Annotated in this window: 192 protein-coding genes and 1 tRNA gene (2 of these 193 running past the window's edge); 69 read left to right on the forward strand and 124 right to left on the reverse strand. The window is 49.9% G+C overall.

The window, feature by feature from the left end:
* Positions 1-153, reverse strand: partial view of a TRAP transporter substrate-binding protein gene (locus tag ACYZZ0_RS04950; RefSeq protein WP_461535480.1) — the 5' end (the start) only. 909 nt of this gene lie to the left of the window's left edge; only the first 153 of its 1,062 coding nucleotides appear in the window; the start codon lies at positions 151-153; its stop codon lies off the left edge, out of view.
* Positions 154-368: 215 nt separating this feature from the next.
* Between ACYZZ0_RS04950 and ACYZZ0_RS04955 the strand changes: the two genes are divergently transcribed.
* The gene (locus ACYZZ0_RS04955; protein WP_461535481.1) at positions 369-1,235 is read left to right on the forward strand and encodes a prepilin peptidase; all 867 of its coding nucleotides are present in this window, start codon (positions 369-371) and stop codon (positions 1,233-1,235) included.
* A 4-nt stretch (positions 1,236-1,239) separates the two neighbouring features.
* Positions 1,240-1,833, forward strand: coding sequence for a dephospho-CoA kinase (gene coaE / locus ACYZZ0_RS04960; RefSeq protein WP_461535482.1), 594 nt, complete (start codon positions 1,240-1,242; stop codon positions 1,831-1,833).
* Between the two features lie 3 nt (positions 1,834-1,836).
* On the opposite strand, the gene ACYZZ0_RS04965 is transcribed toward coaE, so the two are convergent.
* The gene (locus ACYZZ0_RS04965) at positions 1,837-3,459 is read right to left on the reverse strand and encodes an NAD+ synthase (RefSeq protein WP_461535483.1); all 1,623 of its coding nucleotides are present in this window, start codon (positions 3,457-3,459) and stop codon (positions 1,837-1,839) included.
* Positions 3,460-3,668: 209 nt separating this feature from the next.
* On the opposite strand from ACYZZ0_RS04965, the gene ACYZZ0_RS04970 reads away from it, so the two are divergent.
* From ACYZZ0_RS04970 to ACYZZ0_RS04985, 4 genes are all read left to right on the forward strand, one after another.
* Positions 3,669-5,246 (forward strand): sensor histidine kinase, encoded by a 1,578-nt coding sequence (locus ACYZZ0_RS04970; RefSeq protein ID WP_461535484.1) that lies wholly within the window; start codon positions 3,669-3,671, stop codon positions 5,244-5,246.
* A gap of 60 nt (positions 5,247-5,306) precedes the next feature.
* Positions 5,307-6,650: a sigma-54-dependent transcriptional regulator gene (locus tag ACYZZ0_RS04975; protein ID WP_461535485.1), complete on the forward strand. Its 1,344-nt coding sequence runs from the start codon at positions 5,307-5,309 to the stop codon at positions 6,648-6,650.
* A 123-nt stretch (positions 6,651-6,773) separates the two neighbouring features.
* Entirely contained in the window at positions 6,774-6,902 is a 129-nt protein-coding gene (locus ACYZZ0_RS04980) for a hypothetical protein (RefSeq protein ID WP_461535486.1), read from the forward strand.
* Positions 6,903-6,921: 19 nt separating this feature from the next.
* Entirely contained in the window at positions 6,922-7,587 is a 666-nt protein-coding gene (locus ACYZZ0_RS04985; protein WP_461535487.1) for a MarC family protein, read from the forward strand.
* 290 nt (positions 7,588-7,877) lie between these two features.
* On the opposite strand, the gene ACYZZ0_RS04990 is transcribed toward ACYZZ0_RS04985, so the two are convergent.
* From ACYZZ0_RS04990 to ACYZZ0_RS05045, 12 genes are all read right to left on the reverse strand, one after another.
* Positions 7,878-9,545 carry an aspartate-alanine antiporter-like transporter gene (locus ACYZZ0_RS04990; RefSeq protein WP_461535488.1) on the reverse strand — a complete coding sequence of 556 codons (1,668 nt, stop codon included), beginning with the start codon at positions 9,543-9,545 and terminating at the stop codon, positions 7,878-7,880.
* A gap of 215 nt (positions 9,546-9,760) precedes the next feature.
* On the reverse strand, positions 9,761-11,851 hold the full coding sequence (locus ACYZZ0_RS04995) for an EAL domain-containing protein (RefSeq protein WP_461535489.1): 2,091 nt from the start codon (positions 11,849-11,851) through the stop codon (positions 9,761-9,763).
* A gap of 113 nt (positions 11,852-11,964) precedes the next feature.
* On the reverse strand, positions 11,965-12,396 hold the full coding sequence (locus tag ACYZZ0_RS05000) for a type IV pilin protein (protein WP_461535490.1): 432 nt from the start codon (positions 12,394-12,396) through the stop codon (positions 11,965-11,967).
* A gap of 82 nt (positions 12,397-12,478) precedes the next feature.
* Positions 12,479-17,272 carry a pilus assembly protein gene (locus ACYZZ0_RS05005; protein WP_461535491.1) on the reverse strand — a complete coding sequence of 1,598 codons (4,794 nt, stop codon included), beginning with the start codon at positions 17,270-17,272 and terminating at the stop codon, positions 12,479-12,481.
* Between the two features lie 61 nt (positions 17,273-17,333).
* Positions 17,334-17,936 (reverse strand): pilus assembly PilX family protein, encoded by a 603-nt coding sequence (locus ACYZZ0_RS05010; RefSeq protein WP_461535492.1) that lies wholly within the window; start codon positions 17,934-17,936, stop codon positions 17,334-17,336.
* Complete coding sequence (locus ACYZZ0_RS05015) at positions 17,920-18,996, reverse strand: PilW family protein (protein ID WP_461535493.1); 1,077 nt, start codon at positions 18,994-18,996, stop codon at positions 17,920-17,922. Before ACYZZ0_RS05015 ends, ACYZZ0_RS05010 begins: the two co-directional genes overlap by 17 nt.
* Positions 18,996-19,529 carry a type IV pilus modification protein PilV gene (gene pilV, locus ACYZZ0_RS05020; protein ID WP_461535494.1) on the reverse strand — a complete coding sequence of 178 codons (534 nt, stop codon included), beginning with the start codon at positions 19,527-19,529 and terminating at the stop codon, positions 18,996-18,998. The genes ACYZZ0_RS05015 and pilV overlap by 1 nt, the downstream gene beginning before the upstream one ends.
* Positions 19,508-20,119: a GspH/FimT family pseudopilin gene (locus ACYZZ0_RS05025; RefSeq protein ID WP_461535495.1), complete on the reverse strand. Its 612-nt coding sequence runs from the start codon at positions 20,117-20,119 to the stop codon at positions 19,508-19,510. Before ACYZZ0_RS05025 ends, pilV begins: the two co-directional genes overlap by 22 nt.
* A gap of 193 nt (positions 20,120-20,312) precedes the next feature.
* The gene (gene ispH, locus ACYZZ0_RS05030) at positions 20,313-21,260 is read right to left on the reverse strand and encodes a 4-hydroxy-3-methylbut-2-enyl diphosphate reductase (protein ID WP_461535496.1); all 948 of its coding nucleotides are present in this window, start codon (positions 21,258-21,260) and stop codon (positions 20,313-20,315) included.
* On the reverse strand, positions 21,250-21,747 hold the full coding sequence (locus ACYZZ0_RS05035; RefSeq protein WP_461535497.1) for an FKBP-type peptidyl-prolyl cis-trans isomerase: 498 nt from the start codon (positions 21,745-21,747) through the stop codon (positions 21,250-21,252). The genes ispH and ACYZZ0_RS05035 overlap by 11 nt, the downstream gene beginning before the upstream one ends.
* Positions 21,744-22,250, reverse strand: a complete 507-nt coding sequence (lspA, locus tag ACYZZ0_RS05040) for a signal peptidase II (protein ID WP_461535498.1) — start codon at positions 22,248-22,250, stop codon at positions 21,744-21,746. Before lspA ends, ACYZZ0_RS05035 begins: the two co-directional genes overlap by 4 nt.
* 66 nt (positions 22,251-22,316) lie before the next feature.
* On the reverse strand, positions 22,317-23,453 hold the full coding sequence (locus ACYZZ0_RS05045; RefSeq protein WP_461535499.1) for an MFS transporter: 1,137 nt from the start codon (positions 23,451-23,453) through the stop codon (positions 22,317-22,319).
* Positions 23,454-23,644: 191 nt separating this feature from the next.
* Between ACYZZ0_RS05045 and ACYZZ0_RS05050 the strand changes: the two genes are divergently transcribed.
* Together ACYZZ0_RS05050 and ACYZZ0_RS05055 are read left to right on the forward strand one after the other, a co-directional pair.
* Positions 23,645-24,292 carry a hypothetical protein gene (locus tag ACYZZ0_RS05050; RefSeq protein WP_461535500.1) on the forward strand — a complete coding sequence of 216 codons (648 nt, stop codon included), beginning with the start codon at positions 23,645-23,647 and terminating at the stop codon, positions 24,290-24,292.
* Positions 24,293-24,417: 125 nt separating this feature from the next.
* Positions 24,418-25,254 (forward strand): formate dehydrogenase accessory sulfurtransferase FdhD, encoded by an 837-nt coding sequence (locus ACYZZ0_RS05055; RefSeq protein ID WP_461535501.1) that lies wholly within the window; start codon positions 24,418-24,420, stop codon positions 25,252-25,254.
* Positions 25,255-25,278: 24 nt separating this feature from the next.
* Here ACYZZ0_RS05055 and ACYZZ0_RS05060 read toward each other — a convergent pair whose 3' ends face one another.
* From ACYZZ0_RS05060 to murJ, 5 genes are all read right to left on the reverse strand, one after another.
* Positions 25,279-26,793, reverse strand: coding sequence for a hypothetical protein (locus ACYZZ0_RS05060; protein WP_461535502.1), 1,515 nt, complete (start codon positions 26,791-26,793; stop codon positions 25,279-25,281).
* Between the two features lie 132 nt (positions 26,794-26,925).
* Positions 26,926-29,748: an isoleucine--tRNA ligase gene (ileS, locus tag ACYZZ0_RS05065; RefSeq protein ID WP_461535503.1), complete on the reverse strand. Its 2,823-nt coding sequence runs from the start codon at positions 29,746-29,748 to the stop codon at positions 26,926-26,928.
* Between the two features lie 131 nt (positions 29,749-29,879).
* Positions 29,880-30,809, reverse strand: coding sequence for a bifunctional riboflavin kinase/FAD synthetase (ribF, locus tag ACYZZ0_RS05070; RefSeq protein WP_461535504.1), 930 nt, complete (start codon positions 30,807-30,809; stop codon positions 29,880-29,882).
* Positions 30,810-30,978: 169 nt separating this feature from the next.
* The gene (locus ACYZZ0_RS05075) at positions 30,979-32,148 is read right to left on the reverse strand and encodes a Na/Pi symporter (protein ID WP_461535505.1); all 1,170 of its coding nucleotides are present in this window, start codon (positions 32,146-32,148) and stop codon (positions 30,979-30,981) included.
* Positions 32,149-32,357: 209 nt separating this feature from the next.
* Positions 32,358-33,968, reverse strand: a complete 1,611-nt coding sequence (gene murJ, locus ACYZZ0_RS05080) for a murein biosynthesis integral membrane protein MurJ (RefSeq protein WP_461535506.1) — start codon at positions 33,966-33,968, stop codon at positions 32,358-32,360.
* A gap of 273 nt (positions 33,969-34,241) precedes the next feature.
* On the opposite strand from murJ, the gene rpsT reads away from it, so the two are divergent.
* Positions 34,242-34,508: a 30S ribosomal protein S20 gene (gene rpsT / locus ACYZZ0_RS05085; RefSeq protein ID WP_461535507.1), complete on the forward strand. Its 267-nt coding sequence runs from the start codon at positions 34,242-34,244 to the stop codon at positions 34,506-34,508.
* A 129-nt stretch (positions 34,509-34,637) separates the two neighbouring features.
* Complete coding sequence (locus ACYZZ0_RS05090; RefSeq protein ID WP_461535508.1) at positions 34,638-35,891, forward strand: MFS transporter; 1,254 nt, start codon at positions 34,638-34,640, stop codon at positions 35,889-35,891.
* A gap of 5 nt (positions 35,892-35,896) precedes the next feature.
* On the opposite strand, the gene proB is transcribed toward ACYZZ0_RS05090, so the two are convergent.
* The 5 genes from proB to ACYZZ0_RS05115 form a co-directional block, all read right to left on the reverse strand.
* Positions 35,897-37,021 (reverse strand): glutamate 5-kinase, encoded by a 1,125-nt coding sequence (gene proB, locus ACYZZ0_RS05095; protein WP_461535509.1) that lies wholly within the window; start codon positions 37,019-37,021, stop codon positions 35,897-35,899.
* A gap of 129 nt (positions 37,022-37,150) precedes the next feature.
* Complete coding sequence (cgtA, locus tag ACYZZ0_RS05100; RefSeq protein WP_461535510.1) at positions 37,151-38,353, reverse strand: Obg family GTPase CgtA; 1,203 nt, start codon at positions 38,351-38,353, stop codon at positions 37,151-37,153.
* 181 nt (positions 38,354-38,534) lie between these two features.
* Positions 38,535-38,792 (reverse strand): 50S ribosomal protein L27, encoded by a 258-nt coding sequence (gene rpmA / locus ACYZZ0_RS05105; RefSeq protein ID WP_461535511.1) that lies wholly within the window; start codon positions 38,790-38,792, stop codon positions 38,535-38,537.
* Positions 38,793-38,813: 21 nt separating this feature from the next.
* Positions 38,814-39,122, reverse strand: a complete 309-nt coding sequence (gene rplU / locus ACYZZ0_RS05110; protein WP_461535512.1) for a 50S ribosomal protein L21 — start codon at positions 39,120-39,122, stop codon at positions 38,814-38,816.
* A gap of 284 nt (positions 39,123-39,406) precedes the next feature.
* Positions 39,407-43,531 (reverse strand): hypothetical protein, encoded by a 4,125-nt coding sequence (locus ACYZZ0_RS05115; RefSeq protein ID WP_461535513.1) that lies wholly within the window; start codon positions 43,529-43,531, stop codon positions 39,407-39,409.
* Between the two features lie 10 nt (positions 43,532-43,541).
* On the opposite strand from ACYZZ0_RS05115, the gene ACYZZ0_RS05120 reads away from it, so the two are divergent.
* The 4 genes from ACYZZ0_RS05120 to ACYZZ0_RS05135 all read left to right on the forward strand — a co-directional run bounded on the left by ACYZZ0_RS05120 (position 43,542) and on the right by ACYZZ0_RS05135 (position 47,082).
* Positions 43,542-43,856, forward strand: coding sequence for a hypothetical protein (locus ACYZZ0_RS05120; RefSeq protein ID WP_461535514.1), 315 nt, complete (start codon positions 43,542-43,544; stop codon positions 43,854-43,856).
* Between the two features lie 186 nt (positions 43,857-44,042).
* Positions 44,043-44,216, forward strand: a complete 174-nt coding sequence (locus ACYZZ0_RS05125) for a hypothetical protein (RefSeq protein WP_461535515.1) — start codon at positions 44,043-44,045, stop codon at positions 44,214-44,216.
* A gap of 829 nt (positions 44,217-45,045) precedes the next feature.
* On the forward strand, positions 45,046-45,510 hold the full coding sequence (locus ACYZZ0_RS05130) for a hypothetical protein (protein WP_461535516.1): 465 nt from the start codon (positions 45,046-45,048) through the stop codon (positions 45,508-45,510).
* A 591-nt stretch (positions 45,511-46,101) separates the two neighbouring features.
* The gene (locus ACYZZ0_RS05135) at positions 46,102-47,082 is read left to right on the forward strand and encodes a polyprenyl synthetase family protein (RefSeq protein WP_461535517.1); all 981 of its coding nucleotides are present in this window, start codon (positions 46,102-46,104) and stop codon (positions 47,080-47,082) included.
* A 66-nt stretch (positions 47,083-47,148) separates the two neighbouring features.
* Here the strand turns inward: ACYZZ0_RS05135 and ACYZZ0_RS05140 are convergent, their stop codons facing one another.
* Positions 47,149-47,376 carry a DUF2789 family protein gene (locus ACYZZ0_RS05140; protein ID WP_461535518.1) on the reverse strand — a complete coding sequence of 76 codons (228 nt, stop codon included), beginning with the start codon at positions 47,374-47,376 and terminating at the stop codon, positions 47,149-47,151.
* Positions 47,377-47,698: 322 nt separating this feature from the next.
* On the opposite strand from ACYZZ0_RS05140, the gene ACYZZ0_RS05145 reads away from it, so the two are divergent.
* A complete protein-coding gene (locus ACYZZ0_RS05145; RefSeq protein ID WP_461535519.1) occupies positions 47,699-48,769 on the forward strand; it encodes a GIY-YIG nuclease family protein in 1,071 nt (356 codons plus the stop codon).
* A 70-nt stretch (positions 48,770-48,839) separates the two neighbouring features.
* Here the strand turns inward: ACYZZ0_RS05145 and ACYZZ0_RS05150 are convergent, their stop codons facing one another.
* The 3 genes from ACYZZ0_RS05150 to gorA all read right to left on the reverse strand — a co-directional run bounded on the left by ACYZZ0_RS05150 (position 48,840) and on the right by gorA (position 52,730).
* A complete protein-coding gene (locus tag ACYZZ0_RS05150; RefSeq protein WP_461535520.1) occupies positions 48,840-50,171 on the reverse strand; it encodes a Na+/H+ antiporter family protein in 1,332 nt (443 codons plus the stop codon).
* Between the two features lie 170 nt (positions 50,172-50,341).
* A complete protein-coding gene (locus ACYZZ0_RS05155) occupies positions 50,342-51,259 on the reverse strand; it encodes a hypothetical protein (RefSeq protein WP_461535521.1) in 918 nt (305 codons plus the stop codon).
* A gap of 121 nt (positions 51,260-51,380) precedes the next feature.
* Positions 51,381-52,730 carry a glutathione-disulfide reductase gene (gorA, locus tag ACYZZ0_RS05160; RefSeq protein WP_461535522.1) on the reverse strand — a complete coding sequence of 450 codons (1,350 nt, stop codon included), beginning with the start codon at positions 52,728-52,730 and terminating at the stop codon, positions 51,381-51,383.
* 149 nt (positions 52,731-52,879) lie between these two features.
* Between gorA and ACYZZ0_RS05165 the strand changes: the two genes are divergently transcribed.
* On the forward strand, positions 52,880-54,001 hold the full coding sequence (locus ACYZZ0_RS05165) for a methyltransferase (RefSeq protein WP_461535523.1): 1,122 nt from the start codon (positions 52,880-52,882) through the stop codon (positions 53,999-54,001).
* A 281-nt stretch (positions 54,002-54,282) separates the two neighbouring features.
* Positions 54,283-55,956 carry an AMP-binding protein gene (locus tag ACYZZ0_RS05170; RefSeq protein WP_461535524.1) on the forward strand — a complete coding sequence of 558 codons (1,674 nt, stop codon included), beginning with the start codon at positions 54,283-54,285 and terminating at the stop codon, positions 55,954-55,956.
* Positions 55,957-55,971: 15 nt separating this feature from the next.
* Here the strand turns inward: ACYZZ0_RS05170 and ACYZZ0_RS05175 are convergent, their stop codons facing one another.
* Positions 55,972-57,657: an ATP-binding cassette domain-containing protein gene (locus ACYZZ0_RS05175; protein WP_461535525.1), complete on the reverse strand. Its 1,686-nt coding sequence runs from the start codon at positions 57,655-57,657 to the stop codon at positions 55,972-55,974.
* Positions 57,658-58,039: 382 nt separating this feature from the next.
* On the opposite strand from ACYZZ0_RS05175, the gene ACYZZ0_RS05180 reads away from it, so the two are divergent.
* A complete protein-coding gene (locus ACYZZ0_RS05180) occupies positions 58,040-58,549 on the forward strand; it encodes a shikimate kinase (protein WP_461535526.1) in 510 nt (169 codons plus the stop codon).
* Positions 58,550-58,602: 53 nt separating this feature from the next.
* On the opposite strand, the gene ACYZZ0_RS05185 is transcribed toward ACYZZ0_RS05180, so the two are convergent.
* From ACYZZ0_RS05185 to ACYZZ0_RS05200, 4 genes are all read right to left on the reverse strand, one after another.
* Positions 58,603-59,667: a Leu/Phe/Val dehydrogenase gene (locus ACYZZ0_RS05185; RefSeq protein ID WP_461535527.1), complete on the reverse strand. Its 1,065-nt coding sequence runs from the start codon at positions 59,665-59,667 to the stop codon at positions 58,603-58,605.
* A 60-nt stretch (positions 59,668-59,727) separates the two neighbouring features.
* Positions 59,728-63,243: an indolepyruvate ferredoxin oxidoreductase family protein gene (locus ACYZZ0_RS05190; RefSeq protein ID WP_461535528.1), complete on the reverse strand. Its 3,516-nt coding sequence runs from the start codon at positions 63,241-63,243 to the stop codon at positions 59,728-59,730.
* Between the two features lie 417 nt (positions 63,244-63,660).
* Positions 63,661-64,458 carry an acyl-CoA thioesterase gene (locus tag ACYZZ0_RS05195; RefSeq protein ID WP_461535529.1) on the reverse strand — a complete coding sequence of 266 codons (798 nt, stop codon included), beginning with the start codon at positions 64,456-64,458 and terminating at the stop codon, positions 63,661-63,663.
* 42 nt (positions 64,459-64,500) lie between these two features.
* A complete protein-coding gene (locus tag ACYZZ0_RS05200) occupies positions 64,501-64,734 on the reverse strand; it encodes a YheU family protein (protein ID WP_461535530.1) in 234 nt (77 codons plus the stop codon).
* A gap of 443 nt (positions 64,735-65,177) precedes the next feature.
* Here ACYZZ0_RS05200 and ACYZZ0_RS05205 point away from each other — a divergent pair, with 443 nt between their 5' ends.
* Positions 65,178-68,018, forward strand: a complete 2,841-nt coding sequence (locus tag ACYZZ0_RS05205) for an insulinase family protein (protein ID WP_461535531.1) — start codon at positions 65,178-65,180, stop codon at positions 68,016-68,018.
* Positions 68,019-68,047: 29 nt separating this feature from the next.
* Here ACYZZ0_RS05205 and torS read toward each other — a convergent pair whose 3' ends face one another.
* Positions 68,048-70,954, reverse strand: coding sequence for a TMAO reductase system sensor histidine kinase/response regulator TorS (torS, locus tag ACYZZ0_RS05210; protein ID WP_461535532.1), 2,907 nt, complete (start codon positions 70,952-70,954; stop codon positions 68,048-68,050).
* 103 nt (positions 70,955-71,057) lie between these two features.
* Between torS and torT the strand changes: the two genes are divergently transcribed.
* The gene (gene torT / locus ACYZZ0_RS05215; protein ID WP_461535533.1) at positions 71,058-72,137 is read left to right on the forward strand and encodes a TMAO reductase system periplasmic protein TorT; all 1,080 of its coding nucleotides are present in this window, start codon (positions 71,058-71,060) and stop codon (positions 72,135-72,137) included.
* Here the strand turns inward: torT and torR are convergent.
* Positions 72,118-72,831 (reverse strand): two-component system response regulator TorR, encoded by a 714-nt coding sequence (torR, locus tag ACYZZ0_RS05220; RefSeq protein WP_461535534.1) that lies wholly within the window; start codon positions 72,829-72,831, stop codon positions 72,118-72,120. The two genes, torT and torR, sit on opposite strands and share 20 nt — an antisense overlap.
* A gap of 423 nt (positions 72,832-73,254) precedes the next feature.
* Here torR and torC point away from each other — a divergent pair, with 423 nt between their 5' ends.
* From torC to ACYZZ0_RS05240, 4 genes are all read left to right on the forward strand, one after another.
* On the forward strand, positions 73,255-74,415 hold the full coding sequence (gene torC, locus ACYZZ0_RS05225) for a pentaheme c-type cytochrome TorC (RefSeq protein WP_461535535.1): 1,161 nt from the start codon (positions 73,255-73,257) through the stop codon (positions 74,413-74,415).
* A 25-nt stretch (positions 74,416-74,440) separates the two neighbouring features.
* Positions 74,441-76,933: a trimethylamine-N-oxide reductase TorA gene (gene torA, locus ACYZZ0_RS05230; RefSeq protein ID WP_461535536.1), complete on the forward strand. Its 2,493-nt coding sequence runs from the start codon at positions 74,441-74,443 to the stop codon at positions 76,931-76,933.
* A gap of 87 nt (positions 76,934-77,020) precedes the next feature.
* Positions 77,021-77,641: a molecular chaperone TorD gene (torD, locus tag ACYZZ0_RS05235; protein WP_461535537.1), complete on the forward strand. Its 621-nt coding sequence runs from the start codon at positions 77,021-77,023 to the stop codon at positions 77,639-77,641.
* 208 nt (positions 77,642-77,849) lie between these two features.
* Positions 77,850-79,223, forward strand: coding sequence for a KamA family radical SAM protein (locus ACYZZ0_RS05240; RefSeq protein ID WP_461535538.1), 1,374 nt, complete (start codon positions 77,850-77,852; stop codon positions 79,221-79,223).
* 64 nt (positions 79,224-79,287) lie between these two features.
* Here the strand turns inward: ACYZZ0_RS05240 and ACYZZ0_RS05245 are convergent, their stop codons facing one another.
* Together ACYZZ0_RS05245 and ACYZZ0_RS05250 are read right to left on the reverse strand one after the other, a co-directional pair.
* Positions 79,288-80,430 carry an acyl-CoA dehydrogenase family protein gene (locus tag ACYZZ0_RS05245; RefSeq protein WP_461535539.1) on the reverse strand — a complete coding sequence of 381 codons (1,143 nt, stop codon included), beginning with the start codon at positions 80,428-80,430 and terminating at the stop codon, positions 79,288-79,290.
* Between the two features lie 99 nt (positions 80,431-80,529).
* Positions 80,530-81,252 (reverse strand): hypothetical protein, encoded by a 723-nt coding sequence (locus ACYZZ0_RS05250; protein ID WP_461535540.1) that lies wholly within the window; start codon positions 81,250-81,252, stop codon positions 80,530-80,532.
* Between the two features lie 421 nt (positions 81,253-81,673).
* Between ACYZZ0_RS05250 and ACYZZ0_RS05255 the strand changes: the two genes are divergently transcribed.
* The 7 genes from ACYZZ0_RS05255 (at position 81,674) to acs (ending at position 88,138) form a co-directional block, all read left to right on the forward strand.
* A complete protein-coding gene (locus ACYZZ0_RS05255) occupies positions 81,674-82,216 on the forward strand; it encodes a hypothetical protein (protein ID WP_461535541.1) in 543 nt (180 codons plus the stop codon).
* Positions 82,209-82,529 carry a hypothetical protein gene (locus tag ACYZZ0_RS05260; protein ID WP_461535542.1) on the forward strand — a complete coding sequence of 107 codons (321 nt, stop codon included), beginning with the start codon at positions 82,209-82,211 and terminating at the stop codon, positions 82,527-82,529. The genes ACYZZ0_RS05255 and ACYZZ0_RS05260 overlap by 8 nt, the downstream gene beginning before the upstream one ends.
* Positions 82,530-82,534: 5 nt before the next feature.
* Positions 82,535-83,212 carry a hypothetical protein gene (locus ACYZZ0_RS05265; protein WP_461535543.1) on the forward strand — a complete coding sequence of 226 codons (678 nt, stop codon included), beginning with the start codon at positions 82,535-82,537 and terminating at the stop codon, positions 83,210-83,212.
* 128 nt (positions 83,213-83,340) lie between these two features.
* Positions 83,341-83,601 carry a hypothetical protein gene (locus ACYZZ0_RS05270; RefSeq protein WP_461535544.1) on the forward strand — a complete coding sequence of 87 codons (261 nt, stop codon included), beginning with the start codon at positions 83,341-83,343 and terminating at the stop codon, positions 83,599-83,601.
* A gap of 191 nt (positions 83,602-83,792) precedes the next feature.
* Complete coding sequence (locus tag ACYZZ0_RS05275) at positions 83,793-84,608, forward strand: hypothetical protein (protein WP_461535545.1); 816 nt, start codon at positions 83,793-83,795, stop codon at positions 84,606-84,608.
* Positions 84,601-85,722, forward strand: coding sequence for an AAA family ATPase (locus ACYZZ0_RS05280; protein ID WP_461535546.1), 1,122 nt, complete (start codon positions 84,601-84,603; stop codon positions 85,720-85,722). Before ACYZZ0_RS05275 ends, ACYZZ0_RS05280 begins: the two co-directional genes overlap by 8 nt.
* A gap of 460 nt (positions 85,723-86,182) precedes the next feature.
* On the forward strand, positions 86,183-88,138 hold the full coding sequence (acs, locus tag ACYZZ0_RS05285) for an acetate--CoA ligase (protein ID WP_461535547.1): 1,956 nt from the start codon (positions 86,183-86,185) through the stop codon (positions 88,136-88,138).
* Positions 88,139-88,186: 48 nt separating this feature from the next.
* Here the strand turns inward: acs and ACYZZ0_RS05290 are convergent, their stop codons facing one another.
* From ACYZZ0_RS05290 to ACYZZ0_RS05315, 6 genes are all read right to left on the reverse strand, one after another.
* Positions 88,187-89,512 (reverse strand): anaerobic C4-dicarboxylate transporter family protein, encoded by a 1,326-nt coding sequence (locus tag ACYZZ0_RS05290; protein ID WP_461535548.1) that lies wholly within the window; start codon positions 89,510-89,512, stop codon positions 88,187-88,189.
* Positions 89,513-89,936: 424 nt separating this feature from the next.
* Positions 89,937-90,281 (reverse strand): hypothetical protein, encoded by a 345-nt coding sequence (locus tag ACYZZ0_RS05295; protein WP_461535549.1) that lies wholly within the window; start codon positions 90,279-90,281, stop codon positions 89,937-89,939.
* A 73-nt stretch (positions 90,282-90,354) separates the two neighbouring features.
* On the reverse strand, positions 90,355-91,278 hold the full coding sequence (locus ACYZZ0_RS05300) for a hypothetical protein (RefSeq protein WP_461535550.1): 924 nt from the start codon (positions 91,276-91,278) through the stop codon (positions 90,355-90,357).
* 548 nt (positions 91,279-91,826) lie between these two features.
* On the reverse strand, positions 91,827-92,804 hold the full coding sequence (locus tag ACYZZ0_RS05305) for an MBL fold metallo-hydrolase (RefSeq protein ID WP_461535551.1): 978 nt from the start codon (positions 92,802-92,804) through the stop codon (positions 91,827-91,829).
* Positions 92,805-92,975: 171 nt separating this feature from the next.
* The gene (locus ACYZZ0_RS05310) at positions 92,976-94,130 is read right to left on the reverse strand and encodes an iron-containing alcohol dehydrogenase (RefSeq protein WP_461535552.1); all 1,155 of its coding nucleotides are present in this window, start codon (positions 94,128-94,130) and stop codon (positions 92,976-92,978) included.
* Positions 94,131-94,308: 178 nt separating this feature from the next.
* Positions 94,309-94,385 (reverse strand) — tRNA-Arg (locus tag ACYZZ0_RS05315).
* Between the two features lie 399 nt (positions 94,386-94,784).
* Between ACYZZ0_RS05315 and ACYZZ0_RS05320 the strand changes: the two genes are divergently transcribed.
* Together ACYZZ0_RS05320 and ACYZZ0_RS05325 are read left to right on the forward strand one after the other, a co-directional pair.
* Positions 94,785-95,249 carry a c-type cytochrome gene (locus ACYZZ0_RS05320; protein ID WP_461535553.1) on the forward strand — a complete coding sequence of 155 codons (465 nt, stop codon included), beginning with the start codon at positions 94,785-94,787 and terminating at the stop codon, positions 95,247-95,249.
* A 141-nt stretch (positions 95,250-95,390) separates the two neighbouring features.
* On the forward strand, positions 95,391-96,638 hold the full coding sequence (locus ACYZZ0_RS05325; RefSeq protein ID WP_461535554.1) for an EAL domain-containing response regulator: 1,248 nt from the start codon (positions 95,391-95,393) through the stop codon (positions 96,636-96,638).
* On the opposite strand, the gene ACYZZ0_RS05330 is transcribed toward ACYZZ0_RS05325, so the two are convergent.
* Entirely contained in the window at positions 96,623-97,111 is a 489-nt protein-coding gene (locus ACYZZ0_RS05330) for an Lrp/AsnC family transcriptional regulator (protein ID WP_461535555.1), read from the reverse strand. The genes ACYZZ0_RS05325 and ACYZZ0_RS05330 overlap by 16 nt on opposite strands.
* A gap of 425 nt (positions 97,112-97,536) precedes the next feature.
* On the opposite strand from ACYZZ0_RS05330, the gene ACYZZ0_RS05335 reads away from it, so the two are divergent.
* Both ACYZZ0_RS05335 and ACYZZ0_RS05340 read left to right on the forward strand, forming a co-directional pair.
* On the forward strand, positions 97,537-99,204 hold the full coding sequence (locus ACYZZ0_RS05335; protein WP_461535556.1) for a 2-isopropylmalate synthase: 1,668 nt from the start codon (positions 97,537-97,539) through the stop codon (positions 99,202-99,204).
* A 466-nt stretch (positions 99,205-99,670) separates the two neighbouring features.
* Positions 99,671-101,239, forward strand: a complete 1,569-nt coding sequence (locus ACYZZ0_RS05340; RefSeq protein WP_461535557.1) for a choline/carnitine O-acyltransferase — start codon at positions 99,671-99,673, stop codon at positions 101,237-101,239.
* Between the two features lie 3 nt (positions 101,240-101,242).
* Here the strand turns inward: ACYZZ0_RS05340 and ACYZZ0_RS05345 are convergent, their stop codons facing one another.
* On the reverse strand, positions 101,243-101,887 hold the full coding sequence (locus tag ACYZZ0_RS05345) for a nitroreductase family protein (RefSeq protein ID WP_461535558.1): 645 nt from the start codon (positions 101,885-101,887) through the stop codon (positions 101,243-101,245).
* 101 nt (positions 101,888-101,988) lie between these two features.
* Here ACYZZ0_RS05345 and ACYZZ0_RS05350 point away from each other — a divergent pair, with 101 nt between their 5' ends.
* On the forward strand, positions 101,989-102,666 hold the full coding sequence (locus tag ACYZZ0_RS05350) for a hypothetical protein (RefSeq protein ID WP_461535559.1): 678 nt from the start codon (positions 101,989-101,991) through the stop codon (positions 102,664-102,666).
* A gap of 71 nt (positions 102,667-102,737) precedes the next feature.
* On the opposite strand, the gene ACYZZ0_RS05355 is transcribed toward ACYZZ0_RS05350, so the two are convergent.
* Positions 102,738-103,445 (reverse strand): TetR/AcrR family transcriptional regulator, encoded by a 708-nt coding sequence (locus ACYZZ0_RS05355; RefSeq protein ID WP_461535560.1) that lies wholly within the window; start codon positions 103,443-103,445, stop codon positions 102,738-102,740.
* 195 nt (positions 103,446-103,640) lie between these two features.
* Here ACYZZ0_RS05355 and ACYZZ0_RS05360 point away from each other — a divergent pair, with 195 nt between their 5' ends.
* From ACYZZ0_RS05360 to ACYZZ0_RS05370, 3 genes are all read left to right on the forward strand, one after another.
* Positions 103,641-104,735 (forward strand): efflux RND transporter periplasmic adaptor subunit, encoded by a 1,095-nt coding sequence (locus ACYZZ0_RS05360; protein WP_461535561.1) that lies wholly within the window; start codon positions 103,641-103,643, stop codon positions 104,733-104,735.
* On the forward strand, positions 104,732-107,770 hold the full coding sequence (locus ACYZZ0_RS05365; protein WP_461535562.1) for an efflux RND transporter permease subunit: 3,039 nt from the start codon (positions 104,732-104,734) through the stop codon (positions 107,768-107,770). Before ACYZZ0_RS05360 ends, ACYZZ0_RS05365 begins: the two co-directional genes overlap by 4 nt.
* A gap of 305 nt (positions 107,771-108,075) precedes the next feature.
* Entirely contained in the window at positions 108,076-109,650 is a 1,575-nt protein-coding gene (locus ACYZZ0_RS05370; RefSeq protein ID WP_461535563.1) for a flavin monoamine oxidase family protein, read from the forward strand.
* Here the strand turns inward: ACYZZ0_RS05370 and ACYZZ0_RS05375 are convergent.
* The 11 genes from ACYZZ0_RS05375 to nfo all read right to left on the reverse strand — a co-directional run bounded on the left by ACYZZ0_RS05375 (position 109,544) and on the right by nfo (position 121,329).
* Positions 109,544-110,383 carry a hypothetical protein gene (locus ACYZZ0_RS05375; RefSeq protein WP_461535564.1) on the reverse strand — a complete coding sequence of 280 codons (840 nt, stop codon included), beginning with the start codon at positions 110,381-110,383 and terminating at the stop codon, positions 109,544-109,546. The genes ACYZZ0_RS05370 and ACYZZ0_RS05375 overlap by 107 nt on opposite strands.
* Before the next feature lie 121 nt (positions 110,384-110,504).
* A complete protein-coding gene (gene fusA, locus ACYZZ0_RS05380; RefSeq protein ID WP_461535565.1) occupies positions 110,505-112,547 on the reverse strand; it encodes an elongation factor G in 2,043 nt (680 codons plus the stop codon).
* 122 nt (positions 112,548-112,669) lie between these two features.
* Positions 112,670-113,131: a methyltransferase family protein gene (locus ACYZZ0_RS05385; RefSeq protein ID WP_461535566.1), complete on the reverse strand. Its 462-nt coding sequence runs from the start codon at positions 113,129-113,131 to the stop codon at positions 112,670-112,672.
* Positions 113,132-113,183: 52 nt separating this feature from the next.
* Positions 113,184-113,456: a hypothetical protein gene (locus ACYZZ0_RS05390; RefSeq protein ID WP_461535567.1), complete on the reverse strand. Its 273-nt coding sequence runs from the start codon at positions 113,454-113,456 to the stop codon at positions 113,184-113,186.
* A gap of 300 nt (positions 113,457-113,756) precedes the next feature.
* Positions 113,757-114,008 carry a hypothetical protein gene (locus tag ACYZZ0_RS05395; protein ID WP_461535568.1) on the reverse strand — a complete coding sequence of 84 codons (252 nt, stop codon included), beginning with the start codon at positions 114,006-114,008 and terminating at the stop codon, positions 113,757-113,759.
* A 30-nt stretch (positions 114,009-114,038) separates the two neighbouring features.
* Positions 114,039-115,736 carry a group II intron reverse transcriptase/maturase gene (gene ltrA, locus ACYZZ0_RS05400; RefSeq protein WP_461535569.1) on the reverse strand — a complete coding sequence of 566 codons (1,698 nt, stop codon included), beginning with the start codon at positions 115,734-115,736 and terminating at the stop codon, positions 114,039-114,041.
* Between the two features lie 1,005 nt (positions 115,737-116,741).
* On the reverse strand, positions 116,742-118,394 hold the full coding sequence (gene groL, locus ACYZZ0_RS05405; RefSeq protein ID WP_461535570.1) for a chaperonin GroEL: 1,653 nt from the start codon (positions 118,392-118,394) through the stop codon (positions 116,742-116,744).
* 73 nt (positions 118,395-118,467) lie between these two features.
* Positions 118,468-118,761 carry a co-chaperone GroES gene (locus tag ACYZZ0_RS05410; RefSeq protein WP_461535571.1) on the reverse strand — a complete coding sequence of 98 codons (294 nt, stop codon included), beginning with the start codon at positions 118,759-118,761 and terminating at the stop codon, positions 118,468-118,470.
* 267 nt (positions 118,762-119,028) lie between these two features.
* Entirely contained in the window at positions 119,029-119,493 is a 465-nt protein-coding gene (locus ACYZZ0_RS05415; protein WP_461535572.1) for an FxsA family protein, read from the reverse strand.
* 77 nt (positions 119,494-119,570) lie between these two features.
* The gene (locus tag ACYZZ0_RS05420) at positions 119,571-120,332 is read right to left on the reverse strand and encodes a hypothetical protein (protein ID WP_461535573.1); all 762 of its coding nucleotides are present in this window, start codon (positions 120,330-120,332) and stop codon (positions 119,571-119,573) included.
* A 130-nt stretch (positions 120,333-120,462) separates the two neighbouring features.
* Positions 120,463-121,329, reverse strand: coding sequence for a deoxyribonuclease IV (gene nfo, locus ACYZZ0_RS05425; RefSeq protein WP_461535574.1), 867 nt, complete (start codon positions 121,327-121,329; stop codon positions 120,463-120,465).
* 136 nt (positions 121,330-121,465) lie between these two features.
* Here nfo and ACYZZ0_RS05430 point away from each other — a divergent pair, with 136 nt between their 5' ends.
* Entirely contained in the window at positions 121,466-122,881 is a 1,416-nt protein-coding gene (locus ACYZZ0_RS05430) for a glutamine synthetase family protein (RefSeq protein WP_461535575.1), read from the forward strand.
* 178 nt (positions 122,882-123,059) lie between these two features.
* On the opposite strand, the gene ACYZZ0_RS05435 is transcribed toward ACYZZ0_RS05430, so the two are convergent.
* A complete protein-coding gene (locus ACYZZ0_RS05435) occupies positions 123,060-123,815 on the reverse strand; it encodes a HugZ family pyridoxamine 5'-phosphate oxidase (protein ID WP_461535576.1) in 756 nt (251 codons plus the stop codon).
* 258 nt (positions 123,816-124,073) lie between these two features.
* Here ACYZZ0_RS05435 and pdxH point away from each other — a divergent pair, with 258 nt between their 5' ends.
* On the forward strand, positions 124,074-124,712 hold the full coding sequence (gene pdxH, locus ACYZZ0_RS05440; protein WP_461535577.1) for a pyridoxamine 5'-phosphate oxidase: 639 nt from the start codon (positions 124,074-124,076) through the stop codon (positions 124,710-124,712).
* Positions 124,713-124,819: 107 nt separating this feature from the next.
* On the opposite strand, the gene ACYZZ0_RS05445 is transcribed toward pdxH, so the two are convergent.
* From ACYZZ0_RS05445 to ACYZZ0_RS05470, 6 genes are all read right to left on the reverse strand, one after another.
* Positions 124,820-125,062, reverse strand: coding sequence for a hypothetical protein (locus ACYZZ0_RS05445; protein WP_461535578.1), 243 nt, complete (start codon positions 125,060-125,062; stop codon positions 124,820-124,822).
* Positions 125,063-125,485: 423 nt separating this feature from the next.
* A complete protein-coding gene (locus ACYZZ0_RS05450) occupies positions 125,486-125,737 on the reverse strand; it encodes a YfhL family 4Fe-4S dicluster ferredoxin (RefSeq protein WP_461535579.1) in 252 nt (83 codons plus the stop codon).
* A 129-nt stretch (positions 125,738-125,866) separates the two neighbouring features.
* Positions 125,867-126,355 carry a pantetheine-phosphate adenylyltransferase gene (gene coaD / locus ACYZZ0_RS05455; RefSeq protein WP_461535580.1) on the reverse strand — a complete coding sequence of 163 codons (489 nt, stop codon included), beginning with the start codon at positions 126,353-126,355 and terminating at the stop codon, positions 125,867-125,869.
* 279 nt (positions 126,356-126,634) lie between these two features.
* Positions 126,635-127,255 (reverse strand): 16S rRNA (guanine(966)-N(2))-methyltransferase RsmD, encoded by a 621-nt coding sequence (gene rsmD, locus ACYZZ0_RS05460; protein ID WP_461535581.1) that lies wholly within the window; start codon positions 127,253-127,255, stop codon positions 126,635-126,637.
* 9 nt (positions 127,256-127,264) lie between these two features.
* Complete coding sequence (locus ACYZZ0_RS05465) at positions 127,265-128,677, reverse strand: M16 family metallopeptidase (protein ID WP_461535582.1); 1,413 nt, start codon at positions 128,675-128,677, stop codon at positions 127,265-127,267.
* 35 nt (positions 128,678-128,712) lie between these two features.
* Positions 128,713-130,134 (reverse strand): M16 family metallopeptidase, encoded by a 1,422-nt coding sequence (locus ACYZZ0_RS05470; protein ID WP_461535583.1) that lies wholly within the window; start codon positions 130,132-130,134, stop codon positions 128,713-128,715.
* A 208-nt stretch (positions 130,135-130,342) separates the two neighbouring features.
* Here ACYZZ0_RS05470 and ftsY point away from each other — a divergent pair, with 208 nt between their 5' ends.
* From ftsY to rpoH, 4 genes are all read left to right on the forward strand, one after another.
* A complete protein-coding gene (gene ftsY, locus ACYZZ0_RS05475; protein ID WP_461535584.1) occupies positions 130,343-131,932 on the forward strand; it encodes a signal recognition particle-docking protein FtsY in 1,590 nt (529 codons plus the stop codon).
* 124 nt (positions 131,933-132,056) lie between these two features.
* Positions 132,057-132,740 carry a cell division ATP-binding protein FtsE gene (gene ftsE, locus ACYZZ0_RS05480; RefSeq protein WP_461535585.1) on the forward strand — a complete coding sequence of 228 codons (684 nt, stop codon included), beginning with the start codon at positions 132,057-132,059 and terminating at the stop codon, positions 132,738-132,740.
* Positions 132,737-133,711 carry a permease-like cell division protein FtsX gene (ftsX, locus tag ACYZZ0_RS05485; RefSeq protein ID WP_461535586.1) on the forward strand — a complete coding sequence of 325 codons (975 nt, stop codon included), beginning with the start codon at positions 132,737-132,739 and terminating at the stop codon, positions 133,709-133,711. The genes ftsE and ftsX overlap by 4 nt, the downstream gene beginning before the upstream one ends.
* A 381-nt stretch (positions 133,712-134,092) precedes the next feature.
* Positions 134,093-134,950: an RNA polymerase sigma factor RpoH gene (gene rpoH / locus ACYZZ0_RS05490; protein WP_461535587.1), complete on the forward strand. Its 858-nt coding sequence runs from the start codon at positions 134,093-134,095 to the stop codon at positions 134,948-134,950.
* Positions 134,951-135,039: 89 nt separating this feature from the next.
* Here rpoH and ACYZZ0_RS05495 read toward each other — a convergent pair whose 3' ends face one another.
* From ACYZZ0_RS05495 to ACYZZ0_RS05525, 7 genes are read right to left on the reverse strand one after another with little or no spacing between them, the layout of a single operon-like run.
* Positions 135,040-136,038, reverse strand: a complete 999-nt coding sequence (locus ACYZZ0_RS05495) for a type VI secretion system baseplate subunit TssG (RefSeq protein WP_461535588.1) — start codon at positions 136,036-136,038, stop codon at positions 135,040-135,042.
* A gap of 3 nt (positions 136,039-136,041) precedes the next feature.
* Positions 136,042-137,814 (reverse strand): type VI secretion system baseplate subunit TssF, encoded by a 1,773-nt coding sequence (tssF, locus tag ACYZZ0_RS05500; protein WP_461535589.1) that lies wholly within the window; start codon positions 137,812-137,814, stop codon positions 136,042-136,044.
* On the reverse strand, positions 137,807-138,247 hold the full coding sequence (locus tag ACYZZ0_RS05505; RefSeq protein ID WP_461535590.1) for a GPW/gp25 family protein: 441 nt from the start codon (positions 138,245-138,247) through the stop codon (positions 137,807-137,809). Before ACYZZ0_RS05505 ends, tssF begins: the two co-directional genes overlap by 8 nt.
* 49 nt (positions 138,248-138,296) lie before the next feature.
* Positions 138,297-139,592, reverse strand: coding sequence for a type VI secretion system contractile sheath domain-containing protein (locus ACYZZ0_RS05510; RefSeq protein WP_461535591.1), 1,296 nt, complete (start codon positions 139,590-139,592; stop codon positions 138,297-138,299).
* Between the two features lie 55 nt (positions 139,593-139,647).
* Positions 139,648-140,238: a type VI secretion system contractile sheath small subunit gene (locus ACYZZ0_RS05515; RefSeq protein ID WP_461535592.1), complete on the reverse strand. Its 591-nt coding sequence runs from the start codon at positions 140,236-140,238 to the stop codon at positions 139,648-139,650.
* Positions 140,239-140,296: 58 nt separating this feature from the next.
* Entirely contained in the window at positions 140,297-140,830 is a 534-nt protein-coding gene (locus ACYZZ0_RS05520) for an Hcp family type VI secretion system effector (protein WP_461535593.1), read from the reverse strand.
* Between the two features lie 12 nt (positions 140,831-140,842).
* Positions 140,843-142,315 (reverse strand): type VI secretion system protein TssA, encoded by a 1,473-nt coding sequence (locus ACYZZ0_RS05525; protein WP_461535594.1) that lies wholly within the window; start codon positions 142,313-142,315, stop codon positions 140,843-140,845.
* 251 nt (positions 142,316-142,566) lie between these two features.
* Here ACYZZ0_RS05525 and ACYZZ0_RS05530 point away from each other — a divergent pair, with 251 nt between their 5' ends.
* Positions 142,567-143,394, forward strand: a complete 828-nt coding sequence (locus tag ACYZZ0_RS05530; protein ID WP_461535595.1) for a TraB/GumN family protein — start codon at positions 142,567-142,569, stop codon at positions 143,392-143,394.
* Positions 143,395-143,427: 33 nt separating this feature from the next.
* Here ACYZZ0_RS05530 and ACYZZ0_RS05535 read toward each other — a convergent pair whose 3' ends face one another.
* Positions 143,428-144,882 carry a tetratricopeptide repeat protein gene (locus tag ACYZZ0_RS05535; protein WP_461535596.1) on the reverse strand — a complete coding sequence of 485 codons (1,455 nt, stop codon included), beginning with the start codon at positions 144,880-144,882 and terminating at the stop codon, positions 143,428-143,430.
* A 141-nt stretch (positions 144,883-145,023) separates the two neighbouring features.
* On the opposite strand from ACYZZ0_RS05535, the gene ACYZZ0_RS05540 reads away from it, so the two are divergent.
* The 3 genes from ACYZZ0_RS05540 (at position 145,024) to ACYZZ0_RS05550 (ending at position 148,035) form a co-directional block, all read left to right on the forward strand.
* Positions 145,024-147,054: a type VI secretion system Vgr family protein gene (locus ACYZZ0_RS05540; RefSeq protein WP_461535597.1), complete on the forward strand. Its 2,031-nt coding sequence runs from the start codon at positions 145,024-145,026 to the stop codon at positions 147,052-147,054.
* Positions 147,055-147,091: 37 nt separating this feature from the next.
* Positions 147,092-147,649, forward strand: coding sequence for a DUF6931 family protein (locus tag ACYZZ0_RS05545; protein ID WP_461535598.1), 558 nt, complete (start codon positions 147,092-147,094; stop codon positions 147,647-147,649).
* An 89-nt stretch (positions 147,650-147,738) separates the two neighbouring features.
* The gene (locus ACYZZ0_RS05550; protein WP_461535599.1) at positions 147,739-148,035 is read left to right on the forward strand and encodes a hypothetical protein; all 297 of its coding nucleotides are present in this window, start codon (positions 147,739-147,741) and stop codon (positions 148,033-148,035) included.
* Positions 148,036-148,084: 49 nt separating this feature from the next.
* Here ACYZZ0_RS05550 and ACYZZ0_RS05555 read toward each other — a convergent pair whose 3' ends face one another.
* The 7 genes from ACYZZ0_RS05555 to ACYZZ0_RS05585 form a co-directional block, all read right to left on the reverse strand.
* Complete coding sequence (locus tag ACYZZ0_RS05555; RefSeq protein ID WP_461535600.1) at positions 148,085-149,461, reverse strand: YdgA family protein; 1,377 nt, start codon at positions 149,459-149,461, stop codon at positions 148,085-148,087.
* A gap of 112 nt (positions 149,462-149,573) precedes the next feature.
* Positions 149,574-150,383 (reverse strand): protein kinase domain-containing protein, encoded by an 810-nt coding sequence (locus ACYZZ0_RS05560; RefSeq protein ID WP_461535601.1) that lies wholly within the window; start codon positions 150,381-150,383, stop codon positions 149,574-149,576.
* A 27-nt stretch (positions 150,384-150,410) separates the two neighbouring features.
* The gene (tssM, locus tag ACYZZ0_RS05565) at positions 150,411-153,956 is read right to left on the reverse strand and encodes a type VI secretion system membrane subunit TssM (protein ID WP_461535602.1); all 3,546 of its coding nucleotides are present in this window, start codon (positions 153,954-153,956) and stop codon (positions 150,411-150,413) included.
* Positions 153,953-154,834 carry a type IVB secretion system protein IcmH/DotU gene (gene icmH, locus ACYZZ0_RS05570; protein WP_461535603.1) on the reverse strand — a complete coding sequence of 294 codons (882 nt, stop codon included), beginning with the start codon at positions 154,832-154,834 and terminating at the stop codon, positions 153,953-153,955. The genes tssM and icmH overlap by 4 nt, the downstream gene beginning before the upstream one ends.
* 15 nt (positions 154,835-154,849) lie before the next feature.
* Positions 154,850-156,190, reverse strand: a complete 1,341-nt coding sequence (gene tssK, locus ACYZZ0_RS05575; protein ID WP_461535604.1) for a type VI secretion system baseplate subunit TssK — start codon at positions 156,188-156,190, stop codon at positions 154,850-154,852.
* A 10-nt stretch (positions 156,191-156,200) separates the two neighbouring features.
* Positions 156,201-156,710 carry a type VI secretion system lipoprotein TssJ gene (gene tssJ / locus ACYZZ0_RS05580; RefSeq protein WP_461535605.1) on the reverse strand — a complete coding sequence of 170 codons (510 nt, stop codon included), beginning with the start codon at positions 156,708-156,710 and terminating at the stop codon, positions 156,201-156,203.
* Positions 156,711-157,529, reverse strand: coding sequence for an FHA domain-containing protein (locus tag ACYZZ0_RS05585; RefSeq protein WP_461535606.1), 819 nt, complete (start codon positions 157,527-157,529; stop codon positions 156,711-156,713).
* Between the two features lie 123 nt (positions 157,530-157,652).
* Between ACYZZ0_RS05585 and ACYZZ0_RS05590 the strand changes: the two genes are divergently transcribed.
* Positions 157,653-161,489, forward strand: coding sequence for a PAS domain-containing protein (locus ACYZZ0_RS05590; protein WP_461535607.1), 3,837 nt, complete (start codon positions 157,653-157,655; stop codon positions 161,487-161,489).
* Positions 161,490-161,610: 121 nt separating this feature from the next.
* Positions 161,611-162,588 (forward strand): acrylyl-CoA reductase (NADPH), encoded by a 978-nt coding sequence (gene acuI, locus ACYZZ0_RS05595; protein ID WP_461535608.1) that lies wholly within the window; start codon positions 161,611-161,613, stop codon positions 162,586-162,588.
* A gap of 109 nt (positions 162,589-162,697) precedes the next feature.
* On the opposite strand, the gene ACYZZ0_RS05600 is transcribed toward acuI, so the two are convergent.
* From ACYZZ0_RS05600 to ACYZZ0_RS05615, 4 genes are all read right to left on the reverse strand, one after another.
* Positions 162,698-164,020: an OprD family outer membrane porin gene (locus ACYZZ0_RS05600; protein ID WP_461535609.1), complete on the reverse strand. Its 1,323-nt coding sequence runs from the start codon at positions 164,018-164,020 to the stop codon at positions 162,698-162,700.
* 242 nt (positions 164,021-164,262) lie between these two features.
* Positions 164,263-165,312, reverse strand: a complete 1,050-nt coding sequence (astA, locus tag ACYZZ0_RS05605; RefSeq protein WP_461535610.1) for an arginine N-succinyltransferase — start codon at positions 165,310-165,312, stop codon at positions 164,263-164,265.
* Positions 165,313-165,390: 78 nt separating this feature from the next.
* A complete protein-coding gene (locus ACYZZ0_RS05610) occupies positions 165,391-166,191 on the reverse strand; it encodes a 2-oxoadipate dioxygenase/decarboxylase family protein (protein WP_461535611.1) in 801 nt (266 codons plus the stop codon).
* A 138-nt stretch (positions 166,192-166,329) separates the two neighbouring features.
* A complete protein-coding gene (locus ACYZZ0_RS05615; protein ID WP_461535612.1) occupies positions 166,330-167,556 on the reverse strand; it encodes an aspartate aminotransferase family protein in 1,227 nt (408 codons plus the stop codon).
* 276 nt (positions 167,557-167,832) lie between these two features.
* Here ACYZZ0_RS05615 and moaA point away from each other — a divergent pair, with 276 nt between their 5' ends.
* On the forward strand, positions 167,833-168,810 hold the full coding sequence (gene moaA, locus ACYZZ0_RS05620) for a GTP 3',8-cyclase MoaA (protein ID WP_461535613.1): 978 nt from the start codon (positions 167,833-167,835) through the stop codon (positions 168,808-168,810).
* A gap of 25 nt (positions 168,811-168,835) precedes the next feature.
* On the opposite strand, the gene modC is transcribed toward moaA, so the two are convergent.
* Both modC and modB read right to left on the reverse strand, forming a co-directional pair.
* Positions 168,836-169,906: a molybdenum ABC transporter ATP-binding protein gene (gene modC, locus ACYZZ0_RS05625; protein ID WP_461535614.1), complete on the reverse strand. Its 1,071-nt coding sequence runs from the start codon at positions 169,904-169,906 to the stop codon at positions 168,836-168,838.
* A complete protein-coding gene (modB, locus tag ACYZZ0_RS05630; protein ID WP_461535615.1) occupies positions 169,906-170,586 on the reverse strand; it encodes a molybdate ABC transporter permease subunit in 681 nt (226 codons plus the stop codon). The genes modC and modB overlap by 1 nt, the downstream gene beginning before the upstream one ends.
* A 113-nt stretch (positions 170,587-170,699) precedes the next feature.
* On the opposite strand from modB, the gene ACYZZ0_RS05635 reads away from it, so the two are divergent.
* On the forward strand, positions 170,700-171,440 hold the full coding sequence (locus ACYZZ0_RS05635) for a sporulation protein (RefSeq protein ID WP_461535616.1): 741 nt from the start codon (positions 170,700-170,702) through the stop codon (positions 171,438-171,440).
* Between the two features lie 145 nt (positions 171,441-171,585).
* Positions 171,586-171,987: a hypothetical protein gene (locus ACYZZ0_RS05640; RefSeq protein WP_461535617.1), complete on the forward strand. Its 402-nt coding sequence runs from the start codon at positions 171,586-171,588 to the stop codon at positions 171,985-171,987.
* Positions 171,988-172,065: 78 nt separating this feature from the next.
* Here the strand turns inward: ACYZZ0_RS05640 and ACYZZ0_RS05645 are convergent, their stop codons facing one another.
* The 7 genes from ACYZZ0_RS05645 to mobA form a co-directional block, all read right to left on the reverse strand.
* Positions 172,066-173,106: a MalM family protein gene (locus tag ACYZZ0_RS05645; protein ID WP_461535618.1), complete on the reverse strand. Its 1,041-nt coding sequence runs from the start codon at positions 173,104-173,106 to the stop codon at positions 172,066-172,068.
* 210 nt (positions 173,107-173,316) lie between these two features.
* On the reverse strand, positions 173,317-174,078 hold the full coding sequence (modA, locus tag ACYZZ0_RS05650) for a molybdate ABC transporter substrate-binding protein (RefSeq protein ID WP_461535619.1): 762 nt from the start codon (positions 174,076-174,078) through the stop codon (positions 173,317-173,319).
* Positions 174,075-174,569, reverse strand: a complete 495-nt coding sequence (gene moaE / locus ACYZZ0_RS05655; RefSeq protein ID WP_461535620.1) for a molybdopterin synthase catalytic subunit MoaE — start codon at positions 174,567-174,569, stop codon at positions 174,075-174,077. Before moaE ends, modA begins: the two co-directional genes overlap by 4 nt.
* Before the next feature lie 7 nt (positions 174,570-174,576).
* Positions 174,577-174,915 carry a molybdopterin converting factor subunit 1 gene (moaD, locus tag ACYZZ0_RS05660; protein ID WP_461535621.1) on the reverse strand — a complete coding sequence of 113 codons (339 nt, stop codon included), beginning with the start codon at positions 174,913-174,915 and terminating at the stop codon, positions 174,577-174,579.
* 68 nt (positions 174,916-174,983) lie between these two features.
* Positions 174,984-175,460 (reverse strand): cyclic pyranopterin monophosphate synthase MoaC, encoded by a 477-nt coding sequence (moaC, locus tag ACYZZ0_RS05665; protein WP_461535622.1) that lies wholly within the window; start codon positions 175,458-175,460, stop codon positions 174,984-174,986.
* A gap of 11 nt (positions 175,461-175,471) precedes the next feature.
* Positions 175,472-175,999, reverse strand: coding sequence for a molybdenum cofactor biosynthesis protein B (moaB, locus tag ACYZZ0_RS05670; RefSeq protein WP_461535623.1), 528 nt, complete (start codon positions 175,997-175,999; stop codon positions 175,472-175,474).
* A 21-nt stretch (positions 176,000-176,020) separates the two neighbouring features.
* Positions 176,021-176,659, reverse strand: a complete 639-nt coding sequence (gene mobA, locus ACYZZ0_RS05675) for a molybdenum cofactor guanylyltransferase (RefSeq protein WP_461535624.1) — start codon at positions 176,657-176,659, stop codon at positions 176,021-176,023.
* 207 nt (positions 176,660-176,866) lie between these two features.
* Here mobA and ACYZZ0_RS05680 point away from each other — a divergent pair, with 207 nt between their 5' ends.
* A complete protein-coding gene (locus ACYZZ0_RS05680) occupies positions 176,867-177,751 on the forward strand; it encodes a hypothetical protein (RefSeq protein ID WP_461535625.1) in 885 nt (294 codons plus the stop codon).
* Positions 177,752-177,784: 33 nt separating this feature from the next.
* Here the strand turns inward: ACYZZ0_RS05680 and ACYZZ0_RS05685 are convergent, their stop codons facing one another.
* From ACYZZ0_RS05685 to ACYZZ0_RS05745, 13 genes are all read right to left on the reverse strand, one after another.
* Positions 177,785-178,663, reverse strand: a complete 879-nt coding sequence (locus tag ACYZZ0_RS05685; RefSeq protein ID WP_461535626.1) for a GNAT family N-acetyltransferase — start codon at positions 178,661-178,663, stop codon at positions 177,785-177,787.
* Positions 178,638-179,573, reverse strand: coding sequence for a polysaccharide deacetylase family protein (locus ACYZZ0_RS05690; RefSeq protein ID WP_461535627.1), 936 nt, complete (start codon positions 179,571-179,573; stop codon positions 178,638-178,640). Before ACYZZ0_RS05690 ends, ACYZZ0_RS05685 begins: the two co-directional genes overlap by 26 nt.
* Before the next feature lie 118 nt (positions 179,574-179,691).
* A complete protein-coding gene (ybaK, locus tag ACYZZ0_RS05695; RefSeq protein ID WP_461535628.1) occupies positions 179,692-180,156 on the reverse strand; it encodes a Cys-tRNA(Pro) deacylase in 465 nt (154 codons plus the stop codon).
* A gap of 98 nt (positions 180,157-180,254) precedes the next feature.
* Entirely contained in the window at positions 180,255-181,328 is a 1,074-nt protein-coding gene (locus tag ACYZZ0_RS05700; RefSeq protein ID WP_461535629.1) for a hypothetical protein, read from the reverse strand.
* Between the two features lie 459 nt (positions 181,329-181,787).
* Entirely contained in the window at positions 181,788-182,180 is a 393-nt protein-coding gene (gene gcvH / locus ACYZZ0_RS05705; protein WP_461535630.1) for a glycine cleavage system protein GcvH, read from the reverse strand.
* Positions 182,181-182,263: 83 nt separating this feature from the next.
* Complete coding sequence (locus tag ACYZZ0_RS05710; protein WP_461535631.1) at positions 182,264-183,859, reverse strand: ABC transporter permease; 1,596 nt, start codon at positions 183,857-183,859, stop codon at positions 182,264-182,266.
* Positions 183,860-184,208: 349 nt separating this feature from the next.
* On the reverse strand, positions 184,209-185,228 hold the full coding sequence (locus ACYZZ0_RS05715) for an extracellular solute-binding protein (RefSeq protein ID WP_461535632.1): 1,020 nt from the start codon (positions 185,226-185,228) through the stop codon (positions 184,209-184,211).
* Positions 185,229-185,342: 114 nt separating this feature from the next.
* A complete protein-coding gene (locus ACYZZ0_RS05720; protein WP_461535633.1) occupies positions 185,343-185,945 on the reverse strand; it encodes a DUF924 family protein in 603 nt (200 codons plus the stop codon).
* 33 nt (positions 185,946-185,978) lie between these two features.
* A complete protein-coding gene (locus tag ACYZZ0_RS05725; protein WP_461535634.1) occupies positions 185,979-186,635 on the reverse strand; it encodes an outer membrane beta-barrel protein in 657 nt (218 codons plus the stop codon).
* 229 nt (positions 186,636-186,864) lie between these two features.
* On the reverse strand, positions 186,865-187,833 hold the full coding sequence (locus ACYZZ0_RS05730; RefSeq protein WP_461535635.1) for a LysR family transcriptional regulator: 969 nt from the start codon (positions 187,831-187,833) through the stop codon (positions 186,865-186,867).
* A gap of 280 nt (positions 187,834-188,113) precedes the next feature.
* Positions 188,114-189,409, reverse strand: a complete 1,296-nt coding sequence (locus ACYZZ0_RS05735) for an OmpP1/FadL family transporter (RefSeq protein WP_461535636.1) — start codon at positions 189,407-189,409, stop codon at positions 188,114-188,116.
* A gap of 150 nt (positions 189,410-189,559) precedes the next feature.
* Positions 189,560-190,885, reverse strand: a complete 1,326-nt coding sequence (locus tag ACYZZ0_RS05740) for an OmpP1/FadL family transporter (protein ID WP_461535637.1) — start codon at positions 190,883-190,885, stop codon at positions 189,560-189,562.
* A gap of 487 nt (positions 190,886-191,372) precedes the next feature.
* The gene (locus ACYZZ0_RS05745; protein ID WP_461535638.1) at positions 191,373-192,317 is read right to left on the reverse strand and encodes a class I SAM-dependent methyltransferase; all 945 of its coding nucleotides are present in this window, start codon (positions 192,315-192,317) and stop codon (positions 191,373-191,375) included.
* Positions 192,318-192,609: 292 nt separating this feature from the next.
* Here ACYZZ0_RS05745 and ACYZZ0_RS05750 point away from each other — a divergent pair, with 292 nt between their 5' ends.
* Both ACYZZ0_RS05750 and ACYZZ0_RS05755 read left to right on the forward strand, forming a co-directional pair.
* Entirely contained in the window at positions 192,610-194,124 is a 1,515-nt protein-coding gene (locus tag ACYZZ0_RS05750) for an alanine/glycine:cation symporter family protein (protein ID WP_461535639.1), read from the forward strand.
* 443 nt (positions 194,125-194,567) lie between these two features.
* On the forward strand, positions 194,568-196,040 hold the full coding sequence (locus ACYZZ0_RS05755) for an alanine/glycine:cation symporter family protein (protein ID WP_461535640.1): 1,473 nt from the start codon (positions 194,568-194,570) through the stop codon (positions 196,038-196,040).
* 67 nt (positions 196,041-196,107) lie between these two features.
* Here ACYZZ0_RS05755 and ACYZZ0_RS05760 read toward each other — a convergent pair whose 3' ends face one another.
* Both ACYZZ0_RS05760 and ACYZZ0_RS05765 read right to left on the reverse strand, forming a co-directional pair.
* Positions 196,108-197,082: a hypothetical protein gene (locus ACYZZ0_RS05760; protein ID WP_461535641.1), complete on the reverse strand. Its 975-nt coding sequence runs from the start codon at positions 197,080-197,082 to the stop codon at positions 196,108-196,110.
* 5 nt (positions 197,083-197,087) lie between these two features.
* Entirely contained in the window at positions 197,088-197,777 is a 690-nt protein-coding gene (locus tag ACYZZ0_RS05765; RefSeq protein ID WP_461535642.1) for a hypothetical protein, read from the reverse strand.
* Positions 197,778-197,871: 94 nt separating this feature from the next.
* On the opposite strand from ACYZZ0_RS05765, the gene ACYZZ0_RS05770 reads away from it, so the two are divergent.
* The 3 genes from ACYZZ0_RS05770 (at position 197,872) to dxs (ending at position 201,422) form a co-directional block, all read left to right on the forward strand.
* The gene (locus tag ACYZZ0_RS05770; protein WP_461535643.1) at positions 197,872-198,117 is read left to right on the forward strand and encodes an exodeoxyribonuclease VII small subunit; all 246 of its coding nucleotides are present in this window, start codon (positions 197,872-197,874) and stop codon (positions 198,115-198,117) included.
* A gap of 7 nt (positions 198,118-198,124) precedes the next feature.
* Complete coding sequence (gene ispA, locus ACYZZ0_RS05775; protein WP_461535644.1) at positions 198,125-199,057, forward strand: (2E,6E)-farnesyl diphosphate synthase; 933 nt, start codon at positions 198,125-198,127, stop codon at positions 199,055-199,057.
* 433 nt (positions 199,058-199,490) lie between these two features.
* Complete coding sequence (gene dxs / locus ACYZZ0_RS05780) at positions 199,491-201,422, forward strand: 1-deoxy-D-xylulose-5-phosphate synthase (protein WP_461535645.1); 1,932 nt, start codon at positions 199,491-199,493, stop codon at positions 201,420-201,422.
* 65 nt (positions 201,423-201,487) lie between these two features.
* Here dxs and ribA read toward each other — a convergent pair whose 3' ends face one another.
* From ribA to ACYZZ0_RS05840, 12 genes are all read right to left on the reverse strand, one after another.
* Positions 201,488-202,081: a GTP cyclohydrolase II gene (gene ribA / locus ACYZZ0_RS05785; RefSeq protein ID WP_461535646.1), complete on the reverse strand. Its 594-nt coding sequence runs from the start codon at positions 202,079-202,081 to the stop codon at positions 201,488-201,490.
* Between the two features lie 126 nt (positions 202,082-202,207).
* On the reverse strand, positions 202,208-203,503 hold the full coding sequence (locus tag ACYZZ0_RS05790) for an APC family permease (RefSeq protein WP_461535647.1): 1,296 nt from the start codon (positions 203,501-203,503) through the stop codon (positions 202,208-202,210).
* An 87-nt stretch (positions 203,504-203,590) separates the two neighbouring features.
* The gene (locus ACYZZ0_RS05795) at positions 203,591-204,070 is read right to left on the reverse strand and encodes a phosphatidylglycerophosphatase A family protein (RefSeq protein ID WP_461535648.1); all 480 of its coding nucleotides are present in this window, start codon (positions 204,068-204,070) and stop codon (positions 203,591-203,593) included.
* Between the two features lie 39 nt (positions 204,071-204,109).
* Complete coding sequence (gene thiL / locus ACYZZ0_RS05800) at positions 204,110-205,063, reverse strand: thiamine-phosphate kinase (protein WP_461535649.1); 954 nt, start codon at positions 205,061-205,063, stop codon at positions 204,110-204,112.
* Complete coding sequence (gene nusB, locus ACYZZ0_RS05805; protein ID WP_461535650.1) at positions 205,063-205,527, reverse strand: transcription antitermination factor NusB; 465 nt, start codon at positions 205,525-205,527, stop codon at positions 205,063-205,065. The genes thiL and nusB overlap by 1 nt, the downstream gene beginning before the upstream one ends.
* A 2-nt stretch (positions 205,528-205,529) precedes the next feature.
* Positions 205,530-206,003, reverse strand: a complete 474-nt coding sequence (ribH, locus tag ACYZZ0_RS05810) for a 6,7-dimethyl-8-ribityllumazine synthase (RefSeq protein ID WP_461535651.1) — start codon at positions 206,001-206,003, stop codon at positions 205,530-205,532.
* 91 nt (positions 206,004-206,094) lie between these two features.
* Positions 206,095-207,210 (reverse strand): bifunctional 3,4-dihydroxy-2-butanone-4-phosphate synthase/GTP cyclohydrolase II, encoded by a 1,116-nt coding sequence (gene ribBA, locus ACYZZ0_RS05815; protein WP_461535652.1) that lies wholly within the window; start codon positions 207,208-207,210, stop codon positions 206,095-206,097.
* Positions 207,211-207,321: 111 nt separating this feature from the next.
* A complete protein-coding gene (locus tag ACYZZ0_RS05820; RefSeq protein WP_461535653.1) occupies positions 207,322-208,002 on the reverse strand; it encodes a riboflavin synthase in 681 nt (226 codons plus the stop codon).
* Between the two features lie 44 nt (positions 208,003-208,046).
* On the reverse strand, positions 208,047-209,189 hold the full coding sequence (gene ribD / locus ACYZZ0_RS05825) for a bifunctional diaminohydroxyphosphoribosylaminopyrimidine deaminase/5-amino-6-(5-phosphoribosylamino)uracil reductase RibD (RefSeq protein ID WP_461535654.1): 1,143 nt from the start codon (positions 209,187-209,189) through the stop codon (positions 208,047-208,049).
* 79 nt (positions 209,190-209,268) lie between these two features.
* Positions 209,269-209,697 (reverse strand): hypothetical protein, encoded by a 429-nt coding sequence (locus ACYZZ0_RS05830; RefSeq protein WP_461535655.1) that lies wholly within the window; start codon positions 209,695-209,697, stop codon positions 209,269-209,271.
* A 40-nt stretch (positions 209,698-209,737) separates the two neighbouring features.
* Positions 209,738-210,523 (reverse strand): efflux RND transporter periplasmic adaptor subunit, encoded by a 786-nt coding sequence (locus ACYZZ0_RS05835; protein WP_461535656.1) that lies wholly within the window; start codon positions 210,521-210,523, stop codon positions 209,738-209,740.
* The gene (locus tag ACYZZ0_RS05840; RefSeq protein WP_461535657.1) at positions 210,520-213,534 is read right to left on the reverse strand and encodes an efflux RND transporter permease subunit; all 3,015 of its coding nucleotides are present in this window, start codon (positions 213,532-213,534) and stop codon (positions 210,520-210,522) included. Before ACYZZ0_RS05840 ends, ACYZZ0_RS05835 begins: the two co-directional genes overlap by 4 nt.
* Before the next feature lie 123 nt (positions 213,535-213,657).
* Here ACYZZ0_RS05840 and ACYZZ0_RS05845 point away from each other — a divergent pair, with 123 nt between their 5' ends.
* The 4 genes from ACYZZ0_RS05845 (at position 213,658) to proC (ending at position 218,294) form a co-directional block, all read left to right on the forward strand.
* Positions 213,658-215,304, forward strand: coding sequence for a PP2C family serine/threonine-protein phosphatase (locus ACYZZ0_RS05845; protein WP_461535658.1), 1,647 nt, complete (start codon positions 213,658-213,660; stop codon positions 215,302-215,304).
* 11 nt (positions 215,305-215,315) lie between these two features.
* On the forward strand, positions 215,316-216,206 hold the full coding sequence (locus tag ACYZZ0_RS05850) for a DMT family transporter (protein ID WP_461535659.1): 891 nt from the start codon (positions 215,316-215,318) through the stop codon (positions 216,204-216,206).
* Between the two features lie 55 nt (positions 216,207-216,261).
* A complete protein-coding gene (locus tag ACYZZ0_RS05855) occupies positions 216,262-217,404 on the forward strand; it encodes a glycoside hydrolase family 5 protein (RefSeq protein ID WP_461535660.1) in 1,143 nt (380 codons plus the stop codon).
* A 68-nt stretch (positions 217,405-217,472) separates the two neighbouring features.
* Positions 217,473-218,294 (forward strand): pyrroline-5-carboxylate reductase, encoded by an 822-nt coding sequence (gene proC / locus ACYZZ0_RS05860; RefSeq protein ID WP_461535661.1) that lies wholly within the window; start codon positions 217,473-217,475, stop codon positions 218,292-218,294.
* A gap of 60 nt (positions 218,295-218,354) precedes the next feature.
* Here proC and ACYZZ0_RS05865 read toward each other — a convergent pair whose 3' ends face one another.
* The 3 genes from ACYZZ0_RS05865 to glyA form a co-directional block, all read right to left on the reverse strand.
* Positions 218,355-219,068: an SGNH/GDSL hydrolase family protein gene (locus ACYZZ0_RS05865; protein WP_461535662.1), complete on the reverse strand. Its 714-nt coding sequence runs from the start codon at positions 219,066-219,068 to the stop codon at positions 218,355-218,357.
* Positions 219,069-219,115: 47 nt separating this feature from the next.
* Entirely contained in the window at positions 219,116-219,577 is a 462-nt protein-coding gene (gene nrdR / locus ACYZZ0_RS05870; protein ID WP_461535663.1) for a transcriptional regulator NrdR, read from the reverse strand.
* A gap of 164 nt (positions 219,578-219,741) precedes the next feature.
* A complete protein-coding gene (gene glyA / locus ACYZZ0_RS05875; RefSeq protein ID WP_461535664.1) occupies positions 219,742-220,998 on the reverse strand; it encodes a serine hydroxymethyltransferase in 1,257 nt (418 codons plus the stop codon).
* Between the two features lie 342 nt (positions 220,999-221,340).
* On the opposite strand from glyA, the gene hutW reads away from it, so the two are divergent.
* Genes hutW through ACYZZ0_RS05895 form a run of 4 tightly spaced genes read left to right on the forward strand, consistent with a single transcriptional unit; the run spans position 221,341 to position 224,137 of the window.
* A complete protein-coding gene (hutW, locus tag ACYZZ0_RS05880) occupies positions 221,341-222,699 on the forward strand; it encodes a heme anaerobic degradation radical SAM methyltransferase ChuW/HutW (protein WP_461535665.1) in 1,359 nt (452 codons plus the stop codon).
* Between the two features lie 20 nt (positions 222,700-222,719).
* A complete protein-coding gene (gene hutX, locus ACYZZ0_RS05885; protein WP_461535666.1) occupies positions 222,720-223,247 on the forward strand; it encodes a heme utilization cystosolic carrier protein HutX in 528 nt (175 codons plus the stop codon).
* Positions 223,248-223,254: 7 nt separating this feature from the next.
* A complete protein-coding gene (locus ACYZZ0_RS05890; protein WP_461535667.1) occupies positions 223,255-223,674 on the forward strand; it encodes a nitrous oxide-stimulated promoter family protein in 420 nt (139 codons plus the stop codon).
* A gap of 19 nt (positions 223,675-223,693) precedes the next feature.
* Complete coding sequence (locus tag ACYZZ0_RS05895) at positions 223,694-224,137, forward strand: YbaN family protein (protein WP_461535668.1); 444 nt, start codon at positions 223,694-223,696, stop codon at positions 224,135-224,137.
* Here the strand turns inward: ACYZZ0_RS05895 and ACYZZ0_RS05900 are convergent.
* Together ACYZZ0_RS05900 and ACYZZ0_RS05905 are read right to left on the reverse strand one after the other, a co-directional pair.
* Entirely contained in the window at positions 224,102-224,494 is a 393-nt protein-coding gene (locus tag ACYZZ0_RS05900) for a VOC family protein (protein WP_461535669.1), read from the reverse strand. The genes ACYZZ0_RS05895 and ACYZZ0_RS05900 overlap by 36 nt on opposite strands.
* A 59-nt stretch (positions 224,495-224,553) precedes the next feature.
* A complete protein-coding gene (locus ACYZZ0_RS05905; protein WP_461535670.1) occupies positions 224,554-225,234 on the reverse strand; it encodes an SDR family oxidoreductase in 681 nt (226 codons plus the stop codon).
* Positions 225,235-225,717: 483 nt separating this feature from the next.
* Here ACYZZ0_RS05905 and ACYZZ0_RS05910 point away from each other — a divergent pair, with 483 nt between their 5' ends.
* Positions 225,718-230,686, forward strand: the 5' portion of a protein-coding gene (locus ACYZZ0_RS05910; protein ID WP_461535671.1) for a hypothetical protein. 752 nt of this gene lie beyond the right edge of the window; the window shows 4,969 of its 5,721 coding nt (coding positions 1-4,969); the start codon lies at positions 225,718-225,720; its stop codon lies beyond the right edge, outside the window.

The raw sequence follows: 230,686 nt of genomic DNA on the forward strand, positions 1-230,686 counted from the left end.
AGCAACTTTAACAATCGGGGTACCCAGTGCAGGCAGGCTGGAGTTGAAAGCGACAGGGGTTTTCAGCAGTACATTGCCGGCAGTAGCAACAGTTGCAGACAGTGAAAGAGTGACGGCACCAACTGCCATAGCCAGAGACTTGCGGCTAAACATCGTGATTTCCTTCATTGTTATTATTTTTGTTGTTTTGTGTCGGGCCGATCCTGATGGCCCGAGGCAGAAATCATCTTACTGCATGATTTTACGACGATGCAAAGGTTTCTATCATCCTGAAGCTCGGTACGAAACTCGTGGCAGCTTGTTGCTCTACTGAATAATCCTTAAGATATTTTCATACCCTTTCCTTATCTCGCCGCTACGGAGCTACAATGCCCCTGGAACTGCTTGCACAGAACACCACTTTCTTTCTGGGGTGCGTCTTTATATTGGGATTAATGGTTGGCAGTTTTCTGAATGTGGTGGTGTGGCGTTTGCCCATTATGATGGATCGGCAATGCAAAACAGAATGCCGGGAAATTCTTGAATTACCACCGGAAGCAGAAGACGGTACTTACAACCTGATTTTACCGGCATCCACCTGCCCTCATTGCGAACATAAAATTCGCCCCTGGGAAAATATTCCGGTCATCAGCTATTTGTTTCTGCGAGGACGCTGCAGTCAGTGTAAAAAAGGTATCTCACCTCGCTACCCCATTGTAGAACTGGCAACCGCTTTAATCAGCCTGCTGGTTGCCTCCCATTTTGGGTACGGGCTGCAAACCCTGCTAGTGCTGGGACTGAGCTGGTGTCTGATTGCCCTGACCCTGATTGATTTTGACCACCAACTGCTTCCGGATGATATTACCCTGCCGCTGATATGGGCCGGTCTGATTATCAACAGCTTCGGTATTTTTACTTCTCTTGAAAGCGCACTCTGGGGCGCAGTTGCCGGCTATCTTTCGCTCTGGTCAGTATACTGGCTGTTCAAATGGGCGACGAAAAAAGAAGGCATGGGTTATGGAGACTTCAAACTGTTAGCCGCACTTGGAGCCTGGATGGGCTGGCAGGTATTACCTATGGTCATTCTGATGTCGTCTTTTGTCGGTGCTTTTATTGGCATCATGCTGGTGCTGTTCAAGGGCCGGGATCATAACCTGCCGATTCCTTTCGGCCCTTATCTTGCTGCCGCCGGGTTTATTGTCCTGCTCTGGGGCGATAAGCTGGCAGCCCAGTATTTAAGATTAATGGCGTTTTAAAATAATGATTGTTGGTATTACCGGAGGCATTGGCAGCGGCAAGTCGGCTGTAACCCGTTATTTGGAAACCAAAGGTATTGCAGTTGTCGATGCCGATCTGGCGGCGCGGGTTATTGTTGAACCTGGCCGCCCGGTACTTGGACAGCTAAGACAACGCTATGGTGATGAAGTGTTACTGTCGGACGGCAACCTGAATCGCCCCTGGCTGCGGGAAAAAATCTTTGGTGACAGCGACGAACGCAAATGGGTTGAGTCTGTGATGCATCCGGAAATTCGTAACGAAATTTTGCGCCAGCTGGATGATGCTGACTCACCTTATAAAGTACTCGTCTCTCCTCTGCTACTGGAAACTTCACAACATGAAATGGTTGACCGGGTTCTGGTGGTTGATGTGCCGGAAACAGTGCAGGTTGAACGTACAACTCAACGCGACAGTGTGCCAGCCACTCAGGTAGAAGCCATTCTGAAAGCCCAGGCTAGCCGCCAGAACCGGCTTGATAAAGCAGATGATGTAGTAGACAACAGCCTCGACCTGCCGGCATTACACCAGCAAGTCGACAAACTGCATGAGAAATATCTCAAACTCTGTCAGAACTGAAACTTACTCACCCGGTTTCCAGCCATTGGTAATCGGGTAACGACGGTCACGACCAAATCCACGCGGCGTAATACGCACACCGACCGGTGCCTGACGTCGCTTGTATTCGTTGATATCTACCAGTCGAATAACCCGGTAAACCTCTTCCCGGTCAAAGCCTTCGGCTACGATATACTCCGCACTGCGATCTTCTTCGATATACAATTCCAGAATACGGTCCAGTACCTCATAAGGTGGCAGGCTGTCTTCATCGACCTGGTCCGGCGCCAGTTCGGCAGACGGCGGACGGTCAATCACCCGCTGTGGCACCGCCGGGCTGATAGTGTTGCGGTATTCTGCCAGTTTGAATACCAGCGTCTTCGGTACATCTTTCAGCACATCAAATCCACCGGCCATATCACCGTACAGGGTCGCATAGCCTACAGCCATTTCAGACTTGTTGCCGGTCGTCAGTACCAGACGGCCTTTCTTATTGGAAATGGCCATCAGCAGTACGCCACGGCAGCGAGACTGCAGGTTTTCCTCGGTGGTATCGCGGGAGGTATTGGCAAACTCGGCAGACAAGGTGGACATGAAGGCATCAAACATGGGTTCGATAGCCAGCGACTTGTATTCCACGCCCAGCATTTCCGCCTGCTCTGCCGCATCCTCTTTACTCATATCAGAGGTATAGCGATACGGCATCATCACCGCTTCAACCCGGTCCTTGCCCAACGCATCAACCGCAATAGCCAGTACCAGCCCGGAGTCGATACCGCCGGACAGGCCCAGTACAATACCCTTGAAGCCGTTTTTGTTGACGTAGTCGCGGACACCCAGCACCAGCGCGTTGTATACTCGCTCCAGTTCTTCCGGGGCCGGATTCATTGCAGCCGCTTCAATCTGATGGGTTTCAGTATTGAAGCTGACAACTGATAGGTCTTCTTCGAACCACTTGCTGACAGCCGCCAGAGAACCGTCGGTATTCATGGCAAAAGAGCCGCCATCAAACACCAGTTCATCCTGACCACCAATCTGGTTTACATAAACCACTGGCAGACCTGACTCCTGACAGCGCTCAGCAACCACCTGCTGACGCATTTTCAGCTTTTCACGATGGAATGGTGAAGCATTCAGGTTCAGAATCAGTTCAGCACCTTTCGCCTTGAGCTGGGCTGCCGGGTCGGCATACCAGATATCTTCACAGACGCTGAGACCGATTTTCACCCCTTTGTATTCAAACAGAGCGGATTCAGTACCCGGTACAAAGTAGCGTTTTTCATCAAATACCTGATAGTTGGGCAAGTGCTGCTTGGCATAGCGCTGGATAATTTCACCATCGCGCATGACCAGTGCCAGGTTTTCCAGTCCACCTTCACCGGCGCCGGGCGCACCGATAACCAGATGGATGCCGGATACAGCCTTGAGCTTTTCCAGTGCCCGGTCGATTCGCAGCAGCATACTGTCGCGTAGCAGCAGATCTTCCGGCGGATAGCCGCAGAGCGTCAGCTCGGGATAAACAATAATATCCGCACTCAGCTCATCACGGGCCTTATTTGCCGCAGCGATGACCTTGTCGGTATTTCCTTCAATATCACCCACCACCATATTGAGCTGGGCCATTGCGATGCGCAGGTCAGACGACATTCAAACCTCGTAGATGCCATGAGCAAAGAAGTACCGGTTTTACCCTTCAGGAAGCCAAGGGGCGGGTAAAACGGTGTTTGCATGATAAAAATAGCGAAATAAATAGCCGCCTATTTTCCGCCAACTGGCGTTGTGTGTAAAACCCCATGGATTTCCGGTCGATAAACCCTATGGAGACACCTCACTAACCACCTAGGGACGACGCCCACTTGGTTACCACAACCGCTGAAGAATTTGCTTCCCAACAGGACCAGCGGGTACTGAAGGTATACCATCTCTACCGCTGCCTACTGGGGCTGATTCTGACTCTTGCCGCTTTTACCCCGCTGGGTCCGGAAATCTTTGAAGAGCACTTGATTGATGCTGTACGGGTTTACTGCGGTGTTTATCTGCTACTGAATCTCGGAATCCTGCTAGCTCCACCTTTTGGTACCCAGGGTCAATTTGTTGTCACAGCCACAGATATTCTGATGCTGGCCGGTCTGATGTATCTGACCGGTGCCAATAATCTGGGTATCAGCAACCTGCTATTTGTTTCTGTCGCAGCCGGCAATATTCTGATCCACGGTCAGGCAGGTATTGCACTGGCGGCGCTGGCATCCATCTGTGTTACCGCTTTGGCGATGCATATGGGTCTGCAGGCGACAGGGATGGAGCACCAGGTTAACTCGTGGTTGCTGGGTATTATGTTCTTTGTGACTGCCATTCTTATCCAAGGGCTAGCACGCCGACTGCGCCACACCGAGATGCTAGCGCAGGAAAATGCCCGCCATAACGCCTTGCTCCAGGCTCTGAGTCACAATGTCATCCGTCATATGAAGACCGGAATACTGGTCGTCAGGGAGCCACATGAAATCATAATGATTAATGAGTCCGCTCAGCGCCTCTTGGGTGACAATGACTCCAACGACTTGAGCCAGCTTTCACCCCAGTTGCATCAGGCATTGGAACAATGGCAAACCAACCCTAGTCTCCACCCTGCTCCTTTTCGGATTAAACCCGATGCCAACGAGATCAAGGCCGGTTTCTCCAGCTTGGGATCGGACGGATTTATCCTGATATTCCTCGATGATATTGCCTTGCTTGCACAACAGGCTCAGCAGCTGAAGCTGGCGTCACTGGGGCGCCTCAGTGCCAGTATCGCTCATGAAATCCGTAATCCGTTGGGCGCTATCAGCCATGCTGCCCAGCTGATGCATGAAGATATTAGCGGAAATAACAGTGAGTCCCGGTTGCTTCGGATCATTCTGGACCAGAGTAACCGGGTGAATAAAATCATCGAAAATGTTCAGCAGCTGTCTCGCCGGCGTCAACCCAATCCTGAATTGATCCAGATGAATCAATGGCTGCAGCAGTTTATCGACAGTGAATATGCCCGCCGAAAAGATGTGCTGGTCAAGCTACACCCCTGTGATCATGATGTCTGGGTCAATGCTGACGCCACTCAAATGACTCAGGTTGTTCGCAACCTGTGCGACAACGGCCTGTATTACAGCCGTGAACATGGTGGTCAGGCTTATGTCATCCTGACTACCGGTGTTGATCAAAAGAATGGTCAGCCCTGGCTCGATATCCGCGACTACGGCCCCGGTCTTACCAGCGAGCAGGAAACCCACTTGTTCGAGCCTTTCTATACCACTTCCAAACAAGGAACCGGACTGGGGTTATATCTGGCCCGTGAACTTTGTGAAGCCAACCAGGCCAGCCTGCACCTGGCCTCTGCCAATCGCCTGCCCGGCGCTTGTTTCCGCATCACCTTTGCCCACCCTGACCGGTTAATGAGCTAAACCCTGTTCAGCATCCATTACTGTCGTTAAGATAAAAAAGATACGCTGATGGGATTTGTTATGGATAACAATAAAAAAACCATCCTGATTGTTGATGACGAACCGGATATTCGTGAACTGCTGGAAATTACTCTCGGGCGCATGGAGCTACCGACGGTTTCTGCCGCCAGCTATCGAGAAGCACTGCACCAGCTCGACCAACAGCCTTTCTCCCTCTGCCTGACCGATATGAATCTGCCGGACGGTAACGGCATCGATATTGTGCGCCATATTCAGCAGAACCATGAACAGATGCCGGTAGCCATGATTACCGCCTATGGCAGTATGGAATCGGCTATCGAGGCACTGAAAGCCGGCGCTTTTGATTTTCTTGCCAAACCCGTTGACCTGACACGACTGCGTAATCTGGTGACATCGGCTCTAAAGGTAAGAGCAGAGCTGCCTGAAGATGACGGAAAGGAACGCTTGATTGGCCAGTCAGAGCCGATGCTCAAGCTGCGTCAGCGCATAACCAAACTGGCCAGAAGTCAGGCTCCCGTCTTTATTTCTGGCGAATCCGGCACCGGTAAAGAAGTTATTGCCCGAATGATTCACGAACAGGGACACCGGGCGGATGATCCGTTTATTCCTGTTAACTGTGGTGCCATCCCTTCAGAACTGATGGAAAGCGAATTTTTTGGACATCGCAAAGGCAGCTTTACCGGCGCAACCAGTGACAAGCCCGGCCTGTTTCAGGCTGCCAATGGTGGCACCCTGTTTCTTGATGAAGTTGCCGATTTACCATTGCCAATGCAGGTTAAACTACTTCGAGCGATTCAGGAAAAGAGCGTTCGCCCGGTCGGAAGTGAGAAGGAGATTCCCGTCGATGTTCGTATTCTCAGTGCAACTCACAAGAATCTCGAAGAAGAAGTGAACGACGGCAATTTCCGTCAGGATCTTTTTTACCGTATCAATGTTATCGAACTGGCCGTCCCTCCACTGCGTGAAAGACAACAGGATATTCCTCTACTGGTTCGTCATCTATTGTCACGTATTGCCACCAGCCATGGTGTATTAGAGCCGGAGATCACTGACGATGCGCTTGCATCGCTGGCAGGCTATCACTATCCCGGTAACGTTCGAGAGCTTGAGAATATACTGGAACGTGCGAGTACCCTGTGCGAACACGGCCAGATTACAGCCGAAGATCTCTTTCTTCGGACGACTCAAGCGGATAACAGTGAAGATAAAGCAGACAGCCCGGCCAATATTGATTCGCTCGAAGATTATCTGGAAACCGTCGAGCGCCAGGCTATTACCCAGGCACTTGAAAAATCTGCATGGAACAAAACGGCTGCGGCCAAAAAGCTGGGCATTACTTTTCGAGCGTTACGTTATCGTCTGAAAAAACTTGGTATGGAATAGTAAAGACAGAATAGTCTGCAATATCTTCATACTTCCCAAACTTTAAATTTTTTTAAAGTCCGGGTCAGGCTGAGAAAAAGTTAGCTGCTTAGGATATCTCCCATAAACCCAAGGGAGATGATAATGAAAGTTTCAAAGACCAAAGCCCTGCTGTTCTACGGCGCTATTACCCGCATCACTATGCAGATCATGGCCTCCTGCCATATCAGCTATTTCCTCTATTATTACTTCAGCCTCCACAGGCACTTTTGAACTGGACAGACTAGCAAACATGCAAAATATAGCCGGGCAGGCCGCCGTCGTTTTTATGGCCTTCTTTGCCATCATGAACCCTATTGCAAATACTGCCGTTTTTGCGGGTCTGACCGCAGACATGAGCGCCCGTGAAAAAAAACGTATCGCAATAAAGTCATTGCTGATCACTTTTACGCTTATTGTGTTGTTTTCACTGTTGGGCAAATCAATCTTCCACCTGTTTGGTATCACGTTGCCAGCCTTAAGGTTGACCGGTGGAATTCTGGTCTTTCTGGTTGGCTATCACATGCTTCATGGCAGTGGTTCAAAGCTGCATCAGGCCCATCAAGCCGATCAGCCCCATAAGGCATCGGGCAACAGTCAGCAAGGGGATGCTGCCCAGAATGGTGACCTTGCGATATCGCCTCTGGCTGTTCCCCTGCTGGCAGGTCCCGGAACCATTGCTACGGCAATGAATTACTCTGCTGCAGGAGACTGGATGAGCATCATTATCACGATTACCATGTTCGCACTGCTGTGTATTGTGACTTGTACCTGCTTCATGTTCAGCGCAAAAATCGTCAACAGCATTGGTCAGAGTGGTCTCTCCATTGTCACACGACTGATGGGGCTTATTCTGGCTGTCATTGGCATGCAAATGGTCATTTCCGGTGTTAAAAGTGTTATTCCGCTGGTGAGCTGATAACCACGAGTTGGACACAAAATAGAAGGCTCGGCGCAGGGCATGATGATTATCAATGATGAAAAAAGTTCTGGTGCTTGCGCTTTATGATAGGGAGAGTTTTGAAAGAATATCCGAAGAAGTGCTGCCTGCCTTTTTCCAGCAGAGATTCAGTAAATGGGGCACACGGTGGTCCTGAGGCGAGAAGTGCTCTGAATAAAATCAGGAGAAGGACACTGTCAGCATAACCTGTCCTTCCCGTGATCAATATTACCTATGCTTCAGCCGACAAATTTAAAGACCGAAAGGCTTTAAAGCACGATCATTATCGTACCCACCAAGGTCAGGAATACATTGGCAAAGGTATAGGTGCCGGCATAACCGAGTGAAGGAATATTACTGTCGGCTTCTTCAGTAATGATATTCAGCGCCGGCGTCGAGGTCATGGCGCCGGTAATAGCACCCAGCAGTAATGCCTTGTTCAGTCCCAGTAAAAAACGACCAAAGCAGTACGCCAGCAGAATCAATGAAAGCTCGATAAACATACCGTTCATAATGATCTGACCACCGGCCGCCATCATGGCTTCGACAATACCACCACCGGCCTTGAGACCGATATTGGCCATAAAGAACATCAACCCCAGTTCCGACAAAACATAAATCGCCGCAGGTGGCACTTGTCCAAATGTCGGGTGATTGGCTCGGAAGTGACCGATCATGATCCCGGAGAACAGAAGGCCTCCGGCATTACCCAGCGTCACATCAATGTTGCCAACCTTGATAATGATCTGGCCTATTAACAGGCCAAACACAATACCCAGAGTAAATGTGATCAGGTCAGTGGTATGAGAGTGTTTCTCTTCATAACCCAGCTGTTCACCCAGTCGCTCCAGACGCGCACGTTCACCAGAGATCAACAGCTCATCCCCTTTAGAAAGCTTCAAGCCACTGTTGATTGGCATTTCGATCTGGGAACGTTTTACCCGGTGAACAAAGCAGTGGTGATACTCATCAATGGCCAGGTCACCCAGGGTCTTGCCAGTCAGTTGCTGATTGGTCAGGACAAACTTGCGGTACTCGACCTGATAATCCAGCAACTCGGTATCAAGGATTTCCTTGCCTAGCTCATAGGGAAATTTGCGGAAGTCTCTCGGCTTGCCAACCAGTGTGATTGAATCGCCTTCCAGCAGAGGAGTATCGCCATCCGGTTCAAAGATACTGCCATTACGACGAATCTTGTCGACCAGGCAGCCGGTGCGTGAATGCAGATCAATCTGGCGCAGGGTTTTGCCGTCAAACTGCTCAACCAGTTTCCCTTCTACCCGGAACACCCGGACAATGGGCAGGTCACCCTTGAGATCGGCTTCACTATCCTGTGTCAGCCCGCGTTCAATCGCCAGCCAATCAGATTCCTGCTTCAGATTGACACCAAACAGCTTGGGAAAATAGCGCAGAGCGATAATCAGCAGCACAGTGCCCATAATGTACGTCATGGCATAGCCAACGCTTAACATCTCCACCATGCTCTGACCATTCTGTGGTGCCAGCTGCTTGATCGCATCCTGAGCGCCGACCAGCGTCGGGGTGCTGGTCATAATACCCGCCAGCATCCCCGCAGCCAGCGCACTATCGATGCCCTGATAGTAAGCCAGGATTTTGGTCATTATCAGCGCACTGCCCGCTACGAATCCGGCCAGCAATATATATTTCGAGCCATCTTCCAGAAAGACACTGAAAAAACGCGGCCCCGCCTGAAGACCGACACAGAAGATAAACAGAATAAAGCCAACATCGGCCAGCCCGGCCGGCATGGTCAGGCCAAAATGGCCGAATAGCAGTCCGATTAACAATACGCCCGACGTCGACCCCAACTCAAAACTGCCAAACCTGAGTTTCCCCAGAATGTAACCAAGTAACAGGACGACAAATACCAACAGTGGTGCACTTTTATGCAAGAGCACCATAAGATCAATTTCCACGGGCGTATCCGCAAACAGCAGGCGCGAATCAATAACTTCGCGTTCGATTAATGGGAGAAAAAAGTGGGGGAATGATAAGCCTGTAGCAGTGCGGTTTATTGATACCGGTCAACAAGCATTCACGCTATTCAAAATCTGCGGAACGCACGAATAACCAGATAAAATTACTACGGAGAATGACTTGTTTTAGTGGCTTTTACTTCAGCAGCTTTATCCTAGCTGCTGAAGTCATAATCCATTTTCGGTCCGGGCGGAGCCAGGAAGAAACCCTGCACGTAATCTATACCCAAATGCCAGAGTGGTGAAAGTTCTGCCGCTGATTCGATTTTGGGAATAATAATTTTCCGGTCTTTGGCACTCACAGCCTCTACCATTTTCTGCAGCTCTTCCCCTTTCTCATCAGACTTGTTCAGCTCTGCTGCAAACGAGCCATCAAACTTGATGTACTGTGCAGGAAAGACATCGAGTGACTTCAGAGGATGCAGACTCCCTCCGAAGTGGCATAGTCCGGCACTGGCTCCAGTGCTGTTAATACCTGTGATCAACTCTTTCGCCTGAGGAAGCCAGCTGATTGCATTCTCCTCGGAAATTTCAAATACCAGCGCATCAGAAGGGAGATCAGCGGCTTTCAGAGTCACTTTCAGCCAGTTGGTAAATTCCTTATCCAGTACCGTCGCCGCGCCAATATGAAGGAACAGTCTGGTTTGCTTGCCCTTCTCCCGCCGCTCGACAATGCGTTTGATGGCACTGGTAACGACCCAGCGATCAACCTTTAACCACAGTTTGGTTTTCTCCAGCGGTTTGATGAATTTGGAGGCACTCTGTTCTTCACCCTTTTCATCCACAACCCGCAGGTGTACCTGATAGGTTTCTGCAGGGTCTCCTTTCAGACTGACAATGGGCTGAAACATCAGCTTCAGGCCATTGCTCGTCATGGCTTTCATCACAACAGAGGCCAGCTCACGAGTATCCGATTCGACCGCCTGCACCTTGCGCATTTTATGGAAGCTGGTACGTTTGCCTTCAGGTTGACCCACCTGCTGACGGGCTTTCTTACAGGCATTCTTGGCCCGTACCAGAATGGTGTCGACTTCACTGCAAGTTTCAGTCAGCAGCACCATGCCCGCAGTAGCCGTCATGCGAAGTTTATTGTCCTGGTGGTCAACCACCAACTGACTGACAGCTTTTACCGTTTCATCCGCCAGTTGTTGCAACCGTTCTTCATGGTCATCATTAATCAGCGCAACAAAAGCACCTTTACCAAAGCGCGCCAGTTTGATGGGCTGTGCCAGTTGTTTTCCCAGCAACTCACCGAGTGACTGCAGATAAATATTGGAGATATCCAGCCCATGCTGTTTCAACATTGCTTCGAGCCCATCCAGCACCAGCAGCATCACGGTTGAACTACCTTTGTCCGATACCGCATTCTGCAATGCAAGATCCAGCTGTTCACGCATCCAGGCCTGGTTATAAAGGCCAGTCACTTTGTCTCGGGCACTGTGCAACTCAACCCGGTGGCTCTTACTCTCACTGCCGGCATCACTGATAACCAGTTGCAAGCAGGCTTCACCATTGAAAGTACCGGGTGTTACCAGCAAACGGGCCCGAACCGGATCACCATTTTTTCGGCGGGCATTACACTGCAACTCTCCCACTGCCTGCTGGCCTTTTTCATAAACCGCCATAAAGCGCCGAAAGGCCTGCTGCTTGCCTTTGATAATCAGCATTTCGGCCATCTGACCACTCAGTTCTTTAGGATCGTCGTATCCCAAAAAGTCGGTCAGAGCCTTGTTTACATATAAAAGCTGTTCTTCGCGGATACAGGCAATGGCTTCACTGGCAGTGTGAAGCAGCTGAATTTTTTGCTTTTCTGCGGCCTTAAGAGCAACTTCCATCTGTCGGCGCTGGCGACGATCCTGCAATGAACGCAGTTCACGTTCTGCCGTCAACAGAAGCCGCTCATGATCCTGCAATGGAACCACATCACGCATTCCGGTCTTTAAACCTTCACGTACAGTGCTATCGTCGTAGTGATCAACCAAAAGGATAAGAGGTACGTCCCGGCTAAGTTCCTGCAGCTTTTCCATGGCCTGGGCTACCGGATCGGAATCAGGCATACCCCGGGCCAGAAACAGGTCCCAACCGTGTTTTTCATGCAGTGAAGCATCCAGAGATTCAGGTGAGGTGACATGCTGGGCGCGGGTTGAATAACCCGCCTTACGGAAGACATTGATCAATGTCTCCGCATCCTGTTCCGATTCATCAATGATGAGCAGACGGATCGTCCTGATCCCTGATGCTGTCATCCCCTGACCTCGATCTGGCAGTTATGAAGAGATAGCTGGCACTCAGGCCAACACTAGAAGTATAGACAGATTAGCTCTATCCAATAGCTATTAATTTCTTTCAGTTATTATGCTTACCGTCGCCAACAGTTGGCCGGCAGCTTCTGGCCCCGGTGATCAATGGTAATTTCCAGACAGCCAGTATCATTTTCCTGAGAAAGCCCAACAGTCGGTGTGGCAATGATCTTGAAACAGGTAAAACGTCCACCGACATCGCAGCTGTCATTCTCAACAGCAATGGTGTAATAACCTTCCGGTGAAGTAGCACCACCGAGTGCAGCAAGGTTGGAAGTATCCGCATAAGAATTGTTTACCGAGAACCAGCGCTCCTGCTGTGCGGCTGCAGTAGTCAGTGCAATGGTGGCATCACTGCGCCGGGTTTTGCGGACACTGGATTGATAAGAGGGATAAGCCAGAGCTGCAATAATGGCAATAATCGCCATTACCACCATCAGCTCCATCAATGAGAAACCTCTACGTCTGGAAATGCCGGGACGATAATTCATTCCTGCGCTCCAATTTTGAATATTGTTATTCTTTGCCTGACGATTTCCCTAGCTATACCACGCCCGGTTGGTTGTCACCAGCCTAAAATACCTCTATTCCCGCTGGCTGCCCTTGAATTTCATGCCAACCTGCAGAACCACCTTCAGGATAAGTAATAGACAGACTGCCACTGGTTGCTGTGCCTGAAGAGGTCTGGGTTACAGCCCTTACTTCACCATCACCACCTTTGTGTAACTGAGGTGTCTGTACCAGACCTGCTCCCAGACTGATCTTTTTCTGGGCAACATTGGCGCTGTTGTGGGTAATGGTATTAGACGAACCTATAGGCGCACTAGGTGGGGCAGTACCGGTCTGAAAGTCCACGGCATATAACAGACTGCTACCGTCACGGGCACAACTGTGAGGCGGAGGATTAAACTCAGTGAACAGCACAATGGATGCCGTACTGTTGGCTTCCGAGAGGTTGCGCCCAGAGGGCAAAGTGCCATCATGAGTTAACCGGATGGTCCATCCCGGCTGGCTTCGCATGGCCACTTTAAGAGAATCAAAGTTGAGAATTGTGGCTCCACCAACCACGACATCAGAAACGGTGCTGCCAACAACATTCTTCAGCGACTCACCATCATCGGTAAAGACTTCAAAGTTAGTAGCGTCTACCAGAGTACCAGGATTTACTGCTGAGTTTGTCTGGTTTCCAAGACTATTAACCGGCTCTTTGACTCCGTAAAAATTCTGACTCCGGGTGCTGGTTCTATCCTCAAGGCTCAGCAGGCGACCCGTACCACCATAAACCCAGCGCCGATTAAAATCATCTACCAAGGTTATAGGGCTGGCGGTAAAAGGCTGCTGGGGATTTATCAGGGTCGACTCTGACAGCGTACCATCGACAGAGACCCTTAGAAGACGCCCATGAAATTCAGCAACATTACCCAGACTGTCAAAAATACTCTCTACCGTACCGGTATAGGCATAATCATCAATAAAGTCCTGATTCCAATCGACACTGGTAATGCTGCCTACGAAAGCATCTGGAATACTGGTATCAAGCAAGGTAATACCACCACTGCCTAACTGGGCAATATCCCATAACATAAAACGTGCACTGGAACGACTTGTCACATTGGTATAAACATCTGGTGAAGGGAACCCGTTCACGCCTCCCGGACCACTGCCAATCAGCAGCTTCCATTCATTCCGGGAGGGGCTGAACCAATTATTATTTGCTCCTGGTCTCCTTGCCTTGACCAGAGCTGGTCGACTCGTGGTGTACCCCATCAGCGGGTTCCAGATTTCAGCCAGTAGCCGTGGTGGTTTTTCAGGATTGGTCACATCCAGCAAAACATAGGCTGAGGCAAAAATCCGGTTACTGACTGCCGGCAGTTGAACCAGAGAACCACCAAACCCCATACCCACCAGTAATAATGTACCCCAGCCATTAGGGTGGTCAGCATCTGCTGTAAAAACATTGGCATCAAACAGCAGGGGTTCGCCATCAACATAATAATTATGACTGTAATTGGGCTCCCGCAGCCATTGCAGATGAGGCAGAATATTCAGTGGCACATAGGCCCAGATTTCTGACCCCAGTGGATGTGGGACTTCACCACCTGGATTCAATTCAAATTCAGTGCCATCCTCACTGGGAAAACCGGCATTAAAAGCTCGAATCTGACCACCGTTATCCGCAGTGAATACCACGTTACGCCGATTTGCATACTGTTGCCGGAATGCCTGATAAGAGGTATCACCGTACAAATTGTCATAGCCGCTGGAAGGAGCTCCCATAACAACCGGAGAGGCAGAGATAATGTCAGGAACTCGAATGACTTCTTCGGTACCATCGTCATCATAATCCATCAAACGACTACGGGTATTAAACTGTCCTTCTTCACCCCGCACATAATTCACAATAGCCGCAGCATGAGAACTGGACGTGGCATTCAGCCATTGCCACTGTGCGCCGAAAGTGCCTGCGGTAAAGGGACGAACTTCATTCTGGTTAACCTGAAAATTCTGATCCTGATCCAGCCAAGTAATGACATAACGTCCAGTGCCCGCTGAATTTTGAAAGCTGCGTTGATTGGTAACCTGAGAGTTTGTCAGACCCGCTAACTGATCTCGCGCACTCCAGAGCATTCCGGTCTGATATAAAGGCACCGGGCTACCACTGGGCGTTGTTGTCTGGCCGCTATTATTGGTTGTATACCGCTGAACCGTCTCTCCCTGCAGCCTGATTATTGGATCAACCCCATAGCTATCCAGCCGCTTGTTGCCATTGCCATCTTCACGAAAATGCCCCAGACCATCAATAAAGTAAGCATAAACATCGCCAATCCAGGTTACGACCCGGTTATTCTGCTGACGACGGGGTTCATAGTTTGCCTGATAAGTGGCACCTACACCGGTTTTATTGGCGGAGGTCAGCGCCACATCTGTACCTGATGCACGTTGGGCAGCGACATCTCCGAGAATTTTGTTTAGCTGGGCTTCCAGCTGTGACGGGTTTCTCAGTTCAAAGTAATGATCCGGAATACCATCTGAGCCCAGCTCTCCGGTTTCATTAATTTCACTGTCCCACTCTCTTGAATCACCACTGACGTTATTGGGCGTACCATCTTCATCGAGATCATCAAAGCCACCGTACTTGCCGACATACCACAGAGGCCCTCTCAATAGTTCTGCTGAGGAGGATCCAGCAGTATAGGTAGTAGGGTCTTGAATATACTGAGGACCACTGCTGTTACCATCCAGGTAATCATTATTACCCCGGTCACGATACAGCCATGACGCCAAACCATCAGAACTGGTGCCAGAAATGGTATAGCTGAAACGAAGCCTGTTTCCTGCTCTTGAATAGGGTACCTGTACCTGCAAACGAATCTGATTAGAGCCAATGGAGGGGCTACAGGTGCTACCAACACAGAAACTGATCTGTGACATACCATCCAGGTCATAGTCATTGCCCCATGGAGAGTCTTCCCAAGCAAAGCGTAACTCACCTGCAACCGGTCTACCTCCGGAATAGCTTAATGACAGGACATCTACATCAAACATCGAGCAAGGCAACCAGCTGCTTCCCGGCGTCGATTCACAGGTCGGTACAAAAATCACCTCACCACTACCAACAGGAATTACAAAGCTGGGGACACTCTCTGCCAGCCTAATGGCATATGAAGTTACTGTCTGTTTGTTATCAAACCCGGGCTGGGTTCTCAAATCGGTGGTTTTGGCATGAAATGCCAGACCGGCGGCAGAGTAAGAGCCTTCAAGTGCTGGTTGTTCCGGACATAACCCCAGGATACCGGATAAATTTGACTGCCCTTTAGCAGTACAGTGTCTGGAGCCTCCAGTGCCACCGTACAGATAAGTTCCAGCAAAACTACCTCCAGCTTCGAGATTACCGACTTGGTTGGTTTTACTGTTAACAGCAGATGCCCCGGACAAACCGGGAAGACCGGATGCTGACCCTAGGTCATCCCAGTCAAAAGAGTTCAAGCCAGCTGACAGAACAATAGCAATACAGCGACTACAGGAAGTTGCCGGAGTTAACGGATCAGTCCAATTGGGAGCAGGCAAACCAGAATCACTGTTGGTGTAAAAGGCTCCGGTTCGGTTCCCTCCGGCAAAATAAAGATAGGTTTCCAGTAGCTGCTCACCAGTAGGGTTACCCCAGTCACGACACTGCCGACTGGACCAGGTTGAGGTCTTAAAGGTTGAAATACTGATACTGTGAGTAGAGCAGTCGTTATATCTCCGGGATGAATAGCTGTATCCTCGAATCCGAAATGCATCAATAGTTTTGATAATACCCAGAGTCGACGTGAACTGGCCTGTCGCTAGGTTTATTTCATCTTCACCACTGTTGGCATTCCCCACCAAGCGCTGAACATTACGACGAACAACGCCTCCCCGAATATTGTTATGATCACTACCACTTAGAAGACCAAAGTGAATCTGGCCATTTTCCCCATATCGCTGGAGCAGGCCTGCCGGTTTGGTATTTGAACCATAAGGCCGGCATCGAGGGCGATTGCTATCAATGCCATTAACACATACTTCAACTCTGACTGTATATGTGCCCAGCTCTCTGGAGCTGGACGGGGAGCTTGAACCATTATTCCACTGACACTGAATGACCTCACTCATCGACCAGCGCCGGAATCCCCCACGCGCAACTCGCATCCGGGGTGCACCACCGGACGATTCAGTCAGGTTACACATGGAGATCACATTATCAGTGAACGGAGTATAAAAACCGGTGCCAACCCCGCTGATAGTGGAATCGTATACTTTCACAAAAGAGTGAATATCTGGTGGCAGGTTGGCCCGTTCAAGTACTGTCCGGGTTGCAGTATCTGTACTGCGTTTACCGCCATAAACAACCTGCCGCAAAATATCGATCCGGGTCATCGCAGCCCAGTTCAAAAAGTTACCACTCCATAAGTTCGGAGCAGCTGGCGGGATATTGCACCAGTGACCATTAGGTCCGGTACCCGCCTGCACCGGTCTGAACTCACCACTGGTATACTGGTAACAACCAATAGGGTCAAAATAGCCGGCATATTCATAGGTATCGTCATACCCGACATCAATCACACCGTCACCGGTAATGTCAGAGTAATCGGTATAAGCCTTTTGAAATAACTGATGATCTTTTCCGACTACCAGCATGACTTTGGGTGTTCCGCCTACACTCAGCAACGGCGGCACCGAGGCAAAATTTGCAGAAGTTGCCCAGCCATACCGGCCCAACATCAATAAGGCCAGTACCAGAACTATTGCCACGGGATATACTGCCAGCCATTGCCCGTTCGGAATGCCGGCATCTGAGCTGATAATCAGTTTGCCAGAATAAATTTTCTTATCTTGCTTCATGGCAAAACCCTCCGTGGTCTTTACCGGTACCAACTCAGTTCGAATTCCAAATCACCAGCAGCTATAAAACCTTTCGATACAGACTCTGCAACATCACTTTTGCGGTAGGCACACCACCTTCAGCCAGTACCGTAATTCGGAATTGATGAAACCACTCATTAGGTTTCAAAGGGCTCGGTACAGGTCCTTTCGGATAGCGGGGGCTGTAGCAGATAAACTCAACAATATAACGCGCCCTGGCACTCACATTCCCCAAATCAACTGTAACCTGTCGGGTACGGCCAGTACTGTTCCAAACATCAGAATCATTCCAGGGCTCAAAACTGCCCGCTGAGCAGACCCCGATATCATTGATATTATTTCCACCAAAGCAGCGACCGTTGCTGCAGTTGGCATCAAAGTTACCGATATCCGTCACCTGGTCTTTTACATAGTCTTCTGCTTCAACCAATGCCGCTTCTGCAGCATGAAAAGCCAGCTGGTAATTGCGGTAATTGCCCGCCATTTTTTCTTCAAGACTGGAAATACTGACCGATGTCAGACCGGCAATCGTCAGTACCAGCAAGAAAACCAGACTGACAATGAGGACATTACCCTCAGAGGAACGAGGAGAGAATGTGGCACGAGAACGGTAAGCAAGTATGAAATCAGGGGCCGCTTTCATTATCCACGCTCCTTAATGCCACCGTCATACTGTATTCCTGCCGGATAAACCGATCCGTAGCGGTAATTCTCTGATCAGCAAACTGATACGTTTGGGGCGCTGGCGCACTTTCATTCAAACTGCGAACCAGCAGGTGAATTCGAACCGCAACCACATTCTGCCATTCAGGATCAGCCACATCGGCAGCTTTGACATAACGGTCAGGCACATTATCCGGCACCGTGTCGGTATCCACTCCATAATAGATACGCATGCTCTGAATGCCATCGATCAACTCCTCTGAATTACCGCCTGCCAGTCGACGCCGTAATGACCGGTTACTGCCACCACTTAATGAACTGCCAACAAAGTAAGCGGCTGTCGCCGCCTCCATAACCTGTCCGCCGGCGAATGACAGAGGAGCCAGTACTGTGCTGTTACTACAATCTGCATCTCCCCCCAGACTGGAGCTGCAATTACGTAAATCACCACTGCCGCCTGAAGCATGCTGAACTGTGGTCGCACCGCCGCCGGAATTGGAAGGGCCGGTCATAACTGCCGAGGCTACCTGCCTGCAGTCTGCACGGGCTAAAACAATCAGGCTTCCGGCATTGATTGAATGTCCTTCAGATGTTGTCAGCGTTCCGGTTACAGGAGAGTGAGAAGCTATGAAGAAACTGGCATCCGGATCGCCACGATGGATAACCAGTGAATCCGAACCCGCACGAGCCGTACTGCCAAATAACGAGGACATACTGTCCACATCCTGATCAAAGCCCTCGATGCGTTTGATAAACCCTTCGCCCCAGCGGTTGGTCGCACTAGTTCCTTGCACAACATCCGCCAGTCGCGCCGCCTGCGGGCAACCGGTATAGCCTGCCATCCGGATTTCCCGGCTCAGCAGATCAAAGGCAAAACGGGCACTTTCCTGCATCCGTGCCAGTTCATCCTGGGAGCGATAGACAATGGTTGAATTAAGAAAAAGCTGCCCGAAGCCGGCAATCAGGAACATACCCATAGCCATGGAAATCATCAGCTCGATCAGGGACAAGCCACGCTGATTCAATCGACGAGAGATCATCACAGCATGCTCCTGAGCGTGGTCGTCATCGGAGCACCGGAAGGATTATCAGCGGTATCCATTTCCTGCAGCTGAACCGTAATGGTATATACCCGGCCTGCTGGTTCATCGGTAAACGAAATACCACCGTCACCGCCTGGCAGCTGACAGGAAAGCTGGTGCTTCCATTGTGCGACATCCCATGTAGCCAGCTGAGCCGGAGAACAGTTCGCACCACTCCCTTCACAGGCCGCAGGCCAGCTTGCTGTACAATCACCGGTATTGGTTCCCACCGCAGTGGAGTAGCTGGATGTGGTTGTTGCGTGCTCTTCATTAAGACGAATCCGGTCCATCATATCGCTGGCCATCATCGCCGCCCGGGCTCGCAGGGCCGCATTATGGTTGTAGCGGATACTCTCTGACTGCAGCCCCATCATGCCGAGCATACCGACACCCAGTACCAGCATGGCTACCAGCACTTCCAGCAAGCCAACGCCTCGCTGGTAATAGCGGGAAGATCGAGAATCTATATTTAACTGCCGCCGGTATCGCATTGCAGTGCTGCGCCTCCTGACGTTGTATCACTGACCCGTGGCCGGCCATTCATACTAACGATAATGGCGCGTGGCAGGGTTGCTTCTGTTGCCGGATCACACACTGTAAAAGTGCCGCCGGACATACCTGACAGAAACCCCTTGGCGTCGTAAGTCAACGGTACAGTACGGTTCCATTGAATCTGCAAACCATCAGCCTGATCATAAAAGCGGATAATCTCTTCGCCATCGGCCTCATCAACTTCAAGGTCTGCATCGTTATCAAGAAAAAGCAACCAGCCGGATTCCCAACGCTCATAATCGGTCATACAGGTACTGGTACCCGTAACTCTCGGGCATATGGTCACCGAACGACCGCGTTTGACGGCTTCACTACGGGCAAGAATCAGAGAAGTGTGGAGCTGCTGCACCTGGGCACTGATCCGCTGGCGGGTCACAACATCCCGAAATCCGGGTGCGGCCAGCGCAATCAGCAAAGAGGCTATAGAAATAGTGATAAGCAGTTCGATCAGAGTGATACCTGAGGCACTCTGCTGCTGTCGCCATCCTGGTCGCTGCTCTCTGTTGTCCGTAACAGAGCTTCCGTCCATAGGAAAATTTATCCTGAGTTCTTCTTAGTGTGGCATCAACAAAGAATCAAACTTCCGTTCCAATATAATATTCAGATAAACGGTTCATATAAAAGATGTACGGAGAGATTTAATTACTCCCCGCCTCTTTCAGGACATAAAAAAAGCGCTGTTCCCGGTTTGAGTACAGCGCTTTCTCAAAGCAGTCAGATGGTCAGCTGACTTGTTCCAGCCTCAGTTCCTTCGGCATGGTGAAGGTAACATTCTCTTCCCTTCCATCCAGTTCCTGCGGCAAGGTTCCACCCAATTCCTGCAACCGTTCAGTGACTTCCCTGACCAGTACTTCAGGCGCGGAAGCACCGGCAGTAATACCAACTGCAGTTTTACCTTCCAGCCACTCAGGTTTGATCTCGGAAGCATTATCCAGCAGATAAGCCTCGGTACCACAACGCTCGGCCAGTTCCCGCAATCGGTTGGAGTTGGAGCTGTTTACAGAGCCTACGACCAGTACCAGGTCACAGTTCTCTGCCAGCTCCTTGACCGCATCCTGCCGGTTCTGGGTGGCATAGCAGATATCATCCTTGCGCGGCCCCTCAATATTGGGGAAACGGACACGCAGGGCATCAATCACTTTGGCAGTATCATCCATGGACAATGTAGTCTGGGTAACAAAGGAAAGATGATTTTCGTCCCGGACTTCCAGACTAAATACATCCGCTTCATTTTCTACCAGATACATATCCCCACCATGGGAATGATCATACTGTCCCATGGTGCCGACAACTTCCGGATGCCCCTGATGACCAATCAGAATGCATTCCCGACCATCACGGGCAAATCTGAGTACTTCCATATGAACTTTCTTGACCAGTGGGCAGGAAGCATCAAATACTTTCAGGCCACGACGCTTGGCCTCGTCTTCAACCTCACGGGAAACGCCGTGGGCACTGAAGATTACAATGGAGTCATCCGGCACTTCGTCCAGTTCTTCCACAAACACCGCACCCCGTTGCTTGAGACTGTCCACAACGAATTTGTTATGCACAACTTCATGGCGAACATAAATCGGCGGTTCAAACAGGTCCAGCGCCCGGTTCACAATATCAATCGCCCGGTCAACGCCGGCACAAAAGCCACGGGGGTTGGCCAGTTTAATCTGCATTCACGGTCTCCCCGGCAGATGCCGGTTGTATAGTTTCGGCTGTGGCAGGTTCTGCCGGCAGCACTTCAATAATTTCCACCTGAAACTTTAGCGTATGTCCGGCCAGCGGGTGATTGAAGTCAATCACCACATGGCTGTCACCGATTTCCTTGACCACTCCCGGAAGTTCTCCACCTTCCGGAGCCGTGAACCCGATGACCAGTCCTTCTTCCAGCTGGATATCACTGAAATTGTCTTTGGGCAGACGCTGGCAGTTCTGCGGGTTTGGCATGCCAAAGGCTTTTTCAGGCGGAACATCAAAGATTTTGTTATCACCTTCGGTCAGTCCCAGCAGGCAGGATTCAAAGCCTTCCGGCAGGTTGCCATCACCAAAGGTCAGGCTCACCGGCTTGTTGGTAAAGGTACTGTCCACTACATCGCCATTTTCCAGACTCAGGGAAAAATGCAGGGTGATACGGCAGCCGGGAGTTATTACGGTTTTATTCATGATGCCTGTTTCCGATGGCGAAAGGTATCGACAATTAACATAAACGCACCGATATTGATCGCAATATCAGCGATGTTAAAGGCAGGGAAATAGCTGCCTTTATAGTGAAGCAGGATAAAATCCACGACATGTCCCAGTACCGCCCGGTCGTACAGGTTGCCCAAGGCGCCACCAAGAACAAATGTCAGGGCAATAGCCAGCCAGGTTTCACCCTCTTTCAGACGGCGAATCCAGATCACCAGCACGACACTGACAACCGCAGCAATACCGCAGAAAAACCAGCGTTGCCACCCACCGGCATCGCTGAGAAAACTGAAGGCCGCACCGGTGTTATAGGCCAGTGTCAGGTCAAACACTGGTAGAATCGAAAGCCGCTCGTATAGATCAAAGGCACTGACAGCCCAGTGTTTGATTACCTGATCCAGCAGGATCAGTGCAGCAGCCAGCCACAGCCACTTCTGTTGTGCCGGTTTGGAAGAAATCGATTGTTCAGTAGTAGTCATGACATATCCGCGAATAAACTCAGGCTATATTAGCTGTCTCGCCTTCGGATATGAACCGGCTGCCCGTCAAAGCAGTCGCCTGATGATGAATAACGCCAATACCAGCGTACCGGCCAGATAACCCAGCAGAACTTCCCAGCCAGCGACCATGTACAGTTCGCCGGGCAAAAGGCTGCTAAAGGAGCCTCCCATATAATAAAAGCTGAGATAACAACCGCTTGAAGTGCGCTTATGCTGTTTGAAAACCCCATGAAAGCAGGCTGAAAGCAAACTATGAAGGCTGAAGAAGCTACCGCAAAGCAGTGCCACACCCAGTAAACAGACCCAGTAATTTTTGATACTGAGTATTCCAACAGCAACAAGCAGTGCACCTGTCGCTGCCAGAAAAACTGAACGGGCCCCCCCCGTTTGCTGCCAGACTTTGGGCATACTGAGTGAGCCGATCAAAGCCAGAATGTAACCACTGTATAGAAACGATATTTCCGCCGTGGAAATATCCGGTTCGAGGTCTCGAATATGGAACGGCAGGTAGTTCAAAGACGAGACAAATACTGTCGCAGCCAGAAAAATGACAAGATTGGCAGCCCACATTGTTTTGTGACTCAGCACCGTACGCAGGGCATCCAGCACACGATCAGAGTCTGTTGCTGGTACCGGCACTGTGTTCTTAAGAGTTAGTAACCCCGGGGTAACCAAAAGCAGGCTACCTCCCAGTAGCAACCATACCAGCGAGTGATACCCATGACTGATCAGGTAGCCACTCATCCCGCGGCTGACAATGGACCCGGCGACAGAGGCAATCACATACAGCATAACCGCCTCCCCTTTTTCCGAGGTATCAGCCAAAGCAGACATCAACGCCGGTACCGCCGCTGCAAACAGCAAACCTTCGATATACTTGATGGTCAGGGCAGACTCAATATCAGCAACAAAACCAAACGCCAACTCAGCCAGCGCAATCAGGGGAATACAAACCAGCAGCAGCTTCTTGGAGCAGATATTTCTGAGAAAAACCGCACAGGGCAGCGCCAGCACCGCCAATGAAGTCATCACACTGGTAATCAGGCGGGAACTGGTAACCGTACCGGTCTGAAAATAATCAGCCAGATAGGGTAACACCGGCTGCGGTGCATACAGGCCGGCAAACACGAGAAATGTCAGGCTGCAAAGAACCGCCTGTTGAATTCTTACTGACAACTCCATCAATGCCCTGCCTGCCGGAAAAGCAGAAAGTTTACAACAACACGTTCAGAAACAACTGAATAAATAAAACAGTCAACGTAACTTCACTGCCTGCCCATTCAATCTTCGATCACAAAAGAGGAAATGCGTTCATACTTTGTATTTCAGTCTTCCTGAATGAAATCCCTCACTCCAAACAGAGCTGAAAATCCATGCCTCTTTCAGCGAATCTGATTACTGCAGAAAAAGTTATTCAACATATTCGCAGTATTATTCTGACATCAGCTAACAAGCCTGAAGATATTTCACATGCAAGGGTATACCGCTCCGTATCGCAGATTGATTTACTGGCCCGATATACCAATCTTCGAATCGAACATGATATGGCCTTTCAACTGGGCTCCGAAAAAAAACCCGAACAGTGGATTCTAAGTTGCGCCGAACAGGCTCGTCGCTTTGGCATTGGTAACTGTTTTGAACAAGCCTGCTTGGGGTATCAATATGTTCGGAACGCCGAAGATATTACCCTGCCGGTAGCCGTGACATCCCTCTATCAATATGAGCAGCAAGGTGTACTCACACCTTATGATCATACCTTCCTACTGCTCGGAACCTATCTGCAGCCACCCGCCTGTTTGCAGGTTTATCTGGACGAGCCGCCCGCCATATTGGGTAAAGAAAGTGTAATTTGTGACCCCTGGGCAGGTTACAGTTATGGTATTTTTTCCAAAGAGTTTCCCGGTCGTATTCGGGATGTTTTACGAGAAATTAAATCAATTTATAAAAAAAGCTGGGATATACCGGATACGATTTACTTTCATCAAAAATGTTATTTTTCTGTAAATAATCACCTTCGATAATTTACGTCTGATGACTTATAGCTAACATCATTGTAAATTAGGCCAAAAGCCTGAAAATAATTTTAAGAAATTTACTTTCTGTGCCGAGTATTTTATAGAACGTAGAGTACAATAGTGCATAATTCTTGACAGGCATTGCAGAAGGCAAGAACGGGCAGCACGGAATGGCTATTAAAGAAGCTGAAAAGTTACAGAACAAAAAAGTCTACCGTTATGACGAAGTCACCCTGCCGGTAGAAGCCAGCCTGTTGCCATCTGAAGTTCATGTTGCCCTGAGCTATGATGGCGTTACTCATGTCGTCATGATGGCAACACCTTCAAATATGGAAGACTTGGCGTGGGGCTTCACGCTCAGTGAGAACCTTGTCCCGTCTGCAACCAATATTTATGATGTTGAAGTCAGCATGCGTCCTGGTGGCATGCTACTTGATGTCAAATTAAGTCATGCCAATCTGATCAAGCTGAAACAACTGCGCCGTAATATGCAGGGTCGTTCCGGCCACGGCCTCAAAGGCAGCGAAGCATTATCAGCCAGCAACCCGCCATTGCAGCCTTTACCAGAGAGCTCTGTACCCAACCCCATACATTTTTATAAATTGCAGGACCGCATCAGGGAATTGCAGAAAGATGAGTTTCTGCTGGAACCACTGCACAGTGCCATGTTGATAAATGAAGCAGGTAATATCGAACTGTTTATGGAGGATATCAGTCGCCATAACGCACTTGATAAAGTGTTCGGTGCAGCAATCCGGAATATGCGGGACCTCACCAATGCCTGTGTTGTGACAACCAGTCGCTGCTGTATCGAGCTGGTGCAGAAAACTATTCGCATGGGTATTCCCTCACTGGCAACACTGGTGCCACCTTCTTCTTCTGCTGTTAAAACGGCGCGTCAATTCAACTTGAACCTGATATATCTGCCTGAATCTGACTACCCCAAGGTGTATAGTGGGAAGCTATGAGCAGCCCACTGTAGCTCCTGAAGTTTACATTCTACGCTTCATCCTGTTGGTTCCGCCTCCTCCAAAGCTCCAAGCCTCTGAACTGCCGGTGTCTGGAGGGGTATCTAAGCCTCTAAGGCTATCAAACTCTTTCTGCGATACCACACCAATGCCACCGCCTTTATTTCCTCCCTTGCTTGGGGGGGTCGGTTGGTAGCCTTTCGATCCTGTAGAATATCCTCGCGGAGGCGTATAACTTGAGGTTGGCTTCTTGTAACCTTCCGTCCTCTCAGGTCTACGTGGAAGTACCATTTCTGTTACTGATGACGGAGCCTTAATAGTCTCCTTCTTTTTGCCCCCTTTATCCTTTGCCATGCTTGTTACAGGTGCAGCAGCTGATGGTTTCGGAGGTTGTTTAGGGCTCTGTGGCAAGTCAGATGTCACAATTGTTTTTTGCTTGGCTTTTTTCTCTTTTTTAGGCTTCCCACCTCTACCCACAGTAACCCATAATCCACCCGTATCGTGTGCTATGTCATGCGCTCCTGCGACACCAAGCTCAGATGCAGGAGTTTCATTGAGAACCACAATAGGCTCTTTCATCCGATGCTCTTTATCTTTAGCATCACGTAGTTCTACAGCTTTACCTGTAACTGTTGCAGTATCTTCTAACCTTCTAGCTTTTTCTTCTCTTTCTTTTAGCTCTCTTAACTCTCTTCTTTTCCTGGAAGACATTCTTTTCTTCTTTTTTTCTCCTCCTTGCTCTACTTCTTGTTTTTGTTCTTTTATAATTTTTTTGCCTTCACCATCCGGGCGAACACTATCAGAATGACTCGTAGCGGAATCCGTTACCAAACTGCCTTCTTCTTTTATGAAAGGTTGTTTTACTTCAACAGTTTCCTCTACTTTGACTATTTCCGGTGGATCAAATGACAGGCAAACATCTAACCCTGCATGTTGGAATGAGCCCGAAACACCACTAACCCAACCATCTTTATTTTTGAGGCCCATAAAGTTAAGCGGTACAGGCTTTGGCATTAGCAAGCCTCGAAAAACAAGGGATGCTTTCTTTAACACAAGGTAATCTGAAAATCTGTATACCTTCACATCCTGACAGTGCCTGGTTTTAAAATCTTCACCTGCATGAATAGTTGAAATGTCGAACGGGATTTTTGGTAGTTCACCAAGACAATCCTGAATACCTTCATGACGATTAAAAGTAATATTCTCTACGCCAACAAAATAAATATAAAAGGCACCTAACTCACCTGCCTCTATCATAAAAACAGCAGGAACTTTCACCAGCTTTATAACTGCAAACCCATCTTCACCATCAGGACTAATTATTTCTGTAAAATCCATTGGGCAGTATGATAAAGGCGTGTCTTCTGTTTTTTTCAAATGTGACTGGAATCGGAAATGATGCTCCGGTTTATATCCAGCAGGCAGTGAAATAACGAGGCAATATTCTGAAGCTGCCCGAACCTGAGCGGAATATACAGGAAAGAGAAGCATCCCGAAGATCACCAAGATACCAGCCTTGCACCGCATCATTTTTGTCATCTTTTTTTGTTTATGTGGGATAACAATATAGACGTTTCTTTCAGACTTTCAGGCTCTACCGGATCAGCTTTATTTACCTCCAAAAAAAAGGCACCTCAATGAGATGCCCTGTTTTCAAATCAGGTTTCAGTATCAGGCAAAGTGTCTGACTTCACCCTCACCTTCAACGTTGGTCACACAGCGACCACACAGATCAGTGTGCTGCTCATTGCTGCCTACGTCTTCACGACGGTGCCAGCAGCGGTCACATTTTTCATGACCAGATTTGGCAACAGCAACCTTGAGGCCTTCAACTTCGGTTTCAGCCGCATTTTCAGCCGCTTCCAGCGCAGCCAGATCAGCGCGTGAAGTGATCAGTACAAAGCGCAGCTCATCACCCAGCAGCTCCAGATCAGCGCGAACTGCATCGTTGGCATACAGAGTTACTTCAGCTTCCAGGCCACCACCGATCACACCTTCCTTACGGGCATCTTCCAGCGCCTTGTTGACCGCAGTTTTAGCTGCCATCACACGATCCCAGTAGGCGCGATCCAGTTTGGTTTCACCCAGCGGCTGCAGACCTTCATACCAGGTTTCCAGCAGTACATGTTCGCTGCGCTCGCCCGGCATCAGCTGCCAGATTTCGTCAGCGGTAAAGCTCATGACTGGTGCAATCAGTCGTACCAGCGCTTCAGTCACATGGTACATAGCGGTCTGACAGCTGCGACGGGCCAGACTTTCGGTCTTGGTGGTGTACTGGCGATCCTTGATGATATCCAGATAGAAACCACCCAGATCCTGGGCACAGAAGTTGTGTACCTTCTGGTATACACCGATGAAGTTATATTCATCGTAATGTGCTTTCACCTGTTCCTGCAGCTGCAGTGCACGGTCGACTGCCCAGCGGTCCAGCGGCAGCATATCGTCCATGCTGACAGCGTTTACTGCCGGATCAAAACCGTTCAGGTTGGACAGCAGGAAGCGAGCAGTGTTACGGATACGACGGTAGCTGTCTGCAGTACGCTTCAGGATTTCATCAGAAACACACATTTCACCGGTGTAGTCAGTGGAAGCGACCCACAGGCGCAGGATGTCAGCACCCAGACTGTTTACAACTTTCTGTGGGGAAACCACGTTGCCCAGAGACTTGGACATCTTGCGGCCCTGAGCGTCTACGGTAAAGCCGTGAGTCAGCAGCGCCTTGTAAGGCGGTACACCTTTGGCGGCAATACTGGTCTTCAGGGAAGACTGGAACCAGCCACGGTGCTGGTCAGAACCTTCCAGATACAGGTCAGCCGGGAATTGCAGCCCTTCACGACGGTCAACCACGGAAGAGTGGGTGACACCGGAGTCGAACCATACATCCAGCGTGTCGGTAACCTTGGTGTACTTGTCGACATCTGCAGCCGGGAGTACTTCAGCCGGGTCCAGATCAAACCAGGCATCGATACCGGCTTCTTCCACCTTCATGGCAACCTTTTCGATCAGCGCCTGAGTATCCGGATGCAGCTCTTCGGTTTCCTTGTGGATGAATAGCGCAATCGGCACACCCCAGGTACGCTGACGGGAGATACACCAGTCAGGGCTCTGACCCAGCATGGATTCCATCCGCTTGCGACCCCAGTCTGGCGTGAAGCTGACACCTTCAAGAGAAGACATGGCGCTGTCCAGCAGGCCTTCCTTGCTCATGCTGACAAACCACTGCGGAGTAGCACGGAAGATCAGCGGAGTCTTGGTACGCCAGCAGTGCGGGTAGCTGTGAGTCAGCTTGGCCTGATGCAGTACACGACCGTTTTCAGTCAGGACTTCCAGCACCTTGCCGTCTACCTTGTAAACATGCTCACCGGCAAACAGCTCAACCTGTGGACGGAATACACCGCTGTCATCCAGATAATTCAGAGTGCTGATACCGTAACGACGGCCGACATTAAAGTCGTCCACACCATGGTCAGGCGCTGTATGAACACAGCCGGTACCGGCATCCAGAGTCACGTGATCACCCAGAATAACCGGCAGCTGACGCTCATAGAAGGGATGCTGAACCGGTTTGTTTTCCAGTGCTGCACCCTTGGCACGACCCAGAATACGATACTCTTCAGCGCCATAGCGCTTCATGGCATCTTCAGCCAGCGCTTCAGCCAGAATCAGGCGTGCTGGCGCACCATTGATTTCGCACTGCACCAGCACGTAGTCCAGTTCGGCACCGACGGTAACCGCCTGACTTGAAGGTAGGGTCCACGGGGTAGTGGTCCAGATAACAACAGCAACTTCACCTTCACCCTGGTCAGCATCAAAGCTGAATGCACTCAGCATATCGTCCTGATCAACAACAGCGTAGCGCACGTCGATCTGGGTAGAAGTCTTGTCCTGGTATTCAACTTCAGCTTCCGCCAATGCAGAGCCACCCACGACACTCCAGTAAACCGGCTTGTAGCCTTTTACCAGATGACCGTTTTCAGCGATCTTGCCCAGGGTACGAATGATGTCCGCTTCGGTCTGAAAGTTCATGGTCAGGTAAGGGTTGTCCCATTCGCCCTGAATACCCAGACGGATAAAGTCTTCGCGCTGGCCTTCAACCTGCTTCATCGCATATTCACGGCACTTGGCGCGGAATTTCTTGTAATCCACTTTGTCGCCGGCCTTGCCGATCATGCCTTCGACTTTGTGTTCGATTGGCAGACCGTGGCAGTCCCAACCCGGAATATACGGTGCATCAAAGCCGCTCATGCTTTTGGCTTTGACAATAATATCTTTCAGGATTTTGTTAACAGCATGACCGATATGAATATCGCCGTTGGCATAGGGAGGGCCGTCGTGCAAAACAAACTTTTCACAGCCGGCACGGGCTTCACGAATCTTGCCGTACAGGTCCATTTCCTGCCAGCGCTTGAGCATATCCGGCTCGCGCTTGGCCAGATTGCCGCGCATGGGAAAGGCCGTTTCCGGCAAATTCAGTGTATGTTTGTAATCGCTCATTTCATCAGCTCAAAAAGGGGTTTTGCTCAAAAGCCAAAACGGACGATGCAATCTCAAACAATAGCTCAGGGCATAAACCCTGACAGTCAGGAAAGATTGCATCTCGATATCAATGGGTCAGCAGCAACAAATCAGTTGTTTGCAGCCAGAATATCCTGCGCGTCGCGCTGGTCAACCTGAATAGCTGCCCTGAGCGCATCCAGGGAATCAAACTTGCGTTCATCCCGGATCTTTTTCACATATTCAACATGAATACGCTTGTCATAAAGGTTGCCGGAATAACCCAGTAAATGGACTTCCAGCAATGGTGTCTTACCCGAAACGGTGGGGCGTATGCCAAGATTAGCAACCCCGGGCCAGGTTTGATTATCGACAGTAACCCGAACCGCAAAAACACCGGACATGGGAATACGGCGGCGCTTCAGCTGAATATTGGCGGTCGGGGTGCCCAGCGTGCGCCCGAGTTGCTGACCAGATATCACTCTGCCGGACATACTGTAGCGATGCCCCAGCAACTCGGCGGTACGTTCGAAGTCTGCCTGCTGCAGGCTGTGGCGAACCAGTGTACTGCTGACCCGGTCACCGTCAACAATTACACTGCGGGTATTATTGACGCCGAATCCATATTGCTGGCCAGCCTGTTCCAGCCGGGCAAAGTTGCCGGCCCGGTCACTGCCGAAACGAAAGTCATCACCGACTACCAGATGCTTCACGGCCAGTCCGTCTACCAACACCCGCTGAATAAATTCATCCGCTGAAAGGGAACGAAACAGCTTATCAAACCGGACCACCAACACCTGATCGATGCCAAACTGTTGCAGCAATTCGATTTTTTCACGCAGGGTGCTGATACGGGCCGGCGCCTTTTCCGGCGTAAAAAACTCTTTCGGCTGAGGTTCAAACAGAATGACGCAGGCATGAGTATTCAATGCCGAGGCCTTCGCGCTCAACTGCTGAATAATATCCTGATGTCCAAGATGTACGCCGTCAAAGTTGCCGATGCTTGCAACACATCCCTTGTGGCTTTCTCTGATTTTGTGCAATCCGCCAACTAACTGCATGCACTCCTACACCGTGTTCCGCAATGGGCAAAGGAAGGGATTATATAGTAGAGCCTCTGAACGAACCAGCAGCGACGAGAGCACAATTTATACCCCCTGAAACGACAAAAGCCCTGCAAATGCAGGGCTTCCGAGAACGTTTTTTTCAGGCTTTAATCTTGACCAGTGATTAACCGACGATCAACAACAGCAGACCGGGAATCACGAAGAAAGCAGAAGCGATGTAGGCCAGGGCCAGGAATTTCCGCTTCACCGCCAGTTCTGCCAGGCTCTCGGACAGCTTCAGCGGAATATCTCGCAGGAATGGTACAGAGTAGATACCCACCACTGCAGATACGTTAAACAGCAGGTGAACCAGCGCAATTGTCAGAGCAGCTCCAGCCAGCGGACCGGTTACTGCAGTTGCTGCCAGCAGTGCAGTAATGGTGGTACCAATGTTGGCACCCAGCGTAAACGGATACACTTCACGCAGCTTGAAGAAGCCATTACCGGCCAGCGGTACGATCAGACTGGTGGTGGTAGAAGAAGACTGAACCAGTACAGTCACTGCAGCACCTGAGCAGATACCGGAGATCGGACCACGACCCACTGCACTCTTCAGAATGTTTTTGGCACGGCCTACCAGCACCTGGCGCAGCAGTTTACCCAGCCAGGTCACAGCCAGCATGATCACCGCCACACCAATCAGGATCATCATGATGCCGCCCATGGTGGAAGACAGCGGAGACATCATTTCAGCAACAGACTTGATGACCGGCTTGGTGATCATCTTCATGAAGTTGTAGCCGCTCATATGCATATCCGGGCCGCCAGCCAGCAGGGATGCAATATAGGAGCCTGCTTTTTCCAGGAAGCCGGTCGCCAGTTCCAGAGGCAGCAGAATCAGTACCGCCATCCAGTTAAAGAAGTCATGCACGGTAGAAGCAGCGAATGCACGCTTGAACTCTTCACCGTTACGGATATGACCCAGGCTGACAATAGTATTGGTAATCGTGGTACCAATGTTGGCACCCATGATCATCGGTACCGCCATGGATACCGGCAGACCACCTGCAGCCAGACCAACAATAATGGAGGTTACAGTACTGGAAGACTGCACCAGTGCAGTTGCCAGAGCACCTGCGAGCAGACCCAGTACCGGGCTGCTGGCAAATGCAAACAGTTGCTCCGCACCGGCTGCTCCACCGGTGGCAAGCTTGAAGCCACTGCTAACCATTCCTACGGCTACCAGCAGCATGTAAATCAGCAGGGCGACACCGCCCCAAACAAACGGCTTGGTATTCGTCAGCTTGATCGCTTCCGTTTGTGTCGTTTGCTTGGCAATGACCGCATCAGTCATGAGTGTTTAAACCTTTAGTTGCCTTAATATGAAAAAATTCAAACGTTCTATCTAAGTGGCGGCGTCAGAATATGAATAAATTGTGACAGAATTATTACATCACAATGAATCAGGCTGACCGACCGGTAAATTGCGACTAACACGCATAAAAAAACGGCCACCGCGGTAGTCTCCACATCGCGATAGCCGTTAGCCACTCAAGCTACTGTTTAATGCTTAAACTGCCTCGGTCGTACGCCAGTTACGAGCAACATCAACGCATAGACGAACAGACCGGCAACGACGAGAATGGAGAGATTTTCCACTCGTTGCCACAATCCCCAACGCAGCCATATTTCAGGTGCCTGATTGAGCCAGAACAGCACGCCGCCCATGGCCAGATTGGCAATCAGCAGCTGTAATCCAAACTTCATCCAGCCCGGCGTAGCCCTGAACACACCCGTCCGATAGAGTCCCCAGAACAGCAAACCGGCATTCAAAAAGGCAGATAGTGAAGTCGCCAGTGCCAGACCCGCATGTTTCAGCGGGAAGACCAGAATCAGGTTGAAGACCATATTGGCCACCATTGCCTGTATTGCAATGCGCACAGGAGTTTTGGTGTCCTGACGGGCAAAGTAGCCGGGCGCCAGCACCTTGATCAGCATAAAGGCCAGCAAACCAAAGGAATAAGCACGCAGACTCAGGGTGGCCATCAATACATCACGGTCCTGCATTTCACCATAATGGAACAATGTAGTGATCAGTGGTTCTGCCAGCAGGAACAACGCAACAGCCGCCGGAATACCAATCAGCATCACCAGTCGCATGGCCCAGTTCAGCGTTGCCGAGAAGGCTTCCGGAGTATCTGCAGCATGTTTACGCGACAGACTGGGAAGAATCACGGTACCGATGGCAATACCAAAGATGCCAAGTGGCAGCTCTGACAGTCGATCGGAATAATAAAGCCAGGAAACACTGCCGGTTTCCAGAAAAGAGGCCAGCACTGTATCCAATAACAGGTTGATCTGACTGACAGAAACCCCGAACAGCGCCGGAATCATCAAGGTCATAATCCGGCTTACACCTTCATGCTGACGCCCCCAGCGCGGCATTGGCAGCAGGCGCAGGCGCATTAGAAACGGTAACTGCAGCAGCAACTGGGCTGCACCGGCTATAACCACACCCCATGCCAGCGCAACAACCGGCACGTCAAAATGAGGCGACATATAGACTGCAGCACCAATCAGGCTCAGGTTCAGCAATACCGGCGTAAATGCAGGAACAGCAAAACGGTTATAGCTGTTAAGAATTCCGCCAGCCAAAGCCGTCAGGGAGATCAGTAATAAATAAGGAAAGGTGATGCGCAGCATTTCACCGGCCAGCTCCAGCTTGACCACATCGTCTCTGAAGCCCGGGGCAAACAGCATGATCAGCCAGGGTGACAGCAACATACACAGCGCAGTCACCGCCAGCAGCACCCCACCCAGCGTACCGGATACCCGGCGAACCAGTTCTCTTACCTCTTCCGGGCTACGTTTAGTGCGATACTCCGACAGCACCGGAACAAAAGCCTGCGAGAAAGCCCCCTCTGCAAACAACCGGCGGAGAAAGTTGGGAATTTTAAAGGCAACAAAGAAAGCATCCGCTGAAGCACTGGAGCCGAAATAGCCGGCAATCACCACATCACGTACCAGCCCCAGTACTCGGGACAGCATGGTCATCACACCCACAACCAGACTGGAACGCAGCAAGCCGCCGGATTTGACTACCGCCTGAGGCTGTTTTTGTGAAGGTTGTGGTGGCCGTTCCCCGGCCTGCTTATCCTGATTTTCTGATTCCATCAGCTCAATTTCATTTGGTTACATGAATATCACAACCGGGTATAACCGGCACATACGGATATTTCTGTCAGGGTAAAGCGTCTATTCTACTCCGGTGCCGCAGTATTCGGCACATTTACATGCCATTGAATGCCTTTTATCCCCTCGTAATTGCTTACGAAGGTACAGAAAATGCCGCTTTCACAAGGGGGGAGAAATATTGACAATGGCGCACCAACGCGGCATAGTCCCGCATCTTAAAAATCCAGGATTAAGCTCAAGGAGCATACTAAGGTGGCAAACTCACCCTCCGCTAAAAAACGCGCGCGTCAAGCTGAAAACCGTCGTCAGCACAATGGTAGCCTGCGCTCCATGGTGCGCACTTCCATCAAGAAAGTCATCGCAGCCGTTGAAGCAGGTGATGTGGAAGCTGCCAAGGCTGCATTCGTAGCTGCTCAGCCGGTTATCGACCGCATGGCCGACAAAGGCATCATCCACAAGAACAAGGCTGCTCGTCATAAGAGCCGTCTGAGCGCCAAGGTTAAAGCCCTGAGCGCCTAATAGATCACCTGATCTATCGAAAACCGGCTTTTGCCGGTTTTTTTATGCCTCTAATCTGCCAAAAATCACCTCTGCTCAAAATACGGCTATTTTAATCTGCCAACAATATCAATAAGTGGCGTATTAACCATGTCCGGCAATATTGACCGGCAGATTCTCTCCCGACAGCAGCTTACCGCCCTGATTTCAGGCAACACCATCGAGTATTACGATTATGTGGTGTACGGACTGCTGACGCCTGTACTGTCAACACTATTCTTTCCTGCCGAAGACCGTCTCACATCTCTGCTGCAGACCTTCATTGCTTTTGCAACAACAATGCTTGCACGGCCCGTGGGCTCAGTTGTTATTGGTTTCATTGGCGATCTGACAGACAGAAAGAATGCTTTATTGCTGAGCAGCCTTGTTACCGGTCTGGGTACATTCTGTATAGGCCTGCTTCCTGACACCTCTCATCTGGGTGTCAACGCAACCCTGCTATTAATTCTGTTTCGAATGATGCAGGGTTTTGGTATGTCATCCGAATTCTGCTCGGTGCTGGTTGTCACAGGAGAAATGGCGCCGCCAAAAAGAAGGGGACTGCTTACCAGTCTGGCCCATAGCAGCGGCATGCTGGGCACCCTGCTGGCCTCTGCCATCGTCACGCTCGTGTTTTTGCTACCTGAAGAAAATCTCTATAGCTGGGGCTGGAGGGTTCCATTCTGGCTTGGAGGCCTGATCTGCCTGACGTCCTGGATTATTCGCAAAAACCTGCCAGAACAAAGACAGACAGGAAACACCCGACAGTTAGGAAAAAAGCTGGTTCACAACTGGATAGCTCTGGGCAGGTTGCTGTTTGTTGTTGCTGGCAACACCACCCTTTACCATCTTCTGTTTGTATTTTTCAGCACTTACCTGATCGAGGTCTTGAGGATATCAACCGACACAGCCATGCTGGTCAACAGTATTAACCTGATAGGTCTGGTTTTTTTCTGTGCGCTGGGAGGCTGGTTGAGTGATCAGTTTGGAAGAAAACAGGTTTATATTGGCAGTGTGCTTTTACAGGCCATCATCGTAGCCCCGATTTTCTGGATAATGTCTCAGGGTAATGGCTGGTACTGCCTCATTGGTCAGGCCACTCTGGCTTTACTGACTGGAATCATTATGGGCTCCAGCAGCGCCCTGTATACCGAGCTGTTGCCAGCAGGCATACGTATCACGGGCACTACTCTACCTTACAATCTGGCCATTCTGGTTTTTGGTGGCACCTCACCATTGATCGCTCTCAAACTGACAGAATGGACAGGACTCAGCTGGTCTCCGGGGCTTTACCTGTCAGGGCTCTGCCTAGTGATCATCTGCTGCCTGATAGGCTACAAGCAACCAGACAAGATAGCTGTCTGAATCAATCAGACCGTGACCAGATTATCCCGGTGAATCAGCTCAGGTTCGGCCACATAACCCAGCTCATCGGTAATACGGCTGCTTGGCAAGCCAATAATCCGGCGAGCTTCTTCAGCACTGTAATTAGAGAGCCCACGGGCAATTTCATTACCGCCGGTATCCATACAGGCCACCATTTCACCCCGGCCAAATTCACCCTGAACCTGCTGTACGCCCACAGGCAACAGACTTTTACCCGCACTGCGCAGTGCTGTCACCGCACCACTATCCAGCACCAGTTTGCCTGCCATCTGCAGATGCCCGGCAAGCCACTGTTTGCGTGCAGCCAGTGGCTCGTTTTCCGGCAGCAGTAATGTTCCCAGACTTTCGGTCTTGTAGAGCCGGGACAATACTTCCGGCTCACGACCGCCGACAATAACAGTACTTGCGCCGGATCGAGCCGCCAGCCTTGCAGCACGCAGTTTGGTTGCCATACCACCACGACCAAGGCGACCACTACCACCACCGGCCATTTCATCCAGTTCAGGCGCCATCGCAAGCGATTCACTGATCAGGGTTGCATCCGGGTTTTGGCGCGGGTCCGCAGTAAAGAGACCGGACTGGTCAGTCAGAATAACCAGGGTGTCAGCCTCTACCAGATTGGCAACCAACGCACCCAACGTGTCGTTATCACCAAACCGGATTTCATCGGTGACTACTGTATCGTTTTCATTAACAACCGGCAGTACACCCAGCTCCAGCATTGAGCGCAAGGCATTACGGGCATTCAGATAACGCTGGCGATTAGCCAGGTCAGCATGCGTTAACAAGACCTGTGCTGACTGCAGGCTGTGCTGGCGAAAACCGGAATCCCAAGCCTGCGCCAGACCCATCTGACCAACAGCTGCAGCGACCTGCAGTTCATGCATGGCATCCGGTCGCTGCTCCCAACCCAGCTGGCTCATACCTGCAGCAATCGAGCCGGAGGATACCAACACCACTTCAATGCCTTGCTGGCACAACCATGCCATCTGTTCAATCCAGCCGGCCATCGCCAACCGATCAAGGCCCTGACCGTCATTGGTCAACAGGGCACTGCCAATTTTGACAACCCAGCGGCGACTGCTGGTCAGTTTTTCCCGATTATTCATGGGTGGGGTCATCTTGTTATGGTTTCAGGGGGAAACTAAGGGGGCACAGGCTGACAGGCAGCCCGAAGGGAAAATACCACTATCCGGCAGGATAAGGATAGTGGCAGTTCCCAACAGAGATCGAGCTAATCAGGGCGCGTAGAAGACTTCCATATCATGGTCGTCATCATCATCTTCGTCATCTTCATTTGCCAGCTTCTCAGCCAGACGCTTGGCCTTGCGCGCTTCGGCCAGCTCCTGAATCCGCTTACGGGCCTGAAGTTCCATCAGGGAGCGCTGCTCGGCTTCAGCTTCAGCATAAGACGGATCGGCTTCCATCATCTGCTTCAGTTCTTCAATATACATCATGATTTCGTGACAGAGCTCATGAGTACCCTGAGAAGATACCGCAGCAGTCTGGTAAACCCGGCCGGTCCAATTCAGGTTTTTGACAATATTGTCACAGATAGACTGACGCTCTTCTTCCGGCAGCAGATCGACCTTGTTCAGCACCAACCAGCGTTCACGCTCAGCCATTGCCGGGCTGAAGGACTCAATTTCATTGATAATGGACTGGGCATTGGCCACCGGGTCACTACCGTCATAAGGTGCGACATCAACCAGGTGCAACAGAATCCGGCAACGGGCCAGGTGTTTCAGGAAGCGAATACCCAGACCGGCGCCTTCAGCAGCACCTTCAATCAGTCCCGGAATATCGGCAATCACAAAACTGCGGTGCTTCTGTACGCTGACCACACCCAGGTTCGGTACCAGTGTGGTAAACGGGTAGCCAGCAACCTTCGGGCGCGCCTGGGATACAGAGCGAATAAAGGTGGATTTACCGGCATTCGGCATACCCAGCAGACCGACATCCGCAATCACTTTCAGTTCCAGCTTGAGGCTTCGAGCCTCACCCGGGGTACCCGGCTTGGTCTGACGCGGCGCCCGGTTAACACTGGATTTAAAACGGGCATTACCCAGACCGTGGAAACCACCCTGGGCCACCTTGACGACCTGACCCACTTGAGTCAAATCACCAATAATTTCATCGGTATCTTCATCGATAATAGTGGTACCGACAGGCACCTTCAGATAAAGGTCTTCCCCTTTTTTACCGGTGCAGTCACTGCCGCGACCCGGCTCACCGTTTTCGGCGTTGTAACGGCGCTGGTAACGGTAATCCACCAGCGTATTCAGGTCGTTTTCGGCCTGCATATAGACACTGCCGCCGTCACCACCATCGCCACCGTCCGGACCACCCTTGGGGACATATTTCTCACGCCGAAAACTCAGGCAGCCATTACCGCCCTTACCGGCTTCAACCTGAATGTGAGCTTCATCGACAAATTTCATGATGCTTCAAACCCCAACTGGCAGGCCCGGCCTGACAAAAACTGAATAACAAATTCATAGAGTACAAATAGCAAAAAGCCCCGTCGCAGACGGGGCTTTTCGGGAGAACCTGATGCCATGAATGCTGACCCTGTCAGCTATTGTAAACCACAATAGTGACGGTGATTCATGGCAACAAGGATCAGGCCGCTTCGATACGAACGTACTTGCGGTTCTGGGCACCCTTCACTTCGAACACCACGCGGCCTTCGGCCTTGGCGAACAGAGTGTGGTCTTTGCCGATACCTACGTTCTCACCAGCGTGGAAACGAGTGCCGCGCTGACGAACGAGGATGTTGCCTGCTTTAACTACCTGGCCGCCGAAACGCTTGACACCAAGGCGTTTACTTTCTGAATCGCGACCGTTGCGGGTACTACCGCCTGCTTTTTTGTGAGCCATGAGTCTACTCCTGGTTCCTTATTAGCCGTTGATACCGGTGATTTTCAGCTCGGTGAACCACTGACGGTGGCCCTGCTGACGACGGCTGTGCTTACGGCGACGGAACTTAACGATAGTTACCTTCTTGCCGCGACCGTGGCTGACAACTTCTGCAGCAACCTTGGCGCCTTCAACAACCGGGGTACCGATCTTGATTTCTTCACCGCCCAGCATCAGAACCTGGTCGATTTCGATGGTTTCACCAGCGGCCACGTCCAGCTTTTCAACTTTCAGTGTGTCGCCTTCGCTGACACGGTACTGTTTGCCACCGGTCTTGATTACAGCGTACATATGAGTCTCCAAAATCCTGTATTCAGCCTTTTTGTCAAAGGCACCCGAAAATCGGGTTTTATTGTCCATCCCAGCCACTGCGCCGCATGTCTTGCCGGGTTCAATGGAACCAGCAAGCGCTGACAAACAGGCTCAGCGGGCGGATTTCGGACAGGGGCGGCATTTTACCTGAAAGTCCCTGACAGCCGCAACACCCAATCCTGAGTCACAACTACTTATCATATATCAGTTATGCTCAGAATCTCCCTTCATCCAAGCCGTCAGCCAGCATGCCAGAACACTGGCTACAATCCTGACTGCTCAGTAATAAATGCAGCTTCCTGGGGCAAAAATTCAGTTGCTTGAGCACCTAACTCCAGCTTGACCCCGGCAATATTCACAAAACCGCCGGTCTGCTTCAGAATATTCCGCAAGAAGCCTGCCAGGCAGACCTCTCCGTCAAGGCTACTAATCTCGTCATATGTAACGATCACTCGATGCCAGTCAGCGGAAGTCATATAGCTATTAACCTGACCTCCGACTGCTGACAATAGCGAAGCAACTTGAGATGCACGAACCCATAAGGAAAGTGTCACCGGCCCACTCGTTACAAAACTATCCGGAGAGACTGACAGGGGCTGACAAATTGCATCAATACAGCATTCAGAATCACGATACTCCAGCCTGAGAGCCGTCTGCACCGGAGCAGGCCCATCATTAATAACTATGCGTACTCCGTTACTTTGTAGATCCTGATTCTCATCCCGGAATAACCAGCATTCATCAAGCTCAGCTATTTCGGGCTCTGGCCTGATATCAAGACCTGCGATTTCAACCCAGTGCCCGGGCTCTGTCAAAGCTACATTCACACTCGTTAGCAGATAAACCATAAGATCTTCTGCTTCAGTCAGCCCCTTGTATTTGATAACCCTGCGCTCCCAGCCCTCTCCTGCCGGACAGCTCTGGAAGCTCAGTGTATTTCCGTCTCGAACCTTACTGATACTGGTATACAGATCCTTATTACCTTGCCCTGGCCCCAAACGAATCCAGCAAGACAATACGATTGGTTTCCCTTCTGCCCCCAACAGTTTTGATGCCGGAATATTTCCGGTTAGCGCCGTAATAGGAGTATTCCCATACTCCAAATGCAGCACCTGTCTACCTGACCATTTGAAGGGACTACTGTCATCTGCTCTTAACGAAAGTTCACCCGCTGTAGAGATTCCTTCAGATGTCCATACAGTCCATTCAGTAAGATCTTCGTTACCGAAGAGAGATCCGGCCGTAAACTGCACTGGGGCAAAATCACTGTTTTTCAGCAGGTTCCTTCCTTGCTGTAATGTATTGTGGGCTGCACTGCTATTAATCGTCTCGGAAGTATGAACAGGAGTATTTGCAGATAAGAGAACCGGGCTTGCGTCACTGCCCTCTTCAGCCATGGCTTCTGCGAGAGTAAGACCCGCATCACCTTCATATTCGATGGCTTCCTGATTACTCTCCTCGACATCAGTGCTGCTAAGCAGTTCTACACCAGCAATCTGAACCTGACCGCCGGAAACAGACAGTAGATTTTCAAGACAGCTCGCAACATAGCAAGTCACATTTGAAGAGGAAACTGATGGCGCTGAGAGCCTGATTTTCTTCCAGCTGGGTCCAACTTCGTAGCTTTCCATTGCCAGAATTCCACCATCGTCACTATTCAGAGAAGAAAGAACAGAACCAGGCTGTGAAGATTTAATCCAGCAGGATAGAGAAAGCCCAGCGACATGATCCTGCTCCGAATCCAGAGTCACGCACTGAGTTAACGCACCAACTGGTGACGCAGAGGCTTCATATTCCAGTAACAGGGCGGTTTTTGTGGGAGCCGGCCCGGTATTGACAATGACACGACCCCTGCCTTCAGCGACAGCACCTTCTGACCAAACAGCCCAGCTTTCTCCGCCAATCACAAGATTCGGCTCATATCGAAAATCAAGCCCGGCAATTTCTACACAGTCACCCGATTTCTTCAGCAGCGCCTGCATTCCAGAAAACAGATAGAAGGTGAGTCCATTCTGAGCAGAGTCACATCCTGCAGGAACTTTTAACCGCCTCACACGGCGTTGCCATTTCTCACCAGTAACCGGATACCCTTCCATACTGATGATACCTTCCGAATTATTAATACTGGTATAAAGCGTTCCGGTACAACCTTCTGATCTGATCCAGAATGACACCACAAAATCCCTTTCAACCGAGTCGTCCACAAGCCCTGGAGCAATATGCTGGGTCAGTGAGTCAATCGACTGTGAGCCATATTCAATACGTATAACCGGCTGATCTACGTCCTGGAAGGGTGTTTCAATATCATCACAAAATATTCCATCACTCTCTGCTACAGGCTTTCCTGCTGGCCACAAGAACCAGTTAGATGGACTCTTAGTATGTAACAAGCACTGTTTTTGGAATAAAGGCGTCTCAAACCCGCTGCTCGCCAGCAAATTGTAATCATCATCAGCATTGTCATACTCCTCCTCGTCCAGAACCGGGGTGTCGTATATCTGATCCTCATCATCATCTGCAAGTCCTACCCAAGGGTTACTAAACCCGCGTGACTTAGGAATAGATGGCCTCAGACTGCCCCTATCAAACTGCGAAGGATCAGCAAGGTTTAGCTCCAGAGGTGAGAAAATAATGAAATCGCTTTCGGTCTGCAGGCAGGGACAACTCTCACTGTCCCCGTCATACGACTCATCATAGATATAAAGCGAAACACTGCGAGATGATGTGATATCACTGTTCAAGTCAAAGCAGTGATCAATATCAAACCATTGTGTCATCCCCAAACCGGGCAGACTTCCAATGCACTGCTCAGCTCCTTCATCCGAGATCAGGTAAAGTGCCAGAGTGCTGTCTACTGGTGCGATAAAATGACCGGAAAGGTGTAGCTGGTGCCCAGCAAGAAGCCCGGGGGCAATTCTAAGTGCCTGAGAGCACACCAGGTCTGATTGCTGTTCCGTTGTAAAGTTTGATTTGAAAGAGACTAACGGATCACCATTCTCCATAGCCCCAATTTTAAGTGTTACATCCTGAGAGCAGGCCCAGGATGTTGACGTACCCGGGAAAAACAACAGAGAAGCATCCGGAGTCCAGTCTTCAGGCGGAGGACCTTCCGGAGGAGGAGGCTGACATACTGAAGAAACATTGTATGTCTGGTCAGTCGCAGATTCATAAATACCATACTCACAATTATCAGTGACTATAGAATCATAAATCTCTTCAGCCGTTTCAGTCAGCGGATTGAAGCCTTCAAGTTTTGGTAGTTCCGTTGAAGCTGAAACATCGGTTGTTGTAGTTGTAACTTCAGATGGAACAGGTGTTGGCGCTTTAGCTGCAGCTGTTTGCTGAACCGGCGTACAAAGAAGACCGGCAGCACTCAGTGGAATCAGTTTGATTCTGGCAAACCTGATAACATCATCTTCACGCTCAAACTGCCTGTTACGGTTCCACATTGGACAGAAAAACAACTTGCTGTCACTGTCAGCCTCTCCCACTCTGAGAGCCAGGTCTACTTGCTGCCACTCACTACTGACAGAATAATCTCCACAGGCCAGCATTTTTGATGTAGTCAGGTCAGCAATACCGCACTGCAGCTTTCCTGGAACTGTGGATTTAACCTTGAATGACACGACAACAAGCGAACCACCAATCGGATAACTGGCATCCAGCATCTGCCTTAACGGTGCCTTGCATTCAGGAACAGGTAATCCGACTTGTCGCCTGACCGTCAGTATCAGCTCATTTTTTCCTTCAACATTAACAAAAGGCCTGTTCAACACGACCCCGGTAGCAAACTTCCAATCAGGCCTTCTGATATCAACAATAGAATTACCTGTTTTAAGCGGATGCCAGGCTGGCAAGTTGTCATTGCTGGTGAATGTAATATGCATCCAGCAATCAGCAGATGTTTCATCTCCACCATAGGGGGACTGTAGCCGGAACGTATAACTATTACTGTCCGTTTCTTCAGCAGGTGAAGTTTTGCCATCCACGCCATGCTTTTTCGTATCAGCCAGCCAGCGCCAGGCAATGGGAGCACTTTTCTGGACATTATCAGGGTCAATTTTTGTCCCATAAATATTGTTATATAACTCCTGAGAACCGGAATCATCTCCAGCGGACCATGTTACTTTCTGCTCAACAGGAGTTTCTTCCTTTCCAATAACAACAGGGGGTGGAGCACTTGGAGGCAGAACCATTGGAAGCTCAACTGTTTCCAGCTCATCAACTATTTCACCCGGTCCTTTTTCCTCATTTTTCACCCGGGCCAAAGGCAACGTATCTGCATTCAGAATCACCGCTGCTGCCGCACTGACTTCAGGGGATGTTGTTGAGGGTACTGTATCTGTTGAAACTGATCCGGTACTGGTCACTACAGATGGCGTAGACACAGTAGTAACAGTGGAACGTGTATCTGTGTTGCGGGAGGTGGAAGACGTAACCACTGCAGGCATTTTTGATGCGCTGGAAACAGTTGAAGAAGAAACATCTTTCACTTTTCCAACGGTGGCCGTCGCTGTTGTTTTCCAGGGTGGAACAGGCTTGGTGCTAGGCGCCGGCGGCACTCTTCCTGAACTGACTCCTCCTCCAAATTTAGCCAGAATGTTCGAGTTCAGCTTTTTTGGAAGGGTTCCAGGCATTACTACATCACGAGTAGTTGAACGTACCGAAGTAAGCGCCTTGCGATCAGCATCCTTCCTTACTATTTTTGCTTGAACTGTCGTACTACTCAATACAGGTGCTGAACTGGAAACAGTTGGCCTGGATACCGGAGGAGGAGGTGCAGGTGGCAGATTTTTCCTGAAAGGTTCGGGGCTTAGATATGCAGAGGCTCCTCCTTCCGGAGGCGCCCATTTATCGGTCGGAGTACTGCTGGTTAAAGTTAAAATAGAGCTCGATGAAGTGGTTGTTGTCAACTTCCCGGTTTCCACTTCAGCCGTAGAATATAACTCACCTTCTGTGTCATCTATCAGAGGAGAGAGTAGTGTTGAATCTGTCGGTGGAGTGGGAGGTGGAGGCAAAGGAGCCGTCGGGGCTGACTTCGATTTCCGCTCCATAGAACCGGAGCTGGATTGAAAAACAAGAGAAGTGGAACTGACAGTACTACTTGATCGAGTCAACCCAGCTCCAGAAGGTATAGCAGGCTTACTCGGCTTGGGAGGTCTACTCAGCCCCAGTAAGCCCAGAATATCACTATCCCCCACACAGGAAGAGTCTAGGTATTTTGAAAGTCTACTGCCCGATGGTGTTCGCTGGTGCAATTGCTGTTGGAATTGACCGAGACTTGTCATCTGGTGTTCATCAACAGAGCACATAGTAACTTTAGTTTTGTAATCGCACGCTCCGGCGACTTCTCCCCCTTCGCTTCCGCTCGTTGTCAGCCCAAAAGTTGCTATGTGTACAAAGCTGTCTTCTGTAGCAGTGGGTACGGCTGGCTTGAATGTTAAAATGAAAGCAATGACTGATGCTGATGCAGATGTAAATTCAAAATCAGACGTCAGAGACGCAGATGATCCACCGGATCTTTTTTGCTCATATAACTGAGATTCCATGGTGGCAAGGCTGGGATTAACCCAGCCAACAGAGAGGTAGAGGGGTACGTCTTTATCCCCTTCAACTACAGCAATCCTATGGGTCGATGCCGCAGGAAGCGCATCAAGTTTAAATTCACATGAAAAGCTTGCATGCCGCAAAATCCATGGTTCAAGCAGGCTGCTTTCCGAACGCTGCAGGCTTTTTATTCCTGTTTTGGTTTTTCTCCTGATATCAATGCTGGTGATGATACACCTTGCCCTGGCTGATGCTCTTTTATCCTTGTCAATTATTTCTACTTTTCGAATAACCATCAGACGGACATTCAAGCTATCCATTCTAATGACCATTGGTTCTGCCGAATCAGTCGGCAATGTCATCAGTACTGGCTTGTTTTCACAATCATCCAGTTGTTTCAGTATTCTGGAACCATAACCCTGAGCCGTTCTGTGATGCTCTACCAGCGCATACTCTTTCAAACAATCTGGTAACGGTGTGCTTTCTGAAACGGGCCTGGAACCCATTACCAGAAACACAACAGAGCCACACTCCTTTTTTTCAGGGTCAGGTGCCCACTCAACCTGGAAAGGTGAAAATAAGCCTGCTGTTTTATGGGGTGACAGCGCAATATAATCACCTGAATCATAAGAAAAACTTCGAATCAGGGTGTCATCCTCGATCCCGAAAATACAGGTTGACCTTTTTTTTGCAGCCTTCCTGGACATCATTGATGCCTCGAAAAACGCGGTATTATGAGCAAGTGATGGAAACAGCCATTGCAGCATCGAGCTATGAAACTTGCACCTTGCTTTCGATACAGCTTGTGCCGCACCTGTAAACTGCTGCTGCTGCTCAAAGTCCGCCTTCGTCCAGCAGTAATTTCTGTCCGTTGTTGAGCCTCGACTTAAAGTCGCATACTCCTCTGCTCCAGGCAGCGTTGTTTTTGGTGGCCAGAACACTTTGTGAGTAGCATTCCAACGCTGCTTTGGCTTGAGCTGTACAACGGCATAGCTACTATTATTGAAGCCAATCAAGATCAAAATCAGAGCAAGTAATTTCCTCATGCTCATGTCAGGCAGGCCCTGTCTTTATTTTCGGAAGTAAATATGGACGAAAGTCTAGTTCACTAACTTTCAAGTCTCGCTGCTTGCAATGTAGTAGAAATACTTTCTCCATTTTTCTTTTGTGCTTTTGAAATAAAAACTGTTCTGATTTATTTGATTAAATAATTATTCTTAATGTGCCAATGTGATGCTTCTTTATTCCAAACTGCCTCCCGCTTAACAAACAGATGTATCCGCGTCTGCTTCTGCCGGGTTAAATCGTTACAATCAGGCAATACCTGATAAGCATGCTTGTATGCTTGACACCTACAGCACCGCCCCCTACGATGCGGCGAGACAATAACGCTCATGGTCTGGAGACCTTCATGCCCGCACGCGCAAGCGTTCAAGCACTGTTTGACCCGGTTGCCGGGGATTTTTCCGCTGTTAATGACTATATAAAAGAGCGCCTTGCATCTGATGTCGGGCTTGTTCAGACCATCAGCCACTACATTGTGCAAAGTGGAGGCAAGCGGCTGCGTCCGTTGCTGGTGCTTCTGGCCGCCCGGGCATGCGGTTATCAGGGCAATAAACATATCCACCTTGCTGCTTCAATTGAATTTCTGCATACCGCAACATTGCTGCACGATGATGTTGTTGATACCTCGGACCTTCGCCGCGGCCGCTCTACTGCCAATGCCAAATGGGGCAATGCTCCCAGTGTACTGGTAGGTGATTTCCTTCATTCCCGTGCATTTCAGATGATGGTCTCCATCGGTGATATGCCTGTCATGGAAGTACTTGCCCATGCCACCTGCGTTATTGCAGAGGGTGAAGTCCAGCAATTGATGAATATCCGGGATGCCAGCATTACTGAAGAGTGCTACATGGAGGTAATCCGCAGCAAAACGGCGATGCTGTTTGAAGCTTCATCCCAAACCGCAGCTCTGTTGAGTGATGTATCCAGCGAACTGACTGAGGACATGCGCCAGTATGGCAATCATCTCGGGCTGGCATTTCAGCTGGTTGATGATGCGCTGGACTACACCGGAAACAGTGAAGAACTGGGAAAAAATGTAGGCGATGATCTGGAGGAGGGCAAACCGACCCTGCCTCTGATTCAGGCCATGAAGTGCGGTACTGAAGAACAGAAAACTCTGGTCCGTCAGGCCATTCAGCAAGGTGGCCGGGAACATTTTGAAGCAGTGATCGAAGCCGTTCGGGAAAGTGGCGCGCTGGATTACACCACAGCCAAAGCCCGCTATCACGCTGAAATGGCTGCCGGTTATCTGAATCGTCTGGAAGAGTCTCCATATAAGGATGCTTTGCTCGAATTAACTCGGTTTGCAGTGGCCCGCACCAACTAACGTGCGCTTGATCGCACCCTCAATTCCTCAATAGAGTTATTGCCGTGCACTGATACCTTGCAGGTATCAGTGCAGCATACTGTTCAATTCCTCGATTACTGGCGCCCAGTCAGCATCCTCTTTCCACGCATCCTCCAGAAACTTTGCCTGCGCCGACGACCACCACAATGCTTCCTGTAGTCGCTGACCAGAAGGCAGATGATGGGTATTCACGAAATCGGCAATTGCCTTCTCACTCGCTGGCATACCCAGCTGCAGGAACAGATTTGTCAGGTTGTGGGCAATAATTTCCATCTTCCCCTCCTTCATACACGTTACATGACGTTAAAGATTTCAGCTTCAACTGTTCGGGACAGCGCTAAACTAGGGACACAATCATGGAAGTTAACCATTTTCGTCAATTACGGACGAAGGCAGCCTGTTTTCCGCCTTACGGATCAGTATAATGGCCGGCTTTCGTCGTCATGCCAGTTTTTTTCCACAGTTCACTCCCTCCTGAGTCAACTGTTTGCCTTGCTGTGGTTTGCTGTTTCAGAAACCACGCCGGCACCCGGAAGCTGAACGACCATGACGATGTAGTATCCTTCGCCCGTTCGCAGAAAGTTAAGGTGCAGCCTTGATTATCTTTACCATAACCAACAAGGTTACCGGCCAGGTTTATGTCGGTTCGACCCGTAACGACCTCGAATGTCAGTGGGCCAAAATTCAGGCCGCGACTGAACAGGGGCTGGACTTCCCGCTTTACCGGGCTATTCGCACCCATGGTGAAGATGCCTTCGATGTAGAAGAGTGGGACCGTGCAGAAGACCGGCAGGAACTGCTGGAGCTTGAAGAAGAAGCTATTGAGCGGCTGGGTGCTATCAGCCTGCGGGGACACAAAACCAGTACGGTTGTGATTCGCCCCAAGAAAAAGGTTCGCAAGCGCAAGAGCGCAGCGGATAAGGAAGTAGCCTTCCTGTTGGCTCAGATTCAGTCTGAAGATGCAACTGTTGATGACTTGCCGCCGCCAACAAATCTGTCTTCTCCCAAGACTGATGATGAGAATCAGGACACGGCTCCGAAAGGGCAGGTCATCAAGAAAGCTCAGCAGCCGGAAGCTACAGCTGCAGTCAGTAAACCTGTCGCTTCTCCTGTTGCCGGCACCAAACCTGCTGCTGTCTCTCAAGCCAGACCGGTTCAACAGCCTCAGCAGGAGAAAAGTGTCCCGGCTCAGGCGACAGCTGTAGCTGCAGAGGCTGCGGCTAAATCTCAGGGCTCAACCAGCAGTGCTCGGGTTGAGTTGCCGGAAATTAATCTGGACAGTGATATCAGCAGTCAGCTGGCTGCCATTCAGGCTGCTGCCGATGCAGTGCTGGCGGGTAACTCCGGCGCAGCAAGTTCGCTCTCCATGCTGGACAAGCAACCTGCAGCCAAGCCGGAAGCTACCATTGCTGAAATAAAGCCTCAGGTTCAACAGCCTCAACCAGAGCCGGAGCCCGAGATTGATGAACGTACCCGTCGAATGATGGATGCGGTTAAACGACACAGGCAGCAAATAGCACAGCATTCACCGGAAACAGACAAGCAGGAGCAGAACAAGCTGGCCGTATTGCTGGCTGATATGGACACGCGCGCACAGGAAATGACTCAGGCTGCAAATAATGCAACCGAAGGTACTCTGTCATTGATTACTGCCAACGCGGCGTAAACTCCAGAGACAGATAAAAAAACGGGCGCTCGATAAGCGCCCGTTTTTTTATCTGCTGAAAACCTTGCTTCTACAACACCATGGCAGCAAGCCAGCCGAATGCAATTAATGGCAGGTTATAGTGCAGAAAGCTGGGTACTACGGAATCCCAGATATGGTTGTGCTGTCCATCAACATTCAAACCAACAGTGGGCCCCAGTGTGGAATCCGATGCAGGAGAGCCTGCATCACCAAGTACACCCGCCGTTCCTACCAAAGCAACAATAGCCATGGTTGAAAAGTCCATCGCCGTTGCCAAAGGCACATAAATCGCACTGAGAATTGGAACAGTTGAAAAGGCTGAGCCAATCCCCATCGTGACCAGCAGTCCTACCAGCAACATCACCAGTGCTGCCAACGCCTGATTACCGCCCATCAGACTGACCGACGTTTCCACCAGCGAAGTGATATGGCCAGTCTGTTTCAGTACTTCAGAGAAGCCTGAGGCAGTGATCATAATAAAGCCAACCATTGCCATCATTGCCATGCCCTGATTAAAGACCGAATCAGACTCACGAGGCTTTATCACGCCCCCCAGCATAAACAACAGAAACCCTGCCAAAGCCCCCATCACCAGTGACCCTGTACCCAGTTGAATTACAAAGGCCAGAACAATAGCTGTAACCGCAATCCAGATGGCTTTGCTGCTGGCAACCGAGGTCAGGTCATCCTGTTCAACCGCATGAATTTTATCAACTTCATAGTGCCTTTTACCGCGGTAGCTGAAACAGATAGCAATCATCAGCCCGGCAACCATACCGGCGGTAGGTAGCAACATTGCCTGTGGCAGGCTGATATCACTGATATCCAGTCCGTTCTGCCACAACTGAACTGCCAGCACATCATTCAGAAAGATACCGCCAAAACCGATGGGCACCAGCATATAGGCCGCCACAATCCCAAAGGTGATAGTACAGGCGACCAGACGGCGATCCAGTCCCAGTTCAGCCATCACACTTAATAGCGGCGGTATCAGGACAGGTATAAAAGCGATATGAATCGGGATCAGGTTCTGGGACAGGCAGCTCATTATCAAAATGCCGCCGACCAACCACCACTTGAGCATGGTACTGCCGGAGCCGGAAGCTCGATTGATATTAACCACTCCTACTAATCGACGGGTAATGACTCCAGGTAATCCAGAGCGGGCTATCGCCACGGCCAGCGCTCCCAGCATGGCATAGTTCAGCGCAACTTTACCGCCGCCAAACGCACCACTTTCAAAAGCCGCAATGGTTGCCTGAATGCCCATTCCACCGGTAACACCGCCAACCAGTGCAGCAACAATCAGCGCAATAATGACATTAATCCGGCACAAACTAAGCCCAAGCATGACAATAACTGCCACTACTACAGCATTCATTGGAGATGATTCCTTTTTTGAGCGGACTTATCGCCAGAACATGCTTCGCACACTCACTAAAGGCTGGAAGCGAAACATTTTTGGCTTATGGTTGGTTATTGCCTGCTTTTGACCTGAATCGTACAGAGGGGTTCAACACCACTCTGAATACGTTCGGAGTATTGGATAGACTAGACTATCTGAGCGGTTCTCATTGAGGCTCTCCCTGCCGCCAGCGCCGGACCGAAACCCGGCCACTTGACGTGAATATCCGGCTCAGCCCGAAGTATCTTGCCCTCCGCACTGATCAGATACTTAACCCGAATATGTGCTGCAGCCCCCTTCAGGCGAACCGGAAAGGTATCCCCAGTATGAGACTGATATAACAATGTCTGAATGCCACAATTCTGTTCGAACACATAGTTGCCATCAGGTTTACGGGTAATGTCATAACTCACAAAGTCGTTACCTCCATAAATAATCTGCCCCTGATCTCCCATTTGCTCATTGGTCAGCTGGGTTAAGGCCCACAAAGGGTCAGACTGGGAGCTTTGATTAGCTATGGCCGACAGGGTTCGGACCAGTTCCGGCTTGCGGCCGGCAAAAGCAGAAAGGGTATCTTTTGCCTGCTCCAGCTTTTCATCATTATTACACTGTCCTTCCAAGCATTTGCTGAACTCCATGGAGTCGAATACTTTTTTAGGCTCCGCCCCTCTGGGCTGAACATAAAGCCTGACATCCTGGCGGAAAACATCAGACTCAAATGTTTTGGAGATATGATCTTCACCAAAACTCTGACCTCGGGTGGGGTCATGCAGCCCATGAATCATTTCTCTTTTTAATTTGACGGGAAAGCGGATCGGGTCACCTGAAAGAACCGTGTCGACAGGATGTGTCATCCGGGCAGAACCCAGAGCCGGATTAATATTATTGGTATGACTGATAACCCACTGACTCAGGTTTTTAAAGGCCTTCAATGCCGGGCGCAACATTTTGAAGCGGGGCGTAGTTTCTGCCTGCTCTATTTTCCGCCCGAAGGCTCTGGCCTTGGTGTTTACGCTATAGCTGAAAACCTTTACAACCCGGGATACTGTTGCCGAAACCTGCATATCTGCACCTGAGAGGTTTTACCTCTGTATGCATCGGCCGTGAGACAGAAAGGTGAATGCTCCTGCCGCAAATAAAAAACCCCGGAATAAGTCCGGGGTTATGGGTCAGAAATACGTTTTATCAGTCCGGGGTTCGCATAGTAACGAACTCTTCTGCAGCCGTAGGATGAATTCCGATAGTGGAATCAAATATTGCCTTGGTTGCTCCTGCCTTCAGCGCAACCGCCAGTCCCTGAACAATTTCTCCCGCATCAGCACCGACCATATGACAGCCCAGTACCTTATCGGTTGCCTTATCCACCAGCAGCTTCATAAAGGTTTTTTCATCCCGGCCACTGAGCGTGTGCTTCATATGACGGAAGCGGCTGGTATATACATCAATGTCTGCATACCGTTCTCTTGCCTGCTCCTCTGTCAGGCCGACAGTGGCGATAGACGGCTGGCTGAAAACGGCAGACGGAATATGGTCATAATCAACATTCAGCGGTTCATTGCCAAACAGGTACTTGGCCAGCGCCATACCTTCCGCCAGCGCAACCGGGGTCAGCTGTACCCGGTCAATCACATCACCAACCGCATAAATGCTGGGTACTGAAGTCCGGAAGTGATCATCAACAACAACCGCGCCTTTTGCATTGACTTCAACGCCTGCTTTGTCCAGTCCCAGGTTGTCAATTTTAGGGCGGCGACCCGTGGCATAGAGCACAACATCAGTATTCAGGGTTGAACCATCTTCAAAGGTAACATCCAGAGAACCGTCGTCTTTTTTGTCAATGCTGGCGACATTGGTATTGAAGCGAAGATCAACACCTTTCTTCAGCATCTCTTCTTTCAGGGTCAGGCGCACAGCTTCATCAAATCCGCGCAGGAACAATTCACCACGATAAGCCTGTACAGTTTCTGCACCCAGCCCACTCAGGATGCCGGCAAACTCAACCGCGATATATCCACCACCAACGACCAGTGCCCGCTTCGGGAACTGCTCCAGATAGAACACTTCATTCGAAGTAATAACATGTTCACTGCCCGGGAATTCCGGCACAAACGGCCAGCCACCCGGTGCCAGCAAAATGTGCTCGGCAGTAATTTCACGATCGCCGACTTTTACCGTATTCGGGCCTGTCAGCTCGGCATGACCTTCAACAATATCGACACCGGCATTACCCAGCATATTGCGATAGATACCGTTCAGTCGTTCAATTTCTTTGGTTTTGTTATCGCGCAGTGTCGGCCAGTCAAAACTTGCACCCTCTACAGTCCAGCCAAAGCCTCGGGCATCCTGAAAATCTTCATGGAAGTGAGAGCCGTAAACAAACAGCTTCTTGGGTACACAACCAACATTGACGCAGGTTCCCCCCAGGTAGCGCTCCTCCGCCACACCAACTCTGGCACCCAGACTGGCAGCAATACGGCTGGCCCGGACACCGCCGGAGCCGGCGCCTACTACAAAAAAGTCGTAATCGTATTTCATTTTGGTTTTACCTGTTGCTGTTCCGGCTGTGCAGCAAGAGTGCTGATTTCAGAACAGTGACATCATGCCTGTTATATTGTTTATGGAGACTACACGAACCAAATACAACTGGATATGCTGCTTCTGATAGAATGCACTGATTTACAGTTATGTCCGTTTTTACTACACCTTTTGGATCGCTGAAGCTGGATCGCCTCCCTGTCCGTCGCAAAGAGACTCTGCAGGCCTGGGATGCAGCTGATGAATATCTGTTGGAATTCCTGCACCAGGAAAACCTGTCTCCAGACACGAAAGTTCTGGTTTGTAATGACGCATTCGGTGCCCTCAGCCTTGGACTGAGCAGCTATACCCCAGCGCATTACAGTGACTCATTTATGTCCGAGCAGGCCGTCAGTCATAATGCCCGCCAGAATGATATCCCTGCCACGGCCATTAACTTTATCCCTTCAACCGGAACACCTTCAGGGCTATGGGATATTGTTATTATCAAGCTACCCAAAAACCAGTCATGGTTTCGGGAACAGTTACTACAAATAAAGCCTTATCTGCATGAAAACAGTCGTGTGATCGTGGCTGCTATGGTCAAGCACCTGCCTCATTCAGCGCTGGAGCAGATGGATCAGATCATTGGCCCGGCTACGCTTTCACGGGCAAAGAAAAAAGCCCGGTTGCTGTTTGCTACACCGGATTTAGAAAAAAAAATACCGGTCAGCTCTTACCCAAAAAAGTGGCTGGCTGATTCAACCGGTATCACACTGGTCAACCATGCCAATGTTTTCTCCCGTGACAGTCTCGATATCGGCGGCCGCTTTTTTATGCAGCACCTGCCGCAAGGATTATCCGGCAATATCATTGACCTCGGATGTGGCAATGGTGTGATCGGTATAGCTGCCGCCCGGCAGAATGATGCTCATATCACTTTTGTCGATGAATCCTATATGGCTGTTGCATCAGCTCAGGAAGGCTGGGCGCTGAATACCAATGAACCTGAACGGGCTACTTTCAGGGTTAATGATGGCCTGAAAGGGTTTGAACCTGCCAGTGCTGACTGTGTTCTGTGTAACCCGCCGTTCCATCAGAGCAATACGGTTGGTGATCATATTGCTGTGGGGATGTTTCGTGAGGCACACAAGGTACTCAAGCCCGGCGGGGAGTTCAGAGTTATCGGTAACCGCCACCTTGGCTACCATGTCAAACTGAAAAAGTTGTTCGGTAACTGCAAGGTGCTAACCCAGAATACCAAGTTTGTCATTCTGAGCTGTACCCGATGACAGATACCGGGAGTGGCATCAGAAACCACTCCCTCATCGCTTATTCTGTAATTTTTGTTAATCTATCCCTAGTCACGAAGTAAAGTGCCTGCACAATTGATAAATATCAATCAGCTTTTGCTGCAGGATCACTACCATTCGGGGTTATTTCCCTCCAGACAGGCGCCCGGTTCACCTCTGTAGCTGTGAAAGTTTCGCCCTGATTATGGCTATATTTTTACTGGCAGCCCGATATGTGAGCGCCTTATAACAAACACCGGTTTCCGAGAGTTATTTCCAGCATGCAAACCCGACAGCAGAACGACGAACAATCTGCATCCATGATTACCAGAGGACTGGAACAATACGACACCATTCTGGATGTCATGAATGAATCGTTCACCAATTACGCCAGCAACCCGGCTTTCACCAACCTGGGGCACACCCTCAGCTTTGCTGATGTATCTCACCTCAGTGCCCGCTTTGCTGCATGGATTCAAAATAAGACCGACCTGGTTCCGGGCGATCGTATTATTATCCAGATGCCCAACCTGCTTCAGTATCCGATCGTGGTACTGGGTGCCCTGCGTGCCGGACTGGTCGTGGTCAATACCAATCCGCTTTATACCGCCCGCGAACTGGAACACCAGATTAACGACAGCGGTGCAAAAGCCATGATTGTCTTGGCCAATATGGCCAATGTGGCTCAGGATGTTCTGCCCAGAACCAGCGTTCGTCATGTCATTGTCACTGAAGTCGGCGATATGCTGCCGATGGTCAAGCGCTTCCTGGTTAACAATATCGTCAAGCATGTGAAGAAGATGGTGCCGGAGTTCAACCTGCCCGGATCCGTGCCCTTGACCCGGGTTATGAAAGAAGGTGCTGATCTGATGTGCAAGGATCATCAGGCCAAACCGGACGATATAGCCCTGCTGCAATACACCGGCGGCACCACCGGCGTTGCCAAGGGTGCCATGCTGACCCATCGCAATATCATTGCCAATATGCTGCAGACCACGGTGATGACCGAGCATCTGACACCCGGTCAGGAAACCATGGTGGCTCCTCTGCCGCTGTACCATATCTATTCCTTTACTGTGAACTGTATGGTCAGCATGCTGCTGGGTTTCCATAACCTGCTGATTACCAATCCACGTGATATGTCGTCTTTTATTCGGGATATCAGCAAGACCCGTTTCTCACTGTTTGTCGGCCTCAATACCCTGTTCGCCGGATTGCTGCGACATCCGCGCTTTAAAGAGCTGGATTTCAGTAATATGAAAGTCACCTTCTCTGGCGGTATGGCACTTCAGCGCAGTGTTGCCAACGACTGGCAGCAAGTGACCGGTTGCAAGATCTGTGAAGGTTTTGGCATGACCGAAACATCACCCATTATCAGTGCCAACCGTCCGGAAGATGTTCATCTGGGTACTGTCGGTCTGCCTCTGCCGGCTACAGAAGTACGACTGGTTGATGAAGAAGGCAATGTTGTTTCCGGACCGGAAGCTGTTGGCGAACTTTGCGTAAAAGGCCCGCAGGTGATGAAAGGCTACTGGAAACGTCCGGAAGCCACCGCTGATATTCTGGATCAGGACGGCTGGCTCAGAACCGGGGATGTTGCCCAGATCAGCGATGAGGGCTTTATCCGTATTGTCGATCGCAAGAAAGATATGATCGTCGTATCCGGCTTTAATGTGTATCCCAATGAGCTGGAAGATGTGCTGGCTCATCATCCGGGCGTACATCAGTGTGCAGCGATCGGTATTCCCAGCAATAAAACCGGTGAAGCGATCAAGCTGTTTATTGTGCGCAATCGGGAAGATATGACTGAAGAAGAGATCATGAAGTACCTGCGCAAGCACCTTACTGGCTACAAGGTACCGCGCCTGATTGAATTCCGTGACTCCCTGCCCACCTCACCGGTCGGCAAGGTGCTGAAACGGGAACTGCGGGCGGAAGAACTGGGACAGTCTTAACCCCAACAGACCGTGCTAAAACCCGTACCGGCTGGTGTGAATCACATCAGCCGGTACATCTGCCCTGGGTACTGCAGCAAGTAATCGCCGGGTATAACCTTGCTGGGGATGCTGCAATATTGTTTGAGCCGGCCCCTGCTCAATAATATGACCATTTTTCACTACCGCTACCCGGTGAGCCAATTGTGGAATAGCCGCCAGATCATGGGTAATAAACAGGTAGGATGTGTCGTTGCTTTGCTGCAGCTCTGTCAGCAATTCCAGAATCTGCGCCCTCGCATGTGTATCCAGTGCTCTGGTGGGTTCATCACAAATCACCAGCTCCGGTTCTACTGCCAGTGCACGAATAATGGCCACTCTTTGCCGTTCCCCTTCCGATAGTTCATGGGGGTAGTAGTGACGACATTCCGGTTCCAATCCGGCACGGCTCAATAAGTATTCTATTCGTTCAAGACGTTTCTGAGGTGAACGCTCTGTTCCAAGGCTGATCATTCCCTCTTCAATGATATTCCCGACCTTCATCCGCGGGTTCATTGCAGCTCCGGATGTCTGAAATATCATCTGAATCTTCGCACGCAGTGGCCTCATCTTTCGCCGCGACAGATTGTCTATACGCCTGCCGTCTAAATAGACTTCACCATGCGCCAGGTTCTCCAGCTTCAGAATGGCCCTGCCAATCGTTGACTTGCCACAACCGGACTGCCCTATCAGCGCCAGCGCTTCCCCCCGATGAATATTAAAGCTGATGTTGCGAACGGCTTTGGCATATTCGCGCCGCCACTGAAAAAAACGACGACGCAGGGGAAAGTTGACATCCAGCTCGCTAACCTTGAGTAACGGCGCAACAGCGGCATCATCATTAGTTATTTCTTCCAGCCATTGCTGGTCTTCAACAGGGTTTGAAGTTCTGCTGATCAGCTGCTGACTGTACTCATGCTGCGCATAGCGGAAGAAGGTTTCACACAGGGTTTGCTCTATGACCTTTCCCTGCTGCAACACAGTCACTCGATCAGCTGTCTGCCGGACAACCCCCAAGTCACGGGTAATCAGCAACACGGCTAGCTGGCGATAGCGTGCCAACTGGCGAATCAGTTTCAGGACCTTTTGACGATTGATGTTATCCATGGAAGAAGCAGGCTCATCGGCAATCAGCACTTCACTTTCACAGGCCAGTGCCATGGCAATCTGGGCCTTTTGTAGCTGACCACTAGAGAGTTGGTGAGGATACCAGTCAATTCGCTGTTCCGGCTGCGGCATGCCTACTTCCTGCAGCAGCTCCAAAACCGGTTCCCGGCACTCACTCTTTTTTTTCCCGGCATGTAACTGCAGTGCATCAGTAATTTGACGACCAATGGTTTGCACCGGATTCAATGCCAGATGGGCATCCTGGAAGATCATGGCCACCCGCTTGCCCCGAATAGCACTCAGCGTGTTTTCAGGCAGATCAAAAAGGTTAACTTTTCCTTCACCGGGATGATTAACAAAAATCTTTCCTGCATTGATTTTCAGCCCTTCCGGCAGCAATCGAAGTGCACAGAGAGCAGCAACCGATTTGCCACTACCTGAGTCACCAATCAAGGCATGCACTTCACCGGATTTCAGTACCAGGGAGAAATCATCCAGAATGCGTTTTTCCGGGTCATTGCTCGCAACAACGCCCAGATTTTCAAACGACAAGACCGGCCATCTTTCCTTGATCATACTGCAATCACTCTCTCCGGGACCTGAAAGCCCAAGGCACTGCCCGTCCACATGAGAAGCAGACCGTCACCGCACCAATACAGGCAAAATGAATACTGACTACTGAAACCCGGAGCGATCAGCTGTTGAAACAACAAAACACCGGGCGGCATACGCTTTACAATGCAAAATAATTGCCAACCAGCCCCGTATTACTGACAGCCACAGAATATATAGGTTACGTCGTTTATTTGAACGCACCCTCCTGTCTATGAGCTTCTGAAACAAGTTTCCGGCGGGAACTATTTTTCACCTGTTTCAGGCTCTGAAAATGCACAGGCAGAGAATCAAAAGAATCGGTGGGGTATAATCCGGCCGCTGGCAGTCAAAGGTACATAACAAGATGAAGAGCAATATCACCCTGATAGGAATGCCCGGTGCCGGAAAAAGCACAATCGGCATTATCCTTGCCAAAAATATGGCCCGCGGTTTTCTTGATACCGATATTTTGATTCAGATAAACCAGCAGCATTCACTGCAGGAGATTCTGGACTCACAGGGATACCTGGCGCTGCGCGATATAGAAGAAAAGGAAATTCTCAAGGTCAATATGCACCATCACATCATCGCGACCGGCGGGTCTGCGGTGTACAGTGATGCGGCAATGACGCATCTGGCACAGGACTCTGTGATCGTGTTTCTGGATGTGGATTTCGAACAGATTCGTCAGCGGATTCACAATTTCGACACCCGTGGTATTGCCCGTGCCGAACATCAAACGCTGGACGATCTGTTTGAGGAGCGGGGAAGGCTCTACCGCAAATATGCCGATATCACGATTGACTGCCGGACACTGCACCAGGAAGAGCTGGCGCTGGAAATTGCCCGACAGGCAAAACCGCTGATGATCTGAGGTTTTATTTTTCCGATATTAAATAAGCCGGCCACACTGGCCGGCGCTGATCATCAGGCAACCATATCCTGATTCAACCGTTCTTCTGCCAGCCGGTTTGCTTCCTGTACAGTAGGAATACCGTCGCGCTCCGAGCGCTCAAATATTTCCGACAGGGTTTCGCCAATACCCTCGATATGCTCTCTGACCCGACCGGACTCATACTGCTCCCGCTCATGGCTGACATCAATAATGCCTCCGGCATTGATGACATAGTCCGGCGCATAAAGAATACCCCGCTGCATCAGGGCTGTTGCATGCCTTTCACTTTTAAGCTGGTTATTGGCCGAGCCGGCAACAATTGACGTGTGAAGCCGGGGAATGGTTTCGTCATTAATCACCGCGCCCATGGCACAGGGGGCGAACACATCCATTTCAGTGGCAAACAAGTCATCCGGCGCTACGGCAGTCACACCAAGCTCATCAATTGCCCGGTCCAGAATATCCCGGTGAATATCACTGACATAAACACTGGCCCCGGCATCTGTCAGGTGACTGGCCAGCCGGTAGCCGACATTGCCCAGTCCCTGAACCGTTACTCTAATTCCATCGAGATCGCTACGATTCATTTTATGTCTGACCGCTGACAGAATGCCGGTATAGACACCCCAGGCTGTAGCCGGTGAAGGATCCCCGTTTCCTGGCTGACCATCAAACCCGATTCGGTCTCTGACACCCGCTACATGTGCAGTCCGGGTGCCTACTTCGCGAATATCCTCAATGGAGGTACCAGAGTCTTCGGCAGTAATATAATGGCCACCCAGCTGCTCAAGGCTGCGCCCAAAGGCATGCAGTAGCTCCGGGGTCTTATCCTTGCGCGGATCACCGATAATGACTGATTTACCCCCACCAAGATGCAGGCCGGCCAGCGCCGATTTATAGGTCATGCCTTTTGAAAGCCTCAGGACATCGGTCAGGGCTTCTTCATCACTGGCATAGGGAAACATACGACAGCCTCCCATTGCTGGCCCCAGTGTGGTGTTATGAATCGCCACTATCGCTTTAAGCCCACTTTCTTCATCAGAGAAAAAAGCAATGTGCTCGTGATTATCAAATTCCTTATGACTGAAAAATTTCATCGCTGACTCCCGTCAATGTGAATGTTCAGTTCCGCATAACAATACAGCCATAGTTACAGTTTAATGGGTTGCCAGAGACTGGCTGTTACCAGTTCGATTCGTGGCGTAACTTATCGTGTCCTTTCGTCTCCGTTGCAGCGGGTTAAGCAACGCCTGTTGGCGAGCTTTTATTGCTTCTGCAGCCTGGTGTTTCACCGGACCATATCCTCTGACCTGTTGTGGTAACGACATCAGCTCAATCATCTGTGCGTAGTTTTCAGCACAGAGGGTGCTGTCCAGGTTTTCCAGCCAGTTCTCATAGTCAGCCAGTAGCTTGCGCTCTAATCGGCGATCCCGGGTATAGCCAAAAGGATCCATTATTGTTCCCCGTAGCACTTTCCCTTGCGCCAGTAACTTCATAACAGGCAAAAGCCAGTGTCCAAAAGTCATTTTTCGTGGGCGGCCGGTTGCCGGGTCAGTTCGGGATATCAATGGAGGTGCCAAGTGGAAATACAGCCGAAAACCCGGCTCAAATTGCTTATCAAGACTTTCCCGGAACTCATTGCTGGATAGCAGCCGAGCCACTTCATATTCATCCTTGTATGCCAGAAGCCGGCTGTACTGTTGGGCCACAGCAAGCGCCAGTTGCTGACCAGGGCCAACTCTTTGTTCTGCTTCAATAACCTTACGTACCTGTTCTTCATAACGCGCTGCCAGCGATTCATCCTGATAGCGAACAAGGTGCTGTTTTTCTGCAGCAATAACCTCTTCCAGTGTGGCTGGTAGAGCTTGATCCCGAACCTGAGGCTCTGCCAACTCACATACACTCAGATAATCGATGGCTGCTTTTCTACCCCAGACAAAAGCCTGTTGGTTAAACTCAACCGCAACTCCGTTAAGCTCTACGGCTTTTATAATGGATGCCGGCTTTAGCGGCAGCCAGCCTTTCTGGCTGGCATATCCCAGCATAAACAAATTGCTGCCAATGGTATCGCCCAGCAGTGACTCAGCCAGACGACTGGCAGCAATAAACTCTGCAGCATCACCACAGGCATTCTTGATTGAAGATTCCATGCCTGATGCCGGATAAGCCAGATCTGGTTGAGACAAAAATGCTGCCGGCATCGCCTCATTATCATTAACAATTGCCCGACTTCGTTCACTGTCCAGTGTCGACATCACTTCCGGAACCGTCGCAACCATCATGTCACAACCCAGCAACAGATCCGTTTGTGAAACAGGAATACGTAAAGAAGTGATTGCATCCTGTGATGATGCAATACGAATATGACTGGAAACAGCACCAAACTTCTGTGCCAATCCCGTTTGATCCAGCAGGGTTGCACCTTTTCCTTCAAGGTAAGCCGCCATGCCCAGAAGTGCACTGACTGTAATCACACCAGTACCACCAATGCCGGTCAGCATAATATTGAAAGGTTCATTACAGGCGGCAATTTCAGGTTCAGGCAGTGGTTGCATATCATTCGAGACAACCGGTTGCGGCTGGCGTAAGGGACTGCCAGTTACAGTGACAAAGCTCGGACAGAAGCCTTCAACACACTGAAAGTCCTTGTTGCATGAAGATTGATCAATTTGCCTTTTACGCCCATGAACTGTTTCCAGTGGTTTCACTGACAGACAATTGGATTGCACGCCACAGTCACCACAGCCTTCACAAACGTCGCTGTTAATCACAACCCGCTTTTGAGGATCATGCATTTCACCCTTTTTACGGCGCCGTCGTTTTTCTGCCGCACAGGTCTGTTCATAAACAATGACTGAAACTCCGCTGCGATCACGCAACTTCTGCTGTACCGCATCCAGTTCCCGCCGGTGGTGCAGGGTTACAGCGTCGACCAGATCCGGTGAGCCGTAGTACTTGTCCGGATCATCACTGACAATGGCAATATGCTGAATACCTTCAGCCCGCAGTTGGTGTGTGATTGAAGGCACATCCAGCACACCATCCACTGACTGACCGCCGGTCATGGCAACCGCATCGTTGTACAGAATCTTATAGGTAATATTGACCCCGGCAGCCTGAGCAGCACGAATAGCCAGCAGACCGGAGTGGAAGTAGGTCCCGTCTCCCAGATTCTGAAACACATGCTCTGTTTCAGTAAACGGCGCCTGACCAATCCAGCTGGCACCTTCTCCACCCATATGAGTAAAGGTATCGGTATTGCGATCCATCCAGGTTGCCATGTAATGACAACCTATTCCGCCCAGCGCCCGGCTGCCTTCCGGCACCTTGGTCGATGTATTGTGAGGACAGCCGGAGCAGAAGTGAGGTGTGCGTTGCAGCGCGGGTATATCTGTCTCTGCCAGAACAGATTGAGCTGCCGACTTCAGCCGGGTATACATTGCAGCTGTAGAAGCATATTTTAACAGTCGCCGGGCCAGGAGCCGGGTAATATCATCTATCGATAACTCAGCATCCGAGCCCAGTTGTTTGCTTCCCTTTTCATCTTTCTTGCCGGTAATCAGCGGGCGATATGGCAGGTCGTAGCACAGTTCTTTCAGCTGGCTTTCCAGCAAGGGTCGCTTCTCTTCAATAACCAGCACTTCTTCAAGCCCGGCAACAAATCCTTCTGCACCTTCAGGCTCCAGAGGCCAGACCATTGCCGGCTTGTAGATTCTCAGCCCAAGTTGCTCACATTCTTTATGCCCCAGCCCCAGATTTTCCAGTACCTGTCGGACATCATTCCAGCTCTTGCCCGCACTGAGAATGCCAATCTTCGGTTCCTGACTGTTATGAGTGATACGATCCAGCTGATTGGCTTTGACGAAGTCTTTTGCTGCCTGCAATCGCCATTCGTGCTGGCGTTTGACCTGTTCTTTCGGTGGGTCCGGCCAGCGAATTGACATCTTACCTTCAGGTATTGGCTCCCGGGGTTGCTTGATATCCAGCTGATCCCTGACCTCGACGACCATGGATGAATCAGCAACATCAGCCACTACCTTGAAACCAATCCAGCACCCGCTGTAGCGGGACAGTGCCCAGCCATACAGGCCAAAATCCAACACCTCCTGAACACTGGCCGGGTAGAACACCGGCATCATCGCATCAATAAAGGCATAATCACTTTGATGCGGCAGGGTTGAAGACTTACAGCCATGATCATCACCGGCTACAGCCAATACACCGCCCAGAGCAGAGGTTCCAGCCGCATTGGCATGCTTGAACACATCTCCACTGCGGTCGACACCAGGCCCCTTGCCATACCAGAGCCCGAATACACCATCGTATCTGGCGCCTTCAAACAGATTTACCTGCTGGGAGCCCCAAACCGCTGTCGCACCAAGATCTTCGTTAACACCTGGGGTAAAAGTAATGTGGTGCTCTTTAAGATAATCTCGCGCCTGCCAGAGCTGCTTATCCAGTCCGCCCAGCGGCGAACCTCGGTAGCCGGAAATAAAACCGGCTGTATTGAAACCCATCTTCTGATCCAGCCGGTACTGATCCAGAGGCAGGCGGGCCAGAGCCTGCACACCATTGATCCAGATCCTGCCTGACTGGCGGGTATATTTATCATCCAGTGAAATATCAGCAGTTTGCCGAGCGGGTACGGAAGGCTGTTCCTGTATATCATTCATAAGCCTGCTCCCTGTTCAGTCTGATAACAGTCTGGCAGATCAACCTGAAAGTCCGACGCACGGACATTAAGCCTGTCCAATACTGCAGTTATCAGAAGATTCAACGGATCAGCGCACTATGCGGATGCGCACGAAAAGGAATAACAGGAAAGACAGGGTGGGCTCTCTGCAACAGGTACAGGAATATTTAACATTGCGGGCTCCTCGGCACAGGGTCACTGTACATATCTTCGCCTCGATCCTGCCGTGCCAATGGCACATTGCAGGTCAGGGCTGATTATTTATTGTTCTACGACTGAAGCACTGCATGACCTCCCTTGTGGGGAGATCTGCATTCAGAACATCAAAAATTGCCGGGAGTGTCAATTTTCGGGGTAGCCGGAACGGCTGAAGAAGATACAGCTGACATTCAGATAATTATGCAAACACCGTTGCCACCTGCCGCCCTGAGGCAACCAGAGAACCACCGGGTTCATAGATTGAATACCCCTGATGGGCATAACCTTCAGCAGCATGATCCACGGTGGTTTCAACATACCACCAACCATTGCTCTCAGCCTTGAGGTCATCAACAATAATATCCAGCATCCAGGTCAGAGAGCTTGTAGGAACCGGTTTATTTACAAAAGTAATGACCGGTGTAGGAGGAATATCAGCAATGGCAATCAAGTGCAGCACAGAAGCCGGCCCGCCATCATTAAATCGGGCCCAGATACCACTTTGGGCTTCACATTTCCCGCTGTAAGGCAGTGAACCTTTTGCCCAGCGCATACTGAAGTTACCAGTGAAGTTCGGTGTTACACCCGGAATAAAAGGCAATGCAACCAGACTCTCTGGATCAGGCAGCTCAGGTCTGAGTGGTGCTTCAACATTAATCACCGAATCCCGGCGAACACCAAAACAGGCATTTACGACGCACCCCACTTCACCATTCTGTGACAGCGAAGCCTGCATATGAGTCACATTCTTACCGGTGCGCAATTGTTGCACTGCAATGGATATTTCACCTTCGCCCACAGGCCCGATAAACGAAACCTGAATGCTGCGTAACGGACGATCATCACCAGATTCCAGCTGCATCGCCCTGACACCCAGCGCTGCCAGCAGCCCCCCAAATGATGCTCTTCCCTGAGACCAGTTTGAAGACATCTCTACAGTGTATCCCTCATCATTGCGGGAAACCTGCTCCATCAGAGCGTCAAAAGTTACTGTCATGCTTGCCTCTTATTTTTCTTTTTTCATTACAGCAAGAACGGGTTATTCACTGTCTTGATGCAGTGCCCTTGCTTCATCTGCCGGCAGAATATTGGTCGATTCAAGCGCAGAATCCCACACAATCATCACTTGCCCGCTTCGCAGTAACTGCATGACCTGATTGATTCGGGACTCAAGGGTCGACTCGTCACCATTATCGGTACCATGACGGGATACAAACTCGGAAATCAGGTTTTCCAGCGTCTCCGATTCAAGTTCCTTCCACGGAATAATCACCTGTAACCTCTCCTTTTTCCGATATCAAAATAAGCTGGCTTACATCTGTTTTTTTCAGCGTTAAGCACTCTGCGGGTGGGCAGCGACCAAAAGTTACCTTAATATCCTGTGCAATAGCAGTGATTTTTCAGTGCCCGGACATTTGCTTTCGAATAATTTGATGTGTGGATTTTTTCATCCTTCAGGCGCAGCGTCGGGAGCGTAGCTGTAGCTACGAGACCAAAGCGGCAACGCAGCAAGGGTGGAAAAAGACGCCGTCAAAATATTTGAAAGTGAGTTTCTAGGTACTTATGTGCAGTTCGGCCATATCCCTCCGCAGGTTGCGGCCTTTGTACACCTGTTTCGCTGCAGGCGCAAACGACCATGATTGATGTTCAGTCCCTTTTCCAATACGTAATAAGTGGCTGATTTCATGGTGACCAGTAATCAAAGACAGGATGGCTATGAAGATTAAGGCGCTCGCCGCCAGTGCTCTGGCTGCTACCCTGGTGCTCAGTGGGTGTGGTATGACAAACCTGCAACAGCAGGAACAAGATCCGGCATTCAAAGCAGCGACTCTGCAAGACGCTGTTGAAGTTATAAAAAGCCCCCAGGATCACCGGGATTATCGCTATATCACTCTGAACAACGGTGTTCAGGTATTACTGATTTCCGATCCGCGCACAGACAAAGCGGCTGCAGCTGTTGATGTAAATACGGGTAGCTTCAATGACCCCGAAGATCGTCTGGGGCTTGCTCACTTTCTCGAGCACATGCTGTTCCTGGGCAATAAGAAATACCCTGAAGTTGACGGTTATTTTGAATATATCCGGGCTAATGGTGGTTCCGCCAATGCGTATACCTCCAGCCTGAGAACCAACTACTTCTTTGATATCAACTCAGGTCAGCTGCAGCCTGCACTGGATCAACTTGCACAGTTTTTTGTGTCCCCAACGCTGGATAAAACCTACGTTGACCGGGAGCGGAATGCTGTCGACTCCGAATACAAGCTGCACGCAAAAAACGACAACTGGCGTTTCAATCTGGCACTGAATAACACAGTCAATCCTGAACACCCAGGCAGCCGCTTCAATATTGGCAACCTGGAAACACTGGATAACAGTGATGGCGATGTCCTGTGGCAGGATCTGGTCGAATTCTACAAGAAGTATTATGTCGGCCCTAATATCAGTGTTGTGGTTTACGGCAAAGAAAACATGGGCACCCTTGAACAATGGGCCCGTGAAGCATTTCAGGACGTTCCTGCCGGTACGAAGGCCAATCAGAAAATTGGTATTCCGCTGTACACCAAAGAACAGCTCGGAGTACGTATCAACCTGATTCCCCTCAAGGAAAAGCGCGAGCTGACACTGGACTTCCCCATGCCCAGCGTCATGCATTATTACGAGCTCAAACCACTCAAATATCTTGGTCGCCTCATTGGCTACGAAGGCAAGGGCAGTTTACACAGCCTGCTGAAGCAAAAAGGCTGGATTAATTCATTGTCTGCCGGTTCTCATGACCAGCCTAATGAATACAGCGAGTTTTCAATCAGCATGGATCTGACCCCAACCGGGCTGGAGCATGTGGATGAAATTACCGCACTGGTATTTGATTACATAGCCCTGATAAAAAAACAGGGCGTCACCCGGCAACTGTTTGATCAAAGTCGTCAAATAGCATCAACCGCATTCCGCTTCCGTGAACCCGGAGACCCACAGCGCACTGTTTCCGGACTGGCTGGACGGATGCACTATTATCCACCAGAACATCTGCTGGATAGCGACTTCCTGTGGACCCGTTTTGACAAGAAGCTGATCGAGAGCCACCTAGATCAGATGACACCTGAGAACCTGCGTCAAATCGTTATTGCTCCCGGGCTGGAGACCGCAAGAGAAGAACAATGGTTTGGCACCCAGTACAGCATTCAGCCTTTGTCTTCTGACCTGATGAGCCGACTGCATAAACCTCAGGTTCATTCGACGCTGACAATCCCTGCAATCAACCCGTTTATTGCCACCTCTCTGGACATCAAACAGAGTGCAACCACAGAGTTCCCGGAAATTCTGACCGACCAGAACGGGCTGAAAGTCTGGTTCAAGCATGATGATACTTTCCGGGTACCACGGGCCGATGTACGGGTTCGATTTACCCGGGAAGGTGCTACTGCTACGCCGCAGGATATGATTCTGCTGTCATTGTACCGCAGTCTGCTGGATCGCAGCCTGAATGAGTATGGTTATCCGGCGCGGGAAGCGGGTCTGAACTACAGCATTGGCTATGACAGCAGTGGCCTGAGCATTTCCCTGTCCGGATATAACGACAAGCAGGGCGAGCTACTGGCTGCCATCATAAAAGCTATCAAAGAGTTTCGGGTTAATCCGGCCCAGTTCCAGCAGGAAAAAAACAAAACCCTGAAGAACCTGAATAACCGCAAATTCAGCCCGCCCTATCGTCAGGTAATGGCGCGGATGCAGCAGACATTGTTCGACCGCTCTTATACCGAGCCCACGCTGATAGCTGCAGCTGAAAGCGTTACGGTTGAGCAGTTGCAGCAATATGCCGCAACATTTTTCCAGGGCGTCAATATTGAAGCATTCTTCCACGGCAACCTGTTGCCGGAAGATGTAAACCGGATGACAGCGACCATTACCAAGGGTCTGGACTGGACACCCGCACCACGTTATGACGACCATATTACCTTGCTGGGTTTGCTTCCAAAGCAAATGATGCAGCAGGAAATGGCGGTTGATCATGACGATTCCGTGTTGATGCGTTATTACCAGAGCAACAAAAAGGACCTGCAGACCCGGGCTCGTTACGCCTTGCTGGGCAAGATGCTGGGTACACCGTTCTTTAATCAGCTCCGCACTGAGCAGCAACTGGGCTACGTCGCCTTTGCGTCCAACTACCTGATTGATAATCAGCCAGGTCTGGTCTTTATGATTCAGTCACCGGTATTGGGACCCGATGGGCTGGGCAAACGCGTTGACGAGTTTGTATTAAAACAGCGTAAAGCCGTCGTCGATCTGACGAAGGCCGAACTGGATGAATACAAACAGGGCCTGATCGGCAGCTTGCTGAAAAAAGATGCCAACCTCGGCGAGCGCTCTGCCCGACTGTGGGGTGATGTGCTGGATACAGAGCATGACTTCAGATTAAGGCAGGAGCTGTCAGAGGCAATCAATAAAGTCTCTGCCGCAGAACTCCTCGAAGCCTATGACCAGGTGTTGATGAGTGATGTGGACAAGCCTCTGACCATCGTCAGTACCGGCAAGGCTCATCAGCAAACCGCAGAAAAATAATACCTTTTGCAACGACAAAGACTCCGGCTTCAGGCCGGAGTCTTTAAACTGCTGGCAAATTTATCGATTGATAACACCGACTGTTCATATAACGCCTGCAGTTCCTGCTTTTGCTTATCTTGCAGTTGTTTTCCGCCTTTGACTTTCTGCTCTGCCAAAGCTGACTGTTTATGCAGCTTTTTCAGCCCCATACTTGCAGCTGCACCTTTCAAAGAGTGCGTCAGCGATAACTGCTGTTGATCATCGTCCGAAGAGATCAGTTGGGCCATTGTTTTGGCTGTCGAGTCCTTGAACAGAGTGATCATACGCAGTACTTCTTCCTGCCCAAGAATTTCAACATCTTCCTGTAACTGACCCGTATTAAGCAGCAGTTCACTATCATTAGACGAGATCTGTTCACTATTCTCGTCACCGACTCCAGCCACAGTTGTTACCTGCCACAACGCATTTTCGAGTTCATTAATTCTGAGCGGTTTACCCAGACAGGCATTCATACCTGCTTCCAGAAACAGGCTTTGATCTTCATTAAAAACATGGGCAGATACAGCAATCACGGGAGTGTTCTGTTCAGCCAACAATCTCAGTTCTTTTGTCAGCGTAACTCCATCAGTATCCGGCAAGCTGATATCCATTAGAATCAGATCCGGCGTCTGATTCAAAACAGCAGCCCTGGCCTCTGCCCCATCACTGGCTGATACAACTATTTGTCCCAGCTGCTTCAGATAGCCTTCTGCAACCATGCGGTTAACCGGGTTATCTTCTACCAGCAAGATTTTATAGGCAGGTAAAGAACGCGCTGGAAGTGACTGCTGCTGAACAGATTCACCTTCAGCCAATGTCAGTTTAAAGCTGAACTGACTACCCTTGCCGGGCTCACTTTTGACGCTCAGCGTTCCGCCAAGGCACTCAATCATTCGACGGGATATTGTCAGTCCCAAACCGGTACCTGGCTGACGAATATTTTGCTCTGCCTGGGTGAACGCTTCAAAGATGCGCTGGCAGTCATCGACAGCAATGCCTTTTCCGGTATCAGTAACACTGAAAAAATAGCTATTACTGTTCCCTTCTGCTCGAGTGACCTGAACCCGTACAAACCCATTGTCAGTAAACTTGATCGCGTTTCCGATCAGATTAAGCAAGATCTGACGTATTTTAACGGCATCACCATGTAACCACTGAGGAAGACCACTGCACTGATATTCCAGTGCTAACCCTTTTTTAGCAGCACGGGCTTCCATCAACTGAACCAGCCCGGAAACCAGATAATCCGGACTAAAATTAACCGGCTTTAATTCCAGACATCCGGCTTCTATTTTCGAGAAGTCGAGAATATCGTTAAGAATATCGAGCAGCAGCTCGCCAGAGTCGCCAATAACATTAACGTAATGCCTCTGTTGGTTATCCAGTCGGGTTTCCCGGAGCAGCTCAAGGGTGCCCAGAACTCCGTTCATCGGTGTTCTGATCTCGTGACTCATATGGGATAAGAAGCGGGTTTTAGCCTGGTTTGCCTTTTCTGCCTGTTCCCGTGCCATACGATGCTGACGGGCTTCTTCCATCAGGCTCAGGTTGGCATCACGTAACTGACCGGTTTGTTTCGCTACCTGTTGCTCCAGATTATCCCGATGCTCCTTCAGGGTTTGTTGATACTGCTGCTGCTCCGCTTCCAGTTGGCGACGTGCCAGACTGTTTTGCCTGAAAACCTCAATGGCTTTTGCCATATCACCCAGTTCATCGGATCCGGAATAGTCAGTTCGTGCATCCAGATCACCTGCAGCCAGTCGCTCCATGACCCGGGTCTGCCCAACCAGCGGTTTGATCAGGCTGCCATAAATGACTTTCCAGATAATCAGAACCATCAGCAGCAGTGCCAGCGACGTCATCAAAACAGCCCAGCGCTGTCCGCGCTCCAGATTGATACGCAGGTCTGAACCCGCCTCCTCAAGTTTTAGCTCTGATTGCTCAACAACTTGATCAACCAGCTCATTCAACTCGGCAAACAGAAATACGTTGCCATTGGTCAACTGGCTGATTTCTGCTCGCACCATCACCAGTTGATTCAGGTCTTTGAGAATGGGCAACCCTTGCTCAAGTAAACCAACCTGCTGCTTCATTTTCTGTTGCCGGTCAGGGTCAGCAACACTTTCAAGTAAATGGGAGATACCTGATAAGGCTTGACTATATTGCCCGGCTAACTGTTCCAACTCTTTGGCAGAGCCTGGATTCTGCAGCAGAATGACAGTATATCTGAGCTGATGAGCCCTGAGTTCCAGCGATACCATCCGTTCGAACTGATCAATATCAACCTCAAGCAACCTGTCCAGCAATGTATAGATCTGTTCACGGCCGCTGTCGGAGGAAAGTGTTCCATATAGCCGGGTAATATTGGCTGTCACAACGGTATCAGCATTGGCAACCTGTGAGCGGGTCAAGCCAACGAGCGTTTCCGATGCCTGAGCCAACTGTTTCAACCGGGACTCTATTTTGCTCTCAAGCTCAATCCGGTCACCAACTTTTTCTCCAAGCACGGCCAGATTATTAATAATTTTATTGGCTGATATTCGTAACTGTTCAGGGTCATCAACACTGCCAGTCCTGCTACCCAGCTCCATCAACTGGTAGGCCATCGCCTTGGTTGAAACAGAGAGGTAACGCCCCTGAGCCTCCCATTCAGACACCGAAGAGGCGGTAGCAATTGCATGTCCGGCTGCAATAATCTTGGTAGAGAGATCAGACAGCCGTCTTGCAGCAACTAGATCGGGAACCGCACTGGCACTGATTTGCTGCTCCCGTAAGACCAGTTGGGCAAATCCCAACCAGGATATAACACCAAGACTTACGGTTAACCCCGACATAATCACAAAGCACAGCAGTAGCCGGGCACCAATACTTCTGCGCCTGAAAGAAAAGACAAAAGGACAAAAACGGGGATTATTCAAGGGTAATTATCAATTGCGGCAGTGATGACCGATGCCAATAATGCGCAGGGTATGACCGGAGTTCAATAGTGTAGAGTTCAGATGTGTGGAGGTCTAAAGTCTAATGTGTCGTTTTATCTCCACCAGCATGCTACTTGTTTTCCTTATAGCGCTGTTCCTGTTACATATGGGAAAGACAGAAGCGAACGACAGTTGGCAGATTATAGTTGCCGACACGCCATTCAATTATCAGCACGTTTATTCCTCTTCCCTGAAGCCATTGACCCGAGCTGACAAGCCCTGGCGTTTATGCACACTCTACCCTCATCTCAAGGATTCGTACTGGTTTAACCTCAACTACGGTATGGTCGATCAGGCCAGAAAACTGGGTATCAACCTAAAGGTGCTGGTTGCTGATGGTTATATCGACAGCTATAGCCAGCAGCAACAACTACAAGCCTGCATCCAGTGGCAAGCTGATGCTATTTTGCTGGGCTCGGTCGGATTCGATCTGGTTACCCGTGATGTCCAAAACATATCCGAAACCGTACCTGTCTTTGGTCTGGTTAATGACCTCAACCCTGAGGGCATAACCGGAAAAACCGGTGTTAACTGGTTTCAGATGGGATTTACCGTTGGACAATGGCTGGCGAAGAAACATCCCGCCAACACTCCCCCGGTTACAGTGGCCTGGTTATCTTCTCCACCAGGACGGGGTGGAAGCAGTATTACCGAGCGTGGCTTTAAAGCCGGTCTTAAAAACAGCTCGGTCAAAATAGCCACACGTGAATATGGCGATAACGACAAACCGGTCAAACGACAACTCATCCATAAAATTCTGAATGAAGTGCCGGATATAGATTATCTGGTAGGTGACGCCACCATGGCTGAAGTGGCCGTCAATGCCCTGCGGCAACATGACGTTGATTCACCCCGGGTAATATCAACCTATCTGACCCATGGCGTTTACCGCGGCCTGTTACGGGGCAAAATTGAGGTCAGTAGCGATGATCAACCCGTACTTCAGGGAAGGATGGCCATTGATCAGGCGATTCGCTATCTGGAACATCGCCCTTGGCTACAGGACTTTGGCCCGCAAATTCTGGCTCACCAGTCAGGTCCGATATCACCAGATCTACTGAAAAACTCACTGGCACCGCCAGATTACCGGCCGGTTTATAACGTTACAGTACCTGCTCGGTAAACAGATAACCTTCACCGTGAATGGTTTTGATCAGGGTTGGATTTTTAGCCGGATCACCCAGCTTGGAGCGAAGGCGGCGAATCAGGGTATCAATGGTTCTGTCACCCGAAGCCTGACTACGGTGGCTGATCATATTCATCAGTCGTTCCCGGCTTAACACCGTACCCGCATTAGTCATCAGCGCCAGCAGCAGATCATATTCAGCACTGGTCAGGGTTACAGACTCATCATTGCAGGAAAGATCACGCCGCCGGGTATCCAGCATCCAGTCACGGAATGTCAAAATCTGGTCATCTTTAATGCTTTCAGCCGACTCGGTTTCTTTTGCCAGAGAAATCCGCCAGAGCAGGTTCTTGGCTCTGACCAGTAATTCTCTTAGTTCGACCGGTTTAACGACATAATCATCAGCACCCATTTCCAGTCCAACGACTCGATCCACCATATCAGTACGACCAGTCACCAGAATAATGCCGACGGTTGACTGGCTTCGAAGCGTCCGGGTCAATGTCAGCCCATCTTCTCCGGGAAGGTTGATATCCAGCAGAACCAGATCAATTGATTCCTGCTCAAAAATCTCCCACAGCTGTTCACCGTTTTCAGCTTCGCTGACCTGATAGCCACCTTTGCGAAAATAACCTGCCAGCCGGGCCCGGGTGACCGGTTCATCTTCTACGACCAAAACATGATATTTCATGGAATCCCGTGACACCCGACTGTGAGTTCATAACAGAAAATAGGGGCTGTTGACGTTTGATCGTGAGTTCAGTGGTTCGTAAAGGGGGGTTCCGCAAGGCGAACTGTTGCAGCATGTAGTGGCGCTACATCAAAACAGTTCAACGCAGCCGGAATGCCCCTTTACGAACCACCCGAAGGGCTAAAGCCAGCGCTTCCATGCTCTCGTTGCAGCAGCTTGAAAGACAAGTGTATTCCGGCGCTACTGCGCCTCGGCACGAAAACGCTGGCTTTAGCTGAACACACGATCAAACGTCAACAGCCCCTATTCTATTCATATTTTTTCACATTTGAATACGCCCTGTTCACAGCCAATGGCAGAGTGGTTCACAACTTGAGAATAGAGTGCAGCTATCGAAAATTTTTAAACGCTGGCACTCACACAATGAAAAAACTCTGGGCATTTCTAACGACACCAACAGGTCGTTATTCCGTTATCACCCTGCTGTTGGTTGGCGCCATTGGCATGGCCTCCCTGATCTGGACTGGTCATAAAAGTCTGGAACTGACCGGCTCGGTCGAGTTTTGCACCAGCTGTCACACCATGGAACCGGTTTACAAGGAATACAAACAGTCCGTTCACTTTTCCAATGCCGCCGGCGTACAGGCCATCTGTTCCGACTGCCATATGCCACAGGACATGACCGGACAGATTCTACGCAAGATCGGTGCTTCCAACGATCTGTATCAGCATTTCGTCACCAAATCGATTGATACCCCGGAACAGTTTGAAGAGAAGCGTCTGCATCTGGCCAAGCGGGTCTGGGCACGGATGGAAGCCAATGACTCTTCCGGCTGCCGCAAGTGTCACAGCTATGAAGCCATGGACCACAGCAAGCAGTCCGTCGCCGCGGCCAAGCAGATGAAAGAAGCTGCAGCCACCAACCAGACCTGTGTTTCCTGCCATAAAGGTGTGGCACACCAACTGCCGGATATGAGCAGTGGTTACCGCAAGACCTGGGCGGCGCTGGAAAAGATGGGAGCCAAACCACCGTCTGAAGAACACCTGTTCTCCCTTACCGAAATCAAACTGTTTGCAGATGCCCGGAGCCAGCAGGAAGTAGGCAAGCTGCTGCCGGCTACCGAAGTTAAAGTACTCGAGCGTCAGGGTGACATGCTGAACGTAGACGTAACCGGCTGGCGTGACACCAGCGGCCGTGGTCGTGTGCTGACCGCTGAAGCCGGCAAGCGTATTTTCTCTGCCGCCCTGCGCACCAGTCAGGCTGAAAAGGTCAAAGTGCTGGATTCCACCAAGATTGAAGAAACCGGCAAAACCTGGGAGAAGGTCAGCACCAATGTCTGGATTCGCAATGAAAACCTGCTAACCGATGTCAACCCGATCTGGGATTACACCGAAGAACTCTACAAGAGCACCTGCACCCAGTGCCACGGCGCACCGGATATCAATCACTTCAGCTCTACCGAATGGATTGCCCAGCTGAAAGGCATGATGAGCTTTGCCGACCTGAGCAAACGCGAAGAACGCACCCTGCTGAAATATCTGCAGAATCACGGCTCTGACTCTGCCGCCGGCGGCGCTCACTAATTAAAAGCTGAAGGAGATTGCAATCATGAGCGTTATTAAAACTGTACAAGTTAGCCGCCGTCGTTTTCTGGGCGGCATGCTGAAAACCGCTGCTGCCGGAATGATCGGCCCGAGCCTGCTGGTCGGCAAGGCATCAGCTCACGATATGTGTGGCCCCTCTGAAAAGACCAACGCAACTCACTGGGGTGCCTTTCGTGCCCGGGTTGAAAATGGTGAGCTGACAACCGTTAAGCCTTTTGAACAGGATATTTTCCCCAGCGATATGTTGATGGGCATTCGCGATGACCTGTACTCTACTGCCCGTATCCGCTACCCGATGGTGCGACTGGACTGGCTGAAGAACCGTGAAAAGAGTGACACGACTCAGCGTGGCAATAACCGCTTTGTCCGCGTCAGCTGGGATCAGGCGCTGGACTTCTTCTATGAAGAGCTGGAAAGAGTACAGAAAACACACGGCCCATCCGGTTTATATGCAGGTCACACTGGCTGGAAGGCCAACGGCGTTTATCACAACTGTATTGCTGCGATGCAGCGGGCTATTGGGCTGCACGGCACCTTCGTGAAAAAGGTGGGGGATTACTCTACCGGTGCTGCTCAGGTGATTCTGCCGAGAGTTGTTGGCTCTACAGAAGTGTACAGCCAGCAAACATCCTGGCCGTTGGTGATGAAGCATTCCAACACTATCGTGTTCTGGGGCTCTGATCCGATTAAAAACCTTCAGGCTGGCTGGAGTACACCGGATCATGATGTCTATGGTTACTATCATGAACTGAAGAAAAAGATTGCTGACGGCAGTATTCGTGCAATCAGTATCGACCCGGTTGTTTCTGAAACTCAGGCTTTCCTTGGATGTGAGCAGCTTGCGATTAACCCACAAACTGATGTTCCTCTGATGCTGGGTATGGCGCATACCCTTTACAGTGAAGACTTGCATGACAAGGCTTTCCTGCAGGACTACACCGCCGGATTTGAGAAATTTCTGCCTTATCTGACCGGCGAATCAGACGGTCAGCCAAAAACTGCTGAATGGGCCAGCAAGATCTGTGGTATTCCGGCTGCAACGATCAAAGAGCTGGCACGTACCTTTACCAACGGTCGTACCCAGTTTATCGGTGGCTGGTGTGTGCAGCGGATGCACCACGGCGAACAGTGGGCCTGGATGCTGGTTGTACTGTCATCAATGATTGGTCAGATCGGCCTGCCCGGTGGCGGATTCGGGTTTGGCTGGCACTACAACGGCGCCGGTGTGCCAACCCGCAAGGCATCCAAGGTACCCGGATTTACCGGCAGCGCACCCAATGGCAAGCCCAAGTACAACGGTGACTTTGGCAAATATTCCCAGACTATTCCTGTAGCCCGCTTTGTGGACTCCATGCTGGAACCAGGCAAAGTCATTGATTTCAATGGTCGTAAAACCACCCTGCCAGCAATCAAGGTGGCTATCTTTACCGGCTGTAACCCGTTCCACCACCAGCAGGATCGTAACAAGATGATTCGTGGCTGGCAGAATCTGGAAACAGCCATTGCAATCGACCATCACTGGACCGCGACCTGTCGCTTTGCCGATATTGTACTGCCGGCGACAACACCTTATGAACGCAATGATATTGACGGTTTCGGCAACCATTCCCGCAAGGGCATTATTGCCATGCACAAGCTGGTAGAGCCGCTGTTTGAAGCCCGCAACGATATCGATATTTTTGCTGACCTGTGCAAACGCTTCGGTCAGGAACAAACCTTTACCGAAGGCCGTGATGAAATGGCATGGCTGGAGCACCTGTACAATCAGGCTCATCGCAGTGCCAAACTACGCAAGATCAAGATGCCATCCTTCGACGAGTTCTGGAACGGTACCGGCTATGTGGAGTTTGATAAAGCCACTGAAAACCTGTGGGTACGTCACTCCGAATTCCGTCAAGAACCGGAGCTCGAAGCGCTGGGCACACCCACCGGCCTGATCGAGATTTATTCCGAATCCATTGCCAAACTGGGATACGAAGACTGCCCGGCACATCCGATGTGGATGGAACCATTTGAACGCTCCCACGGTGGTAACGGTTCGGACAAGTTCCCGCTGCACCTGCAGTCCTGCCATCCGAAAGACCGGGTTCACTCCCAGTTGAATGCAGCCAAAGGCCTGCGTGAAACTTATGAAGTTGCGGGTCGGGAGCCAATTTATATCAGCCCTGAAGATGCCAAAAAGCGTGGCATAAAGGATGGGGATGTGGTTCGGGTCTTTAACGACCGCGGACAGATACTGGCCGGCGCTAAAATCAGTAAACGATTCAGGTCCGGTATCGTCCGTATCTTTGAAGGCGCCTGGTATAACCCTGCGGAAGGCGGCAAGATCGGCAGTCTGTGTAAAAACGGGGATCCCAATGTGCTGACTCGGGATATGGCCAGTTCCAAACTGGCCCAGGCAACCAGTGCTCACACCACCATTGTGGATATCGAGAAATACACTGGCCCGGCCCTGAAAGTCACAGCCTTTGATGGGCCGACTGAAGTCAGCGCCTGATAGCTTAACCTGTTAAGCCGGAGCTCAGGCAACACAAGAGCTCCGGCATTCTAAGCTTTTGCCAAACATCACCAGAGTTAAAATATTATGCCAGATGCAACCTCTGAAAACCGGGCTCAGGTTTACTGGTGGCTTTCCAGCCTGATTGCCAGTGAACTGGATGATGCCCAACTGGCTCATCTGTTCAGTGATGAAATGGATCTCTTTATCTCTGCACTGGGAGAAGAGCCTGAACTGGAGACTGTCTGCGAACAGTTCAGGCAAGCTGTTACGGCACTGAAACAGCGGCAGGATTTTCGTCTCGAGCTGGCGGCTGACTATGCCCACCTTTTCCTGGGTACAGCCAAAAACGGCGCCCTGCCTTATCCGTCAGTTTATGCTTCGGACAAGCGATTACTCATGCAGGAACCACATCACCAGATGTTGAAGCTGCTCAATGAGAATGACTTTGCACGCGCAGAAGGCTTTAAGGAACCCGCAGACCATCTGGCTATTATTCTTGATCTGATGGGTAACCTGGCACTTAAAGAAAACGTCATAGCGTATCAGCAGAGTGTGTTGCAAAGCCTGCTATTAAACTGGCTACCAGAGTGGCAACAGGATGTTTACCAGCATGATGCCTTTGGTTTCTATGCCGCTGTTGCGGCACTGGTTACCCGCTTTTGCGAAGCCGATTTAACCTGCCTGCAAACACCAGAAGGCAACTGATATCTGTTAAGTTCAACACGTATCTACCGAGCAATACGCTATAAAACTCACCGCAGTCGATGACCTGATTGCGGATGAAACGAATTGTTGCGACCTGTTCATATCCCTACACTCGCTGCCAAATACAATCTTCTTCTATCAGACCCCTGACAACTCATCATGTTGCTGCCAGGGGCGTCTGCCTTCGCACTGAATTCAAGGAGCCTCGATGCACGGTACCAACGACTCTGTTCATCTGATCGCATCCACCGACGAGCGCCGTCCCTACAAGGTTTACACCGAGCGCAATCTGGACAGCATTTCCCAGTTTCTGGCCCTGCCGGAAGAAATGCAGTTTGATATTCGCGTAGTTGCCAGCGTGCTGCCGTTTCGCGTTAATGAATATGTGATCAACGAACTGATCGACTGGAACTGTGTGCCGAACGATCCGGTTTTCCGCCTGATGTTTCCCCAGAAGGGCATGCTGCAGCCGGAACAGTTTGAAACCATGGCCGAGCTACACCGCAACGGCTCTTCTGCCGAGCAGATCAAGGAAGCTGCACGCAAGATTCAGCACTCCATGAATCCGCACCCTGCCGGCCAGCTGGCACTGAACCGCCCGATGGTTGATGGCAAAATCGTAACCGGTATGCAGCACAAGTACCGTGAAACCGCGCTGTACTTCCCGAGTCAGGGTCAGACCTGTCATAGTTACTGTACTTTCTGCTTCCGCTGGGCCCAGTTTATCGGTGACGACGAGCTGAAGATGGCAGCGACTGAAGCTTCCACCATGCACGCTTACCTGAAGCAGCACCCGGAAGTAACTGACGTACTGTTCACCGGCGGTGACCCGCTGGTAATGAAAACCCGCCTGCTGAAAGAATATCTGGAGCCGCTACTGGCACCGGAATTCGACCATATTCGCAATATCCGCATCGGTTCCAAGACCCTGACCTTCTGGCCATACCGCTTCGTAACCGACGACGATGCAGCCGAACTGCTGGAACTGTTTAGCAAGATCACAGCGTCCGGCAAGCAGCTGGCGTTTATGGCGCACTTTGACCATTACCAGGAACTGAAAACCGATATCTGCAAGGAAGCGGTCAAGCGCATTCGTGCCACCGGTGCCATGATCCGCGCCCAGGCGCCGCTGACCCGCCATATCAATAACGATCCTGATGTATGGGTGAAGAACTGGCAGACCCAGCTGTCTCTGGGCATCGTGCCTTACTACTTCTTTGTTGCCCGTGATACCGGTGCCAAGCACTACTTCGAGATTCCGCTGGCTGAAGCCTATGAAATTTACCAGCAGGCAATCACCCGCATGTCCGGTCTTGGTCGTACGGTTCGTGGTCCGTCCATGAGCGCCGGCCCGGGTAAAGTGGAAATCACAGGTATCGCTGAAATCAACGGTGAGAAAGTGTTCTGCCTGCGCTTCCTGCAGGGCCGTAACCCTGACTGGTGCTACCGTCCATTCTTTGCCAAGTACGATGAAAAGGCTACCTGGCTGGATGACCTGAAGCCGGCATTCGGTGAAGAGAAGTTCTTCTACGAAGATGAGTATCAGGAAATGTTCCGGGTTGCTGCAACCAACGCGGCCTGATCATTATTTTATCCGGTACCGATTGATTCGGTACCGGATAAACAACACTAGATTAATACTTTTGTTAGAAGCCCAGCTGCTTCGAGATTATCTCATTCATAATCTCCCGGGTTCCGCCACCAATCGACAGTATCCTGTTGTCACGATATAACCGCTCCACCAGCGATTCACGCATATAACCCATACCACCAAATAACTGTACCGCCTCATACGTCAACTTATCACTGACATCTGTGGCAAAGTTCTTGGCCATGGACACTTCTTTAATTACTGACTCACCATTATCCATTTTGGCAGCAACGCGATAGGTGAACTCTTTACTGGCCTCCAGCTGTGTCGCCATATCCGCCAGCTTGTGTCGGGTCACCTGAAAACCCGACAGTGGTTTGCCAAATGCTTTACGGTCCTGAACATATTCCAGGCAGGCTTCCAGCGCCAGCTGAGATGTGCCGTTTGCCATCAGCGCCAACGACAGGCGCTCATTCTGGAAGTTATTCATAATCGCTACAAAGCCCTGATTCTCAACCCCAATCAGATTCTCAACCGGCACCATGCAGTCCTGAAATGAAAGTTCTGCAGTATCAGAAGCCCACCAGCCCATTTTTTTCAGTTTCTTTGAAACAGTAAAACCGGGCGTGTCTTTCTCGATCATTAGCAGACTGACACCACCATAACCTTTATCTCCGGTACGCACGGCTACAGTGTAAAAGTCAGCCCGGCAACCGCTGGTTATAAAGGTTTTAGCACCGTTAACCCGGTAAAAATCACCTTCTTTGACAGCTCGTGTCTGAATACCCGCAACATCAGAGCCTGCATTAGGCTCGGTAATTGCCAGCGCTGCTATTTTTTCACCCCGAAGGACCGCAGGCACAACACGCTGTTTTAATTCATCACTACCAAAATGAACGATCGGCGGCAGCGCTATATCCAGAGAGCCCAGACCTGCAGTAAGTCCACCCGAACCGGCACGCATAATCTCTTCAGTGAAAACCAGCTTCTGGAAAATATCGCCTTCACTGCCTCCCAGCGCTTCTGGATAACCAATACCCAACAAGCCTGCTGCACCGGCTTTCAGGTAAAGCTCCCGGGGGAAAGACTCGGCCTCTTCCCAGTCATCAATATGAGGAAGCACTTCACGCTCCACAAAACGACTGACGGTATCGCGTAACAAACGATGGGTTTCGCCAAAGTAACTCAGTTTGCTCATACCGCTCCCTTTCTTTTTATTATTAAACCACTGCATTTTATTTCAGGGACTGAAAGCGAACCTATTACCGAAACTGTCTACCCAATAGACAAAAGCAATCTAATAGATACAGCCAGACACGCGCATCAACTCAATTTTACCCGTATCGCTTTCCGGCATGATGCCTTGAAAGTATTCATATCTCAGCAGGTCTGCCAGCTCGATATGCATATTCAAATTAAGGTGTGACATTATCGTGCTGTGGATACGGGCTGGCGCCTGTTCATATAGAGGGTTGTTCTGCATAAATGCGTCCAGTCGCTCTTCTTCAGACTGGAAAGCAGGCAACCCCCGCCTGTTCGCTTCCATCCCTACAGCTCCCCAGCGTAAAGTGACATTTCTGAAAACCATCAGAAATATTTTGCCTCCAGACAGCGTCAGATCGAGAGAGACAGGAAAATCGCGAGTATTCAGCCAGTCATGGTATTTGAGCGCTTCTCCGGTCTGACGGAAAGACAGTCCAATGGATTCAGGTGCATTCTTTAGCAACGGCACCAGCGAGCGAAACAGGCCAATATATTCACCACTGCGCTTCAAAAATTTTCGCTTGCGACGGAACAGTGCCATAGCATCATGCTGCAGGCATTGCTCTGTCACCATATTGACCGGCTTGATCCGGTTCCGGTACCAAGAGAGGCAACCCAGCCAGCCGTCATTCATGCTTTCTGTTTTATCCCTGAGTTCAAACAGCACTTCAACCAATGGATTTCCCAGAACAAGAAAATCCTGCGTGGGTGTTTCTGCATTTAGTTTGCACTGCTGTAAAAACATTTCCAGTTTCATGAAAGAAGCCACAGCGACTGTTTAGGCAGGTAATGACTCCGGAAATAGATATTAAAGCAGCATCTATACTTTGCCGCGCTGTTTCAAAATCCACTGGGAGTTTCCATGCCAGATTATTGCAGTTATCTGGTCGTCCCTCCACTAGCGGCTAATGCCAGAGTTAATGACCACTAGCAAAGTGATACTATATCAACAATCAATGTGGAAATTTTACTCAGGTATTGGTGAGATGAAATAAATAACGTCCAACAATCCTCTTTCCCAAATTAACTTATCAAACCCTATTTATTGTTCTTGCGCAGATAGGACAAATCTACACGGACTGGCTCTGGGAGAGACATCCGATGCAAATAAAAATTGAAAATAATTTTAAAAATGCCAGAATCTGCAGCCAATTTAGTCAGGAATAGGATCGTCTGGGATGACAGATAAGAACTGGATTGGCCTACAGTGGTGGAGAATTGCTAACTTCAGGTTAGTAGGAGTTCAAAAATTACCTTTATGGCATGCTCTCGCCTACTCAATAGTAGCTATCTTAACTTGGTCCTCTATCTCTTTTGTGTTTGCATTACCAAAGCTACAGGCAAAAGAATTTGGTGATTCTCTTGCACTAGGGTTTGTTTTTACATTTTATGGCTTTATTTTCTTTACCTATAGTTGCCTGAAGGACAGCTATCAGGTAATCAAAGCCAATAATTTAGCCAGATATCCTATAGTGTGGCTAGGATGTTGGTCGATTATCGGGCTGAAGCTGTTTTTGTTTATTATTATTCCGTTAATCATTATTACCGCTTTATCAAGCAAACTGTTTCCTTACAATCATGAAGATATTGTATTCATTTCAAATTGTATTCTTCTATTTGGAATACACATATCATACACATCAATAGAACAAACTTTTTCCATAAAAAAAACTGAGGATATTATCAATCAACAAGCTGAAGGGGTAGCTGATAATGCGTAATTTGGTATTTTTTGTTTCGATATCTCTCTTTTGTGCAAATGCGTTGGCTGAGCTGTCTGTTGCCGATTTGCGCCATGCATGCAACCAACTTGTAGAACAGGAAAAATCCTGGCTTGGAAATTTAACAACATCAAAAGAAGAAGCCTTTTTGGCTGGACGTTGTGAAGGTGCAATCAAGGCGGTGGTTGAAGACAGCAGTGGGTGCTACCTCTCAAAAGGCCAGCTTATAAAAGCAGCAATTCGAGTCACTCAATCCAGCTATTCACGCTCAGTGCCAGACCATATTAGGGCTAAACTCGGTTGCAGGGATTAGCAATAATGGGAAAAGTGAAAAAATACAGCGCAACCAGGCTGGTAGCGGATGCATTGAAGGTTGATGAGAAGCTAATTCCTGAATCACTCAGAAACCGCATAAACACGTACAAAAACAACAAAACAATACCTCAAGCAATGTTTGAGGTTACGCAAGGGCATCACTACAACAGTGTGGAGTATAAAACTGGAAACCTGACCTATATTCGAAACCTGGTTATCCTCGACACATTGTTTGACAATAGCCAGCATGTCAAAAAAATAATGCTGAACAGCCTTGAAAGCTGTGACAGAAAAAAACTGCTTGATGATCTTCTGGCTGAGATCGATGCCAGGAGGAATATCCTGAATGCCATGGGCAGTCAGTTGGGGGAAATTAAATCTGTATTGATGCAGGATAACATTGATTTGGCAACGCAAGAGCTGCCAGACCCTTTCAGCCGGGGGCATTCAGTATCCACCCTATTGATATCCCAAATCCAGAAGCAGCCTTCTGAACAGGTAAGCCTTTATGATAGGGTTCTGGAACAGGTTCTTTGTGAACAGTACGACATTGCAGATGAGCTTCTTGCGGAGCTGCCGGTCAAAGAAGTCGCCAGCCCACAGTTTTTGTCCCTCAAAAAATATGTCTCATCCAGGGTCGAGGCAGCGAAAGCCTACCATTCTTTTTTGAAAAATTTGTAGGGTTTGCCTTTTTTGTGGACTCCACAAACGCATACTGAACCTGTCTGCCGGTGAACACTGGCAAGCAAGCTGGCAGACAGGCAAGCATCTGGAATGAGGCTACCAGTGTTTCATTGAGGATGCACAGTATGAAGCAACTGATCCTGCTTCACCTGCTCACCCAGAGTCAGCTGTCGGATGGAGATCAATTCCTTAAGGACACGTTGATGAAGGAGCAGGTTGACAGGCAATGCGGAGAAAACATCATGGCGAAGTCAAAAATCAAACCTGCTGATAACAATGCAAATATGCAGAACCCAAACAAGGGTTCTGACGGTACTAATCGTCAGTATGACCAGAACCAGGGCAACAGAGGGCAGCAGAAAAACCCTAACCAGAAGAAAAAGTAGTGACCTGAAGAACCCCTGATACTATCCCCCTTCTCGACTGCAAAGCCCTGAAGGGGGTAACTGAACGCTGAGCTTGCGTGAAAGCCCGGAAGATCAGGTTTGAAATAGCTTTATAGCCAGAGCTGAGAATAGCAATATAAACAATGAAACCTGCGAATAGTTTAGCTAACAACTCCGAATCCAGGACGCAGTTGACTGCCACTCCTTTTGCTAACCATAACAATACCAAAATACGAGAGCTGGAAATAACGGTTACAAATAAGTGTAACTTGAAGTGCCGAGGTTGTGGCTTCAATGTTCCCAATCAGATTCCAGCTGTACAGGGCAATGGTATAGAGCAGCACATTACCTCCCTGAAAGCACTCAAAGCCCTTGGTTTGTCGATAGGGAAAGTTGTCGTGGTAGGTGGTGAGGCCACCTTGGCAAAATCATTGGGTGAATACATCAAAAGAATTATTTCGGTTGGGATCAGTGAAGAAGTTGAGTTAGTGACAAATGGTTTATACCCTCAAGGGCTTGGCAATGATGTTCTGAGCTTGCTGGATAGTGTCGTAATCAGTGATTATATTTGCACAGATAAATTTGAGAATTTGTGGAGAGCATACTTAAAAACACGTGGTTTTCAGGGATATATAGACTTTCGTCGAAAAGATGCATGGGATGATCTGATAAGTGAAGTCAAAAACTCTCGTGATGAAACCACTTTGCACTGGAGTAAATGTTTTTATCGAAGATATGATGTGACCCTGGAAAGAGGACGGCTATTTTCATGCTCTCGCATTGCCAAAAAGAAATGGGATAACCAGGGCCTGCTGATAAATTCAAAAACCAAATTGTATGAGATACAAAATTATTTGATCTCAGTGCAGCCAAAGGAAGCATGTTATTCATGTGCTACAGTCGGTAATTTTTCTCAGATCCCTGTTGCTGAGCAAATCGATACCAGCCTCAGCAAAATTGTTCTTAAAACCGAAGCATTTATGGAAAAGGCCGTAAATAATGGATAATAACGAACTCTATTATGTCGTCGGTATAGCGGGTTCAGGAAAAACCAGTGTTTGCAAGCAGTTAGCCGAAAGCGTCTATGATGGCGTAGCAATACAGACATCCGGAAGATTTAAAGACTATATAAAGGCAGAAGGAATTAAGGATATAAAAACCCTGAACGCCATTTCAGAGGGAAAACGTGAATCATTAATTAATGACGTCCACCGTCAATTTGAGCTTGATAAATCAGCTAATCCCTATACTTTCTTAGATGGGCACATGCTGGTAAAAAACTCACAAACAGGAAAAAATGTTAATGCAATGCCTACAAAGAATAGAGGGATAACCACAGGCATTATATTTCTGAATACGCCATCCAGACTGATATCAGACAATGTTAGAAGAGATAACAGACATAATAGTAGAAAAAGAGTGGAGCTGGACATTCATGAATTAATGGCATTATCTGAAGCAGAGTTCCAGGCCGCCGAGGATTACTGCTTAAGGAAAAAATTGAAATTCGGAATCCTGGAAAATATCGATATAAGCAGGAGAAAGTATAGTTCTGTACAATATATCAACAACTACTATCTCCCCTATGACTTCAGGTTGAGATCTTGCTATCTATCACAATTCGACCAGAACCTATTGCCATCTGAGCTACGCCACCAACATTACACCCTTGGAAGTATGTTGGTCTCCCCCTTCCTAAATAAAACAGGGATGGAAGAAGATGAATATCAAATAATGTCTGTACCAAGGTCAGGAAATTTTATTGCAAATGGTTTTGCTTCGAATTTTAATGGACGATTTTTACAATCTGATTGTAGTGTAAGCTTTGAAAGAGAATTAGATTTTGATAAACCGATAATTATCATCGATTCTGTTATCGATTCAGGAAATACTATACATAAAATATTAAAGAGGCTGCCAGATAATTTTAATCAACCGGTACACGTAATATGCTTGGCAATCAATATCAAGTCACTGGATTTAGTTAAATCCATGGAAGCCACTGCCTCCTTCCACTGTTTAGGTTTTTCAAATAAAGAGGTTAGACCTGAAAGAAATCTGGATATGGGTGCGCGCTTATTTGGAACACTGGAAAAACACGCAGAGCTGGGACTTATTTGAACGTTTAGGCTGGGAAAAGAACCTACTCCATTTGAGGAACTTATCTCAGCCTGAAAAGTCACACTTCGGAATATCTATATACAGCTCAGCTCTCCCCCCTGCAGATGCTCCAACTACAGCCAATATCAATCCATCAATAATAAACCTTAAAATGCCTTACCTGCCATACTGCTTCGGCGGCATCTCCTGCTTTTCTTCGATGGTTATAGTTTGGGGGCTGGTCACTTGAATTTAGCGCTTACATCTTTTCGTCTTTCACAGTTAGACTGCCGTTGCACACCTCAACAATACTTTTGCATCATTGACTGCATCTATCAGATGACTTCATGCCACAGCCTCCTACAGAAAAAGTAGACAGATAAATCAACTTTAAACGACATGTTTGTTCACTCAACAAAAAACAAAGACAGCACACCATCTATACTTTGCCGCGCTGTTTCAAAACCCATTGGGAGTTTCCATGCCAGATTATTGCAGTTATCCGGTCGACCCCGCACTGGCGGCTAATGCCAGAGTTAATGCCCGCGAGCGAAAGGCGCTGTATCAACAATCTGTTAATGACCCCGAAGGTTTCTGGCGTGAGCAGGCAGCATGTATCGACTGGTTCCGTCCGTTTACAACCGTCAAAAACACCAGCTGGGAACCCGGCAATATTTCTATTAAATGGTATGAAGACGGCACAACCAATGTCAGCTGGAATTGTATTGACCGGCATCTGGAATCACGGAGCGATCAGATTGCCATTTACTGGGAACCCGATGAGCCGGGTCCAGGACTGAAAGTGACCTATCGTGAGCTGCATCAAAAGGTTTGCCGCCTCGCCAATGTGCTGAAATCACTGGGAGTTGGCAAAGGTGATGTAGTTGCGATCTACATGCCCATGGTCGTTGAAACCGTGGTAGCCATGCAGGCCTGTGCCAGAATCGGGGCTATTCATTCAGTAGTATTTGGCGGGTTCTCTCCCGAAGCACTGGCCGGACGCATTGTTGATAGCAGCGCTAAAGTCATCCTGACAGCTAACGAAGGTGTTCGGGGTGGCAAGCGTATTCTCCTGAAGCAGAATGTCGATGAAGCACTGCAGCATCAGGAAATCACATCGGTTCAGCATGTTCTGGTACTAAAGCACACAGACACTGAAGTGGCATGGGATCCTGCAAGAGATCTGGACTGGCAGACCTCTGTCGACGGCACATCCGATGATTGCCCGCCGGAAGATATGGAAGCTGAAGCACCACTGTTTATTCTTTATACCTCCGGTTCCACAGGGAAACCCAAAGGGCTTTTGCATACGACGGGTGGCTATCTCACCTATGTCACTATGACCTTTCGCTATGTCTTTGACTATCGTGAAGGCGATATTTTCTGGTGCAATGCCGATGCCGGCTGGATAACCGGACATACCTATCTTGCATACGGCCCTCTCAGTAATGGCGCTACGGTGGTTATTCATGAAGGGGTACCGAATTATCCCTCAACCAATCGTATGAGCGAGATTATTGACCGTTACCGGGTCAATATTCTCTACACGGCCCCCACTGCGATCAGAGCACTGATGGCGCAGGGCGAAGATGCTATTGAAGGAACTGACCGAAGCAGTCTGCGGTTACTGGGTACCGTGGGTGAACCCATTAATCCGGAAGCCTGGGTCTGGTATCGCAACACCATTGGCAATGAACGCTGCCCGGTGATTGATACCTGGTGGCAGACTGAAACCGGCGCAGCCATGATTGCACCACTTCCCGGAGCCAATACATTAAAACCGGGTTCTGCAACCGAGCCCCTGTTCGGTATTCAACCTGCGCTGGTTGATAATGAAGGACAGATTCAGCAGGGTGCCTGCTCCGGCAATCTGGTAATACTCGATAGCTGGCCCGGTCAGGCCCGAACCATCTATGGCGATCATCAGCGGTTCGAACAAACTTATTTCTTAACCTTCAAAGGTATGTACTGTACCGGTGATGGTGCCCGCCGCGATGAAGACAATGACTACTGGATTACCGGCCGGGTGGATGATGTGCTGAATGTTTCCGGTCACCGCATGGGCACTGCTGAAATTGAAAGCGCGCTGGTATCACACCCGGCGGTTGCCGAAGCGGCGGTTGTTGGTTATCCACATGCGATAAAAGGCCAGGGGATTTATGCCTATGTCAGCCTGATGCAGGATGCCGAGTTTGGCTCTGAACTGGAGCATGAGCTAAGGAAGTGGGTGGAGCATGAAATCGGGGCAATAGCCAAACCGGATATTCTTCAACATGCCCCAGGATTACCTAAAACCCGCTCGGGCAAAATTATGCGTCGGATTCTTCGCAAAATAGCCGATGGCGAATACGATCACCTTGGGGATACATCTACTCTCGCTGATCCCTCAGTCGTTACAGCACTGATCAGCGGACACAGTGATATGACCGCAGCCTGAGCTCTTCGTACTCAAAATCTTTATTGATCCCTGCACAATTTGCAGGGATCAATAAAGTGCACTGACAAATATAAACCCCAGCACCACACCCAGAATAATGGCAATCACGCCTGGCAGCATAAAACTGTGGTTAAAAACAAAACGTCCTATGCGAGTACTACCGGTAATATCAAATCCGATAGCTGCAATAATCGGCGGATAGTTGGGAACAAAGAAATAGCCATTTACCGCCGGGAACATTGCTATCAGCATATATCCCGGAATCCCCAATGCAATCCCGAGAGGTACCAGAGCCGTGACCGTTGCCGCCTGGCTGTTGACCATGATGGACAGTACAAACAGTGCCAGTGCGAAAGTCCATGGCGCCGTAGTCACCAGATTTTCAATTGACTCGCTGAATACATCCATATGGCCGTTGAAGAATGAGTCCCCCATCCAGGCAATACCAAAAATTGCCATCACAGCCTGAGCACCGGACATAAAGACACTGCCCAGCGCCACATCACTGGCTTGCGCCCTGCACAGCAGAAAAATAGCCGCCGCAACCGTCAGCATGACCATTTCTATGGTGTGAGCCATGCCCATCCGAACAATACCATCAGGTGTATCAAAGGTGGGGCGTAACTCAGGGAATGAACCAAAGATAACGACGCCAAGAGCGCCCATCAGAAACAGCACCACCGAAAGTTTGGCCCCGGGGCGAACTTCACTCGTTTGCTGTCCGGAGCCATGTTCCATTCTTTTCCGAAAAACAGGATCCGCCAGACGGCGCTGATATTCAGGATCCTTATCCAGATCGATGCCCTGCCGGTTGGCAAAGAAAGCGGCAATCAGCACCGCAATAATGGTAGCAGGCAAAGTGATGACCAGAATATCCAGCAATTCATAACCGGAAGGAGACAGCAGAGCCACCAGGGCCACGGTCGCTGCTGATATCGGGCAGGCAGTAATGGCCTGCTGAGAGGCAATTACCGCAATACTCAGCGGCCGCTCGGGTCGAACACCGGTCTTTCTGGCCACCTCGGCGATAACCGGCAACACTGAGTAAGCCACATGGCCGGTTCCGGCAAAAAAGGTAAAGGTATAAGTTACCAGTGGTCCCAGAAACGTAATTTTGTCCGGATTACGCCGCAGCACTCGCTCAGCAACGCCTACCAGATAACTTAACCCGCCAGCAGCCTGTAACACTGAAGCGGCAGCCACAACTGACATCATCATCAGCATGACATTAATCGGAGGAGAGGTCGGCTCCAGCCCAAACCCGAAAGCCAGAATAGCCAGACCGAGTCCACCCATGGCACCCAAACCAATACCACCGACTCGGGCACCCACAAGAATACATGCAATGACAATCAGAAACTGCAGCCAGAACATAAATAGCCAACTCTGTTGCGTGCTTGTGCAGGCACGGGAAATCACAGAACAGGGAACAAGTATATGAAAGGAAATCCAGACACGAATAACAGCAACTTAATAAAACAAACAAGTCTCATGACAGAAGTGGATTTTGAGCTTTATCCACACCACCATCCTGTTGATAAGTTGTTCACAAAAACCCTGAAAAAACCTGTGGTATAGCTGTGGATAAGCACGAAAAATCCTTTATTAACAACGAGTTAATATATAGGTGAAATATTGACCACAACCCTGCAAGTAAAAATACAGTTCAGGCCTTTTCTTTTAAAGATATTCACAACAGATATAAAAAATCCGCTCATCGTGATATCGGATGAACGGACTCTATTTGCGGGTATTTTGACAGTTTGTCCGGTGATATAGGGGACGTTCTTAGTAATTATTATTCTTTGAAAAGAGATCCTACCGCCTGCAATGCCTGCATCTCAGTCATACACAATTGCTGCAGCTCTTCCCGGGACTCTTCACTTAAATTCAGCAGTTGGGCACTCATAACTTCCGCTTCATGCCAGCGTTTCTGTTGCATATACTCTGGAAAACAGCTATCCAGACGATTGGCAATTTTCTCCTGTTTGGCACGCAGTGAAACCATGACCGGAACCAGTATCGTGGATTCTCCCTCTTCAGAAGGTCTGGCAGCCAGGTAACAAACCAGGGTTGCCGCCAGACGTTCGCAGGTGCTTCTCAGATACAGCAGGCACAGGTAGAGCTCATCCTTTTCGCTCATCGCAATTCCCTCAATTGGCGCATGCGTACTTTCCACTATACGCAGGTGCCGGGGGATGGCAAAGCGATGAAGATTACCTTGAAGCCTGAAGCAAACCCCAGTCATCATAGTGCATATGGAGAAAACGGCGCTGTTTGAGCTGTGCTGCGGTCAGATCAGCCAGCCCCATTTCAGCCCAGCGGGCAGAAGAAAAAGGATGACTGCCTAATACTGCCAGCTCGACATAAGCCTTCAAGTTATCACTGCCCTGCGCGGATTGAAGTACTGCAATCTGCTGCTCTATGCCTGCCAGCCTGCCGGCCTTCAAGGCATTGAAAAATTTCGGTGCCGCCTCTGCAAAATAAACCTTCACAACGGGCCTGTTAATAAAGGTAGTCAGCTCTGTACCCGCTCCCTTGATATCCAGAATGGATTTGAGCCGATCACACTCTTCCTCGACAATACACTGGACAGCTACACGGTGTTCCAGCACCTTGTCATAAACCCGCTGTTGCGGCTGGGCTCCACAGCATTCGATCATCACCAGTACCCGGGGATAGACTTCTGCAGAAGACTGCTGATAGCGGCGAATAACATCATCAATATACTGGCGATCATTCATGGTTGTTCTGATCTGGTACTCCCGGCCATACTCCCGAAAAGGCACTCGATAATCGACTATGGCTTCCCGATACTTTTTGCATGCATCCAGATAAGCCTGGGACTGATGTTTTTTTTCAGAAAAAGCCTCAGCCGCCAACGCCAGCCTGTCGAGAATAAATTCCCCTTCAATGGCATGTGCTGCGCACTCGGTTGCCAATAGCAATTTTTTAACAGACTCTTCGTTATTGAACGTCAGCTCCCCAGTATCTACCGCAGCTTTCGCCCGGAGCAGAATAGCCAGACCTGCTGCACCTTCATCATGAATCTGGCGAATCCATTTTCTGGCCAGATCACTTTTGTCACTTGAGCACACACCCGCCAAAGGCCAGCACAGTGCAAGAATGAGAAATGCCAAGAGCCGCTGCTGAATATTTTTCTTAACTGCTTGCATAACCACGCCTCGCCAAAATTTGAACCAGACAGGTAATAAAGCGTAGACAGGTTAGGCAATGCTGACGGGAGTTTTACACAAGAAAAAACGGAGCCCGATGGACTCCGTTTCAATAACAAACGTATTACTTTACACAATGTGCGGCAATGGTCTGGCTCAACCAGTATTTTCCTTTTACCTGGCGGCCGGGCTGTTTAAACAACCTTCTTGAACCCACCTGGCACGTTCCCTGTTCACCCGCAAAAAAGCATCCTGCAAAATAATCAGCTTGTCTGGCCTCTGTTATTTTTATTATGGCCGTCTACTTCCGTTTCTTTATATTTTTTCTTCCCTGTGCCTTGTATAGAGCAGGCAACGTGCCAAAAAAAAAATAATGCTTACGTTTCAAAGAGATAAGTACAAACCACTATCACTCAGATACAAAACGAATCTGAAAGTTGGCACAACTGTTACCGTAAAATCCTGCACTAAAGTAACACTTGCCCTTGGCGGTAACAGATTGCACACACTTTTCAGGTTACAGGTTCGATTTCTCCACCAGCCTTGACTTCCCAGCAGCTGAAATCTTCTGCCATTGCAATTGGCCCGGAATAAACATTGGCAGCTTCCTGTCGCAGTGTTTCGATGCCTTCTTCACCTTGCTTGGGATTTTTCTGATAACGACCACTGAAATGGGTCAGAATAAGATTGCCCACACCGGCTTCTGCTGCAGCAATTCCAACCTGTTCAGGTGTGCTGTGCATATACTCCGGTCCGATACGTTCTCTCAGTGCTTTGGAAAATGAGGCTTCATGAACCAGTAGATCAGCATCCCGCATAGCTTCAGCCAGCAGTTCGGGCCTGTCGTTATCACCACCTATAATTGCGATGCACTCCTTTTCAGGAGGCTGCATGACTTGCTGCGGCGAAACTGTGCATCCGTCGTCCAAAGTAACAGATTCGGCCTGCTGCAATCTGCCCCACAATGGTCCCCGGGGAACACCCAAAGCCTGAAGCTTTGACGTATCAAGTTTGCTGGAATGATTAATTTCCCTGAACTGGGCCGCAAAACTTGGTACCCGATGTGACAGCTCATGAGCAGTGATAACAAAGTCATCATCCCTGAAAGTAAATTCAGATGTGTCATTCCTTTTAAATATCAGCTTAAACGGCAGTTCATTAATATCTCCACCCAGCAGGGATGCTACAACATAAGCCTCCAGCCCTTCGGGTCCACACAGCGTCAACGGTTGGGTTCGGCCTGCCATACTGGCCGATGCCAGCAAACCCGGAAGACCATAAATATGATCACCATGCATATGAGTGATAAAGATCATTTGCAACCGGGAGGTGCAATAACGGGTTTTCAGCAACTGATGCTGAGTTGCCTCACCGCAATCCACCATATACCAGTCACGACTATCGCCTTTTGCCAAGGCTAATGATGTGACATTGCGCTGAATGGTGGGCAGTCCGGCTGAAGTCCCCAGAAAAGTGACTCTTATAGACATTGAGTGAATTACCTGATTGTGACTTTTGCTGTTTTTACCACAATCGGGTGAATGGTGAATGGTGAATGGTGAATGGTGAATGGTGAATGGTGAATGGTGAATGGCTTGTAGTGTGAGGGATCACTCAAATCGGTCAAGCCACTCCGCACATCTATTCACCATTCAGCTTCTTTACAGCGAACGGGTCAGGATTTCCTCAGAAACTTCCGGAGTAATATCTCGCCCTTCACCCAGCTTGACCATATTGTGACGCTTCAGCTGGTCTACGATTTTGGCAACACCTTCTTCACCAATACCGTAGTCAGACAGGCGGGTTTTGATGCCCATCTGTTCAAAGAACTCACGAGTTTTGCTGATAGCCAGTTCAATTCTTTCGTCTTCACTGCCGGCAGTAATGTTCCAGATACGCTCGGCGTATTGCAGCAGCTTGGCTTTTTTCTGTTCTTTCATTACGGCCATCAGAGATGGCAGTACGATTGCCAGCGTCTGGCCATGGTCTAGCCCATAGAGCGCAGTCAGCTCGTGACCAATCATATGGGTTGCCCAGTCATGGGGAACACCCTGACCGATGAGACCATTCAGCGCCTGGTTTGCAGTCCACATAATGGTGGAACGGACATCATAATCCTGTGGCTGAGTCAGTACTTTGGGGCCTTCCTCAATCAGCGTCAGCAGCAGGCCTTCAGCATAACGGTCTTGCACATGGCTGTTTTCGCGGCAGGTCAGGTACTGTTCGATGACATGAACAAAGGCATCAACCACACCATTGGCAGACTGGTTCTCTGGCAAACTGTATGTAGTTTCTGGATCCAGAACTGCAAACTGCGGGTACAGCAGCGGATGACCAAAGGCCAGCTTGTCGAGGGTGGCTTTTTTAGTGATAACTGCACCGGCATTACTTTCAGAACCGGTTGCCGGCAGTGTCAGCACGTTACCGGCCGGAACCGCTGATTTGACCTTGGCCCGTTCACTCAGAATGGTCCAGGGATCACCTTCAAACGGAATAGCGGCGGCAATAAACTTGGTACCATCAATAACTGAGCCACCACCCACAGCCAGCAGGAAATCAATCTTTTCCTTGCGAGCAAGCTCTACTGCCTGCATCAGGGTTTCATAGGTCGGGTTGGGTTCAATACCACCAAACTCCAGTACTGTGTGCTCGTTCAGTGCTTCCAGCACCTGATCCAGTGTGCCATTCTTTTTTATGCTTCCGCCGCCGTATGTGATCAGAACTCTGGCATCAGCCGGGATCTCTTCTGCTACACGGGCAATCTGACCCTTGCCAAAATGAACACGAGTCGGATTGTGGTAACTGAAATTCAGCATTGATTACTCCGTCAATTGATTCGTTTCCAGCACAAACCCGCTGCTGGACACACAATGTAACGGACAATAGCAAAACCGCCATAGCCGTAAAAGCACAGCAAATAGCGCATAGAGCCGCAAGCCAAAGAATGAGCTACGAATTAAAGACAAGTTTGATAGGGAGAAAGAGAAGTAAAGGTGGCGCACCCGACAGGATTTGAACCTGTGACCCCAGGCTTCGGAGGCCTGTACTCTATCCAACTGAGCTACGGGTGCATGCGCCGAAACAGGACGTTTCAGCGAAGGCAATAATACTGATCAGTTACGCTTCTGTCCACGCCTTGCCGGGAAAAATTGTATTCATCCGGCGAAATTGCTTTCAACACTCAAACCTCTGGTTTGCTGCTATGAAACGGCCATCAAGCCCCGGACTGATAATCAGTACATGACCCCACACCTGCTTTTGCTGAATACCCCTGCGGACAACAAGGAAAACGGTGCGATTTAATGGCGGTTTAGTCTATAATCCGCACGGTTTATGCCTATATGGTAGAGACCGACGTCTCGCTAACAATGACAAAGCCAGGACGATTCACCAGCAACGGCAAGACCACAGCCCGTTCCGCAGGGAGCCGTCGTAAGGCTGAGACCATACGTTGAGGAATGGTGGCCTACATGAAAACAACACAGGCAGTAAATGCTGCTTCCCTGTTCGTAAAAAGTATTCTGGTTGGGGGATTGCTCGCGGGTTCCCTGCAGACTTTCGCTGCAGTTGAACTGGATGATGCAAGCCGTGCAGAAATTGTCGAGCGTATCCAACCGATGGGGCATGTATGCAAAATCGGTGAAGACTGTGCCAACGGTGCGGCGGTAGCCAGTGCCAGCAGTGGCCCTCGTGAGCCGGAAGCCATCTTTAACCAGTACTGCGGCGCTTGTCACAACTCCGGTTTGCTGGGTGCTCCGAAGGTAAATGATGATGCAAGCTGGAATGCACGTCTGCAGGCCGCCGGAGACTTTACCGGACTGCTGAACAATGCGATCAATGGTATCAAGGCGATGCCGCCGAAAGGTACCTGCATGGATTGTACTGATGACGAAATCAGCGCAACCATCACTTATATGAGCAAGCTGAAGCCTTAATCATTTAAGTACTTGGAGAAAGTCTGCAATTCTGCAGACTTTCTCGACTCCTCCCTCTTGAGCCTGTATCAACCCCGCCGATAACTTTTTCTGATATCACTTTTCTGCATCCGGATTAAAGCCTGTTCAGGGAGAGGCCTTATGACCCAGACCTTTGACGCACTGCGCCTTTTGGTGGTGGAAGACCATCAGTTTCAGCGCATGGTTGCGGTCAAGGTTATGACCGGTCTTGGCGTCGCATCAGTACAGGAAGCCGAAGATGGTCAGGATGCGCTGGACAAGATCGCCGCAAGTACAGATCCCATCGATATCACTATCTGTGATCTGGATATGCCCGGTATGGACGGTATCGAGTTTATCCGCCATGTCGCCGAGAAAAAGCTGACATCAGCCATTGTCGTCGCCAGTGCGATGGAGCCGGAACTGATCCGCACCGTAGAAGACATGGCTGCCGAGCATGGCATGAAAGTCCTTGGAACGCTGGAAAAGCCGATTAATCCGGAAAAGGTCAAGACACTGTTCGAGCAGTTCCTGTCGGAGCAGGCAGCAGCAGGTTCCGGTTCTGGCTCATCAGAGCTGGTTATCACCAAAGATATGTTGATAACAGCGATTCAGGACGGCCAAATCATACCCTGGTTCCAGCCCAAGGTTCTGATCAGCAATGGCCAATGGGTATCCTGCGAAGCGCTGGCCCGCTGGCAACACCCTGAAAAAGGCATGATCTACCCCGGACAGTTTATCAATGAGGTCGAAACATTCGGACTGATGGATGAGATGACCGAATCCATCATTTCCCGGTCCATTGAGCAAATCAAACAATGGCAGTCTGAAGGTCGGCTGATTAATACCTCGGTTAATATCTCCCCTTCCATGCTGGGCAATATTCAATTACCGGAAAAGCTGATGCAAATGATCAAGGCCGTTGGTATTGGCCCGGAACTGCTGACGCTCGAGATTACTGAAAGTGCGGTGATGGAAAATGTGGCTCACTGTCTGTCAACGCTGGCCAGACTGAAAATGAAAGGATTTACCCTGTCGATTGATGATTTCGGTACTGGCTATTCCAGTATGCAGCAACTTAACCGAATCCCTTTCTCCGAGCTGAAAATAGACCAGTCCTTCGTCAAGGATGCTGTATCAGACCCGACCCGCCGAGCCATTGTTGAGGCCAATATCGAACTGGCCCGCAAGTTGAAACTGAAAACTGTCGCCGAAGGGCTGGAATCAGCCGCCGACTGGCAGTTACTCAATGAGCTGCAATGTGATGTAGCCCAGGGCTATTTTGTTGGCAAGCCCATGCCTGCCGATCAGTTTTCGGACTGGGAGGCCGAGTGGAAACAGACTTATAGCAGCCTGAGTAGCAATACTTCTGATCAGGATGAGACATAATCCAGCGGCAATGCCGTTGTATCGACAATTTTCCGCATCATAAAGCTTGATTTCACCCCTGTTACTCCCCGCAACCGGGTAATTCTTCCCAGCAGGAAATCGTGATAGGCATCCATATCCGGCACCGCAATTTTCAACAAATAGTCGGCATCGTGCCCGGTGATCAGATAGCACTCCAATACTTCCGGGAAGGTGCCAATCGCTTTTTCAAACGAATCAAAGCGATCAGGAATATGTTTATCCATACTGATATGCAGTAAAGCAATCAGATTAAGGTTAACAGCCCGATGATCCAGCCTGACCACTCGCTCGGCAATGACTCCGCTGTCTTCCAGTGCTTTAACCCGGCGGGAACAGGGCGCTGCAGTTAACCCGACTCGCTCTGCCAGCTCCTGATTGGAAAGGCTGCCATTACGCTGTAATTCTTTGAGAATTTTCAGATCAAAACGGTCAAGGTGATGCTTTGTTTTCATGAACAAGGTTTCCAGCGCAATTTTTATAAATATAGATCACCAAAGACTTAAGTATTATTGCTCAAAAAAAACAATACAAGCATATAAAGATCAGCAATTGCGCCCCACCTTCCCTAAAATATTCCTCGTAATGACGCAATCAGGGCAAAAGCATGACGTTGTATCAAGCCGCTGCCGGAAGTTTCGGTCATAACAATTACGAATCCATACCGAGCCGGTCAATGCTGAACCCGCTATCGAATCAGAAAGCGGGTAATACAACAGCCACAAGCCGATGTATTCAAACCAGGCTCAGCAGCTTAAAAAGCTGAAAACAGTGTTTTACCCGGACACATCCTACATGCTGTCCGACTGCATTCCGGCCAGTCGGCAGCATGCCCCCCGAAAACAACAGCATATATGACTCAAGTCGCGGGATTATTTTCATGTTCAACCACCGTAAATATCAGCCCTTTCCAGCGATTCGCCTGACAGATCGCACCTGGCCTGATCAGGTTATCAGCACTGCTCCGGACTGGTGCAGCGTAGACCTGCGGGACGGAAACCAGGCACTGGTTAACCCCATGAGTGTTGAGCAGAAAACCCGACTGTTTCTGTTGCTGGTAAAGCTGGGCTTCAAAGAAATTGAAGTTGGTTTCCCTGCGGCTTCAACTCCGGACTTCGAGTTTATCCGCAAGCTGATTGATGAAGATATGATTCCGGGTGATGTCACGGTACAGGTGCTGACGCAGGCTCGGGAATCCTTGATAGCACGCACCTTTGAGGCATTAAGCGGCGCCAAAAAGGCCATTGTCCATGTATATAACTCCACTTCCACTGTGCAGCGGGAGCAGGTATTTGGGATGGATTGCAGTGGCATCACCAGCATTGCCGTTCAGGGTGCCCGCTGGATCAGGGAACATGCCGCCCGTCATCCGGAAACTGACTGGACCTTCCAGTATTCACCGGAAAGCTTTACCGGTACCGAGCTCGAGTACGCCAAAGAAGTTTGTGATGCGGTCATCAATATCTGGCAACCAGAGCAGGGTCAGAAAGTCGTAATCAATCTGCCGGCAACAGTGGAAATGTCGACCCCCAATATCTTCGCTGACCAGATCGAGTGGTTTTGCCGCCATTTGAATCAGCGTGAACATATCCGCATCAGTCTGCACACCCACAATGACCGCGGCTGTGCGGTTGCAGCAGCAGAACTTGGCTTGATGGCCGGTGCCGACCGGGTGGAAGGCACACTGGTTGGCAATGGTGAACGAACCGGCAATACCGACTTGATTACCATGGCGATGAACCTGTATTCCCAGGGCGTTGATCCCCAACTCGACCTGTCCGATGTGGCTGAAATTATTAAAACCGTTGAATACTGTACCGAGCTGCCTGTTCCAGCACGTCACCCCTGGATTGGTGAGCTGGTTTATACCGCATTCTCAGGTAGTCACCAGGATGCTATCCGCAAATCAATGCATTACCACCAGGAACACAGTCAGCCCCACTGGAATGTGGCTTATCTTCCGGTCGACCCTCATGATCTGGGTCGGGAATACGAGGAGGTGGTACGTATCAACAGCCAGAGCGGCAAGGGAGGTGTCGCCCTGGTTCTGGAAAGGGATTTTGGCATTGTGCTGCCCAAGTGGTTCCATCCGGAAGTGGCTCAGGTGGTTCAACAGGCAGCAGAGGAAAGTGGCTTCGAAGTCCGCCCCAAAACCATCCATGACCTGTACCAGCGCCACTTTGTTCATGTGCCGACTGACTGGCAGTTAAACGATTATGAGCTGCATACTCACGACCATCATGTTACAGCCCGCTTTACCGTCGGTAATGGCGGGGTTACGACAGTCATGAGTGGCAGTGGCTCAGGTGTTATTGAAGCCTTGTGCGATGCACTGGAATGTCAGGTTGATATTGAACAGTTTGACCTGCATGCCATCACCGGTGGCACCAATGCCCAGGCCCAGGCCTGTATCGCCGCGCGAATTGATAACGGTGAGATTTACTACGGTATTGCCAGCGATGAAGACAGTTCGGCCGCTGCGCTGCAGGCTATTTTGACGGCAGTCAGCCACTGTTACAGCCATCAGTCTCTTGAAGGCGTTGCCTGAGACAATAAAAGCTCCAGTTGTTCTAATGCGTCCCAAAGCGCACCAGCTGTTTATGGTCTAGCCTGAATACGGCTAATCATAAACAGCTTCAAATAAGCAGCCACAGCTGTTCGAAGAAGAACAGCTGTGGCTGCGATACAACAGAACAACTTATAGAACAAACTGGAGCGTTACGATAAAAATGAATCAGCTGGCCGGTAAAGTCAGGCTTGCGCTTGGCATTTGTTTTCTGTGCTTGTCTGCAACATCTTTTGCCAGTTTTTGTGAACAATGCAGGAAAATGTATAGCTACCCTTCGCAGTGCCCCCTGCATAACAAGCACCAACCCAACGGGCATGTACCAACTCCATACTCTTGTATTTCAGGCTGTAAAGCCGGGTATTGGTCTGCTTCTCCGCCGGACCATGTCTGGCATTCATTCACTCAATATTACGCCACTCTGACCGGACAAAACTTATCAGCAGCAATGCCCTCTACTCTTCAAAGCAAGCTAGTCAGCCTTGAAGGGGGAAATCACTTTTCTTCCTTGTTTGGAGAGCTATGGAAGAAAAGCTACCTGTCAGACAGGCGCCCCCTTCCCTATGCTTCGAACTATATTCTGGTGCTTGATACTAGCAGGATCAGTGGCGACAGTTTTTTTCACAAACTGGCCGTATTAACTATCAAACTTCTGCCGAAAGAAGCCCCCGCACCATCCTCTCAATGTGTCGAACAGCACTATCATCTGTACAGCACCCGAATACCGGAGAAGGAAGAAGACCGGCTTATAGATACATCGCAAGCGGGCTACTTTGCAGTCGTAACACCTACAGGTATCTATAAAATAAGTACCAGGGAAAGAATAACGCCTGCAGCCCTGACATCCTTTTATCAAGAACAGGCAGACTTAGCTTTATCCCAATCAGCACCAGCTTGCTGTCTTCCATACGTCACCCGCCAGCCCAGAGATGAAGCTGCATTATCACGTCAAGCTCTGGCAAATCAGCCATGTATCGAAATGCTCGACAAGGCATTATTCGTTGTTATTCTTGACCCTCCCATGGAGCACAAAAATTTGCTGCCAACGCTGTTCAAATCTTTGTTACTGGGCGAAAACAGAAACCGCTGGTTTGACAAAAGTTTGCAGATTATTGCCGTTGGAGAGCAGCATATAGGCCTGAATCTGGCGCATTCACATGTAGATGGTACAACCTGGGTTGAGCGACTTGGCAGAGAGCAGATCAGATACGATACGGAATGCCATGCAGAAGCCAACCTTGCTTTTGATGGTCCACATCATTTTGACAGTTTACCTCCCGAGTTCCCCAGCCAGATAAATGAAGGACCAAAGACTCCCTGCGCTTTCTTTCATAAGGCGTTCCGGAGCCCTGAGCTACAAAGACTGGCAGATGCTATGGGCGAAAAGAAAATCAAAGATTTCAGTCTCGATGCATTCGTGCAAATTGCTATCGTTGCCGCTCAGTACCAGGTATTGGTTGTGCCGGATGGCAAATTCAGGAACACCTATGAAAGTGTTGCAATGAGCAACTACCACTTCGGTCGAACAGAGTGTGCAAGGGCTGTTTGTGAGGCATCTATACAGTACGCTACCCATCCTTCACAGAAAAATCTGGTAAAAGCGCTTGGTACCCATAAACAACAAATACGCATTCTTAAAAGTGGCAGAGGGTTTGAACGAGCCCTATTTCTGGCGCATACACTTCTGACAAAGCAGGAGCGCGACCAGTTACCGGCTTCTGTAACCAACGCACTTCAATGGCTGAACCAGAGCCCTATTTCAACCAGTAACCTGAGCCCACCAACCTTCAGACACTTTGTATTTTGCCCCACGACAGATGATGGTTTTGGTATAGGTTACTCTATTGCTTTCGAAGAGATTCGATTTAACATCAGCTGTTTCCAACCTTATTACGAACAGGCGCAACAATTACGAGATGAGCTTATTCGTCAGTTTGAGCAACAGCTGACTTTATTGGGAAGTGACTATGAGCAGCTACAATCTCTTTTCCGGCAGGAACAACAAGTCGGAAGCTAATAATCAACGGATTTCGGTGACAACTTGCTCTATGGGGTAGCGTACCTTGGATGCTTTCACTGGTGTGTTAAAGTCATCCTCATGCCTGTGCCCAACAATACCAACAACAACGCTGTTCAGCCCTTTTTCTTTCAACCCCAGCAGCTCATCCATTTCCTCACGGGAAAAACCTTCTACCGGGCAAGCATCCAGTTCCAAAAGAGCACATGACAGTAAAAACTGCCCAAAGGCCAGATAAACCTGATCCCTTATCCAGTACTTACGCTCGGTTGCATCCATACTGTTGACAAAGCCCCCCAGGAACTCAACCCGAGCCTGATTGACTTCAGTACCACGCTGCTCTGCCACCAGTTCTTCCAGAGCCTGCAGGTCTTCAATTTCGTATGTAGTTTTTCCACAGAACACGAACACATGTGAAGCGTCATCAAATTTCGCTTTATTGCTATCCCATGCACATTGAGACAAGCGACGCTTTTCTTCAGGGTTGGAGATCACATAGAAGTGCCAGGGCTGGCTGTTAATAGAAGATGGAGCCAGTCGTAAGGTTTCTATCAGTTGTTGAGTTTTATCTTCTGCAGCAGGCTTGTCAGCATCAAACACCTTTGTTGCATATCGACTGGACAAAACACGTGCCAGATCCACAGACATAAACGACTCCTGAAGAACAGATTGAAAGCACCAGACTACATCATTCCAGGGGATCACGGTAAGATAGCCCCACTTCGGCAAACACCTACACCTTAACTCTTATGACAATATCACCAGACCTGATTCCGGGTAGCTGGCAATGGTTCTTTGTCTGCTGTGCAGCTATCGCTTTACTGGTCGCCATCAGAAACTTCCCTTTCCGCTCGGTTTTTACAGTCTCCACCCGGCAACACCTGATACTGGGCAGTATTATTTTTCTGTTCTGCCTGTGGACACTGGGTGTCAAACTGGAGAATGAAGTTTTGAGGCTGCATTTTATTGGACTTACAGCGGTGGTAATGCTGATTGGGTGGAGTCCCGCCGTGGTATCCGGGCTGATCGCCCTCGGCCTGCTGAACCTGACATCTGCCAGTGACTGGAATGCCTTTACGATCAATTTTTTCTTCTGCGTTCTGATTCCGGCGACGGTAACAAAGCTAACCCTGCTCACGGTTTCACAGATAAAACTCAATAACCTGTTTATCTATATGCTGGGCGGAGGCTTTTTCGGGGCGGGGCTGGTTAGAATTGTTATGGCCGGTGCCTTTTATCTTCTCGCCATGCTGAGCGCACCAGATTCAGCACTGGTTGCAGCAGAAGAACAGTATCTACCTTACATGTTACTGGCAGCATTCCCTGAAGGTTTTATTAATGGAACGCTGGCTTCAGCTATGACCGTGTTCTTTCCAGACTGGGTTCGCAGTTATGATGAACAGCGTTACATTGAAGGTGGAGATTAAACCCCTGCCCACAGACTTTCAGCTACAGTCTTTCAGCCAGCCGATTCAAACCCGACTGGCTAATTCCCTCATCACAAATGGGTTGTTGATTTTCTCGGTGAGATCAACTTTCCGTACATATTGATCTGTACCGACTTCAACAGATCAAATGTTTCACCCTCCGGTACCGCACAGGAAATCAGGTTATCCAGCACCAACATGATATGCCCATGCACATTGGCCCAAGCATTACAGGCCAGAAACCAGGCTGGCTCTGTGGGAGGACAGATACCGGTAGCTTGCCCTCTTTCAAACAGCTGTACCAATGTTCCCATTAACCTTTCACGGGCAGCTTCTACATCAGGGTAGTCACGGTATTCACTGGAACCTGGCCCGAAAATCAATCGATACGCCTCCGGGTTCGCCAGTGCATACTTGATACAGCCATCAGCACCCGCCAGCAGTGCCTGCTCGGGGTCTTCCAGATCATCAATAGAAGCCAGCATATGCAGAAACATCTCATCAATGCCCTGTGCTGCCATTGCTGCCAGCAAACTCTTTTTGTCGGCAAAGTGACGGTAGGGGGCCGACTGGGACACACCGATAGAGCGCGCCAGTGCTCGCAGGCTCAAAGTCTCTGCACCCTGTTCATTCAGGTGATTAAATGCAGCTAGCAGTAGCGCTTCACGCAAATTGCCGTGATGGTAACGGTGCTTTTCTACTGCAACTGCACAATCCGCTTCTGCAGCACTAGCCGGTTCTGTTGTAGCAGCTGTTTCAGTGGCAGCAGTTGTTGTCACAATTTTGTTCCATTATCAGAGTGTCTATTTCGGAAATCATTTTTATCACGTACGGATCGCTATTTCATGCTTTGGCTCAACAAGCTTGTGCCTTATTTGTCTTTCATTTTGTGATAGCCGCCAACATTGTTGACAGTGAATACATCGATCTTTAGAGTGGCCGCATACATTTAAAATAAAAATACAGAATCCCGGATGATGTCATCTCGCCTATTTGAGCCTTTCAAATTCAGCTCGCTATTCTTCCTGACTTGCGGTCTTGCTTTTGGCTTCAGTTCTAAAGCGGTTGCGGCTCAACCCGGTGAACCGGTTGCGGTATCAGTGACACCGGTAAAATATGTCCAGACAGCCAGAACGATTCACACCAGCGGCCGGCTTGAATACAAATCCATACAGCGATTGTCGTTCAAAACCGGAGGCCCGGTCGCATCAATTACTGTCGACGAAGGCGATGCTGTCACAGCAGGACAATTACTGGCCGCTCTCGAAACAGAGGAAATTGACGCCAGGCTGGCAGAAGCTGAATCCCGTCATGCCAACGCCAAAGATCGCCTGAAACGATTGCAGAACCTGCAGCACAATATGGTATCGGATCAACAGGTACAGGCTGCTCAGACAGAAAGAGATGTTGCCGCTTCACACTTGCGTATAGCTCGCTTTAACCACCGTTATTCTCGCATTACTGCGCCTGCTTCCGGACATATTGTTCGACGCGCTATTGAACCCAGTGAGCTGGTCACGCCCAATCAGACTGTTTTTGAGCTGGCCGATGAAAGCAAGGGCTGGGTGATCCGTACCGGGCTGGCAGACAGGGATATTGTCCGGGTAAAGCCAGGCGATCAGGCCAGCATCCGTTTTGATGCGTGGCCGGATACAGATTTTATGGGAGTGGTTTCTTCTATTTCCCCGACAGCCTCGATCAGCACCGGCACTTTCGATGTTGAGATTACCCTGAATATAACCTCTCGCCGTCTTTATCAGGGATTGATCGGACGCATTACCATTACCCCTCAGCATCAGGAAACAGTCGCATACCTGCCGCTGGCCTCACTGACATCCTCCCGCAATGGTATGGCCACCGTACTGACGGTTAATTCTGAATCCGGTACAGCAGAAACAGCCAGCGTCCGAATGCTGTACCTGAAACACGGGCAGGCAGTGATCAGTGATGATTCCACCAATGTTCTGCCGGAAAGTGCACTGGTTATTACCCAGGGCGCAACACTGCTTAAAGCCGGTGACCCGGTTCAGGTTGCTGATAACAAAGTAGCCGGGGAGCAAGCATTATGAAGTTGCCCCGGTTAGCGATTAATAATCACCAGTTCACACTGGTCATTATTTTACTATTGATGTGCCTGGGCGTTCTCTCATTCAAGAATATGCCCCGTTCGGAAGACCCTATATTTGTCTTCCCCATGTCCTCAATCACGGTGCTGTATCCCGGTACCAGTCCGGTGGATATGGAAAAGCTGGTTGTTGATCCGATTGAAGACGCTATTTACGAACTGGATGATGTCAAAGTTCTGAAGACCAATATGGAAGATGGTCTGGCTGTTATTCGGGTCGAGTTTTTATACGGTTCGGATCCGGACAAGAAATACGACGATGTCGTTTCTGCCATCAGCCGTATTCGAAAAAATTTGCCACAGGATATCCAGCTGTTGGATATCGAAAAGATCAGTCCGGGTGATACCAATATCCTGCAGGTTGCACTGCTGTCTGAAACAGGACCGTTTGCAGACTTGAAAACACATGCCGAAAAGCTGGAAACACTGCTGGAGCGTGTTGATGGTGTGAAACGTGCTGATATCGACGCACTACCTGATCAGCAGGTATTAGTGCTGGCTGATCTCGATCGAATGAATGCACTGGATATTGGCCTTAACCAGCTGGCTCAGGCTGTCAGAGCCTCCGGAGCCAACCTGCCGGGAGGGCATGTTGTTGCCCAGGACAGTCGATTTACTGTCCGCACCAGTGGTGACTATCGCTCACTGGAAGACATTCGTCGCACAGCCATCCAGTCAGAACCCGGCCGGGTTGTCTACATAGAAGATGTAGCCGAAGTCAGAATTGATGATGCGCTGCCTGTTTACAAGGCATTCCATAACGGCTCTCGCGGAGTATTTATTTCAGCCCTGCAGCGCAAGGGCAGCAATATTATGGAGGTGATGGATAACCTGAAACTTGCTGTCACCCGCTTTGAACAGCAGCTGCCGCAAAATATTACCCTGCAAATAGTGCATGACCAGAGCGAAAGCGTTGATCAGCGCGTTAATGACTTCTTCGACACTCTGTTGCAGGGGTTGTTACTGGTTGGTCTGTTAACTCTCGCTTGTCTTGGCTTGAGAGCAGCGACGGTGGTTGTTCTGGCGATTCCCATGTCGGTAATCATTGCCCTGGGCTGGTTGGATTTTTCCGGCTTTGGGCTGCAGCAGATGTCTATTGTGGGTCTGGTTATCGCACTGGGGCTTTTGGTTGATAACGCCATTGTTGTTACCGAAAATGTAGGCCGTTTTCTGCGCACAGGGCATGACAGTCTGACCGCGGCCACAGAAGGCGCCAGTCAGGTTGGATGGGCTGTTGTCAGCGGTACACTGACAACGATTCTGGCATTTTTCCCCGTGCTGTTACTGCAGACTCATGCCGGCACCTTTATGCGCTCCATGCCAGTCACAGTAACACTGACGCTTATCGCCTCACTGGTTATCGCGCTTACGTTGACACCATTGCTGGCCAGTCGCTTTCTGAAAGTAGGAAAAAGCACTCGGCCGCCAGTACTTCTGAGAGGAATGAATAGCTTCTCCTCAGGCCCTTTCAGCGACATATTGAATATTGCCCTCAACAACCCGACAAAAGTAGTGGTGGTATCGGTACTGATTCTTGGGGCTTCTGTTTCTCTGGTGCCACAAATTGGTGTCAGCCTTTTTCCCAAGGCTGAAAAGCCAATGCTGTTGATCAATATTGATATGCCCGAAAATGCTGATCTGGAAGCGACCAGCGCAATGGCTCAACAAGTTACCCGGCTGATTGCCAGGCAGCCGCTGGTTTCCAGTGTTACCGCCAATATCGGCAAGGGAAATCCCCGGGTTTATTACAATATCTTCCGTAACCGGCAAGTACCCAGTTATGCCCAGCTGCTGGTCAAAATGAAGTCTGGCAGATTACAGGATGTTGAACCCATGGTAGATGAGCTGCGAAAGCAGTTCAGGCAGCTGCCCAGTGCCAATATCCGGATTAAAGAGCTAATGCAGGGCCCGCCCTATGAAGCACCGGTTGCCATTCGAGTGCTGGGAGATGACTTGCAGCAACTGCAGCAGGCTGCCGCCATGGCATTTGATGTTATTGCAGCCCAACCGGGTGTAATCAATGCCGATAACCCGCTGGATAAACCCCGGATGGATCTTCAGGTCAGTATCAACCGGGAAAAGGCTGCGATGCTCGGTGTTCCTGTCAATGCTATCGACGAGGCGGTAAGAGCTGCACTGGTTGGTATGAAAGTCTCCCGCTTCCGGGCCAGCAATGGCGATGACTATGACATTCTGATTCGGGGACAGGGGCAGCAATCACCGGAGATAGACCTGCTTGATCGTACCAGCGTTATGTCTACCAGCGGTAACCTGATTCCCTTGAAACAGCTGGCCAGTCTGTCTCTCAATGATGTTCAGGCCCGGCTGCAACATTATGACAAAGAGAGAATGGCCCGGATCACCGCCGATGTTGATTTTGGATACTCAACTGAAGCGATTACCAATGAGATTGCAACAGAACTGGCCAAGGTTGAGTGGCCACAGGGCATCCATTGGGAAGTCGGTGGTGAGCAGGAGCAGCGTAAAAAGTCCTTTGGCGGAATGAATCAGGTCTTGCTGGTCGCACTGTTAGGTATCTTTGCTGTACTGGTATTGCAGTTCCATTCTTTTATTCAGCCGCTGATTATTTTTGCTGCCATTCCCTTTGCAGTTACCGGTGCAATTCTGGCGCTTTATCTGACAGGCTATACCTTCTCATTCACCGCGTTTATCGGACTGACTTCGCTGATTGGTATCGTTGTAAATAACTCGATTATTCTGGTCGATCATGCCAACCAGCTGCGGCATCAGAACCTATCCACCCGAGAGGCAATTCTGGCTGCAGCACAGGTACGTCTCGTGCCGATCCTGCTGACAACTATGACTACAATTGGCGGCCTGTTACCACTGACACTGCAGGGCTCTGGCATGTGGTCTCCCATGGGGTGGTCAATCATCGGAGGGCTGCTGGTTTCCACCCTGCTGACACTTATTGTCGTACCAGTGCTGTACCAATTGCTGTCCAGAAAAAACCTGTAGCAACTTTACAACGCTTGTTTTTTGATTCCTGCTGCCCGGCTATGCCCCTACATACCGGGCTTTTTTTCAACGCATCACAGTATCAAGTGCAGACCCTAAATATCAGGACAAATATGTATTTTTTCTTGTTCCCATGAATGACCACACCAAAAACGTGCGCTTTCCCTAAACCGTGCTTTTCTTATAACTCAGGATTCCCCTGAGATAAGACCAACCCGGTTATGCATATCAGGCTGCCATCCTTGAATAAGTATTGCTTTAAAAGGTTTCTGCATGCCTTTCCGGCTTTAAGGTCACCCTTCACATTGTCAGGTGAAGCTGGTGCCACATTTGCGTGGCAACTGATATTTGTCATTTGGCTTGGTTTTATCCAGCCCGTCCATGGAGAAAACCAACCCGCTGCAGATCATGATGTGATTGTGATTGGTGCCGGTGCATCAGGGCTGTCTGCGGGCTACTTTCTTCAGCAGCAGGGAATTGATATTGCCATCGTTGAAGCTCAGGAGAGCACCGGTGGCGTTGTCAGGTCGGGCATCAAAGGTGACTTCCATTATTCAAAAAGTACTCAGCCCTATCTGACCGGAACCCACTCGGCACTGAAAAAGATTGTCGATGGTTTTAAGATTCCGCTGGTTGAAATTCCCCTGCCAGTCACGGCTCTGTTACATGACGGAAAAATTTATACTGGTTGCACTGCAATTAAAGAACTGACTACCAGCATAACAGGGGAGAACAATTTCAATTCATTTCTGGAAAGCATGAATGATCTGGTATTTCACTATCGGGAAGGGGGCGATTTTCACTCCAGAGCAGCCCGCACAGGACTGGATTTATTGAGTGCGGCCCAGTGGATGAACGACCTGAGAATTCATCCGTTTCTGCAGGCTCGCTACAACATCATGGTGCGCTCCCAGTTTGGCGCAAATCTGGAAGATATTTCAGCATACAGTCTGGCATCAGAGCGACACCTGCTGAAAGCATCAAAAAAGACAGGACACGATTCCGGCTCCCTCCTCTGGTCTCCGCCAACCGGTATCATCTCAATTGTCAACGCACTGACTCAACAACTTCAGCCTGTGCTACACCTTGGCTCAACAGTAACTTCAGTGTCTTTTGACAATCAGGTTTATATGGTCAAGTTTCGACATAACGAACAACTGCATACGATTACCGGACGTTCACTAGTCGTTTCTACCCCGGCATTTATCACGCTACAGATAGCAGAGCCGGTATTAACCGCCATGCAGCGCCGGTTACTGGAACAGATCAGCTACACCTCCTATATCACCGTTGCCTTGTACTCAGACAGACCTGTTTTTGACAAGGCTTTCAGCCTGACACTACTCAACAACGGTTTTATTACCGAGCTATACGATGCCACTTGGATTGAACGTCATACGACTGCAGGAAAGGCACAGGGCCGGCCTTTTATTGTCAGTGCACATTTGGCTCCCAAAGATTTCCAGGATAACAATCTGATAGAGATGAGTGACGAGCAACTCATGGATGTTATCTTCAGCGAACTTGCCCCGTTACATCAGAACATCCCGGAACTGATTACGGGGCATGATATACAACGCTTCCCCAGCGTATGCCCGGTTATGTTACCGGGTGCCTATCACCGTCTGGAGCAGCTGGGGCAGAGCCAGCAAGGGATTTATCTGGCTGGCGACTACACTATACATCCCTCGTTTGAAGCCGCCATAGAGTCAGGGTTTGATGCTGCTCAAAAGGCGGCTGTCTGGATAAAAAAACAACAGACTGAACAGCGCTCTAGTCAACTTCCTCAAAGCGATCCGAACGTTGTCTCACCTCAAAAATACTCGGTATCTGATTATGAATTGTCATCAATACAGGGTAGCCCGTCAGGTTTGAAATAAGAAAAGAGTCAAAAGAGCCTATCCGGGGATCAAAGGTGCCTCTCGCGTTAACATGCATCAAGAACAACCTTCTGACTGGAATCCGATCGGCATCAAACCGAAAGCCATCAGCAGACTGTGTAACTGACGGGCATGGAATCGTTGCCCTTTGGCCGCCTTTTCCCACATCAAGCCAGAGATTTATCTTCTCGGGACTAACAGTATCCTGAAGCTTGTCCCAAACGGGGCAATTGAACTCTTTCAGTTCTTCACCACTGAAGTGAACAATATTCTGGCATTTACCATAATCAAAGAATGGTGAAGATATTGCTTTAATATCTGCGGTGTATTCACCACTGAGCAGCTGCCATATCGAGAGGCAGCCCGGAGTCAACACAGTCGACAATGATGACTGGATACCATTTTCATCAACAGGACTGGTAACCCAAAAATAATTTGTCTTGTCATACGTCCGTAAAGTGGCTGTCGGTAAAATACGATGATCGGCAGTACTGTGCGAAGCAGGGTAGTCACTAAGAAAAGTCGATGTTATTCCTTCATGGTTGCGACTTAGTTTTAAAAAACCATGGGTATTTCTCGGAATAACTCCTGCTCCATAGATCGTAACCAAAAGGCTTCCATGCACTTTTTTGGTGAGATTGAAAAACTGCCGGCCAAACCCGGCATGTGAAGACTCAGAAGGTACAACAAAGACTAAAACCAGTACAAAGCAGAAGTATCTCGACGATTTCATCACAGCACCTGCACTATGGTTGTTGTTCCCAAACCATAGAAGCTACTAAAAGATTCGTCGAATAACCGTGAGCAACAAAACAGGAAAAGCCAGGGCCACAAACAGCCCCGGCTTTTATTGGCTAGTTTGCAGCGGCCTCTTTCACCAGCTGCTTTTGCAGGGACTCGGGGGCAACATCATAATGGCTGAACACCATCGTATATTCACCATCTCCCGAGGTAATTGATTTCAACTGGTTACTGAAGTTCGCCATATTGCCGAGCGGTACACGAGCCTGAATACTGACGGTTCCGTCATCATGAGACTCGGAGCCCATGATCATTCCCCGTTCGGTCGCCAGATAACCGGTGATATCGCCCATACAACGGTCAGGTGCATCTACGGTAGCTTCGACATAAGGCTCCAGAACGACCGGCTTCGCGGCTTCAACTGCGGCAATAAAGGCTTTTTTGCCAGCCGTAACAAAAGCAATTTCCTTGGAGTCCACACTGTGATGCTTACCGTCGTATACAACAACACGAATATCCTGCATCGGATAACCAGCGATGGTACCTGACTCCATAACTTCGCGAACACCCTTTTCTACAGCCGGAATAAACTGCCCGGGTATGGCACCACCAACCACTTCACTGGCAAACTCAAAACCGCTCCCTCTTTCCAACGGTTCGATTCTAAGGAAGACCTCACCAAACTGGCCGGCACCACCACTTTGTTTCTTATGTCGGTGATGCCCTTCAGCCTTACACTGAATGGTTTCACGATAAGCAACGCTTGGCACCGAAGTCTGAACTTCAAATCCGAAAACATTCTGCATTTTTTCCAGCGCTGTTTTCAGATGCAACTCACCCAGACCACTGATGACTGTCTCATTCTGCCGCTCCCGATGCTCAACTGCCAGGCTGGGGTCTTCAGCAGTGACACGGTGCAAAATATCAGACAGTTTCTGCTCATCGCCATGACGCGCCGGGCTGACCGCAAGACTGCTCATCGGTGATGGAAAAGCCAATGGCTTGAGGTGGAAGTAGTCTTCATCATGAGAGTCATGCAGCACTGAATCAAAACTCAGGTCATCCACTTTGGCTACTGCACAGATATCGCCGGGAGCTGCCGATTCAACTTCAGTCAGTTCTCCACCCTGTAATTTCATCAGGTGGTTTACCCGGAACGGCTTTCTGCCATCACCGATAAACAGCTGGGAGCCATTCGCAATGGTTCCCTGATGGACTCTGAAGACGGCCAGCTTTCCTTTGTAAGGATCAATCGTGACCTTGAAGACATGTGCTATTGCATGCTGGTCTGCTTCAGCCTTTACCACCACAGGCTCTTCAGCAGCACCTTCCCCCTTCAGGAACAAAGGCGGATTGCCTTCTCTGGGAACAGGCATTTGCTGACAGATCACATCCAGCAACAGATCCAGCCCTGCCCCTGACTCAGCCGACACGAAGCAGACCGGTATCAGATGATCTTCCCGCAGTGCTTTCTCAAACGGATCATGCAGCTGGGGCGGTTCAATACACTGTTCCTGCTCCAGATACAGCTCCATCAGGGCTTCATCAACCTCAATCACCTGCTCCACCAGCTGGTCATGAGCGATAGTAACTGAACTGAAAGCAGTTCTGGCTCCATATTCAGGATGGAAATAGCAATCGACAACCTTTTGCTTGTCCTCTGCAGGCAAATTGATTGGTAGACAGTGACTGCCAAACAGCTGTTGTAACTGCTGCAGTACTTTTTCAGGCTCAGCTTCCGGGTCATCGCATTGGTTAATAATAATCAGCCCGCATTTGCGCCTCTCGTGCAAAAGCTCATAGGCACGACGGGTAACAGCTTCGACGCCAGCCCGAGCATTGATAATCAATGCCACGGATTCAACAGCCGGTAAAACAGCCATGGCCCTGCCGAAGAAGTCAGGATATCCAGGCGTATCAATCAGGTTAATGCGGGTATTTTGGTGTTCGAAATGAAAGATGGAAGATTCAAGAGAGTGACCGGCCTGTTTCTCCTGTTCGGTGTGATCGGTTATCCTGCTTCGCCTGCCATGATCACTACCGCCAGAAACAGCACCGGTTCGGTTCAGCAGAGCTTCCACCAGGGTAGATTTGCCACTGCCGCTATGCCCCATAAACGCAAGGTTACGGATATGGTCGCTGTCAAAGTCGCCCATAACATTCCCCCTCTGTTGAGGATATATTTGTTGTTCTTCAACCCGAGTATATGGGGGAATACAGCGGACAAACTTGTCCGACATCAAGAATGGGCACGTAAACGACAAACTGTATTTTTTGCCTAGACCCAGCGTCTGACCCGACTGCAATAAACCTTGAATTCATCGCCAAACAACTGCTCCAGTGCTCGCTCCTCAGGCTGGATCTGGAACCGGTTCATATACAAAATAAAGACAGGCAGCCAGATCAGAGAGTAAATGCTCCCCAAGAATAATCCCCAGCCACAAAGACTGAAAAGCATACCTAGGTACATAGGGTTACGGGTAAAGCGATAAATGCCACCGGATACCAGAGATGAAGCTGTATCTGGTTTTACCGGGTTTACTGTTGTTTGTGCCTTTCTAAATGCACGAACGCCAGACAGCGCAATCAGGAAACCCACAAGATTAAAAGCCAGTAAAATGAGGTAGCGTGCCTCGAATGACAGCACGATGCGGGGCATTACTTTAGCCATCAACCACATAGCTACAGCAACAAGAAAGACAACAATGACGGGTGGAATTTTAAGTTCAAGTTGTTTCATAACAAGCTGTACAGCTACTCTTTTATTGTTGTTTAAGGTGATGCTTTTCGTTTCACCGGGGAGGTGTTCCTGTCAACTGTATTGGCCGTGGACCACCACCTTCAGGCTCTGACGCTGGCTGGGTATCCTCAACAAGGACTGCAATACAGCGCCCTGATTTGGCATGTTCATCAAACGCATCCATATCCGAACCTACAAAGTAAACTGACTCCTCGCAGTGATTACAGAAGCGAATATTCTCACGCTCTGTCAGCTCCAGTTCATCCCATGTCTTCGGACAAATAAACTCAAAACGGCATTCAATATCAACAAGACTCATGCTCATCAGCCAGATCCCGATTTATTTCTCTCTTCTCCTTCTTTAACAAAGCGAAAATCAGTCAGCAAGAGCACTGCAAATAAAAAACCGCAGCAGAATAACTTCTGCTGCGGTTTCGGGTTTTCTTTAGCGGGCTGTTAAAACAGCCCTTATTTATAGCGGAGTCGCTACAGGTAGATAAGGTTGCTTAATGTAAAAGGCAACAGCCGATGTCGGGTAAGGAGCGACCATTACTGGCCACCCCTCCCCTAAGAACCGTACGTGCGAGTTTCCCCGCATACGGCTCAAGCCTCTCTAAGGTTTGGCTTACAAACCCAGCAGTTTTCTATTAGTCATTTCAAACTCCTCAACACACACATCAAAATGGGCAATGTCACCTCCTGAAGTGATGCTTGGCAAGCCAGTTGAATTGAAAGTGCGGGATGCGGGAAATACAATCCTACTTCCTCCCACCGTCTCCACCGTCACGATGGAGTCATCTTCAATGTCCAGCTTCACTGTCTCGCCTTGCCCAACTACTAACCGCTGCACAACTTTAACTTTTCCAAAGTCTTTCATGAGTATCCCTCTAGGACATGAGATAACAATCTAGTTTACTTCGCAAACGGTATTCATTTTCGTGCCCAAAGAGTGCAATTGCCGGTGGCAATTTGGGTGCAACATCACCAGATTGGACAACACATCAGTACCACCGTTGGTTTTCTCAACGATATGATGCACATCCCAACCTGAACCACTGTCTACCTTTCCACGACATATAGGACACAACCCTTCCTGCTCCATCCATAATTTCAGCAGTTTCCCCCGAGATTTCAGAGATTCCTTTGTCTTTTTAACCCAGCGGGCCTCAAAGTAGGTTTCCCACCCAGGATCATAAGGATTGGCATCGCCCTTAATCTTCGTATGCCGTTTTATGGCAACATCACTGGCGTAAACCAGTGGTGACATTACAACATTTCCGTTTTCATCGCGGTTTACTCCACAGAAACACCAACTTCGACCCGCCATGCGCCGGAAATACTTCTTCCTGATCCAGTGCTTACGACGGTTGGCATGTCTGCGTCTCGCCCATTGCCACAGCATTTTCCATATGAGGAAATCAACTCGGCCAAATGTTTCTTTTGCCACTACACCCCGATGGTAGTTAGCCCACCCTCTAATGACAGGGTTGAGCTTTTGTACCAGACGGTACTGCGGTGCAGTTTTATTGGTCTTGATAATATCTCGAACTTTCGCCAGTAATGCCTTTATGTTCTTATCAGACGGCTTGATTAACATCTTGCCGTTGTACTTCCGAACATTCTGACCGAGAAAATCAAAGCCACGCGCGATATGTGTAACAACAGTTTTTTCCGGTGCGAGGCTGAGTCCCCGCTCCTTCATAAAACTTACAACCAAGGGTTTGACCTCATCTTCAAGTAACTCCTGAGAGATACCCGTAATGACAAAGTCATCTGCATACCGTACGAAATTCACCTTATGTTTGTAGCTCTTCTTGGTGTTAGGTCGACCAAAAGCGTCTTCCAGATCCCTTTCCAAGCCATCCAAGGCGATATTGGCTAACGTCGGCGAGATAATACCACCCTGAGGTGTTCCCGCTTCTGTCGCATATAATTGCCGAGACTCCATGAACCCCGCTTTCAACCATTTCCGTAATACCTGCTTGTCCATTGGTACATGGTCAAGCAACCAGTCGTGGCTGATATTATCAAAGCACCCCTTGATATCACCTTCCAGTACCCACTCCGGCGAACTGCGCCTGCTAAGAACAATGAAACATTGCTCTATAGCATCAGCCGTAGATCTTTCGGGTCTGAATCCATATGAATTACGATCAGCACTGCTTTCAGATACCGGCTCCAGTGCTAACAGGTATAGCGCCTGCATTGCTCTGTCCTTCATTGCCGGAATACCGAGCGGTCGTTTCTTTCCGTTTGTTTTCGGGATGTATATTCGCCTTAGCGGCAAAGGTTTATAACCGCGCCGCTTCAGCGAGTGCAGGGCCAGCCATTTGGCTTTAGGCGTACTCCAGAGAACACCGTCTACTCCAGCTGTTCTCTTACCCGCATTTTCTGTTACTCGCCTGACTGCCAGCGCTTTGGCTGCAAACGAGTTGACCAGCAACCTTTGCAGGGATTTGACCCTCCTCTCGTTACCGGCTTTAGCTGCTTTCGCAATACGAACCTGCATCCTCCTTACCTGCCTGTTTACTTTTTGCCAGTTAATCTGGTGCCAAGTTTTTGGGCAGGTGGAGAACGCAGACGTACCGGAAGTGATAGCGTTCACTTGCTGTCCTCCTTCTCAACCCATACTGCGGAGGACAGCCATCCCAAGGGGATACTGTGCCCCATTGGGATATGATTATTTGGTCTGCCTGAGTTACCCCAGAGCAACCATAAGGTTATGCAGCCATCTCACGATGAGAGACCATGCAGAAGTCTGCTTCCTTTCGAACGAGGTGACGTTTAAACCCCTATCCAACCCATTACAGGCTGGCATTCGCTTTTTCTGCACTCCTTTACCCGCAATTCCCACAGTTTCACTTGCGATCCGCCTGCCCTAAACAACAGGGCAGAATTACGGGCTTACCGAGTTTCATTTCCATGACACTGATGGGTTAGGTTCTGCCTATCCGCCGGTGGTCAACTGTTGGCGTATTCCCAGATGTAAGAGGAATAACCGACCACGCACCTTTTGGTCAAAGCCTGTCAGCAACTTTGGCTCGTCGCGGCTGACGACGTTTATCAGCAGTTCACTTACGTTAACCGTACCATCCAGCCTAGCGCCTCCCCCGCGTGTTGCTCGCAGGTTCCACATAATACCTCGCGGTAAATATGTGCCATAAATGGGGCTACATTGTCAGGGAGCTTCGCACAAAGCCGTTACCAGCTATGCACTACCCTTAGGCTACTGTTGGCCAAACAACAGGTCTCACTCCTGAGCATACCCGGAGGTAACAAATACCCAGTGAGACAATCACAGAAATGACTTACGTCGAACAGATGTCAGGCGTAAGCAAAATAGACACGGATACCCCTGCTCCTTCAGAACTTCTTTCGAAATTCCTTCAGCATGAACATCTATCCGCCCATAAGACGTGAGACATTGGATCTACAACCAATATCTGAATAAGGACTTCTCTTACGAGAAGACCGGTATCCAGACACTGAGATCCGGATACCGGATTTATCTATTTAATGCTGCTTATTGCGGGATCGTGGAGAGGATGCCTTTCGACATCCTCGGGAGAGTAGCCCCGCCAGGCCAGCTACCTGTACGACTCTCGTCGCACTACATCATGCCGCCCATACCACCCATGCCGCCGCCCATGCCGCCCATGTCAGGCATGCCAGCGCCAGCAGCCTTGTCTTCAGGCTCATCAGCAACCATAGCTTCGGTGGTGATCATCAGACCGGCAACAGAAGCCGCCGCCTGCAGTGCAGAACGGGTTACTTTAGCCGGATCCAGGATACCCATTTCGATCATGTCGCCGTACTCACCGGTAGCAGCGTTGTAACCGAAGTTACCTTCACCCGCCTTAACCTTGTCAACAACAACAGAAGCTTCGTCACCGGAGTTGGAAGCGATCTGACGGATCGGGCCTTCCAGAGCACGCAGGATCAGAGCAATACCCGCTTCCTGTTCAGGGTTGGTAGCATCAACGTTGATGTTGGCCAGGGCACGAACCAGAGCAACACCACCACCGGCTACAACGCCTTCTTCAACGGCAGCACGGGTTGCGTGCAGCGCGTCTTCAACGCGAGCCTTCTTCTCTTTCATTTCTACTTCAGTAGCAGCGCCAACCTTAACAACAGCAACACCGCCAGCCAGCTTGGCTACGCGCTCTTGCAGTTTTTCCTTGTCGTAGTCGGAAGTAGAGTTTTCGATCTCGGCGCGGATCTGGTCAACGCGAGCGGAAATTTCAGCCTGGGCACCAGCACCGTCAACGATGGTGGTGTCTTCCTTGGTGATAGCGATGCGCTTGGCAGAACCCAGGTCTTCCAGAGTTGCACCTTCCAGAGACAGGCCAACTTCTTCAGAAATTACAGTACCACCGGTCAGGATAGCGATGTCCTGCAGCATAGCCTTGCGACGGTCACCGAAGCCAGGTGCCTTGACAGCAGCAACCTTAACGATGCCACGCATGTTGTTCACAACCAGAGTTGCCAGCGCTTCGCCTTCAACATCTTCAGCGATGATCAGCAGCGGCTTGCCAGCCTTGGCAACAGCTTCCAGTACCGGCAGCAGGTCGCGAATATTGGAGATTTTCTTGTCTACCAGCAGTACGAACGGGCTTTCCAGGTCAGCAGACATGCTTTCCTGGTTGTTGATGAAGTAAGGAGACAGGTAGCCACGGTCGAACTGCATACCTTCTACTACGTCCAGTTCGTTTTCCAGACCGGAACCTTCTTCAACGGTGATAACACCTTCCTTGCCAACTTTTTCCATTGCTTCAGCAATGATCTGGCCAACCAGCTCGTCAGAGTTAGCAGAGATAGTACCAACCTGAGCGATAGACTTGCTGTCGGCGCAAGGAGTGGACATTTCCTGCAGCTGGGCAACAACAGCGGCAACAGCCTTGTCGATACCGCGCTTCAGATCCATCGGGTTCATGCCGGCAGCAACGTACTTCAGACCTTCGTTAACGATGGACTGAGCCAGTACGGTAGCGGTAGTAGTACCGTCACCTGCCTGATCGTTAGCCTGGGAAGCAACTTCCTTAACCAGCTGGGCGCCCATGTTCTGGAACTTGTCTTTCAGTTCGATTTCCTTGGCTACGGAAACACCATCTTTGGTGATGGTCGGAGCGCCGAAGGATTTTTCCAGCAGTACGTTGCGGCCCTTGGGTCCCAGAGTCGCCTTAACAGCGTCAGCCAGAACGTTAACGCCTTCCAGCATCAGTTTGCGAGCGTCGTCAGAGAACTTAACTTGCTTTGCAGCCATGTTCCTTATCCTTTACCAGTAACAGTTGAATCAATTAGAGAACGATTATTCAGGAGTGTCTGTGAAGCGCGGATTACGCTTCAACGACAGCAGAGATATCGTTTTCAGACAGAATGATCAGTTCTTCGTCCTCAACCTTAACGGTGTTGGAATCAGCGTACTTGCCGAAGATGATGCGATCGCCTTCCTTCACTGCTACCGGGCGTACTTCACCGTTGTCTAGCAGACGGCCTTCACCAACAGCAACAACAACGCCCTGGTTCGGCTTTTCCTGAGCAGAACCCGGCAGAACGATACCGCCGGCACTGGTGGTTTCTTCTTCAACCCGACGAACAACGACACGATCACGCAACGGACGAATTTTCATCGATTGTATCTCCAACTGTTGTTCCGCTCCCGACACCCACTGTTTTTGATTCAGCATCGCATCCGGGCGGTTTGACGGTTTCTACTTATCAACTTGCAGCTGTAGATAAAAACAGCTGCCGGTCTTAAATATGATCTTCCCACTGCTTGCCGGTTCTGATTCTACTGCCTGACAGAGCCGGATCCGCACATCCCGGGAAGATTTTATAGGTGTTCCCATGAGTGGGGGTGATGATTTCGGTTTTCAACCCCGCTATCGCAATTTTTTTCAATCTTTGCGACGGTATTCCCCTTCGATCATGCGCTGGGTGTCATGTGGCCTAGGCTGATCGTCGTGGACTTCATGGAATTCGGAATTATAGACATTGGCGCCGTGATTTCGTTTCTGCCAGTACTGGCTGCCGGTCAAACGACTGATCGCCCAGCTTCGGAACAATGGCAGCATCAGAAACAGACCCACGGTATCGGTAATAAATCCGGGAAGAATCAACAGCAGGGCACCAATGCCGATCATCATGCTTTCGATCACTTCCTCAGCTGGCTGTTCCCCTGCAGCCATGCGCTGCTGGAGCTTCAGCATGGTACGAAACCCCTGCTGGCGCAGCAGGTTGATACCCAGAACAGAAGTCGCAAAGACCAACAGCACCGTAAAGCCGGCACCGATCAGGCTGCCCACTTCGATCAGAACTGTCAGCTCCAGCGCAAAGAAAATCAGAAAGGACAGGGAGCGCATAATCGCCTCCGCAAAATAAATACAAACAAGATAGTGGAGACGTTTATGCAAATTTCAAGGTCTGTTTTGTTATTGAATCAGGGCTCGGGTAAAGGTCTGGGTTCCTGATAAAAGACCAGCTGGAAGTTTTGCTTCTCTTTTTCCCGGAAACTACCCGCCAGCTTCAGTAACACATCATGCTTGGGGCGCAACGGATCCAGAGCTTCAAGCCCCTGACGAACAAACTCCCAGTTATCACGCAGCAGCTGAGTGGAAAAGAACGTCTCTTCCATAACCACCCCCAGAGGCACCTGATTTGATATATAACGGACCGTTACATATTGCTTGTGCTCTGCCTTTCCCAGCGCTTCAACGGTTGTATCCACTGTCAGGGTTTCGATTCGGTTAATTGAGTATGATTTGCCCCGAACCTCCATTTTCTGAGGTATTTTCAAGTCTGTTACTTCAAATGAAGTAAACATACCGTCCGGTTTTACGGGCTCGACCTTCAACGGGGCAACACGGGAAAGGTAATGGAGCTCAGCCTTCAGAATCTTATGGTTCTGTACCCAGAAGTGATATTCAAACAACATACCTTCCGTCTTGTTGACGATGTGATATGTCTCATCATTGATATCCCTCACATGGATCCAGGATCCCATGTCTTTACCGGCCACTTCGCTGTAGTGCCAGCGGTAGATGCTGTCTCCTGTTTCTGTAGCCGGTGAGATGTAAAAGGATTCATGCACGGGCATGTCTTTGGCTGTCGAGTAGACCGAAGCCTCAACAATCCGGGTAAGTGCAGTCGTGCAACCTGATGAGATAAAGGCAAAGCAAAGGACGATAAGCAACCTGTTCATGTGTCCCCCCAGTGCGGCACACAGTCAGTGTATTGTTATAATTTTTGGGCCTGTTACGCCTGAAAGACACAACAGGCCTGTTTGAACAGTACTCTTACCGTTGTAAAACACTCCTGATCTGGATCAAATTTTACACCTTCTGTCCCGCCAGGATTTGCAGGGAATGGATTTCTTCATGCCAGATAGATGAATCTATAGTCTCCAGCACCATCGGAATACCATTAAAGCGCTTATCCTGCATGATAAATCTGAATGCTTCCCAGCCTATTTCACCTTCACCCAGACTGTGATGACGGTCTTTACGTGAATTCAGCGCACCTTTGGAGTCATTCAGGTGCATGCCCTGCAGATAGGAAAAGCCCACCGTCTCTTCGAACTGCTGAAAAACCTGAGTACAGCTTTCATTTGTGCGCAGATCATAACCGGCTGCAAAGGCATGACAGGTATCCAGGCAGACACCAATCCGGCTCTTATCTTCTACCTGATCAATAATTTCTGCCAGATGTTCAAAGCTGTAGCCCAGATTACTGCCCTGCCCCGCCGTATTCTCAATAACAGCCATAACACCTGTGGTTTTCTCCAGTGCCCGGTTCACTGATTCAGCCACCAGCTTCAGTGATTCTGTTTCACTGATTTTTCGCAAATGACTTCCCGGATGAAAGTTCAGCCGGTCCAGCCCCAGTTGTTCACAGCGTTGTAGTTCATCAGCAAAAGCATTCAGTGACTTTTCCCGCGCCTCGGTTTCCGGGTGGCCCAGATTAATCAGGTAGGAGTCATGGGGCAGGATCTGCGCCGGCGAGAAGCCATACAACTCACAGCGACGACGAAAGTTATCAATAACTTTGGATTCCAGCGGCTTTGCCTGCCACTGCCTCTGGTTTTTGGTAAACAGGGCGAAAGCAGTGGCACCCAACTCTTTCGCATTCAGGGGTGCATTATCAACACCACCGGCAGCCGAAACATGAGCACCAATAAACTTTTGATCCGCTTTTTTCATTCAAAAATATTCTTGTACATCAACATCAGCTGCAAAGTGTCCCATAAATCACCCCGGCATACTCCAACTGAATAAAGTTGATGGTCTATATCTTATAACCTTGTGTAATTTAAAAAATCGCCTCGAGGTACCGGTAGTGAATTACGAGGATACTGTTGCAGCCCGCTCTGATTCACTGCTGGCCGCAGAGGAAAGGCTGAAAAGCCAGAGCATCAAGAACCTGACCCTGCAACTGCCTGATCACCACGGCAGGCTCAATACCCGGCTTGCACCACTGAAGCTCAATCCGGCGGGCCATATGGCCAACAGTTCAGTTTATCTGGTGATGCCAAACTGCGGTGCACCTCTGGGTATGCCGGTTTATGAATCGCCTCATATCTGGTTTCACACCGGCTTCAAGAATATTCGCGCAGTACCTGACCCCGACTCACTGGTCATACCCGACTGGCAGCCGGAAACGGCCAGCATTATGCTCGACACCTTTGAGGATGACGGTACGCCCTATTTTATGGACTCCAGGGCTGTGCTGCGTAATACAGAAGAAAAACTACGATCACAGGGAATGAATGCCCGACTGGGTATTGAGCTCGAGTTCGCGCTTTACCATGCTGACCCGGAAAAACTACAGCAACGTGATTTCTCCAACCTGGCCCTGTTTGGCGAAGGCAACCGCTATCACGATGGTTGCCGTGATCATCGCTGGCATCAGTTGGCTACAACCCTGATGCAGCGAATGGAGCAAATCGGAGCACCACTCTTCAGTATCTCCTCTGAAAGTGGTGAAGGTATCTATGAAATCGCACTAGCTCCGCTGCCTCCCCTGCAAGCAGCCGATGCACTGGCACGGTTGCGTTACTACCTGAAGGCCCTGTGCCAAGAATATGACCTGATTCCAACCTTTATGCCCCGCTCCACCCGACCCGGAACACTCCAGGCCTGCGGTCTGCATATTCACCAGTCCTTGTGCAGCACAGAAGATGGACACAACCTTTTTGCAGCGGCAGAAGGCACCGATAGCCCGCTCTCAGATACAGGTCGCCATTATCTGGGTGGGCTGATGAGCAGTATGAAAGCCATGAACCTTATCTTCCGGCCAACAATGAACGCCTATCGGCGTCTGGAACGCGTTGCCGGCATGCCCGAAGATATTTGTTGGGGATTGGAGCATCGTTGTGTCGCTGTCAGGGTGATCAAGGGCAACTCCCCGGAGCAAACCCGGTTTGAGCACCGCTGCTGTGGGCCAGATATTAATCCTTACCTGACGATAGCCGCCATGCTGGAAGGTGGATTGTTCGGGATTGCAAATCATATCGACCCGGAAGAGCCTGTGACGGGAAATCCTGCCGAGAGCAAAAACATTATGCCTCTGCCCCGTTCACTTGAAGCCGCTGTAACAGCATTCAGGGAATCAGAGTTTGCTGAGCTGTTTTTCGGACAAAAGCTGGCTGACCACTATGCCCGAACCCGGGAAAATGAAGTGAGGGCTTTCCAGGAGTGGCTGGATAAAAATATTACCGGCTTTGAATATCAGCGTTACTTTGACGCATTCTAGAATGCACATTGGTAACAGCCTGCGTTGAGGCTGAATGGTTTTGCGGATCAAAAGGGCGAAAGAGCGGGAGAAGTAGCAGGCTATCCCTGCCTGCCTTTTCCCCCGATGGGGCAAACTTTCAATAACTACTTGAGGCAATAGCTACCTGAAGCAATGAGTACTTCAGGTCATCAGTGCCTCAGGCTGCTCGCGCCATGGCGACCAGTGCCTGACGGGCTTCACCCGGAGTCGTTACCGGTGTTTCAAATGCGATACGTACCAAGCGACGCTCGATCAGCAAGTGAATACCTTCACTGTCGATACCCGCCATCAGCGGCTGCACACCTTCGGGTACTTCTACTCCATTTTGAATGCAGTATTTCACCAGTGCATCCTGATGATCTTCATTCATATGGTTGACCATGCCGGCTTCAACATCACCAAAGAACGGATTTTCTCCGCTGATATCATCCTTGCTGACCCAGTGAATACGACCAAAACCACCAATATAACGAGCGCGTACAGCTTCAATACGGTAAAAAGCAAAGCTGTGAGTTTTGTGGTAACCCTTGGAGTGAGGGAAGAAGCGATAATAGCGCTCGGCTACAGCTTCAGCATCGTCACCCTCAACTTTATGAGCATCACCCACCCAGGTCAGACGAGCTCCGGTCTGGGCGTCGTCTACGTTGCTCTCGGTCAGGGTCAGGGAAACCTTGGGGTCTTTATCAATATTACGGGTATGCTGGGCCAGGCTGCTGATCAGAATAATCGGCTGACCATTTTGATCGAGGCAGTAAGGCGTAACCGAGCCGAAAGGATACCCCGGCAGTACCCGTGACTGTGTCGCCAGCACACCCTGATACTCACTCAGCAGAAGCCCGCGGGCTTCAGGGGCGATGGTTTTGTTGGTCGACATGGTGTTGGCCATCTGCTCGGCGGAATCCACTTTAGCCATATAAGCTGTCTCTTGACGTTCTTCTGTGCAATCTTCCAAACCACACTGGCCTGAAAAGACTCTTGTATTCGTATAATTGAAGCACTATTGGGCGGAAGTGCCTGTAAGATGCAGGGGAATTTAACGCAAATGATAACGCTTATCAATTGCAAATTTAAGATTTAGCTTCTCTCTTGTGCTCTAAGCAATAACCAGAGCCCAAGCCTCAGTGGTAGGATAGACAAATCAAAATCGCCTTTTATTAGATGGACCCTGTCGATGGATCTCAGTGCATTAAGAGAAAATTACACTCGCGATGGTTTGACCAGAGATGAGCTCGCGGCCACACCCTTCGAGCAGTTTGAACGTTGGTTCTTACAAGCTCAGGAAGCTGAACTACCCGAGCCTAACGCTATGAGTCTGGCTACAGCCAGCAAGGACGCAGCTCCCAGCCTTAGAACGGTGTTGCTGAAGTATTTTGACACCAGAGGCTTTGTATTTTTCACCAATTACGAGAGTAATAAAGCCAAAGAGATTGCCGAAAACCCGCAAGTGGCGCTGATGTTCTTCTGGCTGGGGCTGGAGCGACAGGTCATCGTCAAGGGTACAGCAGAGAAAGTCAGCCATGCTGAATCTTTGAAGTATTTTATGAGCCGTCCCCATGGCAGCCAGCTGGGTGCCTGGTGTTCTCATCAGAGCAGTGTGATCAGTGGTCGCAAGCTGCTGGAAATGCAGTTGGATAAAATGAAGCAGAAGTTCAAGCAGGGACAGGTTCCACTCCCTTCGTTCTGGGGTGGGTTCAGGGTTGTTCCGCAGCAGATTGAGTTCTGGCAGGGCCGCCCCAACCGGTTGCATGATCGTTTTCAATACAGCCGGGAAAATGAAACCGACTGGAGCATCGCTCGTCTCTCTCCATAATCCCTTACATCAAAAGCTGTTCACTATTACTTAACACCAAAAAAGCCCGCTGAAGCAGCGGGCTAAAGATTACAGCTTAGGGGGTTCGGTTAAATCAGACAGCCTGATTAAATCGGGCGATTACCATAATCGCTGGCGGGTTTGCGTGGTGGATCCGCAGTAACATTGGATGGAACTTCTTCGATTTTTCCACCCTTGGCCAGGAATTCTTCGACCTGGGCATTCATCATTTCCCGTAAACGACGGCGGGATTCAACAGTACGCTCTTCTGCTGATTCATCCTTACTGCCCAAAAAGGCAAATTCGGAACCTTGACCAGTATCAGCTTTTCTTGGCTTTCTCCGTGCCATAGCCTGATCCTCTACTTGACTGGTTGTATGTTGTTATAAACTTCCGTTGTCCGGCTCTTTTGGCCTTTTACCATGAAGATACAAATTCACTTTTGTAGCTTCATGGTTTGTTCAGGTGTCCGTTGTGAAACGATACATGCTTGGCATCCTGCCTCGCACCTGAACCGTATTACTGCTGATTTTTTTAAGTTATAGCGCAGCCTGATTAATACGCCAGTACATCATTTTACCTGCACTCTCATTTATACATTTCTTTGTACATTTTTATTATTAAAATTGTATTTCAAATCAGGCTTACTTATTTATAGCTCGGTATAAGGCGGCAGGCAACAGCTTGTTATCGGCAGGGAGAAACAAAACTACAGGAAGGTTATATAAAAACAGGAGCCAAAGGCTCCCGTCATTTATTGGCACTGGTCTGAATCAGGCCTGGCCGGTAATGATCTGATACTTTTCCATCAGTTCATCTTTCGACTCAACCCGGTCAGGGTCATTAGGAATGCAATCTACCGGACAAACCTGCTGACACTGGGGCTCATCATAGTGGCCAACACACTCCGTACACAGATCCGGCTCAATTTCATAGATCTCATCGCCAGGAGAAATGGCACTGTTAGGGCACTCAGGCTCACAGACGTCACAGTTAATGCAATCGTCAGTAATGATCAAAGCCATACGGTGTTGCTCTCAAATGTACATCATACTTACTACGAAAATGCCGCCACTGATGGCGGTTTGCACTTTCATGTTATAGATGAGCGACATCCCACGCTCATGGCTGCTGTATCTGTCAGAATAATCTGATCAGTTAGCCATTGAAGGAAAACGTTGTTTCAGTGCTTCTCCAACACAAGGCTCTACAAACTTGGTGACATCACCTCCAAGCGAGGCAATTTCACGAACCAGTGTCGAGGAGATATAGGAATATTGTTCCGCAGGAGTCAAAAACAGGCTTTCCAGTTCAGGTGCCAGCACCCGATTCATATTGGCCAGTTGAAATTCATATTCAAAATCAGAGACAGCACGCAGGCCCCGCAACAAAACCGTTGCGCCCTTATCAATGGCAAAATCTGCCAATAGGTTGTTAAAACCGCACACCTCAATATTGGGAATATGAGCGGTGGCTTCTTCCGCCAGCCTTACACGGTCTTTCAAGTCAAACAGCGGTTTCTTCTTCGGGCTGTCAGCCACAGCGATAATCACCTTCGGAAAAAGACGCGCCGCGCGCGCGACCAGGTCACCATGCCCCTTTGTTATTGGATCAAAAGTTCCGGGGTAAATTACGGTATGCATTGGTTCCAGGTTCCACTGTTATCGAGAGTTTTCATATGCCCACGAGGCAGCAAACACACTACTTGCATCGTCCTGTGCAAGCAGGGTTCCGGGACAGGCCTCAAGCCGGCTCGATGGTAGCGGAAACCCCCTTGCAGCACAAATACGCAGGCACCGACAGATAGTGGTGATTTCTTGCTAGATAAAGCGCTCAGTCTGGTTGATTCTGCAATATTCACGTGGACGATGCAGATTATTCACTGGAGTTAGCCCGATACGAACCCAGCTTATTATCTTCTTTTAGCCTCTGACAGCATACAGGTAATAACTTACCTGACCGGCTGTTTTACATTTCAGCTGCTCCCAGTTTTCCGGAACCGGCAGCTGACCAAGCTCTGACTCAGCTTCAATGTAGACTTTGGCGCCCTGACTTAGCCAGCCATTGTCATTCAGCTTCTGGCAAACCGGCTGTAGAAAACCTTTTCGAAATGGCGGATCCAGAAACACCAGATCAAAGACTTCCGTTGCCTTTTTATCCAGCCATGACACCGCATCTGTCTGATGAAGGCTGGCATTATCTGCACTTAATGTTCGAAGGTTATCCGACAGCTGTTGAGCTGCGGATTTTGAAAACTCCAGCGCAACCAATCGTGCAGCCCCTCTGGACAGAGCTTCCAGCCCCAGTGCACCACTTCCGGCAAAACCATCAAGACAACGTGCCCCCGGCACATCTGCCATCAACCAGTTGAAAATCGTTTCCCGTACTCGGTCAGGCGTCGGACGCAGCCCTTCTACACTGGCCACCGGCAGTTTTCTGCTTCTCCATTCGCCGGCAATAATCCGCAGCAGACCACCCGATCTGGATTGTTGTGTACTTCCTGTTGATGTGCCACGGCGTTGCCCGCTTCCTCTCCTTTTCATGCAATCCTCTTACTCTTCAGCTGCAGAAATGACATCCCGACCAACCCGGATTTGTGACATGGTCTGCAAATTCATATAACGTCTTACCGTCTCTTGAACCTGCCCGACTGTCAGTTTCTGGACATCCTCCATAAAGCGGGCCAGCTCATCCAGTGGCAGATCAAACAAACCGACCTGACACAACCGGGCGACCATAGCCTCATTACAATCCAGCGACAATGGGTAACTGCCACGAAGATAATGTCGTGCAGCTTCCAGTTCTTCCGTTGTGATGCCCTCTTCCACAAAGCGGTTCAGTACTTGCTTCACTACAGCGAGTGCTTCTCTGGCATGATCTGTCTGGGTTTGTAGCTTGATAATCAGCGGGCCATTTTTTTTCAGAGGAACAACTTCACTGGTAATGGCATAGGTCAGTCCCCGTTCTTCCCGCAAAATACGGTAAAGCCTTGAGCTTCGCAGACCACCGCCGAGGATATAGCTCCCTACAACCAGAGCAGGGTAGTCAGGACTGGTTCGGGATACACCCAGCCACCCCAGACAAATATGGGTCTGTTCTGTCGCCATTCTGATCGCATGATAGTGAGGTGCAGTCATTGGCACAGGATCAGGCAAGGGTTCTGGCACCTCTCCTTTCGGTAGCAGTTCACTCACGGTTTCTGCCAGATTTTTTGCCTGCTCAAGATCGATATCACCGGTGATAGCAATCACCAGATTGCTGGCAACATAATACTGCTGATGGAACCTGACCAGCTCATGCCGACGAAGCCCCATGACCGAGCTTTCGGTCCCCATGGGGTTATGAGCATACGGATGCCGACTATAAATTATCTTCCAGAGTGCCTTCTCAGCCTGAATGGCCGGCCACTGCTTTTTGTATCTCAATTCAGCCAGCACCTGGTTTTTGACCCGGTTAAATGCCAGCTGGGTAAAAGCCGGTTTGGCCACAACCTGTTTTAACAGCTCGATTGCAGGCTGTAATGCATCCGGACTACTCAGGCTTCGCAGGGATATAACTGAACTGTCGCGCTGAATCGCGCAACTATACTGTGCCCCAAGTCGCTCAAACTGCCGGCTGATAGCCGACGCATTCATACCTGTAACCCCCTGAACCAGCATTTTGACCGTCAAATTGGCCAGCCCATGCTCTTCACCATCACGAGCCGAGCCCGCGTTAAACAGCAGGTTGATATCAACCATGGGCAATTCAGGTGCTGAAACAAAGTAAACTTTTACACCACTGTCTGTTTGCCAGTAAACCGGCTCCACCACATGAACAGGAGGTTCATTCGACAGTTGTGCCTGCTCTGATTCAATATCCTGACGGCTGATCCCTGAAGGAAGTCGTTTGTCCTGACGTGGCTGTTTTTCCAGATGCAACATCCAGATGGTGCTAATGATCAGGAACACCAGCACGCTCAGCATCGATAACCGACTGGACCCCCGACAGGCTGGCATCCTCACTGCACCGCCCCCTCGCCACTGGAGCCCGAAGAACTCTGCGCCGATGCATAAGCATCAACAGCCGGACGTAACCGGGCAACCGACATTCTGGCGGGGATAAGATAACGTCTGGCAACGGCCTGTACCTGCTTGGCTGTGACCTCCTGCAGGCACAGCAGATCCTGATCAGCCAGCTTCCATGAAAGACCAACACACTCCAGCATGCCTAACTTGCGCGCTTGCGAAATGATCGAATCCTGCTCATAAACCAGTCTGGCCACCAGCTGGCGTCGGACTCGCTCCATCTCCTCTGGTTCGGGAGGCTTTTCCTGAATTTTCCTGATCTGGCTTAAAATGCCGGCTTCCAGCTCTTCGAGAGTCTTATCCAGCCCGACATTGGTGACACCTACTATTTCCAGCAAGGTATCACCGCGGGAAATCGGGTTATAGGTCGCAGAAATTTTTGATGCCACTTCAGCACCAAGCACCAGCCCCGACTCCATTCGGGCACTCCGGCCACCGTCCAGCACACCTACCAGCATTCGTAATGCCCAGGGTTCCCATTCGACTTCTGCTGTCGTCAGGGCCGGCACATTAAAGCCCATCATCAATACCGGCACCCTGGCCCGGGCATCGACAATATCCAACTGCCGCTTTCCGGGCTCAGGCAGTGATGGCAAATGCTTGGCAGGCACTGTTTTCTCATGTAGCAGCCGCCCGAACCAGTAGCCGGCAAGTGTTCGGACTTCATCCGGATTAACGTCACCAACCACAACAACGATCGCATTTTTGGGCTGATACCAGTGCCGGTACCATCGCGCGATATCCTTGACTTTCAGTCGCTCCAGATCACATTCCCAGCCTTCAACGGTGTTGCTGTAGTTACTGGCCGGAAATGCCTGGGTCATAAACCGCTCACGTAATACCTGTACCGGCCGGTCCTCAACTCTGAGCCGGCGCTCTTCCCGTACGACCTGGATTTCCTTTCTGAATTCATCATCAGAGAACTTCAGCCCCAGCATGCGTTCGGCTTCCATCGCCATAACCATCGGCAGACGGTCTTTGGCGACGACCTCATAGAAGTAGGTATAGTCATTGCAGGTTCTGGATTTACACTTGCCTCCAACTTCCCGCAGCCGGCGACCAAACTCACCGGACTCCAGCGCATTGGAGCCCTTGAACATCATATGCTCCAGCATATGGGAAACCCCGGTCAGCCCGGCGGGCTCATAGCTGCTACCCACCTTGTACCAGACCTGAACCACGGCAACCGGAGCACGGTGATCTTCCCTGACAATCAGCTTCATGCCATTTTCCAGCACAAACGCCTGAGTCTGTGAGTTGGTTGCAGCCACAGCCACGCCTGCCTGTAGCACCTGAATAAACAGGTACTGCAGCATCAATAGCAGCAATAAAGGGCGCAACACAGATTTATTCATTTTTATCACCCGGATACGGGCTCGTTCTGTTCATAGAAATGCAGGAGAAATGTTAGGATAGACAATTGTCCGAAATTTATTTGAAAGCCTCGCCCGGCAGGCGTTCCTTTCAAATAAGTTTCCAGCCGGTACATCGTGTACTAGATTTAAGCCCCCGGCTCCTTCACCGTCACAACAGGAACCGGCCATACCAAGCAGTAATACATCTATGTTTGAGAAAGACGAGAATAAACCCCGCCGTTTCTGGCCGTGGGGTCGTAAGGATGAGCAGGCCACAGAAGAGGCTGTAGAACAAGAAACTGAAACAAACGAATCTGCTGCTGAGCCAGAGGCTGAAAAGGCTACCCAGCGCCGCTTCTGGCCGTGGGGCAAGAAAGAACAGGAACAAGCTGCTGCAGAGTCTGAGCAAAGCCAGGAAGAGGCTAAAGAAACGTCTCCTGCAGTTGATACTGCAGTGATCTCTGAAACAGCAGCCCCTGAGCAGTCTGCTTCGACTGAACAGCAGGAAGTAGTCGTTCAGCCACAGAGCGAAGCATCCGAGACCAAGGCTGAGCCTGAAGCTGTAGCCGACTCGATTAAAGAAGACACTACCAGCCCTGAAATCAGTCCGGAAGTCTCTGAGCCAACTGCAAAGGTTGCAGAAGAAGAGCAGATCACAGAAGCTGTTGTTGCTGAACAGCCCCAGGCATCCGAACCTTCCATCGAAAATATCGTCGAGCATACTGAAACAGCAGAAGCAGCACCGGTTAAAGCCGAAACCGAGACAGTTGCATCTGGTGAGGCAGTACCGACTGACAAACAGGATGCTGCACCGGAAGCAGCTGCACCAGCCGTCACTGAAGCTGACCAGCCTGAAGAAGAAAGCAAGATAAGCAGCTTCTTCGGCCGCATGAAAAAGGGTTTGAACAAAACCCGTAATGTGCTGGTTGAAGGGGTCGCCACCCTGATGCTGGGCAAGAAGGAGATCGACGACGAACTCCTGGAAGACCTGGAAACCCAGCTGCTAACCGCAGATGTCGGTATCGAGGCAACCACCGAAATTATCAACGAACTGACCCGCAAGGTCAGCCGCAATGAGCTCGCTGATGCTGAAGCCCTGATCACTGCCCTGAAGCAGGAGCTGGCGACTATTCTTGAGCCTGCCAACAAACCGCTGGTTATTCCCCAGTCCGACAAGCCTTATGTCATTCTGGTGGTCGGCGTTAACGGTGTGGGCAAAACCACCACCATCGGTAAGCTGGCTCGCCGCCTCCAAGGCGAAGGCAAGAAAGTTATGCTGGCCGCCGGTGACACCTTCCGTGCAGCTGCAGTAGAACAGCTGCAGGTATGGGGCGAGCGCAATCAAATTCCGGTTGTTGCCCAGCATACCGGAGCAGACAGTGCATCAGTCGTTTACGATGCCTTTGAAGCCGCCAAAGCCCGCCAGATGGATGTCCTGATTGCCGATACTGCCGGCCGTCTGCACAATAAGGACAATCTGATGGAAGAGCTGAAGAAAGTTAAACGGGTTCTCGGCAAGATTGATCCTGAAGCACCCAATGAGGTGCTGCTGGTACTGGATGCCGGTACCGGTCAGAATGCCCTGAATCAGGCTCGCCTGTTCAACGAAGCTGTACAGCTAACCGGTCTGGCACTGACCAAGCTGGATGGTACCGCCAAGGGTGGTGTTATTTTTGCGCTGTCCAAGCAGCTGCAGACCCCAATCCGCTTCCTGGGTGTCGGTGAACAGATCGAAGATCTGCGTCCGTTTAACGCGGAGGAGTTTGTTGAAGCCCTGTTTGATACCAGTAAAGGCTGATAGATAACAACAGCAAACAATAACCAGCCAGAGGGCTCTGTAACAATAACGATCTGTCCATGGATGGATTGGCAGAGCCCGTAGCTACCATGTAGCCACACAGCCGGACAAGGGATGCAAAAAATTGATTCTGTTTGAAGGCGTCAGCAAACGTTTTGACGCAGCCCCGAATAGTCGTCAGTCATGCGGTCTTGAAGATATCGACTTCAGCATGCAGGCCGGAGAAATGGCATTCCTTACCGGACATTCCGGTGCCGGCAAAACCACCCTGTTAAGGTTGATCGCTCTGATGGAGCGACCAACCCAGGGTAATATCAAAGTGGGAGGGCATGATCTCTCCCGCCTTGGCAGAGGTGAGATTCCCTATTTTCGTCGCAACATTGGCGTGGTGTTTCAAGATCACCGGTTGCTGATGGATCAAACCATCTTTGACAATGTGGCTCTTCCTCTGATGATTGCGGGCTACGAGCGCGAAGAATGCCAGCGCCGGGTGCGGGCTGCACTGGAGATGGTCGGGCTTTCGGGCCGGGAACAGCAGCTTCCCAAAACACTGTCCGGAGGTGAGCAACAACGCGTCGGCATCGCCCGTGCTGTTGTTAACAAACCTCCCTTGCTACTGGCTGACGAACCCACCGGTAACCTTGACCCCAAGCTTTCAGTCGATATCATGCGATTGTTTGAAAACTTCAACCAGTCTGGTGTCACAGTTCTGATTGCCAGCCATGACCTGTCCTTGATTGCCCGCATGCGCCACCGTGTCCTGACACTGGAAAAGGGTCGTCTGGTCAATGATCAGGAGATAGCATGAGCCAGACAAACGAGCCTTCAGCTCCACGTGGAGCGGCCCGCCAGACAGCTGCTGAGTTTTCTCTAAGCTATCTCACCAGCCTGCATAAGGAAGTTGCCAGCACAGCTTTTCATCGCTTGTTTAAAACTCCGCTGGGCACCGCACTGACCTGCTTCGTCATTGCGATTTCCCTGACCTTACCGACGCTGCTTTATATCGGTACCGAGAATCTGCGCGAAGTTGCCGGACGCTGGGATGGAACACCGCAAATGACACTGTTTCTGGAGAAAGAAACAGCCACTGACAAAATATCAGCCCTGCGGAAAAAACTTGAGAATACCTCTGAGGTGGCTCAGGTTCAGTATCTGACCCCGGATGAAGCACTGGCCGAATATGAGGCTTTCTCCGGCAACAGCAACCTGGTTCGCCACCTTAATGAAAACCCGCTGCCGCCGGTCTTTATTATCCAGTTCGATGACACCGTCAGTGCTGACACCGCCGGGCAGCTGCAAAGCGAACTGCTGCAAAACCCCATCGTGGATGTTGCCCAGCTGGATCTGGAATGGGTTCAGCGTCTGCAGCAATTAAACCGGCTGGCCAGCCAGGGTGCTCTGGCTCTGGGCTTGTTATTCGGTATTACCGTGTTACTGGCGATAGGCAATACCATCAGACTGGCAGTAGAGAACCGCCGCTCCGAAATTCGTATTATCAAGCTGGTTGGCGGCACTGACGGTTATGTCACACTGCCGTTTATTTACATGGGCATGTGGTATGGCTTACTGGGTGGTTTGCTGGCCTGGATTTTAACCGGCGCACTTGCTTTCTGGCTGAATGACAGTCTGAATGAACTGGCCAGACTGTATAGCAGTGATTTTCGCCCCCATGGCCCGGATATTCTCACCGGGGTAGCACTTTGCTTCAGTGGAGCAATGCTGGGTGTACTTGGCGCAATTATCAGTTGCAGCCGCCAGCTGCGAAGTGTGGAAATTTAATTCGGCAGGTCATGGACTATCTGTTCGAGCGACTTAAAATCACGCTAGAATACGCGCTAAAATAATAGTAGGAAGGCCTGAAAAATATCATCTTGTTTCAGGCCTTCACAAAGGAACTTTCGTGCATAATCAAAGTCAAAAATGAAGGTGGAATATCTGCCTCTGATTGACTAAAAATCATTAACGAAATTGCTCCTGCAAGATTCAGCAGGGAATGATTTCGAATCAGCTGCAGTAATGTAAAGTTGCCTGTAAAGAAAAGTCGCCTGTAAAGATATGTGAGTAAATATCTCGATTATTTACCCTGCAAACAGGCTCGCACGGATGAAGACCGGAAAATATCAGGGTACACTGTGATTCCGTTTTACACTTGGAGTTATCATGGGAACCAGTCTGCAAACTGTTGATATGCTCGTACCGGGTCAGAATGTAGAAGCCTACATCCAGACTGTCGGTCGTATCTCTGTACTGAGCGTGGAACAGGAGCGTGAGCTGGCTGAAAAGCTTTACTACAAGAATGATCTTGACGCTGCCCGCCAGCTAGTACTGTCACATCTGCGCTTTGTCGTTCATATTGCGAAAAGCTATGCCGGATATGGCCTGCCACAAGGTGACCTGATTCAGGAAGGTAACGTTGGCCTGATGAAAGCCGTCAAGCGTTTCAACCCGGAAGTGGGTGTACGCTTGGTATCGTTTGCGGTGCACTGGATCAAGGCAGAAATTCACGAGTTCATTCTGCGCAACTGGCGTATCGTCAAGGTTGCAACCACCAAGGCCCAGCGCAAACTGTTCTTTAATCTGCGCAGTGCCAAAAAGCGTCTTTCCTGGCTGAATAACGACGAAGTCGCAGCCGTAGCCAAAGACCTGGATGTAGAACCCCACGTTGTTCGCGAAATGGAAAGCCGCATGGCAGGCCAGGATACCGCTTTTGACGGTGCGACCAACGACAGCGATGAAGATACTTCATGGCAGGCACCTGCCGCGTGGCTGGAAGACCGCCGCTATGACCCAGCACATCAGCTGGAAGACGCAGACTGGAATGCGTCCGCTGCTGACAGCCTGCAGCGTGCCATGGAACAGCTCGATGAACGCAGTCAGGATATTCTCCGCTCCCGCTGGCTGACAGAAAGCAAAGCCACGTTGCACGAACTGGCAGACCGTTATGGTGTTTCCGCTGAGCGTATTCGACAGCTGGAAAAGAATGCCATGAAAAAGCTTAAAGCCAGTATGGTTGCCTGATAGCTCTGTTTAGCAAGACCCTGAGTCGATTGCTCAGGGTCTGTTATATCTCTCTCCTGTCCGTTCCTGACACTATTTTCCCTCAGTCACTACAACCTCAACTGCACCAGCTGTCTCGGCTTGTTTCTCGGTACCAAGCATTGATAAAGACCCAATCTGGCTTTTCCACTTCGTGCAGATAACACCGGCTCAGGCACCAGTGCCCGGGGTTGTAACAGAAATACCGAAACAGGCGTCTGCTGTCCCATATAAAGCCGAACCAGTTCAAACAGGGCATCCCAAAGTTTTCTATCTCCCAGTCTCTCATGCTCCTTGCGGGTTCGAAGGGTCAGAAGAATTTCCAGCCGCCAGGCATCAAACCAGCAGGCTGTACCAATCAGAGCTCCCCGTCCCAGCCGGTTATTCTGATACTCGGGCTCAATTCCCGCATCAGCCTGTCGCGCTACATCGGCATTGAGCCTCGATAAACTGTCTTCCGGCAACACCGTACGACGGGGAGGCGCTGCACGCAGCAATACCTTGACCTGAAACAAAGTGGTCATAATTTGCTGCAGAGATTGAATGTTCCGCGTTTTACTACCCAGCAACCCGATATAAGGCACCAGCAGTTCAGAGCCGAGATAACGGGTTCTGCCGACCCCGACCAGAGATAACAACCGCCGGGACAGATGATTCTGTTCACCTTTTCTGGCAGCCATTTCATATTGAATGGTCAGGTCATATTTCACCCGTACTTGCCAGGTCCGTTCGATAAAGGTGTCATCAAACAGGGCGAAGAAATCCCGGACTGCCAGCTCTTTGCGACTATCAGTCTGATTCAGGGCCAGCTCCCGTAAATAATTGGGGGCAACACCCAGTCCGCCACCCAGAACCGGGATATGGCAGGTCGCCCGCCAGCCACGACGGGTACAGATAACCTGTTGCAGTTCAGCCCCTCGGTATAAAGGTTCCTGCAAAACATTCACAAACAGGGGAATACTTCGCCCTTCACAATAGACCTGCTGCTGAAACAGGCGATAAAGCTGTTCAAACTCAAAGCTGTCCGGGCAGGCTTGCAGTCGCTGAATGATCGAAACTTTATCGGCCATCGGTCATAACCCTGCTTTTCGCCCACTACGCACCGGGCAGCGATAATAGATCCCGGGCTCACCCTTCAATTCAATACTAAGTCGAGTATAAGTATTGAAGCTGCTGAACCCTGCCAACAACTGATCCAGTACATCAATTAATAAATGAACTGAAGCATCACCCAGAAACCGGCTATCCAGAGTGAGCCCAAGTTCTGCGCCCTGGGCATGGCAATGCCTGCCGGCGATAACAATGGGCCGGGTCATATATTTGATATCCAGAGCTGATAATGACTCCAGCCAGACCAGCGCCTCACTTTCCCCTCGCGAACACAGGCGGATCAGATGACGCAAGCCCTCTACCGGCTCCTCAGCCACCAGCAGCGACTCAAAATTGAACTGCAATAAAGACAACAGAGTCCAGCTGCTACTGTATCCGGTTGAAGGTAGCTTGCGTCTTGTTGGCGGATAGACAAAACGACTGGTGCCCGGCAAATGAAGATCAATACAACGCAGCTCGATATCATGCCGCAGCGATTTGGGCAGGTCGCCATTACTGCAGGTGATATCCACAGCAAATATTTTGCGGTCGTTAATAGCCGGATTAAAGTCTATGTCAGTCATGGTGAGATAGGCATGCAGCTTACCCCACGGATCACGTCCTCCGGTTTCCAGCCAGTACAACCCTCCGGGACTATCCCCATAACGACGTCCATATAATGGCGGTACTTCAACAGGCTCATGCCGGGTAATTTCGGTGACACTGTTGACTGAAAAAGTTTCCAGTCTCGACTCGGCTCTGGCATCCGGCGTTACCCGTTCCCGCATCCGGCTGTAATCCAGAATCAGCGGTTCGGCCTGCATATCAAACAGATTGACGACCGGAATACAGTTCAACCGAAAGTGACGGGCTTCCACCAGTCTGGACAAACTGCCTGGTGCATCCTTGAGCATCAGATAGATAACCATCTGCCGGGGATTAAAACGGTTAATCATCCGCCGTAATCCCCGAACCCTGAAGCCGAGAAAGGGAACAGGAAAAGCGACCACTTCATACAGCCGCTGCAATCCACTGAAAGTATTAGGGGTGACCGGTAACAGATGGTTATCATTCAGCCCCAGAGGCTCAAGTGCTGACTTGCCCAGCGATATACCATCACCGGCACCAGGACCGGCTCGAACATCCAGCAGTTTCCCCCGGATCAGATCATGTAACTGCCGGCTTACCGCCGCTTCTGCCACAATCTGAATATCCAGCTGGTCACACTGAATATCACTGACGCCTTTTCCCCCGACCAACCCACCAATATTCAGCTCCAGCATGGCACTGGCGGGAACATCCGGTACAAACCGGAAAGGCGCCAGATTCAGAGCTGCACCCTCTATTCGTAGCGGCGTTAACTGGACTGGCCTGCAGCTGCGAAATGTACAAACCTCACCGTCAGGTGTTTCTGCCTCAAAGTGCTGGTTCTCTTCCAGCTGAACAATCCGGTCCAGACTTTTATCCGGATCAACACCCAGCAGTGCAAAAGAAGGCAAGCCCCGGGAAAACAATGGAAAAAGAAGTCTGAGCAAACTGTCACTCAATTGAGGCCAGCTGTCATCAAGACGCTGATGCAACCTTGCGTTTAGAAAGGCAACTCCTTCCAGCAGACGTTCGATATGTGGATCAGTGACACCGCCTTCATCCATGCCCAGCTTTTCTGCAGTATCCGGATGGGCACGGGCAAACTGCCGCGCCCGCTTACGCAGAAAACCCAACTCACGGGCATAGTAGTGAAGTAAAGAGTCAGTCACGCCCGGCCTCCCGGAAGCGACAGTCACCGGTGTCCAGACGAATGCGGGTTTCCAGATTAAGCTGACGCCGGGTATCAGCCAGCGTAATCCGGATTTTCAACTGCAAGGTATTATCCCGACCATCTCCGGGTAACAGTGATACCAGCGCATCTGCAATGCGCGGCTCAAAAGTGCAGACCAGTTGTTCCAGCTCGTGACAATAATCCTGCAGCTGTTGTGAGTTTCGCAAAGACTGCAAATTCGCCACCCCGAAGTGGCAAAGAGAATAATTCAACTCAGGCAAAAACAGCTGTTGCTGCACCAGCAGCTCCGGAGCAAACAATGGCTTGCGGCTGCTCAACAGCTGCAACAAGTGAACGGCAATAGCATTACGTTCCGGATCATCGGAAATCATCGGCCATTCGGGACTCAGCGCCTGCAGCAAATCTGCCATCTTTACTCCAGCTGCTAATAATTTAATTCTGACTACAGCTCAATTCTGATTACAACTCAGTTCTGACGACGATATCTGACGCCAGATAGTCATACTGAAACTGAGGTTGAAGACGAATCACACATTGGTAACAACCCGGACTGCTGCCTTCTTCCTCCAGCTCCACCGAGGCACGGCGTAACGGATAGCGTGCCATAATACTGTCTTCACCATAGTCCACTTCACTGCAATAATTCTGCAGCCAGCGATCCAGCCAGGTTTCTGCTTCCAGCACAGAATCAAAACCACCGATATGGCTGCGAATCAGAACTTTTAAATAGTGACCGAAGCGACATCCCATAAGCGTGCTCTGCAGCATCGCACCGATTTTTTCATCACTGCTGTCCCCAGCCTGATAAACAGAGTTATTGTCAAAAAATGCCAGGTACTCCGTCATATAGCCGGTAGACAGAGGCATAAAGCCCTGCTCTCGCCAGGCGCTCTCAAGCCCTTCAGACAATCTGTAGCGAACCTGAGGCATAACCAGAAAGCCTGAAGCTTCATCTGAATACCCCGGCAGATTAACGATCCCGCCATGAAACTGGCCGGCCTGACAGCTACGCAGGTAGCCAAACCAGTTAAGACGATCAAATTCCCGCATCACCACAGAAGCAAAAGCCCAGGCACCACTGGCCCAGATCATCGCTTCCTGTGGATCCTCTTCACGATAAATGAAGCCATCACAGACGCCATCAAATGCAGACCTTACCTTGACAGGCGGCCAGACGACTCCCAGAAACCGGGCTTCATCCTGCTGTCGTAAAAGATTCCAGCTGGCATATTCAGGTTCGTTAAAGCAGCGATTCAGCCTAACCGGAGAAGTTGTTATTTTCTCATCCCCTTCCCCGATAAACGCTTCAGACAACGATGTCACTACAGGGCATAAACACTTCGCGCCCAACGTGGCGACTAGCTGCAGGGTATAGAGATCATCCCAGGTGGAAAAACCGGGAAACTCGGCAAAGCGCAACATATCGGCACAGGGTTCATAATCCGCAATTAATAAGCCGAAGGGTTGTCCACCCGCAGTATTCAATTCTTCCTGCCCAATCCGCTGATACAGCACGCTGCTTTCAATCCGCATCGCATTGTTCAGATCATCGGAAAGTTCTTCCCAACTGCAGTCCAGAATTCTCAGCTGCACCTGTTGGTGATTGACTGGCAATCGCGCCAGCGTTTCCAATGCACTCCAGCGGGCTTCCAGATTTTTATAGAGAGGGTGGCGCAGAATTTCACCAAGCTGCTGACTCAGCAAGGTATCCAGTTCTGTCAGCAGATTATTTATAAAATGATCCCAGTGATCCACGGCAGATCCATATTTTGCAGGTATAGAGTTGGCAGATCCCGCTTCAGCTTAAGCGTTACTTTCTTCTCAGATATTCCAGCAGCTCCGGATCGCTGTTTTGTAATTCCCGCAACATAGCCTGCAATTGCTGCATTCGATCCGGCTTGTGTTTCAGGCTCGCCAGATCACAGCGCACCCGATGCAGTCGTGCCAGAAAAGGAACCTGTCCGACAATACGAGCCGGGGTGAAGTCGGCAAGTGATGAAAACTTTAGCGACACCTGCAGTTCACCGCCATCCGCCAGCAATCTGTTTTTAACCCTGAATGACAACCCTGGCCGAATAGATGCCATGACACTACTGATGTTTGTGCTGTTGATATCAACAAAACGTCGTTCACGAAGAGGCTTTTTTCCCTGTCCCTGCTGGCTGCTCTGAGCACGCTTAAGCGCTCTCCCGACAGGAAGCCCTGCACGCAGGGCCTCCGGAGGCAATGACAGCCTTGCAGCAGAGCTATCGGGTTCCAGATTGCCGGAAAAATCCCCCAGCACACCGACAGTAAAAGGCAGTTCAACCTGCTCACGCCCCTCAGGGGTTTCAATTTCACAGGTCAAACTGACACGGTGATGCTGCCGGGAATCAAGGTCTTGCGGTTTAAAATCCTGCAAATCTGACAGACCTCCCCAAAAGCAAAGCCAAATAACCAGCGGGTAGATTTACTGGAGACTACTTCTTGCCTGAAATAACCTTGCCTGTAGGCAGGTCGTATGCAACCAGACCACCTGGCTCGAGCTTGCCACCTTCCGCTTCATGCCAGTGTTTAACCTTGATAGTGTTATACGCCATGGAAAGCGATTCAAAGGGTGTAGCACCGTCACTACCGTTAATGGAGTACGACACAAGCCGTGCTTTTTCCAGCTTTAACTGGATATAAACCTGAGCGCCTTCGCCAGAGCGATCCGGCTTGGTACAGATCAGATCAATGGTTTTACCTTCATCCCCTGGCATATAAAGTGAGGACAAGAGGTTTTCAGAGGCACCATCAACTTCCTTGGTGACGGTCATTTCATTCATGGCAACCATCCCTGAGTCGGCATTCATACCGTTACCGATATCCATACCAACCGAGCGTACTGCCCCCCAGGAAAACGTTTTTACCGCGAACCAGCCCTGTTCGCTCATGCTGTCACCACCGGTGAAAACAGCTGTTGAACCTCCCTGTACATCTCCACCCTCAATGCGCATATAAAGGCTGGCCATGGGTTAGATTCCTCAGATCAGTTGTTGAAACATGCCATCATCAGCACTGTCTGCCGGTTTTGCCGGTGATGAGCTGCTATTTGAATCCGTCGCGGTAACTTGCGGCGGAGAACGCTCGGCGCTGTCGCCTGATGTCGTTGGTACAGAAGAGACTGCAACTTCAGGGGAAGTGGCTGCTGTCATACTCGAAACCGGGGGAGTTACCGGGGGCTGCACTCTGGTCGTAACCTGGGGCTCAGGCATCAGTTCCAGCTCCTCATCCAGTTTCATTCCTGTCAGATCACAGATCCTGTTCAAGGCACCGGCATGATTGCCAACCAGTTCCTGCATTAACAGCGGTAACGGTAGCCGACCCCAGTACAGAGCCCGTTCAAGTAACAGGGTAACCGGACTATGGGGTTCCGCCTGCCGAAAGTACTCTGCCAGCTGTCGCAGTTGAGCGTAGGCCTGATTTCTTCCGGTTATCGCATCACCTGCTGGCAGCCCTGTCGCCAGAGGCACTGCCTGTATGCTGCTTACCTGGGCTTCATCAGTTGCGGCTGTATCATCACTGGTAACATCTACAGTCGAATCTTGCTTTATTTCATCAACAACCGGTGCAACTTCCGGTTCCTCTTTTGGCTTTTCCGGCCATACTCCTGCCGGTTTGGCCAGCGTTTCAAGATACGACAGTGCTTTATTGATCGCTCTTCGCAGCAGGTTAAAGCTATTGATCCGCCAGATGCCTTTGGCACGCTGCTCCAGCATCTGATCCATCGACTCCAGCAGCTGGTCGATATGCCACATCGACTCAACATTCTGTTTCAGCACTTTTTGCTGCGACTGCATTTGCGGCTTCCATTCTTCCAGCAGCGCCGGGAGCTGCCCCTGTTGCTCTGCAATCAGAAAGTCAGCCAGATTCAGTCCGGACAGCAATGGTGCCAGTCGCATCGGCATCACCAGCAAGCCACTCTCTTCACTTTCACCGGCCAGCATTTGCAGCGGTGCTACTCGCTGCTTCAATTGCTCTGCGGGAAAGTCCTGCCAGTTTTCTGATGAACCGGCATCAGCTTTTCTATCCTCACCTTCAACCTGATCTCCCGTATCGGAAGCACCGTTACCTGCGTTCCCCGAGTCTTGCTGCTGTGGCGCTCCGGGATATAGATTCCACCAGAAAAGCTCTAACCATGCATATAGCAGTTCCAGAGTTCTTTCAACACATTCCCAGGGCCTCGGTGCAAAAAACTGGGCCTCACATAGCCACGCCAAGAGCTCCAGATCATGTGTTTCCTGTTGCGACAACTCAATCAACTGCCGGCTCAGGTTTTCCCAACTTTCACGACACTTTTCTTCCAATGGCTGACGGAGAGCACCATCAGTTTCCTGCTGCATCTGCCGGAAAGCAGTACGGGCAATATTGTAGTCATTGCGCAATGGCCGGAACCGGCTCCGCTCAGCCTTGATCCATTCGCCACAGGGCAGCTCTTCCGAACAGGGCTGCTGCATGGCCTCAATATGCTGAGCCGTAAGAAACATAAACGCCGTACAAGCCAGAAATTTAAATAAAGCGTGAGACTGGAAGAATAGACTATCCCGTCACAGTCTGTGTGCAGCTTGATTCCGACGAGACAGGTGTTGATATTTGACCTGATTTACAGGAGTTAAGATGATGGACGACCGTCTAACATAAAAAACAACAAATGAAATTCACAGCTGTATTTCGTAAGACCATACTTTGCTTATCTGTAATTGGCCTGATGTCTGCGCCAGTAGTGACTAATGCCGCAAGCTCTGTCTGGAAAGTATCCAAAGGAAATCAGCACCTTTATCTGGGTGGTACTATTCATTTCCTTCCGCCTTCCCAGTTTCCCCTGCCTGAAGAGTTCCAAACCGCATACCGAAACAGCGAATCTGTCGTACTGGAAGCTGATGTCCCCGGCCCACAGGAGGTTCAGGCTCAGCAGCAGATGATGATGGAAATGACATTTGCTGACGGCCGAACACTCGACCGGATGCTGTCGGAGGAAACCTATAAGGCTCTTAGCCATTATTTCAGTGGTTTTGGCGCAGACCTTGAAGCATTCAACAGTTTCAAGCCGGGATTTATTGTTACCCTGATGGCAGTAATGGAGGCCCAGCGCGCCCGGCTTTTTGGCGAGGGCGTAGATGCTTATTTTGATCAGTTATCCCAACGCGATAACAAGAGTCAGGAGTATCTTGAAAGTCTGGGCTTTCAGGTGGATCTGATCCGCAATCTGGGCAAGGGTTACGAGGATGAATTTATCCGCTCCAATATTGAGCAGGTTGGTCAGTTTGAAGCGATGTATACCAACTTCCTGCCAGCCTGGCGTGCGGGAGATATCAAGGCCATGGAGGAGATTTTCCTGAAGCCGGTCATTGAATCAGATCCGGTTTTTTATGAGTCGATGATCGTAAAACGCAACAAAAACTGGATCGCTCATATCGAAAAAATGCTGACTGACGAAGATAAAGAGTTTGTGCTCGTTGGAGTCGGTCACCTGCTGGGTAAGGACAGCGTTATTACACTGCTACAACAGAAGGGGTATCAGGTATCACAATTATGATACCTGACTGAACCCGTTGTTTATTCCTGTTGTTCAAAGCTGTTGTTCAATAAGTTGTTTCGGGGGTTCAGACACAGCTTCCAGCACTGCACCCCGATCCAGCATTTTTTCATACAGGAACTGCGCCCGACGCTGGGCGCTTTCCAGCTCATCCGAAGACAGCTGTCGTCCTACGGCATCCCGCATCGACGAAGCGGAAGGTGATCCATAGGCCGCAGCCACACTGAAACGAATATAGGCCTGGGATAAATCCCGCACCAAACCCTGGCCTGTTGCCCGCATCACGCCCAGCAGATAAAGGCTGTAGATATCCCCCTGGCTTGCAGCCGCTTCCAGCAGCTCTGCTGCATCCATGTAATCTGCACTGCCACGACTCTCTTTCCAGATCAGGTACCCCAGTAACCGCTGTCCCTGACGTAAATTTTGTGCTGCTGCCTGCTTTAACCATCCCTGCGCCTGCAGGTCATTTCGGGTCAGGCCATTTCCGGTATGCCACAAACATCCCAGATTGTAAGCTGCCAGAGGGTCTCCTGCCTTTGCCCCGGCCTCAAACCATTCGGAAGCGTCATTACTTCGCTCAACTTTCAAATCCAGAATCCCCAGCTGGTTCCAGGCCGGAACAACAGCCGGAATAGCCTGACGGAAATACTGCCGGGCTTTGGTCAAGCTATCTGTTTGAAACCGTCCTGACTCCACCAGTCCAAGCCAGTATGCCGCACGGGGCTCTCCTGTCAGAGCGGCCAGACTCCAGCTATTGATGGCCTGCTCTTCACTCTGGATACCTCCGATACCGTAATACTGCATCAGGCCAAGATTTGCAGCCGCTTCGGCACTGCCCTGGGCAGCCCCCAGACTGAGCCAGTACCTTGCCTGCTGATACTGTACCGGCACATGTTTGCCATCCCGGTAGAGCAAACCCAACAAAACCTGTGCAGGTTGATAACTGCATTCAGCCGCCTGCCTCAGTCTGAACACAGCCTGATCGGTATTGGTTGCAAACAGATTGGCCGCCAGACGCCATGATGCAAGGCACTCACCTTTGTCTGCAACTTGTCTCAACAACTTCATTCCCCGCTCAGGGTCAGGTTCTGCCATCTGCCCCCGCATTCTGATCAGCCCAAGTGTCAGCTGAGCGGTCTGGTTTCCTGATGCAGCACGCTCTTCAAATATTGGCATCAGGTCGGAAAAACGGCGATACATGACTTCCTGCTGCTCTTCACTCAATAACAGAGGCTGGTCCGGCTCCGGAAATGTCCACGCGGGCAACAATTTCAAAGCATCGACATAACACCGGGTACTTTTCCCGGTGCAGTGCAAACTATGGGAAAGTGGTGTAACAGCGGGCTTCATTACGCCTGCCGTCTGCAGAATATCTTCAATATCCGGTTCCGGGCTGACAGGTTTGGGAGCACTGCTGCAGGCTGTCAGTATGATCAGGACAGCAACGGCACAATGAGCCCGGACAACACGCAAGTGATGCTCTGACATAAGCTTCCCTTTGACCTTAGGCTAATCACCTTAGCAACCCTTGATACCCCTTGATGTCTGCTGACCGTGACAGCAAACCGTTCACAGGCTTAACTATTGCCGAGAACTCATCATTTTCCAGTTATCGGGAGATACCTCATCATGGTGCAAATCCCTGATCCCGAAACCCGGGCGCTCAGTGCCAGACTGGAGGATGGCACAGTTCTGCCGGTAACCGAGCTATCGTTCACTGAATCGCTGTGCGAATCCTATAGTGGCGAAGCGGTACTACTGGCGCGAGGGCTGGATTCGGAGTCATTAATTGGGCAGCCGTTTGCAGTGCGCTATACCTCTGGCATGACAGGTAAGAGAAAAGCCACGGCACGTTATTTTCACGGGCTGGTCGCTACCGCATGCAATACCGGGTATTCACGAAATGGAGAACTTCAAACCTGGAAAGTGACTTTTCGCCCCTGGTTATGGTTGCTTTCAATGAGGGTTAATTGTCGTATTTTTCAGAATTTGAGCAGTCAGGAAATTATCGACAAACTATTACAGGAGCATGGACTTAAAGGCAGCTATCGTTTCAATAATCGCAGCAAACCACCACGACGTGAATATTGCGTGCAGTACAATGAATCCGACGGTGCCTTTATTAACCGACTGTTGAGGCAGGACAGTCTGCACTATTTCTTTGAGCATAAAGCTGATGGTCACTGCATGGTGATCAGTGACAATAACCATACCTTCAGCCAGTGTAACCCTAACGTCGGGCATTATATTGCCGCAGCCAATTTTACTGATGCCGTGCAGCAGTGGCAGCCGGCACGTAATATCGGCCCCTTGTCTCACTGCACCCGGGGCTACGAGCCCGATCAGGCTTCGCCAACCGACAGTGGCAGCACATCGGCAGCTACACGCTGGAGTAGCGGGCTGCAAATGGATTGTCATCTTTTCGATCCTGCCTGCCTGACATTGAGTGACAGCCGCCGGCTTAATACCCTTCAAGCTGAAGCCAGTGACGCCAAAGGCAATATTGTTTATGGCGAGTCCTCGCAGGCCGGCTTTTGTACCGGAGGTTATTTCAGACTCGAACAGCATCCTGATAAAAAGCAGACCGGGGATTACCTGCTGTTATCAGTATCCCACCGGCTGATTGATACCGCCGAATCTTCCGGTATTGAATACCGTAACAGTTTTACCTGCATGCCACTGGAGACCCCCTATCGTCCACCCTTGGTGCCTGCCCCCAAAATAACCAGTCTGCAAAGTGCACGGGTCTGTGGTCCAGATAACAGTGAACTTCATACCGATGGTAAGGGTGCCATTAAAGTCCGGTTTCACTGGGACAAAGATGACAACAAGGATGAAGAAGCGAGTTGCTGGCTGCGAGTCATGCAACCACTTTGTGGCAACGGATTTGGCTTTCAGGTTCTGCCCCGGGTCGGCGATGAAGTCTTGATCGGTTTTATCGACGGTTGTCCGGATCTGCCAATGGTTCTGGGTTCGGCCTGGAACGGACAGCACAAGACGCCGTTCGACACAGCTGAAATCTGTGGCCTGATATCCCGTTCCACAACCCAGGGTGGCTCTGATGAAGGCAGTCACCTGCTGTTTGATGACCGGCGCAAGGAAGAAAAGGTTCAGCTGAAGTCCCAGAAAGATCTGGAAGTGGAAGTGCTCAATGACCGCTCAACCCGGATAGGCAACGATGACACGCTGGCTATTACAGGAAAAGCCGACTGGCATGCAGATAAAGCCATTGCTGTATCTACAGATGAGACTTGGGATCTGAAAGCCAAGCAGGATATGAGTTTCTCCACTGATGCCAGCGGTACAATCAAGGCATCCAGTAACCTAGAGACCAGTGCAGGCAGCAGTCAGAAGCATAGTGCAAACAATGAAATGAGCTTTGATGCCACTTCAATAAAAATGAGCGCCAAAACCAAAATCGAGCTCAGCGTCGGGGGTAGCAAAGTTACCATCGCTCCGGATAGCGTCAAGATAGAAGCACCCCAGGTCAGCATCAATGGCCAGATGCGAGCTGAAATGAAGTCCGTGATGGCAACGATTGAAGGATCAGCAATGACAGAAGTAAAAGGACTGATGGTTTCAGTGAATGGCAACACCATGACTGAAATCAAGGGGGCTGCAATGGTAAAAATTCAGGGCGGACTCGCCATGATTAATTGATACAGTAATCTTCCTTTAATGCAGCGGAGCATGAGCCATGAGCCGTTTCAAGAAGCTTCCCTACAACAAAGCAAAAGAAGTTACAGATCGCTATGATCTCCGCCCCGAGTGCGAACCGCTGCTATTGGATGACCCTTCAGTTGCTGACTACATCGCACGCCTGCAGGAGCAGGATCTGGCCGGTGATCTGATCACTTTTCTCTGTTACGGCCTGCCCATCAGGGAAGCTTTCAGCTGGGCATTAAACTGTGTCGAGTCTGCAGATAACAGCTGGGCACCTGATGAGCTGGAAGCTCTGGCCGTAACACGGGCATGGCTGCATAAGCCCGATGACAGCAATCGCCGGCTTGGTGATCAGGCTGCCAAACGTTGCGGGCACAAGAATGGTCCTGGATGGTTGGCCCAGGCTGTCTACTGGAGCGGAGGGAGTTTGATGCCAGCTGGTGAGCCGGTCGTTTTGCCGCCAGATTTTTTGTACGCTCAGGCGCTGTCAGGTGCTATCAACCTGACCGCTATTCTTCCGGACGGAGCAAACGCAAATGAGCGTTACCAACAGTACACCAAACTGGGGTTGAGCATCGCCGCAGGCCGGTAATCTTTCACGCCAACACGACTTAAAAAACAGCATCAAGTTTCAAGCCTGCCTATATTGAAACAATCCTGAAAACCAATGAGGGTGATGCAATGGCTGATGATCTGGCGTTCAGAATTCAGCTTGGACTGGTGATGCCCAAGCTGAAACAACACATTGCTCCCGAGCTTTCCAAAATTGTTGAAGAGCTGGTCAAAAATGCACGGGATGGCTCTGCAGATGAGGGCGTCGATATGGCTCCGGTCAAGGAGCTGATAATGAAAGATCTGGATATTTTCCTGGACAACGAAATACTGCCTCCGCTGGAGCAAAAATATAACCCCAAACCCGATGAAGCTGAAACGCCGGAAGAAGAAGCACCTGCAGAAGAGGCTGCTGCAGAAAGCTGAAACAGTTAAACGACACAGCTCTGGCATGAGCCAGAGCTGTTAACACATTTTAGATTGCAGGCAGCGGAACGGGATTGCCATTCAGAACAGCTTTGCCTTCTTCCATTGAAAACTCAGCTGTGTATTGCTGTTCGTTGTGTACCAGTATTCCTTGAGCGGTCAGACTGGCAAGTACAATTTCAGCCTGTTGTTCACTGATTTTGTGAATTTCTGCTTCAGTAAAGTTGCCACTGCTTTTCACTTTCTCGGCAATAACCATCTCAGCCAGTTTCTTTGCCAGTGCTTTGTCAGCGCTGGAAGATGCACTCAGCTGAAGTTTTTTAAGCCAGTAACTTTCATCGTTCAACAGTTCAGGATTGAGGCTATAGTCCGACAGTTTCAGGCTCATATTACTGTCATATTTACCTTCTGGCAGAGTAAACCGCAGGCTGTCGATTTTAAATTCCGGTTTGGTTTCCAGCAGCAGCGGCAGACTGTCCAGTGCAATCTGGTTAATAACTTCTTCTGCCAAAGGCTCGCCATCAAGCAGCTTTGCAAATGTCTGGTTATAAGCCTTATTGAAAGCACTGCTGTAGTTTAACAGTGAGATATCAAATCCCAGCTCAGACACCTGAAATTCATCCACTTCGACTTTACCGACACCATAGCGTATTTGCATATCAGCTTTGGATGCGTCAGGGCTGACATCAATATCGGTAACCATGGTGATATCACTGACGTTGAACACTTCGCCATCAGCCAGTTGACCAACTGAAATTTGAAACTCGCCGTCATAAAGCTCATAGCTCATCAACTTATCCATAGACAGCTCAGCTGACAGCGTCAGATCCAGATTATCGAGCTTTACTACTTTATCACTGTCACCTATTTCGATTTGGGCGATATCACCATCATAATTAATGAACCCATCACTGCCAGTCCATGCCTTTGACTGATAGCCGCTGAACTGCAAAGTCACATCACCTTCAGTAACCTCAAATGCAGGAACCACTTCATTAAAAGAGATATTTCCAAACCAGCTAACCTGCCCTTCAGAACGATAGACAGGTTCGGAAATTGCCAGCTTCTGCTCCAATTCAGGGGTATTAATAATATGAGATTCCCAACTGAACCGGTTTAACCCCAGGCCGTGTTGGAAGGTAAAGGGACCATGAGCAATTTCAAGAGCGGTCTGGAATTTAATTCCTTTAAAATCACCCGCTTCTTCTTTGGATAATGGCGGAATAAAGTCAACCTTGACCACTGCACTGGAGGCAAACCAGCCTTTCTGAAAGTCTTCCAGCTCTACTGTCAATCCAGGATAATTATTGGCGCGGCTGATCTCTGCCGCCAATCGACTTTCTACACTGTCGCCGATTACTTTCGGCCCGACCAGAACACCCGCTGCAATAGCAGCTGCAGACAGGCCAATTATCATTTTTTTCATAACTTCGATCCCATGAAGTAAATAAGCTGAAGATCAGACAATCAGAGCCGAATGAGCTTATCACTGCATGGCATGTGACGTATACCTATGCAAAAGAAGAGAATAATGTCTATCAGTACCAGCGTCTGGCCTGCATATAAATATTGCCCAGACTGACATTTTGAGGCGATCTGAAATGCGCAATAAACCAGCGAAAGTCGCTCCGTGACATATTGTCAGGACATTTCAGTTCTGCGAGAGCAGCACTCATGTTTGCCGGGATCCGGCCTCCAAAGGGGTGGCGCCCTGTCCATAAAACCCAGAGCAGAATCAGCAGGCTGAAATGGTCATCCGCAAAGGAAACCTTTCCTTGCCCTCTTAACAGATCAGGAGAAGCAAAACCGTAAGAAAGCTGGCGACGATAGGGGTAGGGAATATCAGCACGAAGCGCAGCACCGAAATCCAGCAGCCATAACTGACCGTTACTATAAACGAGATTATCCGGATGCAGATCACAGTGACAGATTCCCCGTCCGTGACAGGCAGCAAGTAAAGGTGCCAGTTGCTGCACCAGCTTTCCTGCAGCCCGACGGCCCCGACCACACTGCAGTACAGATTGGGCTTCAGGTAGCCACTGAACCAGCAGCCAGAGTCCTCCTTCCGATCGAATCAGACCTTCCAAACGAGGAATGCCCTGAATCCCTTTCAGCTCAAGTAATGCTCTGGCTTCATTCAGAATATAGGTTTGGTATTGCTGCTGATCTGAGCTGAAAACACCTTTCAGCAAAAATGGTTGGCCGGTTTTACGGTCAACAACATAACGGGAGAACTGGCTGCCACAGTACTTTTGCAGATAAAAGTGCTTCTCCAGTGCAGCAGGATAAGAATCCTCATCAGCTTGAAAGCAGGATGGCAGCAGCCCGTGGTTTGTCAGCAGATTCATGGTACAGCTTTGTTATCAGTTTTTATGTCAGATGCTCTCCGGTAGCTTGAAGTGGGTAAATATTCTACCCATGGACTCATGTACTCCCGGCAGTTCAAACCATAGTCGGGCTTTGTAATCTTTCAACTGCAGACGTGCTTCATAAGCAGACAGGTCATTGCCCGGTAGCGGCCTTAGTCCTCCGGCATAGAGCATCCTCAGCATCGCCCAGGCCCCGTAAAATTGCTGCCGGGCCAGTAGCAACTTGCCATTATAGAAAGCCAGCTCAACGGAATGTCCCGGATCAGCACCTGGCCAGGTAACCTCCTGCCAGATACGGGGGCCATGTTGATAGCGGTAAACACTCTGGGCAGAGCTCAGTCGCAACTCGGTCACATTGGAACTAAGGTCCCTTGCCTGTAACCGAATCAGGAGCCCCAGGGTGCCGGCATCGCCATTGAAGAAAACGTTTCGAATCTGATTTGCACTATGGATGACCTGCTTCAGTTCAGGTCTGAAGGTAATACTATGTCCCCCTATAATTCGGGGGCTGCCATCCCGGGACAGATCAAGGAAAGGGTTTAGGTAACTTTTCATAAACCCTGACAGCACGCCCTTTGGAGCAAAAAAGGTAGCAAAATCTGTCAAACCGGCATCACGGTCAGAGTTAGGCTGAAATGGAAACCGTCCCTCCAGTGTCTGCTGATATACCGATACAACCTTTTCATGCCACTGTTGGGCAATCCAGTCATGAGCCCCCTGAAACATCAGTAACCAGACTTGACTGACCAGCTCAGTAATCCACCGGCCACAGGGATCAGGTAACGCAGCTGCAGCCGTTGTCAGAGAATAAAGCGGTCCTGCCCCCTGAACATGTTCCAGCGCCATACCATGTAATGCCTGACGGGTATCCCCTGTTGCTACCGCCTGCTGTAAAGCCTTCTGTAGCACACCTGCGGCGGCAATAACCTGATTAATGGCATTGGCTTCACTGCCTCCTGCCGTTGCCAGCAGTTGCCAGCCGTAGAATGCCGAAGCGACACTTTCTGTCAGTCGGTTATGTGCTATCGGTGTTCCAAGATCTCTGGCCTTGCCCAGACTTCCTGCAGGTATTTTGACTTTCGCTTTTTTAGCCGCGGTTTTTAAAGCCTTTTGCTCCAACTCACCCGGCACAGCCGACTCATCACTATCCCCCTGTTCCTGCTCATCAAGAACAAGCCGGGTTCCTTCAGCAACATTATTAACCAGCATTAGCAGGGGTGATGCGACTGGTCGCTGCAGCAAAGTCAGCATTCTCAAGGCATCACTCAGATCACTGACCTGGGCCAGCGTTACCTGATTCAGCAGTGTCTGCCACTCACGAATATAAGTCTCTGCATAAGCCTGACGCAGCCGGGCAGCAAAGTCAGCTTTTTCCTGTGCACTGGCTGGCTCCGTAATGCCTTTCACCCGACGAATATCATTATACAGACCGGTTACCAGCTCACTGTTTGCAGCCAGATCGAGTCGACTAAATCCATCCCGGGTAAACAGCACAGGAATTGTGCTGCTGTCGGTATCAGCATTTTTCTGCAATCGGAAAAATGCGTAGAAATCCCTGCCTAACAAATCTCCAGCCGTCGCACGAGCCCCAAATGCCGGCTGTTGCTCCAGCAATAACAGGCCCAGTTTATCCGCCCGGATATTGTTAATCTGCCTTCTGGCTTTATCGACTAACCCTTCATCAACAGAGCGTTGCAGGTGCATTGCCTTGAGTTCAGACAACTGTCGCTTGAGCGCTAAAGTACTGTTCTCTGATAGCAATGATTGCCGCAGTACCAGACTCACCAGCCGGGTTTGCAAAATTTCAAGTTCTGATGGCGAGGGAGAATGAAACATAAGATAAAGCTCAAGCCATTCAAAAATGGCAGAGCGTTGCTGGGAATCGAGCGCCTGCTTTAGCTGCTCCTTTAGCAAATCATCCAGCTTCGGCAATAACAGGTGCCTTCTCGCTGCTAACCAGGTTCGCTCGGCAACCGGCTCACTGCGAGCAAGGTCTGGCCAGATCACCACATACCAGGGGTCATCCTGATGAAGCCGGAGTTCAATTTCCCGCAGTTGTTCCAGCGACTCAAGAATGGAATCCAACGTCGCATGTTTAACTGTTACAGTACTGTCATGTCCACCGGCAGTGCACATAGCTTCAGCACTCTCATCCCATTCTGTTACAGCCTGCAGTAACTGATGTCGTAGCTGGTTTTCATAACGAATGTTAAGTACAGCCCATAAAGCACCCACCCCGAGCAATAAAGTCAGCAATAACCAGTAAAATGAGCGCCGAATACGCCACCACCTCACCTTTTTACGGTTATGCCCGGCAAGCCAGGCTTCCGGCACAATGACCTGCTCCAGTATCTGGCTGCTGAACAAAGGCTGGCCCTGATCATCCTTACCCGGCATTTTCGGTGCCAGCAGGTTATAACGCTGGCTGAAGTTCTGTCCGAGAGGGTCATGCCGGGCTTCACCTCCCAATGCCAGTAAAAAGTAACCACGAAACCAGACCGGAGCCTGTAGCGGATGTTTACTGAAGACCATATTAAGAAAGCGAGCCAGCTTCTTACCCACCAGCTGTAGCTGCACCGGCAAGGCCACCAGCGATGCCCAGTTTTCCCGCCGGGGATCTTCCTGAATCATATGCAGAGCGCGGGTGCTCAACATATGCAGCAACTCCTGCCAGTGAGAGGCAAACCACTTGCTATCAAAGCCCGGTGTTGCGGCACTGCCCGACCCGGGCACCAGCCCGCCAAACAACTCTTCCGACTCACCGGCATGGGCTGCGGCAAAGCTGGATGAAAAATCCATCAACTTGTCCGCACCGCTAATCAGAACCCACACTGGCAGCCTCTGATTCAGCACACTGCTGATCTCTCCCAGCCGCAACCCCATATAAGCCGCGTCGGCCTCACTCAACCGCGGATCAGACGCAGCCAGATTCTCCATTCCCTCAACACATATCACACCATTAAGAGGGTAACGGGGACGATGGTGGACAACCCGCTGCAGCAACTGTTTCCATGGACTTGTGCCAGTTTGATCACGACCGGTTTCAAACAGATCCCCGTCAATTCTGATAATCAGCATTTCCGCACTGCACCAGAACTGGCAATACTGGTCAGCAGCATCAATCACAGGGGTATGAATTTTCACCAACCCCCAATAACGCAGCAATGTCGTTTTACCGGTGCCCTTGCCTCCCAGCATCAAAAACCAGGGCAATCCATAAACATCCGGGTTATTTTCATGTAGTCGTTTAACAACAGCATCCAGTGCCGACCTGATCGACGCCCCCACCAGTTCATTCGACTCAGGAGTTACATCATTATCTTCACTCTTTTTCTTCTCAGGTTTGGGCTGTGATTTCTTTTCCAGTTTGAACAGTCGCCATATTACCCAGCCGACCATGCTGGAAATAAACATGATGACCGCAGAGAACAACCAACCGATATAGCCCTGAAACTGGGAGGGCAACCAGATGCCAACAATGACGATCACTGCCCCCATCAGCAGCAGGACAATAACGGCCCCCACACGCCGTGCAATGTTGAGCAATGTCATTGTTTTGTTGTTCCACTGGAAGGCAAGAGTTTGTCTACTGCCTGACTCTGGTTCCTGACCGGGTTATCTTCAGGGTCTACGGTAGGAAAACCGCAGAAGAACGTATTTTCCAGTTCCAGTGCCACGGCATTGAACTGATGGATACAGTACCAGGCTGTTCCTGAAACCAGACACAGCAACAAAAATGAGAGTGATATTACAGGTCGCCACCATGAGCGGGTTTTGACACGACGCCCCTGAGAGCGCGAAGGCTCAATACGAGGAAAAAAATAACTGGGTTGGCGCTGACGGCTGACTAGCTGGTAAAGCTCGGATGTTATTGCATGCAACTGTCGGGAATGGTGGCGATATCGGCCACGAAACCCCAACCTCAAAAAAACGTACTGCAGCTCCAGTAAATCAATCAGCCGGGATGGATACCGCTTTGCCCGATCCAGCAATAGAAAGAAAACTTCCCCTCCATTCCGCCGGTTATATAACCGGCTCAACAGAGTGTTATTGGCCCAGCCGGTGCGCCGCCCCCATTCGGTATAAAGAATTGATTCGTCAAACATGACACAGAACAGATAGCTGGATTTATCCACAATCCAGGGATGGCATTTGGAACGGCGCCCTTGTCGTCTGAAAAGCTGGATGTCCTCCACCAGCCGTTCCCGGAACAGCTCTGTATCCGCAGGTTCACCCAGTCGCGGCAACGTTGCGATCAAAGTCAGTAAACCGGCACCAAGGTTAAACAGCGGATTTTCAGCCGCACTGAATTCAGGCAGAGCCTGACTTTGCCCACCACTCCTTGATGAAGTTGATTTTTCGTGTGATGACTCCAGCACATTGCCTTCTGCCAGCTGGGTACGCTCTTCACTGTTGGAGTAACTGCTCATATCCACAGAACCGGCTTACCTGATCACAAATAATCTCACTGCCACATCCGGAATGCGCTCATCGATATGTAACAGTAACGGCTCCATGGCTTGTAGCATTTCCTGCCACAGAGCATGACGGGTATCAACTTCAAACCAGGCAGTGTCGGGCGATACCTTCAGTTCCAGTGGTGGCATGGCAAGCGGTTTGAGCGGCACCCCCGGAAGGGCATTACATACCAGCTCTTTCATTCGCTGCCGGCCTGCCAACTTACCTGACCGGACAAAGTGCTTGTTCAGGCTGACACTACCAATACTGGACGTCACTGCCAGAATAACCCGGCTTCCCTGAAGCTCTTCCGCATTACTCCACTCCATTTTGAAAATACGGCTCTCAGCAAACTGTTTGTCATCCCAGTGTCGCTCTACAACCGCATCTTCATGGCGTACTCCCAACCTGTGGCGCAACTCGGCAAACAGTGGCGGGAAAATAGCTTCAACATTGTCCGGCTGATAAGGCTGCACCTCTTCTGCCGGCAGGGCTTCCATGGTTCGCAGCTCTCCGGCCAGCATTGACAGTTCCCGATAGAGACGACGCGGCCCGTACCCGGGATCATCCAGCACCGCGCCACTCCACGGCAGCCAGCGGTTAAGAACCTGAAGCCATAGGTAATCCCGCATCTGTACCTGAAAAGTCACTCCTCTTGACTCAGTCGCCAGTCGCTGACTGATGCCTCTTGCCCGCCGGGTCATTAAAGCCGTCAGTTCCCGAATGCCGTTATAAAGATAGTCTGATGCCCTGATATTCAGGCAGGTTGGAATAAAGTTTTTTGCCAGTACGACTTCACCATCAGGACGTACTTCCTGTATCCGGCCAATGGGCATTAACAGCCATGAATCCAGTCCTTCCCGTTCAACCTGCAAAACTATATTGGGGTGTAGCGTAGCGACATTCACCGGATCATTATCTTCCGAGGTGTCATCCAGCACTTCCTGCTGACGAATCCGGTAGCGTCGTTCACTTTGCTGAAAGCGGGCACCACTACCGTCGGATACATCTGTCGTATTAACCTGGCCGGAGCGGTACATCGGGATACCCAGACAAATTCGCTTTCCGGTTGAATTGGTGGGAACCTGCAGTACCAGATCCTGCTTCAGTTCAAACTGATAGCCATCAGAAAAAATTCCGGCTGCCTGGGTAATAACAATCTTTCCCCCTTTCAGGGCAGAAGTATCAATCTCCAGCTGACTGACCCCCTGGGTAAAACCGCAGATCTGTCTCAGGCAACCACGGATTTTTTCATGGAGATAGCGATCATGCTGCTGAAAGTGCTGCGGAGTGATGAACATGCCCTCAAGCCAGGCGACGTTATCCATATAAGCTCCGTTACTGCAGAGATATATTTCTGCCGGTGATCCGTAACCGGCAACGAGCCGGAGGTTGCTCAGGATCAACCTCCAGCAGGGCTTTGTTCACAGCCTGATCAAACTGCATAAATCCGGCCACAGCCGCAATAAAGCGAGCCTCTGGTTCCAGTTTTATCGTGACCAGATAACGCTGCCCGGGCATGATAACCGGCAGAAATTCCTGCTCCAGCAAAGTGCCCTGCAATTGGGCTTCCGGTGCCTGATAAAGATCCAGAAAGCTGGCCTGCTCAAAAGATCGGGCAACTTTAAGCTGGTAAATACGCAACACCACAGGGTTGGAAAGCCCACTGTCATCAGGATTAATAAAATCTGACGCCGTTATTTCAAGCTCCATTGCCACCGGTTTTCGGTTTTTCTCTTTGGCACTCTCCTCGTCTTCACTTTTACTGCCGGAGAACGAGCTGCAGCCAGCGATCAGTAACAGCCCTGCCATCAGAATGCATAGACAAACCCTGCAGTCCTGCGCCATTTAACGAGCCTTTGATATGCTTTTAACGGATGAGCGGCTGTGCCCATTGTGACGCTCTGCCTTACACGCGTCCTGATACCACAGTCGGAACAAACGAATATATTCACCCTCTCGCCGCATCCGCCCGAAATAACGCTCATAGCAGCGCCAGAGCCTGCCAGATCTGCGCCACAAAGGCTCCTCACACTTCAGTCGGCGCTCGACCCGGTCAGGATCCAGTTCATCCAGTAACAGCTCCAGTGCCCTGATCATTGCCGTCATCTGCTTCTCGGAGGTTCGAACGGCCTCGACTTCATCACTCAATACCGGCACCTGGACCAACTCTCCGGGAATATCTACTGACTCATCTAGTGCAGTACCGGAGCCTTCTCCTGTCTCCACATCTGTCAGGACGGGTGGAGACTGAAAAGTTGTTTCAGATCGGGTGGTATTGCCCGAAGAGTCCCCCCCGGAATCCAGAATTCCGGACGTTTTATGACTGGCAGAACTCGTGCCGGCTTGAGTAGCAGTAGAGATTAACAGGCGGTATCCACCCAGCTGCAGCGTATCGCCATCAAGCAGTCTGCGCTGGTTACCGCGACCGAGAGGGCGCACATCATCATTGATAAACAAGCCATTGCTACTGAGATCTTCAACAAACCAGTAGCTGCCGTCAGATACGAATCTGGCATGTTGCCGTGACAGCCGGCAACCGGCATCAGGCAATTGCAATGTGCAGTTTTCAGAACGACCAATAACGCCACCCTCCATCGGGAGTTGGCAATAGCGTGCTTCAAGTACGGCACTTTCGGGGGCAGATATAATGGTAAGTGTTAACACATTGAGTGAAACCTGATGCCTGCGTGTACAGAGTGCACTTAACAGACTAAATATTATCCAGAGTTTCAGATTTGCAAGCTGACAGCCGTGCCCTCCCTTGATGACTCTCATCCCGGAGCCGATATGACAGGTTCACTAAACTCTGCTTCTGATGCGGAAACGCTGGCAGTTTTGAAAAACACTGTCGATATCATTCCCGGATTTATTTACGAGTATGTCCGCCTCCCTGACGGCACCAACCATTTGCCCTATGTCAGCCGTGGGGTCGAAAAGCTGATGGGGATCTCGCTGGATGATCTGAAGGATGATGCCTCGATTATCTGGTCACTGGTTATTGATGAAGACCGGGAGCTGTTTGAGAACTCGGTTGAAATGGCTATTTGCCAGCAGACAGTGTGGCGACTGACATGGCGCATTCGTACACCACAGGGCGAATTGAAATGGCTACGAGGAGAGTCCACAAAAATTGAAGCAAAAGAAGATGGCAGTTTTACCAATAACGGTGTTGTCGTTGATGTTTCCAATGAAATGGAACTGGCTCACGAGGTCAAGGCTGCTCGAAGGCGGTCGGAGCTGGCAGTTCAAACACTGAAAGAGATCACCGACCTGGTACCCGGATTTGTCTACAAATACCGCCACTACCCTGAAACCGATCACTGCTTCTTTTCCTATATCAGCGAAGGTTCTGATGATTTGCTTGGTATTCCTGCGGAGGAATTAAGAAGGGATGCTGACTGCATGTGGCGCCTGTTCCATCCTGACGACCAGGACAGGGTGCTTAACGAGCTCAAGAAAAATATGAAAAACAAAGCTCCATGGTGCATGAGCTGGCGATTGACCACGACTACCGGTGTAAAAAAGTGGGTACGGGATGAGTCAACACCGGCAAAGCCCCTGAATGACGGTGGATTCGAATGGGTCGGAATTCTCCAGGATATCACCCGGGAAAAAAATGCCGAGCTAGCTGCAGCACGAGCACGCCATATGCTGGCAGAAGTGAACAACCTGATTCCCGGTTGTGTTTATATCTATCGTCACTATACCAATGGGCGCTGCTACTTCCCTTATGTCAGCAAGGGTGTCGAGGAGCTAATGGGCGTGAAAGCCGAGCTTCTCAAGGAGGATGCCAGCCATATGTGGAACCTTTACCCCAAGGAGGATCAGGAGCTGGTGCTGGCGGCGATGCATACCAATATTAAAAGCGGCAAGCCCTGGCGCCTGCACTGGCGCATTATTACGCCCCAGGGCCAGCTGAAGTGGGTTCGCTGTGAAGCCACGCCCCCTCAACCCAAGCCCGATGGCAGCTTTGAATGGATCGGAGTGATTCAGGATGTCACCAGTGAAAAAAAGGCAGAAGAATCTGCAGCTCATGCCCAGCGTATGCTGGATGAGGTTAACAACGTTATTCCCGGCTGTGTCTATTTGCTGAAGCAACCTGTCGAAGGCGAACGTACTTTTGTTTACCTCAGTCACGGTGCTGTTGAAATGTTTGGCTTACCCATGGAAGTCATGCGCAAGGATGTCGGATTTTTATACGATCTTACTGTGCCGGAAGACCTGGCAAGATTAAAAGAGGGACGAATGAAGTCTCTCGAAAACAAGTCATCCTGGCATATCGTGTGGCGTATCAAACGTCCGACAGGAGAAGTACGCTGGATTCGATGTGACACAAAACCCTATCGCAAAGACGATGATGGCAGTACGTTATGGGCAGGCGTACTCATCGATATCACGGATGAGCGCCGGTTGCAGGAAGAAGCAGCCCAGGCCAAAAAGATGTTGGCTGAAGTTAACAATGTCATCCCCGGCTGTGTCTACCTAGTAAAACAACCAAAGGAAGGAGAACGTTTTCTTCTGTATCTGAGCAAGGGAGCTGCAGAGATGTTCGGGCTTCCAATGGAAGCCATGCAAAGTGATCTGAACTTTCTCTATGATGTCACATACCCGGAAGACCTCCCTCGTATGCGGACTACACGTCATGAGGCACTGCAAAAAAACCTGGCCTGGCATCATGTCTGGAGAATACAACGTCCCAGCGGGGAGGTACGCTGGATTCGTTGTGATACCAAACCCTACCGGACAGAAGATGATGGCGGCATGTTATGGGCGGGTGTATTCGTTGATGTGACAGAGGAACGCAGCCAGCAGGAAGCTGCAGCCCACGCCAAGCGAATGTTGTCAGAGGTCAACAATGTCATTCCAGGTTGTGTATATCTTGTCAGGCAAATCAAAGACGGAGATCGCGTTTGTATCTATCTCAGTCAGGGTGCAGAAGATATGTTCGGCCTGCCGCTGGAAAAAATGCAGCAGGACATGAATTTTCTGTTCGATGTTTCCCACCCTGATGATCTTGACCGAATGAAAACGACCAGGCTGGATGCTCTCGCTAGAAGCGTACCATGGCACCATGTCTGGCGTGTCAAACACCCATCAGGTGATATCCGCTGGATCAGATGTGATACCAAACCCTACCGCAAGGAAGACGACGGTAATGAATTATGGGCCGGTGTATTTATTGATGTCACAGAAGAGCGAAAGCTTCAGGAAGAGCTGACACTGGCGCGAATCCAGGCTGAAGAATCCAGCCATGCCAAGTCGGACTTTTTATCCAATGTCAGCCATGAGATGCGTACACCACTGAATGGCATTCTTGGTTATACCCAGCTGTTATTGCATGAGCTCCAACTAGAAGGCCAGGCAGCCAATAACCTTGAGTCCATTCAGAAATGCGGCGACCACCTGTTATCAGTGATCAATAAAGTACTGGATATGGCCAAGATAGAAAGTGGCCGTTTGCAGCTCGATCTCCAGTCAACAGCACTGTTCCGAACGCTGGATGAAGTCATCACGATCATTTCGCCACTGGCAGAATCCAAAGGCCTCGTATTCAACGTTGATATTGATGAAGAGTTACCCGCCTATATCCTGACTGATGGCAGCAGGTTACGACAAATTCTGATCAACATCCTGAATAACTCTGTGAAGTTCACCGACCGTGGCAGTGTCAGCCTCAAGGTGCATACTGAAGGTGACAACCTGATCCTGAATGTCTCAGACACAGGGCCTGGTATGAGTCAGGAAGATCTAGAGCGGATTTTTGAGCCGTTTACCCGTCTTAACCAATCCCGTCATAAAGAAGGTACCGGTCTCGGGCTGACAATCACTCAGCGTTTAACCCGAGCTCTGGGCGGTAAACTTTCAGCTGACAGCAAACTGGGCAAGGGGTCAGTCTTTACGGTTAACCTGCCATTTGAGGAAACAGCTGCTGTCGAGGAGAACGAGGATAATTCAGGGTTTGAGCTGCATCCACTACCGCCTGACGTTCATGCTCATATTCTTATTGTTGATGACAAAGCCTATAACCGGGATGTTGTGAAGCAGTGGCTGATTAAAGCTCATTTTGAAATATCTGAAGCCGAGAATGGGCAAGAAGCTCTGGATGTATTACGTCAGACCGATGTCAGTCTGGTGCTAATGGATTTGCGTATGCCGGTTATGAGCGGTTATCAGTGTGCACAACAGATTCGGGAAGACCCCAAACTACAACACTTGCCGCTTGTTGCCTTATCCGCCAGCGTATTTCCCGGTGATGTCAAAAAGGTATTGATGTCCGGTTTTGATGCTTACCTGGCCAAGCCCTGCAACCTGAACCAGTTATTCAACAAAATTTATGAATTACTGGGGCTTCAGTCAGACCACTACGTCACCAATAAACGGGCACCTTCATCCACAAGCCAGTCAACCAGCAGCCATTCAAGCCACAACAGGGTACAACAGAAATCACTTCCACAGTCAGACATTGAGCACATGGAAGAGCTGAGTGCACTGGGCGACATAGAGGGTTTGAACAATCTGCTGAATAAACTTTCAATCCGGCCGGAATACAGCCATCAGGTTACTCAACTCCAGCATTGTCTGCAGCAGCTTGATATGGATGCCTTTCTGAAGTCGCTGCACTAATGCACTTGTTCAAAGCGTTTGTACAGTGTATCCGTCTTGTAAATCTGGCTATTTCCTTTGGAAAAGCTGGACACTGGTCTTATAGTAGCGTTTCTCCCCTCCCTCGATAGAGAGAATTTCCATGTTCAAGGCTCTGGTTCTGGAACAGCAGGACAAAAACGTTCAGGCTACCATCAAGCAACTTGATGAATCTGCTCTGCCTGAAGGTGATGTGCTTGTCAGCGTCGAATATTCTTCCCTGAATTACAAAGATGGCCTTGCCGTGACCGGCAAAGGCAAGATTATCCGTAATTACCCAATGGTTCCCGGCATTGATTATGCAGGTACTGTACTTGAATCCTCTGACCAGCATTATCAGGCAGGTGACAAGGTTGTTCTGACCGGTTGGGGTGTTGGCGAAAATCACTGGGGAGGCATGGCCGAAAAAGCACGGGTCAGTGCTGACTATCTGGTGCCCATGCCGGAAGGTCTGGATAGCAAGAAAAGTATGATTATCGGTACCGCAGGCCTGACAGCCATGCTGTGCGTAAACTCTTTGCAGGAAGCCGGGGTAGAACCCGAGCAGGGTGAAATTCTGGTTACTGGCGCCAGCGGTGGTGTTGGCAGTGTTGCCGTTACTTTACTGTCAAAACTGGGATATAAAGTTGCAGCGGTCACCGGTCGTCCCCAAAACAGAGAATGGCTCCAGTCTCTCGGTGCTGACCGTATTGTTAGCCGGGATGAACTGCTTGAGCCGGCACGTCCGCTGGAGAAGCAACTCTGGGCTGGCTGTATTGATACGGTAGGCAGCCAGGTACTGGCCAAGGTGCTAACCCAGATTAAATACGACGGCGCTGTTGCCGCCTGTGGTCTGGCCGGAGGGTTTGATCTGCCAACAACTGTCATGCCTTTCATTCTGCGCGGCGTCAAACTGTTGGGCGTTGACTCTGTAATGTGTCCGACTGAAAAGCGTGTAAAGGCTTGGGAACAACTGGCAGAGCTGCTGCCTGAAGCATTTTATCAGGATGCAGGTCAGGAAGTTGCGCTGGAAGAAGTACCTGAGCTGGCCGCAGCGATTATTCGCGGGCAGGTTACCGGTCGTACTCTGATCAAGATTTAAGCTTGCCCAAAAAAAACGCCGATCCTGAGATCGGCGTTTCTGGTTTATCGGATGAACTTCACTGGGTTAATGTTAAAAGCCTTTGAACTGCATTTAAGTCACAAGTTTGTCAGAAAATCGCAACGTCGTATTTAACAATCACACGCTTCTGGGTCCATGTTGTCTTGTCCTTGACCCGGTTAGCGTCATATTCAGTTTGTTTGGCCCTGGCATAAACCATATGAACGGATAAACCATCCAGCATGGGCACCGCATAGTTCACATGCCAGTTGTATTCGTCCATAGAGCCATCCTTGACGGCCTTCTGGGCACTTTCAATGTCACTGTCGACATAGGTGAAGGAAGCATCCAGCCCCTGGATCATGTCACTCATGTCATACCCGACAGTCAGGCCCCATGCTGTCTGGCCAGCCCTGTTGAAGTCTCTGATGACACTGCGGTTATACCCAAGAAAACCGGTATCAGTCTGGTCCAGCTGTGACTCAAGACTCCACCCCATAGCCGCAGAATCAAGTCCCTGCTTGGTATCTGAGCCGGGCTGGTCTACATCGGTATATGCCAGTTCCATACTCAGGTTACCCATGCTCAGCGCAGTACGGAGACCCCAGAAATAGATTTTGCCTTCATCAAGGGTTTCGCCATCACCAACCAGACCATTTTCATCTGCATAGTGCTTGGCCTTGCTGTTTACTGTCTTGGAGTAGTATTGCCCGCCCATTGACAGCATCATGCCCTCACTGAGTGGCATATCGTAATCCAGATCACCATAGAACTGATGACCAAAGGAGTGCATCTTGCCATAGGCCAGGCTCATATCGACACCCAGCATGTTGTAATCTGCACCAACAGTCCAGGGGGTATGTTTGCGTAGCTTACCGGCACCATCCTTGACACCATAACTGTCAAACCCGGACTGAACCCGTTGAGAATGCTTACGGGCACCGGCGAGATACAAGTCAGCGCCCATCAGGCTGCCTTCCACCAGCAAACCTTCGGTCAGTGATGGCGTTACCAGCGTATCAGCCTCATGGATCAGCGGCTTGTCCATCTCCATTCGACCGTACTTGATGGTTGCCATATCCATCATATTGACTTTGATAGCACCACCAACCTTGCCATAACTGGTGGTTTTGCCGGTAGTCTCATTCAGACGCAGCAGCCCGGTATCTGAACGATTCTTGCTGCCGGAAAGGCGGAAGGAGTTATAGAAAGAGAGATCAAGGCCAACCCAGTTCATAAAATAACCGGACTGAAACGAACCACTGATGCCCTGAGCCCAGGCACTTTGTTTCTTGGCGTCGGTTACCTTGTCGGTCTTGTAGTAGTTACGGAGATGAATATCGAACGAGCTTTCATCGATAAAGCTTTCGGCGTGCGCAACCGATGCCGCCATAATGGCTGCACTCAGTGCGCTCAGTTTGAGCATTTTCATAAGTCACCTGTTCCCTGGTGTGTGTGTAATGGTAATGCTGACTACTGAGTATTACTGACTACAAATGATGCTTGCTTATTACCTGATAAAACAAAAACAAAACTGCCTGACAGGATATACATCACACTACGGTACGCGATCCCTGCATACCGACAACTTCAACAGCCATAACAATAGACTATGGCTACATCAACAATAGCATTACCCCAGCGGCAACAGAAATGCAACCCCCCGACGTATATTTAACGTTTCCCATGCTGAGGTTTGATCAGAGGAACGACTCGAACCAGGCTACCATCTGAAATCTGAAGGCAATCAGCTTGCTCCCGGGTCATATTAACGATCTGGCTACCGGCAAAGCTGACAGCGCCCATAATGCAGCGAAAATCCCGTACCGAGCGTTCTTCTGCCGGTGTTGAGGCAATCAGCCAGGGCTCCCCGGAGGCTTCCCTGCTGGTGATATTGACCTGATAGGCCCGGCTTTCCCGCACAATACGAATATCCTGAACCCTCGCTTCGACAAGGGGGCCGGCATCAAAAATGGCAATACAGTCACTGAAGTGCATGCCTTCACTTTTCAGCAATTTTAAAGCAGGCGTAGTGGCATCATGGGTTTTGCCAATTACATTCTGTGCGGCCTCCGTCAATAAATTGACGTATATCGGGTGACGGGGCATCAGTTCGGCAATAAAGCTTTTGCTTCGTGCTGTTGCCATATCGGCTTCGGCAAAATCTACCGAGAAGAAGTGTCGTCCAAGACTTTCCCAAAATGGCGATGTACCTTCTTCATCTGACCAACCTCTCATCTCCGCCACCACATCTTCAGAGAAACGGTCCTGATAATCAGCCATAAACATGAATCGGGATTTCGACAGCAGGTGACCATTGCGGCTATGACGGTATTCAGGCAATAAAAACAGGGTGCACAGCTCGGAACAGCCAGTATGATCATTACAGAGGGTAAGGGTCTGGACTTTGTTGTAAACATCCAGTTCGCGGGAGCTGTGAACCTGAATATTGATTCGGTAGTTATACCAGGGATCACTCAGGCCGATGGCTGATTCGATGCCGCATACACCGGCAATATTCCCTGTATCAGAATCTTCCAGCACGAACAGATACAGCGCTTCTGCCGGTGGTGTTTCTGAACTCATGGAATCCAGTGCCCATGCCAGTTTGTTCCTGACTCTGGGCTCATCAGGCTGCAATGAAGTAAAACCAACTCCGGTTTTGTGGGCAATATCCCAAAGTGCTTCCCAGTCTCCAGCCTCTATCGGACGAATAATCATCATAGGCTTTACCTGCTGGTTATGGCCCTACGTCAGGAGCTTCCCTGCACTCAGCAGCTCCTGACTCGGGCTTGTTATTTTTTATTTCACATTGGTGCTCTCAAAGATTTTGTCTGCAGATGCAGCAACAAATCCCTGATAAAGCTGACCATCAGCTACAGGATGGCGCAGGGCAAACTCATAGAAACAGGTCGGAATTTCTGCAGTCTGATCTGAAAACTCAACCTCAGCCTTGTTAGCCATAGTTGAAGACTGCTCCAGTCCGATTTCAGGTGTGCCCTTGATCAGTCCACCACTGCTGTTCAGCACAAAACCGGCTTGCTGCAGGGTGTCATTAACTGACTGCAGGGTTTCATGAGACTTCAGGTGATTGATCGATACAGTGAAGTGGTTGGGGCGATAGCCCAGTGCTGCCATCCAGGCTGCATACTCACTTTCCTGCAACAGCTCCTGGTAAGACCCGTAATCCAGTGACCAGTGGCGGCCGGAATAGCTGAAGCTGTCCTGTGCCAGAGCAGCCGGATCAATTTGTTCTGCCAGTCCCTTGATAATACCCTGGGCGCGTTCGCTCAGTTCATCAACCTTCAGCTCACTAATAAAGACTTTGGGCAGGGTATCGTCAGGATGATAGAAGTGACGGGCTCTCAGTTTCTTGGCCTTGAACTCATAGTCTTCACCGGGCAGATAACCGGCCTCAAGGAAAGGACGGGCAATGGCTTCCAGTCGTACCGGTTCCAGCGCAAAGGTACGCAGTGCGATATGGTCATTAACCACCACACCGTCGTTAAGCTCGGCAAACAGATCGTGAATCCGGCGGGCATCCGGGTTAAGCGCCAGATAGTTTTCCCACATGGCCTGTAGCAGAGGCTTGATATCAGACATCGATATTCTCCATTTCACCGGCTGCCGCCGGGTTAGGTGAATGGCAGCCGGTAGTGCCGACATCTTTTAGCTTGTGACTCCAAGATAGCCGGCGATTGTTTTTATTGTTTCAGTACATACGACACCCCACATGATACATCAGGAGTCGGGTCCCGCTGCAACTACTGAGGCAACAGCCCGGGAAAGTCGGGTCATTCCCTCTTCGATTTCTTCATCCGTAATAATTAGCGATGGCGCCATACGCAAGACTTTGGGCCCTGCTACCAGCAGCATCAGCCCCTCTTCCCGAGCGGCTGCAAGAAATTTTGCGCCCTTGCCGTGCCATTCCGGTTTCAGTTCGGCACCTACAAGCAGTCCTTTACCACGTATTTCGGTAAAGACATTATGCTCGGCATTGACCTTTTCCAGCGCATCAACAAACCGTGCCCGTTTGCCTGGAACACTGGCCAGTAGTGCCGGGTCACTCACCATGTTCACGACTTCCAATGCCACTGCACAGGCCATCGGGTTGCCACCGTAAGTACTGCCATGAGTCCCGAAGCCAAGGCTTTCGGCAACTTCAGCGGTCGTCAACATGGCACCAACCGGGAAGCCGCCTCCCAGCCCCTTGGCAGAGGTCAGAATATCCGGAGTGACACCAAGTCCCATATAGGAAAACAGTTCGCCGCTGCGCCCCATGCCGATCTGGATTTCATCAAAGACCAGCAGAGCATTGTGCTTGTCACATAATGCCCTGACACCCTTAACAAACTCAGGATCCCCCGGAACAATCCCGCCTTCGCCCTGAACCGGCTCCATTACCACAGCACAGGTTTTATCCGAAATCGCGTCTTCTACAGCTTTGAGATCATTGAAAGGAACGTGTGTAATACCTGCCGGCACTGGCTCAAAACCACGCCGATACTTTTCCTGCCCGCCAACCGCAACAGTAAACAGGGTTCTTCCATGGAAAGCATTGGTGAAGGCAATAATCTCGTGTTTGTCCGGGCCATGATGATCCCAGGCATATTTTCTGGCCAGTTTAAATGCTGCCTCGTTGGCTTCTGCTCCGGAATTACAGAAGTAAACCCGCTCGGCAAACGTCAGTTCTGTCAGTCGTTTTGCCAGTTTGAGTGCCGGCTCATTGGTATAGACATTACTTAAATGCCATAACTGTTCGCTCTGGTTTTTTACCGCCGCCACCAGCCGCGGGTGGCAGTGCCCCAATGCATTAACAGCAATGCCGCCCCCGAAATCAATATACTCCTTACCTTCCTGATCCCAGACTTTTGAACCACTGCCTCGCACCGGCACCATGGTTTGTGGCCGGTAGTTGGGTACCATCACTTCATCAAATGTTTCCCGTGACACATGTAGATCTGACATGAGGACTCCTTTTTATACGATGGGCAGTGCAAGCTTTTATTATTGATCGTTCGCTTCACCGGGCTGCTTGCCGCTTATCATGGTTTCAGTGCTAAAAGGATCTGTGATACTCACCAGAACAAACGGGGGAGCCTGTATTCAGGTGGCTGGTATGGAAGATTCCCCCTGCATCAGATTAGGATAAATCGCCAATCCCGCCTACGTCTATTTCGTGTATGATGGAACCCCCTGACCTGCAGCGTGAGATTCCGGATTTCCCCCCGAAGTACGAATGCTATGACAATATTAAAAGATGCCAGAGGGCGGCAATTTCCCTATCTTCGACTGTCCGTAACAGACCTGTGTAATTTTCGCTGCAATTACTGTCTGCCGGACGGTTGTAAGGACCATAACCACAAAAAAGCGCTAACTGTTTCCGAAATACGACACCTTCTGGCAGCTTTTGCAGCACTGGGTACCAGAAAAGTCAGAATTACCGGTGGTGAACCCTGCCTGCGCAAGGACCTGCCAGCCATTATTGAAACGGCAGCCACTACACCAGGCATTGAAAACGTAGCCCTGACAACCAACGGCTATCGTCTACAGCAGCAGCTACCAGCATGGCACCAAGCCGGACTGAATGCACTGAATATCAGTATCGACAGTCTTGACCCGCAAGTCTTTCATACCATCACCGGACATAACCGGCTGAATGCTATTCTGCGCGGTGTTGACGACGCTCTGGCGCTGGGAATGAAGGTCAAGGTGAATGCCGTGCTGATGCGGGACTTCAACGACAAGGCACTTTCAACCTTTCTGGGCTGGATCAAGGACAAGCCGGTCTCGACCCGTTTTATCGAGTTGATGGAAACCGGTCACAGCAAGAGTTTCTTCGAAAAACATCATTACTCCGGCGACCATATTCGGGAAGAGCTGCTGCAACGTGGCTGGTCCCAGACACCTCGCAAAAAAGAAGACGGTCCGGCACAGGAATTTACCCATCAGGATTATCCGGGTCGCATAGGTCTGATTCAGCCTTACTCCTCAGACTTCTGTGATGACTGTAACCGACTGCGTGTGACTTCAATCGGCCAGCTGCAGATGTGTCTGTTTGCCGATGGCGGATTTGATCTCCGTTCACTGCTACAAAGTGAAGACCAGCATGATATGTTGCTGGCCCGTATTCGCTCACTGCTGGTTCACAAAAACGACAACCACTTCCTGCAGCAGGGAATTACCGGAGGAACCCAAAACCTGGCTCAGGTAGGCGGGTAACAGGTCGGTTAACGGGTAAGGCAAGCTAGAAAGCACTCAAACCGGCTGCTTTAAAACAGGCAACAACATTTTGTCCCAAGGCCAGCTCCAGTCGGTTCCATGCCCTGCGTGTAATCAGTGCCATCAGATTCTGCCTGCCCAATTGCAGCTGTAACAGCAGGTGATGATCCCCTACTTCACTCGCTGCAGTGATCACAGTATCCAGTTGATTCTGGATACTGGTCTGAACTGAATGTCCTTTCATCAGGCTGACATCATGGGCAGGCACCACAATCCGGACACTGGAGCCTGCTTCTTCGGTCATACTGTCTACAACCAGCTTTTGTCCTTCAACCCATAGCTCGGTCACACCTTCACAGGGATTATGCTGTTTTACTTCAGCTTCCAGTACCGCCAGCGCCTGATCATCGCTGGCCAGGGCATGACCCGGAGTGGACAGTAATGACTTGCAGCTCCCTTTATCCACAACCTGCCCGTTATTCATCAGCAGTAAATCAGTAGCCAGTCGGGCGACTTCTTCCCGGTCATGGCTGACAACTACAACCGGAACACCAAAATGTTCATAGACCTGCCGCAATACTGGCAGAATACTGATCTTGGATGACCAGTCCAGCGAAGCCATGGGCTCATCCATCAGCAGTAACCGTGGATTACCTGACAGTGCTCTGGCCACTGCTACCCGTTGCCGCTCTCCGCCAGACAGGTAGCTGACACTCCGGTGCAGCAAATGCTCTATACCCAGCCACTGCACAATATCATCCAGATCCGGGCCCTGCGCGGAAACTCTCCGTTTGATGGCGAAATCAAGATTGCCCTGTACTGTCAGATGCGGGAACAATCGCCCGTCCTGAAAGATATAACCAATGCCTCGCTTTTCCGGCTCAACCCATATCCGCTGCTCGGAACATTGCCATAGCTGATCCCGCCACCGAACCTGCCCTTTGGCCTTTTTCTCCAACCCTGCCAGGATTCGCAACAGCGTTGTTTTGCCACATCCGGAACGCCCCATAATGCCCCAGATACCCTGTAACGGAAGCTGCTGTACGGCTTGTAGTGAAAAGCCGGAGCGATCCAGAGTTACATCAAATTCCAGCATCAGCGACGCCCTCCCTTGCGATCAATACTGTAAATCACAAATAGCAGTACCAGCGCGAATACCAGTAATCCACCGGCGATCAAATGGGCTTGTTGAAAGTTATGAGTCTCCACAGCATCAAACAGTGCGATAGAAAGCACCCGGGTTTCTCCGGCAATATTGCCCCCTATCATCAACACCACCCCGAATTCACCAATGGTATGAGCAAAACCGAGGCAGGCAGCCAGCAAAAGGGGACGCAGACAACTGGGCAGTACAATATTCATAAACCGGTCCAGTGGGCCCGATCCCAACATGGCAGCAGCCTCTAGCAAACCATGGTCAAACTGTTCAAATGCACGCTGCAGAGGCTGTACAACAAAAGGCATTGAATAGAGTACCGAGGCGACTACCAAACCACTGAAGCTAAAAGCCAGACCGGAACCGGTTGCATCCAACCACAACCGGCCAAAGAAGTTATCCGGCGAAAAGGCAAGCAACAGATAAAATCCCAGCACGGTTGGAGGCAGTACCAGTGGTAAACCAATCAACGCTTCAAACAACGGACGGATCCGGCTTCTCAGGCGGGTCAGCCACCAGGCCAGCGGCAAACCGATCAGCAGCAATATTACTGTTGTGATGGATGCCAGCAACAATGTTACGCGAACAGCTTCCAGCACCGATTCTTCCATACCACCCATTGAGATCTCTGCAGGCCGTTTAAAGCCGCAGATTATAATCCATTGTGCTTCACCAGCAGCAGCGTTAATGTGATAGCCGCCTGACATAACGGAATGGATACAGGATTATTACGATGTTTAAAAAACTGCTGGCGTCCGTGGGAATTGGGGGTGCAAAAATTGACACCCGACTGACTTCAACCAACCTGATGCCGGGGCATCCGTTTACTGCGGATATTGTGATCAAGGGAGGCGATGTTGATCAGCAGGTATCAGGCCTTTCGCTGGCTCTGATGACCGAAGCCAAAGCTGAAGTCGACGACGAGACCGTATATGAAACGGTTGTTTTGGATCGCTGGCAGCTGAATGAAAACACAACTCTTGAAGCTGGCAAGGAATACTCTATTCCATTCAATGCTGTGCTCCACCCTGAAACCCCGATCACCTCTCTGGGCGGCCGCCGTAATCAAAGCAAAGTCTGGCTGCAAACCGGACTGGAAGTAGATATGGCACTGGATCCGGGCGATCAGGACTTTCTTAATGTTGAACCGACTCCAGCCATGCAGACTTTACTGTATGCCATGCAAGAATGCGGCTACAGCCTGAAAAAAGCAGATGTTGAAAAAGGCTTTTTGAACGGTCACGGTTTCAGCAGCAGTACCGGTTGCTATCAGGAGCTGGAATTTGTACCTTCCGGCATCACACTGTTTGGCGTAAATGAGGTAGAAGTTTCATTTATCCCTCGTGAAGGCCAGATGAATGCTCTTATCGAAGTTGATCGCGCCTTCCGAGGTGACAGCTATCGCAGTATCAGCTGGCATGAGTCTGCATCAGTCAGCGAGTTAGTAGATAAAATCCGACACGCCGTAGGTTGATGATTTCTTAGTTATACCAACCACTCTGCATAAACTGCAGGGTGGTTCTGTTCAGATCCCGGTTCAACCCTGACAGACGTACAGGCAGGCGACATTTGCCACTGCTAGAATGGTGCCCTCTGATGTCAGGCACAATGGGTGAAATATGAAACTTACAGAATCAGGTCTTCTGCGTTTATCCTGTTTGCTGACCCTTGCCGCAGCGCTACTGCTGTCTGGCTGTGCGGCTTTCAATAATCAGGATAATGCTAAACAGCTACAGGTCTATGGCAATAGCCGTCCATCCGGCATGATCTGGGTGACTGCGCTGTATCCCGGAGGGAAAGAACTGGTTGCCGAAGGCACGGTGGAAGTCAGGGATGATACCGGGGATGTGCGGCAGACGCTGGAACTTCATCCTGAAGGTCATGTCTTACTGAGATTCCCGCCTCGTACCAACTATGTCGATATCACTGTGACGGCTCCGGACGGCACTACCGGCAAGGACCGGGTAGAGCGTTTTGAAGCTTTCCGTGAAGCACGCTGCAATATACTGGTTGGCTGCTGATCTATAGCAGCCAACCGGCTTGATTAGTTACCAAGCCCTGAATGACTCGTTGGAACCATTCAGGGCCTTGCCAGATTGTTACAGATTAAACAGCTGATCAATTTCACTCTTGAAATGATGAGCCTGATCAACAATTTGCAGCGCCCCTGCTCCGTTACCCGCCTTGAGCTGTTCAGCAATCTTCAGCTGCAGTTGGTAAAGTGCTTTCGCAGCATAACCTCCAGCTTCTGACGGTTTTTGAGGTAAAGAGACCGCATCCCCACTCTTGCCGTACTGACTCACAAAATATCCTTCCGTTGCCTGAGCAATATCGCGCAATTGAGATCGCAACTTCAATGCTTCAGGCAATCTTTTATCCGACAGTGCTTGTTTCACCTGAGAGATATAGTAAGTCTGCATTTCAACAAAGCCCTTATCTTCCTTAGGCAAACTTACAGGCCCCGGCTTCATGGCCTCCACCCTGTCTGAAGCAAGTGCAGGGGCAATAGCTGCCGCGACAACAGGTGTTATTGCCAGCGCGGCAGCACCATAGGCTTCGTGGGATTTAAGGGTAATATTCAGACTCCCATAATTGCCATGACGCGCAATCGGGTCAGGCACCGGCAAAGGCTGTATTCCACGTGCATTGGCATACTCTTTTGCCTGATTGACCAGCGTTGTTTTTTCACCACGCAGTTTGTCAGTGGTGTAAACAACCAGGCAGGCTGTTTTTCTTCCACCAAGGGCACGGTTATCAATATCAAATGTCGCCTGGACTCCTTCAGAGGTAACAAAGCCCGGTTTCTGGTGCTTCAGCACATTGGGGTCGATTTTACTGATCAGCTGCTGATGTTGATCCAGTAGCGCAACTTCAGGGAAAAACAGTTCATCCTTTCCTCTGGAGTCCTTGATGACATAACTTTTAACGGTGATTTTATGATATCCGGTTTGCGGCACATCATAAGCGACGAACGGCGTCTTACCAGAGGGCAGCTCCAGCTGCTGGGTTGACTCATTCAGAATAATCCGGGTGCGCCCCTGAACAGCACCGTCAGGCAGTGGCATACACTTCAGCTCAGCCAGTGAGCGATAAACTTTCCCGGGTGTTACCGCTTTTGGAGCAGCCTGCTCTTCAGGCATCAGGGCAGAACACCCTGCCAGAAGAGCGCAGCAGACAGCTATCGCGAACCGCAGGCTCGCAGTGAGGAGGCTGTTTGAAATAGTCACGGATATTCAAGCCTTAGGTAGTGATACATCAAGCACCAAGCATAGATCTACCTGATCACTCCATTGACCTGAAAGGCTTGAATATGAATACCGGACTGAAATAGATGGGTTACTTTATATGATTCAAGGTTCTTCGGTTTTTTCCGGGCTGGCAGTGCCTGATATATACCCCATGGTCTGCACAATATTTTGCCCTTCTTCCGAGCAGACGAATCGACCGAAACGCATCGCAGCCTCTTGATACTTACTGTTTGAAAGCAGGACCATTCGCTGCTGTAGTGATGGATAGAAGTCAGCGGGAACAAAATACACGTTTTCGGGATTAACCTTACCCATTAACTGCGACCAGGCTACAAACCCGGCTTTGGCATTACCGCTTGCGACAAACTGCCAGGCTTGCTGCACGCTACTGCCCTTGACCAGTTTGGGCTCAGTAACGTCCCATAAGCCGGCCTGCTGCAAAGCCTCTCGAGCGGCTGCACCATAGGGTGCAAGCTCCGGGTCGGGAACAGCAATCTTGCCGGCAAGATCACGCAGATCTTCCAAGCCTTTAATCGGCTCATCTCTGTTCCATAGCACCAGTTGCCCATAGGCATAAGTTTCGCAGACTGCTGTTAGCGCCAGCTTTTTCTGGATCAGCATTTCTGGTCGGGCAGCATCGGCAGATAAAAATAAATCGTAAGGTGCACCGAATAAAATTTGATTATACAAGGCACCCGTTGATGCCGAAGAGATGGATACCTCTTCACCGGTTTTCTTTTGAAATGCCGCGGCCAGCTTTTCTGCTGTGGCTCTGAAGTTAGCTGCAACCGCGATACGAATATCCGCCGCTGCCGGCCATGCCAGTGTCACAGCCAAACAAGCCAGCAGCAACCGCCTGATCATGCTTTGGTGCCCTGACAGCAGTTATCCGCAGAACGTTCCTGTTCATCCCAGCGAGCAGCTGCATCCAGATCTTTCTGGCGTGCCTCAAGCCAGCGATCACCTTCCAGTGTCTGTTCTTTTTTCCAGAACGGCGCCCGGGTTTTCAGGTTATCCATAATAAATTCACAGGCATCAAATGCCGCGCCGCGATGGGCACTGGCAACGCCGGTAAAGACAATCTGGTCTCCCGCATGCAACTGGCCAACCCGGTGAATAACCCGCACTGCATTCAGCGGCCAGCGATCGCGTGCCTCAGCCACAATGGCTTCCAGTACGGACTGGGTCATAGCAGGGTAGTGCTCCAGGCAAAGTCCGCCCACCTTGTCGCCAAGGTTCATATCCCGGACACGACCGGAGAACATAACTACAGCTCCAGCCCCGAACTCCTGACACAGCAGGTCATACTCGGCAGCAACACTGAAGTCTTCGTTCTGAACACTGATTTCCGGCATCACAGATTCAGCCTCCGGTTACTGGCGGAAAGAAAGCGACTTCATCTCCGGCAGCGATACTGGCGTCGTCACTGACGACGGTCTGGTTAATCGCCACCAGTGTTGTCGGATGGCGCATGACCTCAGCCCAGTTCTCTCCCTTGTCTGACAAAAGCTGTCGTAACGACGAGACCGTATTACCGGCTTCTTCTCCAAGCTGCAATTCACTGCAACCTAGCTGTTCACGGTAACGGGCAAAAAACAGAACCTTGATCATATGCTTCTCTACTGCTCTGGCTCCGACAATACACTGACGCAGCAGGATTGTGGCCAGATATTTTATTGCTCTGTACAGCCGGGTATTCAAGGGGTAGATACCCGGCTATTACTTGGCTATTGCCTGGCTAGTACAGAGTATAACGACTAGCCGAATATTTAGTCGGCAATATAGTGACCGCTGCGACCACCGGATTTTTCCAGTACCCGCATGCCATCAATCTGCATTGCTTTATCCACTGCCTTGCACATGTCATACACAGTGAGAGCCGCTACAGATACCGCTGCAAGCGCTTCCATTTCAACACCGGTTTTGCCATTCAAACGACAGCAGGATTCAATCCGGATACGGTTGTTCTCTGACTCCAGCTGAAAATCCACATCGATATAATTCAGCATCAGTGGATGACACAGGGGAATCATATTGCCGCACTGCTTGGCCGCCTGAATCCCGGCGATACGGGCTACTGACAGAACATCGCCTTTCTTCAGACCATTTTCTGCCACCAGCGTCAGGGTTTCCGGCTGCATTGAAACATATGCTTCAGCACGTGCTTCACGGCGGGTGGTATCTTTATCACCCACATCCACCATATGCGCCTGCCCGTCGGCATTGGTATGGGTCAGTTGACTCATACTGGAACTCCTCAGTCGATGTTCACACCCTTGAGGCGGCCGGCAAAGTTGCAAGGACGGGTACGGCTGTCCAGCTGATCCTTGATGATTTGTTCCCAGGCAGTACGGCAGGCATTGTTGGAACCCGGCATACCGAAGATCAGGGTGCCATTTGCTACACCGGCAATGGCGCGAGACTGAATAGTAGAGGTACCAATCTGCTCGTAGGAAATCTGGCGGAACAGTTCACCAAAACCATCAACAGTACGGTCAAACAACGGCTGCAGGGACTCAGGCGTCATATCACGGTCATAGAAACCGGTACCACCGGTCACCATGACAACCTGGATATCTTCGGAAGCGATCCAGCGGGAAACAACAGCACGAATCTGGTACACGTCATCGATGCAGATAACTTTTTCGCCCAGCTTGTGGCCGGCAGACTGCAGGCTATCAGCCAGAAGACGACCGGAGGTGTCGGTCTCTTCATTGCGGGTATCGGAAACGGTCAGGACAGCAATATTCAGGGGGATAAACTCTGCTGTTTCTTTATGAGCCATGAGATAACCTTTTGTGATTTATTAAGGTGATACAGGGTTCGATGGCGACGCTGCGGACTGGCACTCGGCCCATTCAGCAGGCGTATTGGCATTTTTAAAATATACCGATTCCGTAATCGGTGCTGACTCGGAGAGCCTCATATCTTTCAACGGCATTGACAGGTTTGCAGCAGACAGACGTTGAGTTTCACCACGGTGCTGCAGCATGGCCCGAATCGACCGGTCACGGCGTCGGGGACTATCGAAACAGGCCTTGATTGCCTGCTCCAGATTCTCATCCACCGGAATATACAACGGCATACTGCTACCTTCATAACAGCATGCCTTGCCTGACTGCAGTCCTTCCTTTACCAGCTGCTGCAACAGGGAGGATGTCAGCAGTGGCATATCGACAGGTACGACCAGCAAGCCATTTCCTGCCTTGCCTGCAGCAACACAGGCATCTATTCCACCGAGAGGCCCCTGTTCCGGATACCGATCAGGAATCGAATCATCTGTAAGCCGGCCACTGATTTCTACCTGAGGCAAGCCCGCATTCCGCATCAACTGCACCATATGGCGGTATAACGGTTGTCCCTGCCAGGACAACAACGCCTTGTTCTGCCCCATACGGGAAGACTGACCGCCTGCCAAAAGCAACCCGGTTACTGCGCTGAACACGATATCTTGTCTCTGATCAGTGAAATTCCGTTCAGGATGGTACTCGTCGTTGGACTGAAGGTGCAATAGATATGAATCATCAAAATGTTATAACAACCGCTGACAGTTTTTTTACTGCGCATCCCGATTCTGCTGCTATCTTTCCAGAAAAAGGCCTCCACAGTGGCTCTAGATCCGCTACTGACAAGACATTCAGGATAACTATCAATGTTTAATGACTGTTCTGATAGTGCTGAAGACAAGCTGATACCTGCATCACTTGTTTTCAACAAACCTGAACAAGTTAAGGTCGCGCGTTTATCAGATTTCAATCCTGACTGGCAGCATACACCCAACCCTTACGGAGACTTGCCGGATATTGATTATGCCTACTGCGAACCATTTCCGCTGTTAGCCAAAACCTCCTGCTATGCAGTAGAGCAAGTCATTCACATATACCAGCACCAGCGATTTACCAGCGGCAGGGCAATTACTCTGCGTGGCACACCTCAAATTAAAGAGTGGTTTGCCTGCAGTGAACTCCGGCAGATCGTCTCCGAACTTGCCGGGGTGCCACTGAAAGCCCACACAATGCCCATTGAACAAGCACATATTAACCTGCAGATTGAGGCTGACCGAAAAGAGCACCACCATCGGGAAGTCATAGATAACTGGCACTATGATTATGTGCCATTTGTCCTGATTTGCATGATCAGCAGACATAGTGAAGCCCGGGGAGGGAAAATATGTACTTCCAGCAGAGAGTTTGAGCTTCAGCCTGGCGAGGCAGTTTTGATGCAGGGCAGCCATGTCAGGCATATGGCAGAAAAATCAAGCGATAACCATCGTGTAACGCTGGTTGTATCTTTCGTGCCAGACAGTATTGATCATGTCGATATGACCCGGGTTGATCGTAATCATCTGCCTTATGGTAATCACGAACCCCTGTTTGAGATGGCGGTGCAAAGCCGGTTCGACAGGATAAGAAAACAAATGCTGCGACTATCCTGCCTTGAGCCTGACCGTGATCTGGAGCAGATCAGCCACTATATTTCAGCCCTCAGTGAAGAGCTCCAACGCTGGAAAAAACTGATAAATCCGGAATACAGATAAAACAGATTTTACGAGTACAACAATGAGCAGTTGTCACCCTGTTTCGAGATTAGTAAGGCCATAGATACCCCCTAACTCTATCTCTCGTGGTGTACGCGTGTACATTCGCAATGTTTCCCAGACCAGCTTCATATTTAGCTCGGCAGCCAGTGTCAGGCCGGAATTATTAACTTCCGGCATATCGATCATTACCGGATAACGTCCCAGAAGTTGCGCCGCTTTGATCAACAGAGCCCGGGCCACCATCGGGGAGTCAGCAAACAGTGGCCCTACCTTGGCCCCTTCGATACAAGGCCGAAGCACAATATACCCAGTCACAGTATGACCACTTAACGCAACCTGAACAATGGCATCACTCTGACTCAGCCAGACAGCCAAAAAATCTCGTCGCCAGGCTGGAAAAAAACGCTCATCAAAGCTGGCAATCTGATCCAGTAAGTCAGATCTGAAGGGCACTATATCCATATCTTCAATATTTGAAGGGAGATCAGATACTTCCTGTTCAAGATGAAAGCGGCGAGTACGATAGGCTGCTTTAAATCCCGCACTGGAATAAGCAGCAACATTGCTGATAACACCATCCAGCCCGATAATCCGGTCACCGGCAAAATCCCGGCGACGACGGGTAATTGCCATGCCATATCCCTGATGGCGAAACTCTCTGGCAACGATATAAAGGCCAAAAAAAGCAAAATTATCATCGTACGCCATGACACTACCACAACCAATCATACGGTTATTAAGCCGTCCGGCAAAAAGCCCATTGGCATTGGCCGCGTAGAAAGTTGCGGCGTCATTAACCCCGGGATTCCAGCCTTCTTTCTGTTCCCACAACACCATTTGTTGTGCTTCCTGCGAGGTCATGGTTTCAATGCGAAACCGGTCATTACTGTTTTCCGATATCACACGCATCTATGAACTCCAGAGGACGAATTGACAGCAGAGAGGGTAGAGATGAAAGTGGCGTTGTTTTTACAGGAGGAACATTCTTGCGCCAGCAAGTCGAAATATCTTCCCGACGGCAAATCCAGACACCATCCCTCTTGTGTATATATTCAATAAATCGTCTTAGCGCCTCGGCACGCCCCGGATGCCCTGAAATACGACAGTGCAGTCCGATTGTCATCATGGCAGGTCGTTTTGCGGATTCACGATACAAGCCGTCAAAGGCAAAACGTAAATTGTTCCAGCCGGATTCCGGTGATGACCATCCCGGTGAAACCAGGTAGTTACAGTCATTGGTTATCAGGCTGTATGGAATGATTAAATGATAGCCGGTCTTATACTGCAGGTAATATGGCAGATCATCATCATAGGCATCAGAGTCATAATGGACTCCAGCCTCAATAACCAGCAACCGGGTGTTATAACTTTTGCGTCCGGTGTACCACCCGGTTGCTTTCTTTTTTGTCAGGCGACTGATGGTATCCAGCGTCCTCAGGACATGTTCTCTTTCCTTTTCCACCGGCACATGATGATAGTCAATCCAGCGCCAGCCATGTCCTGCAACTTCATGATCTGAAGCTTCCAAGCATTCACAAAGCAAGCGGTTTCTTTCAAGAGCAAGCCCACAGGCAAACAGGGTGATGGGTATATTAAAATCAGCAAATAAATCCAGTAGCCTCTGACACCCCGGCCCCGCCCCATATCGGAAAAAAGACTCACAGGATTCATGCCGGCCGTGACGCGCAGTAAAACCAGGAAAACCGGTCAGGTAGGATTCCGATTCTCCATCCCCATCTCGCACATTACGCTCGGCATCTTCTTCATAATTCAGTACAAAATTGACTGCGATACGCGCATTTTTCGGCCATGGGCTCAAAGCTCACCTCCAGCGCGAAAGCAACGGAAGAAGCTCTCAGCATAGACGGAGAATAGATAAAAAACTCCGCGTAGAGGTGATTGGTGATGGGAATAAAGTGGCGAATCCGAGGGGTTGGCTATTCAGTCAGACGTCCCGTTTTACCTCTGGTCTGCTTGAGCAAATCCTGAGGACAGAGTTCCAGGGAAAGTCCCCGACGACCGGCGCTGACAAAGATGGTTTCAAAACTCAGAGCGGACTCATCCAGAAAGACCGGTAACTGTTTTTTCTGGCCTAATGGGCTGATCCCACCGGCTATATAGCCTGTTGTTTTCTCTGCTAATGCCACATCAGCCATCCGCAGCTTTTTGACACCTGCAACCTTTGCGATTGCTTTCATCGACAGGCGCCCACTGACAGGCACGATGCAATTTATCAGGCCTTTGCCAGTATCTGCGACCAGTGTTTTATAAACCTGATTTTCAGATACGCCAAGCTGCTGTGCAGATTCATGGCCATAATCCGTGCACTGTGGATCATGCCTGTATTCATGGACAGTATGTCTTATTCGGGCTTTGGAAATAAGCATGATTGCTGGTGTCATATGTCCCTCTGAGTAAAACAACACCTATACCTGCGAGCCATTAGACTCCGTCTATACATGTGACTGCAACGTTACGCTTACCATTTCATTTCAAATTTCTAATCTTTTTTGTCAGCTAAAGATCGTGTAGATAAGGTATCTTTGATTTTTTGTTTCTCAAGGACCCGGCGTCTAGCCGCCTCCATCCCCATCATATTTGCTTTTTCATTAGAGGCTGAGGCGCAGCGTATCATTAAAGAATCCAGTATCGCCTTTCCTTCCCTGCTTTCTTCCATCAGCTGCTCCATAGATATTCCTCTATCGGGACTACTGATCAAGCTGGCATATCCACTACTGTCACTACTCGATCTACTACGACGCCCGCTTCTCTCTTTACAGCTACCGAAGATGGGAACCCCATAAGAACTAGCTATTGAGCCATTCACAGTATCTGAGCCTATTGCGTCAGACCGCCGACGAACAGGCTCTCTTTTATTTGCTACAGATGAAAAAACAAGTAAAAAAACCTCATTTTTACATCCAAATTTCAGCGCAGTGAACGAAGTTCCATCATAGTAAACAGTCACATTCCAGTAGTCGTCCGTACGAAAAACACAGTCTAAGAATATTCCGGGGGTGCCTGATCTTGATGCTGCTGCACGAATAGTATCGATAATTTGTGCTGCTGAATCAGCAAATCTGTCTTCTGAATCCATGCTTGTGGACTGAAAAGAAAAGGGGAAAAGAGAGGCAGCTTCTTCCTCTGTTAACTGGCTATCTTCAATATGCTTTCTACCTTCATTGACATTCATCATTCTGAATAGCAGCTTATGGAGCAGTATTTTTTGATCCCATTCAGATGAGTTAATCTTTTCCTCAGCTCCATTTACCTTTATCCAGTACTTTTTGACTTGTTCTTCAAACTCGCCCCCATTTACCTTTACCTCACAGCTTCTGAATTGTTTTTCAACCTCAAATACGCATGCTTTTCTGCCTCGCAATTCAGTGAAAAGGTTTCTCTTAGACTTCAACTGAGCAAGAAAACACCCCTGCTTACTAAAACACCATGGTAGTAGCTGTTTTGCTCTAGTTGTTTGCTCAGCTTCATCAACCGCATGGCTCAATTCAATAGACGCCCAACCACGTAAAAGTATGGATATTTCTTCTACGCCGGGTCCTGTTGTTTCTTTCATGCAGGTAACATGACCGCACATGTACCTTCCCTCGTTTCTGGAAGAAATGCAAAGTTGAATATCTTCCCGAACCCTCCATATACTTTCTTCTCCTCCATGAGATAGAAAATAGACATGCAAAATTTCCGAACTAGCAATGACATTAAAAGAAAATACAACAAATATTAAAGACAGGAACATTAGTTCCTTGAGGGGAGAAAATAAATTGACTGCCAAGCATATCAATCTAAAGCTACAACTTATCGACTTGCACCGATACATCATCGCTATCCAAGTCAGTTTTTATTTTGATAAACTAGCTGTTTTTGTATCTTATTCAACTAAAATGACTTGGTAGATTTATTGGGCTATCAGGAATAGCCTTACTCTTAATCAAAAGTTCATAATCAATATAGCCCCAATGAAAAATCATCGGGGACATATCGTTACTGCGAATATAAAAGTTTTGCAGCCTCTCACTCAACCCTCTGACTCTACGACTCCACTATAGCCATCCGCATCCAATAAGCTTTCCAGCTCACTTTCATCACTCAGCTTGAGTTTGAAAATCCAGCCATCAGTATAAGGCGCACTGTTTACAGTTTCCGGCGCTTCATCCAGCTCTTCATTAACAGCTACCACTTCACCAGAAACGGGGGCATAGATATCAGAAGCGGCCTTTACAGACTCAACGACTCCGACTTCATCACCGGTAGACAGTGCAGTGCCGACTTCCGGCAATTCGACAAAAACCACATCACCCAGTAGCTGCTGGGCATGATCGGTGATGCCAATAGCAACCACGCCACCCTCTTCAACCTGAACCCATTCATGGGACGATGCATAGCGCAGCTCTGACGGAATACTGCTCATGACAGCTCTTCTCCTGTTGACCCTGAAAAAGCCGACTCTAAGAAATTCTTGTCATGCAGACAATACCAGTGGGAAGCCCAAAGCTACTTTTCGGCACGACGCATCAACATAATCACAGGTATCATTCCCGTTAGCAGCAATATAACAGCAGGCAGTGCAGCACGCTCCCACTCGCCTTCAGCAGTCATCTGATATATACGCACCGCCAGCGTTTCCCAGCCAAACGGACGTAGTAACATGGTAGCCGGCATTTCTTTCAACACATCAACCATAACCAGTAGCAGTGCTGTCAGTGTTCCCGGAGCTATAACGGGCAAATAGACCCGTCGTACCAGTGACTTTCCTCCAACGCCCAGGCTTCTAGCCGCTTCCGGGATTGAAGGCTTCAGTCTTTGAAGCGCAGAATCAACTGGCCCATAGCCCACCGCCATAAAGCGCACCATATAAGCCAGTAATAGTGCTGGTAAGCTACCCACCAGCCACATTTGTGGCTCCATACCCAGCCAGCTTGCCAGAGGTATTAGTACACCCTTATCGATCCAGCTAAAGCCGATCATAATTCCAACTGCAAGCACAGAGCCCGGCAATGCATATCCCAGGGTTCCGACAGAAGCTGAAAAGTTTGTCCAGCGATCCGGCTGCAACCGTTTCGCCAGTGCCAAAATGAGTGCGGCACCAACAGTTATCACAGCGGCCATGACGCCCAACAGCAAAGTATTGGTGATTCGCTCCCAGTAACGGGCGTCCAATTCAATATCGACAACACTGACAGCCCATTGCAGTAACTGTGCAACCGGAACAACAAAAGCAAGTAAAACAACGACAGTACAAAAGCCACTGGCCAGCCAGGACTGAATACCAGCAAGCTGAAACCTTGGATTATTATGACGAATCTGGCTCTGGGTAAAACGGGCACTACCTCTGGCTTTTCGCTCGCCAAAAACCATCAGAGCAACCAGCAACAACAATAACGTTGCCAGTTGAGCCGCCGCCTGCAGATTAAAAAACCCATACCACGACTTGTATATGGCTGTTGTAAAAGTGTCGTAATTAAAAACCGAGACTGTACCGAAGTCGGCAAGTGTCTCCATCAACGCAAGCGATACTCCCGCCATTATCGCCGGCTTTGCCATAGGCAGAGCCACAGATATAAATGCCTGTAACGGTGAACGCCCCAGTATCCGGGCTGCATCAAATAGCTGACGCCCCTGGGTACGAAAGGCAGTGCGTGCCAACATATAAACATAGGGGTAAAAAACCAGAACAAGTACCGCTATAACGCCTCCGGTACTGCGAAACTCTGGTAGCGATCTAATCCCAAACCATTGCCGCAGAGCAGTTTGCACCGGCCCACTGAAGTCCAACAGCCCCACATAAACAAACGCCAGCACATACGCCGGCATGGCAAAGGGCAAAAACAGCGCCTTATCCAGCCAGTTGCGCCCGGGAAACTCACAGGTTGCAGTCAGCCAGGCAAGGCTGACACCCAGTACAGTGACCCCAACACCAACACCTGTCAGCAATGTGAGTGTATTCCCTACCAGCCGGCCTAACTGGGTTTCCAGCAAATGCTGCCAGATATCGACAGGCACCTCATACCAGCTGAACAACAGCACTGACAGCGGCAGAATAACCACAGCAGCAATAGATAACGCGGAAAAACGCCAGGGCTTATGCATCAAAACTCTCTGACTCAAACTGACCAGGGGCTGTTGACAATTAAACATGCGACCAGCCGCCCATGGATTACGCCAGGTTAGACGCGAGCTGTGCGGTGTGGTTATTCCACATAAACAGTGAGCAACGCGGCATGGCGTAATCCATGGGCGGCCCTTCGGGTTCATCACACAAGCCCTCATGCCACGTTGAACGGCTTGAACATAGAACCACCATGCCCCGCGCCGCTCACCTTACCTGAGGGCTTGTGTGATGAACTGGTCACATGTTTAATTGTCAACAGCCCCTAACAACCAAAACGACAAAAGCCGCGAATTATCGCGGCTTTTGTCAGTAAGAACCAGTTACGTATTAGTTATAACGTACACGGTCCATCAGCTTGATCGCTGTTGCCTGCAGCTGGCCTGCAGAACTTACATTCAGATCGTCCTGACGGAAGTTACCCCAGTCGGCAACTTGCTGGCTTGGCTTGACTGCCGGGTTCGCTGCATATTCCATGTTTTCATCAGCAAAAACAGACTGGGCTTCCGGTGTGCTCAGCCACTCCAGGAACTTTTGTGCTGCTTCAGGGTGCTTGGCGTGACGGGTTACGCCGGCACCGGAAACATTGACGTGAACACCGGAGCTATCCTGATTGGCCCAGAACAGTTTCAGGTTGGTGTCAGGATTCTTCTTCTGCAGACGACCGAAGTAGTATGTATTAACGATGGTCACATCACACTGACCAGCTGCAACAGCCTTCATCGCTTTAGTGTCATTGGAGAATACCGGAGCCGCCAGGTTGGCAACCCAGCCTTTAACAACTTCTTCAGCCTTGGGCTCACCCATACGTTCTACCATAGTGGCTACCAGAGATTGGTTGTACACCTTCTTGGAAGTACGCAGGCACAGGCGACCTTTCCACTCAGGACCCGCCAGATCTTCATAGGAGCTCAGCTCTTTTTCCTTAACCCGGTCTCCGGCGTAAACCAGAGTACGGGCACGTACGGACAGGCCATACCAGGTATTGTTCGGGTCACGCAGGTGGGAAGGGATATTGGCTTTCAGAGTGTTTGATTCAATGGCTTGCAGCAGGCCTTTGTTGCTGGCTTGCCACAGGTTGCCTGCGTCTACAGTAATCAGCAGGTCAGCCGGAGAAGCCTTGCCTTCAGCTTCCAGACGAGCCATCAGAGGACCCGGCTTGTCAGTAATGTAACGGAATTTGGTACCTGTCTTCTGAGTGTACAAGTCAAACAGCGGCTTGATCAGATGCTCTTTACGGGCACTGTAAACAACCAGTTCATCGGACTTTTCTGCAGCCAGTGCTGAAACACTGAAACCTACGGTAGCCGTAGCGGCAATTGCTGTTACAAAAGTTTTTATCCGATTCATTGGTTTGCAGCCTTTCCGTCTTTTGTGTAAATCTTATATTTTCAAAAATCGGACCGAATACTAACCATTCGCATTAACCTTTACAATAGTAGCTGCATTTATAATGACTTCCAGCTACTGACCAAAACGCTCACCTCCGGCATCCAGCCACTGTTGTTCTTCTGATGTCATTTGTCTGCCTAATGCTTGATTCCGGTGAGGGAAGCGGCCAAAGCGTTGAATAATATCCCTGTGAAGCATGGAAAAATTAACCGAGGACTGGGCAATATTTTTAAACGAAGCTGACGCGTTATTGGCTATCTGTTTGTAAAGCTGCACACCCTGCTGTTGATCTTCAAGCATTTCAGAGTGCTGATAAGGCATACAGGCGAAAATACTTTCATCACCATTCAGTTTCATTATTTCTCCTGTCTTGTACAGCTTTTTAGACAGGTTGATCGCTCTGCTATCACCATCAAATGCCCGCTTGGTTCCCCTAAATAGATTCCGTGGCAACTGGTCCAGAACCAGAATTAAAGCCAGTGTCCCTCGGGCTGTTTGTTCCCATTCAGCAAACCCACCAGAGAGAGCAAAATTAACTTCTTCGAGAAACTGCTCCCTCAATAAGGCATCGAATGCAGCACCACCGGTAAACCAACGCTGACGATACTCTGGCAATGACATGCCATGTTCCATCGGTCCAAACCAGACATCCAGTACTGCATCATAATCTTTCATCAAGCTACTCCAACATTCTGTAGTTCGTTTTGATTAGAAACGATAGACAACACTGACTGTTTTAATATCAATACCGTCTTCATCCTCGATTCCGTGGAATCGCTCCCATTCAGCACGCACACTGATATTATCGGCCAGGTTTGCTGACAATCCTCCACCGAACAGGTAGTCAAAACCATTATCTTTTTCTGTTTTGTTTACAGAGACACCCTGAGCATTACTACCTTTAACACTGAATTCATGTTCCCAGTAATGCATACCAACCCGACCAAAAACGCCAACCCATTCATTAAAAGACCATTGCCCTAACAGCGAGGTCGAAGCTGCCTGATATTCAGAATCCAGCTTGCCACTTAAAGTTGAAGTCGTACCATTCTGAGTCACCGTCGCGGTGAAATGTCCCGAAGTATGTCCCAGGTCTTGATAGCTTGCTTCTATCGCAAAGTGATTATTAATTTGATAGCCAGTGAAAACTTTCCAGACATTGGTTCCGTCTTTTTCTCCAGCAGACAGAGTTGTAATACCAAGCCCTGTTTTATTCATCACTTTACGAACATCAGGCCCTCGCTCATGACCAACAACTTCTACTTCGCCACTACCTCCAGCAACCCCCATATACCAAGCTGAATCCGCATACGCTGTATTAGCAAGAAAATAAGCCGCAGCTATCAAGACCAGACTTTTATTCATGGTGTTGCCCCTTTTCTTTTATTTTCTCTTTAAAACACCTTGTTATTTTTTCATCTTATCACCAAGCCGAATTAAAAGACTCAGCTCTGATCTTCAAATACTGATTATTTTATTAATCACCAGCAAGAGTTGTGATTTTTTATTTATAGTGTTCAGCTTGGAATGCAATTAAAAACAGAAGGGCAACGATATTCTCTATTGCCCATATCTCCTGATAGTATTAGCCAGGCTAAAAGGCCTGATCAGTTTTATCCGAGTTTTCTATTACAGCAGTTTTTTCCAGAGCACTGCAGTGATCAAATAAAACAGACCTGAACCAGGCCTGCTCTGGATTACGATGCTGTAACCTGTGCCAGGTCAAAAGATAATCAGAGTCCAGAGTTGCCAACTCAACAGGCAGTTTTACTGCGCTCAAGTGATGCCGTTCAAGCAATGGCTCACACATATCCAGCGTACCAATCATCAGCGACCGGGTTTTACTGACAACTTCTAGCGCTGCATGGATATCTGTTGCCGTCAGCAGTACATCACGGCGCAGCATCATCTCTGTCAGTTGCTGCATCAGCGGATGATCCTTGAATTCGTAGTATCTCAGGCTGATATGTGGATAACTGAGAAATTCATCCATATTCAACCGCTCTTTCGTAGCAAGAGGATGATCATTTGCCAGAAAAATAACAGGGCGCGCGGGCCCAATTCTGCGCTGATACAAATCAGGCCTGTCCTGCACAGCGATATTGATACAGGCATCCAGCTTGCCTGTACTCATGGCCTGGCTACTTTCCTCATTCCAGGTTGTCAGATGTAGCCTCACACCAGGTGCCACTCTGCCTAAATAAGTCAGTAATCGCGGTAGCAGCTGTACCGAAAGGTGCTCCATCAGACTGATGTTGAATGTCTGACTGCATTCGAAAGGATCAAATTTTGGCGGTTCGACAAGCCGTGAAACCTGTCCCAGGGTTCCGCTCAGCTCTTCCTGCAACTCCAGAGCACGATTCGTTGGCTGCAGCCCGTGAGGTCTGCGGATAAACAACTCATCACCAAACACATCACGTAACCGGCCAAGCGCTCGACTGATAGCAGATTGACTCAGACTGAGACGCCGAGCAGCACGACTGACACTGCACTCTTCCAGCAATACATGCAGAGTAACCAACAGGTTCAAGTCATATCGACGAAGTTTATCAGGACGTAACAACAGACAGCCTCTCCAGCCAACCGGGAGTTATTTATTCTTTCATGTCAGAAAAGCGATACGGATAATTTCAGCCATTCTGTCATGAGTTCGAAGCAGCCTGTTTGCGCAAGTCAGCCCCTAGGGGCAACTTGTTTTAACAACACAAGCCCTGGACCGGGCAGGATATCGGTCACAGAGCTTGTGTGAGTATTCGTATTTTTTCGTAACGCTGATATTCAGCACCAGTATTCAGCAAACAAGGAGCATCCTGCTCAAAGTCAGCCCGACATTATACATACCATCAGAAACGGTGGTTGTATTGAACACTGAAGATTTGCACATTACCTCGAGTCACTTTCGAGCGGTAATTCAAGTCAATTTTTCCCACACCCGGAATATCAGGCGACTGTACCTGGTTGATATCAACTGTATCTCCATGGAGATAAGCATAACCAAAATCTAGCTTCTGCTCAGAACTGATTTTCCAGCTGGCTCCAAGTGTGTACCATGTCCGGTCAGTATCCGGAATACGATAAGTTCTATATTTGTCACTGGTAGGGGTTTCATCATAGGCAACCCCGGCTCTCAATAACAGATCCGGTCGCAAATCATGAGTCACGCCAACAGCATACCGCCAGGTATCTTTCCATTTCAGGGTTTCTTTATAATCAAAAGCAATTCCGTCTTTTAGCTTGGGAGCAATCTCCTTAAGACTGGACCAGCCAATTCTCATCACACTGGCATGTAAGGCAGTCACGTCTGTGAGTCGTTGCCAAATTGAAAGCTCTGTAATTTCAGGCATATCGAGCTTTACATGACCTTTTTTATTATGCCATTGACTGTTAATGTCCGATTTAACTTTACCTTCGATTTTAGTATCGATCTGTGAGCGGTATGTAAGGCCTATACGTGTCTGATCACTGACTTCCCATAACACACCCATATTCCAACCATAAGCCCAGTCATCCCCATCCATTTTGAAGACTTTTTTTGATGACAGCGCCGCTGGCAGAGGTGCTGGTATGGTTTGTGGAAAAGTGGACGATATCGAAGCATCAATAAACAGAGCATTAAGGCCAAGACCAAAGCTGAAATGATCATTCAGCCGATATGCCAGACTTGGATTGAAATTAACTGTTGTGATCGCGCTTTCATCAGCAGCAAGGGTAATATTGGATTTTTTCCCGTAATCTGTACTCAACCCAAAGTTAGAGAAAATACCAAAACCCAGAGCCCACTGATTATCAATGGGGTGTACATAATAAAGTGCAGGGATATATTCCTTTCCGGCAACCTTATCTTCCTTGAGGTGCATTATATTAGTGTTGGCAACACTGATATCTCCTTCTACCCGTACATCAGGTATGACACAGGTACCAACGAGAGTCAGTTCCGGCCTCTCCAGCATGCTCATGGCTGCCGGATTGCGTGCAACAACAGAGGCATCATCAGCCATCGCTGCCTCACCGGCAAAGGCACGACCTAGGCCGGCGGCACTGTGTTCATTCAGCTGGAAGCCGGCAGCTTCGGCTTGCTGCATTAGAGGCGTTAGAGATAAAGCAAGTGCGGACAGAGGTAATAGTTTTTTGTACTGCATACAACCTAAACCTTTGACGGCGACACTGCCGACAGAAATTAGTTTTCGTGATTTGTGTCTCAGCACGAAAAGCTAGTTTAGTTTCAGCAGAGCTGCACAAAAAAAGGCCGCCCGGTTTCCCGGACGGCCTTTTTAAAAAGATCTCTGTTATCAGAATACGTAGTTCAGCTGCACACCGATAATGTGAGAGCTGTTGTTGTATTCACCAACCAGACGGCCATAAGGCGCATTTACGGAGCCATCTTTGTTGTGCTTGTCTTCATCTATTTTACTTTTCTTCAGCTTGACGTAAGCGTAGGCAAAGTCGATGTCCATGCTTTCAGACAGCTTATAGTTGGCACCCAGGGTAAACCAGTTACGGTCTGAATCAGGAGAACGTACAGTACGGGTCTTGTCAGTAACCGGGGACTCATCAAACATATAACCGGCACGTAACAGCAGCTCGTCGTTGTACTGATAGGATGTACCCAGAGAGAAGGCCCAGGTATTTTTCCAGTTCATGGGAACATATGAATATACATTCGGGCTTGTAGTCACAACATGGAATTGTTCAAACCGGCTCCAGCGTGTCCATGTCACATCAGACATGACGGTCCAGCGGTCATCAATTTTGTGAGTTACACTGGCGAGTACTTTTTCCGGCATTGTAATCTTGAGACTTGCATCCAGCTTCTGGTTGGGAGCGACAGCTGGAGATGCATTCTCGATTTTGAAATCACCCTTCAATTCGAATTCCAGCTTGGAATGATACGCCAGTCCAAGGGTGGTTGCTTCGGTAACATTCCAGGTCGCACCAATATTCCAACCGATCGTAGTATCGTCACCTTCGACAATAGCATCGGCTTGTACTGGCACAGGAGCAGGCAACCAGCTCTTTTGCGTAAGCTCTCCCTTAACATAAGAACCTACCAAGCCAAAACCAACAGAAACATCATCGGTAAATTTATATGCCAGAGTTCCCTGCAGGTTTACAACCTTGACGCTGGTTTTATCTCCGAAATATTTACCTGCCCAGTTATTTTTGTAATCCAGTTCGATACCGTACGGTGCATAACTTGCCAAACCAAAACTCAGCTTGTCATTGACTGGCATGGTGAAATAACCGAAAGGAACCAATGTTCCACTCTGAAACTTCTTTGTTTTGCCACTAATAGTACCACCGGGCCCGGTGTAACTACCTTCAAATTCACCACCATCCATGATGTAGTCGGTGCCTACAGCAATCTGCTTGCCCTCAAGCATACTGATAGCTGCCGGGTTTGAAGCTGAGATAGATGCATCAACAGCATTGGAAGCACGGCCTGCAAAACCTGTCCCCAAGTAACTGGCAGACTGTTCGTTGATACCGTAACCGGCAGCTTGTACCAGTGAAGCCTGGGATGCTACGGCAATAGCAGATGCCAGCAGTGCTTTACGGCTGATCCGGGCCAGTGTGTGTTTGGTATTGTTATGGACAAGGCGGGATGCGTGAGCCATGACTACTCCAGAGGTCTTTTAAAACGATGAACATATCCGAATGTTCACAAAAGAAGACGTCCAGACCGCCACACTTGTGTTGACTGCGCTCAATCTCAACGTTCTTTGTAAGAACGACTCCCTGACGGAACGCATTTACATTTTTAATGTCGTGTACTTGTGACGGTCAGATGATTGACGACCGCACTCTATCCAAGAAGTTTCTTAACAACCAATGACATTATATGGAATCAGATATTACAGAAACGCATATCAAGTTACATTCAGAAACACTTCAAAAACAGTGTAATTTATTCACCAAAAGTGAATTTAACCGGTTTATCAATCCAAAAACAGGGGCTTTTCGTTACAGATAGGGTGTAAAGCTTTATTACGGAGATATGCAGTGAATGCAAAAGAAGCCAGAGCAATAAAGAGTACTCAGGATAACTGATGCAGACCGATGCTCTCTCAAGCACCAGTCCGAATTAGCTTGCTGACGAAAAGATCAGGATCTGTCCAACTCTTGAGGCTTCGGTTCTGAACTTCGCTTGGCAACAACCAGCTTATAACTGATCAGGTCATGGTAAACCCCCCAGCGCATAAACCCGACACCGATTCTCAGTCGCCACCACAATTTGGAGCGAATCATTGAACCCAGGTTTTCATGGTGCTGGGAAAACCAGTAGCAAAAGCCGGAGATGACATCTTCAGTGAGATCCAGCATCTCTACCTGATCAAACCCGGCCTCATTCAGCAACTTCAAATATTGATCCTCTGTCTTCAGAGTATCCTGATGGATTCCTCTTGCAGCCGAGAGTAGCCGGAGCTTTCTTGCTTCTCTGGCATCATTGCAGGGTCTGGACTGAATAAAGTCGGTCATTACCAGAACACCGTCTTTTGTCAGCAGTCGGTTGGCCTGTTCAAGAAAAACCGGGCGACGTTCAAAGCTGACTGCACTGTCGAGTGCGATGACCTTATTCACACTACCCGCTTCGCGCTGGCGCAGGATTTTTTCATTTCCCAGTTGCAGTCGTATCTCACCCGATTCATCAAACCGGCCCCGACCGGATTCCAGCAACTGTTCATCATCTGTCAGACCGACAATCTGTTCGACCTGATAGTAATCCCGCCACATCCGCAACTGATCAAGACTGGTAAATCCTGCATCCAGTACCCGGTCACCGGGAGACAGACAGGCTTTGTCAGCAACCAGCCCGGCCAGCTCCTGACAAGCTTTCGGATAGGTTGCAGCATCCCGCCAGTAACCCAGCAGATGCCAGTCAGAGCGTGCAGACGGGCCAGTATTGAGCAGCCAGCGATCCTCACTCTCAAGACGCCCCTGGCGAACCCCCAGAATATTTTGTTGGAACATCCGCAGGCCGTAGCCCAAGACCCCGGACATAATCAGCCAAGTACAGAATACACCCAGCAGAAACGCACTAATCCACACGCCACTCACTCCTGAAACTTACTTTTTATGACAGCTACACTGCCATAAAACTCCATAATTCGGTCTGACTGGCGATTATAACCCTATCGCAACTTTTTCAGCATTTGTCAGTCTGAATAGATATGTCATTGATTTAGCGGAAAAATGTTTTTGTGCCTGAGTTGACGGCATGAACAGCACTTTTACTGAGGGTTTACTGAGGAAACAACAGGCTACAGAACCTCCAGGCGCCGGGATCCAGCAGCTACAGCCCTGTAGCGTGCTCCATACAGGACAGATACAGGAGAAATACATGCTGAATGAACTGATTGCTGTAGTGAATAGCTGGATATGGGGCGCCATTCTGATTTACCTGCTACTCGGTGCCGGAATCTGGTTTACGTTTCGCAGCCGCTTCGTTCAGATTCGTCACTTCACACGTGCCTGGAGGCTGGTGCTTGCCGGCCGGCAAGCTCGCCATAAAGACGGTATTTCATCATTTCAGTCACTTTGCACCAGTCTGGCTTCCCATGTCGGTACCGGAAATATTGCCGGTGTCGCTATAGCTCTATATTTAGGTGGCCCCGGAGCCGTCTTCTGGATGTGGGTTGTCGCATTACTCGGTATGGCAACCAGCTTTATCGAGAATACGCTGGCCCAGTGCTATAAAAGTCGAACGCCTTATGGTTCCTTTATTGGAGGTCCGGCTTACTACATCGATAAGGCTCTGAAAATTCGATCGGCCGCCGTTTTTATTTCGACCATGATGGTATTCACCTTCGGCCTCGCTTTTAACGCTGTTCAATCCAACTCCATAGCCCTCACCGTTTCAGCCACAACACCTATTCCCTCCTGGCTTTCCGGCGTATTACTGGCTCTTTTAGCTGGCATTATTATTTTCCGGGGCATACACGCTATATCTCGGGTTGCCGAACGTGTTGTTCCGTTTATGGCACTGGTTTATTTGACCGTCGCTCTGATCGTTGTCGTTATTCAGTTCGACCGGTTACCTGAAGTTCTGCATCTTATTCTGGCCAATGCCTTCGGACTGGAAACGGCTGCATCCGGTGGTGCCGGTTTCCTGATGGCTCAGGCCATTAACCAGGGCGTTTGCCGGGGGTTGTTTTCAAATGAAGCCGGTATGGGCAGTGTGCCCAATGCTGCGGCAACAGCCAGTCCATCCCCACATCACCCGGCAACCCAGGGTTTGATATCCATGGTGGGCGTTTTTGCCGACACGATTGTTATCTGCACTGCAACAGCTGCAATCATTCTGCTTTCCGGTCAGCTCGAGCCACAGTCAGGACTGACCGGCACCGAACTGACACTGGCGGCTATCAGAACCAGCGTTGGCAGTTGGGGCGATCTGTTAATCGGTGCCAGTATGTTGCTGTTTGGCTTTACCTCCATCATTGCCAACTATTACTACGGTGAGTCCAACCTGCGCTTTCTGCACAAATCGACCCGATTGCTGACAGTTTACCGTCTGGCTGCGCTTGTTTTTGTTTGCTGGGGAGCTATCAGTCAGCTTGAGCAGGTATGGACACTGGCAGACCTCAGTATGGGCCTGATGGCCATGGTCAATCTGATTGCTATTGTATTACTGGGAAATCTTGCACTGGCATTGCTGCGAGACTTTGACAATCAGCTGCAATCTGGTCAGGAACCTCATTTTGACCGCAGCCTGTTTCCTTTTCTTGATCAGACCATTGACCCGGATATCTGGATCGAAAAAAGAACGACAGACAGTACTGAAGTACAATCTGAATCTGAATCTGTATCAGATTCCAGTCTGTTATCCAGAGATTTGCCTGAACCAGACTGCTGATATCAGGCATTTTTTCTGCTCAAAATTTGGCTATTTGGCCGTCTTTCGAAATCAATTCTGAATTTGCATGTTTTTCGTGATTTTTTCCTGAAAAGTCATCTTTTTTTACCCTTTCATGATTTATACCGACCAACTTCTGCTTGTGCGAGCAATGCCGCAAAAGCAGAAGTAAAAGCCGAACAACCACCGTATTGACATAAGTAGACCGCGCGCAAAAAGCTCCGTAAAAGACCGTTGACGAATAAGGTCTTCACCCGATATTCACACAACCTTGATTCCGTAACATGGCGGCGTGTCCAAAAATTCACCATAACAGCCATGAACGCACAAGCCTCCTGACCACCTGATTTACCCCGCTTTTTCCTTTCAAATTGTGTCTCCTGACACGGGGTTGATCTTCTGGCCAGTGCATCAAATGGTTCTCCAGGTAACCAGGGTTTTATATGAACGAACTTGTCACAATACTTAACGATATGATCTGGGGCAGTATTCTGATTTATCTGCTGCTCGGCGCAGGTATCTGGTTTACAGTCCGGACCCGTTTTGTTCAGTTCCGCCGCTTCGGCTTCTCCTTCAAGACCATGATGGGTAGCCGTAATACATCTGACGCGAACCAGATTTCTTCTTTCCAGGCTTTTTGTACCAGTCTTGCCGCACGTGTCGGTACCGGTAACCTCGCAGGCGTTGCTGCCGCCCTGTATCTCGGTGGTCCCGGTGCTGTTTTCTGGATGTGGCTGATTGCCCTGCTGGGTATGTCTACCAGCCTTGTTGAAAACACATTGGCCCAAGCCTACAAGACCAACAACGGTGACGGTACCTTCCGTGGTGGCCCGGCTTATTACATCCAGAAAGCACTCAATCAGCGCTGGCTGGCGGTACTGTTTTCTATCTCGCTGATTATTGCGTTTGGCTTTGCCTTCAACAGCGTACAGTCCAACTCGATTGCTGCCGCCGTTTCCGGTTATGGCGTACCGCCACTGGCAATCGGTATTGGCCTGGCAGTGCTGGCTGGCCTGGTTATTTTCGGTGGAATTCGCACTATTTCGAAAGTGGCTGAGGCCGTCGTTCCCTTTATGGCTGTTGCCTATCTGGCTGTCGCATTGGTAGTCGTTGTCATGAACTTTGCCGAACTGCCAGAAGTCTTTGCGCTTATTTTCCGCAGTGCCTTCGGCCTGCAGGAAGCCGCCGGTGGGGCTATCGGTGTTGCCATGATGCAGGGCATCCGTCGTGGACTGTTCTCTAACGAAGCCGGTATGGGTAGTGGCCCGAACGCTGCAGCGACTGCAACACCGCATCCACACCATCCTGCTGCTCAGGGTATGCTGGGCATGGCCGGTGTATTTGTTGATACCATGGTTATCTGTACTGCGACTGCCGCCATTATTCTGTTCTCCGGCATGCTGGAAGCAGGCAGTGGTGTAACCGGTATTCAGCTGACCCAGGCCGCACTCAGCGCCGAAGTTGGCAGCTGGGGTAACCACCTGATCGCTCTGGCTATTCTGCTGTTTGCATTCACCTCCCTGATTGCAAACTATTACTACGGCGAGTCCAACCTGCGCTTTATCATTGATAACAAGCTGGTACTGCTGGCTTACCGGGTACTGGTACTGACCATGGTTATCTGGGGTGCTGTAGGTGAACTGCAGCTGGTCTGGAACTTCGCTGACCTGGCCATGGGTGTGATGGCACTGATCAATATCGGTGTAATTCTGGTGCTGGGCAAGCAGGCTTTCGCCATGCTTCGTGATCTGGATGAGCAGATTGACAGTGGCAAGCCGATGGAATCCATCAGCTTCAACCGTAACAAGTTTGAATTCCTGAACAAGACCATGGATCAGGATGTTTGGACTGATGGTAAAGCGGCTGTGAGTACTCGTCGTGATAATGCAGTATCAGGTTCAATGGAAACAGCCTGATAGTTTTTCGAGTATAAAAAAGTCCCCTGTTGGGGACTTTTTTATTTCAATACTGTACAAAACAATTTTAGATTTGAGCTGCAATATTCTTCGCTTCCTGCATCAGCCCTACAACTTCATCCAAAACAGGTATTATCTCTGCCCTGATCTGATCCAGACTAACCCCGTCTTTTATTGCCGCTTCATATGTCCCCGGGTTACCCCAGTCATTAAATGTTCTGCCCCCTACTTCTCTCCCCAAAAGTTCATCGGGATTTACAGACAGCTTATTTAAAATCTCTGGAGGCAAAGCCTTCAGTCCATATAAATTGGTTGTAACTGTCCGTAGGGGATCTCCATGCACGCCTCGTGTTGAAGGACCCGGTGCTAATACCAGTTTTTTTTCATTCCATTCAGAAAATTCAGATATCAGTACTTTAGATTCTTCAGCACAGGAGGAGACAAGCACACAGTCTTTTGCCAGTTTTATTTTTGCGGCCATCACCTGCATGTTTGCATTTTGGTCTTGTAACGACTTTTCCCATTCTGCACGACTGGCATCTTTTTTGGATTTTCCTGTCTTTTTTTGCGCCTGTTTAAATAAATCATCTCCTGCATGCTTCACTTTTGGCTTTGAACTACGAAGGAGTTTTCCCTTCCTCTTTGTTTTCTTAACAGGCACAGCATCTTGTTCAGAGGCACGGTCAACTTCACTCAGAGGCTTGTGGCTTAACAACCTCACCCCACCACGATCCTCAGAGGCCAAAACATTATCCAGACGCTTCTTGTACACAAACGGTAAAAGAGATGCCCAGCTTTTAACAGTTTCCCAAAGCCTTTCTTTCAGTGCAGGCTTGCCTTCATGAATTGAAGGCTTATATTCCGAATCAAAATCCAGACTGGCACTATCAGACAGCCTTTGAACATCTGTACTCGATGCTTCTTTTATTTTCCTGCCAAACCGACCACCCTCAGGTATCGCACCAGAAGATGTATCTGAGTCATCTTGCACATGATATTCAGGAGGTCTGATACCCGTCGTTACTTTAGGCCCCTCAGACATAACGGTTAACGCTCCCGAATACTGAAAGCACTCTCAGACAGATCCACTTCACTCAGGCTGATAGCACCACCATTATAGGCCGCCACACCACTCAACCGGATATTATCGAAACGCAGCATTCCCACCGTACTGGGTATGCTCAGGCGAATTCGCCCATCCGGGTGAATCTCTGCCTTGGCATCATCAACGTCATAATCGATATCGTGCTTACGCTCACCTTCCGGAGTGTGATAGCCCGATTCCAGTTGGTTCAGAACCGGCATAACCATTTTCACCAGCTGACTGGCAACACGAATACTGGTCTCATCATGAGCCAGATTTTCTTCCACCTTGCTGCGAGCCAGTTTTTGCTCCGGCAGCAACGGCCCGTCTTCCCACTCATTCATATCAGAATCAGCGTAAGGGGTTTCGAACTGTGCTGTCGTGCTGTCGCCATGAACCAGCTGAATCGGATTCAGCAGTGCCACAGCCAGTGAAGCCGCAAAACGCAGCCGGGTTTGGCGGGAAAGCGCCCGGCGCAATTGCCAGCGACTGACAATACCGGTATCAACAAGTACTTCGCCCAGACGCTTGCCACTGGTTTGTTGCTCAACAATAGCCTTGTCCAGCTCGCTTTCGGAGACATATCCTTTGTTCACCAGTATCCGACCGAGCCGTGATTTCTGGTAAGCTTCTTCCTGGCGCTGAAACGTCATATTAAATTCCTTTCTAAAATATCTCTGCCATTGGAGAATCAGAAAGGTTATCGGCATGCCGGCATGGACCTGAAACACAGGTATACAGACAGAGATGACCGCAAAAAAACAAGCCAGCGGGGAGTTTTCCTTTGAAAAGTCCCTGAGCGATCTGGAGCAGATCGTCAACCAGATGGAGTCCGGCCAGCTGACACTGGAACAGTCTCTGGCAGCCTTCGAGAAAGGTGTTCGCCTGACCCGCGAATGCCAGACAGCACTGGATCAGGCCGAGCAAAAGGTTCAGCTACTGCTGGAAAAAGATGGCCAGACCGAACTCCACCCGTTTGAACCCGAGAGCTGAAATTTTCATGCCCAATTCTTCCCTTTCCAGCCATGCATTGCTTGAGGGCTATGCAGAACAATGCCAGCAGCGTGTGGATAACTGCCTGCGTCAGGTCGTTACCGGTGCCGATGGTGAGCCTCAGCACGGCTCATTACAAAAAGCGATGGCCTACAGTCTCTTCAGCGGTGGCAAGCGGGTACGTCCCATGCTGGTTTATGCCGCCTGTGAAGCACTGGGTGGCAATCTGTCTCAAGCTGATCCGGCAGCCTGCGCAGTTGAGTTAATCCATGCCTATTCACTGGTTCATGATGACCTGCCGGCCATGGATGATGATGACCTGAGAAGGGGAAAACCAACCTGCCATATAGCTTTTGATGAAGCCGCCGCCATTCTTGCCGGCGATGCCCTTCAGGCACTGGCTTTTGAAGTTCTGGCTCGCCGAGATCTGCTGCCGGAAGCTGATCTTCCTTCCGATATTCGTCTGCAGCAGATTACAGCTCTGGCTGATGCTTCCGGTCGTCACGGCATGGTCGGTGGTCAGGCACTGGACCTGGCCGCAGTTGCCACACCTCTGACTCTGTCCGAACTGGAAAACATGCATCAGTGCAAAACAGGCGCACTGATCCGGGCAAGTATTAGGCTGGGTGCGCTGGCCAGCGGCTGTTCTGATCAGGACAAACTGCAACAACTGGACGATTATGCCCGGGCTATAGGCCTGGCCTTCCAGATTCAGGATGACATTATTGATGTTTCATCCGATACCGAAACCCTGGGTAAACAGCAGGGGGCCGATGAGTCTCGCCAGAAACCGACCTATGTTTCCCTGCTGGGACTGAAAGGTGCCAGAGAAAAAGCTCGCGAACTTCACGGCAGAGCCTTGAACGCACTGTCCGGATTTGATGCCAGTGCTGCGCCATTGCGCTCTTTGGCAGATTTTATTGTCAGCCGTAATCACTGATTTCTGTCGCGCTGACAGCCAAAGAAGATGGCACGGGATTCAATATCCATCCCGACCAGAGCTTCCCCTGCCCGTTTATTCCTGATACATATTTTTATATGGGATCAGGCGTGACGGGCTTTCTGGCTGTATTCAGCGTTTCCTCTGATAGGGACAATTAATGGCAGAGCTGGTATTTTTCCTGAAAAAACAACACCCTGCCGATTGAAAAGGGGCATAGGAATGCCCGGTTGCATCAGTTAGAATTTCTCTAACGATGACTAGAACGCCCTGAATGCAGCAACCGCACGGGCACACATATTTATCAGGCAGACCCGCTGCGAATCGGTCTATTTTTAGCGTTGCCCAACCTTTTTCAGTATCAGGTAAGGTTAATGCCCGAAGCAGCTGTTTAATGATCAGGCCGTCTGCCTGAAAGCGGATTCAAAAGCGCATGTTTCATGAGATTCCCAGAGAAAAACCGGATACCCCGCTGCTTGATGGCATTGATGCCCCCGAGCAGCTTCGCCAGCTGGACGAAGAGCAGCTGCCGGAGCTTGCCCGCGAGTTACGGGAATACCTGCTCTATACCGTAGGCCAGACCGGTGGCCACTTTGGTGCCGGTCTGGGTGTAATTGAACTGACTATTGCTCTGCACTATCTGTTTGAAACCCCGGAAGACCGACTGGTCTGGGATGTCGGTCACCAGGCTTATCCTCACAAGATTCTGACCGGACGTAAGGACGAGATGCACACTTTGCGTCAGAAAGATGGCGTTGCCGCTTTCCCGAAGCGTGAAGAAAGTCCGTACGATACTTTTGGCGTCGGTCACTCCAGTACCTCCATCAGTGCCGCACTGGGAATGGCAATTGCCGCCAGACAAAAGCAGGAAGATCGTAAAGCTGTTGCCATTATCGGTGATGGTGCCCTGACAGCCGGTATGGCTTTTGAAGCACTCAACCACGCCGCTGACGTTAAAGCCAACCTGCTGGTTGTTTTGAACGACAATGATATGTCCATCTCCCGTAATGTGGGTGGCATATCCAACTATCTGGCCAAAGTTCTGTCCAGCCGTACTTATCACTCTGTCCGCGAAGGCAGCAAGAAAGTACTGAAGAGTATTCCTAAAGCCTGGGAGCTGGCACGTCGCACCGAAGAACACGTTAAAGGCATGGTCATTCCAGGCACACTGTTCGAGGAGCTTGGATTTAACTATATCGGGCCAATTGATGGCCATGACCTTCCGAGCCTGATTCATACCCTGCGCAATATGCGTGAGATGGACGGCCCGCAGTTCCTACATATCGTGACCCAGAAGGGCAAGGGCTTTACTCCTGCGGAGCATGATCCAATTGGTTATCACGCTATTACCAAGCTGGAGCCTCATGCGGCAGAAACAACGACTCCGCCGAAAAAATCCAGCCCGAAATACGCCAATATTTTCGGCCAGTGGCTGTGTGATATGGCTGCTGAAGATGAGCTGTTGATGGGTATCACCCCGGCAATGAAAGAAGGTTCTGACCTGATTCGTTTTGCCGAGCATTATCCTGAGCGCTACTTTGATGTCGCAATTGCCGAACAGCATGCCGTAACTGTTGCCGCAGGTATGGCCTGCGAAGGTAGCAAGCCGGTTGTGGCTATTTATTCTTCATTCCTGCAGCGCGGCTATGACCAATTGGTGCATGATGTTGCGGTACAGAATCTTGATGTGCTGTTTGCTCTCGACCGTGCAGGTCTGGTCGGTGAAGACGGTCCGACCCATATGGGCTGCTACGATATTGCCTATCTGCGCTGCATCCCCAATATGGTGATTATGACCCCGAGTGATGAGGCAGAAACCCGTCTGCTGCTATCTACCGGCTACCACCATAAAGGCCCTGCATCTGTTCGCTATCCTCGTGGCAAAGGTCCTGGCGCCATTCCTGAAGCCGAACTGAAAACCGTAGAGATTGGTAAAGGCATTGTCACCCGTGAAGGTCAGCGGGTTGCTATGCTGGTATTCGGTACCCGCCATGCTGCAGCAATGGCTGCTGCTGAAGATATCGATGCCACCGTGGTTGATATGCGCTTCGTCAAACCGCTGGACGAAGAGCTGGTTGCCCAAATGGCCCAGAGCCACGAACTGCTGGTAACGATTGAAGAAGGATGTATTCAGGGCGGTGCAGGATCTGCCGTCAACGAATATGTTCTCGGCGAAGGCATTCCGGCTTCAATACTGAACCTGGGTATTCCTGACCGACTGATCGAGCAAGCCAAGCCTGCAGAGCAATATGCTGAATGCGGTCTGGACAAGGAAGGTATTCTGAAGAGTATTCAGGAACGCCAGAACCGCCAGTCCCGTCATATCATTGATGTTTCATCCCGGGTCGCAGCGACGACTGAATAAAACCCTGGACAAATAAAACAGCAGACTTCTGCCATAACCTGTTAAAGGGTTATGGCAGAAAGTGTTCAGGCAGTTTTATACATATGCCCCAGCTTCCACACCTTGGTCGCGATATAGCGTTCATTGTGCGGGTTCTGACCTGTCTGCAGCGGCATCCGCTCAACAATTTCCACTCCGATGGTTTCCATTGCCTTGATCTTGCGCGGATTATTGGTCATCAGGCGCAGCTTGGTGATACCGAGGTGTTCCAGCATCGCATTGCACATGTCGTACTGACGCAGGTCCGGAGCAAAACCCAGCTGCTCATTAGCCTGTACTGTATCCAGACCAGCATCCTGCAGATGATAGGCGCGTACCTTGTTCATCAAACCAATACCGCGGCCTTCCTGACGCAGGTACAGAATAATGCCATGACCTACTTCAGCGATAGCAGCCATTGCTGCCTGTAACTGTGCACCACAGTCACAACGCAAGCTACCCAAAGCATCACCGGTCAGACACTCTGAATGAATCCTCGCCAGCACCGGCTCACCGTTGCTGACATCCCCCATGGTTAAGGCCAGGTGCTCTTTCCCGGTACCCGGCTCATCAAAGCCGTGCATCACAAACTCACCATGCGGGGTCGGTAGCTTGGATGAAGCGACGTATGTGACTGACACTCAAAATTCCTCTACTGCGGCAGGCTCGCATTCTAGCAAGTGTTGCCTGCTGAGCGAAATATGAGGGTTATTGTCTTCGATATCAATCCACCATAAGAAATAAACTGTTGTCATGGCACAGCTTTTTCATTGCTGCGTGCCTGAAAGCGTTTCTCTCATGGACTTGACCGACAGCAGATACAGGAGTGCTCCCGCAACCAGCCCTCCCAGCCCGAAAACGAGGTTACTGAATGGAGCATGCCATATCAGCCATAGTCCAATCACTATCGCCAGAACAGGTATTGAAGGGCCTCCAGGAATAGTAAAAGAGGGAGACCTACCCATACGATGACGAAATACCAATACTGCTATACAGGTTGGTAGGTACTGAGCAAACCTTGCTACGACACTTAACATTGCCAGTTCAGCAAAAGTGCCGGAGATTGCAACAAGCAAAGCAAGTACAGTAGTCGCTATAATTGCACGGCCCTGCACACCATAACGGTTATGCTGCAACAGTGAAGCTGAAACCATATTGTGGTTGGCCAGGGCCACCAGTGAGCGAGGTGCAGCGAAGGAAGCAGCCAGGTTAATCCCCAGAATGGACAACAAAGAAGCAATACTGATTAGCAGAAAACCTGCATTACCCAGAGCCACACGAGCAGCTTCGGCAACGGGTGCTTCTGTATTGGCCGTCTGACTGCCCAGCAATCCAATTGTAACGCCCAGAATCAGAAAATAGACCAGTGCTACAATGCCAACCCCCAGCAACATTCCCCTTGGCATATTCTTTTCCGGATCACGTATATCCTCAGCAGCAACCGGAATTGATTCGAATCCTCCAAAGGCATAAAACAATAGAATGACCGCAGCAGCAAAGGTATCTTCGGTAAAATCTGCCGGTACCAGCGGGGAGAAATGGTCGGCTTTAATAAAAAACAGCCCGACAATAATGAAGAGTGTCAGCGGCAACAGCTTGCAAATGGTGGAGGCGTTATTCACCCACTCAGAAACTCTCACACCTCGATAATTAATCCAGCCATAAAGTACGACCACTAGCGCTGATAGCAGTTTGATCACTAAAAAGTCAGCCAGAACCGGAAACAGAACGCTCAATAATGTGACAAAAGCAACTGCCAGCGTAGACCATGAGGTAATGCTGACGACATAACGCATAAAACCTACTTCAAACCCGACAAAACTCCCAAAGGCCTCACGGGCATAAACAAAGGCTCCACCGTTCTCGCGAAATCGTCCTGCAGCTTCAGCAAAGCAGCAGGTCATGCACATTACCAGAAAGGCAATAAATACAATGACCAGTAGCGAAGCGGGCCCAGATAACAGAAAAGCACGCTGAGGAAGGAGAAATATACCCGAGCCAACAATACTGTTGATGGCATAGAGAATCAGACTGAAAAAGCCAAATTTTGCCGTCGACGACATCTATACCACCCGACAGAACTGAGAGAAGTTTCAGTTTTCTACAAGGGTGGTTTAGATGCTAATTCGTCGCCTGTAAATAGCTGCGAATCAGATCACAGCAAGAGCTATTAATTGCAGGACTACAAAAGAGAAAATACCAGCCAGAATATCGTCCAGCATAATGCCAAACCCGCCATGTACTTTCTGGTCGATCACCTTGATCGGCCACGGCTTGAGAATATCGAAGAAACGGAACAGGACAAAACCTGTAATTATCCACACCCAGCCTTTCGGGGCAGCCAGCATGGTAATCCAGTAGCCGACAAATTCATCCCAGACGATGCCCGGGTGATCGTGGACACCGAGATCTCTGGAGGTCTTATCACACAGCCAGATACCCAGTACGGTGGCTACAGCCAGTACCAGTACATAATTCCAGAACGGCAGGTACTGAAGCCCGAGATACAGGATCACAGCTGCCAGAGTACCAAAGGTACCGGGTGCTTTCGGCGCAGCACCACTGCCCAGCCCAAAGGCCAGAAAATGTACCGGATTTTTCAGCAAATCACGTAATGAAACGGCTTTCATTGAATCCTGCAAAGATTGGAATAACCCGGCAAGCCCGGGTCAGAAGTGACGATAGCCCCGGGACTGAACCGGTTCACCGGTTGCCTGATCGATAATACCTTCAGCCTTTATAATCCGGCCGACTTTGGTCACCTGACAGAAGTCGGGAAACTGCAGTTCAAGGTCCGAAGGCAACGTGAAGCACAGTTCAAAATCTTCACCACCACTCAAGCTCAGATGATTATGCAGCTCTGGCTCAATCACCGCTTGAAAGGCAGCGGAGCGGGGAATCTGCTCCAGATCCAACGAGGCTCCGGCTTCACTGCTTTCCAGAATATGGCCAAGATCAGCCAGCAGGCCATCGGATATATCAATCGCTGAAGTGGCTCCGCTCTGTTGCAACCACTGCCCCAGTTGCAGACGAGCAGACGGCTTATAAAACCGTTCCAACAGCCATGCTTCCCGGTCATCACCAACACTGTCCGGTACCTGCCCGGCCAGCGCATACTTTAATCCGGCTGCCGCATCTCCCAGCGTGCCACTAACATAAATATCATCACCGATACGGGCACCAGAGCGAACCAGTGCCCCACCGGCAGGTACAGTGCCCTGCACCATGATGGAAATTGTCAGCGGCCCCCGGGTGGTATCACCACCTGCAAGCACTACACCCGCTTTTACTGCCAGCTCCGACAGACCCGTACTGAAACCCTCGAGCCAGACCTGATCGGCCCGGGGCAATGTCAGCGCCAGATAAAAACTGTGTGGCTTGCCACCCATTGCAGCCAGATCACTTAACGCTGCAGCCAAAGCCCTGTATGCAATCAGGTTAGGCGGTGCCGAAGCCGGAAAATGAACTCCGGATACATGAGTGTCGATGGACTGAACCAGCTGTCGCCCCGGTTCAACCGCTACGACCGCACAGTCATCACCAATACCCAGGTTCACACCCGTTGTATTCGATGTCAGTTCCGCCCGGTTGAAATAGCGGTGAATCAGGGAGAACTCATCCATCAGCGCTGGCGAGCCTTGCGGGTTTCATCCGCGCGCAGCTTCGGAGCCAGACGATCCAGAATACCGTTGATATAACGGTGGGAATCCTGGGCACCGAACAGCTTGGTCAGCTCAATGGCTTCATTGATGATGACACGGTAAGGCACTTCCTGATGAAACATCAGTTCATAGCTGCCGATGCGCAGCGCCGCCTTTTCTACCGGATCCAGCTGATCCAGCGTACGGTCCAGATAAGGAGCCAGTTCATCGTCAAGACGGCTGGCTTCTCTGGCAACGCCATGCAGCAGACTATGGAAGTAACCACCGTCTACCTTGGTCATGTCGTTGTGGGCACGGAACTGGGTTTCGATATCCAGCAGGGCGTTACCGCTCATCTGCCACTGATATACGGCCTGCAGTGCCATCTGACGCGCTTTGCGTCGAGCCGCGGGCTTGAAACGGCCCTCGGAAGACTTGGAACTCAAACTTATTTCTCCAGGTTCTGGAGCAGGGACACCATTTCAAATGCGGCCATGGCGGCTTCTTCGCCCTTGTTACCCATCTTGGTGCCGGACCGTTCTACGGCCTGCTCAATACTGTCGACGGTTAAAACGCCAAAGGAAACCGGGATTTCAGACTCCAGATTGATCTGTGCCAGACCTTTGACACACTCGCCCGCTACATATTCAAAGTGCGGGGTACCACCACGGATAACAGCGCCCAGAGCGATGATCGCGTCAAAACGACCCATCTTGGCAACTTTTTTAACCGCCAGCGGCATTTCAAAGCAACCCGGGCAGCGAATAATCGTCAGATTTTCTTCTGCTACACCGTGGCGCTTGAGTGAATCAATGGCGCCTTCCAACAGGCTTTCTACAACAAAACCATTCCAGCGGCTGACAACAATTGCGTACTTGCCCTGGTTTGGAGTCAGGTTTCCTTCGATCGTAGTGATAGTCATGCTTTCATTCCTCGCTGCTTTCATTCTTTATCAGTCTGCAGAAGCCGGATTATGGTTCCCGCAGACCGCTTTTAAAGCTACACCTGATGCATCAAGCATCCACGCCGTCAAAAGGAATGTACTCCGTAATTTCCAGGTCAAAGCCGGAAATCGCACTGAAGCGAATGGGCGAGCTCAGCAAACGCATTTTTCGTACACCCAGTTCCCGCAGAATCTGGGAACCGGTACCGATGGTCATATAACCACGGCTCTGTTCTCCGGCAGTCATTCGTACCGGCTCCATAAACCGGGTCATGCTTTCTTCCAGACCATTGGGCTGGTCGGAGTCTAGCAGAACAACTACACCGCTACCTTCACGGGCCACCCGGCCAAGGGCATCCTGCAGCGACCAGCTGGCGCTTTCGCTTTTGCGGGCACCCAGCAGATCGCGGAAATGATCAACCACATGCACCCGTACCAGCGCCGGATCTTCACCGGAAATATCCCCCATGCTCAGCGCCATATGGAGCTGACCATTGAGCAGGTCACGGAAGCGGGTCATGCGGAACTGGCCATGAGCAGTTTCCAGCGGTTGCTCATCCAGCAGCTCCACTGTTTGCTCATTAACGATCCGGTAGTGAATCAGGTCGGCGATTGTACCGATTTTCAGCCCGTGAATCTCGGCAAATTGTTCAAGATCCGGCCGGCGCGCCATTGTGCCATCTTCATTCATAATTTCCACAATGGCAGCAGCGGGTGTCAGACCTGCCAGCTTGGCCAGATCACAACCGGCTTCGGTATGACCGGCACGGCTCAGCACGCCACCCGGCTGGGCACGCAGCGGGAAGATATGTCCCGGCTGAACAATGTCACTGGGCTGACTGAAAGGATCTACTGCAACCCGAATTGTGCGGGCACGGTCAGCCGCAGAAATACCGGTTGTTACACCTTCTGCCGCTTCAATGGATACGGTAAAGGCAGTACCGTGGGATTCCTTGTTGTCAGAAACCATCTGCGGCAGCCCCAGGAAGTCACAGCGCTGACCTTCCAGCGTCAGACAAATCAGTCCCCGGGCTTCCTTCGCCATGAAGTTCACCGTTTCCGGGGTGATTTTTTCGGCCGCGACAATCAAATCCCCCTCATTCTCGCGGTCTTCGTCATCCATCAGGATTACCGGCTTGCCCAGCCGAATGTCTTCAATCAGTTCTTCAATGCTGTTTAACTGCATGCAGATACCTGTTTTTTATAGCGTTGCACTGCGATGTATAGCGTTGCACTTCAATGTATAAAGTCGCGCTGCGGGCAGCGCCTTGAGTCCGGCCATCAGTGCCGGCAAAAATCAACGACGACGCCCGGTAAATCCGTGAGAGGTCAGGAAGCTTTCAGTCAGTTTGCTTTCCGGCGTATGGTCATCTTCATTGTCCGCCATTCGCCCATGCAGCAGGCGCTCCAGGTAGCGGGCAATAATATCGACTTCCAGGTTTACCCGGCTACCGGGCCGGTAATGGTGAATGATGGTTTGCTCTGCAGTGTGCGGCACAATATTCACTTCAAATACTGCGCCTTCAACAGCATTCACTGTCAGGCTGACACCATCGATGGTGATCGAACCTTTCTCGGCAATGTAATGAGCCAGTTTGGTAGGTGCTTCCACCCGGTAACGCATGGAACGCGCAGAAGGCTCGATGGACAGAATTTTGCCAACACCATCCACGTGACCGCTGACAATATGACCATCCAGTCGACCATTTGCCCGCATGGCTTTTTCCAGGTTGACCGAAGAGCCGGGCTTCAAAGCCGCCAGCCCGGTACGATTCAGCGTTTCCCGGGAGACATCGGCAACAAAGCTGTCATGACTCAGCACCACCGCCGTCAGGCAAACCCCGTTGGTGGCAATGCTGTCTCCCAGCTTCACATCGGACATATCAAGCGTGCCCGCCTGAATATCCAGCCGGACATCACCACCCCGGTTTTCAAGGGCGCGTATTGTTCCGACCGCTTCGATAATGCCTGTAAACATAGAGCGCTGTGCTTTCCGTTAATCCGTATTTAAATTCAGTCTGATCAGCTATGAGCATCACGTGGACGGGCGGTGATTCGCCAGTCCCTGCCGATGGCGCGCATATCGGTGATTTCCAGCTCGACCTTGCCTGCCATATGAGTCAGGGGCAGTTCAAGCAGCGGGCGGGCATTACTGCCCATCAATACCGGTGCCATATAAACCACCAGCTCATCCACCAGCCCGGCATCAAGTGCTGCTCCTGCCAGTGTTGCTCCGCACTCCAGCAGGACTTCATTACATTCCCGGCGACCCAGCAATTCCATAACAGACACCAGATCGACCCGATCCATCTCACCCGGACAGGTCAGTACTTCGGCACCCAACGCCCGCATGGCTTTGATGCGGTACTCTTCCGGGTGCGCCGTGATCAGCAGCGTGTTTTCCGGCTGCTGCAGAATTTTGGCCTGAGGTGAAATTTCCAGTGCCGAGTCCAGCACAACACGCAGTGGCTGTTTCTCGGCAGCTAATGAAGGATCTGTCATTCCCAATTGGTGTGGACGCACAGTCAAAGCCGCATCATCCAGCTGAATGGTGCCACTGCCGGTCATTACCGCACAGCTTCTGGCACGCATGCGTTGGACATCGGAACGGGCTTCCGGGCCGGTAATCCACTGGGATTCACCTGAAGCCATGGCGGTACGGCCATCCAGACTCATTGCCAGTTTGCAGCGTACAAACGGTTTGCCGGTTTCCATTCGCTTGATAAAACCGGCATTCAAGGCTCGGGCTTGCTGTTGCATTAAACCGTGCTCGACCTGAATGCCTGCCTGTTGCAGGCGTTCCATACCACGCCCGGCAACCTGGGGATTAGGATCCAGCATCGCAGCGACGACCCGTTTTACACCGGCTTCTGCCAGTGCTTCGGCACAGGGAGGAGTGCGGCCGTAATGACTGCAGGGTTCCAGTGTGACGTAAACTGTCGCGCCCTTTGCCCGGCTACAGGCTTCTTTAAGGGCATGAATCTCGGCGTGGGCTTCACCGGCACGGATATGCCAGCCTTCACCTACGATTTCAGGTGTGCCTTCATTGTCCTGCACCACAATGCAACCCACTCTTGGGTTAGGCATGGTGCTGTAGAGTCCCTGCTCTGCCAGTTGCAGCGCCCGGGCCATCATTTTGTGATCGGTCGTACTGAATTGAGTCATGTGCGGGGTATCACGTCATACAGCCATGAAAACAACATTTGCAGGGTCGGCGCATTATATACCGCTCTGCCACAATTATTCACCCATCAGCCTGCTGTGCTTGTCGGCTTTCTACTCGAAGTATCAGCTTCGGGTCATGAATTACGTGGATTCGGGTCGGAATTTCAGCAGGCGGGATTTCAATGCTTTTCATCAGGACAGGCGGACTATCAACGGCAGCTTCTGTATTTCCGGTAGAAAAAGCATACAGATGTACAACCCGAAGCGGCCCGTCACCTTTTTGTGGGGGCTGTATATCCTCATATAGATCAAAGTCGACATCCAGCTGACCAGCACCATAAATACTGATGGTCTGCGAAATTTCTTCACCAAGATCAACCCGGGCATATTTCGCACTGATTTCAGAAGGTGTTTCACCGGGCCAGGGAGCAACACTTCCAACTCGATCATCACTCGCAATGACTGTCGTGGACAGTAACAGAAAGACAGCAGCAGCCTGACGCAACATGGCGATGCATCCTAGAAAAAACAGCCGGGGTCACATTACTTTAGTTGCTGGCTGACATTGCTGCTTCAGACATTCGACACTGCACGGTCACCGCTTCGCCGGAAAAGCGCAAATCAGCCCCGGGTTCAAACCTTACCCTGAACAACCCGGTTGAAGGATCTGCAGATAGCGCATGGCGTGGCTTCTTCAATGTCACCCCGAGACGACCCTCTTCCGGTTTAACACTACACGTGGCTTGCTCCATATTCTGTACCAGTTTTCGTGGTAACCAGACTTCCACCTCCCGCTTTAGCCCTTCAAATTTCAAGACTTCCTTGCCTGAGGTTACATAATCACCGGCATTCAACACAGTTTCCATTACGATGCCATCATAAGGGGCATAAAACACTCGCTCATTCATCAGATACTGAAAGCGGGCCAGCTCTGCCTGCTCCTCTGCCAACTCCAGTCGTGTTTTTTCAGCTTCAAAACAGGCATCCTCCACTTCTGCGACACCTGCATGACGATTCTCTCCCAGCCTTTTCATTCGCTCATGTCGCTTCTGAATCTGAACCAGTCGAGACTCAAGCTTATTGACCCGGAGCTGGCTGGCTTCCAGCTTCATTTTTAATTCACCATCCTGTAACCGGAACAGCGGTTGTCCCTGACGAATCATCGCTCCGAAGTCAGCACGCCAGTCAATCCGGCCAGGGCAGCATGGACTGGCTGTCAGTTTTTCTACACTGATAACCCGTCCCTGAAACCAGTGTTCCTTCTCCTGCTCTGCAGCATTGACGGTTATCGCCAACCATCCGAGCCAGATAGTGAGTACCAGATTCAACTTCATAGCGAACCCTCTTCTTCTCGTGCTTTTATGGTTTCAGGGCTAGGTTTGAGCAATAACATCGCCGGAATCATTAATAGAGAAACCGGCAAGCTGACCAGCATGCCACTGGCAACCACAATCGCCAGACCGCGATAAATTTCACAGCCTCCCGCATGACTCAGCACCAGTGGCAACATGCCTGTCACCGTTGTCAGCGTGGTCATCAACATTGGGCGCAGCCGCTGAACCAGTCCTGCTTCGATTGCCTGACTCAATTGCATTCCGAAGTCTTGCCCTGCTCGTATTTCACTCAGCAACAGGATGGCATTGTTGACCACCAGCCCCATCAGAATCACAAACCCGGTTAGTGTCAGTAGATCAACGCTTTCAGCTTCAGTCATTATTCTGAGTGCATACCAGCCACCCGCCATACATACCGGCATCACCAGTAGCACACGCAGCGTATCGGACTTGCTCTCAAGCGTGATCCAAAGCACAGCAGCAAGCATTAATAATGACAATCCAAGCAGTAGCCAGAGTCCCTGACGCCCCTCTTCCAACCGCTGAACACTGCCTTCCAGTTTTGCATTCAGGCCTGACTTTACGAGTTGTGGCATTACATCACGTTGTAAACGGGTCAAGACTGTACCCAGAGCCATACCCTCTGGCGGCTCAATCGTCAGTAGCTGAACCCGATGCCCCTCATGCCGACGAATTTCATCAGCAACCTGCTCTTCCTTTATGTCCACTAACCCGGAAAGCGGCATCACCTGTTTATCTGTCGCAACAGGATTTTGCTCCAGGCTCAGGCTAAGGCTTTCCGGCGAGCGAACAAGTACAAGGTCCAGCATTCGATCACCGTCGTACCAGTCGCCGACATGCAAACCTCCGCCAAGGCTCTGGATCACTTCGGCCATATCGCCTCGCTCCCAGCCAGCATTCTGTAGCGCCCGATCTCTGGGAATAATATTCAGCCCGGAACGCAGGTTATCCGCCCCGGGTTCACTGCGAATCTGGGTATCGGGTAAAGCTGATATGATAAGTTCAGCTGCAACCTCCCGTTGCTCGAAGTATCGGGTTAAATCCTGCTCCTTCAGATACAACCTGATTTCCTGTTCGCTGCGTTGCGGTGCAAACAGCGGAGCCTTCAAAGCCAAGCCGTCCATATCATCCCGAGTTGAGAAAAAGCGGCGCATTTTTCTCAGCAGGCGTTGCGTTCCTTCGGGGGATACCGGCCTTACAATCAGCTTTCCTCCTCCCGACCACAACTGCAGTGAACTGTCACGAATCTCACCATCAGCTTTCAGCTGCGCCAGAAATTCATTCACAGGAGCAATCCGCTCCTTTGCAACCGCATCAGGAGACAAGTGCCCCTCAAAGTCCAGCCAGACCTGAACCTCATCCCGGCTGATAAAAGGCAGCAGATTTAAAGCCGGGTGCTCCCAAAGAGTTAAAAGCGGTAGTAACAGAGCAGTCAGCAAAATCAGCCGGCGCCGGGCAGCAGAAGAGACCACCAAACGACATTGCCGGGCCAGCCACACAATAACCTTGTTGCTGCCTTTTGTTTTGACCGGCCTTAACACCCATCGTGCCAGTAATGGCACCAGAAACAGGGCAGCAGGAAGAGACAAGGCTACAGCCAGCACCAGACTGACACCCAGTTCGGTAAACAGATGACCCGCAGTTCCCGGCAAGGCCACACCGGGAATAAACACAATCAGAGTCGTCAGTGTTGCCGCCAGCAAAGCACGGGACATGGTTGATGCGGCACTAATGCCTGCCAGCTTTACAGATTCCCCTTCGCTCATACGCAGCATCAGGTTTTCCGTAACCACAATGGCGGCATCAACAACCATCCCCACCGCAAAGGCCAGACCGGCAATGGAGATAATATTGAGTGAAAATCCCAGCAATCGCATCAGCCCGAGTGTCAGCAGCAGGCAGACTGGAATCACTGCAATAATCAGCACTGCAGCACGCCATTGTCGAATAAAGATGCAGACGGCCAGCAGCGTCAGACCGATGCCCAGCCCCAGATTACTTGCCAGCATCGACAACACACGCTGCAGATAAACTCCCATATTGAATGGCTGATCCAGCTGCCAGCCGGCCGGATGAAAAACCTCATTATTCAATTCATCGATAGCCAGACTGACAGATTTCAGCGTCTGCATCGCATCACTGCCGGGCTGACGGATCACTTCAATGGCAAAAGCCGGTTTATTGTTATAGCGAGGACAAGGCTGGCCGGGTTCATGTGCCAGCTTGACGGTAGCAAGATCGCCCAGCACCACAGGTCCCGGAGCCAGCTGCAGTTGCTTCAGTTCATCTCTGTCAGGCCGCCCGATATATCGCAGTGGATATTCGAGCCGCCCAGCCATATCAATTAATCCGGCCGAGCGATTAACAGTGGCTCTCAACTTATCAGCCAGATCAGGCACCCTGAAACCGGCTGCTGCCAATCTGAACGGGTCATAACGGACCTCAAGCCGTTCTTCGCCACCACCGTGAACCACCAGTCTGGCTACACCCGGCAAGCGGCCAATACGTTCCTGCAGTATGCGGGAGTACTCATGCTGATGCGTTAACAACAGTGATTCATCATCCGGGCCATGCAACATCAACCAGGTAAGACAGTCATGATCACTACCACTGCGAATATAGGGACCTTCCAGATCCTGCGGCAGATCCTGAACCCGGTTAATCCGGCTGATCAGATCAAGCAGCACCTCACGCCGGTCAGCCTGATCATTCAGTAGCAACTCAAACCGGGCATCCCCCTGAGTAATTGCGACATCCATCCGACTGAGCGCCGGCATATTGCCCAGTACATCTTCCAGCGGTTTTACTACTTCAGCTTCAATCTCTTCCGGAGCTGCATGACGCCAGAAGCATTCAACAGTAATCAGCGGCTTGTCCGGCACCGGCAGCAACTGCAACGGCATACCACGCAGTCCCCAGAGTCCGCCGAGCAGCATAAAAAACAGTAACGTTCCCGGCAGGCGGGGATGTTCCAGACACTGGCGGATCAATACAGCATTCCATCAGATTCTTATAGTTATTATGAGAGTCTCTGATGGCCTGACTTGTTCCCCCTGCCTTGCTGACTGTTACATCTATAGTGAGAAGTAGGGCTACAGGGACGACAGCCGCCAATGGCAATAGGCATCAAGGGAGCAGAGGGACATTACCAGGTCACTCTGCGGAGGACAGAACAGCAACAAACCGAATTGCATGAACTGCAAAACCAGCGAGCCGGGAATAAAACCCTGCGACTGGAAAACAATCACTTTGTTGCAGGACATAAAAAAGCCAAAACTACGGCCTTTCTGCGCACAGTTCAGCAAGCGCTGCATGCACTTGGAGCCGAACGCAAATATTCGCCACTACGACTGCTTAATCATGTTGTGTCCGGCAAAATCGAGCGACTGAATGAGCTCGATCGGCAACAACACGAAGCAGCCTGCAGGCTTCTCGATCGTTTGTCAGGACAAGTCTGCGTGCCTACGACTCAGCTGAAGAACAGAACGATCACCGTAAATGCTGCAGCCCAACATCTGGTCAATGCTAATAGCCGCACCACAGCCCACTGGCAACAACCCTGCCCACTTACAGTCAGTAGACATGCCTCACTCAATCCGATAGCCCTGAGCAGCCTTGAATACCGGGTCGAACCGGATGCCGCCATTGTCAGGCAAAAACTCAAAGACGAAATGCTGGCAGCCTATATGCAGCAAAAAGAGGAGTTTGATAAACAGGACGCCCTTGAGGATCAGTTGGAAGAAAAAGCCAAGCGAAAAAAGATGGATGCAGAAGAGCTACGCTTTAATCCACCGAATAAGTTTGACTGGAAAACGTTTGCTTCCACCCGCTTTGCCAGCGTGGTTGAGGATGCTGCCCCTGAATCAATAAGAACAGCCAAAGTGGCACCGATACAGTGTGATGCTATTGAAATCTGGTCCAACGCCGCTGTAGCCACATCCCATGGACGTGCTCCGTATATGGAAGACCGGCACCTGGCAACCCGCTTTAATATCAACATTGGAGGCAGAGAATATCCGGTCAAGCTTTCCGGTGTCTTTGATGGTCATGGTGGTACTGAAGCAGCTGAGTTCGCAGTTCAGAATATCCAGCAGTTTCTGATAAACCGGCTGGAAGAGTTCAACCCGCAAGAACTCACTGATGCAGGCATCTGGAATGCCCTGAAACTTGCGATGGTCGACCTCAATAACAGTTACAACGCTAATCTCGGCGAGGCTTTTAATCCCAAGGCAGGCACCACAGCCAATGTGTGCCTGATGATTGATAACAATCTCTGGACAGCTAATGTCGGTGACTCCAGAGCACTGCTGGTCGGCCCCAAAAATGAGTGCCTGCAGCTGAGCCGTGATGCCAAACCTTCTGACCCGGATTTCAAACGCAGTATTGAACAGCGAGGCGGTCATGTAGATGAAAAGGCCGATCGGGTGCTGTTTCCGGACGGCTCACTTGGTATTGGTACGGCCCGTTCACTGGGAGAACAGCGATTTGACGGTGTCATCAGCGCACGTCCCAAAATAACCAAGTTTGAGTGCCCTGCTGGCGGCTGGGGTGGTCATACTCTGGTTCAGGGCTGTGATGGCATATTTGATGTTTCGACCACCCGGGATATTGCTGACTTTGTTCACTATGGGCAGGAAGACGGACTTACCAGCGAGGAGATTGCAACCGGGCTGGTAGAGAATGTCTACAGAGCTGGCTCATTCGATAACCTTTCGACTATGGTTATTCCCCTGGGTGAACTGAATCCCGATAACGAATAAAGCAGCACCAAATGGTGAGACCTCAAATACCTCTGGAAACCCGCGGCGTTCTTCTGGCTCTTATCGGTGCTCTATTTCTGACACCTGATGCACTGCTGGTTCGCCTGACCGGTACAGATGACCTGACCACACTGTTCTGGCGGGGTGGCATTATTGCCCTGACGTTGTTGGCGATGCTTGTATTGCAGCACAGATCACTGAATCCGCGCTTATATCTACCGAACCAACCGAAAGCCTGGCTGGGTGCCCTGATATTTTCTGTCTCACTGTCCTGCTTTGTCCTCGCCGTCACCCACACTACCGTTGCCAATGTACTGGTTATTCTCAGCACCAATTCCTTGTTCGCAGCATTGCTCAGCATGTTTTTTCTGAAAGAACACGTGCCGCCACGCACCTGGATTGCCATCGTGCTGGCTTTGAGCGGCATCCTGCTGATATTCAGTGATGATATGGACAGCTCCGGCATGCTGGGCAAACTGTTTGCGCTTGGCTGCACTCTTTGTACCGCCGCTGGCATTGTGCTGGTACGTCATACACAGACCATTAACACACCGGCAATGTTTGCCTGGGGAGGTATTCTGGTTGCCTTCGTCAGTGCTCTGCAGGCATCTGTTTTTGCGGTCTCACCGTCACAAGTGGTCAGGCTGGTCGCAATGGGAAGCATGAACGGCTTTGCATTTGTTCTGCTTGCAGCCGGTGCCCGTTTAATTCCTGCTGCCGAAGTCACCCTGTTGATGCTGCTTGAAACCATTCTGGGTCCGGTATGGGTATGGCTCGTTCTGCATGAAGAACCTTCATTTCATGCCCTTCTTGGAGGCGGGATTATTGTTTTGACCTTGTTTATTCACACCGTGGTCAGCCTGAAACAGGCACCCGATACAGAAGTACAGCCTGAAGCCTGAGCCCCTCCTCTACGTTCGGCGGGAACCCACCAACCCGGTGCCTGTCAATTGATGCATGAATAACCATAAACATTCTGCTCGAGCATGCGGGTATCTTGCCCTGATACTCTTCATTTATTCCGGCTTTTTCGCTACAGCCGGAGGGTATGACCGCAAAACAGCATTCTGGACCGATGCTCCTCGCCATGGAGCCAACTGCTATAACATCAAGGTTGATGAGGACTGGTTCAAAGCCGCGAAGGCTGCAGGCATTAACTGGATACGCCTGACATGGGATAAATGGCCTGGAGAAGGGCAAGATTTTCTGGCTGGAGATCTCGATAACTACCATTCACTCCAGCCGAATGACCTTAGGCAGTTGCTTCAGACACTGGACCTGGCCTACGAACATCAACTATCTGTAGTGCTTGTTCCCCTGGGGCTTCCCGGCTGCCGCTGGATTCAGAATAATGATGGAAAGCGCGATTCCCGGCTTTGGCGTGACAAGCGATTTCAGCAGCAGGCCGAGCAGTTCTGGTTTGATCTGGCTCAGGCCTTAAAGCTGCATCCGGCCATCGTTGGCTATAGCCTGCTGAGCGCTCCGGCCACAGAGGCTGCGAATGTCTGGCCAGATCTTAGTCTCCGGCTGCTTCAGGCTATTCGCAAGGCTGATATACGAACCCCGGTTATTATTGAAAGTGCAGACTTTGGTAGCCCCGGAGCATGGACAAGTATGACTCCTGCCGAGGATGACAGAACGCTTTATGCTGTTCATTTTATGGCTCCCTGGGATTACTCCTCGCGCTTTAACTTCACTGAAAAGCGCGGCTACCGCTACCCCGGCGCCATTTCTGTCAATAAGCAAAGTGAATACTGGGATCGCAAACGCCTGGAACAGGAATTAGCCCGGTTCACCAACTGGGCTGATAGCCACAAGATTCCCCGACACCGTCTGCTCGTCTCAGCACTGGGTTGCTTCCGCAGAAATCCGGATGCAGCGATCTACCTAAAAGATGTCACCTCAATCCTGAACCAGAACAGAATGCACTGGGCCTTCTACGCTTTCCGTGAAGATGCCTGGGATGGATATGATTTTGAATGTGGCTCTGATGGCTTCGGTGAAGCCTGGTGGAAGGCTCATGACAATGGCGAACCACTTCCTCGTCCTCGTAAGCCAAACCCGTTATGGCAAGTGATACAGGATGCACTAAAACTATAACCCTGCTTTGCTCATCACGTCTGCTAGGCTAGGATGCCGGTTTGATTGAGCAGGCAAGGTAGCAACAAATGACCCTATCCACTCCGAAACTGGCATTTATTGGCGTCGGCAATATGGCCAGTGCCATTATCGGTGGTCTGATAGCAAATGGATATCCTGCTGACAGCATCACCGGTACCAATCGTTCTGAAGAAAAACAGCAGCTGTGGCGCGACAAGTTCGGCATTCATACAACCCACGACAATGATCTGACAGTTGAAACAGCTGATGTCGTTATTCTGGCAGTAAAGCCGCAGATGATGGAAAGCGTTGTCAGTGCGATGTCTCCCGCATTACAGCAACGCAAACCCATGTTGATTTCCCTTGCAGCAGGCCCTACCGTTGAAAGTCTTGATCAGTGGGCCGGTGGTGATATGGCGATTGTTCGCTGTATGCCCAATACCCCCTCAATGCTCCAGTGTGGCGTTGCCGGATTATACGCAAACCAGAAAGTAAGTCTGGAACAAAAACAACAAGCTGAAGCCATTCTGAATGCTGTGGGTATCTGTCGCTGGCTGGAAGCAGAATCCGGTATTGATTCAATTATTGCTGTAGCAGGCAGTGCACCCGCTTATTACTACCTGTTTATGGAAGCCATGATTGAGTCTGGCAAAAAACTGGGTTTCAGTCATGAAGATTCTACCGAACTGGCCATTCAGACCGCGCTGGGTGCGGTAAGAATGGCAAAGGAAACCGGCACAGACGTGGTTGAATTAAGACGTCAGGTGACTTCACCCGGCGGAACAACCGCTGAAGCAATCAGAACATTTGAAGAGGGTGGTCTGCGTCAACTGATTGATGGTGCTATGCATGCTGCCATCAAGCGTTCGCAGGAACTGGCAAAGGCCTGATTTGTTATCGGCCCGGAATACGGGCCGATTCTTTCTTAGTGCTTGAGAACTCAATAAAAGCTAGATCAGCCTTTGGTAATAACTGGATAACTGCTCGCCCCAAGATGCATAAGCCTGTTCAGAGGGGTGAAAACCATCACTGGCAAGGTCACCATCATTTAGCCCCGGATTCATCGGAAGATAATGAACTCGTTCGATATCCGAACGACAGAGATCATCTAGCTGCCGGCTTATAATTCGGGCCCGAGCGCCCAAAACAGATGACAGTGGTTTGGGAAGTTCAGGAAACTGTTCCAGTGGCGGTGCACCGGTCAGAAATATTGTGGCATCAGAATACTGACGTATAGCCATGATCACGCGCTTGATGTTCTGCTTCCACTGTTGCCGGGGAGTAAAACCCTTGGCATCGTTTACTCCCATACTGATAACAATCAGATCAACGGGCTGCTGTTGTAATACCGGTTTTATTTTTTCAGGAAACAATTGATGCAACAGGCCTTGTGACTTGAGGCCATTTTGCCCGATTGCTTGCCACGCGACCGTTTGTTTCAGGTTTAAAGAGAGATACCGTGCAAGTTGACCCGCCAGGGCAACATCATGAACTTTCGCACCAACACCGGCTGCTGTTGATTCCCCCATGACCAGAATATGCATTTTCTTGTCTTGAGAACCTGTCAGCCCCTCAAAGGGAGGTGCCGCTTCAGGAAGAGTGGGTATTTTTTGTCTGACCTGTCTACCCTGAAGCCACAGTAATGGCAGCAGGGCAACGCCCATACTACAGATCAGCTCATCTTTTATTATTTTAATTTTAAATTCCGTACTTACTGATGATGCTCTGTTTCCAGCTTTTCAATTTCTTCCCGGAACTCATTAAGGTCTTTAAACTGGCGATAGACGGAAGCAAACCGAATATAAGCAACTTCATCCAGCTGCTTCAGCTCGGTCATCACTTCTTCACCCACAACCCGGGAAATAATTTCGCGCTCTCCGGTTGCCCGCAGGCGGTGCATAATCCGACTGATTGCCTCTTCAATCGCTTCCATACTGACCGGACGTTTTTCTACCGCCCGGGTAATTCCGGCCCTTAATTTCATTTCGTCAAAAGGTTCGCGGGTACCATCGCGCTTGATCAGCCGGGGCATCAACAATTCAGCTGTTTCATATGTTGTGAATCGTTCACTGCACTGCTGGCATTCGCGCCGACGCCGCACCTGTATCCCGTCAGCCACAAGTCGGGAGTCGATTACTTTGGTATCCTGAGTGTTGCAGAAGGGACAGTGCATAGAGATCAAATCTGTATAGGTGAATATTGGCAGATTACCGTATATCCCCTATGCGTCAAGGGTTTGGCTGATATCAGCCAGTTGATATTTGTCACAGCAGCACAGAAAAGAAAAAACCCGAAGCATGCTTCGGGTTTTTAGTCTCACTATTCCGGCTTTGGCAGTTAGCCTTTGTAAACCGGGAACCGGTCACAGATACCCAGAACTTTCTGCTTCACATCGCTGATGACATTCTCATCATTGATGTTATCCAGCACATCACAGATCCAGCCAGCCAGCTGACGGGCTTCTTCGGTACCGAAACCGCGACGGGTAATCGCCGGGGAACCAATACGCAGACCACTGGTAATGAAAGGTGAGCGAGGATCATTCGGAACAGCGTTCTTGTTCACGGTAATATTGGCACGACCCAGCGCTTCTTCAGCATCTTTACCAGTGTACTCCTTGCCAATAAGATCCATCAGGAACAGGTGATCATCAGTACCGCCAGAAACAATATTGATTCCACGCTCCAGCATCACTTCAGTCATTACCTGAGCATTCTTAACAACCTGCTGTTGGTAGGTTTTGAAGTCGTCAGCCATAGCTTCCTTGAAGCAGACGGCCTTTGCTGCAACAACGTGACACAGCGGGCCGCCTTGGGATTCAGGGAATACTGCAAAGTTCAGCTTTTTGTTTAGGTCTTCATCATCGTTGGCCAGAATCAGACCTCCACGGGGACCACCCAGGGTTTTGTGAGTTGTGGTTGTCACAACATCGGCAATACCTACCGGAGAAGGATAAACACCCGCAGCAACCAGACCGGCAACGTGAGCCATATCCACCATCAGGTAAGCTCCGACCTTGTCGGCGATATCACGAAACTTCTGCCAGTCGATGGTGCGGGAGTAAGCCGAGAAACCACCGATAATCATTTTCGGTTTATGCTCCAGCGCAAGACGTTCGACTTCATCAAAATCAATTTCGCCGGTCTCTTCGTTCAGGCCATATTGAACGGCATTGTAAATGCGGCCGGAGAAGCTGACTTTGGCACCGTGAGTCAGGTGACCACCGTGGGCCAAACTCATACCCAGTACAGTATCACCCGGCTTGACCAGCGCCATGTATACCGCAGCATTGGCTTGAGAGCCGGAATGCGGCTGGACATTGGCATAGCTGGCGCCAAACAGTTCTTTAGCACGATCAATTGCCAGCTGCTCAACCACGTCAACGTGCTCACAGCCACCGTAATAACGCTTGTTCGGGTAACCTTCCGCATACTTGTTGGTCAGTGCGGACCCCTGGGCTTCCATAACCCGCGGGCTGGTATAGTTCTCAGAGGCGATCAGTTCGATATGCTGTTCCTGACGGACAGTTTCAGCATCAATAGCGGCTTTCAGCTCAGGGTCAAAATCAGCGATAGTCATTTCTGCGTTGAACATCGGTCCCCCCAGTATTCACGCGTTAGTGATCACGGTTAGATAAGGCTGCGTACGGTACCACAAATAATCAGTATGCTCATGGTGTTTCTACCTAGAACAACAGACACAGTTTAGTGGTTTTATTTGAGACAGTATTGAGCGATGTCAGCATGCGGACAAGAGCGCACTAATAAGAATAAGTCGCAAATAGTAATGATTCTCAAAATTGATTGAGATCATAACATCCCGACTGCAACTGCTCTTAAATATTCGTACGCCATGATTTTCGGCCTCTCTCTTGAACTCTGATTACTTTCGCTTCAAGCAGATGCCCTTACCTTATCTCTGAACAGCTGGCATACCATGACTATTTCACTGGCTCCGGAACTGACCGGTCGTCATTCACCCGATCCGCTGCGCTTTGCTTTTGAAGCCAAAAAAAATGCTCATGCTGGCGGCAGTAGCAAACCACTTGCTCAGGAAGAAATAGCTACTTTGTGGCAGCAGACCATGTATTCAACTGCTGTACCCGGTAGCCGGGCTGCCTATTTTCATATTCCCTTTTGTCGCACTCACTGCTCTTACTGCCCTTTCTTCCAGAATACAGCCAAACAGGATGCCATTAACCAGTATGTTTCTGCTCTGCTGAAAGAGATTGAGCAGGCATCTCATTCGGAGTGGATACAGAGCCAACCTGTTCAGGCCGTTTATTTCGGTGGAGGCACACCAACAGAACTGGCACCGGAACATATCGTGCAACTGGGTGATGCCATTCGCCGGCACTTGCCGCTGGCCAATGATGTCGAGATGACATTCGAATCACGCTTTACCGGACTCGACAACGATAAAGTCAGTGCCTGTATTGAGGCCGGCTTTAACCGGTTCTCTCTGGGCGTTCAGACCTTTCAGTCGGATATTCGCCGCAAGATGAGCCGAATTGACACCCGGGAAACCATGCTGGAGCGACTGGATTATCTGGTCGCAACCGATCAGGCCGCAGTTGTTGTCGATCTTATTTATGGCCTGCCCTACCAGACCGAAGCATTGTGGCAGGAAGACTTGGAAATCCTGTCTCAAACCCGGATTCATGGTGTCGATCTATACCAGCTGATTGTCATGGGGAGTACCCGCATGGCGCAAACCATTGCCAAAGGTCGAATGCCTGCTGCCGGCGATACTGCAATGAAAGCAGGTCTGTTCCAGCAGGGTAAGGAATTTATGGATCAGCATCATTTCAACCGTTTGAGTGTCAGCCACTGGGCCCGGGATCCAAGAGAACGCAATGTTTATAACCACCTGACCAAAGCCGGTCATGATGTGATTCCTTTTGGCTGTGGTGCCGGTGGTACCGTGAACGGTCACGGTGTCATGCTGCATCGCAGTCTGGAACCCTATTTGAAAATGGTGGCAAACGACACCAAACCATTGATGTTTATGAGCCACCCAAGCCCGCTAAAGCCTCTACTCAATATATTCGGAGCCGGGTTTGATCTGGGCTGGCTTGATTTAAATGCTATCAGTCTTGTCGGAGAACAGCTGGGCTACAGCAATATTATTGATCACTGCAAGCCGTTGTTTGCAGCCTGGGAACAAAACGGTCTGGTTGAGCGCTGCGGACGTTATCTCAACCTGACACTGGCCGGACAATTCTGGAATGTCACTCTAAGCCAGGCCCTGCAGGATTACCTGAAACAGTACCCGCTGCATCAGCAAGCCGCATAATTTCAACCTCTGAGAAAACCATGAAACAAGAAATCCAGCGTCGTTTTACTGAAACCCCTGAATTGCTGCCTGCCGCAGTAGCGTCCGAACTGAATATCAGTGAACTTGAAGTTATCCACACGATGGCCGAACTTGCCCAGTCTGGTGATCTACCTGAAATCCAGATGGTAGTTGCCGCAGGCAATCAGTTTGAAATGATTATTGAAGAACTCCGGGGCTGGGGTGATATCATGCTGGTGCTGGATGTTGAGGGTTCCATCTTTGAAATGGTGACCCCTTTCCCGAAAGGCGGCAAGAAGTTCGGTTATTACAACATGAGTGACCGTAATACTCCGCTGAAAGGACATCTGAAACTGGATGGTTATGGCGGCATTGCCCTGGTTCGCAAGCCTTTCCACGGTGTGGATACCTGTTCGGTGCAGTTTTTCAGTCCGACCGGACGTCCGGTATTCAAGGTATATATCCGCCGCAACAAGGATAAATCCTTTATTCCCGAACAACTGGAGCGATTCAACGCCCTGATGCAGCGACTGGCTCCTCTAAACTGAAGCATTTATGCCAGCAGAGACAGTCACTCGTACCCAAAAAGCGCAGCAGCCCTTATCCAAAATACTGGCGGCCGAGTTCAAGACCATTGTTGCCATGACCCGGATTTACTGCAGGGATCATCATCCGGCAATGGAGAAAAGCGCAGGGGTATGCAGTGACTGTCAGTCCTTTCTCGATTTTGCCCGCTTCAGGCTGGTAAAGTGTCCCTATGGTGATATCAAACCTACCTGCAAACAGTGTCCGGTCCACTGCTACAAGCCGGATCGCAAAGAGCAAGCGCGTATCATCATGCGTTATGCCGGGCCCAGAATGCTGTTGCCTCACCCTATTTTGGCCATTCGGCACCTGCTGCATGATCGCAGGCCAGTTCCGGAATTGCCCAAGCGTGGACGCAAAGCCAGAGAAGCAAAGAACAAAAACGACTAAGGTTATCTGACAGACCGGAATGAAAGACTACATTGCCCCTACCAGTCATACCGCCAGAATCCTGTATCTGACCCTCGGGGTGCTGTCCCTGCTGACCGGTATTGCCGGGATTATTCTGCCACTGGTACCCACTACACCACTGGTATTACTGGCTGCCTTCTGCTTTGCCCGTTCCAGTGAACGACTGCATAGCTGGATCCTCAACCATCGGCACTTCGGGCCGCTGGTTCATGACTGGGCGGAATATCGGGGCATTAAACCATCCGTTCGGCGCAAGGCTTATGTGATTACAGTAATTTGTTTCAGTATCAGCATCGCAGTGGCTCCCATTATCTGGGTACGCTATATGCTGGGTACGATGTGCTGCGGACTACTGTTTTATATGAGCCGCTTGCCAGCCGCACCGGAGCAACCACCTGCAGAGACTTCAAAGCAGTCCAGCCGGATTGAGCAGCTCGATTAAGTTGCCGGAAGGGTCGCGCAGAAACAAGCGTTCCACTTTGTATAGTTTGACTTTTGGCGTTTCCAGAGTGGCACCTCTGGCCTCCAGCCAGTGATGCCATTCCAGTACGTTATCCACAACCAGAGCAACATGAGCACGGGTTTCGGTTGCTTTGGCCTGACGCTGAATCAGATGCAACATCTGCCCACCCGGCAACTGAAACCAGTGAATACCCTTCTCCTTAAGGCCATCCGGCATCGGTGCATCATCCAGCAGTAATACCTCACGATAAAACTGTTTGGAAGCCGTCAGATCATCTACTTCTACCGTTGTGTGGTGAATAGATTTCAAAGGGTTCGGAATAGCCACGGAGTTCATCGTTTGTTGCAGAAAACAGTATTAGAGGTATCTATATAGATAGCACGACCCTGAAGCACTTATCGACTCAGGGTAATATCTGAAATATAACCTTTCTCAGCTTGCCCTAATGCCCCGGCAATCATCAATGCTGCATCCTCTGCTGACATAAACGTATCCACTGGATAGTCAACATCAGTACCCTGCCAGAAGTCTGTTGCCATACCAGCCGGATAGACAGCAACAATCCGCAAGCTGCTGCCCTTTGCCTCTTCTCGCAAAGATTCCGTAAAACCACGCACACCCCACTTGGCCGCACAATAAACTGACTCACCCGCCTTTCCTTTCAGTGCCGCTGTTGACATCACATTGATGATAACGCCACCTGAGCGTTTCATATCCTGAAAGAAAACCTGACAGGGCAAAATGACAGGCAACAGGTTGTTATTCAGCACAGGCTGAATTTCAAGCGCATCAAGTTCATCCAGCCTCCCGAACAAACCCCTGCCTGCACAGTTGATCAAAACTGCCGGAGCATCCAGTTTTTTTTCTGTCACAAATGCTTTCAACTCGCTCAGACTTTCCGGGTTCGAAAGATCACAATCAAAAATCTGATGACTGCCCGGGAGCTGTCTGGACATTTGCTCCAAACGTTCCCGATTACGTGCAACCAGAAGCAGGTTCGCTCCTTCCTTTGCAAGAGTTTCAGCCAATGCATAACCCAGCCCCCCTGTGGCGCCAGTGATCATTGTGTACTTCATAAGCATTCGCCCATCACAATAGATATTGGTATTTTGAATCTGCGTATAATGGCAAAATCAAGCCTCAGTGTCAGTCGAGATCAAGCACCAAAGATACAGTATTAATGAAAGCTGCGATGAGAAAGGCATTAGAAAAAACATACCAAATTAGCAGGCAGCTACATGTAATAGTTGTTCTTTAGAGCTAACGCTAATAATAAAAAGATACTAATATTACTCATGGAGTAGATAGTACTGAAAGTTAAAAAGTGGCCCTGAGTTAAAATCTTTAACACAAAAAGTTATTTTATTTTTATCTTTCATGCAAAAAATCATAAACCTCCTAAAATAGAGAAAGGTCTAATCACTCTAGCTTTTAATTGTACTGAAGTTATTATATTTACAAGCGTATGTTTTTGATATCGGAGGATATCATAACCATTTCTTTTTGGTGGTATGGTACAAAATACTTTTGTTTTAGTGAGACTTCCGTTAAGAATCTTATTGCTTCTGACCACACTTATTTTATTAGTTTCATCAGCCCAAGCTGAAAACCAAAAATTTATTGATGTAGTTGAATATCTAGAAGAAAACAAACATTGTTTAGTTGAACTTTATGAAAAAATATCTGCACAGCTAAATTCCCCTTACAGAAGTGCGAACAATATAGCTTGCGATGCACAAAACCAACCTTACTTTTACGGCTACCCCATAAGCTTTTCTTCTGGCAGCGATCACACTGAAGAGTTATGTTTTGCTTTCCAGATCCGCCCGAAAACTTTAAGGAAAAGACCTTCTGTAAATGCTTTATTCTATTCTCACTCAATACAGTCAAAGCCTGAGTTTGATGAAACAAACTGCTGGATGCTGGCCTACCCTGAAAAGATTTTGTTACCTGAAGATAAACCTGAGGCTGCATTAAACAATAATGGTGGAATGGTTTTTTTTATACGCGAGAATACTCACTCTGGTCCTCTAGATAGCCTCGTATCAACACGATTTAAAAAGCTGTTTCTCACCAGTAGTATTTCTGAGGGAGCCGTAGTTTCGAGTCTGCGCCTGGATCCAGGCAGAGGCTATCTTTGCTACTGTGTAAACACCGGAGTAATTGAAGCCTGTGTTGGAATTCGGGCCGATACGCTGTCCACTGTTCCTGGGCACAGTGCATTCATTAACGCCTCCAAGTCACCAATAGAAGTACTACAGGCTGTAGAAAATGAAATTTCCTGTCGACTATTAAGTCCTCAAAATGATATTCAGCAACAGCCACACAAAGTTCTCAATCATTTAACTGACCTGATGGACCCTCCAGACAACCCTGCCAGTATTCCAGGAAAATTTGTCAGTCCTGCTGTCCAACCTTTTTCAGTAAGATTAAAAGACCATGGTCATTGCCAGCTCAAAGTTGTCGGTGTCGGTCAGTTCTCTGTTGTTTTTCAGCTACAGGGATTACCTCATGGTATGTATAACAATATAGTCTGGAAGAGAATATCCGGTTTCAACCGACCAGAGGCAGAGCATTTTGTCCTGTTACAGAAGTTATCCCACAGAATTTTCCAGGAATGTAATGTTAAAACTGAAAATACCGGGTATTTCATCGTTCCCAACTCCAGATACCTCCCGGAAACATATAGTGTTTACATGGCTCAACGGTTAATCCCTGATTATGAGTTTGTAGATTTCCACTTCATGCGCTTTGCAGAATGTGACAGCCCTCAGAATAAAAGTCTGTTATTAGAGATTTCATCCAAGAAGGACATTTATCCGGACAAAGTCATACCTCTTTCCGAGCATGATGAAGTCCCGACAGGTGATAAATATCTGACCATGACATATGAGCAAATGGTTGTATGCATCATTGACAAGATTCTTGATATGGCAGCTGAAAACCTGAAGGACACCCTGCTTCGCAGACAGTCAGGCGCCCCCCCGGCACCACTGCAGATATGTGGCGATATAAAAGCAGATAACATCTCGGTCAAGCTTCGTATCGTCAATCGCTCAAGAGCATACTCTCTTGAAACCCAGCTGGATGCCACAGCCGAAATATTTGACACCCATCCTAATACTCTCGAAGTTCATGGGTGTCCTGTTTATCATCCTGAAGCGTATGCTGATCATATAAAAAGATTTCTCGGCGTCGATGCATTCAGTGTATTCACACCTGCTATAAAAAATCTTTCAAATTTGCCAAAAATTGTCATCCGAACACTGGCTTGTTTTTTAAATTATTCAATCTCTGATGAGCGGCTGAAAGCTGTTATTGATGTAACAAAAGCCATGATCGCCGCAAAAAAAAGAACCCTATCTGTCTGGCGGGATTTTCCCCTTGAAACAATAACTATTGATGCAGTGAAAGCAGATCATGAAGGTGCCAATCGTGTTTTAGGCAAACTAAAGTTACAGACGCTGGCATTACAAATGGCACAGGAACTTGAGCTACAAATGAGTCAGCCAGATCTTTGCTACCCATCGTCTACTCCCTCCATTTCAGCCGTTCCTCCCCTGGTATCCTTGATTCCGATCAGCCGTGCCCAGGACATTTGGCTCAGAACTATAAGGTCTGATCACCCCCAGCTGTGGAAAGGATTTGAGAAGGCTGTTCATGGGCACCTCATGGGATTATTTTTCTTGACCCGGCCCTCAGGGGTAGAGCTTGAGTCATCTACTGGCAATATTAATCAGGTGATTGAAACCATTCTGCAGCAAGTCCCTTTTTCTCCCACTCGTCCAACAGGTACTAGCAAGCCACCTTCAATCCCGATACCCATCCCATCACAGTTAGTCACCGGTCATACTCCTTCCAGCCAAGACAGCGGAAACAGCTTTAAATCTACTGGTAGCAGCTCTTTATCCATTGGTCGGAAAAAAAAGGCGTTAACACAAAGAAAAGTGTCCGCTTGCAAACCCAAAGTCATGTCACCCATCCAGTATTCCCCCGACAGAAGCTCGCCGCAGTCAGTAAAAGGGCGAAGCAGGCCCGGGATTCAAACTGACAAATGGATATCCACAGCTATTGACCCGGCACAGTCCTATACATTTTCCCGTCCTTGCGATGTGGCACTATGTACCACACCCGCAAACTGGCAGTGTAGTCATGACGACAACATTGATGCAGAAAAGCCTCTGATCAGTACCGCGATAAGTCGTCATATGCGGAAGCTGGGATATGACTGCTCTCTCTACACCCGAAAGCATGCCAGCGGAAAAGAGATGTTCGGAGGCTCAAAATGCAGCCCTCAAGAAATGTTCACGACGGTATTAACCCAAAAGTCATTCAGGCAAAAAAGTGGCAGAACATGGGGCAACTTTAAGAAATGCCTCAGTTCATACTGGAAAGAGATTACCGGGATTGATCTGCTGATGCTCCCCGAAGGTATGCTACCAGCCATACCTCGCGAAGAATATTTCCAACTGGATATGCCCATAGAGTTCATGGAAACTGATTCACAATCAACAAGTTTTCCAGATGATTTTTTAACTGAAACCGTTGAGCTCTCTTTTACTGAGCTGCTTTCTGTGGTCGCCCGCTTACCGGATACCAATCAGCATCCTGATTTTATCGGGCGCGAACTAATACTCATGGCGTTATTTGGACTCCTTGGTGAATCCGGGTCACATTTATACATACTCGATTTTTCTGAATGCATAGGGGTGACCCCAGACAAGACAGCTTCCCTGTATCCAAAAATAGTTCGGTTTTCTTCTGAGCCTGACCTTGAGTCAGCTGAAAAATCCATGCACATTACTGCCAGCCAGGTTGTACTCGCAGATCCCAGAGAGATGAAGCAACCTGGAACAATGTACCTTGATGAGGTTTTTGAGGACAAGCAAGCCTGTCTGCTGGCCAGATTTTTGTTTAGCTGGAAGGGCCAACCCTCTGACATCTGGTTCGGAGTTCACGATATATCTGATATTGAAAAACTGGTGAGAAAACGAATCAAGGGAATATCACGCATCAGGTTAACTTCTTCTGGAGAAGAGCAAATCAAAGAGCGTCCTGCTCTCTTGATACCTGACTTTTTATCAGATGTTGAGTCGGGTCGAACCCGTATTATGGAAAAACTAACTTCTCGCATGAGAAGCTCCGGCTTTGATATATCGCTATACAAACAGCCACCACTTCAAACTCCGGGCTTGAGTGAACTCTCCACAAGCATGCATGAGGCATGTACAGCTGTACTCGTATCCAGCAACTTGCATGAGAAAACCAGTAGAACCTGGAAGTCACTTCAAAACTGCTTGCGTTTGATATACAGGCAATTCAGCGGGCCTCAGGGGACTCGTACTTCTACTTCGCCATTCGACGGAACACTTGTCTGCTCCCCTCCTCAATCAGTAACTAATGACCCCTTAGTCATCCAGCTGCCTGCACTCTCATTCCCGAGCCATAGCTACGATGAATTTACACTTGAAGAAATGTTAGGGATAGCCATGGAGACTCCTGACAATACTCATGCCTGTATCCAGCTAATTCAGGAAAAAACGCTGGCTGCACTGTTCGCGCTACTGGGAAAAAGGCCAAATAAGTTATATCTACTCGATTTTACAGAAATGCTGGCTGCAGAGAATAGCTCTAGCTGTCCAATGCCTAGAGTCACGGAATTCTCATCAACAGTACATTCAGGATCAAGTAGAGAGCCTGTTCTCGAAATTAAAACGTGTGAAGCATCAGGTATCGGGTCTGAGCACTATTCAATGACACCTCATAGCATTCTTGAGGAGATTGCGAGTAATAAAGGTGCCTATTGCGTGGCAAGAGTAAATACTCTGTGTGGGGATACATTTCATTCTGTCTGGTTTGGTGTTCATAACATAGAATCGTATCAGTCCGGAGAATACTCTTTTGCACCAACCATGAGCAGTAGCCCCTGCAATACTTCCAACATGACCTTAGCTGGCGGCTTCAATACACATATGACCGTTAATAGTTCAGAGCCAACCTCAGGCATGTCCGATAGTGATTTTTTGCAGTTATCAGATATTCCTCCTATGACTGACTCTTTTACGATGCCCATTATTAAAGCTTGCCCGAGCCCTGCCAGAGAACTCTTTCATACTGTATACGAGGAGTTGTCAGCACTTCACAGCGGTCCTTGGCTTTCTGTCTTTATTGAATATCTTACCCTACAGATTGACCATCAGGTTTCCCTGTCATATAGCGGCAATTTAAGTGCACGAATCAGCCTTCTTAGACAAGCTCTTATGCTCTGTTCCGAGTACAGAGCTTACCAGAGGCAAAACCAGGAAATATTACAACTGATACAGCCGTGTATAGACAGATTTTTAAGCAATCAGCCCTTTAGTATCTCTCAATCTGTACCGTGTAAAACAAATGAGGACTTCATATATAAATTCTCATGCCCGGAACATGCTTCTTTCGGTGCACAATACCTGCTTGAACCAATACCCTGGGCAACAACTATTCCTGAACTAGTTCTGTCCAAATCGCATGGCACAATACCTTTTACTT

Source organism: Spongorhabdus nitratireducens (genome assembly GCA_947387575.1).
In the GTDB taxonomy this organism is placed as follows: domain Bacteria; phylum Pseudomonadota; class Gammaproteobacteria; order Pseudomonadales; family Endozoicomonadaceae; genus CANDOC01.

What these genes read in the sequence shown, in the direction of transcription:
- ACYZZ0_RS04955 (WP_461535481.1), top strand. Translation starts at nt 369, where the DNA reads ATGCCCCTGGAACTGCTTGCACAGAACACCACTTTCTTTCTGGGGTGC.
- coaE (WP_461535482.1), top strand. Translation starts at nt 1,240, where the DNA reads ATGATTGTTGGTATTACCGGAGGCATTGGCAGCGGCAAGTCGGCTGTA.
- ACYZZ0_RS04965 (WP_461535483.1), bottom strand. Translation starts at nt 3,459, where the DNA reads ATGTCGTCTGACCTGCGCATCGCAATGGCCCAGCTCAATATGGTGGTG.
- ACYZZ0_RS04975 (WP_461535485.1), top strand. Translation starts at nt 5,307, where the DNA reads ATGGATAACAATAAAAAAACCATCCTGATTGTTGATGACGAACCGGAT.
- ACYZZ0_RS04980 (WP_461535486.1), top strand. Translation starts at nt 6,774, where the DNA reads ATGAAAGTTTCAAAGACCAAAGCCCTGCTGTTCTACGGCGCTATTACC.
- ACYZZ0_RS04985 (WP_461535487.1), top strand. Translation starts at nt 6,922, where the DNA reads ATGCAAAATATAGCCGGGCAGGCCGCCGTCGTTTTTATGGCCTTCTTT.
- ACYZZ0_RS04995 (WP_461535489.1), bottom strand. Translation starts at nt 11,851, where the DNA reads ATGACAGCATCAGGGATCAGGACGATCCGTCTGCTCATCATTGATGAA.
- ACYZZ0_RS05000 (WP_461535490.1), bottom strand. Translation starts at nt 12,396, where the DNA reads ATGAATTATCGTCCCGGCATTTCCAGACGTAGAGGTTTCTCATTGATG.
- ACYZZ0_RS05005 (WP_461535491.1), bottom strand. Translation starts at nt 17,272, where the DNA reads ATGAAGCAAGATAAGAAAATTTATTCTGGCAAACTGATTATCAGCTCA.
- ACYZZ0_RS05010 (WP_461535492.1), bottom strand. Translation starts at nt 17,936, where the DNA reads ATGAAAGCGGCCCCTGATTTCATACTTGCTTACCGTTCTCGTGCCACA.
- ACYZZ0_RS05015 (WP_461535493.1), bottom strand. Translation starts at nt 18,996, where the DNA reads ATGATCTCTCGTCGATTGAATCAGCGTGGCTTGTCCCTGATCGAGCTG.
- pilV (WP_461535494.1), bottom strand. Translation starts at nt 19,529, where the DNA reads ATGCGATACCGGCGGCAGTTAAATATAGATTCTCGATCTTCCCGCTAT.
- ACYZZ0_RS05025 (WP_461535495.1), bottom strand. Translation starts at nt 20,119, where the DNA reads ATGGACGGAAGCTCTGTTACGGACAACAGAGAGCAGCGACCAGGATGG.
- ispH (WP_461535496.1), bottom strand. Translation starts at nt 21,260, where the DNA reads ATGCAGATTAAACTGGCCAACCCCCGTGGCTTTTGTGCCGGCGTTGAC.
- ACYZZ0_RS05035 (WP_461535497.1), bottom strand. Translation starts at nt 21,747, where the DNA reads ATGAATAAAACCGTAATAACTCCCGGCTGCCGTATCACCCTGCATTTT.
- lspA (WP_461535498.1), bottom strand. Translation starts at nt 22,250, where the DNA reads ATGACTACTACTGAACAATCGATTTCTTCCAAACCGGCACAACAGAAG.
- ACYZZ0_RS05045 (WP_461535499.1), bottom strand. Translation starts at nt 23,453, where the DNA reads ATGGAGTTGTCAGTAAGAATTCAACAGGCGGTTCTTTGCAGCCTGACA.
- ACYZZ0_RS05050 (WP_461535500.1), top strand. Translation starts at nt 23,645, where the DNA reads ATGCCTCTTTCAGCGAATCTGATTACTGCAGAAAAAGTTATTCAACAT.
- ACYZZ0_RS05060 (WP_461535502.1), bottom strand. Translation starts at nt 26,793, where the DNA reads ATGACAAAAATGATGCGGTGCAAGGCTGGTATCTTGGTGATCTTCGGG.
- ileS (WP_461535503.1), bottom strand. Translation starts at nt 29,748, where the DNA reads ATGAGCGATTACAAACATACACTGAATTTGCCGGAAACGGCCTTTCCC.
- ribF (WP_461535504.1), bottom strand. Translation starts at nt 30,809, where the DNA reads ATGCAGTTAGTTGGCGGATTGCACAAAATCAGAGAAAGCCACAAGGGA.
- ACYZZ0_RS05075 (WP_461535505.1), bottom strand. Translation starts at nt 32,148, where the DNA reads ATGACTGATGCGGTCATTGCCAAGCAAACGACACAAACGGAAGCGATC.
- murJ (WP_461535506.1), bottom strand. Translation starts at nt 33,968, where the DNA reads ATGGAATCAGAAAATCAGGATAAGCAGGCCGGGGAACGGCCACCACAA.
- ACYZZ0_RS05090 (WP_461535508.1), top strand. Translation starts at nt 34,638, where the DNA reads ATGTCCGGCAATATTGACCGGCAGATTCTCTCCCGACAGCAGCTTACC.
- proB (WP_461535509.1), bottom strand. Translation starts at nt 37,021, where the DNA reads ATGAATAATCGGGAAAAACTGACCAGCAGTCGCCGCTGGGTTGTCAAA.
- cgtA (WP_461535510.1), bottom strand. Translation starts at nt 38,353, where the DNA reads ATGAAATTTGTCGATGAAGCTCACATTCAGGTTGAAGCCGGTAAGGGC.
- rpmA (WP_461535511.1), bottom strand. Translation starts at nt 38,792, where the DNA reads ATGGCTCACAAAAAAGCAGGCGGTAGTACCCGCAACGGTCGCGATTCA.
- rplU (WP_461535512.1), bottom strand. Translation starts at nt 39,122, where the DNA reads ATGTACGCTGTAATCAAGACCGGTGGCAAACAGTACCGTGTCAGCGAA.
- ACYZZ0_RS05130 (WP_461535516.1), top strand. Translation starts at nt 45,046, where the DNA reads ATGTCATCAGTACTGGCTTGTTTTCACAATCATCCAGTTGTTTCAGTA.
- ACYZZ0_RS05135 (WP_461535517.1), top strand. Translation starts at nt 46,102, where the DNA reads ATGCCCGCACGCGCAAGCGTTCAAGCACTGTTTGACCCGGTTGCCGGG.
- ACYZZ0_RS05140 (WP_461535518.1), bottom strand. Translation starts at nt 47,376, where the DNA reads ATGGAAATTATTGCCCACAACCTGACAAATCTGTTCCTGCAGCTGGGT.
- ACYZZ0_RS05150 (WP_461535520.1), bottom strand. Translation starts at nt 50,171, where the DNA reads ATGAATGCTGTAGTAGTGGCAGTTATTGTCATGCTTGGGCTTAGTTTG.
- ACYZZ0_RS05155 (WP_461535521.1), bottom strand. Translation starts at nt 51,259, where the DNA reads ATGCAGGTTTCGGCAACAGTATCCCGGGTTGTAAAGGTTTTCAGCTAT.
- gorA (WP_461535522.1), bottom strand. Translation starts at nt 52,730, where the DNA reads ATGAAATACGATTACGACTTTTTTGTAGTAGGCGCCGGCTCCGGCGGT.
- ACYZZ0_RS05165 (WP_461535523.1), top strand. Translation starts at nt 52,880, where the DNA reads ATGTCCGTTTTTACTACACCTTTTGGATCGCTGAAGCTGGATCGCCTC.
- ACYZZ0_RS05170 (WP_461535524.1), top strand. Translation starts at nt 54,283, where the DNA reads ATGCAAACCCGACAGCAGAACGACGAACAATCTGCATCCATGATTACC.
- ACYZZ0_RS05175 (WP_461535525.1), bottom strand. Translation starts at nt 57,657, where the DNA reads ATGATCAAGGAAAGATGGCCGGTCTTGTCGTTTGAAAATCTGGGCGTT.
- ACYZZ0_RS05180 (WP_461535526.1), top strand. Translation starts at nt 58,040, where the DNA reads ATGAAGAGCAATATCACCCTGATAGGAATGCCCGGTGCCGGAAAAAGC.
- ACYZZ0_RS05185 (WP_461535527.1), bottom strand. Translation starts at nt 59,667, where the DNA reads ATGAAATTTTTCAGTCATAAGGAATTTGATAATCACGAGCACATTGCT.
- ACYZZ0_RS05190 (WP_461535528.1), bottom strand. Translation starts at nt 63,243, where the DNA reads ATGAATGATATACAGGAACAGCCTTCCGTACCCGCTCGGCAAACTGCT.
- ACYZZ0_RS05195 (WP_461535529.1), bottom strand. Translation starts at nt 64,458, where the DNA reads ATGACAGTAACTTTTGACGCTCTGATGGAGCAGGTTTCCCGCAATGAT.
- ACYZZ0_RS05205 (WP_461535531.1), top strand. Translation starts at nt 65,178, where the DNA reads ATGAAGATTAAGGCGCTCGCCGCCAGTGCTCTGGCTGCTACCCTGGTG.
- torT (WP_461535533.1), top strand. Translation starts at nt 71,058, where the DNA reads ATGTGTCGTTTTATCTCCACCAGCATGCTACTTGTTTTCCTTATAGCG.
- torR (WP_461535534.1), bottom strand. Translation starts at nt 72,831, where the DNA reads ATGAAATATCATGTTTTGGTCGTAGAAGATGAACCGGTCACCCGGGCC.
- torC (WP_461535535.1), top strand. Translation starts at nt 73,255, where the DNA reads ATGAAAAAACTCTGGGCATTTCTAACGACACCAACAGGTCGTTATTCC.
- torA (WP_461535536.1), top strand. Translation starts at nt 74,441, where the DNA reads ATGAGCGTTATTAAAACTGTACAAGTTAGCCGCCGTCGTTTTCTGGGC.
- torD (WP_461535537.1), top strand. Translation starts at nt 77,021, where the DNA reads ATGCCAGATGCAACCTCTGAAAACCGGGCTCAGGTTTACTGGTGGCTT.
- ACYZZ0_RS05240 (WP_461535538.1), top strand. Translation starts at nt 77,850, where the DNA reads ATGCACGGTACCAACGACTCTGTTCATCTGATCGCATCCACCGACGAG.
- ACYZZ0_RS05245 (WP_461535539.1), bottom strand. Translation starts at nt 80,430, where the DNA reads ATGAGCAAACTGAGTTACTTTGGCGAAACCCATCGTTTGTTACGCGAT.
- ACYZZ0_RS05250 (WP_461535540.1), bottom strand. Translation starts at nt 81,252, where the DNA reads ATGAAACTGGAAATGTTTTTACAGCAGTGCAAACTAAATGCAGAAACA.
- ACYZZ0_RS05255 (WP_461535541.1), top strand. Translation starts at nt 81,674, where the DNA reads ATGACAGATAAGAACTGGATTGGCCTACAGTGGTGGAGAATTGCTAAC.
- ACYZZ0_RS05260 (WP_461535542.1), top strand. Translation starts at nt 82,209, where the DNA reads ATGCGTAATTTGGTATTTTTTGTTTCGATATCTCTCTTTTGTGCAAAT.
- ACYZZ0_RS05265 (WP_461535543.1), top strand. Translation starts at nt 82,535, where the DNA reads ATGGGAAAAGTGAAAAAATACAGCGCAACCAGGCTGGTAGCGGATGCA.
- ACYZZ0_RS05270 (WP_461535544.1), top strand. Translation starts at nt 83,341, where the DNA reads ATGAAGCAACTGATCCTGCTTCACCTGCTCACCCAGAGTCAGCTGTCG.
- ACYZZ0_RS05280 (WP_461535546.1), top strand. Translation starts at nt 84,601, where the DNA reads ATGGATAATAACGAACTCTATTATGTCGTCGGTATAGCGGGTTCAGGA.
- acs (WP_461535547.1), top strand. Translation starts at nt 86,183, where the DNA reads ATGCCAGATTATTGCAGTTATCCGGTCGACCCCGCACTGGCGGCTAAT.
- ACYZZ0_RS05290 (WP_461535548.1), bottom strand. Translation starts at nt 89,512, where the DNA reads ATGTTCTGGCTGCAGTTTCTGATTGTCATTGCATGTATTCTTGTGGGT.
- ACYZZ0_RS05295 (WP_461535549.1), bottom strand. Translation starts at nt 90,281, where the DNA reads ATGAGCGAAAAGGATGAGCTCTACCTGTGCCTGCTGTATCTGAGAAGC.
- ACYZZ0_RS05305 (WP_461535551.1), bottom strand. Translation starts at nt 92,804, where the DNA reads ATGTCTATAAGAGTCACTTTTCTGGGGACTTCAGCCGGACTGCCCACC.
- ACYZZ0_RS05310 (WP_461535552.1), bottom strand. Translation starts at nt 94,130, where the DNA reads ATGCTGAATTTCAGTTACCACAATCCGACTCGTGTTCATTTTGGCAAG.
- ACYZZ0_RS05320 (WP_461535553.1), top strand. Translation starts at nt 94,785, where the DNA reads ATGAAAACAACACAGGCAGTAAATGCTGCTTCCCTGTTCGTAAAAAGT.
- ACYZZ0_RS05325 (WP_461535554.1), top strand. Translation starts at nt 95,391, where the DNA reads ATGACCCAGACCTTTGACGCACTGCGCCTTTTGGTGGTGGAAGACCAT.
- ACYZZ0_RS05330 (WP_461535555.1), bottom strand. Translation starts at nt 97,111, where the DNA reads ATGAAAACAAAGCATCACCTTGACCGTTTTGATCTGAAAATTCTCAAA.
- ACYZZ0_RS05335 (WP_461535556.1), top strand. Translation starts at nt 97,537, where the DNA reads ATGTTCAACCACCGTAAATATCAGCCCTTTCCAGCGATTCGCCTGACA.
- ACYZZ0_RS05340 (WP_461535557.1), top strand. Translation starts at nt 99,671, where the DNA reads ATGCCCTCTACTCTTCAAAGCAAGCTAGTCAGCCTTGAAGGGGGAAAT.
- ACYZZ0_RS05345 (WP_461535558.1), bottom strand. Translation starts at nt 101,887, where the DNA reads ATGTCTGTGGATCTGGCACGTGTTTTGTCCAGTCGATATGCAACAAAG.
- ACYZZ0_RS05350 (WP_461535559.1), top strand. Translation starts at nt 101,989, where the DNA reads ATGACAATATCACCAGACCTGATTCCGGGTAGCTGGCAATGGTTCTTT.
- ACYZZ0_RS05360 (WP_461535561.1), top strand. Translation starts at nt 103,641, where the DNA reads ATGATGTCATCTCGCCTATTTGAGCCTTTCAAATTCAGCTCGCTATTC.
- ACYZZ0_RS05365 (WP_461535562.1), top strand. Translation starts at nt 104,732, where the DNA reads ATGAAGTTGCCCCGGTTAGCGATTAATAATCACCAGTTCACACTGGTC.
- ACYZZ0_RS05375 (WP_461535564.1), bottom strand. Translation starts at nt 110,383, where the DNA reads ATGAAATCGTCGAGATACTTCTGCTTTGTACTGGTTTTAGTCTTTGTT.
- fusA (WP_461535565.1), bottom strand. Translation starts at nt 112,547, where the DNA reads ATGGGCGACTTTGACAGCGACCATATCCGTAACCTTGCGTTTATGGGG.
- ACYZZ0_RS05385 (WP_461535566.1), bottom strand. Translation starts at nt 113,131, where the DNA reads ATGAAACAACTTGAACTTAAAATTCCACCCGTCATTGTTGTCTTTCTT.
- ACYZZ0_RS05390 (WP_461535567.1), bottom strand. Translation starts at nt 113,456, where the DNA reads ATGAGCATGAGTCTTGTTGATATTGAATGCCGTTTTGAGTTTATTTGT.
- ACYZZ0_RS05395 (WP_461535568.1), bottom strand. Translation starts at nt 114,008, where the DNA reads ATGAAAGACTTTGGAAAAGTTAAAGTTGTGCAGCGGTTAGTAGTTGGG.
- groL (WP_461535570.1), bottom strand. Translation starts at nt 118,394, where the DNA reads ATGGCTGCAAAGCAAGTTAAGTTCTCTGACGACGCTCGCAAACTGATG.
- ACYZZ0_RS05410 (WP_461535571.1), bottom strand. Translation starts at nt 118,761, where the DNA reads ATGAAAATTCGTCCGTTGCGTGATCGTGTCGTTGTTCGTCGGGTTGAA.
- ACYZZ0_RS05415 (WP_461535572.1), bottom strand. Translation starts at nt 119,493, where the DNA reads ATGCGCTCCCTGTCCTTTCTGATTTTCTTTGCGCTGGAGCTGACAGTT.
- ACYZZ0_RS05420 (WP_461535573.1), bottom strand. Translation starts at nt 120,332, where the DNA reads ATGAACAGGTTGCTTATCGTCCTTTGCTTTGCCTTTATCTCATCAGGT.
- nfo (WP_461535574.1), bottom strand. Translation starts at nt 121,329, where the DNA reads ATGAAAAAAGCGGATCAAAAGTTTATTGGTGCTCATGTTTCGGCTGCC.
- ACYZZ0_RS05435 (WP_461535576.1), bottom strand. Translation starts at nt 123,815, where the DNA reads ATGGCTAAAGTGGATTCCGCCGAGCAGATGGCCAACACCATGTCGACC.
- pdxH (WP_461535577.1), top strand. Translation starts at nt 124,074, where the DNA reads ATGGATCTCAGTGCATTAAGAGAAAATTACACTCGCGATGGTTTGACC.
- ACYZZ0_RS05445 (WP_461535578.1), bottom strand. Translation starts at nt 125,062, where the DNA reads ATGGCACGGAGAAAGCCAAGAAAAGCTGATACTGGTCAAGGTTCCGAA.
- ACYZZ0_RS05450 (WP_461535579.1), bottom strand. Translation starts at nt 125,737, where the DNA reads ATGGCTTTGATCATTACTGACGATTGCATTAACTGTGACGTCTGTGAG.
- coaD (WP_461535580.1), bottom strand. Translation starts at nt 126,355, where the DNA reads ATGCATACCGTAATTTACCCCGGAACTTTTGATCCAATAACAAAGGGG.
- rsmD (WP_461535581.1), bottom strand. Translation starts at nt 127,255, where the DNA reads ATGAAAAGGAGAGGAAGCGGGCAACGCCGTGGCACATCAACAGGAAGT.
- ACYZZ0_RS05465 (WP_461535582.1), bottom strand. Translation starts at nt 128,677, where the DNA reads ATGCTGAGCGTGCTGGTGTTCCTGATCATTAGCACCATCTGGATGTTG.
- ACYZZ0_RS05470 (WP_461535583.1), bottom strand. Translation starts at nt 130,134, where the DNA reads ATGAATAAATCTGTGTTGCGCCCTTTATTGCTGCTATTGATGCTGCAG.
- ftsY (WP_461535584.1), top strand. Translation starts at nt 130,343, where the DNA reads ATGTTTGAGAAAGACGAGAATAAACCCCGCCGTTTCTGGCCGTGGGGT.
- ftsX (WP_461535586.1), top strand. Translation starts at nt 132,737, where the DNA reads ATGAGCCAGACAAACGAGCCTTCAGCTCCACGTGGAGCGGCCCGCCAG.
- rpoH (WP_461535587.1), top strand. Translation starts at nt 134,093, where the DNA reads ATGGGAACCAGTCTGCAAACTGTTGATATGCTCGTACCGGGTCAGAAT.
- ACYZZ0_RS05495 (WP_461535588.1), bottom strand. Translation starts at nt 136,038, where the DNA reads ATGGCCGATAAAGTTTCGATCATTCAGCGACTGCAAGCCTGCCCGGAC.
- ACYZZ0_RS05505 (WP_461535590.1), bottom strand. Translation starts at nt 138,247, where the DNA reads ATGGCAGATTTGCTGCAGGCGCTGAGTCCCGAATGGCCGATGATTTCC.
- ACYZZ0_RS05520 (WP_461535593.1), bottom strand. Translation starts at nt 140,830, where the DNA reads ATGGCCAGCCTTTATATGCGCATTGAGGGTGGAGATGTACAGGGAGGT.
- ACYZZ0_RS05525 (WP_461535594.1), bottom strand. Translation starts at nt 142,315, where the DNA reads ATGCAGCAGCCCTGTTCGGAAGAGCTGCCCTGTGGCGAATGGATCAAG.
- ACYZZ0_RS05530 (WP_461535595.1), top strand. Translation starts at nt 142,567, where the DNA reads ATGTCTGCGCCAGTAGTGACTAATGCCGCAAGCTCTGTCTGGAAAGTA.
- ACYZZ0_RS05535 (WP_461535596.1), bottom strand. Translation starts at nt 144,882, where the DNA reads ATGTCAGAGCATCACTTGCGTGTTGTCCGGGCTCATTGTGCCGTTGCT.
- ACYZZ0_RS05540 (WP_461535597.1), top strand. Translation starts at nt 145,024, where the DNA reads ATGGTGCAAATCCCTGATCCCGAAACCCGGGCGCTCAGTGCCAGACTG.
- ACYZZ0_RS05545 (WP_461535598.1), top strand. Translation starts at nt 147,092, where the DNA reads ATGAGCCGTTTCAAGAAGCTTCCCTACAACAAAGCAAAAGAAGTTACA.
- ACYZZ0_RS05550 (WP_461535599.1), top strand. Translation starts at nt 147,739, where the DNA reads ATGGCTGATGATCTGGCGTTCAGAATTCAGCTTGGACTGGTGATGCCC.
- ACYZZ0_RS05555 (WP_461535600.1), bottom strand. Translation starts at nt 149,461, where the DNA reads ATGAAAAAAATGATAATTGGCCTGTCTGCAGCTGCTATTGCAGCGGGT.
- ACYZZ0_RS05560 (WP_461535601.1), bottom strand. Translation starts at nt 150,383, where the DNA reads ATGAATCTGCTGACAAACCACGGGCTGCTGCCATCCTGCTTTCAAGCT.
- tssM (WP_461535602.1), bottom strand. Translation starts at nt 153,956, where the DNA reads ATGACATTGCTCAACATTGCACGGCGTGTGGGGGCCGTTATTGTCCTG.
- icmH (WP_461535603.1), bottom strand. Translation starts at nt 154,834, where the DNA reads ATGAGCAGTTACTCCAACAGTGAAGAGCGTACCCAGCTGGCAGAAGGC.
- tssK (WP_461535604.1), bottom strand. Translation starts at nt 156,190, where the DNA reads ATGGATAACGTCGCCTGGCTTGAGGGCATGTTCATCACTCCGCAGCAC.
- tssJ (WP_461535605.1), bottom strand. Translation starts at nt 156,710, where the DNA reads ATGGCGCAGGACTGCAGGGTTTGTCTATGCATTCTGATGGCAGGGCTG.
- ACYZZ0_RS05590 (WP_461535607.1), top strand. Translation starts at nt 157,653, where the DNA reads ATGACAGGTTCACTAAACTCTGCTTCTGATGCGGAAACGCTGGCAGTT.
- acuI (WP_461535608.1), top strand. Translation starts at nt 161,611, where the DNA reads ATGTTCAAGGCTCTGGTTCTGGAACAGCAGGACAAAAACGTTCAGGCT.
- ACYZZ0_RS05600 (WP_461535609.1), bottom strand. Translation starts at nt 164,020, where the DNA reads ATGAAAATGCTCAAACTGAGCGCACTGAGTGCAGCCATTATGGCGGCA.
- astA (WP_461535610.1), bottom strand. Translation starts at nt 165,312, where the DNA reads ATGATGATTATTCGTCCGATAGAGGCTGGAGACTGGGAAGCACTTTGG.
- ACYZZ0_RS05610 (WP_461535611.1), bottom strand. Translation starts at nt 166,191, where the DNA reads ATGTCTGATATCAAGCCTCTGCTACAGGCCATGTGGGAAAACTATCTG.
- ACYZZ0_RS05615 (WP_461535612.1), bottom strand. Translation starts at nt 167,556, where the DNA reads ATGTCAGATCTACATGTGTCACGGGAAACATTTGATGAAGTGATGGTA.
- moaA (WP_461535613.1), top strand. Translation starts at nt 167,833, where the DNA reads ATGACAATATTAAAAGATGCCAGAGGGCGGCAATTTCCCTATCTTCGA.
- modC (WP_461535614.1), bottom strand. Translation starts at nt 169,906, where the DNA reads ATGCTGGAATTTGATGTAACTCTGGATCGCTCCGGCTTTTCACTACAA.
- modB (WP_461535615.1), bottom strand. Translation starts at nt 170,586, where the DNA reads ATGGGTGGTATGGAAGAATCGGTGCTGGAAGCTGTTCGCGTAACATTG.
- ACYZZ0_RS05635 (WP_461535616.1), top strand. Translation starts at nt 170,700, where the DNA reads ATGTTTAAAAAACTGCTGGCGTCCGTGGGAATTGGGGGTGCAAAAATT.
- ACYZZ0_RS05640 (WP_461535617.1), top strand. Translation starts at nt 171,586, where the DNA reads ATGAAACTTACAGAATCAGGTCTTCTGCGTTTATCCTGTTTGCTGACC.
- ACYZZ0_RS05645 (WP_461535618.1), bottom strand. Translation starts at nt 173,106, where the DNA reads ATGCCTGAAGAGCAGGCTGCTCCAAAAGCGGTAACACCCGGGAAAGTT.
- modA (WP_461535619.1), bottom strand. Translation starts at nt 174,078, where the DNA reads ATGATCAGGCGGTTGCTGCTGGCTTGTTTGGCTGTGACACTGGCATGG.
- moaE (WP_461535620.1), bottom strand. Translation starts at nt 174,569, where the DNA reads ATGCCGGAAATCAGTGTTCAGAACGAAGACTTCAGTGTTGCTGCCGAG.
- moaC (WP_461535622.1), bottom strand. Translation starts at nt 175,460, where the DNA reads ATGAGTCAACTGACCCATACCAATGCCGACGGGCAGGCGCATATGGTG.
- moaB (WP_461535623.1), bottom strand. Translation starts at nt 175,999, where the DNA reads ATGGCTCATAAAGAAACAGCAGAGTTTATCCCCCTGAATATTGCTGTC.
- ACYZZ0_RS05680 (WP_461535625.1), top strand. Translation starts at nt 176,867, where the DNA reads ATGTTTAATGACTGTTCTGATAGTGCTGAAGACAAGCTGATACCTGCA.
- ACYZZ0_RS05685 (WP_461535626.1), bottom strand. Translation starts at nt 178,663, where the DNA reads ATGCGTGTGATATCGGAAAACAGTAATGACCGGTTTCGCATTGAAACC.
- ybaK (WP_461535628.1), bottom strand. Translation starts at nt 180,156, where the DNA reads ATGACACCAGCAATCATGCTTATTTCCAAAGCCCGAATAAGACATACT.
- ACYZZ0_RS05700 (WP_461535629.1), bottom strand. Translation starts at nt 181,328, where the DNA reads ATGAAAGAAACAACAGGACCCGGCGTAGAAGAAATATCCATACTTTTA.
- gcvH (WP_461535630.1), bottom strand. Translation starts at nt 182,180, where the DNA reads ATGAGCAGTATTCCGTCAGAGCTGCGCTATGCATCGTCCCATGAATGG.
- ACYZZ0_RS05710 (WP_461535631.1), bottom strand. Translation starts at nt 183,859, where the DNA reads ATGCATAAGCCCTGGCGTTTTTCCGCGTTATCTATTGCTGCTGTGGTT.
- ACYZZ0_RS05715 (WP_461535632.1), bottom strand. Translation starts at nt 185,228, where the DNA reads ATGAATCGGATAAAAACTTTTGTAACAGCAATTGCCGCTACGGCTACC.
- ACYZZ0_RS05720 (WP_461535633.1), bottom strand. Translation starts at nt 185,945, where the DNA reads ATGAAAGATTATGATGCAGTACTGGATGTCTGGTTTGGACCGATGGAA.
- ACYZZ0_RS05725 (WP_461535634.1), bottom strand. Translation starts at nt 186,635, where the DNA reads ATGAATAAAAGTCTGGTCTTGATAGCTGCGGCTTATTTTCTTGCTAAT.
- ACYZZ0_RS05735 (WP_461535636.1), bottom strand. Translation starts at nt 189,409, where the DNA reads ATGCAGTACAAAAAACTATTACCTCTGTCCGCACTTGCTTTATCTCTA.
- ACYZZ0_RS05740 (WP_461535637.1), bottom strand. Translation starts at nt 190,885, where the DNA reads ATGGCTCACGCATCCCGCCTTGTCCATAACAATACCAAACACACACTG.
- ACYZZ0_RS05750 (WP_461535639.1), top strand. Translation starts at nt 192,610, where the DNA reads ATGCTGAATGAACTGATTGCTGTAGTGAATAGCTGGATATGGGGCGCC.
- ACYZZ0_RS05755 (WP_461535640.1), top strand. Translation starts at nt 194,568, where the DNA reads ATGAACGAACTTGTCACAATACTTAACGATATGATCTGGGGCAGTATT.
- ACYZZ0_RS05760 (WP_461535641.1), bottom strand. Translation starts at nt 197,082, where the DNA reads ATGTCTGAGGGGCCTAAAGTAACGACGGGTATCAGACCTCCTGAATAT.
- ACYZZ0_RS05765 (WP_461535642.1), bottom strand. Translation starts at nt 197,777, where the DNA reads ATGACGTTTCAGCGCCAGGAAGAAGCTTACCAGAAATCACGGCTCGGT.
- ACYZZ0_RS05770 (WP_461535643.1), top strand. Translation starts at nt 197,872, where the DNA reads ATGACCGCAAAAAAACAAGCCAGCGGGGAGTTTTCCTTTGAAAAGTCC.
- ispA (WP_461535644.1), top strand. Translation starts at nt 198,125, where the DNA reads ATGCCCAATTCTTCCCTTTCCAGCCATGCATTGCTTGAGGGCTATGCA.
- dxs (WP_461535645.1), top strand. Translation starts at nt 199,491, where the DNA reads ATGTTTCATGAGATTCCCAGAGAAAAACCGGATACCCCGCTGCTTGAT.
- ACYZZ0_RS05790 (WP_461535647.1), bottom strand. Translation starts at nt 203,503, where the DNA reads ATGTCGTCGACGGCAAAATTTGGCTTTTTCAGTCTGATTCTCTATGCC.
- ACYZZ0_RS05795 (WP_461535648.1), bottom strand. Translation starts at nt 204,070, where the DNA reads ATGAAAGCCGTTTCATTACGTGATTTGCTGAAAAATCCGGTACATTTT.
- thiL (WP_461535649.1), bottom strand. Translation starts at nt 205,063, where the DNA reads ATGGATGAGTTCTCCCTGATTCACCGCTATTTCAACCGGGCGGAACTG.
- ribH (WP_461535651.1), bottom strand. Translation starts at nt 206,003, where the DNA reads ATGACTATCACTACGATCGAAGGAAACCTGACTCCAAACCAGGGCAAG.
- ribBA (WP_461535652.1), bottom strand. Translation starts at nt 207,210, where the DNA reads ATGCAGTTAAACAGCATTGAAGAACTGATTGAAGACATTCGGCTGGGC.
- ACYZZ0_RS05820 (WP_461535653.1), bottom strand. Translation starts at nt 208,002, where the DNA reads ATGTTTACAGGCATTATCGAAGCGGTCGGAACAATACGCGCCCTTGAA.
- ribD (WP_461535654.1), bottom strand. Translation starts at nt 209,189, where the DNA reads ATGACTCAATTCAGTACGACCGATCACAAAATGATGGCCCGGGCGCTG.
- ACYZZ0_RS05830 (WP_461535655.1), bottom strand. Translation starts at nt 209,697, where the DNA reads ATGTTGCGTCAGGCTGCTGCTGTCTTTCTGTTACTGTCCACGACAGTC.
- ACYZZ0_RS05835 (WP_461535656.1), bottom strand. Translation starts at nt 210,523, where the DNA reads ATGAAGTTGAATCTGGTACTCACTATCTGGCTCGGATGGTTGGCGATA.
- ACYZZ0_RS05845 (WP_461535658.1), top strand. Translation starts at nt 213,658, where the DNA reads ATGGCAATAGGCATCAAGGGAGCAGAGGGACATTACCAGGTCACTCTG.
- ACYZZ0_RS05850 (WP_461535659.1), top strand. Translation starts at nt 215,316, where the DNA reads ATGGTGAGACCTCAAATACCTCTGGAAACCCGCGGCGTTCTTCTGGCT.
- ACYZZ0_RS05855 (WP_461535660.1), top strand. Translation starts at nt 216,262, where the DNA reads ATGAATAACCATAAACATTCTGCTCGAGCATGCGGGTATCTTGCCCTG.
- proC (WP_461535661.1), top strand. Translation starts at nt 217,473, where the DNA reads ATGACCCTATCCACTCCGAAACTGGCATTTATTGGCGTCGGCAATATG.
- ACYZZ0_RS05865 (WP_461535662.1), bottom strand. Translation starts at nt 219,068, where the DNA reads ATGGGCGTTGCCCTGCTGCCATTACTGTGGCTTCAGGGTAGACAGGTC.
- nrdR (WP_461535663.1), bottom strand. Translation starts at nt 219,577, where the DNA reads ATGCACTGTCCCTTCTGCAACACTCAGGATACCAAAGTAATCGACTCC.
- glyA (WP_461535664.1), bottom strand. Translation starts at nt 220,998, where the DNA reads ATGTTCAACGCAGAAATGACTATCGCTGATTTTGACCCTGAGCTGAAA.
- hutW (WP_461535665.1), top strand. Translation starts at nt 221,341, where the DNA reads ATGACTATTTCACTGGCTCCGGAACTGACCGGTCGTCATTCACCCGAT.
- hutX (WP_461535666.1), top strand. Translation starts at nt 222,720, where the DNA reads ATGAAACAAGAAATCCAGCGTCGTTTTACTGAAACCCCTGAATTGCTG.
- ACYZZ0_RS05890 (WP_461535667.1), top strand. Translation starts at nt 223,255, where the DNA reads ATGCCAGCAGAGACAGTCACTCGTACCCAAAAAGCGCAGCAGCCCTTA.
- ACYZZ0_RS05895 (WP_461535668.1), top strand. Translation starts at nt 223,694, where the DNA reads ATGAAAGACTACATTGCCCCTACCAGTCATACCGCCAGAATCCTGTAT.
- ACYZZ0_RS05900 (WP_461535669.1), bottom strand. Translation starts at nt 224,494, where the DNA reads ATGAACTCCGTGGCTATTCCGAACCCTTTGAAATCTATTCACCACACA.
- ACYZZ0_RS05905 (WP_461535670.1), bottom strand. Translation starts at nt 225,234, where the DNA reads ATGAAGTACACAATGATCACTGGCGCCACAGGGGGGCTGGGTTATGCA.